The 230,686-nt window shown below is 50.7% G+C and carries 190 protein-coding genes, 5 tRNA genes, 1 other RNA gene, 2 pseudogenes and 1 riboswitch (2 of these 199 only partly in view); of the genes and pseudogenes, 125 read left to right on the plus strand and 73 right to left on the minus strand.

Features of this window, described 5'->3' with window-relative positions:
* A protein-coding gene (locus tag SE15_RS05600; RefSeq protein ID WP_054521102.1) for a DUF167 family protein crosses the window boundary here: on the plus strand, positions 1–30 show its 3' end. It extends 294 nt beyond the left edge of the window; the window shows 30 of its 324 coding nt (coding positions 295–324); the start codon falls outside the window, past its left edge; its stop codon occupies positions 28–30.
* Here SE15_RS05600 and SE15_RS05605 read toward each other — a convergent pair.
* Together SE15_RS05605 and SE15_RS05610 are read right to left on the minus strand one after the other, a co-directional pair.
* A complete protein-coding gene (locus SE15_RS05605) occupies positions 27–2,510 on the minus strand; it encodes a HEAT repeat domain-containing protein (protein ID WP_054521103.1) in 2,484 nt (827 codons plus the stop codon). The two genes, SE15_RS05600 and SE15_RS05605, sit on opposite strands and share 4 nt — an antisense overlap.
* A gap of 3 nt (positions 2,511–2,513) precedes the next feature.
* Complete coding sequence (locus SE15_RS05610) at positions 2,514–3,215, minus strand: zinc ribbon domain-containing protein (RefSeq protein WP_054521104.1); 702 nt, start codon at positions 3,213–3,215, stop codon at positions 2,514–2,516.
* An 84-nt stretch (positions 3,216–3,299) separates the two neighbouring features.
* Between SE15_RS05610 and SE15_RS05615 the strand changes: the two genes are divergently transcribed.
* The 5 genes from SE15_RS05615 to SE15_RS05635 are packed head-to-tail and all read left to right on the plus strand — an operon-like array spanning position 3,300 to position 11,604.
* Positions 3,300–4,835, plus strand: a complete 1,536-nt coding sequence (locus SE15_RS05615; protein ID WP_054521105.1) for a hypothetical protein — start codon at positions 3,300–3,302, stop codon at positions 4,833–4,835.
* The gene (locus SE15_RS05620; RefSeq protein WP_054521106.1) at positions 4,832–6,955 is read left to right on the plus strand and encodes a glycosyltransferase family protein; all 2,124 of its coding nucleotides are present in this window, start codon (positions 4,832–4,834) and stop codon (positions 6,953–6,955) included. Before SE15_RS05615 ends, SE15_RS05620 begins: the two co-directional genes overlap by 4 nt.
* An 8-nt stretch (positions 6,956–6,963) precedes the next feature.
* Entirely contained in the window at positions 6,964–9,336 is a 2,373-nt protein-coding gene (locus SE15_RS05625; RefSeq protein ID WP_054521107.1) for a glycosyltransferase family protein, read from the plus strand.
* A gap of 1 nt (position 9,337) precedes the next feature.
* The gene (locus tag SE15_RS05630; protein WP_054521108.1) at positions 9,338–10,315 is read left to right on the plus strand and encodes an AAA family ATPase; all 978 of its coding nucleotides are present in this window, start codon (positions 9,338–9,340) and stop codon (positions 10,313–10,315) included.
* Positions 10,312–11,604, plus strand: a complete 1,293-nt coding sequence (locus SE15_RS05635; RefSeq protein WP_054521109.1) for a DUF58 domain-containing protein — start codon at positions 10,312–10,314, stop codon at positions 11,602–11,604. Before SE15_RS05630 ends, SE15_RS05635 begins: the two co-directional genes overlap by 4 nt.
* Before the next feature lie 26 nt (positions 11,605–11,630).
* Here the strand turns inward: SE15_RS05635 and SE15_RS14890 are convergent, their stop codons facing one another.
* From SE15_RS14890 to SE15_RS05710, 16 genes are all read right to left on the minus strand, one after another.
* Complete coding sequence (locus tag SE15_RS14890) at positions 11,631–11,840, minus strand: CDGSH iron-sulfur domain-containing protein (protein ID WP_083461725.1); 210 nt, start codon at positions 11,838–11,840, stop codon at positions 11,631–11,633.
* A gap of 26 nt (positions 11,841–11,866) precedes the next feature.
* Positions 11,867–12,382 carry a MogA/MoaB family molybdenum cofactor biosynthesis protein gene (locus tag SE15_RS05640; protein WP_054521110.1) on the minus strand — a complete coding sequence of 172 codons (516 nt, stop codon included), beginning with the start codon at positions 12,380–12,382 and terminating at the stop codon, positions 11,867–11,869.
* The gene (locus SE15_RS05645; protein WP_054521111.1) at positions 12,379–12,750 is read right to left on the minus strand and encodes a response regulator; all 372 of its coding nucleotides are present in this window, start codon (positions 12,748–12,750) and stop codon (positions 12,379–12,381) included. The genes SE15_RS05640 and SE15_RS05645 overlap by 4 nt, the downstream gene beginning before the upstream one ends.
* A gap of 7 nt (positions 12,751–12,757) precedes the next feature.
* On the minus strand, positions 12,758–15,160 hold the full coding sequence (gene lon, locus SE15_RS05650) for an endopeptidase La (protein ID WP_201778065.1): 2,403 nt from the start codon (positions 15,158–15,160) through the stop codon (positions 12,758–12,760).
* 179 nt (positions 15,161–15,339) lie between these two features.
* Positions 15,340–15,768 (minus strand): Hsp20/alpha crystallin family protein, encoded by a 429-nt coding sequence (locus SE15_RS05655; protein WP_054521112.1) that lies wholly within the window; start codon positions 15,766–15,768, stop codon positions 15,340–15,342.
* A 30-nt stretch (positions 15,769–15,798) separates the two neighbouring features.
* On the minus strand, positions 15,799–16,341 hold the full coding sequence (gene tpx / locus SE15_RS05660) for a thiol peroxidase (RefSeq protein WP_054521113.1): 543 nt from the start codon (positions 16,339–16,341) through the stop codon (positions 15,799–15,801).
* 50 nt (positions 16,342–16,391) lie between these two features.
* Positions 16,392–16,464 (minus strand) — tRNA-Arg (locus SE15_RS05665).
* Positions 16,465–16,578: 114 nt separating this feature from the next.
* Entirely contained in the window at positions 16,579–17,562 is a 984-nt protein-coding gene (locus SE15_RS05670) for an ABC transporter permease (protein ID WP_054521114.1), read from the minus strand.
* Positions 17,549–18,493 carry an ABC transporter ATP-binding protein gene (locus SE15_RS05675; protein ID WP_054521115.1) on the minus strand — a complete coding sequence of 315 codons (945 nt, stop codon included), beginning with the start codon at positions 18,491–18,493 and terminating at the stop codon, positions 17,549–17,551. The genes SE15_RS05670 and SE15_RS05675 overlap by 14 nt, the downstream gene beginning before the upstream one ends.
* Before the next feature lie 17 nt (positions 18,494–18,510).
* Entirely contained in the window at positions 18,511–19,695 is a 1,185-nt protein-coding gene (locus SE15_RS05680) for a COG1470 family protein (RefSeq protein ID WP_054521116.1), read from the minus strand.
* 170 nt (positions 19,696–19,865) lie between these two features.
* The gene (locus SE15_RS05685) at positions 19,866–20,534 is read right to left on the minus strand and encodes a hypothetical protein (protein ID WP_054521117.1); all 669 of its coding nucleotides are present in this window, start codon (positions 20,532–20,534) and stop codon (positions 19,866–19,868) included.
* 3 nt (positions 20,535–20,537) lie between these two features.
* The gene (locus tag SE15_RS05690; protein ID WP_054521118.1) at positions 20,538–21,644 is read right to left on the minus strand and encodes a hypothetical protein; all 1,107 of its coding nucleotides are present in this window, start codon (positions 21,642–21,644) and stop codon (positions 20,538–20,540) included.
* A 9-nt stretch (positions 21,645–21,653) separates the two neighbouring features.
* Complete coding sequence (locus SE15_RS05695) at positions 21,654–21,866, minus strand: hypothetical protein (RefSeq protein ID WP_054521119.1); 213 nt, start codon at positions 21,864–21,866, stop codon at positions 21,654–21,656.
* Positions 21,867–21,884: 18 nt separating this feature from the next.
* Positions 21,885–22,103 carry a hypothetical protein gene (locus SE15_RS05700; RefSeq protein WP_054521120.1) on the minus strand — a complete coding sequence of 73 codons (219 nt, stop codon included), beginning with the start codon at positions 22,101–22,103 and terminating at the stop codon, positions 21,885–21,887.
* Positions 22,104–22,113: 10 nt separating this feature from the next.
* Positions 22,114–23,259, minus strand: a complete 1,146-nt coding sequence (gene ftsZ, locus SE15_RS05705; RefSeq protein ID WP_083461728.1) for a cell division protein FtsZ — start codon at positions 23,257–23,259, stop codon at positions 22,114–22,116.
* 3 nt (positions 23,260–23,262) lie between these two features.
* Positions 23,263–24,618, minus strand: coding sequence for a hypothetical protein (locus SE15_RS05710; RefSeq protein WP_054521121.1), 1,356 nt, complete (start codon positions 24,616–24,618; stop codon positions 23,263–23,265).
* 177 nt (positions 24,619–24,795) lie between these two features.
* Between SE15_RS05710 and SE15_RS05715 the strand changes: the two genes are divergently transcribed.
* The 15 genes from SE15_RS05715 (at position 24,796) to SE15_RS05785 (ending at position 42,888) form a co-directional block, all read left to right on the plus strand.
* Positions 24,796–24,871 (plus strand) — tRNA-Ala (locus SE15_RS05715).
* A gap of 40 nt (positions 24,872–24,911) precedes the next feature.
* A tRNA-Ala gene (locus SE15_RS05720) sits at positions 24,912–24,984 on the plus strand.
* Positions 24,985–25,327: 343 nt separating this feature from the next.
* On the plus strand, positions 25,328–27,799 hold the full coding sequence (gene leuS, locus SE15_RS05725) for a leucine--tRNA ligase (protein WP_054521122.1): 2,472 nt from the start codon (positions 25,328–25,330) through the stop codon (positions 27,797–27,799).
* 77 nt (positions 27,800–27,876) lie between these two features.
* Positions 27,877–28,557, plus strand: a complete 681-nt coding sequence (locus SE15_RS05730; RefSeq protein ID WP_054521123.1) for a creatininase family protein — start codon at positions 27,877–27,879, stop codon at positions 28,555–28,557.
* A 426-nt stretch (positions 28,558–28,983) separates the two neighbouring features.
* Positions 28,984–29,625, plus strand: a complete 642-nt coding sequence (locus tag SE15_RS05735; RefSeq protein WP_054521124.1) for a regulatory protein RecX — start codon at positions 28,984–28,986, stop codon at positions 29,623–29,625.
* A gap of 14 nt (positions 29,626–29,639) precedes the next feature.
* Positions 29,640–31,184: a ribonuclease Y gene (rny, locus tag SE15_RS05740; protein ID WP_083461730.1), complete on the plus strand. Its 1,545-nt coding sequence runs from the start codon at positions 29,640–29,642 to the stop codon at positions 31,182–31,184.
* Positions 31,185–31,188: 4 nt separating this feature from the next.
* Positions 31,189–33,348 (plus strand): bi-domain-containing oxidoreductase, encoded by a 2,160-nt coding sequence (locus SE15_RS05745; protein ID WP_054521125.1) that lies wholly within the window; start codon positions 31,189–31,191, stop codon positions 33,346–33,348.
* Positions 33,349–33,371: 23 nt separating this feature from the next.
* Positions 33,372–35,333, plus strand: coding sequence for an alginate lyase family protein (locus SE15_RS05750; RefSeq protein WP_054521126.1), 1,962 nt, complete (start codon positions 33,372–33,374; stop codon positions 35,331–35,333).
* 24 nt (positions 35,334–35,357) lie between these two features.
* Positions 35,358–36,578, plus strand: coding sequence for a glycosyltransferase family 4 protein (locus SE15_RS05755; RefSeq protein WP_054521127.1), 1,221 nt, complete (start codon positions 35,358–35,360; stop codon positions 36,576–36,578).
* Positions 36,571–37,284: a response regulator transcription factor gene (locus SE15_RS05760; protein ID WP_054521128.1), complete on the plus strand. Its 714-nt coding sequence runs from the start codon at positions 36,571–36,573 to the stop codon at positions 37,282–37,284. The genes SE15_RS05755 and SE15_RS05760 overlap by 8 nt, the downstream gene beginning before the upstream one ends.
* Positions 37,285–39,051 carry a sensor histidine kinase gene (locus SE15_RS05765; protein WP_054521129.1) on the plus strand — a complete coding sequence of 589 codons (1,767 nt, stop codon included), beginning with the start codon at positions 37,285–37,287 and terminating at the stop codon, positions 39,049–39,051.
* A gap of 75 nt (positions 39,052–39,126) precedes the next feature.
* Complete coding sequence (locus SE15_RS05770) at positions 39,127–39,552, plus strand: SRPBCC domain-containing protein (protein ID WP_054521130.1); 426 nt, start codon at positions 39,127–39,129, stop codon at positions 39,550–39,552.
* Between the two features lie 40 nt (positions 39,553–39,592).
* Positions 39,593–39,666, plus strand: a tRNA-Val gene (locus tag SE15_RS05775).
* A gap of 30 nt (positions 39,667–39,696) precedes the next feature.
* Positions 39,697–39,757, plus strand: a riboswitch (Fluoride riboswitch).
* A gap of 96 nt (positions 39,758–39,853) precedes the next feature.
* Positions 39,854–41,386, plus strand: a complete 1,533-nt coding sequence (locus SE15_RS05780) for a MutS-related protein (RefSeq protein WP_054521131.1) — start codon at positions 39,854–39,856, stop codon at positions 41,384–41,386.
* Entirely contained in the window at positions 41,383–42,888 is a 1,506-nt protein-coding gene (locus SE15_RS05785; RefSeq protein ID WP_054521132.1) for a MutS-related protein, read from the plus strand. Before SE15_RS05780 ends, SE15_RS05785 begins: the two co-directional genes overlap by 4 nt.
* A 41-nt stretch (positions 42,889–42,929) precedes the next feature.
* Here SE15_RS05785 and SE15_RS05790 read toward each other — a convergent pair whose 3' ends face one another.
* Genes SE15_RS05790 through SE15_RS05805 form a run of 4 tightly spaced genes read right to left on the minus strand, consistent with a single transcriptional unit; the run spans position 42,930 to position 48,376 of the window.
* On the minus strand, positions 42,930–44,066 hold the full coding sequence (locus tag SE15_RS05790; protein WP_054521133.1) for a lipocalin-like domain-containing protein: 1,137 nt from the start codon (positions 44,064–44,066) through the stop codon (positions 42,930–42,932).
* A gap of 19 nt (positions 44,067–44,085) precedes the next feature.
* On the minus strand, positions 44,086–46,644 hold the full coding sequence (locus tag SE15_RS05795) for an FtsX-like permease family protein (RefSeq protein WP_054521134.1): 2,559 nt from the start codon (positions 46,642–46,644) through the stop codon (positions 44,086–44,088).
* Positions 46,613–47,386 (minus strand): ABC transporter ATP-binding protein, encoded by a 774-nt coding sequence (locus SE15_RS05800; RefSeq protein WP_083461731.1) that lies wholly within the window; start codon positions 47,384–47,386, stop codon positions 46,613–46,615. Before SE15_RS05800 ends, SE15_RS05795 begins: the two co-directional genes overlap by 32 nt.
* A gap of 57 nt (positions 47,387–47,443) precedes the next feature.
* On the minus strand, positions 47,444–48,376 hold the full coding sequence (locus SE15_RS05805; RefSeq protein ID WP_054521135.1) for a magnesium transporter CorA family protein: 933 nt from the start codon (positions 48,374–48,376) through the stop codon (positions 47,444–47,446).
* 186 nt (positions 48,377–48,562) lie between these two features.
* Between SE15_RS05805 and SE15_RS05810 the strand changes: the two genes are divergently transcribed.
* Entirely contained in the window at positions 48,563–49,549 is a 987-nt protein-coding gene (locus SE15_RS05810; protein ID WP_054521136.1) for a carbohydrate kinase family protein, read from the plus strand.
* 3 nt (positions 49,550–49,552) lie between these two features.
* Positions 49,553–50,812, plus strand: a complete 1,260-nt coding sequence (ahcY, locus tag SE15_RS05815) for an adenosylhomocysteinase (protein WP_152965541.1) — start codon at positions 49,553–49,555, stop codon at positions 50,810–50,812.
* 63 nt (positions 50,813–50,875) lie between these two features.
* On the opposite strand, the gene SE15_RS05820 is transcribed toward ahcY, so the two are convergent.
* A complete protein-coding gene (locus SE15_RS05820) occupies positions 50,876–51,328 on the minus strand; it encodes an NBR1-Ig-like domain-containing protein (RefSeq protein WP_160316668.1) in 453 nt (150 codons plus the stop codon).
* A 148-nt stretch (positions 51,329–51,476) separates the two neighbouring features.
* Positions 51,477–52,523, minus strand: a complete 1,047-nt coding sequence (recA, locus tag SE15_RS05825; protein ID WP_054521334.1) for a recombinase RecA — start codon at positions 52,521–52,523, stop codon at positions 51,477–51,479.
* Positions 52,524–52,817: 294 nt separating this feature from the next.
* On the opposite strand from recA, the gene SE15_RS05830 reads away from it, so the two are divergent.
* Positions 52,818–52,892, plus strand: a tRNA-Pro gene (locus SE15_RS05830).
* A 112-nt stretch (positions 52,893–53,004) separates the two neighbouring features.
* Here SE15_RS05830 and SE15_RS05835 read toward each other — a convergent pair.
* On the minus strand, positions 53,005–53,430 hold the full coding sequence (locus SE15_RS05835) for a GNAT family N-acetyltransferase (RefSeq protein WP_201778055.1): 426 nt from the start codon (positions 53,428–53,430) through the stop codon (positions 53,005–53,007).
* Positions 53,431–53,449: 19 nt separating this feature from the next.
* Entirely contained in the window at positions 53,450–53,983 is a 534-nt protein-coding gene (locus SE15_RS05840; protein ID WP_054521138.1) for a protein-tyrosine phosphatase family protein, read from the minus strand.
* A gap of 111 nt (positions 53,984–54,094) precedes the next feature.
* On the opposite strand from SE15_RS05840, the gene SE15_RS05845 reads away from it, so the two are divergent.
* Both SE15_RS05845 and surE read left to right on the plus strand, forming a co-directional pair.
* Positions 54,095–57,547 (plus strand): flippase activity-associated protein Agl23, encoded by a 3,453-nt coding sequence (locus SE15_RS05845; protein ID WP_160316669.1) that lies wholly within the window; start codon positions 54,095–54,097, stop codon positions 57,545–57,547.
* A 117-nt stretch (positions 57,548–57,664) separates the two neighbouring features.
* Positions 57,665–58,546, plus strand: coding sequence for a 5'/3'-nucleotidase SurE (surE, locus tag SE15_RS05850; RefSeq protein ID WP_083461732.1), 882 nt, complete (start codon positions 57,665–57,667; stop codon positions 58,544–58,546).
* Positions 58,547–58,625: 79 nt separating this feature from the next.
* On the opposite strand, the gene SE15_RS05855 is transcribed toward surE, so the two are convergent.
* The 3 genes from SE15_RS05855 to SE15_RS05870 form a co-directional block, all read right to left on the minus strand.
* A complete protein-coding gene (locus SE15_RS05855) occupies positions 58,626–58,847 on the minus strand; it encodes a hypothetical protein (protein WP_054521140.1) in 222 nt (73 codons plus the stop codon).
* Positions 58,848–59,516: 669 nt separating this feature from the next.
* The gene (locus tag SE15_RS05865) at positions 59,517–59,894 is read right to left on the minus strand and encodes a phage holin family protein (protein WP_054521142.1); all 378 of its coding nucleotides are present in this window, start codon (positions 59,892–59,894) and stop codon (positions 59,517–59,519) included.
* Positions 59,895–59,930: 36 nt separating this feature from the next.
* Entirely contained in the window at positions 59,931–60,881 is a 951-nt protein-coding gene (locus SE15_RS05870) for a GNAT family N-acetyltransferase (RefSeq protein WP_054521143.1), read from the minus strand.
* 162 nt (positions 60,882–61,043) lie between these two features.
* On the opposite strand from SE15_RS05870, the gene SE15_RS05875 reads away from it, so the two are divergent.
* A complete protein-coding gene (locus SE15_RS05875) occupies positions 61,044–63,530 on the plus strand; it encodes an ATP-dependent Clp protease ATP-binding subunit (protein WP_054521336.1) in 2,487 nt (828 codons plus the stop codon).
* A gap of 51 nt (positions 63,531–63,581) precedes the next feature.
* On the opposite strand, the gene glnA is transcribed toward SE15_RS05875, so the two are convergent.
* From glnA to SE15_RS05905, 6 genes are all read right to left on the minus strand, one after another.
* On the minus strand, positions 63,582–64,922 hold the full coding sequence (gene glnA, locus SE15_RS05880) for a type I glutamate--ammonia ligase (RefSeq protein WP_054521144.1): 1,341 nt from the start codon (positions 64,920–64,922) through the stop codon (positions 63,582–63,584).
* Between the two features lie 433 nt (positions 64,923–65,355).
* On the minus strand, positions 65,356–66,114 hold the full coding sequence (locus SE15_RS05885) for a class I SAM-dependent methyltransferase (RefSeq protein ID WP_054521145.1): 759 nt from the start codon (positions 66,112–66,114) through the stop codon (positions 65,356–65,358).
* Positions 66,098–67,270, minus strand: a complete 1,173-nt coding sequence (locus SE15_RS05890) for a PqqD family peptide modification chaperone (protein ID WP_160316670.1) — start codon at positions 67,268–67,270, stop codon at positions 66,098–66,100. The genes SE15_RS05885 and SE15_RS05890 overlap by 17 nt, the downstream gene beginning before the upstream one ends.
* A gap of 26 nt (positions 67,271–67,296) precedes the next feature.
* Positions 67,297–68,652, minus strand: a complete 1,356-nt coding sequence (locus SE15_RS05895) for a radical SAM/SPASM domain-containing protein (RefSeq protein WP_054521147.1) — start codon at positions 68,650–68,652, stop codon at positions 67,297–67,299.
* A gap of 18 nt (positions 68,653–68,670) precedes the next feature.
* Positions 68,671–70,374, minus strand: a complete 1,704-nt coding sequence (locus tag SE15_RS05900) for a hypothetical protein (protein WP_054521148.1) — start codon at positions 70,372–70,374, stop codon at positions 68,671–68,673.
* 22 nt (positions 70,375–70,396) lie between these two features.
* Positions 70,397–70,759, minus strand: a complete 363-nt coding sequence (locus SE15_RS05905; protein WP_054521149.1) for a hypothetical protein — start codon at positions 70,757–70,759, stop codon at positions 70,397–70,399.
* A 175-nt stretch (positions 70,760–70,934) separates the two neighbouring features.
* Here SE15_RS05905 and ligA point away from each other — a divergent pair, with 175 nt between their 5' ends.
* Positions 70,935–72,995, plus strand: a complete 2,061-nt coding sequence (gene ligA, locus SE15_RS05910) for an NAD-dependent DNA ligase LigA (protein WP_054521150.1) — start codon at positions 70,935–70,937, stop codon at positions 72,993–72,995.
* Positions 72,992–74,203: a class I SAM-dependent rRNA methyltransferase gene (locus SE15_RS05915; protein WP_236689981.1), complete on the plus strand. Its 1,212-nt coding sequence runs from the start codon at positions 72,992–72,994 to the stop codon at positions 74,201–74,203. Before ligA ends, SE15_RS05915 begins: the two co-directional genes overlap by 4 nt.
* Before the next feature lie 50 nt (positions 74,204–74,253).
* On the opposite strand, the gene ssrA is transcribed toward SE15_RS05915, so the two are convergent.
* Positions 74,254–74,642: a transfer-messenger RNA gene (ssrA, locus tag SE15_RS14090) on the minus strand.
* 62 nt (positions 74,643–74,704) lie between these two features.
* On the opposite strand from ssrA, the gene SE15_RS05920 reads away from it, so the two are divergent.
* Positions 74,705–75,475, plus strand: a complete 771-nt coding sequence (locus SE15_RS05920) for a fumarylacetoacetate hydrolase family protein (RefSeq protein ID WP_054521151.1) — start codon at positions 74,705–74,707, stop codon at positions 75,473–75,475.
* 139 nt (positions 75,476–75,614) lie between these two features.
* Positions 75,615–77,909: a sodium-translocating pyrophosphatase gene (locus SE15_RS05925; protein ID WP_054521152.1), complete on the plus strand. Its 2,295-nt coding sequence runs from the start codon at positions 75,615–75,617 to the stop codon at positions 77,907–77,909.
* 50 nt (positions 77,910–77,959) lie between these two features.
* Here SE15_RS05925 and SE15_RS05930 read toward each other — a convergent pair whose 3' ends face one another.
* Positions 77,960–78,667, minus strand: a complete 708-nt coding sequence (locus tag SE15_RS05930) for an RluA family pseudouridine synthase (protein ID WP_054521153.1) — start codon at positions 78,665–78,667, stop codon at positions 77,960–77,962.
* Between the two features lie 109 nt (positions 78,668–78,776).
* Here SE15_RS05930 and SE15_RS05935 point away from each other — a divergent pair, with 109 nt between their 5' ends.
* Together SE15_RS05935 and SE15_RS05940 are read left to right on the plus strand one after the other, a co-directional pair.
* Positions 78,777–79,085 (plus strand): putative quinol monooxygenase, encoded by a 309-nt coding sequence (locus SE15_RS05935; RefSeq protein WP_054521154.1) that lies wholly within the window; start codon positions 78,777–78,779, stop codon positions 79,083–79,085.
* Positions 79,082–80,239, plus strand: a complete 1,158-nt coding sequence (locus SE15_RS05940) for an iron-containing alcohol dehydrogenase (protein ID WP_201778056.1) — start codon at positions 79,082–79,084, stop codon at positions 80,237–80,239. The genes SE15_RS05935 and SE15_RS05940 overlap by 4 nt, the downstream gene beginning before the upstream one ends.
* Before the next feature lie 4 nt (positions 80,240–80,243).
* On the opposite strand, the gene SE15_RS05945 is transcribed toward SE15_RS05940, so the two are convergent.
* Positions 80,244–81,086 carry a DegV family protein gene (locus tag SE15_RS05945; RefSeq protein ID WP_054521156.1) on the minus strand — a complete coding sequence of 281 codons (843 nt, stop codon included), beginning with the start codon at positions 81,084–81,086 and terminating at the stop codon, positions 80,244–80,246.
* A gap of 36 nt (positions 81,087–81,122) precedes the next feature.
* A complete protein-coding gene (pyk, locus tag SE15_RS05950; protein ID WP_054521157.1) occupies positions 81,123–82,604 on the minus strand; it encodes a pyruvate kinase in 1,482 nt (493 codons plus the stop codon).
* 154 nt (positions 82,605–82,758) lie between these two features.
* Here pyk and SE15_RS05955 point away from each other — a divergent pair, with 154 nt between their 5' ends.
* From SE15_RS05955 to SE15_RS05970, 4 genes are all read left to right on the plus strand, one after another.
* The gene (locus SE15_RS05955; protein WP_269082260.1) at positions 82,759–84,018 is read left to right on the plus strand and encodes a radical SAM protein; all 1,260 of its coding nucleotides are present in this window, start codon (positions 82,759–82,761) and stop codon (positions 84,016–84,018) included.
* Between the two features lie 104 nt (positions 84,019–84,122).
* Positions 84,123–85,046 carry an ornithine carbamoyltransferase gene (gene argF / locus SE15_RS05960; RefSeq protein WP_054521159.1) on the plus strand — a complete coding sequence of 308 codons (924 nt, stop codon included), beginning with the start codon at positions 84,123–84,125 and terminating at the stop codon, positions 85,044–85,046.
* 14 nt (positions 85,047–85,060) lie between these two features.
* A complete protein-coding gene (gene rocD, locus SE15_RS05965; RefSeq protein ID WP_054521160.1) occupies positions 85,061–86,272 on the plus strand; it encodes an ornithine--oxo-acid transaminase in 1,212 nt (403 codons plus the stop codon).
* A gap of 112 nt (positions 86,273–86,384) precedes the next feature.
* Positions 86,385–87,311 (plus strand): DMT family transporter, encoded by a 927-nt coding sequence (locus SE15_RS05970; protein ID WP_054521161.1) that lies wholly within the window; start codon positions 86,385–86,387, stop codon positions 87,309–87,311.
* Here the strand turns inward: SE15_RS05970 and malQ are convergent.
* From malQ to SE15_RS05995, 5 genes are read right to left on the minus strand one after another with little or no spacing between them, the layout of a single operon-like run.
* A complete protein-coding gene (gene malQ, locus SE15_RS05975) occupies positions 87,308–88,825 on the minus strand; it encodes a 4-alpha-glucanotransferase (protein WP_054521162.1) in 1,518 nt (505 codons plus the stop codon). The two genes, SE15_RS05970 and malQ, sit on opposite strands and share 4 nt — an antisense overlap.
* A gap of 27 nt (positions 88,826–88,852) precedes the next feature.
* Positions 88,853–90,319, minus strand: a complete 1,467-nt coding sequence (locus tag SE15_RS05980) for a glycogen synthase (protein WP_054521163.1) — start codon at positions 90,317–90,319, stop codon at positions 88,853–88,855.
* A gap of 11 nt (positions 90,320–90,330) precedes the next feature.
* The gene (locus SE15_RS05985; protein WP_054521164.1) at positions 90,331–92,331 is read right to left on the minus strand and encodes an amidohydrolase family protein; all 2,001 of its coding nucleotides are present in this window, start codon (positions 92,329–92,331) and stop codon (positions 90,331–90,333) included.
* A 25-nt stretch (positions 92,332–92,356) separates the two neighbouring features.
* Positions 92,357–93,520, minus strand: a complete 1,164-nt coding sequence (locus SE15_RS05990) for a competence/damage-inducible protein A (protein WP_054521165.1) — start codon at positions 93,518–93,520, stop codon at positions 92,357–92,359.
* Positions 93,521–93,534: 14 nt separating this feature from the next.
* Entirely contained in the window at positions 93,535–93,969 is a 435-nt protein-coding gene (locus SE15_RS05995; RefSeq protein ID WP_152965544.1) for a hypothetical protein, read from the minus strand.
* A 292-nt stretch (positions 93,970–94,261) separates the two neighbouring features.
* On the opposite strand from SE15_RS05995, the gene SE15_RS06000 reads away from it, so the two are divergent.
* Genes SE15_RS06000 through SE15_RS06010 form a run of 3 tightly spaced genes read left to right on the plus strand, consistent with a single transcriptional unit; the run spans position 94,262 to position 97,297 of the window.
* Entirely contained in the window at positions 94,262–94,627 is a 366-nt protein-coding gene (locus tag SE15_RS06000; RefSeq protein WP_054521167.1) for a YraN family protein, read from the plus strand.
* Entirely contained in the window at positions 94,614–95,609 is a 996-nt protein-coding gene (gene miaA / locus SE15_RS06005) for a tRNA (adenosine(37)-N6)-dimethylallyltransferase MiaA (protein WP_054521168.1), read from the plus strand. The genes SE15_RS06000 and miaA overlap by 14 nt, the downstream gene beginning before the upstream one ends.
* A gap of 2 nt (positions 95,610–95,611) precedes the next feature.
* Positions 95,612–97,297, plus strand: a complete 1,686-nt coding sequence (locus SE15_RS06010) for a long-chain-fatty-acid--CoA ligase (RefSeq protein ID WP_054521169.1) — start codon at positions 95,612–95,614, stop codon at positions 97,295–97,297.
* A 38-nt stretch (positions 97,298–97,335) separates the two neighbouring features.
* Here the strand turns inward: SE15_RS06010 and SE15_RS14850 are convergent, their stop codons facing one another.
* The 6 genes from SE15_RS14850 to secD all read right to left on the minus strand — a co-directional run bounded on the left by SE15_RS14850 (position 97,336) and on the right by secD (position 106,107).
* Entirely contained in the window at positions 97,336–99,456 is a 2,121-nt protein-coding gene (locus tag SE15_RS14850) for an acetate--CoA ligase family protein (RefSeq protein ID WP_054521170.1), read from the minus strand.
* Between the two features lie 93 nt (positions 99,457–99,549).
* A complete protein-coding gene (locus tag SE15_RS06020; RefSeq protein ID WP_054521171.1) occupies positions 99,550–100,533 on the minus strand; it encodes a 2-hydroxyacid dehydrogenase in 984 nt (327 codons plus the stop codon).
* A gap of 12 nt (positions 100,534–100,545) precedes the next feature.
* Positions 100,546–102,432, minus strand: a complete 1,887-nt coding sequence (gene htpG, locus SE15_RS06025; protein ID WP_054521172.1) for a molecular chaperone HtpG — start codon at positions 102,430–102,432, stop codon at positions 100,546–100,548.
* Positions 102,433–102,517: 85 nt separating this feature from the next.
* The gene (locus tag SE15_RS06030) at positions 102,518–103,552 is read right to left on the minus strand and encodes an NAD-dependent epimerase/dehydratase family protein (protein ID WP_054521173.1); all 1,035 of its coding nucleotides are present in this window, start codon (positions 103,550–103,552) and stop codon (positions 102,518–102,520) included.
* A gap of 194 nt (positions 103,553–103,746) precedes the next feature.
* Positions 103,747–104,682: a protein translocase subunit SecF gene (secF, locus tag SE15_RS06035; protein WP_054521174.1), complete on the minus strand. Its 936-nt coding sequence runs from the start codon at positions 104,680–104,682 to the stop codon at positions 103,747–103,749.
* Between the two features lie 12 nt (positions 104,683–104,694).
* Entirely contained in the window at positions 104,695–106,107 is a 1,413-nt protein-coding gene (secD, locus tag SE15_RS06040; RefSeq protein WP_054521175.1) for a protein translocase subunit SecD, read from the minus strand.
* A gap of 167 nt (positions 106,108–106,274) precedes the next feature.
* Here secD and SE15_RS06045 point away from each other — a divergent pair, with 167 nt between their 5' ends.
* A complete protein-coding gene (locus SE15_RS06045) occupies positions 106,275–107,219 on the plus strand; it encodes a lysylphosphatidylglycerol synthase transmembrane domain-containing protein (RefSeq protein WP_236689982.1) in 945 nt (314 codons plus the stop codon).
* Here the strand turns inward: SE15_RS06045 and SE15_RS06050 are convergent.
* On the minus strand, positions 107,216–109,546 hold the full coding sequence (locus SE15_RS06050) for an HD domain-containing phosphohydrolase (protein ID WP_054521177.1): 2,331 nt from the start codon (positions 109,544–109,546) through the stop codon (positions 107,216–107,218). The genes SE15_RS06045 and SE15_RS06050 overlap by 4 nt on opposite strands.
* Positions 109,547–109,781: 235 nt before the next feature.
* Between SE15_RS06050 and SE15_RS06055 the strand changes: the two genes are divergently transcribed.
* The 6 genes from SE15_RS06055 (at position 109,782) to SE15_RS06080 (ending at position 118,848) form a co-directional block, all read left to right on the plus strand.
* A complete protein-coding gene (locus SE15_RS06055) occupies positions 109,782–110,690 on the plus strand; it encodes a hypothetical protein (protein WP_152965547.1) in 909 nt (302 codons plus the stop codon).
* A gap of 320 nt (positions 110,691–111,010) precedes the next feature.
* Positions 111,011–113,116, plus strand: coding sequence for an ATP-binding protein (locus SE15_RS06060; protein WP_269082265.1), 2,106 nt, complete (start codon positions 111,011–111,013; stop codon positions 113,114–113,116).
* The gene (locus SE15_RS06065) at positions 113,106–113,804 is read left to right on the plus strand and encodes a response regulator transcription factor (RefSeq protein ID WP_054521180.1); all 699 of its coding nucleotides are present in this window, start codon (positions 113,106–113,108) and stop codon (positions 113,802–113,804) included. Before SE15_RS06060 ends, SE15_RS06065 begins: the two co-directional genes overlap by 11 nt.
* A 298-nt stretch (positions 113,805–114,102) precedes the next feature.
* Positions 114,103–116,274: a sensor domain-containing diguanylate cyclase gene (locus SE15_RS06070; protein WP_160316674.1), complete on the plus strand. Its 2,172-nt coding sequence runs from the start codon at positions 114,103–114,105 to the stop codon at positions 116,272–116,274.
* A 45-nt stretch (positions 116,275–116,319) separates the two neighbouring features.
* Complete coding sequence (locus SE15_RS06075) at positions 116,320–117,342, plus strand: uroporphyrinogen decarboxylase/cobalamine-independent methonine synthase family protein (protein WP_201778057.1); 1,023 nt, start codon at positions 116,320–116,322, stop codon at positions 117,340–117,342.
* A gap of 75 nt (positions 117,343–117,417) precedes the next feature.
* A complete protein-coding gene (locus SE15_RS06080; protein WP_054521182.1) occupies positions 117,418–118,848 on the plus strand; it encodes a peptidase S8 in 1,431 nt (476 codons plus the stop codon).
* Between the two features lie 13 nt (positions 118,849–118,861).
* Here the strand turns inward: SE15_RS06080 and SE15_RS06085 are convergent, their stop codons facing one another.
* On the minus strand, positions 118,862–119,905 hold the full coding sequence (locus SE15_RS06085) for a CAP domain-containing protein (protein WP_054521183.1): 1,044 nt from the start codon (positions 119,903–119,905) through the stop codon (positions 118,862–118,864).
* A 209-nt stretch (positions 119,906–120,114) separates the two neighbouring features.
* Positions 120,115–120,501 (minus strand): DoxX family membrane protein, encoded by a 387-nt coding sequence (locus SE15_RS06090; protein ID WP_054521184.1) that lies wholly within the window; start codon positions 120,499–120,501, stop codon positions 120,115–120,117.
* 180 nt (positions 120,502–120,681) lie between these two features.
* On the opposite strand from SE15_RS06090, the gene SE15_RS06095 reads away from it, so the two are divergent.
* Positions 120,682–121,296 carry a TetR/AcrR family transcriptional regulator gene (locus tag SE15_RS06095; protein WP_054521185.1) on the plus strand — a complete coding sequence of 205 codons (615 nt, stop codon included), beginning with the start codon at positions 120,682–120,684 and terminating at the stop codon, positions 121,294–121,296.
* Between the two features lie 74 nt (positions 121,297–121,370).
* Here SE15_RS06095 and SE15_RS06100 read toward each other — a convergent pair whose 3' ends face one another.
* Both SE15_RS06100 and SE15_RS06105 read right to left on the minus strand, forming a co-directional pair.
* Positions 121,371–122,684 (minus strand): ABC transporter ATP-binding protein, encoded by a 1,314-nt coding sequence (locus SE15_RS06100; protein ID WP_054521186.1) that lies wholly within the window; start codon positions 122,682–122,684, stop codon positions 121,371–121,373.
* Positions 122,685–122,690: 6 nt separating this feature from the next.
* The gene (locus SE15_RS06105) at positions 122,691–124,412 is read right to left on the minus strand and encodes an ABC transporter permease (protein ID WP_054521187.1); all 1,722 of its coding nucleotides are present in this window, start codon (positions 124,410–124,412) and stop codon (positions 122,691–122,693) included.
* Between the two features lie 386 nt (positions 124,413–124,798).
* On the opposite strand from SE15_RS06105, the gene SE15_RS06110 reads away from it, so the two are divergent.
* From SE15_RS06110 to phnE (SE15_RS06140), 7 genes are all read left to right on the plus strand, one after another.
* The gene (locus SE15_RS06110) at positions 124,799–126,220 is read left to right on the plus strand and encodes an aspartate kinase (protein WP_236689983.1); all 1,422 of its coding nucleotides are present in this window, start codon (positions 124,799–124,801) and stop codon (positions 126,218–126,220) included.
* A gap of 16 nt (positions 126,221–126,236) precedes the next feature.
* Positions 126,237–127,289 carry an aspartate-semialdehyde dehydrogenase gene (asd, locus tag SE15_RS06115; RefSeq protein ID WP_054521189.1) on the plus strand — a complete coding sequence of 351 codons (1,053 nt, stop codon included), beginning with the start codon at positions 126,237–126,239 and terminating at the stop codon, positions 127,287–127,289.
* A 52-nt stretch (positions 127,290–127,341) separates the two neighbouring features.
* Complete coding sequence (locus SE15_RS06120; RefSeq protein ID WP_152965561.1) at positions 127,342–129,222, plus strand: DUF4914 family protein; 1,881 nt, start codon at positions 127,342–127,344, stop codon at positions 129,220–129,222.
* A 272-nt stretch (positions 129,223–129,494) separates the two neighbouring features.
* Positions 129,495–130,538, plus strand: a complete 1,044-nt coding sequence (gene phnD / locus SE15_RS06125) for a phosphate/phosphite/phosphonate ABC transporter substrate-binding protein (RefSeq protein ID WP_054521191.1) — start codon at positions 129,495–129,497, stop codon at positions 130,536–130,538.
* A gap of 90 nt (positions 130,539–130,628) precedes the next feature.
* Positions 130,629–131,390 carry a phosphonate ABC transporter ATP-binding protein gene (phnC, locus tag SE15_RS06130; RefSeq protein ID WP_083461737.1) on the plus strand — a complete coding sequence of 254 codons (762 nt, stop codon included), beginning with the start codon at positions 130,629–130,631 and terminating at the stop codon, positions 131,388–131,390.
* Between the two features lie 21 nt (positions 131,391–131,411).
* Positions 131,412–132,794, plus strand: coding sequence for a phosphonate ABC transporter, permease protein PhnE (gene phnE / locus SE15_RS06135; RefSeq protein WP_054521193.1), 1,383 nt, complete (start codon positions 131,412–131,414; stop codon positions 132,792–132,794).
* A 1-nt stretch (position 132,795) separates the two neighbouring features.
* The gene (phnE, locus tag SE15_RS06140; protein ID WP_054521194.1) at positions 132,796–133,950 is read left to right on the plus strand and encodes a phosphonate ABC transporter, permease protein PhnE; all 1,155 of its coding nucleotides are present in this window, start codon (positions 132,796–132,798) and stop codon (positions 133,948–133,950) included.
* Here the strand turns inward: phnE (SE15_RS06140) and SE15_RS06145 are convergent.
* From SE15_RS06145 to mtnA, 4 genes are all read right to left on the minus strand, one after another.
* Positions 133,947–134,720: an alpha/beta hydrolase gene (locus tag SE15_RS06145; RefSeq protein ID WP_054521195.1), complete on the minus strand. Its 774-nt coding sequence runs from the start codon at positions 134,718–134,720 to the stop codon at positions 133,947–133,949. The two genes, phnE (SE15_RS06140) and SE15_RS06145, sit on opposite strands and share 4 nt — an antisense overlap.
* Positions 134,717–135,985 (minus strand): nickel-dependent lactate racemase family protein, encoded by a 1,269-nt coding sequence (locus tag SE15_RS06150; RefSeq protein WP_054521196.1) that lies wholly within the window; start codon positions 135,983–135,985, stop codon positions 134,717–134,719. Before SE15_RS06150 ends, SE15_RS06145 begins: the two co-directional genes overlap by 4 nt.
* A gap of 48 nt (positions 135,986–136,033) precedes the next feature.
* On the minus strand, positions 136,034–136,693 hold the full coding sequence (locus SE15_RS06155) for an LON peptidase substrate-binding domain-containing protein (RefSeq protein WP_054521197.1): 660 nt from the start codon (positions 136,691–136,693) through the stop codon (positions 136,034–136,036).
* Positions 136,694–136,782: 89 nt separating this feature from the next.
* A complete protein-coding gene (mtnA, locus tag SE15_RS06160) occupies positions 136,783–137,865 on the minus strand; it encodes an S-methyl-5-thioribose-1-phosphate isomerase (protein ID WP_054521198.1) in 1,083 nt (360 codons plus the stop codon).
* A gap of 242 nt (positions 137,866–138,107) precedes the next feature.
* On the opposite strand from mtnA, the gene SE15_RS06165 reads away from it, so the two are divergent.
* The 38 genes and pseudogenes from SE15_RS06165 (at position 138,108) to SE15_RS06345 (ending at position 184,154) form a co-directional block, all read left to right on the plus strand.
* On the plus strand, positions 138,108–139,208 hold the full coding sequence (locus tag SE15_RS06165) for a hypothetical protein (protein ID WP_054521199.1): 1,101 nt from the start codon (positions 138,108–138,110) through the stop codon (positions 139,206–139,208).
* Between the two features lie 13 nt (positions 139,209–139,221).
* The gene (locus SE15_RS06170) at positions 139,222–139,506 is read left to right on the plus strand and encodes a hypothetical protein (protein WP_054521200.1); all 285 of its coding nucleotides are present in this window, start codon (positions 139,222–139,224) and stop codon (positions 139,504–139,506) included.
* Between the two features lie 381 nt (positions 139,507–139,887).
* Positions 139,888–140,760 carry an ABC transporter permease gene (locus tag SE15_RS06175; protein ID WP_054521201.1) on the plus strand — a complete coding sequence of 291 codons (873 nt, stop codon included), beginning with the start codon at positions 139,888–139,890 and terminating at the stop codon, positions 140,758–140,760.
* On the plus strand, positions 140,757–142,127 hold the full coding sequence (locus tag SE15_RS06180; RefSeq protein WP_054521202.1) for an ABC transporter ATP-binding protein: 1,371 nt from the start codon (positions 140,757–140,759) through the stop codon (positions 142,125–142,127). The genes SE15_RS06175 and SE15_RS06180 overlap by 4 nt, the downstream gene beginning before the upstream one ends.
* Positions 142,124–143,101, plus strand: a complete 978-nt coding sequence (locus tag SE15_RS06185; protein ID WP_054521203.1) for a glycosyltransferase family 2 protein — start codon at positions 142,124–142,126, stop codon at positions 143,099–143,101. The genes SE15_RS06180 and SE15_RS06185 overlap by 4 nt, the downstream gene beginning before the upstream one ends.
* Before the next feature lie 64 nt (positions 143,102–143,165).
* Positions 143,166–145,463 carry an InlB B-repeat-containing protein gene (locus SE15_RS06190; protein ID WP_054521204.1) on the plus strand — a complete coding sequence of 766 codons (2,298 nt, stop codon included), beginning with the start codon at positions 143,166–143,168 and terminating at the stop codon, positions 145,461–145,463.
* A 92-nt stretch (positions 145,464–145,555) separates the two neighbouring features.
* Entirely contained in the window at positions 145,556–147,412 is a 1,857-nt protein-coding gene (locus SE15_RS06195) for an asparagine synthetase B family protein (RefSeq protein ID WP_054521205.1), read from the plus strand.
* Positions 147,413–148,564, plus strand: coding sequence for a GNAT family N-acetyltransferase (locus tag SE15_RS06200; RefSeq protein WP_054521206.1), 1,152 nt, complete (start codon positions 147,413–147,415; stop codon positions 148,562–148,564). It begins immediately after the preceding gene.
* A 240-nt stretch (positions 148,565–148,804) separates the two neighbouring features.
* A complete protein-coding gene (rfbF, locus tag SE15_RS06205) occupies positions 148,805–149,578 on the plus strand; it encodes a glucose-1-phosphate cytidylyltransferase (RefSeq protein ID WP_054521207.1) in 774 nt (257 codons plus the stop codon).
* 1 nt (position 149,579) lies between these two features.
* Positions 149,580–150,632: an NAD-dependent epimerase/dehydratase family protein gene (locus SE15_RS06210; protein ID WP_083461739.1), complete on the plus strand. Its 1,053-nt coding sequence runs from the start codon at positions 149,580–149,582 to the stop codon at positions 150,630–150,632.
* A 33-nt stretch (positions 150,633–150,665) separates the two neighbouring features.
* Positions 150,666–151,937: a class I SAM-dependent methyltransferase gene (locus SE15_RS06215; RefSeq protein ID WP_083461740.1), complete on the plus strand. Its 1,272-nt coding sequence runs from the start codon at positions 150,666–150,668 to the stop codon at positions 151,935–151,937.
* 201 nt (positions 151,938–152,138) lie between these two features.
* On the plus strand, positions 152,139–153,194 hold the full coding sequence (locus tag SE15_RS06220) for a class I SAM-dependent methyltransferase (protein ID WP_201778058.1): 1,056 nt from the start codon (positions 152,139–152,141) through the stop codon (positions 153,192–153,194).
* A 22-nt stretch (positions 153,195–153,216) separates the two neighbouring features.
* Positions 153,217–154,419 (plus strand): class I SAM-dependent methyltransferase, encoded by a 1,203-nt coding sequence (locus tag SE15_RS06225; protein WP_054521208.1) that lies wholly within the window; start codon positions 153,217–153,219, stop codon positions 154,417–154,419.
* Between the two features lie 22 nt (positions 154,420–154,441).
* Positions 154,442–155,542, plus strand: coding sequence for a glycosyltransferase family 4 protein (locus tag SE15_RS06230; RefSeq protein ID WP_054521209.1), 1,101 nt, complete (start codon positions 154,442–154,444; stop codon positions 155,540–155,542).
* Positions 155,526–156,548 carry a glycosyltransferase family 2 protein gene (locus SE15_RS06235; RefSeq protein ID WP_054521210.1) on the plus strand — a complete coding sequence of 341 codons (1,023 nt, stop codon included), beginning with the start codon at positions 155,526–155,528 and terminating at the stop codon, positions 156,546–156,548. Before SE15_RS06230 ends, SE15_RS06235 begins: the two co-directional genes overlap by 17 nt.
* 28 nt (positions 156,549–156,576) lie before the next feature.
* The gene (gene kdsB / locus SE15_RS06240; RefSeq protein WP_083461742.1) at positions 156,577–157,326 is read left to right on the plus strand and encodes a 3-deoxy-manno-octulosonate cytidylyltransferase; all 750 of its coding nucleotides are present in this window, start codon (positions 156,577–156,579) and stop codon (positions 157,324–157,326) included.
* Positions 157,323–158,312 carry a KpsF/GutQ family sugar-phosphate isomerase gene (locus tag SE15_RS06245; RefSeq protein WP_054521212.1) on the plus strand — a complete coding sequence of 330 codons (990 nt, stop codon included), beginning with the start codon at positions 157,323–157,325 and terminating at the stop codon, positions 158,310–158,312. Before kdsB ends, SE15_RS06245 begins: the two co-directional genes overlap by 4 nt.
* 15 nt (positions 158,313–158,327) lie before the next feature.
* A complete protein-coding gene (gene kdsA / locus SE15_RS06250; protein ID WP_201778059.1) occupies positions 158,328–159,170 on the plus strand; it encodes a 3-deoxy-8-phosphooctulonate synthase in 843 nt (280 codons plus the stop codon).
* A 21-nt stretch (positions 159,171–159,191) separates the two neighbouring features.
* Complete coding sequence (locus SE15_RS06255) at positions 159,192–160,454, plus strand: hypothetical protein (RefSeq protein WP_054521214.1); 1,263 nt, start codon at positions 159,192–159,194, stop codon at positions 160,452–160,454.
* A 1-nt stretch (position 160,455) separates the two neighbouring features.
* Positions 160,456–161,598, plus strand: a complete 1,143-nt coding sequence (locus tag SE15_RS06260) for a glycosyltransferase family 4 protein (RefSeq protein ID WP_054521215.1) — start codon at positions 160,456–160,458, stop codon at positions 161,596–161,598.
* Positions 161,598–162,743, plus strand: a complete 1,146-nt coding sequence (locus tag SE15_RS06265; RefSeq protein ID WP_083461743.1) for a glycosyltransferase family 4 protein — start codon at positions 161,598–161,600, stop codon at positions 162,741–162,743. Before SE15_RS06260 ends, SE15_RS06265 begins: the two co-directional genes overlap by 1 nt.
* Before the next feature lie 11 nt (positions 162,744–162,754).
* Complete coding sequence (locus tag SE15_RS06270; protein ID WP_160316675.1) at positions 162,755–163,600, plus strand: polysaccharide deacetylase family protein; 846 nt, start codon at positions 162,755–162,757, stop codon at positions 163,598–163,600.
* A 127-nt stretch (positions 163,601–163,727) separates the two neighbouring features.
* Positions 163,728–164,780, plus strand: coding sequence for a glycosyltransferase (locus tag SE15_RS06275; RefSeq protein WP_054521218.1), 1,053 nt, complete (start codon positions 163,728–163,730; stop codon positions 164,778–164,780).
* A complete protein-coding gene (locus tag SE15_RS06280; RefSeq protein WP_054521219.1) occupies positions 164,768–166,183 on the plus strand; it encodes an O-antigen ligase family protein in 1,416 nt (471 codons plus the stop codon). The genes SE15_RS06275 and SE15_RS06280 overlap by 13 nt, the downstream gene beginning before the upstream one ends.
* Entirely contained in the window at positions 166,180–167,349 is a 1,170-nt protein-coding gene (locus tag SE15_RS06285) for a glycosyltransferase (protein WP_054521220.1), read from the plus strand. Before SE15_RS06280 ends, SE15_RS06285 begins: the two co-directional genes overlap by 4 nt.
* A gap of 202 nt (positions 167,350–167,551) precedes the next feature.
* A pseudogene (locus SE15_RS14895) lies at positions 167,552–167,827 on the plus strand (glycosyltransferase); the annotation flags it as partial.
* 24 nt (positions 167,828–167,851) lie between these two features.
* The gene (locus SE15_RS14715) at positions 167,852–168,415 is read left to right on the plus strand and encodes a glycosyltransferase family 4 protein (protein WP_236689984.1); all 564 of its coding nucleotides are present in this window, start codon (positions 167,852–167,854) and stop codon (positions 168,413–168,415) included.
* 59 nt (positions 168,416–168,474) lie between these two features.
* Positions 168,475–169,884, plus strand: a complete 1,410-nt coding sequence (locus tag SE15_RS06295; protein WP_054521222.1) for a phenylacetate--CoA ligase family protein — start codon at positions 168,475–168,477, stop codon at positions 169,882–169,884.
* Positions 169,885–169,903: 19 nt separating this feature from the next.
* Positions 169,904–170,923: a glycosyltransferase family 2 protein gene (locus SE15_RS06300; protein ID WP_054521223.1), complete on the plus strand. Its 1,020-nt coding sequence runs from the start codon at positions 169,904–169,906 to the stop codon at positions 170,921–170,923.
* Positions 170,924–170,986: 63 nt separating this feature from the next.
* Positions 170,987–172,990 (plus strand): sugar transferase, encoded by a 2,004-nt coding sequence (locus SE15_RS14095; RefSeq protein WP_083461746.1) that lies wholly within the window; start codon positions 170,987–170,989, stop codon positions 172,988–172,990.
* Between the two features lie 48 nt (positions 172,991–173,038).
* Positions 173,039–174,040 (plus strand): GDP-mannose 4,6-dehydratase, encoded by a 1,002-nt coding sequence (locus SE15_RS06310; RefSeq protein ID WP_054521224.1) that lies wholly within the window; start codon positions 173,039–173,041, stop codon positions 174,038–174,040.
* A 34-nt stretch (positions 174,041–174,074) separates the two neighbouring features.
* Entirely contained in the window at positions 174,075–174,791 is a 717-nt protein-coding gene (locus SE15_RS06315) for a nucleotidyltransferase family protein (protein ID WP_054521225.1), read from the plus strand.
* Positions 174,788–175,945, plus strand: coding sequence for a DegT/DnrJ/EryC1/StrS family aminotransferase (locus SE15_RS06320; protein ID WP_054521226.1), 1,158 nt, complete (start codon positions 174,788–174,790; stop codon positions 175,943–175,945). Before SE15_RS06315 ends, SE15_RS06320 begins: the two co-directional genes overlap by 4 nt.
* Positions 175,946–175,986: 41 nt before the next feature.
* Positions 175,987–177,837, plus strand: coding sequence for a polysaccharide biosynthesis tyrosine autokinase (locus SE15_RS06325; protein ID WP_054521227.1), 1,851 nt, complete (start codon positions 175,987–175,989; stop codon positions 177,835–177,837).
* A 25-nt stretch (positions 177,838–177,862) separates the two neighbouring features.
* Positions 177,863–178,819 carry a LysM peptidoglycan-binding domain-containing protein gene (locus SE15_RS14330; RefSeq protein WP_152965549.1) on the plus strand — a complete coding sequence of 319 codons (957 nt, stop codon included), beginning with the start codon at positions 177,863–177,865 and terminating at the stop codon, positions 178,817–178,819.
* 184 nt (positions 178,820–179,003) lie between these two features.
* Positions 179,004–181,097 carry a cadherin-like domain-containing protein gene (locus SE15_RS06335; protein ID WP_160316676.1) on the plus strand — a complete coding sequence of 698 codons (2,094 nt, stop codon included), beginning with the start codon at positions 179,004–179,006 and terminating at the stop codon, positions 181,095–181,097.
* Positions 181,098–181,129: 32 nt separating this feature from the next.
* Positions 181,130–182,119 carry a glycosyltransferase family 2 protein gene (locus tag SE15_RS06340; protein WP_054521230.1) on the plus strand — a complete coding sequence of 330 codons (990 nt, stop codon included), beginning with the start codon at positions 181,130–181,132 and terminating at the stop codon, positions 182,117–182,119.
* Between the two features lie 394 nt (positions 182,120–182,513).
* Positions 182,514–184,154: a hypothetical protein gene (locus tag SE15_RS06345; protein ID WP_152965550.1), complete on the plus strand. Its 1,641-nt coding sequence runs from the start codon at positions 182,514–182,516 to the stop codon at positions 184,152–184,154.
* Here SE15_RS06345 and SE15_RS06350 read toward each other — a convergent pair.
* Positions 184,135–185,340: a hypothetical protein gene (locus SE15_RS06350; RefSeq protein WP_152965551.1), complete on the minus strand. Its 1,206-nt coding sequence runs from the start codon at positions 185,338–185,340 to the stop codon at positions 184,135–184,137. The genes SE15_RS06345 and SE15_RS06350 overlap by 20 nt on opposite strands.
* Before the next feature lie 376 nt (positions 185,341–185,716).
* Here SE15_RS06350 and SE15_RS06355 point away from each other — a divergent pair, with 376 nt between their 5' ends.
* Together SE15_RS06355 and SE15_RS06360 are read left to right on the plus strand one after the other, a co-directional pair.
* Positions 185,717–186,328, plus strand: a complete 612-nt coding sequence (locus tag SE15_RS06355; RefSeq protein WP_054521233.1) for a glycerol-3-phosphate acyltransferase — start codon at positions 185,717–185,719, stop codon at positions 186,326–186,328.
* Entirely contained in the window at positions 186,325–186,975 is a 651-nt protein-coding gene (locus SE15_RS06360; protein ID WP_054521234.1) for a GNAT family N-acetyltransferase, read from the plus strand. Before SE15_RS06355 ends, SE15_RS06360 begins: the two co-directional genes overlap by 4 nt.
* 62 nt (positions 186,976–187,037) lie before the next feature.
* Here SE15_RS06360 and SE15_RS06365 read toward each other — a convergent pair whose 3' ends face one another.
* Positions 187,038–187,250, minus strand: a complete 213-nt coding sequence (locus SE15_RS06365) for a cold-shock protein (protein ID WP_054521235.1) — start codon at positions 187,248–187,250, stop codon at positions 187,038–187,040.
* Positions 187,251–187,496: 246 nt separating this feature from the next.
* On the opposite strand from SE15_RS06365, the gene SE15_RS06370 reads away from it, so the two are divergent.
* Positions 187,497–189,203, plus strand: a complete 1,707-nt coding sequence (locus SE15_RS06370) for a DUF6909 family protein (protein WP_054521236.1) — start codon at positions 187,497–187,499, stop codon at positions 189,201–189,203.
* Between the two features lie 108 nt (positions 189,204–189,311).
* Here the strand turns inward: SE15_RS06370 and SE15_RS06375 are convergent, their stop codons facing one another.
* A complete protein-coding gene (locus SE15_RS06375) occupies positions 189,312–192,020 on the minus strand; it encodes a valine--tRNA ligase (RefSeq protein WP_054521237.1) in 2,709 nt (902 codons plus the stop codon).
* Between the two features lie 530 nt (positions 192,021–192,550).
* On the opposite strand from SE15_RS06375, the gene SE15_RS06380 reads away from it, so the two are divergent.
* The 14 genes and pseudogenes from SE15_RS06380 to SE15_RS06440 form a co-directional block, all read left to right on the plus strand.
* Entirely contained in the window at positions 192,551–193,198 is a 648-nt protein-coding gene (locus tag SE15_RS06380) for a bifunctional 4-hydroxy-2-oxoglutarate aldolase/2-dehydro-3-deoxy-phosphogluconate aldolase (RefSeq protein ID WP_054521238.1), read from the plus strand.
* A gap of 4 nt (positions 193,199–193,202) precedes the next feature.
* Positions 193,203–193,490, plus strand: a complete 288-nt coding sequence (locus SE15_RS06385) for an antibiotic biosynthesis monooxygenase family protein (RefSeq protein WP_054521239.1) — start codon at positions 193,203–193,205, stop codon at positions 193,488–193,490.
* Positions 193,487–194,296, plus strand: coding sequence for an IclR family transcriptional regulator (locus tag SE15_RS06390; RefSeq protein ID WP_054521240.1), 810 nt, complete (start codon positions 193,487–193,489; stop codon positions 194,294–194,296). Before SE15_RS06385 ends, SE15_RS06390 begins: the two co-directional genes overlap by 4 nt.
* A gap of 48 nt (positions 194,297–194,344) precedes the next feature.
* Positions 194,345–195,025, plus strand: a complete 681-nt coding sequence (locus SE15_RS06395; RefSeq protein ID WP_054521241.1) for an RraA family protein — start codon at positions 194,345–194,347, stop codon at positions 195,023–195,025.
* Between the two features lie 18 nt (positions 195,026–195,043).
* Entirely contained in the window at positions 195,044–196,228 is a 1,185-nt protein-coding gene (locus SE15_RS06400) for a M24 family metallopeptidase (RefSeq protein ID WP_083461747.1), read from the plus strand.
* Between the two features lie 50 nt (positions 196,229–196,278).
* A complete protein-coding gene (locus tag SE15_RS06405) occupies positions 196,279–197,055 on the plus strand; it encodes an SDR family NAD(P)-dependent oxidoreductase (protein WP_054521243.1) in 777 nt (258 codons plus the stop codon).
* Positions 197,056–197,070: 15 nt separating this feature from the next.
* Positions 197,071–198,225 carry a sugar kinase gene (locus tag SE15_RS06410; protein WP_054521244.1) on the plus strand — a complete coding sequence of 385 codons (1,155 nt, stop codon included), beginning with the start codon at positions 197,071–197,073 and terminating at the stop codon, positions 198,223–198,225.
* A gap of 39 nt (positions 198,226–198,264) precedes the next feature.
* The gene (locus SE15_RS06415; RefSeq protein WP_054521245.1) at positions 198,265–199,302 is read left to right on the plus strand and encodes a substrate-binding domain-containing protein; all 1,038 of its coding nucleotides are present in this window, start codon (positions 198,265–198,267) and stop codon (positions 199,300–199,302) included.
* 82 nt (positions 199,303–199,384) lie between these two features.
* Complete coding sequence (locus SE15_RS06420) at positions 199,385–200,905, plus strand: sugar ABC transporter ATP-binding protein (protein WP_054521246.1); 1,521 nt, start codon at positions 199,385–199,387, stop codon at positions 200,903–200,905.
* Complete coding sequence (locus SE15_RS06425; RefSeq protein ID WP_054521247.1) at positions 200,898–201,884, plus strand: ABC transporter permease; 987 nt, start codon at positions 200,898–200,900, stop codon at positions 201,882–201,884. Before SE15_RS06420 ends, SE15_RS06425 begins: the two co-directional genes overlap by 8 nt.
* 91 nt (positions 201,885–201,975) lie before the next feature.
* Positions 201,976–202,686: an AzlC family ABC transporter permease gene (locus tag SE15_RS06430; RefSeq protein ID WP_054521248.1), complete on the plus strand. Its 711-nt coding sequence runs from the start codon at positions 201,976–201,978 to the stop codon at positions 202,684–202,686.
* Positions 202,683–203,015, plus strand: coding sequence for an AzlD domain-containing protein (locus SE15_RS06435; protein WP_054521249.1), 333 nt, complete (start codon positions 202,683–202,685; stop codon positions 203,013–203,015). The genes SE15_RS06430 and SE15_RS06435 overlap by 4 nt, the downstream gene beginning before the upstream one ends.
* A 174-nt stretch (positions 203,016–203,189) precedes the next feature.
* On the plus strand, positions 203,190–203,330 hold the full coding sequence (locus SE15_RS14900) for a DeoR family transcriptional regulator (protein WP_408033393.1): 141 nt from the start codon (positions 203,190–203,192) through the stop codon (positions 203,328–203,330).
* Between the two features lie 55 nt (positions 203,331–203,385).
* Positions 203,386–203,916: pseudogene (locus SE15_RS06440) on the plus strand (DeoR/GlpR family DNA-binding transcription regulator); the annotation flags it as partial.
* A 454-nt stretch (positions 203,917–204,370) separates the two neighbouring features.
* Here the strand turns inward: SE15_RS06440 and SE15_RS06445 are convergent.
* The 3 genes from SE15_RS06445 to SE15_RS06455 all read right to left on the minus strand — a co-directional run bounded on the left by SE15_RS06445 (position 204,371) and on the right by SE15_RS06455 (position 206,154).
* Positions 204,371–204,769, minus strand: a complete 399-nt coding sequence (locus tag SE15_RS06445; RefSeq protein ID WP_054521251.1) for a FixH family protein — start codon at positions 204,767–204,769, stop codon at positions 204,371–204,373.
* Between the two features lie 25 nt (positions 204,770–204,794).
* A complete protein-coding gene (locus SE15_RS06450; RefSeq protein WP_152965552.1) occupies positions 204,795–205,871 on the minus strand; it encodes a multicopper oxidase family protein in 1,077 nt (358 codons plus the stop codon).
* Between the two features lie 97 nt (positions 205,872–205,968).
* Entirely contained in the window at positions 205,969–206,154 is a 186-nt protein-coding gene (locus tag SE15_RS06455) for a hypothetical protein (protein ID WP_054521252.1), read from the minus strand.
* A 546-nt stretch (positions 206,155–206,700) separates the two neighbouring features.
* Between SE15_RS06455 and SE15_RS06460 the strand changes: the two genes are divergently transcribed.
* Both SE15_RS06460 and SE15_RS06465 read left to right on the plus strand, forming a co-directional pair.
* Complete coding sequence (locus SE15_RS06460) at positions 206,701–206,910, plus strand: hypothetical protein (protein WP_054521253.1); 210 nt, start codon at positions 206,701–206,703, stop codon at positions 206,908–206,910.
* Positions 206,907–207,548: a LutC/YkgG family protein gene (locus SE15_RS06465; protein ID WP_054521254.1), complete on the plus strand. Its 642-nt coding sequence runs from the start codon at positions 206,907–206,909 to the stop codon at positions 207,546–207,548. Before SE15_RS06460 ends, SE15_RS06465 begins: the two co-directional genes overlap by 4 nt.
* Before the next feature lie 4 nt (positions 207,549–207,552).
* On the opposite strand, the gene SE15_RS06470 is transcribed toward SE15_RS06465, so the two are convergent.
* Positions 207,553–209,682 (minus strand): ATP-binding response regulator, encoded by a 2,130-nt coding sequence (locus SE15_RS06470; RefSeq protein WP_160316677.1) that lies wholly within the window; start codon positions 209,680–209,682, stop codon positions 207,553–207,555.
* A 57-nt stretch (positions 209,683–209,739) separates the two neighbouring features.
* Positions 209,740–210,936: an ATP-binding response regulator gene (locus SE15_RS06475; RefSeq protein ID WP_054521256.1), complete on the minus strand. Its 1,197-nt coding sequence runs from the start codon at positions 210,934–210,936 to the stop codon at positions 209,740–209,742.
* A gap of 183 nt (positions 210,937–211,119) precedes the next feature.
* Between SE15_RS06475 and SE15_RS06480 the strand changes: the two genes are divergently transcribed.
* The 13 genes from SE15_RS06480 (at position 211,120) to SE15_RS06540 (ending at position 226,792) form a co-directional block, all read left to right on the plus strand.
* Entirely contained in the window at positions 211,120–212,451 is a 1,332-nt protein-coding gene (locus tag SE15_RS06480) for an ABC transporter substrate-binding protein (RefSeq protein WP_054521257.1), read from the plus strand.
* An 80-nt stretch (positions 212,452–212,531) separates the two neighbouring features.
* Complete coding sequence (locus SE15_RS06485; RefSeq protein ID WP_054521258.1) at positions 212,532–213,428, plus strand: carbohydrate ABC transporter permease; 897 nt, start codon at positions 212,532–212,534, stop codon at positions 213,426–213,428.
* Positions 213,425–214,243, plus strand: coding sequence for a carbohydrate ABC transporter permease (locus SE15_RS06490; protein WP_054521259.1), 819 nt, complete (start codon positions 213,425–213,427; stop codon positions 214,241–214,243). Before SE15_RS06485 ends, SE15_RS06490 begins: the two co-directional genes overlap by 4 nt.
* A 592-nt stretch (positions 214,244–214,835) precedes the next feature.
* Positions 214,836–216,170, plus strand: a complete 1,335-nt coding sequence (gene melA / locus SE15_RS06495; protein ID WP_054521260.1) for an alpha-galactosidase — start codon at positions 214,836–214,838, stop codon at positions 216,168–216,170.
* Positions 216,167–217,219: an amidohydrolase family protein gene (locus SE15_RS06500; protein WP_083461750.1), complete on the plus strand. Its 1,053-nt coding sequence runs from the start codon at positions 216,167–216,169 to the stop codon at positions 217,217–217,219. Before melA ends, SE15_RS06500 begins: the two co-directional genes overlap by 4 nt.
* Positions 217,220–217,266: 47 nt before the next feature.
* Complete coding sequence (locus tag SE15_RS06505; RefSeq protein WP_054521262.1) at positions 217,267–218,610, plus strand: extracellular solute-binding protein; 1,344 nt, start codon at positions 217,267–217,269, stop codon at positions 218,608–218,610.
* A gap of 66 nt (positions 218,611–218,676) precedes the next feature.
* A complete protein-coding gene (locus SE15_RS06510) occupies positions 218,677–219,597 on the plus strand; it encodes a carbohydrate ABC transporter permease (protein ID WP_054521263.1) in 921 nt (306 codons plus the stop codon).
* Positions 219,598–219,599: 2 nt separating this feature from the next.
* A complete protein-coding gene (locus tag SE15_RS06515) occupies positions 219,600–220,457 on the plus strand; it encodes a carbohydrate ABC transporter permease (RefSeq protein ID WP_054521264.1) in 858 nt (285 codons plus the stop codon).
* A gap of 25 nt (positions 220,458–220,482) precedes the next feature.
* Positions 220,483–222,471: a glycoside hydrolase family 36 protein gene (locus SE15_RS06520; RefSeq protein WP_054521265.1), complete on the plus strand. Its 1,989-nt coding sequence runs from the start codon at positions 220,483–220,485 to the stop codon at positions 222,469–222,471.
* Between the two features lie 16 nt (positions 222,472–222,487).
* Positions 222,488–223,531, plus strand: coding sequence for an SIS domain-containing protein (locus SE15_RS06525; protein ID WP_054521266.1), 1,044 nt, complete (start codon positions 222,488–222,490; stop codon positions 223,529–223,531).
* Between the two features lie 101 nt (positions 223,532–223,632).
* A complete protein-coding gene (locus SE15_RS06530) occupies positions 223,633–224,973 on the plus strand; it encodes an ABC transporter substrate-binding protein (RefSeq protein WP_054521267.1) in 1,341 nt (446 codons plus the stop codon).
* Positions 224,974–225,051: 78 nt separating this feature from the next.
* Positions 225,052–225,939, plus strand: a complete 888-nt coding sequence (locus SE15_RS06535) for a carbohydrate ABC transporter permease (RefSeq protein ID WP_054521268.1) — start codon at positions 225,052–225,054, stop codon at positions 225,937–225,939.
* Positions 225,940–225,952: 13 nt separating this feature from the next.
* Positions 225,953–226,792 (plus strand): carbohydrate ABC transporter permease, encoded by an 840-nt coding sequence (locus tag SE15_RS06540; RefSeq protein WP_054521269.1) that lies wholly within the window; start codon positions 225,953–225,955, stop codon positions 226,790–226,792.
* A gap of 91 nt (positions 226,793–226,883) precedes the next feature.
* Here the strand turns inward: SE15_RS06540 and SE15_RS06545 are convergent, their stop codons facing one another.
* The 6 genes in view from SE15_RS06545 to SE15_RS06565 are tightly spaced (at most 24 nt apart) and all read right to left on the minus strand, a layout consistent with a single transcriptional unit that may run on beyond the window.
* The gene (locus tag SE15_RS06545; RefSeq protein WP_160316679.1) at positions 226,884–227,438 is read right to left on the minus strand and encodes a hydrogenase maturation protease; all 555 of its coding nucleotides are present in this window, start codon (positions 227,436–227,438) and stop codon (positions 226,884–226,886) included.
* Positions 227,356–227,796 carry a 4Fe-4S binding protein gene (locus SE15_RS14100; protein ID WP_083461751.1) on the minus strand — a complete coding sequence of 147 codons (441 nt, stop codon included), beginning with the start codon at positions 227,794–227,796 and terminating at the stop codon, positions 227,356–227,358. Before SE15_RS14100 ends, SE15_RS06545 begins: the two co-directional genes overlap by 83 nt.
* A gap of 9 nt (positions 227,797–227,805) precedes the next feature.
* Positions 227,806–228,744 carry a complex I subunit 1 family protein gene (locus tag SE15_RS06550; RefSeq protein ID WP_054521271.1) on the minus strand — a complete coding sequence of 313 codons (939 nt, stop codon included), beginning with the start codon at positions 228,742–228,744 and terminating at the stop codon, positions 227,806–227,808.
* Between the two features lie 24 nt (positions 228,745–228,768).
* Positions 228,769–229,878 (minus strand): hydrogenase large subunit, encoded by a 1,110-nt coding sequence (locus SE15_RS06555; RefSeq protein ID WP_083461752.1) that lies wholly within the window; start codon positions 229,876–229,878, stop codon positions 228,769–228,771.
* On the minus strand, positions 229,871–230,383 hold the full coding sequence (locus SE15_RS06560; protein WP_054521272.1) for an NADH-quinone oxidoreductase subunit C: 513 nt from the start codon (positions 230,381–230,383) through the stop codon (positions 229,871–229,873). The genes SE15_RS06555 and SE15_RS06560 overlap by 8 nt, the downstream gene beginning before the upstream one ends.
* A gap of 12 nt (positions 230,384–230,395) precedes the next feature.
* Positions 230,396–230,686: the 3' portion of an NADH-quinone oxidoreductase subunit B family protein gene (locus SE15_RS06565; protein WP_152965553.1), read on the minus strand. The gene runs 219 nt beyond the window's last position; the window shows 291 of its 510 coding nt (coding positions 220–510); the start codon falls outside the window, past its right edge — the gene reads right to left on this strand; its stop codon occupies positions 230,396–230,398.

Here is a 230,686-nt window from a genome sequence, read left to right on the forward strand (position 1 = left end):
GCATTAAAGAAGGCATTGAAGGCCGGCTAAGCGGGGGGTGTTACAGGCGCGTGTAACGAGAGCACCCAGAGGGTATAACGAGCCATGTGGCGAACCTCGGGATTCTCGTGGCGGAGAAGGATTTTGAGTACCTGTATGTAATCGGGGTGCGGTTGCCAGCGGATCATCAGCATTGCCTTTATCTTTTCCTCGTCATCTCCCTGGATCAGAGCATGTTGTAGGAGCGAATCCACGGGTTGGCCCGGAGAAATGCCCTGCCCCATTTTGGCTGCAAATGCAATTAACCAGGGGGTTTCATGAGGTGGCGTTAAGGTCTGAGGAAAGCGAGAATCGGCATGACGGCGGCTTTCCAGCGCCTGGGCAGCAGCATTTCGCACCACCCATTGGCCGTCTTCTACGGCTATGCGTTCCAACTCGTCAATCACCCAGGGGGCATTGAGGTGAGCAATGCCCAAAACTGCCGCGCGCCGGGTGAGCAGATCCTCCAGAGTGAGGGCTTCCTTTAGATGCTCTTCGCCTCCGGGGATTACATTCGCTAAAACCTCAGCGGCGGCGAGGCGCAGCGGTTCGTCCCCAAAAGTCAGTGCGCGCAGGATGGCTTCCTCGGCCACCGGTTCTCGATACTGTGCCAGACCAAGGCAAGCACCCATCCGGACTCTTTCTTCGGGATCATTTAGAAGGGCAATAAGGTCCTTCAAGGCGGTGGGGTCTTGCAGGAAACCACATCCTAAAGCGCCATAGAAACGAAAATCTGCCTGGGTGGCTTTAATCCATTGGCGGAAAAGCAAACTCAGTGAAGGATCATTTGACGTGGCACAGGCCGCGAGGCCCTCAATTGAGTCTTCCGGTTCTTCTGATTTGCCCTGCAGGATGGGTAGCAAGCGCTTCATAAGAATTGAACGCGCGACACTGTTGCGAGGTGCCAGGCGCGCCCAATAAAATGCGTGGAAAAAGTCTGTATTGGACAAAGACAAAGCCTTATCAACCCAGGCTTCTAGCCAGGTGGCTTCCGGGCGAGCAGCGATCAGATGGTAACAAAGGGCGTCCTCAGCGCTCCAGAGGAGACGGTGGGGGGCTATCGGTGGTACTGTAAGTTGTTGAGCGGCCAGATAAGCCATTATGTATATGTGGTTGAAGGCCAGGCGTTCACCACTGTATTCGCTTAAGAGCCCGGTATCGAGAAGCGCCAAGAGAACACGATTGGCAGGACGTTCCGTTTTCGAAGCGGGTGAACCGGGGGTCTTTTCTTCTGCCTTCAATTCTTCTGCAGGCGCGGTTATGGTAAGGGTTTTAAGCTCGGTGACACTTTGCTCGATCTCGCGAATGGTGAGAGCAGGTTTGCGACTTTCTATAAAGGTTCGTGCCAGGGTGATCAGCGAAGGAATGGGAATCTTGGGTCCGCAGAGGCGGTTCACATAAGCATCCACAGCATGCGCAATATTATCGGAGAGATCACCCGCTGAAAGAGCCCACAAATAGAGTGTCCATTCCAGGGGGGAATAAACCGGTGTGGGATCAATCCATCCCCGAACTAAAAGATCATCTAGAGGGATGACACCGGTTTTTTGCGCAATCTGCGAACCGAGGTGCTGATTCCACAACCGACTCCATCGGGCGATAAATTCTGCTGTTTGATCCCGCGTCCAGGCAGCCAGAGGAAGGGGCTCGATCCCTAAATTCAGCAATCCGTCCAGATATTGGTCCGGGGCTGCCAGTACCAAGCGTATGTGGGGATATTGCTCGAGCAAGGTCTTAAGGTACGATGTGGCTGCTTCGAGCATTTCCGGAGGAACTTCGTCAATTCCATCCAGCAGCAGTACGACCTCACCGTCATTGAAGGCGCTCTTGAGAAAACTCCATAGGCGGGGTTGGGCGGTTAATGGCAGGGTGCGGCTGAGTGTTTTGTAAATGGGCTCCAATGGGTCCTTGATCTCGGGCAAATAAGGTTCAATGTCAAGATAATGTAAAAAAATAGGCGTAAGGCTGTTAGCAAATCCAAGGTCATTTTCGCGGCGAGCGAGGAGAGAAGCCAGGAATGCCAGGGTAACTGTTTTGCCGCTTCCCGGTTTACCGATAATAGCAATGCGTGCTCGCTGGCGTAGGGCCTGAAGGGGGGTGAGGGTAGGAGCGCCGAAGCGAGAGGCAAATTCTGGCCATTCTGGGAGTGGCGGAATAATTTGCTCATATATATGCGGTAATCGTGAATCGGTTTCTTCGAGAGGCGGTGAAGGTGGTGCAAGCAAGCGGGGAGGGATCGCAATCTCGTCTAGCGAAAACAGAGCCGCTGAAAGGTGGCTGCGTTGGGCGCGCTTTAAGGCGTCCTGCCGAATCGCAAACTCTGTTCCGGCTAATTGGCGCTGCCTGAGGTGTTTGAACCATTGTTTTAAGCCCTCGCGTATGGCTGGCCATTCTTTACTCAGGCGCGCTAAAACAAGCCAAAACAGTGTCCCGGTCAGGAACCCAATCCAGAAGGAGGGGCGATCAAGTTGCAGTCCAAACAGATTCGGCATGGTTTATCCTGCGTAGAGAATGCGTCCGCATGAGGAGCAGAAAACCAGCTGATGAGGGAATCGAGCCGCTTGCCGCTCAGCCGGGGTTAGGGTGGAGCCGCATGCTGAGCAAGTTTCATCCACTACTGTGGCCACGGCAATCCCACGTTTTCGTGAGCGTAGTTGCTGGTAAATAGCTTGATTTTGGGGATCAATCTGGTTGAGAATGACCTCGCGTTCACGTAACAAGCGATCTCGGCTACGCGTGAGGGTTTCCAATTCCCCTCGCAGGCTAGCATTCCGCTCGGATTCTTCTGCCTGGGCGTGGTGAAATTGTGCTTCCGCCTGGCGATACTCTGCCTCGGCTTGTTCAAGATCTATCATGGCTTCTAACTGGCGATCTTCAAGGGTAGCCAGGGCGCGCTTCAGTGCTTGGACTTCATTTTCCAGGTCGCGCAGTTCCTTAGGAATTTTTACTCGCCCAGAATAAAGATTTTCTTCGCTTTGCTCTAATTTAATTCGCTTGGCCTGGACCTCGTGCTCTATTTTCTTAAGCGCCAGTTGCTTTTCCTTGAGGAGTGCTTCGACCTGCTGAAGGTGATGTTGGGCTTCTTCCACTTGGGAATGATTCGAAAGCAGGGCATTAATCTCCTGGAAGCGATTTTCAATTTGATCAAGTTGTGAGTCAATTTTTTGAAGTTGTAGAAGATGAAAGGCCTGACTCATGGGTTCAACATCCGGCGTGAGGGATTGGAGGGATGTGTTAGTTTCTCTTTACTCCGATAAACTCATTTTAGTATACTTCATAACATGGTGAGGTATCGTTTCCCCTGGGTTGGCAGTCTGATTGTTCTTGGAGTGGTAGGACTGCCATATATTTTAGCAGCCCTTGTCACACCAGAAGGATATGTTTTCGGGGGTTTCTTGTTTAACCCTCTGGATGGAAATTCGTATCTGGCCAAGATGTATGAGGGTTTTCTGGGAGAGTGGCGGTTTCGCTTGCCCTACACAGCCGACGCTCCTTACTCGGGATATCTTTTCACTTTTTATATCGCTCTGGGACATTTAGCGCGGATCTTTCATCTGCCCCTAATTGTCATGTTTCACCTTGTGCGTCTATTGGCTGGTTGGGTTTTTATGTTAGCCTTATGGCGTTTTCTTAACTCCGTTGTAGAGGGTTCGGAACGAGATTTACATCAAATTTATTATTGGGCTCTCCTTGGATCGGGCTTGGGATGGCTGGCTAATCTGGGAGGAGGTTTTACAGCCGATTTTTGGCTGGCTGAGGCCTATCCACTGCTTTCCATGATTGCCAACCCTCACTTTCCCCTGGGAATGGGCTTGCTTTTGACCTTCTTCTCAATTCTTTTAGCGCCTTTTTCCTCCCAATGGGTCGTTGTTTCATCCATGGTGCTCGGGTTCGCCCTGGCGATCATCTTACCTTTCGGGGTGGTAATTGGTGCTGTGGTAGGTGGAGGATATTGTGCATGGTTATGGTTCAAGCAACGAAAAGTCGCTTTTAAAGCAATGCTCGGCTTTCTCTTGGGGGGAGGGAGTGTGTTGTGTTATCAGTATATGACGATTCTCCAGGATGGGTGGCTACGGGGCTGGAATGCTCAAAACCTAACCCTTTCTCCACCATTGTGGGACTACCTGGTAGCCTTTTCTCCAGCATTGATTCTGGCCTTATTAGGGCTGATCAAGCTTAATCAGGGTGTTTCCGTAAATCTCCCCTTTTTAGCCATCTGGTTCATCGCGGGATGGGCCATGGCGTATAGCCCATGGGGACTACAACGACGTCTTCTAACGGGGTTTTATATCCCTGTGGTGATCCTTGCCGTGCGTGGAGGGAGTGTTCTTGAACACTGGTTGCAAAGGAGCGCAAGGCTTATTGAGCGGACGGCCTTTGTCCTTGCTCTTCCTACCGGGTTTCTTGTGATCCTACTGGGCCTTATGGGGGTTCGAATGCATCATCCGCTGTTAACCCTGGGTGCAGATGAGTATCAAGCGTTGGGATGGATCGAAAGACATACCCCTCCAGATGCGTTGGTGTTTGCTGCTCCTGAGACGGGCTTGTTTATTCCTGCCCATACAGGACGACGTGTGATTTATGGACACCCCTTTGAGACGGTAAATGCCGAAGATCAAAAGCATTGGGTGATCGCTTCGCTCCAGAGTTTTAGCTCGGGAGAGGATTGGGTCCAGCAATTGAGGGAAAGGGGGGTGGATTTTGTGTTCTGGGGTCCCCGTGAACAGAAACTGGCGCAAGTTGGACAATTGGATTTTCTTCCTGCATCGTTCCAGGCAGGAGATACTACGCTTTATGTCGTTCCGGCTATCCCATGAGGGCGCTGCGTAAACATTCCCTTTTGATCGGGTTATTAACAGTCCCGCTTCTTCCCTGGCTGCCTGAACTGGGTAAGTGGGCATTTCCTCCTGATTCACCGTTTACCGATGGGCTGATCGCTCATTTCACAAATGCCTGGCTGATCGCGGATGCATGGCGGCGTTTCGGTGAAATCCCTTTATGGTCAGATGCCTATTTAGGTGGTTTCCCCCTGATAGCAGATCCACTAAATGGATTATGGTATCCCCTCGGCTGGCTGAGCCTGGTCTGGCCTTCGCCCTGGAGTTTTAACTTAACGCTACTGGGACATCTCCTTGTGCTTGGCGCAGGAATGTTTCGTTGGTTGAGGTTGAAGGGATATGATCAACGAGCCGCCTTGTTAGGTAGTTGGACAATGATGCTCCTGCCGAAAATTATTGCCCACTGGGGTGCCGGTCATTTTACTCTGCTCTACGCTTTTGCCTGGACCCCCTGGGTATTCGTAGCAGAAAAAATGCGTCAAGAACGCATAACGCAGACGTCGCTTTTACCAGGTATGGTTTTAGGATTAGCGTGGCTGGCAGACTTGCGTTGGGGGATTATCCTGGCGGGCATTTGGTTGGGGTATGCTATCTTTAGAAAGTGGCGAGGTTTTTCGAGCAGGGGATCCTTGCGCCAGGTGGGCGGGTTGATCCTTCAACCGTTGATTGGTGTATTGATATCAGCACCGTTGTTATTATCGCTTCTTGAGTGGTTACCTCTAACGACGCGGAGTCAATTGCGCCCTGAGGAGGCGTTAGTTTACTCGTTACCTCCCTATAGCCTAATTGGGATGGTATTTCCAGGATTTGGGCGTTTTCATGAATGGGTCACCTATCTAGGGGTTGTTTCGGTGGGCATGAGTGTGTTAGTCCTCGCGGTTCCCTCTCTCCGCCGCTCCTTGCGAGGATGGTTGATCCTGGCCGGATTGGCCTTGGTTGGCTCGTTGGGTTCTTACCTGCCCGGTTTCGAGAAGGTCGTACAACTGCCAGGACTTGCGTTGTTACGGGTACCGGCACGACTCTGGTTGGGGGTAGGCCTGGTTGCGGCACTGTGTACAGCGGCCGGTTTGGACTGGCTGCTCACCTCCCCGCGCATCATGCGCCCGGATGTGGTATTCTGGTTGAGTGGTGTCTGGGGGTTCATGGCTTTCTTAACCATCGGATGGGGTGTCCTTTTTGGAGAATTTCCTTGGCTGCTAGCATTTGGAACGCTGCTCTTTGGGCTGGTCATCTTTACCATTGCCCTATGGGAACGCCGGCGACTTAGTGAGAGAGTGGGTTGGGGAATTCTGGCGGTTATTACTCTGGTGGATCTTGTGGTCGCCGGGAGAACATGGATTACATTCCGACCGGATTCGGGGGTTTGGAGGGAGACTTCCAATTTAGTTGGGTTCTTACTTGAACAACCAGGGATATTTCGCGTTTATTCACCTTCGTTTTCGCTACCTCAGTATGTGGCTGCGCGTTACGGTCTAGAATTGGCGGATGGGGTTCACCCTCTTCAGACAAAAACATACGTGGAGTTTATGAAAGAAGCAACTGGGGTGGTGCAAACAGGATATTCAGTGACACTGCCACCCTTTCTCAACGGTGATCCTGAGAATGATAACCGCTTTTTCACACCCCGCCCTGATCTTCTGGGGTGGTGGAATGTCAAGTATGTGGTTTCTGCATTTCCGCTTCAGGCTAGTGGATTAGAGCTAGTAGCAAAAACAGATAACTCTCTGGTTTATATGAATCGGCTGGCTTTTCCGCGTGCATGGGTTCAGTCTAACCTGGATTGGCCTCCTCGGGTGGATGGAGAGGTACAAATCATAGAGCGAACCCCTAACCAATGGCGTCTGCGGGTGCATGGGCCTGGTTGGCTCATTTTGGCCGAATTGGATTACCCGGGGTGGGAAGCCACCCTGGATGGACAGCCCTGGCAAGTGGAATCGCTGGGGGGGGTATTCAGGGCAGTGGCTATTCCAGAGGGTGAACATCTGGTTGTGCTAAGGTTTAAGCCGCATACCTATGAAGCGGGGGTAAGCCTTGCAGTGTTGGGGTGGGGAGTAAGTGTTCTGTCCATGGTTGTTGGTCGGCGACAGCGGAAACAATGAATCCGAAGATGAAAATCACCTTTTCTAGAATATTTCGCATAGCCATTACGAATTGGTTGCGCTTGGGAAAAATTCCGTATTCTGTTGTTTATTTTCTTCTACCTTTGCTTCTGTTGGGAAGAGCGCTTTGCCGGGGCAGGGTGCTTTACTGGGGATTGCCTGTTTTGCAATTCATCCCCTGGCGAGTGTTAGCTTATGAGATGATGGAAAAGGGGATTTGGCCGCTTTGGAATCCACTTAATGGGTTGGGATCTCCTTTGCTGGCTAATTATCAACTAGCGTGGTTTTACCCCCTCTCCTGGGTTTTGGGCCTCTTTTACGGGTTAGGAGGTACGCCTTGGCTGGCATGGGGATTCACGATGCTAGCGGCTTTTCACCTGGGATGGGCCGGATGGGGGATGGCACGGTTACTGAAGAGCCTCGGATATGGCGACTTAGCTCAGGCTATCGCTGGGATGGCGTTTGGTTTTAGCCAGTATTTTATTGCCCGGATAAACTTTTTCAGCATGATTTGGGCGGGCGCCTGGCTGCCTTGGGTAATATGCGGTGTTGAAAACCTGATCAATGCCCCTTCTAGGAGTGCTTTGAAATCACGGCTTCTTTCCTTGGTCTTAGTTCTGGCCATGCAGCTTCTGGCCGGTCACGCTCAGTTGACCTGGTACACCTGGCTGCTAGCAGGGGCGTGGGGGATTTTACGAGGACGACAGGTTCATGGTAGAAAATGGGGCTATTTGGTTTCGTATGGGAGCATAGCATTGATCTGGGCAGTAGGTCTAAGCCTGGCCCAGATTTTGCCCACTGCCGAGTATTTGCTCACCTCTCAACGTTCTACCCAGGTGGATTATGAGCAGGCAATGACCTACTCATTGTGGCCTTGGCGCCTAACCGGGTTTATAGCGCCTCATCTGTTTGGAAATCCCGGCACGGATGTATATTGGGGGTACGCCAACTATTGGGAAGATGCAATTTATATTGGTTTCTTACCCTTCCTGATGGCGTTGACAACCCTCAGAGAGGCCTTTCGAAGTTCACAGGGGGATCGCCGTAAAATCAGTCGTTCGGTAGTAAGGACAGCGTGGGGGATTGTTTTGGTCAGTATTGTGCTGGCTCTGGGTAAAAATACGCCTGTTTACCCATTCTTATATCACTACATTCCCACATTTGATATGTTCCAGGCGCCTTCACGGTGGTTGATTTGGACGATTTTTGGACTTGCGGTGCTGAGCGGCATCGGTGTAGAGAACTGGCAAAAACCAAAAGGGCGGACGCTTTATGTACTGCGACTGAGTGTTATGGCTGCGGTGGCTATCATGTTATCAGCGTGGTTGGCGCGAGAGGTACTTTCAGATCTTAAACCCTCATTTGCGACCGCAACTTTTCAGTTTGGTCTGGTGGCATTGGGAGGTGTGGTAGTCTTGCTTGCCACACCCCAAGAATCGGCGAGATCTGGCTGGCGTTTAGGCTGGGGGTGGTCGCTCCTTGCCTGGGTAATCGTAGACATTTTGCTGGCCGCCAGGGGGTTGCTTCCTACTTTACCCATGAAAATTTATGAATCCCTGGAAAATATGTCATCTTTGCGCGCTCAAGTTGGAGAAGGCCGGCTATATCTTCCAGAGGAGGAAGAGTATGTGCTGAAATTTAAGGACTTTTTCCGCTTTGATCGTTATGCGGTTGAGGAAAAGTGGCAAGAATTACGGTATTCCTTATTGCCAAATTTGAATTTATTAGAATCCATCGCAAGTCTGAATAACTTCGATCCGTTGCTGCCAGGGTGCTATGTTGCGTTGATGAATGAGATCGAAGCCCAGCCTGAGACCATTAAGACGGCTTGGTTGCAGGATCTCAATGTTTCGCTCATCGAACAGCGAGATGAGCGCCTTCAGAGAGTTTCTTATCGGCAGTTAGCTGCCAAAGGACGATGGCAGTGGTTTACTTGTGTGAAAATGGAACCAACCTTGTTCTCGGTGTTGACGGCGCTAAGGGGTATGATAAACTCAGATACACGTTGTATGATTCTTACCGGTACTCAGCAGAATCTGGAAACAACATGGCCCGCTTCAGAGGCAAGGGTTGTTTGGGTGGCTGATCAGCCCAATTCCATGCTTTTAGAAGTGGAGACCTCTGGGCCAGGATGGCTAAGGTTATCCGTCCTATGGTATCCTGGCTGGAAAGTTGTTGTGGATGGCATTTCTCGGGAACCCCTACGGGCGGATGGATGCCTGCAGGCTGTATGGCTTACCTCGGGCAAGCATAGTGTGCAATTTGTTTATGATCCGCTTTCGTTCAAAATAGGCGCTTGGGGAAGCCTTCTAGCCTGGATAATGTGGATAACTCTAGGACTGAAAAGCCTGAGGAACCAGGGACTGAGAAAGGGGTCATGATATGGAAACGGCTGCGGAAAGAGTTCAGCAGTTTGCTGATAAATTGCTGGCAAATCTGGAAAAAGTGATCGTGGGTAAACGTCAGACGCTGGAACTGGTAGTTATTGGGCTTTTGTGCCAGGGACACTTACTTATAGACGATGTGCCAGGAGTGGGGAAAACTATCCTGGCACGGAGTCTGGCTAAGTCCCTGGGTTGCGCTTTCAGTCGTATTCAATTTACGCCTGATATGTTACCCAGTGATGTGACGGGGGTTTCAATTTTCAATCAGGTGACGCGGCAATTTGAATTTCGTCCTGGACCGATTGTGGCGCAGGTAGTGTTAGCTGATGAGATTAATCGCGCCACCCCCAAGACCCAATCCGCCTTGTTGGAGGCCATGGAGGAACGCCAGATTACTGTGGATGGGGTCACGCATCTTTTACCACAACCCTTTATGGTTTTGGGGACCCAAAATCCCATTGAGTATGAGGGCACCTTTCCCCTGCCTGAGGCTCAATTGGATCGCTTCCTGATGCGAATTCGAATTGGTTACCCAGCATTAACGGATGAAATCCGGATTCTGGAATTGCAACAACTGCGCCATCCGTTGTTGGATTTACAACCGGTTGCCAGCGCGGAAGAGGTTCTGGAGGCTCAGGAAGCGGTTAAAACCATATATGTCTCCCCGGCTGTATCGCGATACATTGTGGAAGTGGTACGGGCTACTCGTGAACATAGCGATGTTTATCTTGGTGCCAGCCCACGGGGTAGTTTGGGGCTGTACCGTGCTGGTCAGGCACGGGCCGCCATAAAGGGACGTGATTACGTTCTTCCGGATGACATTAAGGCATTGGCCGAACACGTGCTGGCACATCGCGTGATCATTCAACCTGCTGCCAGGCTTAAGGATCTAACCGCTGAACAGATCTTGCGGGAAATTCTGATGACCCTGCCCGTGCCAGGCGGGAGTGTTGTGCAAAGGTTACAAAGCGAATGATTGTCCGCCGGACTTCCTTGTTCTTTTTGGGCCTGCTGGTTGTTGTGATCATTGCGCTATTTGTGGGTGGGGGTGCTACTGCACGCATTTACTTTCGTTTAGCCTATGGGATTGGTCTCCTATTGGCTTTTTCCTGGATCTGGACTTCAAGAGTCCTCCGTCACGTTGAAGTTAACCGACATGCTCGGAGTCTCCGATATCAGGTGGGGCAAACTTTTGAAGAGCGTTTTGAGATACGTAATCGGGGTCGGCTGCGGATTATCTGGTTAGAGGTACGCGATCTTTCACCCCTACCGGGCAAAAACTTTTCTCGCGTGCTTTCAGAAATTGGGGGTGGCGAGGAGCGCTTCTTTGTAACCCGGACCATATTGCGTCGTCGAGGGGCTTTTCCGCTTGGCCCCACAATGTTGGTATCAGGGGATCCTTTTGGTCTGTTCGCCACTCGGCGCGAGTTTCCGGCGGCAAGAACATTGCTGGTTCTGCCCTATATGGTGGAGATTGCATCTTTTCCTGCTCCTCTCGGGAGGTTGCCAGGAGGGCGAGCGCTTCAACGACGTAGCACAGAAGTGACCCCTTATGCGGCAGGGGTACGGGAGTATTTACCCGGAGATCCCCTTAATCGCATTCATTGGCGCAGCACTGCCCGTCATGAACGGTTAATGGTCAAGGAATTTGAACAAGACCCCTATGCAGATGTGTGGCTTTTCTTAGATGCCTGTATGACGGCTCACATTTCCCGGGAGGATACCATTGCTTTGCGGGGGCAACCCTTCTGGATTTGGATGCAACGTCTAGAAGCCGTGCTCCCGCCAAGTACGTTTGAGTATGCAGTGGCTGCGACGGCCTCTGTGGGGCAATATTACTTGCGGCATGGGCGGGCGGTAGGGTTAGCCTGTGCCAGTCAATCTCTCAGTGTTTTGCCAGCCGAACGCGGTGAACGCCAGTTGGATAAACTCCTGGAGATGCTGGCTTTCGTCCAACCGAATGGACGTTTACCGTTGCTGGGATTGGTGCAAACCCAGGCGAGTTTCCTGGTGCGGGGCACAACGGTGGTGGTGATTACTGCCGCTAATGAGTGGGAAGTTGCCCTGGCTGTTGAAGAACTACTTCGGCGCGATCTTAACCCCATCCTGATTGTGGTGGATCGCACCTCTTTTGGGGGGCCGGGCGATATAATTCCCCTCCGCGAGCAAGTTCAGGCATTGGGAGTGCCTGTCTTCACACTCCGCAAGGATGAAGACCTGCGGACTGCGCTTGAATCCCATTTACCAGGGGGGCAGGGCCTTTAGTTTTGGGACACCAATGTTCCCAAAAATTAATTATTTTGATCCGTTGATTGAGAGGTTTCCCTGGGAGCGTGAACAATAACGGGGCCGACTTCACTCTCCAGAGTTTTATGGGTACCATCACAGAATGGGAATTGCTTGGATTTGAAACACCGGCAGAGGGCGACCACTTCTCCGGCTTCTAAATGTACTGTTGTGCGAAGATGACCAGCTCGATTCTCGGTTGTATGCTCAGCCATCGGGTACAAACCTCCTTGCAAGGGAACTAAGCGGGGATATGATGGCCTTTTTCAGCCTCTGGGTTTTCTCGGATTAGAGCGATAGCATGGGGCAGAGCTGGAAGCACTGTTTCTAAATTCTCAAGCGCCCCTTTGGGGCTGCCAGGCAAATTAATAATTAGTGTTCGTTTACGGATCCCGGCCATTGCTCGAGAAAGCATGGCGTGGGGGGTGATTTGAAGGCTGGCCGTGCGCATGGCTTCTGCTATTCCGGGCAAGGGACGTTCAAGAATGCTTTGGGTGGCTTCGGGGGTAACGTCTCTTGGGCTCACGCCTGTCCCCCCGGTGGTTAATATCAGGTCTGCCACATCCTCATCGCACCATTGTTGGAGTTTTTGGCGAATCATTTCCATGTCATCTGGGACCAGCGCTGTCGCGGTGACCTGCCAACCCAAACTGCGCATGCGTTGTTCTAACTGAGGACCTGAGGTATCAGGACGCTCTCCGCGATAGGAGCGATCGGAGATGGTCAGGATGGCCACTCGAGGTTGCGAATCGGTCATAGAGAATCCCGTGCGTTCAGTTTCTGGATGAGATAGAACAGTTGTTGGGGTGCAAAGGGTTTCAGGAGAAATGCATCGGCACCGGCCAGTTCCGATTCTAGCCCCAAGTCTTCTCCGGATGTCAAAATGACCTTGGGTCGCCGATTGGGATCTAACTGCTGTAGGGAAGCCAGAACGTCGAAGCCGCTGAATTCCTGCAAGTGAGCATCGAGGATCATAAGGGGTGGGTGCTCCGCCTGAACAAGGCTCAGGATGCTCTGAGGATTTGGAGCGGGTGGTATAATGACGTAATAGCCTTCCATTTCAAGCAGTGTGCGCAATAACTGGCGCGTGTGGGTGTGATCTTCGACGAGAAGTATTTTTATCATGGGCCTCCTAAGATGCCGGAGAGGAGGCGGGTTCGGCGACGGCTTGCTCAAGGGCATGCTGGAGTACCTCATCAACGGTCTCTACCAGCACGAAGTCAATAGCCTGGCGGATTTCTTCACTCAGGTCTTCAAGGTCTCCTTCGTTGTCCTTAGGTAGGATAACCGTTTTAAGCCCGGCACGATGTGCGGCCAACACCTTTTCCTTGATGCCGCCAACTGGCAAAACCTGGCCACGCAGGGTAATTTCTCCGGTCATGCCCACGTCGTGCCGTACCAGCCGCCCCGTGAGGAGGGAAACCAAGGCCGTAGCAATGGTCACCCCCGCTGAAGGACCATCTTTGGGTTGGGCACCGGCAGGTACATGAAGGTGAATATCGGATTTCTCGAATATATCGGGATCAATGCCCAGTTCTACAGCATGAGAGCGGACATACGAGAGGGCGGCTTGAGCCGATTCTTGCATCACCTTCCCCACAGAACCGGTGGTGATGAAGCCCTTACTGCCCGGCATCCGCGTGGCTTCCACGAAGAGAATTTCACCTCCCACGGGGGTCCAGGCTAATCCAATGGCAACGCCGGGGATTTCCGTCCGACGGATGATTTCCTGGGTGGCCAGGTACTTTGGCCGACCCAAAAACTCACGTACCCGCTCCGGGTCTACGCGCACCTGAGTTGCCTTGCCTTCTGTTATTTGGACGGCTACTTTCCGACAAACACCGCCAATCTCGCGTTCCAGATTGCGCACCCCAGCCTCACGCGTGTAATGGCGAATGATGTTCAAAATGGCTTCGTCCGTGAACTCGATCTCCTCGGGTTTCAGGCCGTTTTCGCGAATTTGGCGTGGGATGAGATAGTAACGGGCAATGTTTAACTTCTCGTTCTCGGTATACCCTGATAGTTGAATGACCTCCATGCGATCAAGCAAAGGAGCCGGAATGGTTTCAAGAGTGTTGGCGGTGGTGATAAACATGACCTGGGAAAGGTCGAAGGCAACTTCGATGTAGTTATCCCGGAATTCGGCGTTTTGCTCGGGATCAAGCACTTCTAACAAGGCGGAAGCCGGGTCACCCCGGAAGTCGACGCCGAGTTTATCAATTTCATCCAGCATGAAAACAGGATTGCGCGACTCCACCCGTCGCAAAGCCTGGATGATGCGTCCGGGCATTGCCCCAATATACGTTCGGCGGTGACCACGGATCTCTGCTTCATCCCGCATCCCCCCCAGCGAAATACGCACAAATTTGCGTCCAAGGGCGCGGGCGATGGATTGTCCTAGAGATGTTTTGCCAACACCGGGAGGCCCCACAAAGCACAGGATCACCCCTTCGCGTTCCCGGCGGATATAGTCGGTAGAATCCTCGGCTTGCAGGGCTTCACGTCGATCCTGGCGCAATTTACGCACGGCCAGAAACTCCAGGATGCGCTCTTTGATGTCTTCCAATCCGTAGTGATCTTCATCCAATACCCGACGCGCATTTTGAATATCCAGGTTGTCAGGGGTGGTAATTGACCAGGGCAGAGAAACCAACCAATCCAGATATGTGCGGATAACACCGTATTCAGCAGCGGCCGTAGGAAGTTTAGCCAGGCGATCCAGTTCACGCCGAGCCTGTTTTTCGGCTTCTTCGGGCATTTTGGCCGCTTCAATACGTTTTCGAAATTCCTCAATTTCCGCCGCCTGTTCGTCCCCCTCGCCCAGTTCGCGTTGAATGGCCTTTAATTGCTCTCGCAAGAAGTACTCGCGCTGTACTTTGTCAATTTCTGAACGGGCTTCTTTCTGGATTTTCTGGCTTAATTCTAGAACTTCAATTTCGCGTGCCAGGATGGTTACCAATTTCTGGAGCTTTTCGCTGATACGATTGAGTTCCAAAATTTCCTGGGCATCGTTGATATCCATACGCTGGATATTCGCAATGTTGTAAACCAGTTGGAGCGGATCGGGAATGGCGGCTATGGTGGCAACCAGTTCGCGCGGTATGGAGGGAATCAGTTCAGCCATGCGCATGAACTGCTCGCGCACATTGCGTTCCAGCGCTTCGACTTGCAGGCCCGTTTCCAGAATTTCGGGGAGGACCTCAACTCTGGCCATTAAGTAAGGTTCGGTGGTGGTGAATTCAGTGATACGAAAACGAACCAGTCCTTGAACCAGAAGACGGATGGTGCCATCAGGTGCCCGAAACATGCGATGGATGATAGCGGCGGTTCCCACCTGGAATAGATGTTCTGGGCCTGGGGTTTCAATATCAAAAACCTTGGATGCCACCAGACCAAAGAGGCGCTCACCGGCTACAATATCGTCTATTAGGCGGATACTGCGGGGTTGACCGATGGTAAGCGGCACCATGGTCTGGGGATATACCACCAATCCCCGCAGCGGTAGGATGGGAAGAATTTCAGGGAGCTTAAGCATCCCCTCTCCGCTATTTTGAGCCTGGGGGTCGGAAGAGGAGCTGGTAGGCGGCTCGTTGGAAGGGTTGAGATCATCGGGGGGCAAGAGGATTTCCTGAAGGTCCTCTTCCGAGTCAAAATTGTCTGCGTATTCTTCCCAGGGTCTGAAGGTGGACCAGCGGTAGGCTCCCATGGTTAGTATCACCCTTCGGATGTAATCTCGATGGACTTGGGCTGACGTTTGGGCAACTCAATACGCAGAAAGCCATTTTCGTAAGTTGCCGTGATCTTGTCCAAATCGATCGGTGTAAGGATTTCAACTTCGGTAGCAAATTCACCAAATGGGATTTCCATTTGGTGAACAGCCCGGCGCTCGTCCAGGGGTTGAGAACGGACTCCTGAGACGCTCAATCGGTTACGGTCGAATGAAACCATGAAATCCTTTTCATGCATTCCAGCAATTTCAATGAGAACTACAATTCTGTCCTCCATTTCGTAGATATCTGTGGGTGGGCGCCAGGCACGAGAATGAATCGTAAAGTGGTAGGACACCCCACGAGCAATCAACAGAAGAGTCTCACTCTCGGTTGAGGGTTTATGTGGGCTCGAGCGAAAAACAATCGGGATCATGGTGAAATCCTTTCCGTGGCAAAAAGAGCCTTACGAGGTCACCAGGGCGGTTCTGGCTGCCTGGAGGACAGCCTCATAATCGGGTTCCTGGCCTAGCACGGGCATGTAGTCAGCATATACCACCTTGCCGTTGCGGTCAACCACAAAGACTGCCCGACGAAGAATGCGTCTTTCTTTGATCAGGCAGCCGTATTTTTTACCAAACTCGGCATCCATATGGTCAGAAACCACAAAGACGCGGTTAATTCCCGCTGCGCCGCACCAGCGTTTTTGAGTGTATGGTAGGTCGGTACTGATGACAATGACCACAATGTCTTCGCTGAGCGCGGTGGCTTCCTGGTTGAAACGGCGGGTCTCACGGTCACATACGGAGGTTTCCAGTGAAGGGACGGCCGCGATAATGCGCACTTTGCCCTCAGTCGAAGCAAGGATGGGAATGGGCTGCCAATCCTGAGTGTGGGCGATGAATTCTGGAGCCACATCTCCCGCCCGGACATCTGCGCCAATGATGGTGGCATCTTGTCCAGCCAGTTGAAGCACTCCCTTTCTTTCGGGCCATGTTTGGTTGTTCATGATGCACCTCTAAAAACAAGTGATCAAGGCTTTTTCTCCAACCAATCCAGTGCCCCTGGTGCGACTCGAACGCACAACCAACGGATTAGAAGTCCGCTGCTCTGTCCTTTGAGCTACAGGGGCATTGGGCTCCATGATTGCTAAAATAATTCTACTGCAAGAAGGGAGTGCCGGGCAAGCCTTCGAAAAGAAATGGACAGCCGGGAGGAGGCTTTGCCTCCTCCCGGTACTTTCTTTTTACGCACGAATTTCTTGTCGTTGGAAAAGAACGTAAGCCAGAGCAAACAGGAGGATCGTTGCCGCGATTAGGCCAGTTAGATGGGGCCAAATTAGCAGAACACTCTGGTGCAGCGGTAAAGGCGTGCCCAGAATGGCTCCTTCCAGTTGAAACGGCAAGACAAACCCTAGCGAGCGCACCGTTGGATTGAGCAGGGCGATGGCGATCTCAGCGTAAAGTGTATTGGGTGAAATACGCGTCAGGGCTAGTTCGAGTTCTGCCTGGGCCAGTGCTTCCTGGAGGAAACCATACTGGATCGGGCGCAAGGATTGGGCAAGGAGGCTGGCCAGGATGTTCCAGAATACGGTGAAAAATAGCCAGGTTGCAATGGCTGCCAGGGCAGCCGTGGCGGGCTGCCGGAAAACCACCGAAAACATCTGGGCGAGCACCAGCCAGATGCCACCGTAAAAAATTGTTGCCAGCAAGAACCAGAGTAAGCGCCCCACTTCCTCGCTATTAGGTGCTACTCCCAGTCCAATCAACCCCATGCCAAAAATGAGCAACCAAATCGCCGAAAAGACGAGCGCCAGCGTGAAAAGCCCTGCTAAAAACTTGCCTGACAAGAGCGCGTCGCGGTAAATGGGTTGAGCAAGAATGCGCGAAAGGGTTTTGCGGTTAAATTCCCCGTTGACAGCGTCGAACCCCAAGGCAATGGCGATCAGCGGAACCAGAAATCCCAAAAAACCGATTAAGGAAGGTAGCGGATCCTGAGATAGGGTAAATAGTTTCAGGTAGATAAAACGATCACTGCCAATTGAGGCGCGAATTTGTTGCATAGCCACGTAGACCGTCCCGCCTGCGGTAAGCAGGATCAACAGTTCCAGGATGCGCATGCGCGCGCTGGTCAAGTGATCCGCCATTTCCTTAGCCACCACTGCCCAGAGACCTGTCCAGGGAGATCCCTCGCGCAGACGTTGAATCTCGGCTCTTTCAAGCGCGGACATGTTCCACCTCCTGGAAGTATTGAGCGTAGATTTCATCCAGGCTTTGGGCTTCCATGCTCAAACCTCGTAACTGTCCGCCCGCCGTGATGAGGGTTTTGGCGACCTCATGGCGGATATCAGAAGTTGCTTCAACCTCGATAGTTGTCGTGTTTAAGGCACGAACATTGACGGCTTCAGGTACCTGTTTCAGGGCTTCGATGATTTCGGGGGTTGTATTGGGGGTTTCCACGTAGATGCGAAAAGCCTTGCCCAGTACCTTCCGCCCTAATTCGTCAACGGTGCCCACCAGCATCATTTTTCCTCGATGGAAGAGCCCCACCCGGTCACAGACGGCCTGGACCTGGTGCAGAAGGTGTGATGAAAGCAGGATCGTTATCCCTTCGGCGCGCAAGGTACGGATGATCTCTAGAAATTCCCGCGCCCCCTCCGGATCCAGACCTTGGGTTGGTTCATCCATGATGATGATCTGTGGCTGTTTAATGAGAATTTCGGCCACTCCCAGGCGCTGGCGCATCCCGCGCGAAAATGTGGAAACCGCTTTATCACGCATTTCAACCAGGTTGACTTTCTGCAAGGCGGATTCGATGCGCCGATCAGCCTCTTCGCGTGGCAGGCCGTTCAATTTGGCAATGTAGATCAGATTCTCATAGGCTGTGAGTTCATCGTAGAACCCAACCTGGTCCGGCAGGTATCCCACATGCGCTTTAACCGTTAAGGGCTGTCGGGTGGGATCGAAGCCTAAAACTCGAATGCTTCCGGAGGTTGGCTCAGTAAGCCCCAGAATCATGAGGATGGTGGTGGTCTTCCCGGCGCCGTTTGGGCCGAGAAGACCGAAGACCTCGCCTTTGTGAACGATCAGATTGAGGTGATCAACAGCGACAAAATCCCCATATTTCTTCGTCAGGTCTTTGGTTACGATGACCTCGCTCATGGTTGAGCCTCCTAAGATCACCGACGACCAAAGCGAATCACCGCCAGCATCACGACCCCAACTGCGATTGCAATTAAAACGACGCCAGTAATCCCCCACAGTGTGGAGGTCAATACCGTGACTCGAAAATCTACGGATTTGGAAGCACCCTGGCTAGGAGTTGCCCGCAGAGTTAGCATGTAGTCTCCCGCGATGGCATTATCTGCTGGTTTGATCTTGAGCGTTACCTCGCTCTGGGCATTTGTGGCGATTTCATCCAAGACCTCTGGATCAAAAGTCACCGTCCACCCACTGGGGGCGCTGGCTGAGAGTTTCACCCCCTGGGCAGAAGCACTGCCCGTGTTCTGGACTACCAATTTGAGTGAGGTTTCACGCCCCGTGTAGACCTGCCCGGAGAGACGACCATCTGGAGTGGTGATGCTTAAGGAGGGCTGTCCAGTCACTTCTGCGGTCAGGTCAAGCGATGCCTGGACATCATCTCCCTGGGCTGTGATGGTAATGGGGTAGCTACCCGCGGTAATATCTACCAGGGGCTGGGCCTCCACAGTAATGGATTTGCTTTCCTTCGCTCCTAATGGAAGGGAGGTGACATCCTGTCCGCCGTATCGGAAGTTCACCTGGAACCCACGTGGCGCGTTGGCACTCAGGTTGACCGTTATCTCATCATCCCCTTCGTTTTTGAGGGTCACACTGTAACGAAAAGTAGTGGTGGGAGAGCCCCGCAGTACGGGAAGATCGACATCAAAGGAAAGCCGTGAGGGCTGTTTTTCTTTTATTGTGATCTCAATTGGCAGTTGAGCACTGGCAGTAGCCGTGCGCCCCGTGACTACCACGCGGTAGGTACCTGCCTTGATGGCTTTAGGCTGATCCAGGCGCAATTCCAAATTGGCTTCGCTTTCTGCCTGAACATAGACCGCCTGCACAGTTTTACCGCCTCCCCGTATTGTTGCAGTCCACCCCTCTGGTACCTCGCTGACCTCGAGACGCACCACTTCGGGTTGCGAAGCCACCCGAACATGTACATCCACGGAGATGGTTTCACCAGGTCCGACGACAACACTCGGATAGGTTGTGTAGAGAATCGGGTTAGAAGAATTGCTATTGGGGGTAATATCTTGTGCATTAGCGGGGATCACCAGCGCCAACGCGGTGATCAATACTGACACGAAAGCAAGAAAGAGGGTAAAGCCATGGCGTTTCATCGGTTCTTGCCTCCATGTAATATGGATTTAGAGTTGAAATGCGGGTTTACTGTCCTGCTTTTTGGATTGGGGTAATTAGGGCATACTGCCCCGTTACAAACCGTTCTGAACTATATCACGATCGTATAAGAAAAGTATTAAAAAACCATTCAGAAGCGGTTAATGCTCGATTACGGCTCAAAAACCTGGCACTCGAGAGATGGCCCTGGGGTGGCTTCCAGTTTATGACGAATTTCAAGAGCGGTTTCAAGGGTTAGGCTGGAATGGAAATGCTCGGAAATTTGGATTTGCTGTTCCATCAGATCAGCAAGGGCCTCTATTGAACCCTGCAAACGGTTGCAAATTTGAGCAAAGGCTTTCTCAGGGGATATTTCCGGTGTACTGGAACTAGCGGGATTCCGCACTTGTGCCCAGTGGCTTAGAGAGATTAAGGCGATGTTATCCAGGACCAAGTAATCTTGCCAGGGAATACGGTAGGCTTGGGTAGTCTGTTGAAGAAAAAGCGACGAGATATTACCATCCTCTGTGCGGATGTTAACGAAATTGGGCGGGCTTTTTTCGGGAAGCAGCACTGGAGGGAGAGGTTGAAAGATTAGTTTGTGCTGGGGGTAATAAATGATTAGCGCCCAGAGACTTTGAATTTCTGGGCGTGAATGGGTGAGGTCATCAACGATAATCACCAAAAGGTTACGCTGGTTCGGTAATGTGGGAAGAGGCGGGGTTGTAGGCCGAGCAATTCCAGCACGGGAATTCTGAATGAGGTAACGGTTTGTTAGATATCCTAAAACCAGGCAGACAAGGAAGACAAGAGGGAGCAGGATGCCAAGTCGTTTTCCCATTTTTCAAGGTCGGTCGCGGTTTTTAGTAAGGGCCTGGTCTTTAGGGCGGCCTAATTGTGGTCCCTCAGCACTGCTTTGCTGGAGAAGCCACCTAATCCAGGGGTAAAGGGGATGTCTTTCATGGGTTCCCAGGATGAGGCTTCTCGTCGGTGTAGAATTCGTTGATGCTGGGTTTAGATCATAAATGAAAAGGGTTCCGATATACAACTGTGATCGAATTTGCACCAATGCTTGGCGCCACCACTTGATCTCGTTCTCAGTTGCCAGGTAGATACGATCCTCTGGGTTTATTTTACCATCAGGGACAACCAGACAGGTGAGCCAGAGGATGCCCTCTGTGTGATGGTGGGAGAGCATGACTTGACGCACCTGTTCGTAGTGGCGTAAAACCCAGGGGAACTGAGGATTGGAAGGTTTGAGAGGATCCCCACTCAATAAGGGGAATTGAAGGCTCAAAATCGGCATAAAGGAAGCCGCCCCATTTTGGTATAAACCTTCCAGGAACTGAAGGTCATTCATGGCGCCGTTCGCAATTTGTGTGGATGTGGGAGGCTGAAGACCGCCAGCGATAAGATAAAGCGGGATTCCCTTATCCCGAAGCACTTCCTGAACCTCGAGGTATAAATGCGCATAATTGGAAGGATTGGGTAGACTTCCCCACTCTTCCATTACGTTTGCCCCAGGAAATAATTCTACTGCTTGTATAGCCCCTGGATAACGCTGGACCAGAGTGAGAACGAGCTGAGCCGTCAGGGTTGCATCGGGGCCACCAGGAGTCAGCGCCCAAGGCGGGGGCTGAGTCAGGCTGACCATCACGGCGATGCCTTCTTTGGCCGCTGTTTGCATAACCGGGTCCAGGGTGCTCAAATCGGGTGCGGTGTCGGGATTGGGTTGAAGGCGTTGCCATGCAATTGGAACATTAACCCAGTGAGGTTTGAGCGTTGAGAGACTCTGGAGAGCCACCTCGGAAAGGCTGCCATCGGGATAATAAGTGACGCCTAGAGCCAAATCTGGCGAGCCTGGAAGACCCGATGCAGCGTGGCTGGGATAGGTGATCAGAATACCCAATGCCAGGGCGAGGATCCAGGTTAGACAGAACCAACGTTTCATGATTTTTCATTAGCGCAGCGAAAATTGAGCCAGGAGCATACCAGCCGCAAAGCCACCGATGGCTGTGACTAGCAACATTTTTGCTTCCTTGGTTCGAAGAAAACCTGGCCAGAAACGGTAGACCATGCGTATGGCGTACTTGAGAGGCGTGAATCGGCTCAGGGCGTTGATAATAAGGTCCCACCAAAGGATTTCGACACGCTGTAAGAAGGGGGCAAGCATATAAACCTCCTTTTTGTGCTAGCGAGATGTGCTGGTTTTGATGATTTTTCCGGTTTTTGTTACGGTAGCCCGGACGGTGTGATGCAGGGTTTTGCCATCAGCGGTGGTGGCGCGGCTTTCAAAAACTAAAAGGTAAATCTCTTCGGCCTGGGGTTTGACTTTGGGTTTTTGCCCCTGGACCTGGGGAAAGCGAGCATAAATTTGCCGACAGACTTTCTGTAAGATTTGGGGGTCCATAAGAGATCCTTTAGCGAGTGCGGCGGCGCAAGAAAGCCGGAATATCCAGGTTATTGGCAGATGGAATCTCACTCTCTGAGCCCAAAGAAGGAGCCGTCATCACAGGTTGAGGCGTTGAAGGGACCTCAACAGGGCGTGAAGCGCCCGTGCGGGCGGTTTTAGGCATTTCCACAGGAGTCGCACCAAGACCGGTAATCACCATAATGACCTGTACCCGGTCTTCCATCGCTGCATTGGTTACCACACCGGGAATAATTTCAATTCGGTTGTTGGTGCGTGACTGTAAGTCGTTGAGGGCTTCCACGACTTCCATGAAAGTCAAATCGGGGCCGGCTGTAAAGTTTACAATAAGGGCAGAGGCATTTTCCAGGTTGATTGAGTCCAATAGGGGGTGGTGTAAGGCCTGTTCAATGGCTTTCTGAGCTTTGTGTTCGCCTTGCCCAAAGCCGATTGAGAGCACAGATCCCCCACCTGATTGCATAACTTGGCGAATGTGGGCAAAATCAATATTGATCAAACCGGGTTCGGTAATTAACTCAGAAATCCCCTGAATCCCCTGGCGCAGCACATCGTCGGCCAGGCGGAAAGCCAATTCTAACGGCAGATTCTCAGGAGCAATGGCCAGCAAGCGGTCATTGGGGATGGTAATCAACGTGTCGGTGTAGGGGCGAAGGCGGGCCAAGCCCTCAGAGGCATTGATCTGACGACGCCCAACTTCCCACATAAACGGTAGGGTGACTACGGCGACGGTCACTGCCCCAAGCGAACGGGCCACTCTGGCGGCGATAGGGATTGCACCCGTACCGGTGCCACCCCCCATGCCGGCAGTAAGAAAGACCATGTCTGCGCCGCTTAAGGCGGCGTTGAGTTCACGGTAACTTTCTTCGGCAGCCGCTTCGCCGATGCTGGGATTCCCGCCTGCTCCAAGGCCTCGAGTGAGGCGAGGGCCCAGTTGAATCTTGGTGTGGGCCAGTGATTGTTGGAGAATTTGGGCATCGGTGTTGGCAGCAATGAACTCCACACCGTTGATACCCAACTCAATCATGCGGTTGACTGCATTACAACCTGCGCCACCCAGGCCAATGACCTTGAGTACGGGTTTAGGGGCGCTAATCTCGGTGGTTTTAGGTGCGGTCTCTACAAATCGGAGATTCATGGTTCACCTCGCCAGATATTTCGAAAGATGGGAAACTTGGTTTAGAGTGATCGTATCAACGACACAGCCGCTAGCTCTTAATTGTTCAATAACTTCCGGGGCAAACTTTTCCGGTTCTACCAGGGTAACACGTTGGGCGAGCACGGCCTCAGACAGGGCGGTGCCCAGGGTAGGGGTATCCCCTGTCGGCATTTGTGAGAGCAGAATGGGGATCAGTTCGGGTTGGGTAGTCCAGTCTGGGGGTAAAAGGATGTAATGACCAATTGGGCGTTTCAGATGTTCAAATATCCCTGGGGAGCCGGGGGTAAATTGGGAATGGGGGTGCGTAGCATCTGGGCTTATTAATTGCATCACGGCGTCATTAGCCGGCTTTCCTTCGTGAAACCAGGCTTGAGCCGCGAAAGGAGTGTTAGGAGATGCAGATAGAAGCCAAAAATTACAGGAGAGCAACGATGGAGGATATTCTGCTGCTAGGGGAACGGTGGCAATGCCCTTGGGCGCTAGTGATGCATAGAGATGCTGAACGGCGGGCATCGCAGCTGGATGGAATCCATCGGATTGACTGAAAAGAATCTGGGGATCGCTGGGCAAACCAACATGAAATAGATGAATAGGCAGAGAACGCTCGAGCACGGATTGGGCAATTGCTTCATACCATTCAAAGATGCGGAAACCGCGCTGATCTTGAGTATCGGGAGATTGACAGTAGGGACGTGCCTCAGGCCAGGCCAGCGGCCCCCCCTGTCCCCACTCAAGGGGATGATTGTGTGTCCAGGCATAAGCGGAAAGGTGGAGGTTCTCGATAATGCTGGTTTGTTGGCGACGTTCTAGAATAGTGAGCACGTTCTGTAGGAAGGCGGTATCCCAGTAGTCTCCCCCTGGCTGCAAGGGTGGAAGAATGGGATAACCACCGCAGCGGACAATCCACTGCGCCCAGGGTAAGAAAGCATCCACAAACGCCTCGGCTAAATCGGGATGAGACCAGAATGCCGGTCCCCAGGTTCTTCGAAGGTTAGGGCGGTCAAATATCTGAATATGAAGGGCCCCCCACTTAATGTAAGCCTCAATGATAGGGGCTACTTCTCTCAATTCGGGGGGATCAACGAGAGAAAAGGGAAACTGAATGAGAGGTGAAATACCTTGTTTGAGTAAACCGCGGATAAATGCTTCTGGGATGGCTCGAGTTGCCGGGGACTCCATCGCTAACCAACCCACGTTGAGACGCGAAAGAAGAGGCAACCAAGTTTGAAGGTCTTGGGCAGTGTAATGTAGTGAGTCGGGGTAATAGTGAAACCCCAGACGATTGATTTGGAGGGTTTGTGGGGAGGGCGCGGACTTGGAATGCTCAGAGCGTTTCATGGTGTTAGACCGGGTAACAGCAGGATTATCCTCTCTAAATGCAAGAAACGTGCCAATTAGGCCGAAGTCCTGAATTCTCCATGTTTTCAGGGTTCGTGGTGGGAACACGGATTTGCGGATTTGCGCTTAACTTGACAGCCTAAGCCCTTCCGATTAGAATTTGATTACCCTTGATGAGGGCCTGTAGCGCAGTTGGGAGCGCGCTTCAATCGCACTGAAGAGGTCAGGGGTTCGAATCCCCTCAGGTCCACCAGGCGCATGCCAAAAAGGTAGCGCACCTTAAAAATCCATAAGGGCCCATAGCGCAGTTGGGAGCGCGTCTCAATGGCATTGAGAAGGTCGGGGGTTCGAATCCCCCTGGGTCCACACGAGATGTGAGCCAGGAGCCATCTCCCGGCTCACTTTGTAAGACCAGGGCAGGAGTAGTAGATCATCCGCCAGCGAGTCAGGGAGGGTGAGAGCCTGGCAGGGCCTTTGCGGAGGGCCTATCAAGATCGAACTCGCCTGTCGCTCCAAGTGTTGGGGCAGGTTGCCCGGGTGAAGATCAGTAGCCAGGGACGGGTGATGCCCGTTAGCGCATCAAAGAGTGGTCCGGGTGTGGGTGTGCCCGGGCAATCGGGGTGGTACCGCGGAGAGCAACCTTCGTCCCTGTAGTGACGAAGGTTGTTTTTATTATGAACAAATTGTCTTTTGGCAGGAGTGATCGAGGATGAACATCTCGGTTCCAACTTATAACCCCGCAGAAATTGAACGGAAGTGGCAGGAAAAATGGGAAGCAGATGGGCTGTATCATGCGAATATTGATTACAGCCGCCCTAAACATTATGCACTTACCATGTTACCTTATCCCTCTGGCGATTTGCACATTGGCCACTGGTATGCGATGACACCCTCTGATGCCCGAGCGCGTTTTATGCGCATGCAGGGTTATAACGTGCTTTTCCCAATGGGGTTTGATGCATTTGGGTTACCTGCGGAAAATGCCGCCATTAAACACAATATTCATCCCAAGCAATGGACCTACCGCAATATCGAGCGCATGCGGAAGCAACTAAAAAGCATGGGGGCCATGTTTGACTGGCGGCGCGAAGCCATCAGTTCGGATCCTGAGTATTATCGCTGGACCCAATGGTTCTTCTTACAGTTCTATAAACACGGCTTAGCTTACCGGAAAGGGGGAATGGTTGATTGGTGCCCTTCTTGCAACACCACCCTGGCGCGTGAACAGGTTGTGGGAGAAGAGCGTGTTTGTGAACGCTGCGGGACACCGGTGATCAAGAAGAACCTGGAGCAGTGGTTCTTCCGGCTGACCAAATACGCAGAGGAGTTGCTTTCTTTTGAAGGTATTGACTGGCCGGAGCGCGTGCGCACGTTACAAATTAACTGGATTGGTCGGTCTGAAGGAGCAGCAGTGACCTTCAGGACTGAGCAGGGTGATCCGATTGAGGTCTTTACCACCCGTCCGGATACTCTGTGGGGCGCTACTTTTATGGTACTGGCTCCGGAACACCCCCTGGTCGAGAAAATCACTACCCCCGAACAGAAACCCGAGGTTGAGGCTTATGTTTATCAGGCTTTGCGCCAGTCAGACATTCAGCGTGAGGCTGCAGACCGGGAGAAAACGGGGGTATTTACAGGTGGGTATGCGATCAATCCGGTCAATGGGGAACGCATTCCTATTTGGATTGCTGATTATGTACTAATGAGTTATGGTACTGGCGCCATCATGGCAGTGCCTGCTCATGATGAGCGCGACTTTGCTTTTGCGCGAAAGTACGGGCTGCGCATTATCCCGGTGATTCAGCCGGAAGGGGTCGTCATGGATGGTGATACCATGGAGGCCGCATATACGGGCCCTGGTTACATGATCAATAGCGGACCCCTCAACGGCACTTATATTAACGGGAAGGGGCATGATGACCCCGGTATTCGAAAGGTAATAGCCTACCTGGAAGCCAATGGCCTGGGACGAGCAGAGGTTTCCTATAAGTTGCGGGATTGGTTAATCTCGCGCCAGCGTTACTGGGGGGCTCCCATCCCGATCATCTATTGTCCGCATTGTGGCACAGTTCCGGTGCCAGAAGATCAACTTCCAGTGCTGCTCCCCGAAGATGTGGAGTGGCGACCGACGGGCGAAAGCCCCCTGAAACTGCATCCAACCTGGCGGTTTACCACCTGCCCATCCTGTGGCGGTCCAGCGGAACGAGAGACAGATACCATGGATACATTTATGTGTTCTTCCTGGTATCACCTGCGTTATCTGAGCCCGCACTATGATCAGGGCCCCTTTGATCCCCGTGAGTACGATTATTGGATGCCGGTGGATACCTATACGGGGGGGATCGAGCATGCTACCATGCATCTCATTTACACGCGCTTTTTCCATAAAGCCTGTCGGGATATTGGGATTACCAAAGGGAACGAGCCCATGCTTCAACTCCGCAATCAGGGGATGGTGTTGGGTGAGGACTCGGAGAAAATGTCAAAAAGCCGGGGAAATGTGATTGCTCCAGACGATCTGGTAAGTCGTTATGGGGCGGATACTGTGCGGGCTTATCTGATGTTTTTCGCTCGTTGGGATCAAGGTGGACCGTGGAACAGCGGGGGTATCGAGGGGGTGCATCGGTGGCTTAAGCGAGTATGGTCGGTTGTCCTGGAGCCCGCTCCTGAGGCAGGCAGGGCAGACGAAGCGACTTTGCGTCAATTGCGGCGAAAGGCGCATCAGACGCTTCGGTCGGTCACGCGCGACTTTAGAGAGTTTGAGTTTAATACGATTATTTCCTCGCTGATGGAATTACTAAATGAAATGAGCAGAGCCAAACAGAATGGAGCCTGGGGCAGTCCGGCGTGGGAAGAAGCGGTGGACATTTACTTGCGGATGCTGGCACCTGTGTGCCCGCACATCAGCGAGGAGATGTGGGCGTTGCTGGGCAAGCCATATTCCGTACATACTCAGGCGTGGCCTCAGGTGGATGAAGAGGCTGCCAAAGAGGAGATGATCACGATTGTAGTACAGGTGAACGGCAAGGTACGCGATCGCCTGACTGTGAATGCTGAAATTGGCGAGGAAGAAGTCAAAGCCCTGGCACTTCAGAGTGAAGCCGTTCAGCGCCACCTTGGGGGAAAAACCCCACGCCAGGTCATCTACGTACCGCGACGTTTGGTCAGCATTGTGGTTTAAGGGGATTGATAAGGAGGTGCTGCTCGGAGACCTGAGCAGCACCTTTTTATTATTATAACTAGCAAATGGAGGCGGGTGTGCGTTTCGAAAATCTCAACTGGATGGATGTTGAGCAATATTTGCGACGAGATGATCGGGTGATCCTGGTTTTAGGAGCCTGTGAGCAGCATGGTTATTTGAGTCTTCTAACGGATGTGAAGATTCCACTGGCGCTTGCAGATGCTGCCAGCCGCCAAAGTGGGGTCCTGGTTGCGCCCCCTCTCAATTTTGGGGTTTCCCCATATTTCCTAAGTTATCCGGGTACGATTTCGCTGCGCACCGAGACATTTATCAAAGTGGTTGAAGATGTTGTTCAAAGTCTTTACCATCAGGGATTTCGCCGCTTTCTGGTATTAAATGGGCATGGGGGAAATGCAGCGGCACAGAACGTTCTGATTGAGATGGCTAACCGCTATGCCAGTATGCGAGTGGCTTGGTATGCGTGGTGGCAGTCACACAGCGTTGAAGCAGTAGCGGCTCGCTATGGACTAAAGATTTATCACGCTGGCTGGGCAGAGGCATTTTCGTTTACCCGAGTAGCCGACCTTCCTACGGGAGAGAAACGAGTGGAAGGTTATCAGGGGTTGCTTAATGCCGAGGAAACGCGGGCTACGTTTGGAGATGGCGTGTTTGGGGGAGCCTACGAGGTATCTGAGGTCATCTTGCAGGAGTTGTTTGACGCGGCTCTTCAAGACGTGTTGGCGCTATTGAATTTCTGACAGTTCTCTAAAATTTGAAGTAGTATTTTCCTAATCTATATTCGACTTTGCCATGTTAAGGAATCGTGTATAATTAGTTAACAAATTCTGATATTCTCTTCGCTGCTGTGCCTGGTCAAGAAGGCTCTGTGTGCCCTAAAAAGGCTACACAGTTGAGTTTTAGGGTTTTGATAACTAGAAACGGGAATCTGCTCACCGACCAGAAATGGGAAATGGATGGGTAACAGGATAATGGACGTGATAGAGGACACCTCTCGAAAGATTAGCGCTTTACCGCGCTGTGGGCCGAGTGTGTGACAAAGACACTAAGGTCTGCGCCTTTTTGCACGTCTATTACCCATTCAGATGGTTAGATCTGGTCAACCCGCTGGCAAGACGTGAGCGAGCCTACAAGACGGGCGAAGCAGCGCACTGATATTTGACAAAATGGAGCACAAGATCACGGCGCTGCGTGTACAAAAACGCAACCCTAACCGGGTTAACGTTTACCTAGACGGATCCTTTGCTTTTGGCCTGTCACGCATTGTTGCTGCCTGGTTGCGAGTTGGACAAACGCTTAGCGATGAGAAGATCGCAACCTTGCAGGCTGAGGAAACGCGGGAGGCGGCCTATCAATCCGCTTTGAGGTTTTTGAATTATCGCCCGCGTTCCGAAGCCGAATTGCGGAGTAAATTAGAGGGCAAAGGATTTGAGCCGTCGGTTATTGATGCAACCCTACAACGCCTGGTTGAAGAGGGTTGGGTATGCGACGATCGCTTTGCCCGTGCTTGGGTGGAGAGTCGGAAGGCATCTCGTCCGCGCAGCCGGCGCTTGCTTGCCCTGGAACTCCGGCGCAAGGGAATATCAGAAGAGAACATTCAACGAGCGGTGGCCGATCTCGAGGATACCGAACTGGCATACCAGGCTGCTTTGCGCTATGCGCGTCGGCTTGAGGGCCTGGATTATGCCACGTTTTATAGGCGACTGGCGGGTTTTTTGGAACGGCGTGGTTTTGCCTATGGAACCGTCGTAGCAACTGTACGGCGAGTTTGGGAAGAGATTCGGGCCACCCACGACACTACGACATAAGAATGAGGTAAGAAATGGGTGCAAATGGAAATTTTCTACTAATGGCATTGTTGCTTTTACTGGGGGATGTGATACTGGTGGGGGTGGTAATTTACTTTGTGCGGCGTTCATTGATTGCACGTTTACAACGGGAACAGAAAGAGATTGCGGATAGCCTGATAGCCAACGCCACTGAGCAAGCTAAGTTGATTGAGATTGAAGCCCGCGACAAGGCTCTAAAAATTCTGCAAGAGACTGAGGCTGAGGTCAACCGCCGGCGTTCTGAGATTGCCCGCGAAGAAGACCGCTTGCAGAAGCGTCGCCTGGAACTGGATAATCGCATTGAACGTCTGGAACAGCGCGAACAAGCCCTAAATAAACGGCAATCCTCCCTGGATAAGCGCGCCAATGAAATTGAGCGGCTTTACGAACAGCAGGTGGCTGAATTGCAACGCATTGCCCAAATGAGTGTTGAGGAGGCGCGCAACCTGCTCTTGGCGGAGGTTGAGAAGGAAGCGCGTGCGGATATGGCCCGTGTCATTCGACAAATCGAAGCCGAAGCGCGGGCTGAGGGAGAAAAACGCGCACGCGAGTTGATCGCCGAAGCCATTCAGCGAGTGGCCTCTGATCATGTGGCAAGTGTCACAACCTCGGTAATTTCGTTACCTAACGAGGAGATGAAGGGTCGCATTGTGGGCCGCAATGGGCGAAATATTCGCGCGTTTGAGCAGGCGGCGGGGGTAGACGTCATCGTGGATGACACACCGGAAACCGTTACCATTTCGTGTTTTGACCCAATCCGACGTGAAATTGCCCGACGCTCGCTAGAACGCCTTATCAGCGATGGCCGCATCCATCCTGCCCAGATTGAGAAAATCTTGAACGAGGAGCAGCGGGAGGTAGAGAAGGCAATTGTAGAAGCAGGGGAACAAGCGGCCTATGATGCGGGTGTGACGGGATTGCATCCTGAGGTCATTAGAATGCTGGGACGGTTGAAATACCGCACGTCCTATGGGCAAAACCAGCTTGCTCATGCTGTTGAGGTGGCAAAACTGGCGGCTGTCTTGGCGGCTGAACTTGGAGCCGATGTGGAGGCAGCCCGCATGGGAGGGTTGCTCCACGATCTGGGCAAGGCCATGGATCATAACACGGATGGTACCCACGCCATGATCGGCGCCGAATTTGCGCGTCGGTATGGTGTGCCGCCTAAAGTCGTCAATATCATTGCCTCTCACCATCATGAGGTTGAACAAGAGAGCCTTGAGGCGGTAATTGTAGAAGCAGCGGATGCCATCTCGGGAGCCCGGCCGGGGGCACGCCGTGAGGATTTGGAGCAATATATCAAGCGTCTGCGTGCATTGGAAGAAATCGCCAACTCGTTCAAGGGAGTAAGCCAGAGTTATGCCATTCAGGCGGGGCGTGAGATTCGCATCATTGTGCGCCCAGAGGAAATTGACGACCTGGCTGCGCTCCGGCTGGCGCGTGATGTGGCTAAGAAGATTGAAGAGACAATGCAGTATCCGGGCCAGATTAAGGTTACCGTCATTCGCGAAACCCGGGCGGTAGATTACGCCAAATAGCGTCATGAAGCAGGTACTCAAAGATTTACGCAGTGGACGCACGATGGTGGCGGATGTTCCGGTACCGGTGCCGGGGCCCGGTATGGTATTGGTCCGCAACGTGGCTTCTCTGGTTTCAGTAGGCACCGAGAGGATGGTAGTCTCTTTTGCCGAAAAGAGCCTTTTAGGCAAGGCGCAATCTCGCCCCGATCTGGTGCGTCAGGTGTGGGAAAAGGCACGCCGTGAAGGTGTGCTCACCGCCCTGGAAGCCGCACTTAACCGTCTCAATCAACCCATTGCCCTGGGTTATTCCTCAGCCGGAATTGTGGAGCAGGTAGGTGAGGGAATCAACGACCTGCGTCTGGGTGATGCGGTGGCGTGTGCCGGGGGAGGGTATGCCGTTCATGCTGAGTACGTTGTTGTGCCTCGTTTGCTGGTAACCCCTCTTCCAGAGGGGGTGGATTTTGAAAGCGGAGCATTTGTTACCCTGGGTGCCATCGCGTTACACGGCTTTCGTCTTGCCGAACCGCAGATCGGGGAGTATGTGGCCGTTATTGGATTAGGGGTATTGGGTCTTTTGACGATGCAATTGGCCAGAGCAAATGGGTGTGAGGCTCTGGGCATTGATATTAACCCCTGGCGGGTGGAAAAAGCCAGGTCACTGGGGCTACAAGCATGCTTGCGTTCAGAAGCCGAGACATTTGCGACTGCTTTTACTCAGGGGCGAGGGTTTGACGCGGTAATTATTTGCGCCGATACTTCTGCAAACGATCCGGTTCATTTAGCGGGGAGGCTGGCACGCGATCGAGGGCGTGTGGTAGCTGTGGGGGCGGTAGGCCTGGAACTGCCACGCAAACTTTATTATGAGAAGGAACTTGCTTTCATGGTTTCGCGCTCTTACGGGCCAGGGCGATATGATCCTAATTATGAGGAGAGGGGACAGGACTATCCCTATGGGTATGTGCGCTGGACCGAGGGGCGCAATCTGGAAGCAGTTGCCCGTTTGATTGGTGAAGGGCGTTTGACGGTAAAACCCCTGATTACCCACCGATTCCCCATTGAAGCGGCAGAACAGGCCTACGCACTAATTACGGCTAAAAATGCTCCTCCAAGCCTGGGTGTGCTGATCACTTATCCTCAGGTGGAAGAGCCATCTCTGACCCGACGGATCGTTCTTCCCCGGTCTGTTGTGAACCTCTCGCCCACGGGAAAAGTACGGTTAGGGGTCCTTGGAGCCGGCAATTATGCCACAGCAGTATTTCTGCCGAATTTGAGGTCTTTGCCGGAAGTGGAAAAGGTTGGAATTGTCTCAGCAAATGGGTTACACGCGCGTCGCGCGGCTGAAAAGTTTGGTTTTGCTTATGCGGGCTCGGACGAGACTGAAATTTGGAACGATGATGCCATAAACGCCGTGGCAATTCTGACCCGTCATCAGCACCATGCCCGACAGGTTGAGAGTGCTTTGAGAGCGGGAAAGCATGTGTTTTGTGAGAAGCCCCTGGCAATTCATTGGGATGAGATTGAACGGATAGAGTCGTTGCTTCAGTTGGAGGGGATGCCCTTATTAACAGTGGGCTTTAACCGCCGATATGCCCCTCTTGCTCAACGGCTGAAAGCCTTTTTTGAGCCTCGGGCTCAGCCCATGCACATATATTACCGGGTCAATGCTGGGTACTTGCCGCTGACGCACTGGTTGCACGATCCTCAGCAAGGGGGCGGGCGCATAGTCGGTGAGGGGTGTCATTTCATAGATTTTCTGGTGTTCCTGGTAGGAACTATGCCGATAAGGGTGTGGGGAAAAGCCCTACCGGATCAGGGGGTGTATTGCGAAGACAATGCCACTTTGGTATTTGAGTTCCCGGATGGTTCAATAGGGGTTGTGTCCTACCTGGCAAATGGCGATAAGGCTTATCCCAAGGAGCATGTAGAAGTATTTTGTGAGGGGAAGGTAGCTGAACTGGAAGATTTTCGATCGCTGCAATTGGTTGCCAACGGTCGTCGCCAAACCTTTCGGCACCGGTTGCGTCAAGATAAAGGGCATCGTGGCTTGCTGGAGGCGTTTGTCAATGCTATTACAGTCACAGGTGTCCCCCCAATTCCTTACGAGCAGATCATCGGTGTTGCCAAAGCGACCCTGACTGCCCGGGAATCCCTGAGGACTCAACGCCCGGTTGAAATTGCGTAAAAAGTAGGTACTGCATAGAATCCGTGAACCGGTTGACAAAAGCCTGGAAAATCCTCAGAACCCTCGGGCCGACCCAGGTGGCTCTTTATGGGGTTTATCGTGCCGGTTTGGCTTCAGGGTGGTGGCGTTGGGCAACACGCTTCCGGGACTTGGAACTAACCAAGGCGCCACCCGTACGAGGGAGACTTTTCGAAATCCCCGACCCCCAACATCTCAGGGCGGTTTTAGGGGCAGATGGATCGGCGCAGGTGATGACCCTGGCTGATGAAATCGTGCAGGGACAGCATCGTCCCTTTGGAGGTGAACCTGTTTCATTGAGCTTAGAGCCTCCCCAGCCGCTGATGCCATGGGATAGATATGGGAATACCGTTGGAGGCAAGGATATCAAGATTTTTTGGGAGTCTGCCCGCCTGGGTTGGGTCTTTACTCTGGGGCGTGCCTACATTTTGACCGGAAACGAGGGTTATGCCCGGGCGTGCCAACATTACCTTGAGCGTTTTCTACGTGCCAATCCTGTTGGCTATGGGCCTAACTGGGCTTCAGGACAAGAGGTTGCCTTGCGCATTCCGGCCCTGCTATTTGCTTTACAGGTTTTCGAAACGTCTCCAGTTTTTGAGGCAAGGTTCCGGCATCAATTAGTCATCGCTCTCCTTGAACATGCACGGCGAATCCCGCCAACGCTGATCTATGCGCGGGCTCAAAATAATAATCACCTGCTAAGCGAAGCGCTGGGGCTGTATGTGGCAGGTGTCATGTTCCCTGAGTGGCCTGAAGCCCCTAAATGGCGAAAGATGGGATGGTATTGGTTGAATCGAGCTCTTCAGCGTCAGATTTCCCCGGATGGGTGTTATGTCCAGAATAGCCTGAATTACCATCGTCTGATGCTCCATTTGGCGCTTTTGTTCGCTCGCGCGGCTGAAATTGAGGGGTGTAAGTTGCCAGCGCTAACCGTGGAGCGACTGGCCAAGGCAGTTGGCTGGCTGTGGGAACGAATGGACGAGGCTTCGGGCAAAGTGCCCAATTACGGGCACAACGACGGAAGTAACGTGTTGCCCTTTGGCAGTTGCGACATTGCGGATTATCGCCCCACCCTTCAGGCGGTAGGGAATGTATTTTTGCGAAGTCGGCTCCTCTTGCCTGGAATTTGGGATGAATTGAGTCTATGGCTAGGAGTAAACCCTGGGGGAATAAACGTTTCCCTTCCCCGGTCTCTCTCTCCGGGCATTATAAAACCTCGTGGTGTCACCACATGGGCTTTAATGCAGGGAGGGCCGTGCAGGGGACGGGTGGCTCATGCAGATTTTATGCATGTGGACCTCTGGGCCAACGGGGTGAATCTTCTCCTTGACCCTGGAACATACGCCTACAATCTTTTGGCGCCCTGGGATAATGGTTTGGCGGGAACTCCGGTTCATAATACCCTAAGCGTGGACGGACGAGATCAATTATGCCGCCTGGGGCGGTTTCTGTGGAGCCGTGATGCAAAGGTGAGGTTTCTACCTGCTCTTTCCAAGCCCAATCAAAGTTGGGTGGCAGAGCACGATGGTTACCGAGCACTTGGTCTTATTCACCGACGAACGCTCTCCTGGCTGGGCGGTGGGCATTGGCAGGTTGTTGATGATCTGATCCCTGTTAATTCGAAAGGTCAGCAGGTACACCGCTTTGACTTACACTGGCTTATTCGGATGGGGGAGTGGCAATGGGATGGTAAAAAGACAAGGATACGAGTAACGTACCCAGAACTGAGGGAGCAAATGAATCTGGAGGTGAGATGGGAAGCGGAGGGGGATCAAATCCAGGTAATGGCGCAGCGGCTAATCTGTCAGGGCAGGGTAGTGGCTGGGCCTGAGAGTGAATTTGAGCACTTGGGCTGGTTTTCACCATCTTATCTTGTCCGTTTGCCTGCCCTTTCGTTTCTGATCACTTGGACCGGGCGTGTGCCATTCAAACTTGTGACGGATATTGAGGTGGGGGTGCAAGGATAGGGGGGATTGATTAAAATTAGGCTGATGCATATCCTGTTAATCCATCAAGCCTATGCCTCTTTGGATGAGGCTGGCGGCACCCGCCATGAAGAAATGGCAAGGTTTCTGGTTGCCCATGGGCATCGGGTTACCGTTATCGCCAGTCCCCTCAACTACCTGAGTGGGAAACCCTCTCCCGAGGCGAGTCAATGGGTTAATCGAAGAGAGGTTGAACCCGGGCTAACAATTTTACGCTGTTATACCTACCCGGCGTTCCATCGCAGTTTCTTTCACCGAACATTGGCCTTTATCAGTTTCATGCTTTCTTCGTTCCTGGTTGGCCTGGGGGTATCTAAAGTGGATGTAGTCTGGGGAACCTCCCCTCCGATTTTTCAGGCGCTAACCGCGTGGGGGCTGGCATTTCTTAAACGAGTGCCGTTTATATTTGAAGTACGCGATCTTTGGCCGGAATTTGCAGTCGCTGTAGGGGTTTTGCGTCAACCTATCTTGATCTGGGCATCTGAGAGGTTGGAGAAGTTCCTTTATCGGCGGGCGGAACGGGTCGTTGTCAATTCGCCGGGATTCATTAATCACGTACAGGCTCGTGGTGCCAGATGGATTGAACTGGTCCCTAATGGGGCTGATCCTCAAATGTTTAATCCGCACTCCCGGGGCGATGAAATCCGTCAACGATATGGACTACAAGATGCCTTTGTGGTTCTATATGCGGGTGCCCATGGGCTTTCCAATGATCTGGGGGTGGTGTTGGATGCTGCTGCGTTGCTGAAAGATTATCCCCAGATCCGGTTTGTACTGGTGGGAGATGGAAAAGAAAAACCCGCATTGATGCGTGAGGCTCAAAGCAGAGGGCTGGGAAATGTCCTTTTTTTGCCTCCGTTCTCTAAGCGTGAGGTGTCGCAAGTTCTGGCCGCTGCCGATGCTTGCATCGCGATTTTGAAACCCCTGGAAGCCTATAAGACCACTTATCCCAACAAGGTGTTCGACTATATGGCTGCGGGGCGTCCTGTGATTCTTGCCATTGATGGGGTTATTCGGCGGGTTGTGGAGGAAGCAGGGGCGGGTATTGCGGTTACACCGGGCGATCCTCAGGCTATGGCGGAGGCCGTCTTACAATTGGCAGAGAATAGAGATCTTGCCCAGCGCATGGGAGCGGCAGGGCGTAGATGCGTGGAAACCAATTTTCGACGGGATCAGATGGCATGGCGCATGATGCGCATTTTTGAGGAGGTGACAAGGCATGGGTGAGAAAATATTGATTGTTGAGGATGAAACAACATTGCAGGAGGCACTGGCGTATAACCTGCGTCGGCAGGGGTACGATGTAGAAGTGGCTGGTGACGGTCCTGCCGCTTTGAATGTGGCGCGGCGCTCTCGTCCGGACTTAATTATTTTGGATATTATGCTACCGGGAATGGATGGGTTTGAAGTTTGCCGCATCTTGCGTCAGGAGATGACCACACCGGTGCTGATGCTCACAGCACGGGATGATGAGATTGATCGGGTGGTGGGGCTCGAAGTTGGTGCAGACGATTACCTCACAAAACCCTTTTCAATGCGCGAATTGCTGGCACGCGTTAAGGCTCTGCTGCGCCGGGTGCGTATGGTTCGTGAGGAAGTAGGTAGTGGGCTCATTCAGAGCGAAGCCCCGCAACCGGTTCTCCGATATGGTAATCTTTTGATCAATATGGGGCGGCGAGAAGTTTTGTTAGATGGTAATCCTCTTCCTTTGAAACCCAAAGAGTACGAACTCCTGCTTTATCTGGCACAACATCGAGGGCAAGTATTGACACGTGAGCAAATTCTCGAGCGAGTTTGGGGGTGGGAGTATATTGGCGATTCGCGAACGGTGGATGTTCATATTCGCTGGTTAAGAGAAAAGATTGAACCTGAGCCAGCTAAACCTCGACGCATTGTTACAGTACGTGGAGCGGGTTATCGTTTTGAGGGGTAAATGCGTGGTTCCTTAATGTGGCGTATTGCATGGCCTTTTGTAATATGGGCCCTTCTGGTGGTGACTGGCGTGCTGGTCATCATTCGCATCTCATTTGAGCGACAGTATTTAGAGCAACAGCAACATCATTTACTGGCAGAGGTGCGGATCCTTGCAAATCACCTGGCGCCGTTGTATCAGGCTGGACAAATGGTTGAGGTTCAAACCGATTTACAAGCATTTGCCCATGCGATGGATGCGTGGGTAGCAATTTATGACCTCCAGGGTGGGTTGGAGGTTGAGACCTGGGGAGAAAGGTGGCTTCCGCAAAGGCTCGGACAAGTACGCTCCGTTACCTTACCAATGAAGGGGCTCGAATTGGGGGAGATTACCATCGTCAATGGCGGATCAGAACGCTTTATGGTGGCGACGGTGCCTTTGGGTCGCCAGGACAGCGAACAAATATCTGGTATATTTCGTGTAGCAATATCATTGACCTCGATAGATCAAGCGTTAAGGCAATTGACACTTCATTTGACTCTCATTGGCTTGGCAGCAGTCCTGCTTGCAGGGGGCATAGCGCTCTTAGTTTCGCGGTTGGTTGTTCAGCCTTTGCGCTACCTAACTGAAGGCATTTCTCAATCACCCCACAGCGAGGCTTTGCTGGCATCGGTTCAATCTCGGAACGATGAGATTGGTCAGTTGGCTCAAGCATTTTCGGCCATGGCTGGCGAATTGCGCTCACAAATTGAGGCCTTGGCAGCAGAGCGAGTTCAATTTGATGCTGTACTGGAATATATGACGGATGGCGTAGTCATTGTTGATGCAGAGGGAAAAGTGCGCCTGACAAACCCGGCGGCAGAGCGTTTGTTTGGCACTCCAGCGGCGGAAGGGGGGGAGAGGTCCCTGATTGAGGTGGTGCGTCATCATCAATTGGTAGAACTCTGGCGCAAGGCTCTGAGCAATGATCGTCAGTATAACACTACCTTGGAAATGACTCCCAACCGTTTGTTTGTTCAGGCCATTGCCACTCCTTTGGGGGGAGCGCTCCGGGGAAATGTTCTGTTGGTTATTCAGGATTTGACGCGTGTTAGACGTTTGGAGACGGTACGCCGCGACTTTATCAGCAATGTGTCTCATGAATTGCGCACGCCTCTGGCCACTTTGAAGGCGCTCACAGAAACCCTGCAGGAAGGCGCGTTAGAAGATCAACTCATGGCGCGGCGTTTTCTGGAACAGATGGATAAAGAAATTGATAATATCACCCAATTGGTACGGGAGTTATTGGAACTTTCACGCATTGAATCGGGTAAAGTTCCGCTTAATCGCCAACCGATCTCGCCTGCCGATTTAATGGAAAGCGCTGCTTCACGGATGCGTTTGCAAGCCGAGCGCGGGGGGCTAACACTGGAAGTGCATGTGGATCCTGCTTTGCCCATGGTGCTGGCAGATCGTGAGCGAATTGAACAGGTGCTGATTAATTTGCTCCACAATGCTATTAAGTTCACACCGCCAGGTGGGCGCATTGATTTGACGGCTCGGACGGAAGAGAAGGAGGTGATTTTCAGTGTAAAGGATACCGGCGTCGGTATCAGCCCTGAAGCCTTGCCGCGGATTTTTGAGCGTTTCTATAAAGCAGATCAATCCCGATCAGGCGGTGGAACGGGTTTGGGCCTTTCGATCGCACGTCACACAGTTGAGGCTCATGGCGGGCGGATTTGGGCGGAAAGCGAGGTAAATGTTGGGAGCACGTTCTTTTTCTCGCTTCCCCTAGCCACTCAGAGGTAACTGATAACCCTTAGAGGGGTTGTAATTTAGTGAGGTTTAGTTTAATGGGTAAGGTATCGAGAAGGTGGTGAGACAATGTTTGTCACGATCGAGATGGGTGTAGAAATCCCGGTTTATCCGGAGAGAATTTATCGGGCCTGGCTAGATAGTTTTGAGCACAGTCAATTTACTCAGAAATCCGCCCGAATAGAGGCGCGAGTCGGGGGAGCATTTTGGGCGCTGGATGGAGGTGTTCAAGGCACATTTAACTGCATGGTTCCCCATAATTACATTGCCCAGAATTGGCAGATTCGGGATGAACCACTTTCGGCTGACTCAAGCATTGAAATCCGAATCGAGCCTACCTGCACCGGAAGTTTGTTTCGAGTCTGGCATCATGGGGTGAGGGCGGATAGCACCAGGGCTATGATGCATTGGTGGGAAACCAATTATTTGCGTCCTTTGCAGGCTTACTTTGAGGCATTGGTCGGAGAATATATCGCTGATTTGAGTGATGGCTAGGAACACAACTGGAGCGGGTTAAGTTATAATTGGAACGTGCGGGCGGATAGCTCAGTAGGTTAGAGCGCCTCCCTTACAAGGAGGAGGTCATGGGTTCGAGTCCCGTTCCGCCCACTCAACTTGGTGAGTTATTTTTAACAACTTATACTTGGTGGCGATGAGGCTCGCCGTAAGTGTCGGTATGACTAATAGCCTCTACTTGAACGGTTGGTTCAGTAGAGGCTTTTTTGTTGGGTTATTGTGACGAATGTTTAATCTTGAAAACTTAGGAAATTTTTAGCGCTTCTGGAGAATAACAGAGATGGTCTGGACTAGCATGCTTTTCCCAACAGGTGCAGTGGATGAAATACCCAATGTCATCTCAAGGCCCGATTTTTTTGAGGATCTGAACCTTGGGCAGGTGATTGATGCCATCACAGAACAAAAACAGGAATATGATCTAAAACCGTTTTTCTATTTGCCTTTGCATGACATTGAAGTTATCCGTTATCGCCAGGAGATCTTCAGGGATCTTGAAAACGCAAATACACTGAATGCCATCAAGACTTTTGCAGAGAAGATATCTCTGGTTCGTAGATATCTGAACCTGGCCCAAAAGCTGTATTACAAGCGCCAACAAGAAGGATGGTTCCTGGAAGCCGCTGTGGCGTATTGTCAAGCTGTTAGTGGCTTGGTTGGGGATCTTGAGGGAGCACCTTTACGATCAAGAGGATTTTTGGATTTCCAGACTTATCTGACCACCTACGTCGCTTCTCCCGCTTTCCGCTCGCTCCATGAAGAGGCGCGGGCTCTGAAACATGATTTGGCTTCCATCAAATATTGTGTGATCATCAGGGGGAACTGGGTGGGAGTTCGAAAATATGAATCTGAGATTGATTACAGTAGTGAAGTGGAACGCACTTTTGAAAAATTCAAACAGGGGGATACTAAGGGTTACCGAATTGATCTCCCCATTCTCTCGGGTGTAAGCCATGTAGAGGCTCAGATCTTAGATTGTGTGGCAAAGCTGTACCCGGACATTTTCAAAAGAGTGGAGGCTTACTGCCTTAACCACCAGAACTTTGTTGACCCCGTCATTTCGACCTTTGACCGCGAAATCCAGTTTTTTATCTCCTATATCGATTTTATGGCAAACCTGGAGGCAAAGGGACTTAACTTCTGCTACCCTCAGCTAACCAAGACTAAGTCCATTCATGCAAAAGACGCTTTTGATATTGCTCTAGCCCACAAACGGTTGTCTGAGCCCGGCCTCGTGGTTCCCAATGATTTTTATCTGGAAAGAAAAGAAAGAATTATTGTGGTTTCTGGGCCTAATCAGGGTGGTAAGACAACCTTTGCAAGAATGTTTGCTCAACTTCATTATCTGGCAAGTCTAGGATGCCCGGTACCGGGTACAGAGGCGACGCTCTTTCTTTACGATCAAATCTTCACACATTTTGAGAAAGAGGAATCCGTTCGTAATCTGCGCGGAAAACTGCAAGACGATCTGGTGCGCATCCATGCCATTCTCGAGGAGGCAACTTCAGAGAGCATTCTTATATTGAATGAAGTTTTCACTTCAACCACCCTGAACGATGCAATATTTCTCAGCAAGGAAGTTCTTAAGAGGGTGATAAGCCTGGATGCTTTCTGCGTGTTCGTTACTTTTATTGATGAACTATCCACCCTGAGCGAACAAACGGTGAGCATGGTGAGTACGGTTGTGCCGGAGAATCCGGCTTTGCGCACATTTAAGATTGTGCGTAGGCCCGCTGATGGACTTGCGTATGCTATTTGTATTGCTGAAAAATATCATCTCACCTACGACCTAATCAAGGAGCGGATCAAAGAATGAAAGCCCATTTAATGTTTCGCGATCAGGATTTTGATCCTCTCGCGCCTTTGCCGATCCATAGCCCGGATTTAATTCATGATCTTGAGCTGGAGGTCTTGTTCAATGCAATGGCACGCGGGGATAAATTTTTGTATGAAATCTCAAAGGCGGCCGTATTATCAAGCCTCAAGGACGTTGACTCGGTTCTATATCGGCAAGAGATCTTAAGGGATTGCTTGGAGCATTCCTCGGTGATCCGGGAGATCTACCAGATTCTCATTGAGGCAATTGAGCGCAAACGGCGCAGTTGGTTGGGAATCTTTACCCATTACCCAAGTGGTGTTCTCAGCGGAGCTGTAGATATTATTTCGATGTTCATACCCTCGCTTGAGCAACTCCGAAAGATTGCAGATAAGCACATGGGCATGTTTCACTCAGAAGGGCTGACACGTTTTTTTGCCATGCTCCAAAGCGAGTTGAGTGATGAGTATCTAAGCATGGTCAAGTATCATCTTCAACAGTTGAAGTTCCCCAGGGGTGTGTTGATCAGTGCTGAATTGGGCATGGGAAATGAGGGTATGAATTACACATTACGCCTTCCCAATACCAAAAACAAGAACTGGATCAAAGAAGCTCTCAGTAAAAAATCTCCCACATTTTCCTTCACAATTAGTGAAAGAGATGAGGCAGGGGCACGCGTGCTAGGAGCCTTAAGAGATGTGGGAGTCAGTTCATGTGCCAATGCGTTGGCTCAGGCTGCAGAGCACATTGAGAGTTTTTTCAACATGCTCCGTACGGAGCTGGCTTTTTACCTTGGATGTATCAATCTCAAGGAACAACTTGAGCAAATAGGTAATCCAATCGCATTTCCCGTTCCTGCGGTCATGGCCGAACGAAAACATAATTTTAAAGGACTTTATGATGTCAGTTTGGCCTTGACGATGAAACGAGAGGTTGTTGGTAACGATATCAACGCTGATTCCAAAGACCTGATAATGATTACTGGGGCCAATCAAGGAGGTAAATCAACATTTCTTAGAAGCATTGGGCTGGCCCAATTAATGATGCAAGCAGGTATGTTTGTTCCGGCTCAGGAATTTTGCGCCAACTTGTGTAGTGGTGTCTTCACTCACTACCGACGCAAGGAAGACGCTTTAATGAAGAGCGGTAAGCTAGATGAAGAACTTAGTCGGATGAGCGCTATTGTGGATCGGATCAAACCTAATGCCTTGATGCTGTTTAACGAGTCATTCGCTTCTACCAACGAGCGGGAGGGATCTGAGATTGCCCGCCAAATTACCAGCGCTCTACTGGATCGGCGCATCAAAGTCTTTTTTGTAACTCACCTGTATGAGTTTGCACGGGTATTCTACGAAAAACAGATGGAAAATGCCCTCTTCTTACGAGCGGAAAGAAGTAGAACCTTCAGGTTGCTGTTAGGTGGGCCATTAGCGACCAGTTTTGGAGAAGACGTATTCAAAAGCGTGTTTGGTAAACAACGGGATCAGGTGTCTATCTCATAACGGCAAGGATTGGATCAGCATAATTACCCTTGCGATGGTCTCTAAAACTGGCCTTGCATCGAGCCTGCATAGCCCGTCAGCTCAACGTAACCCACCCCACGGATGGGCATGCTAGCGCGGAAACCTTCAACTTTTACTGCTCCTTCCCAGTAGGTAAAAGAGACGCGTAGTTCTTGATCTTCGATATAGGGTGAGACCCGAAGTGCGAGTTCCTGGCTGGGAAGGCGAATATACCATTGACTGGGATAGATGGCACCAGAGTGAGGGCTGGTCCAGTGGTGCAATACCTCAATTTGCACATCCTTCATCCCAAGGGGTTGAACTTCACCATCAGGGGTGATCAGGCTACCCGAGGAGTAAGGTGTGGGGTTCCCCTGATTATCTCTCAAAATAAAAAACATCAGGTCGCTACCATCGTCCAGTTGAAGGGCGAACCAATCCCACCCCACCTGATCTTTCCCTAGGGCGCTGGTGCTGAACTCATGGTCCATCCACCCTACTCCCTGCACTGAGTAGGCTTGCTTGCCGCTTCGGATTTGGCCGGAGATCGTCAGGCGGGTCTGGCTGATGTAATAGGAGGCGTTCCCGGGTTCTTCTCCCTTGCGACTCAATCCCTGATCTCCCTGAAGGATGAACCCTTTCTGATCCTGTAGAATAAGGTCTAATCCAATCTCAGATGTTCTAGCCAGCAGTTGGTAGCGGTGCTCGTCCAGTTGCACTACCGACCAATCCTCCAGCCATACGCCGAAGCGAGGTTCACCCTGGGCGCCTGCTAGCCCCAAGGCTTCTCGACTAAAACGTTCTTGGAATCGAAAGCGCTTTTCACTTACGTCGGTCAAGGCCAGATGCCCCATATATACCTGGGTGGTTGCCCAGGCAGAAGATCGTTGGGGTTTGGACTGAGGGGGTAAAAGGGAGCGTCGGAAAAAGGTGAGTTGAAAACCAAAATGATGCCCTTCAGGTGTTTCGAGGTTACCGGTGTAGTACCACCATTCGGTTTGAAAGTTGGGATGAGGGCCTTGATCTAGCGGGAAGTGAAAAATACGCGGTTGGATGGCTTTCTCGAAGCCAGCCTGAGGAAGGGGAAGATCGGCTTGGGGTGGGGGTGTAGGGGACAGAAATGAGCGAGGTTGGCATCCTGTTATGCTCAGTGCCAACGCTAAAAAGGAGAGCATCATAAAAGGGTAGTATCCGAATCTAGGAGTCATAGCGAATAGTTTCTGCCACGGACAAATGACTGAGCCGGAAGGCCGGGAAGATACCCGCTAGAATGGCCGCCAGAAGGGAAATAACCATTCCAATCCATAAAGCACTGGGGTCAAGGGCAAAGCGGAGACTCCAACCAAAAGAGCGTACGTTGATAACTTGAATCAAAACCAGAGCAATGATGAGACCACTGGGGATCGCCAGCAGTCCCGCAGAGAAGCCCATAAGCCCTGTTTCCAGAATCATTAATCGCCATAGTTCATGCCGAGAAAACCCTAATGCCCTTAGCACCCCAAACTCGCGCTGGCGTTCCAACTGTAAAAGGAGTAGCGCGCTCAAAATACCAATGAAAGCGACTAATGTGGCCAAAACGCGCAAAGCCGAAGTAATGGCGAACGTCTGGTCGAAGACGCGGAGCACTTCCTGCCGCAATACACGATTAGGGCGGATCGTAAGGCGTTGCTGAGTAGGCAAGGAGCGTTGAAGGTCGTTGGCTACGCTTTGTGGATCATAACCGGGTTTGAGGCGTAGGCCAATAGCGGTAATGGCCGAATCATCCCAATATTTACGGTAAACTGGCAGCCACATCATGACAATTCCACTGTTGGAGGCGTAATCGTGATAAATGGCTGCAATTGGAAACTCATGGAGGCCTTGAGGGGTTTGAAGTTGAAGAGCATCACCCACCTTGAGATTGGCGCGATTCGCCAGCGGTTCTGAGATAAAAACCCATCCCTCCTGAAAGCGAGAAAAAAGGGTGGCATAAGAGCCTAGCGTGGCCTTAAAGTAGCGCTCATGCCCAATATCGGGGTTGTCAGTGGCTGAAAGCTGGATCGGCCCCCATGCACTATCAATCATGAGGGAACGTAAAACATCAGCCCGAGCGACACCGGGCCAATTGCGGACAAAGGGGAGCACCTGAGGGTCAATCGGGGTCAAAAGACGGTTGGCTGAGAATCCGGGTGCAGAAATGTAGATGTCGCCTTGTAAGGATTGTTCGAGCCAGGTAATCACTGTTTGACGAAAACTGAAAATCATGATACCCATGCCAATTGATACGGCTACTGCTACCATCAGGGACATAGAAGCCACACCAGTGCGACTCAGGGCGCGCAGAAGGTTACGAGGTGCCATTTTGCCCACATATCCGAGTATATGCCCCAATAACGTTTCACCTAATTGCACCATTTTTTGGAAAATGAAAGCGGAGATCGCGGCCATGCCCAAGATAACCAGAGATAGTCCTAAAAATCCCCCTGCCCAGGTATGGAGCACCCACATGATCAGCAACCCTGTGCCGAGTAGACCTACGCCTGCCAGCGTAATTGTGTTCAGTGAAAGCCGGGTTTTTCTTTCCAGAAATGCCCGACTTATGACATTCCGCGGCGCAGTTCGCGCTGCTTCCAGGGCAGGGGGGATCGCCGTAAGCAGGGTGGCGCCTAACCCGACAAAAAAGGCTTTGCTTAGGCTGGCCGGATAAAGGGGTACATCGCGAACAGTGGTTGTAAAATAAAGGTCATTGATGGTTTGAGAGACAACTGCCACAGTGTACCTGGCCAGGCTTACGCCAATTATCAATCCCAGCAGAGCGCCCACCATTCCCATCAAAGCAGCCTCGCTAAGTACAATGGCAAAAATTTCTTTCTGAGTTACACCCAGACTCCGCAATAAACCAAAGAGAGGACGGCGCTGTACAACCGAGAAAGTCATGGTGTTGTAGATCAGGAAAAGCCCCACGATAAGCGCCAAAAGGCTGAGTGCGCTCAGGTTAAGCCGAAAAGCCGCCGTCATATTTTCGATAGCACCCTGACGGGCAGTTACGGGTGCGATCTGCATCCCTGCAGGGAGGATCTGGCGGAGAGCAGCAATCTGGGCGGTTGCCTGAGTAGTTTCCAGAATCAGGTCAATCCGCTCGATTCTTCCGATCTTACCGGTGACCTCTTGCACGGTGGCTAAATCAGCAATCAATATGTTTTCTTGATAAGGTCTGGAAGAGGGAAAACTGCCCACTATCTTCATTTCAACAGGACGGCCCTCGATTTCAAGGTGCAGAACATCTCCGATCCTAAAGTTTCTCGAGTCCATCAGGGCTTGTGGAACTAAAAGGGTGTTGGGCTGCGTGAGCAAGGCGGTGAATTCGTTGAGGGGAACGGAGGTCCCCCAGTAATTGCGAACTTGTGTGTCCACAAGAGGATCAATGCCCATAAGGTTGAAAACCGTTCCCCCGGCTTCTTGCACACTTACCAGTGTTGTCAGAATCGGCGCTGCGGTGGGCAACAACCCCTGGCGGCGCAAGTCTACATAAATTTGTTCGTCGAGATCTTGTCCGGAGATATAGATCTGGTGAGTGGCACTTCCGACCACGGACTCAACGCTCAGTTCGTAGGCATGTAAGGCATTCTGGTTGGCCAGGTCAATGGCCACCATAACCCCCACGCCCAGAGCAATCCCCAAAACTACCAGAATGCCCTGCCAGGGATGGCGGACCAGGTAGCGCTGGGGGATTTTGATCAAGAGTCTACAAAGGGAGATGTGTGGATGCTTGACCATTATTTTTTATCCATTGGAGCCGTCCCTCTTTCAAGGCGAAGACACGGTCGGCTAGTGCGGCGGCATCCTGGCTATGCGTGACCATGATGAGAGTGCTTTGTTGTTGGCGCAAGAGTTGAGATAGTAGGTCAAGGACAATGCGTGCATTATCCTCATCTAGATTACCTGTTGGTTCATCGGCAAGCACCAGCAGGGGGCGATGGACCAGGGCGCGAGCGATGGCCACACGCTGTTGCTCCCCACCCGAAAGGTTATCGGGAAAGGAGTGCTGACACCCTGCGAGGCCAACCGTTTCAAGGAGCATCTTGGCCCACTCCATATCTGCGGTTGAGGTGAGACCGTTCAAAATAAGGGGAAGAATGAGATTTTCCCACACTGTGAGGGTGGGAATGAGGTTGAAAAATTGAAAAATAAAGCCAATGTGACGTCGCCGGAAGGCTGTGCGTTCTTCTTCGCTCATTTGGGTTAGAACAAAGTTAGCCACTCGGATTTCCCCTTGATCAGCATGATCCACTCCACTGACCAAATTAAGCAAGGTGGTCTTTCCACTTCCACTTCGCCCCAGGATAGCAATAAATTCTCCTCGATGCATTTGAAGATTGACCCTCTGAAGGACGGTACGGGTTGTATTTCCTTCTTGATAGGATTTACTCAGGTTTACGAGGCGCACAAAATCCTGCTCCTCCGATGGGAAACGAGTGGCTGGGGCGGGAACGCGGATGGTATTTGCAGAGGGCTTCATGGCTTGAATCCTACCACTAACCATAAGAAACCAGGTTGAGGATGTAAAAAGATTGGCTCAGAACCAGCGCCGGCGGGTGAAGTAGATTGCGGTAATTGCCACTAAGCCAACGCAAATGGCCAGGATAATCTGCCACGCAAATGAGAATTCTTGAAGCGGTAAATCCACATTCATCCCATAAAACCCGGTAATAATGACGGGGACGTTGAGAAGGATGGTCACTGAGGTGAGAAATTTCATGACTACATTGAGGTTATTGGAGATGATGGAAGCAAAAGCATCCATCATGCTGGTAAGAATGCTACTTGAGATGTTCGCCATTTCAATGGCTTGCTGGTTTTCGGTGATCACATCCTCTAGCAGGTCCTCATCGTCGGGATACATGCGAAATAATTGGGCGCGTTGGAGCCGTTCCAGAAGAAGTTCATTGGATTTCAGGGCGGTGGTGAAGTAAACCAGACTCTTCTGATATTTCAGAAGTTCCATAACTTCGCGATTCTGCATGGAGAGTTGGAGCTGATCTTCGACGGATTCCACGGTACGGTTGATCTCACGGAGGTAAGCCAGGTAGAGATTGGCCGTGCTGAGGAGGATGCGAAGAACAAAGCGAATGCGCTTGGCAGTTGAAAGATGGCGAACGCGCCCTAAGGTAAATTCGTTGATGATTTCATTTGGATAGCGGCAAACGGTGACGATAAACTGGTCGGTAAGGATGATGCCCAATGGAATTGTGATATAGGGCACATCCACCATTTGGCTCTGAAAATAGGGGATACGCAAGAGAATGAGCATTTTGCCATCATCTTCGCGTTCGGTACGAGAACGTTCATCCAGGTCAAGGGGGTAAGTGAGGAAATCTTGAGGGATTCCCTCACATACCAGCCGCTCGATCTCATCCGAGGTAGGATCTACAACATTGATCCAACATCCGCTTACAATTTCCGGAACCGTCTCAAGCACTCCTTCTCGACTGCGGTAGATGGTGATCATAACCTTTCTCCCTCTTTTGGTCTGTGCAGGTGTTTGGATTTTACTCTTTCTCTATGTTGGTGCAAGCCCTTAGTTTTACAAGGTGGATGAGCGAAAAGCGCACAGTTGAACTTCCGGGCTCGATGGTATAATTGGCACGCCACCCAATGGTGGCCAATTTTACGGATAGGGTGATCTATCGCTACAATGAAAACCATTTGTACTGGCTCGATCGCGTATGACTATCTGATGACCTTTCCTGGTCACTTTCGTGAGCACATCGTCCCTGAACGTTTAGAATCCATCAGCCTTTCCTTTTTGGTTGACTCGATGGTACGCCAGCGTGGGGGAGTAGCCACAAATATTGCATATACTATGGCGCTTTTGGGGGACCGCCCGATTGTATTCGGTACAGTGGGGGAGGATTTTGAGGAATATCGCCAATTTTTGGAAGCGGTTGGAGTGGATACGCGGTATATCCGAGTTGTACCCGGTGTCTTTACCGCCTCCTTCTTTGCCAATACCGATCTGGATAACAATCAGATTTGCTCATTCTACCCTGGCGCTATGACTTTTGCGCGAGATTTCAGCCTTAACGAGCTGAAAGACGATCAGCCTGGATTGGTGATTATTTCTCCCAATGATCCGGTGGCAATGGATCGGTATGTTGCCGAGTGCAAGGCATTGGGATGGCGCTATATTTATGACCCGAGTCAGCAAGTGGTGCGTGTCAGTGGAGAAGAACTACGCCGTGGAGTGGAAGGGGCCTTTGGCCTCTTTGTCAATGAGTATGAATTTGAACTGCTTCAGAAACATACCGGCTTAAGCGCAACTTCCATTTGTGCACGGGTGCCTCTGGTGGTGGTGACGCTAGGAGCCAAAGGAGCCATTATCTTCACCGCAGGGCAGGAGTTTCACATTCAGGCGGTAAAGCCTAAGCATATTGCCGATCCGACGGGAGTTGGAGATGCTTTCCGAGCCGGCTTCGTCCGTGGGTTGCAATTGGGGTTGGACTGGGTGACCTGTGGTCAGATGGGGGCTTTGGCGGCCGCTTACTGCCTGGAGCAAAAAGGTCCGCAGAGTCATGTCTTCACTCGCGAGGAATTTGTGCAGCGCTATCGCCAGAATTTTGATGATCATGGAGCGCTGGGCGTTTTGCTTGAGGATTCCATCAACATGGTTTTGGAGGATTAGTAAATGATCAAGTATGATGTCAAGGACTTAAAACTGGCTGAGGGGGGGCGTCGTCGCATTGAGTGGGCGGCTCGTGAAATGCCAGTGCTGGGATTGATTCGCGAACGCTTCGCCAAGGAGCAGCCCTTTAAGGGGTTGCGCATTTCAGCCTGCTTGCATGTGACAACCGAGACCGCCAACCTGATGCATACGCTTCAGGCTGGAGGGGCGGATGTTGTGCTGACGGCTTCTAACCCTCTCTCAACTCAGGATGATGTAGCTGCCTGTCTGGTCACACACTATGAAATCCCGGTTTTTGCAATCAAGGGTGAAGATAATGTCGTTTACTACAAACACATTCATGCGGCGTTAGACCATAAACCGCATTTGACGATGGATGACGGAGCGGATTTGGTCAGTACGCTTCACAAGGAACGGCGCGATCTGCTGGAAAATATCATTGGCGGAACCGAGGAGACGACCACAGGTGTAATTCGCTTACGCGCAATGGCCGCAGATGGGGCATTGGCTTACCCGATTATTGCGGTCAATGATGCGATGACCAAGCACTTATTTGATAATCGCTATGGCACGGGGCAATCCACGATAGACGGGATCATCCGCGCCACCAATGTGCTACTGGCCGGCAAGAATTTTGTGGTGGCGGGTTATGGTTGGTGCGGTCGTGGTTTAGCCATGCGGGCGCGTGGGATGGGCGCTAACGTCATTGTAACCGAAGTGGATCCGCTCAAAGCGCTTGAGGCGGTCATGGATGGATACCGGGTGATGCCGATGCTTGAAGCCGCAAAAATAGGAGATATTTTCTGCACAGTTACCGGGGATATTAACGTGATTGATCGCCATCATTTGGAAGTGATGAAAGATGGCGCTATTTTGGCAAACTCGGGTCATTTCAACGTGGAAATCAATATTCCTGCATTAGAAGAGATGGCGGTTAGTAAGCGCCTGGTGCGCCCGTTTGTGGAACAGTATGAGTTGAAGGATGGCCGGTCTATCTTCCTTTTGGGTGAAGGGCGCCTAATCAACTTGGCGGCTGCGGAGGGTCATCCTGCCAGTGTAATGGATATGTCCTTTGCAAACCAGGCGTTGAGCCTGGAGTACCTGGTCAAACATGCTGACAAAATGGAGCGCAGGGTATATAGTGTACCTGAGGAGATTGATCGGGAAATTGCTCGCCTGAAGTTAGCAGCCATGGGGGTTGAGATTGACACCCTCACTCCCCAGCAACTGGCTTACCTGAATTCCTGGGAAGAGGGCACCTAGGCGCTTAATGTCAGAAATTGTGAACAACTGCACCCGACACTGAGTCAGGTGCAGTTGTTTGTATCACGGCGTTGGGGTTGGTGAGACGACCTCGATTTCTATGAAGACCGGATCACCAAAGGGAAAGTCATTCGGATCAAAGGCTTGCCAGGCGCTTCGATAACGCCCCTCCTCCGCGGGAGCCTGAAAAAAGATACGCAAAACAGCGTGGGCACCACTTCGGGCGGGGAATAGAGCCTGTTCGGGACTGCTGGCTCCCAGGAGTGAACCAGCAATGAGACGTAGCCGGTACCGGTCATCCCAATCACAGCTTCCGCTATTGATGACCTCCCAGCGTTTATCTATGGTGGCACCGCTGGGAACAGGGCTTCCATCGGGGATGGTGAGATCACTCACAAAGGAGAGATTGTTTTGGCACTCATGGGTGGGGGAAGGAACGGGTGCAGGGGTTTCTATGAGGGGAAGCGCAGTTGGAGCCGAAGGCGGAATGAACGGTGTGGCAAGGTCGTAATTCATAACGGAGCGTTGTGGGGTAAGACTTACACACCCCGCCAACAGCCCGCTTAGCAGTACCATCCCTAAAAAAACGAATCTGGCTACCCCCAAAGAGGGTGGCCGATTTTGGCTGGCTTGCACCATTTTACCCACAAGAGGCGGGGAGGTTTTACAATTCTTCAAGATCGGCTTCTTCTGCTGTGCCTCCTGCCAGGGAGAGAGGAATTTCGCCGCTCAAAGCGCGCTGGCGAATCGCCAATTCGATTTCGTTACACAGATCATTGTTTTGACGCAGGAACTCTTTAGCATTCTCGCGCCCCTGACCAATGCGCATGTCACCATAAGAATAGAACGCGCCCCGTTTCTGGATAATGCCATATTCGGTGGCCAAGTCGAGAATGTCACCGTATTTAGAGATGCCTTCGTTATACATAATATCAAATTCGGCAGTGCGGAAGGGCGGGGCTACTTTATTCTTGACAACCCGGGCACGGACACGATTACCGATCACTTCAGCGCCCACTTTGATTGATTGAATTCGCCGGATATCCAGGCGCACAGAAGCGTAGAATTTCAGGGCCAAGCCCCCAGGGGTGGTCTCGGGATTGCCGAACATGACCCCAATTTTCTGGCGCAATTGATTGGTGAAGACCACTGCCGTCTTCGTTTGATTAATCGCCCCAGAGAGCTTGCGCAGGGCCTGAGACATCAGACGTGCCTGCATGCCCATGGTGGCATCTCCCATATCACCTTCGATTTCAGAACGCGGTACCAGTGCAGCAACCGAGTCAATCACAACCAGGTCCACTGCGCCTGAGCGAACCAGTGTCTCTGCAATTTCCAGCGCCTGCTCCCCAGTATCGGGCTGGGAAATAAGCAAATCCTCAATGTTAACGCCAACACGAGCGGCGTAGCTGGGATCGAGTGCGTGTTCCATGTCAATATAGGCCGCGGTTCCACCCATACGCTGTGTTTCTGCTACCAAATGCAAACACAGAGTGGTTTTACCGGAAGCTTCAGGTCCAAAAATCTCGGTGATGCGCCCTCGAGGAATACCTCCTACTCCCAGTGCAATATCCAGGGAAAGCGAGCCTGTAGGAATAACTTCTACCGTTAAGTGTTGGGCTTCGCCCATACGCATAATAGCGCCATCGCCGTAGCGCTTGATAATCTCACTAAGGGCCTTATCCAGAACAGCACGCCTGGCATCATCCATACCTGAACTATGGTCGGGGTGGCTAGGAAGCGGTTGTGCCGGGGGAACGGGTTTGCGTGGCATAATTAATCTCCTCTCGCTTGCGGATGTCATTATTATAAATGGTGCTCTAGATTTCGAAGGATATTTTTTATTATAGCACTTATGTTCGATTTGCGGGCAGAAAATCTAGGGCGATTTCCGTTCTCCAAGAAGTTTTTGTTCAGAAAGTTTCGGAAGCGGAAAGGTTTCCAAAAATCTTGCTCTGAAAGGTTGCGATTTTTGGGGTTTGCGACTATAATCATACCTAGTTGACGGGGCGTGGCTCAGCCCGGCTAGAGCGCTGCGTTCGGGTCGCAGAGGTCCCCGGTTCAAATCCGGGCGCCCCGACAGGTGAGGTTCACAGTATTTTATTGAGCAGAGGCGATAAGGGCCTTTGCTTTTTATATTTCTCTATCTTTCTTATGGGCCAGGAAAGTAACAAGTGTGAAGGGCTCGATCTTCAGGACACATTAAATGACATGATGATAAGTTCCGGGCGCGGATACCAGCCTGTGGCTTTCCAGAAGGCAACGGCCTCTTGGTTATCGGCATAAACGAAAAGATGGGCTTTCTCAACTCGCATCTCTTTTAGCCGTTCCAGGCAACGTTCGACCAGCGCACGGCCAATACCCTGTCGCCGGTACTCGGGATGGACTGCCAGGTGGTAAAGGTAGGCACGCCGTCCATCGTAACCGCACAATAGGGTGCCGACCAGTTGTTTGTTCAGCTTGGCCACCCAATTTAATCCAGGATTGCGTTCCAGAAACTCAGTGATAGCCTCAAGAGAATCTGCCTGGCTTAATCCTATGCCCGGGCTGTCTTTCCATAGCGCCATAGCATCTTCGTAATCTTCAGGAGAAAAGGGGAGAATTGAGATCATGAGCATCCTGGCCTCTAAGAGAGATTTATTCTCCAACTCGCCACGAAGTGATCATGGCACACTGTTCATCGGTCTCAGGAGAGGAGCGCCACCACTTGATGGTCTCTCTGCGTAAATACTGCAAACGTTCCAATGCTTCCGGCCCGGTGATGCCGTGGCGAACCAGATAGCATCCTACTACAGTCCCGGTGCGCCCAAGCCCAAACCAGCAGTGCACGTACACGCCTTTATTGGCAGCGAGCGAGTCGTCGATAGAATCTAGGATCGCTCGCATGGTTGCGCGCCCGGGTACTCCGAGCTCAGCAATTGGGAAGCGAATGTGTTCTGCCTCTACGCCTCGCTCGGTTGCCTCCTGGCGAAGCAACTCCTGGTAAGGTTCTAGTTCTCCATCCCAGGTGAGATCAATGAACACACGTATCCCCAAGTCCAGCAGGGCACGCAAACGCTGCCGGGTATGTTCTGGATTATGACTGCCTGGATACTCACCAGCCCGAAACCTCCCGGGTACCACCCAGTAGGAATCGGGTAGCCAATTTGATGGGTGGGCCGCATCCGTCATCTATTGTCAAACCTCTCCTGAGATAAGAGTATAATTTCGTTAGTTTTTTGCTTGCACTCCGGATGTTTGATGATTTTACCTCAATCTGAATTTCCTCGAGGACCTCTCAAGATGATGCACTTAACTCTAGAACATCCTCCTCATTGGTTAGATCGTCCCCTCTGGAAATCTTTAACCCCGTTGCGTCTGGAAACGCTTTTTGTGCTGGTGATCCTGGGGTTGGCTTTGTTTACTCGCCTGTATCATTTGGGGGACCGGGTGATGAGCCATGACGAGGTCAACCATGTGGTTCCTTCGTGGGAACTTTACATGGGGCGAGGATATCGGCACGATCCAATCACCCATGGACCGTTCCAATTCCACGTGGTTGCTCTTACTTATTTCCTTTTCGGAGATAATGACTTTACCTCACGCATTCCGGCTGCACTCTTCAGTGTTGCGACAATCGCCGTAGTGCTCTTGGGGTACCGGCGTTATTTGGGAAGAAGCGGTGCGTTGATTGCCGGCGTGCTCTTTCTAATTTCACCCTATATGCTTTTTTACGGTCGTTATACGCGTAACGAGGCTTTTGTAGCCTTTTGGGGCGTCGTCACACTGCTGGCTGTCTTGAAATATTTGGAACAAGGGGAGAAACGCTGGCTTTACATCCTGACGGCGGTAACCGCGCTTCAGTTTGCAACCAAAGAAACTGCCTTTATTTACACGGCTCAGTTGCTGCTCTTCCTGGCAATCCTATTCATGGCACGGAGCGTGCGCTTTCCATGGCCAGATGCCCGTAAGCATCTTTTATTCAACCTTGCTCTAACCGGGGCATTGTTAGTTCTGGTGCTGGCCGTTGTGCTGTCGGGGTGGAATGCGATTGCTAATCGCGGGGTTGCTGCATCTGCAACCGGTAGTATCAGTCCAATCCAATTGGTCGAGGCTAGCCTGGCATTGATTGGTTTGGCGCTGGGCTTGATGGCTGCCATCCTCCTGCTGCGTGAAGTGGGGTGGTCCTATTTGCGACAGGAGCGCAGTCTAGATATGTTGCTTCTTGTCGGCACGTTGATACTACCTCAGTTGACAGCATTTCCGGTTAAGATCATTGGTGTCTTGCTGGGTCAGAACTGGAATCCACTGGACTACTCGCCTCAGGGGATCTTACGCAGTGGCATTGTGCTGGTAGTGTTGACGCTCATTGCAGCAGGTGTGGGGCTCCTTTGGAAACCCCGCCTCTGGTTGACCAATTTTGCCCTTTTTTACGGAATTTTTGTGGTGCTCTATACCACGGTTTTTACGAACGGGTTTGGCTTCTTCACCGGCATTGTGGGATCTTTAGGATATTGGTTGGAGCAACAGGGGGTCAATCGTGGCACGCAACCGTGGTACTACTATGCTCTTTTACAGATTCCAATGTATGAATACCTGGCCGCTTTGGGGACGTTATTAGCAATTTACCTGGGTTGGCGCTACCGTCGTTTCAGCCAGATCCCGGGGGAATCGCCAATGCCGCGGGCAACCGCTTTACCTGATGGGTGGATGGGGTTTGCCTCGGAAGAGAGAGTCGCTCAGAACCTGGACCGAGAGGATAACCCAGAGGTGCCAGTAGAGAAAGCAGAAACCTTGCCCGTTCTTGGTTTGCTGGTCTTTTGGGCGGTAACCAGTTTGGGGGCTTACTCTCTGGCGGGTGAAAAGATGCCCTGGTTAACAGTGCACATTGCCATGCCCTTGTTGTTATGTGCGGGTTGGGGCCTGGGGGCATTGGTGGATAGAATGCCGTGGGCCGTTATTCGCCAAGGGCGAGCATGGATCGGATTGCTCCTCGTTCCTGTATTCCTCAGCGCGGCAATTGGTGCAGTCATGGCCTGGGTGGGCCCTATTGTGCCTTTCAGTGGTTATACTCTTGAAAACCTTCAGGTGACTACCACATTTTTGTTTGCAATTACCGCGGCGATAATAAGCGCCAGGGCATTGATTTATGTGTTTAAAGGTTGGCGGGGGATGGATGTGCTGAAGTTATTACTCCTCTACTTTTTTGCCTTTCTAGGTATCCTTACTTTTCGTACCGCGGCAATAGCGGCTTATATCAACTACGACACCGCCAAGGAGTTTCTGGTATATGCGCATGCAGCCAGTGGCCCCAAGGAGATTCTGGCGCAAGTGGAGGAAATTTCACGCCGGACGACACGCGGCCTGGACATTCAAGTGGCCTATGATAATGATGCCTTATATCCTTATTGGTGGTATTTTCGTGATTACCCGAATAAGCGATATTTTGCTGAAAACCCCACCCGCGATCTACGAGATGTGCCTGTGATCATCGCTGGCAACAGTGCGAATTGGAGCAAGTTGGATGCCATCACCAAAGGGGAGTTTGTTCAATTTGAGTATATGCGTCTGTGGTGGCCAATGCAGGATTATTACAACTTGACCTGGGATCGGATTTGGGGGGCTTTGCGTGATCCCAAAATGCGCTCGGCAGTATTTCAGATCTGGTTTAATCGGGATTACACGGCTTATGCGCAATTGACTGGAAATCAAAATTTAACTTTGGAGAAATGGGAGCCGAGTGCGAAATTACGCTTTTATGTGCGCAAAGACATTGTAGCCCAGATTTGGAATTACGGCGTTTTGCCTGAACAGGTCCCCACAGTGGAAACTGATCCCTACCAGAAAGGGATGGTGCAGTTAACACCCGAGTTGGTGGTAGGCCAGGTGGGCGTGGGAGGGAATCTACCTGGTCAATTTCAAAATCCACGCGGAGTGGCTGTAGCCCCGGATGGTTCGATTTATGTGGCGGACTCGCGCAATCATCGCATTCAGCACATCTCCGCCTCTGGCAAGGTCCTCAACGTATGGGGTGGGTTTGCTGATGCTACAACAGGCGAAGCGTCAGGAGGCACATTTAACGAACCCTGGGGAGTGGCGGTAGGTCCAGATGGAAGCGTCTATGTGGCGGATACCTGGAATCACCGCATTCAGAAGTTCACCGCTGAGGGACAGTTTATCACCATGTGGGGGTACTTCGGCCAGGCCGAACGCCCCGAGGCTTTCTGGGGGCCGCGTGGCGTAGCCGTGGATGCACAGGGGCGAGTTTATGTCACGGATACAGGTAATAAACGGGTGGTCATTTTCACTGCCGATGGACAATATATCGCTCAGTTCGGTGGGGCAGGAGTGGAAGCCGGCAAATTCGATGAGCCTGTGGGTATCGCCCTGGATGGGGAGGGGAACATTTACGTTGCTGATACCTGGAATCAGCGAGTGCAGGTGTTTCGCCCCGATTTCACCAATAACCTCTTTTTGCCCATCCGGGAATGGGAAATTCACGGTTGGTACGGTCAATCATTGGATAATAAGCCCTTTATTGCGATTGCCCCTTCAGAGCATGTTTTCTTGACCGATCCCGAAGGCTACCGTGTGCTAGAGTTTGACCCACAGGGCAATTTTGTGCGTGGTTGGGGAGACTACAGCACAAGCACGGATGGCTTTGGTTTACCTTCGGGGTTAGCCATTGATGTACAAGAGCGTGTGTGGGTGAGCGATGCAGGTAACCAAGTGGTGGTGCGCTTTGTGTTACCTTAGCCTGTAATTCCTTTTGCTTGAAGAAATATTCATCCAGCGTTTATCGGCTCTTAACAACCCCACAATGGGGTGTTAAGCCTTTAAGGGTATGCTTGAAGGCAAAGGAGGAACGTGGCAATGAAAAGCAAGGCAAGAGGCTATCCCCATATTCTAGTGACAAACGACGATGGTGTGCTTGCACCGGGGTTGTTAGCCTTAGCACAAGCCATGCGTGCGTTGGGAGAGGTGAGCGTTCTCGCCCCAGAACGTAATTGGTCGGGTGGGGGGCATGTGAAGACTCTGGATCGCCCTTTGCGAGTACGGGAGTATCGGTTATCTGATGGAAGCCTGGCTTTTGCCAGCGATGGTGCTCCTTCAGATTGTGTTTCATTGGCTGTGTTGGGATTCTTTAAACGACCTATTGATCTGGTGGTTTCAGGGATCAACCAGGGGGCCAACTTGGGGCACGATGTCACCTATTCGGGAACGGTCACCGCAGCAATGGAGGCAGTCATTGCCGGAATTCCAGCAGTGGCCTTCTCGCTGGAAGTTAGTGAGAATGATCTAGATGGGGTAGATTATCAACCTGCGGCTCGGCTGGCTCAGAAAATCATTGGACAGGTGCTCAAAAATGGGCTGCCGGGGGGCACGTTGCTCAATGTTAATATTCCTGCCCTGCCAGAGAAAAAGATTCGGGGTTTCCGTATAACCCGCCAGGGCTTGAGAGTGTACCATAATCGTCTGGATGAACGCACTGACCCACGAGGAAGAGCATATTACTGGATCAGTGGTGATGTGCCCACGGGTGTTCCCGAAAAGGGAAGCGACGTAGGTGCTTTGGCAGAGGGTTTTGTTTCCATCACCCCGTTACATCTTGATTTGACAGCCTATCGCGCTATGTCTGACCTCTACACCTGGGAATGGGAGGAAGATGAATTGTCTCTCTCTAGCGATGATGGCTTGGGGATGGGATTTGACGCTCATAAAGTAATCTGTTCAGCGGATTTTAGAGAAGGGTAGCAGGTGAGCAATGATTGTTTTCTAAAGAGGTTCTTTTCAAAAATTCAAGCGTGGTTTTAGTTAAGATTCAGACATAAGTTCAGACAGGGGAAACAATGGAGCGAAAAGTGTCTCTGACCGAGGCCACGACCCGGCGGAATTCTTGAGGGGATATCTTGGGGTTCACTTTTGGGAACACAAATGCTCCCGAAAACACTTTGGATTTGCGACTGTGTTTGGGGTAAAGATGTGAGCGCAGTTTTTCCCCCACCATCAGGAGGGTGGCATAGGCGATCAGCATCCATGCCACCATCTTTTTCATCCATTCTCGTTTTTATGTATCATCTTATCCAAGCCGAGCAAGGTTTTCAAGGCGCGCAACATCTCCTCGCTTTTCATGCGTTGGAGATAAACCTCCAGCCCTCGCTCAGCAAGTAAGTTGGTCATCACTCACAGGGGTTCACGGAAACCCTATCGCCACCGTTCGATCACATTGACCCGGACTTTGCCCACTTAGAAGATGTGGTTGAATGGTCGTTTCTCGCCTTTTTGAACCCACAAGAGGAGATCCGTTGCCCCTCCTGGTCGGAGAAGGTTGCACCGCCTTTCGGTCGAATGAGAAAGTTGACGTGCTCCGTTTCCGTGGTTTGCATCCATGCCAGGTGACTGAATTTACGATCCAGAACCAGGGGTTTATGTCCCAGGAACGGCTTCATGACTGCAAACGCCTTGAAGGGGATAACGATTGCGCGAGGTGACTTCAGCGTTGATCGTGGTCGAAAAGCAACTCACCCCATAGCAGGGAATGGCTCGCCCCCGATAGGGGGTGGCAAGTAAGCCGAAATCGGGCAGGCGATTCTGGCAGCCCGCTCCTTACGCTTGACCAAGATTGCGGCTAAAGTGGAAGGCAGTAGGGATGCCGGCGCGCTGGACGCCTCGTCGAAGGGATAGGTGAGTCTTGAACCAATTGATTACATGGAATCGTTAGGTCTCACTTCTTGCGCATGTCCTCGATGAAGAGCTGGCTGATAAACAGGATAACACTTACCACCAGCGAGCCAAGGAAGGCTCCCCAGAAACCGCTTACCGTGAATCCAACCCCGAATTGATTGCCAACCCATCCTGCCAGGGCAAATAGGCCCGTATTAATCACGAGGATTCCCAGGCCTAGTGTCAGGATAATGAAAGGGCAACCCAAGATAACCAGAATCGGACGGATAATCGCATTGATAACTCCAAAGATCAGAGCCAGCCAGATAAAACTCAGCCAGTTATTTGAAGAAGGTTGGATGTACTGGGGACTTAGTAACGCCACGGCGACGTAAAAAGCCAATGCCGTTACGAATAGGCGAATTAAAAAGCGTTTCATTGCTAATTCCTCCAATTTGGCATATATGCGTACCCATTATAAGGGCATTTCCATCCAAATAAGTGTTTGTTGGGGGCTAAAACCACAGGCTAAGAAGGTCTCGTCATCTTCACCTGCCGGATAGTTGATGGAAAGAGGGCGTCGTCTCCCGAATTTCTGGCGCATGATCGGGAGCAAGGCCTGCAAGGCCCGAGCGGCCCGATCTGGACATGGGGCAATCCAGAGCCAATCGGAGTAGTAGGATGTGGCTTCCCAGGTGCAAAACCCCAATGGCTCCTCGTGTTCTAACGCTGTAAAGTGGATCAGGGGAGTCTCGCTGAGTAGGTTCCTCAATTGGTTCAATAATCCCGGCCGGAAGCGTCGAAAATCCAGAGGCAGATTCCAGGCCACTTGTTCGGGGTAGGTTCGCTTCAGCCAAGCGATTTGCAATGCCCATTCGTTGGGGCGTCGGGATCGCACATAGGCGCCGAAATGATCAGGATGTATCTTCTGGGAAGGTTCTGCTATCCAGGTTGTGCGTCGAGCGCGTTCTTGAAAGCCCAACCCCTCATATAAATGAAGCGCCGCGGGGTTGTCTTCCCTAACTTGAAGCCAGACTGAGGGGTAGTTCCAGGATTTGAGGAAATGAAGGGCTTTTTCTGTTAATCTCTTGGCAATCCCTCGGCGACGGTAGTCAGGGTGAACAGCCACATTCACAATAAGGGGGCGACGGGAGCCGGCTCTGGGTAGGATAATGCCCAAATTGCCCACAATTCGACCGTTTTCTTCCCACACAAACCCGCTCATTGGAGGTGGCGTAGCCAGAGTGGAGGAAAAACCACTATGGAGTTGAATGCCCCAGGTGCGCATGCGCCTTAGATACTCCCACCCATCTTGATCCATGGTACTCGCAAAGCAGATTTCAATCAGGTCGGCAACAGCCAGGATATCCTGAGGTAGATGCAGAGGACGAATATGAGTTTCCTCTTGGGTGAGGATTTTTTCCATAACAAGGATATTTTACCCCATTCGCTTGAACAGGCGTTTTATTCAATCCGGCATATATAAAAATCTTATGCAAGGCTTTTACTTTGTTAATCTGAAGGTGCTATAATCCTTGCAGGTTAGAGTATCACTTTTCGTATCTATTATGAGGATGTTACGCTTATGATGCGATTTGACCGATTTACCGAACGAGCCCAAGAGGCTGCTCAACGCGCGGCTGAGATCATCCAACGTTATGGTCACAACCAGATTGACACCGAGCATATCCTGCTGGCGCTCATTGAGCAGCCACAAGGTGTGATCCCGCAAATCCTTGAAATTTTGAAGGTGGATGCCAGCATGTTGGCTGACCGCCTGGATTACATCTTGCGCACCAGCCCCAAAGCCAGCATTTTTGGCGGAGGAGCGGGGCAGATTTTTATTACACCACGGGTCAAGCGGATCATTGATCAGGCGAACGAAGAAGCCAACCGCTTGAAGGATGAGTACATCTCCACAGAACACATCTTTCTGGCAATCCTGAGCGAACGCAATACGCCTGCCGCTCGTCTGCTTGAAGGTGCGGGCATTACACGGGAGCGGGTGTTAGATGCCATCATGCAGATACGAGGTGGCCAGCGCGTGACCGATCCTCAGGCCGAAACCCGCTACCGAACACTAGAGAAGTATTCACGGGATCTGACAGCACTGGCGCGTGAGGGTAAGCTGGATCCGGTCATTGGACGCGATCAAGAAATCTTGCGGGTCATGCAAATCCTCTCGCGCCGGACCAAGAATAATCCGGTTTTGATCGGTGAGGCTGGTGTGGGAAAAACGGCAATCGTAGAAGGACTTGCCCAGAAAATTGCGGCGAACGACGTGCCAGAAATCCTGATGGGAAAACGGGTCGTTCAATTAGACTTGGGGGCAATGATTGCTGGAAGCCGATTCCGTGGCGAGTTTGAGGAACGTTTGAAGGCTGCTATTGAAGAGGTCCAGCGTTCCGAAGGTGAGATCATCTTATTTATTGATGAACTGCATACCGTGGTAGGGGCGGGAGCGGCTCAGGGAGCAATGGACGCTTCCAACATGCTTAAGCCTGCATTGGCACGGGGCGAGTTGCAGTGTATTGGCGCTACAACCCTAGATGAATATCACAAGTACATTGAGAAAGATGCAGCTTTGGAACGCCGTTTTGCGCCCGTTTATGTGGATGAGCCTTCGGTAGAGGAAACCATAGAGATGCTGCGCGGTCTACGTGACCGCTACGAAGCCCACCACAAAGTGCGCTTCTCAGATGAGGCTCTGGTGGCTGCAGCGCGGCTCTCGGCCCAATACGTCACCGAACGCCACTTACCAGATAAAGCAATTGATCTGATTGATGAGGCGGCCGCGAAACTGCGTGTAGCATTGTATTCGTTACCTCCCGAACTGAAAAAGATGAAATCGGAAATTGATCGTCTGCAAGCCGAAGAAGAGCAAGCGGGGCTAGAACGTGATTATGAACGAGCGGCGCGTAAAAAAGCCGAACGCCTGCGCTTGCAAGAACAATTTGAGAAATTGCGTGACCAGTGGGAGTCTGAACATAAACTGGATGAAGTGGTGGATGTAAATGACATTGCTGAGGTGGTTGCGCAGTGGACGGGAATTCCGGTCAGCCAAATGATGGAATCGGAAGCTGAACGTCTGGTGCATATGGAAGAGCGGCTAGCTGAACGGGTCATTGGACAGGAGGAGGCGATCCGGGCAATTGCGGATGCCATCCGCCGAGCGCGAGCGGGTCTCAAAGATCCGCGCCGGCCAATTGGATCATTTATCTTCATTGGTCCATCAGGAGTGGGCAAAACGGAACTGGCGAAAGCCCTGGCCGAATTCCTTTTTGGAGACGAAGATGCGTTGGTTCGGCTGGATATGAGCGAGTATCGCGAGCAGCATACCGTTTCACGGCTTTTCGGCGCACCGCCTGGCTATGTGGGGTACGAAGAGGGCGGTCAACTCACCGAAGCCGTACGCCGGCGCCCTTACCGGGTCATCCTCTTTGATGAAATTGAAAAAGCCCACCCAGAGGTTTGGAATGCGTTGTTGCAAATTCTAGATGAAGGCCGCTTAGCCGATGGGCAGGGCCATGTGGTGGATTTCCGGAACACTGTGCTGATTATGACCAGCAACCTGGGCACTGAGTTTGTGCGCCGTGGAGGGACGCTGGGCTTTTTGCCTGATACCCAGAACGATGAGGATCGCCTTAACCAGGAAAAGATCCAGAAAGCACTCAAGAGCACTTTCCGTCCAGAGTTCCTTAACCGCATCGATGAGATCATCATGTTCTCGCCGCTGACCCAGGAGCACATGTACAGGATTGTGGATCTGCAAATGAAAGAGGTGCGTCAGCGGTTGTTAGAACATGGGCTGGATGTGGTGCTGACTCCCGCAGCGCGTCGTTGGCTGGCGGAAATCGGGTATGACCCCAGTTTTGGAGCCCGACCTCTGCGGCGAGCGATTCAGAAGTACATTGAGAGCCCGTTGTCAGTCAGCATTCTTGCGGGGCAGTTTCGGGTAGGCGATAAAATCATTGTGGACTATCAGGAAGGCGATACCAAACCAACCTTCCGCCGGGCTGAAGAGGTGAGCGAATCCATTTTGCAAGAGCAACCGGCCGAATCCTCACGCGACTAAAATCAACCGAGGGTGCGAAACACTTCGCACCCTCGGTTTTGTTTCGAAATATCAAGCGGTTTCCAGAAAACGCTCTAACTCCCAATCGGTGACCTGGATGCGGAATTCTTCCCATTCCGCCAGTTTAGCGCGGCGGTAAGCCTGGTAGAGGATTGGATCAAAGGCGCCCTTGATCACCTCGTCTTTCTCCAATTCCTGGAGGGCCTCATAAAGTGAGCCGGGCAGTTCTTTAACCCCTACTTCATCGCGTTCTTCAGGAGTGAGTTCATAAACGTTCACATTGTTGAGGGGGGCTGGGCAAGGAATTTTGTGATCAATCCCATCCAGGCCTGCCACGAGCATTGCGGTGAAAGCCAGGTAGGGGTTAGCCGAGGGGTCCGGGAAGCGCAATTCCGCGCGTGTGGCTTTATGCTGTCCAGGGGTGTAGCGAGGGATGCGAATGAGAGCCGAGCGATTGATCTGTGCCCAGCAGATGTAAACCGGGGCCTCATAACCTGGGACCAGACGCTTGTAAGAGTTAACCGTTGGAGCGACAATGGCTGCCAACGCACGAGCATGGGCTAATTGGCCAGCGATGAAACCATAGGCAATTGGAGAGAGATGAAATTCGTCTTGAGAATCAAAAAACAGATTGTTCCCTTGCAAATCAAACAGGGATTGGTGGCAGTGCATCCCCGAGCCATTGATTCCAAATACGGGTTTGGGCATGAAGGAGGCAATCAGTCCATGCTGTGCAGCAATTGCCTTCACGGTGTACTTGAGGGTGAGGACATTATCCGCAGTACGTAGGGCGTCTGCGAAGCGAAAGTCAATTTCATGCTGCCCAACAGCAACCTCGTGGTGGCCCACTTCAACCTCTAACCCCATGCTTTTCAGCGCGGCCATCAATTCTGTACGCACTCGAACTGCTTCATCGTCTGAAGAAAAATCAAAATAACCCACTACATCATGAGGTACAGGGCGAATCGTCTCGGTTCCATTGCGGCGAAAGAGGAAAAACTCAGGTTCTGGACCTACGTTGAACACCCATCCTCGCTGTTCGCGGAGTTTGGCCAGGGTACGCTTGAGGGTACCGCGCGGATCACCCGGAAAAGGTGTGCCGTCGGGTTGGTAGATATCACAGAAAAGGCGTGCACGCCGCATATCAGGTGGAGACCAGGGCAGAACCGCATAGGTGTCGGGATCAATATGGAGGTGCATGTCGCTTTCCTGAATGCGGGCAAACCCCTCAACGGAGGACCCATCGAACCAGACGCCGTTTTCAAGTGCGCCTTCCAATTGGCCCACAGGCATGTCTACGCTTTTTACTGTTCCCACTACATCCACAAACTGGAGGGAAACGAACCGCACATTATCTTCTCTCACTCTGGCAAGAACGTCTTTAGTATTCATAATACACATCCTCCTTGGCTTAAAAAGTTTATGGACATGCCAGGCATGCCCATTTTGGCGATGAAATGGGTGCCCCTTCATAAGGATCAAGCCGGCAAGGATTTCATCTACGCCGGACTACCACCGGGTGGGCTTTGGCCGGTTGTTGCCAACCGCTTTTGAACCCAAACCCTTGTTTCGAAGGGAGAAAGAAGCCTGTGGTCGGGCTTCAGAGGCATCCGCTGATCGTTCCGATTTTCCCCTGATTACAACCCCCTCTCAGGGTTAGCACTCTCCTCGCGGAGAGGAACCTCCACCTCGTCACCTTTCAGCCTTGGGCTGAAAGGCTCAGCCGCTATTTCTCCGGTATTCAATTGGCAGGTGCTTTCTAAAATAATGGCGCAATCTTACAGAGATTTTGATAGGTTGTCAAGGGCCATTGAGGGTAATTTTGTTAATTTTGAGGAACCTGGCCCCAGGCAAAAAAAGTGGGCACAAAAAGGATGCGTTTCCCTTGTTCCCAGGCTGTAAAATCGTGTTTCTCCCAGTGTTCAATAGATTCTTGCGGGATCTCTTCTTTCAAGTCTGCTCTTAATAACGACCATTCACTGGCAAGGTCCTGAGGATCCGGGGGATATCGCCAGTAAGCCCCAAGGATTCCTACGCGCAAATGGACTAATCCTGCTCGACTAAACAGATCGGCCAGTTTACGCCCGATGAAGGGATCTCCGCCAGCATTCTGAATGGCCCGGATTTGATGGTTTCCCAAAGGACTGAATTCGGGTGGATAATCTATACGTCCTCCATAATCGGGCTCGGCCAGCGCAGCCACAACCCCTCCCGGGCGCGTCACCCGAACACATTCCCTCAGGACCTGTTCCGATTTGACCCATAATAACAAATAATGCGTATAGCAAAGATCAAAGGATGCCCCAGCAAAGGGAAGGGCATGTGCATCTCCCTGACAGAGATCAGCACTGGGAATTACTCCCTGAGCGTATTTCAAGAAGACCCAACGGATATCCAGGCCAAAATGTGCGTATGCCGACCAAATAGGATCTGAGAGAACAGCCCCAGTGCCACAACCTATTTCAAGGATACGATGAATGGGGAATGAAGCAATTTCGCTAAGGAGGTATTGGCGAACTTGGGCGCTCCAGCGTGCTTGAATCAGAAACCTTTGATGCCAGAAGGCCTCATCGTTGTTTTGCACGTTCCCAGATCACATCCCACGAGTCAGTTAGTAAATTCCCTAAAACTGTTGAGGCTCCTTGGTAAGGGAGCACATCACCATCGGGCTCCACATAAAGCCAGGCAATCCCCGCTCCCTGGGGAGGTGGTTCCATTCCCTTGCTCAATTCCAGAGCCACTGGGTTGAGGTGTGAATAGGGGACGGGTAGATCCCATACCAGATGCATGCCCAAACGAGCAACGTGGTCTCGAGCCTTTTGTAGAGCTTCTGAAAGCTGAGTGTGAGTTGCCGAAAGACTGATTCTAGCAACTCCCATTCGAGATAGGCGTTCGATCAAGTTCAATAGAGTTTCTTGGTTGCCCTGGGTGATCGTCAGATGTACGGTTACGGCCAGGTCGGCGGCCAATGTGTCGCGGATGGCTTCCCAAGAAATTTCGTTGAGGGGGTCGAGTACAATCATGACATGATCGAGGCCACTGGCAAGAATGCGATCAAGATATTCCTTTTCAACTAACCGCAGTCCACTGGTGAGCAGGCCGCTTACCATCCCCAGCGACTCTATATATGCGATCAAATCAATCAGGTCCGGTCGCAGTGTTGGCTCTCCCCCCGTAAAAATGATATGAGGGATACCTGCATTCCAGGCCTTCTGCAAACATTTTTGCCATTCTTCAAAAATCAATTCGCGCCGGACACGTTCAACAGGAGCAACACGGCGGATACTTTCATCTTCAGTACGGTAGGTCAGCGCGCAATCGAGACGCAGTGGAGCGCTGAGAGGCTCTTGAAAGGGTGGGCGGCGCTCTAGGTCCAAAAAGATCTCGGGGTCGAGGTCGGGGGTGTTGAGTAGGCTTTCCAAACGCTCCAGGAAGGTGCGATAGTCCGCGAGGGCCTGGTTTTCAGACACTTGGTACCGTTTAGCGATTTGGCGGGCCACTTCCTCCGCGGGTGTGCCAAGGATCCGGTGATAGGCGAATTCGGTAGCGGTTTGATTTAAATGCAGGACTGTGGAGGCATCTAGAAGCAGCAAACCTTGTCCATCAGGTTCTATTCGCAAATGTAAACGATGAGGGCGCGGAGAATCGGGAGGTGTTTGCCAGTGAAAAACCCCAGGTGTTAATGGCTGGATGGGAGGCGGAAATAACCTCTCAATCCATTTGCGGAATCTTTGCTTCATCCTCACCTCCGTGCGTTGATCTTTGGCTAGGGCCATGGGTTGGGGGAAAGGGTACTCATGGCTGGATACGTCAGAGGGCATCCTCCCCCGCATTCCTGGAGTAAAGTACAGTTATGACAGGCATTTGGAACATAACGACGTTCACGTAGTGCCAGAGCCAAATCGTGATTCCAAATCTTTTCCCAGGGGGCTTCGAGGATATGACCCAGAGGCTGATAGTAGGATTGACAGGGTATCACGCAACCATCAGGCTCAATGCACATGTTGTACCACGCCGCGGTACATCCTTTGAGCCCTAACCCATTGAGCACTGGGTCAAAGTGGCAATAGCGGGTAGGGGTGTACCAGATTAAGCGTTGCCCATATTGTGAGGTCTTCTCGCGGGCCATGGTTAGCAAGTCAGCGAGTTGATTTTCAGGGATACCCGTTTTAATTGTGGCACCGCCACCAGAATGGATTAGCCCGTTAAGCCCGATGGTAGGCACACCTAGCTCTGCCAGGAAATCCAGAGTTTGAGCAAGATGGGGAGCGTTCAGAGCAAGAAGGGTAGTGTTGGTCATTACAAAGAGGCGGGTATTGAGGGCATTGCGAATTCCCTGGACTGTTTGCCGCCATGCGCCGGGACGGCTTACCATGCGGTCGTGGATAGCCGGATCATGGGACTCTAATGTGATTTGCACGTGATCCAATCCAGCTTCACACAAAGATGCCAGATAATCGGGGTTGCTCAACCGTCGGCCATTGGTGTTTAACCCGGTAATTTGCCCTAGGTGTTCCGCGTAGGCAATTAACTGAGGCAGATCCTCACGGAGGGTGGGTTCACCCCCGGTAAACACTACATGGGGGATTCCCAGTTCCCAAAGGCGGTCTAGGATGGCTTGCCAGGTTAGAGTGTCCAGTTCAGGATATGTTCGGGGCCTGGCGTTATAGCAGTGAGCGCAATCGTTGTTGCAACGGTAGGTGAGAGCCAAGTCCATGCGGTAAGGTGCATGGGAACGTGTGGAAAAGGGAGGGAGGGTTTCCAGGTCGAGGTCACAGAGGGGACAACCGCTCTCTGGTTCAATCAACGCTTTGAAGCGGGGAAGGAAGGTTTGAAAATCCCGTGCTACCTGGGCTACATTTGCCCGGAAGTGGGCTGTAATTGTTTTGATAATGGCTTGCTCGGGTTTCTCGGCGAGTATGAAATAGCCCATCAGGGTGGCCATGGGATTTAGATGATAGATGCGGCTGGCATTGACCAGCAGACTTCCATGCCCCTCTGGGTCAATCCGTAAGTGGATGCGTACCTTACCCTGTGGGGATTCGCGGAGAAAGTGATAGATCCCCGGTGAGGGCAGGGAGGTGAGATGCTTAGAGGAAAGAAATGTCTTCCAGAGTCCCATGGCGTTTACCGGGTTTAACTAGCGCCCACCGCCTGCGCAAGCGCATGCGCATCCTGCACAGGCACAGGCGCATGCACAAGCGCATGAGCCGCCTCCACCGCCTCTTCGTGACATGGAAGAACTGGTGGGGGGTGGGGGTGGGGGATTGGTGCGAGCGGTAATTTTGCCTGTAAAGTCGGTCAGGTTGCCAATGACACTGGCAGAGAAAGTCTCTACGCCACGCACCATAGAGGCGGCAAAGTCAGAGCCGGGCAATTTGGGAAGATTGATTGTGGTTTTTGAACTACCACTTGGTGCTGGTGCAGAGGAAACCGTGGGAGCAGGAGCTGCACGGCGGAAATCCGGATCATAGCGTCCCCACCAGGTGGGCACGAAGACGGGGCCTGGGGTAAAAACTTCACGGGTTTGATCTTCCCAGCGGCGATCCAGCATGGTCCAGTCCATAACCTCGTCATAGGTCAGAGCACGTACTTCTGGTGTTTCAGCAGCTTTGACCTGATCCCAGGCTTTGTTTACTATGCTTTCATAATAAGCAATGGTTTCTTTGCGGCTGAAACCGCGCATTTTTTCGGAAACAGCATTAATGAGATTGACCATCACTTCTTGTAACTTCTTTTGCCGTTCTCCTGCATCCTTGAGACGCATGGCTTCGAGGAACTCAACTTCGTAAGGCTGTATTCCTTCTGGTAAGGGAGAAGTGATCTCAATCTCCAGAGGTTGTTGGCGGATGACTGTGGCGGCACCTTTCTTGAGGACCGAGAAGAGGATCATTGTGAGAATTTTGTCTACCGGCTGTTCCATTAGAATCGCGGCTTCCACAGCGGTCAGGCCTCGTTTAATGCCGTGCCCCTCGATGGCAATTTTTGGGGGCAGGTACTGGAGGCGTCGTTTCTGGTTGGAACGATAACCCGCATAAGCCGTGGCGATAATGATTCCCATGAATCCCAGGCAGCAAAGAAAACCGATCAAGTTTTCGCTGATTTGAAAGGAGCGTGGATTGGGGCTTTCAGTGGCCACAATGGCTGCAGCCGGTACCAGGCGGGCTGGGAAACTGGCGCCAAAGATGTATTGGGTATATGCGTTTGCTTCTGTGGAGCGCCAGGTGTAATAGACCCGGCCCTGGGCATCAAAGTTGGAATAAGGTTCGTCGCTACCCGGCCAATTACTGCTGGGCTTATGGTAGCGAGGTTCTTCGGTTGTCAACCCTGGGGGAAGGATGATAGTGACTGAATAATCGGTCTTCCCTTTGACAAAAGCCTTGTCAAACCAAGAAGGGCTAAAAACGATGCTGGCGTAAGGTTCGTTTAGATCAAGCGTTGATTTTCCAATAGCTCCTTCGATTCTATTGATGGTGACATGAAGGGTGCCTGATTGGCCTGGCGCTATTGCTCGAGCGCCCAAGCCGATGGCAATTCCGGGTTGTACGTAAGGTGAGGGTTCAATATCGTTGAGGGGATAGCCATCTATATCTGCTTTAATATTTGAGAGGCTGTAGTTTCCATTGGGAAGGCCGATGTCCACGAAGTCAATCGGGCTGGCACTGGGTTGGTTGCGGAATTCGATCTCGTAATAGAGGGTAATGGTTCCGTCGGGATTGACATAGAGATCAACTTCCTGGCGCGGAACTTCAAACGCATAATTCTGAGCAGCCACGGGTTGTACAGAAACCAGAAAGGCAATGCTCAGGCATAGTATCAGAAGAAAAATGGGCCATCGTCTCATGGGTTATCCTTACCGGACTGGCTTACCACTTCGGTTCTTCGGTGAGTTGATAACTGGTGCCACAATAGGGGCAAGTTACAACAGGCGCCCCGGCTACCATTTTGATGTTTTCGGCTTTCAGGGCCCCTCCACATGATTTGCATTTAAGGGTATCCAGATTGATATTTGCCGGCAAGTCGACCTTGAGAGTGACCTGGGGGGCAATTTCCTGCTTGGGACGCCGAGCCGCCCAGAAAATCAGCACCAGTCCCAGAGCAATCGTGATCAGACCGATGGGGATCCACATCAGATCGCCCTGATCGCCCGTGGCACCCCAGACAAACAGAACCCCAAAAAAGATAAGGATCGCTGCTACGATATAAGCAATTATCTTCCCTGCGCTCATTGCTTGCCCTCCCAGGTGGAAAACTTTAAAGTGTAGTGTAGCACGCTTCTCTTGGGTAGACAATCCGATAAACTTCATATTGCCTCAAGAAATTGTCATATCCATAACTTGGGACGGGATTTTCCAGATAGAGCCGTGGGTGACTGCTATAATTGGCAAAAGGAGGTGAGCAGTTATGGAAACGACGTCATTGGATGCCCTACGTGAAGAGTATGAACGTTTGAAACGCGAGATTAACTTCCATAACTATCGGTATCATGTGCTTGACTCACCCCTCATTAGTGATTACGAGTTCGATCAAATGATGGCGCGCCTGCGAGAGATCGAGGCAGCGCATCCCGAGTGGGTCACTCCTGATTCACCGAGTCAACGTTCTGGAGGCCCACCCCTGGAACGGTTCAACAAAGTCCGCCATCCGCGGCCCATTCTTAGTCTGGCAAATGCTTTTACGTTGGAGGATGTGCGTGCCTGGTACGAGCGCTTAGTGCGTCTGGATGAACGTGTCCGTCGGGCAGATTATGTGGTTGAACCCAAAATTGATGGATTAACGGTGGTGCTTCATTACCACCAGGGACAATTTGTGCTCGGTGCCACGCGGGGGGATGGTGAGGTAGGTGAAGACATCACTGTTAACTTGCGCACCGTGCGGGCGCTGCCATTGCGAATCCCGGTGGAAGTTGGTGCTCCCCATCCTCCAGAGCGATTGGTGGTGCGGGGCGAGGCTTTCATAACCATCAAGGACTTTGAGGAACTCAACCGACGGTTGATTGAGGCTGGGGAAAAACCTTACCTTAACCCCCGTAACACGGCTGCGGGATCGCTACGCCAGTTGGACCCTTCGCTTACTGCTTCGCGTCCGTTGACTTTGTTGACTTACGCGATTGTAGATGCGAGCGGGGAAGTCCCAGGCACACAATGGGAGACCTTGCAGTTCTTAAGAGAGTTGGGCTTTCCGGTTACAAAGGAAGCCGAGTACTGTGCCAATCTGGATGCCGTCCTTGAGGCGTGCTCGCGGTGGTTGGAAAAACGCGACACCTTGCCCTTTGAGGCGGATGGAGTGGTCATTAAAATCAATGATTTGCGCTTGCAAGAGGCGCTAGGGGTAGTGGGCAAGGATCCTCGCGGAATGCTGGCGTTTAAGTTCCCTGCCCGCGAGGTGAGCACGATTCTGCAGGATATTGAGGTGAGTGTGGGGCGCACCGGTGTGCTCACTCCTACTGCGGTGTTAGAGCCGGTTGAAATCGGGGGGGTGATTGTAAAGCAAGCCACCCTGCATAATTTCGATTATATTGCAGAGAAGGATATTCGTATTGGGGATCGAGTGCTAGTTAAGCGGGCGGGGGATGTGATCCCGTATGTGGTTGGGCCGATTGTGGAAGCGCGCACAGGTAAGGAACGCATTTTCGAACCCCCGCGCATCTGTCCGGCCTGCGGCCAGCCCGTACAACATTACGAAGGGGAAGTCGCTTGGTATTGTGTCAATGCGGCTTGTCCGGCTCAAATAATTCGTAATGTTGAGCACTTTGTCTCACGATCGGCTATGGATATTACCGGGTTGGGCATCAAAATCGTTGAACAACTTGTAAATAAAGGTCTGGTACGGGATGTAGCAGACCTTTATTATCTTAAAAAGGCTGACTTGCTAACCCTTGAAGGTTTTGCTGATAAGAAGGCGGAAAACATCTTGCGTGCCATTGAGGCTTCCAGAAACCGCCCGCTGGCCCGCCTGATCAACGCTCTTGGCATTCATGGGGTGGGCGAGGTGATGGCGGCTACTTTAGCGAGCGTTTATCCGGATTTGGAGGCGCTCTCTCGTGCGACGGCGGAAGAGCTACAGCAAATTGAAGGCATTGGCCCAAACATTGCCCAGAGCATTGTGGACTGGTTCGCCCGTCCAACCAATCGAAAGGTGCTAGAGAAACTAAAAGCGGCAGGTGTCTGGCCAGTGGAGAGGAAAGAGACCCTAACAGAACAGCCATTACCCCTTTCTGGGCTGGTTTTTGTGGTCACGGGTGCCTTAAAACGCTTTTCGCGTGAGGAGGTTAAAGAGTTTATACAAGCCCATGGTGGGAAAGTGAGCGAGAGTGTTTCACGAAATACCAATTATCTGGTAGTGGGAGAAAATCCGGGTTCTAAATTAGAGCGAGCAAAGGCGCTTAACGTACCGATCATTTCCGAAGAGGATCTGGTGGCTATGGTTGAGCGTTCACCCATGCGGAGAGAAACAGGGAAGTGAACACTGTTGTCAGGATATCCGCTGAGAAGCGTTTGATATTGAAGCCCGGGCGTGAGCGTTCTGTTCTCCAGAAGCACCCATGGATTTACTCGGGTGCCATCGCCAGGGTTGAAGGTAATCCCGGTTTGGGTGACACGGTTGCCGTGTATTCTGCTGAGGGTCAATGGCTGGCCTGGGCGGGTTACAGCCCTCAATCCTCAATTCGAGCCCGGATTTGGAGTTGGAAGGTTGAGGAAGAGATCAGCCCCGCCTTCTTCGAACAACGGATTGCTCAGGCCATAGCGCGTCGTTGGCGCCTGCATGCCGACGAGTCCGTCACGGCTTATCGTCTCATCCATGCAGAGTCGGATGGGCTGCCGGGCCTTGTTGTGGACCGTTATGGGGACTGGCTGGTAGTGCAAATTCTAACTGCAGGAATGGAATTCTGGCGCACTGAGATCTTTCGCGCGTTGCGCCAACTAACTGGCTTGGTACACATTTTTGAACGTTCAGATGTGGATGTACGAGGGCTGGAGGGTTTAAAGCCTCGTGCGGGGGTGGTGGAAGGGAATGAGCCTCCGGAGCGTGTGGAAGTACGGGAATACGGACATCGTTTCTGGGTGGATATTCGGCATGGGCAGAAAACCGGTTTTTACCTGGACCAGCGTGAAAATCGGCGCATCACCGGTACTCTGGTTGCGGAGCGAGAGGTCTTGAACGCCTTTTGCTATACCGGAGCCTTCTCCGTTTACGCTCTGGCGGGTGGGGCAAGATCGGTGTGTTCCATTGATTCATCGGGTGAAGCGCTTACCCTGGCTCGCGAAAATGTGGCTTTGAACGGTCTCAATCCAGACCATCAGGAATGGATACAGGGGGATGTGTTTCAGGTGCTGCGTCGATTCCGGGATATAGAGCGTAAATTCGATCTGATAATACTCGATCCACCCAAATTTGCTCCCACGGCGGCGCAGGTTACCCGCGCGGCTCGAGGCTACAAGGACATTAACTGGTTGGCTTTCAGGTTACTTCGCCCAGGCGGAATTTTGATCACCTTTTCCTGCTCTGGGGGAATTACTCCCGAGTTGTTTCAGAAAATAGTGGCCGATGCCGCACTGGATGCTGGGGTTGAGGGGCGTATTCTCATGCGTTTGTTTCAGGCGCCAGATCATCCGGTGGCCCTGAATTTTCCAGAGGGCCTCTATTTAAAGGGATTGGTAGTGGAAGTATAGTAGTGGGGAGAGTGAAAAAAAGAGCAAGCCAATTGGAAGGCTTGCTCTGAGTGTGGAGATGGCGGGAATCGAACCCGCGTCCGAAAGATTCGACCCTCGAACATCTACGAGCGTAGTTGGTCTTTGATTTTCGCGCTACTCCCGACGACCAACAGAACAGGAGCCACGCTAGCTGCTTGGTCTTTCGCACAGCCCGCAGCGTGCTGTGCGGCAGCCTGGCTTTCTCACGCCCGCTCTACCACCGGCCAGGCAGCGGGGTAGGCGAACGTGGCCTCACACTCGGGAGGCCAGGGCGCTCATCCCTTTTGGCTTACGCAGCCAGCGGGAGAGCAGCGTAGTTTGTGCGGTTGGCACTTATTTTTTGCGCTGATTTTACGAGGTCGGCGCCTCTCGGCTCGCCGTTCGGGATCAGCCTCTTCCGTCGAAGCCGTTCATCCCCGTGGCATTTTTATTATATAATACATTGTCAAGTCTGGCAATCTGCAATCGCGGAGGTCATGGATGCGTCTGGTACGCTTTCTGCATGAGGGGGAAATTCATTATGGTTGGGTGTATGGAGAGTTTATTGGCCCCATTGAAGGAAACCCCTTCTATGAATTTCGACGCCTGGAAGCCCGTTTGCCTATCTCCTCGGTTAAATTATTGGCCCCTGTTCAACCAACTAAGATTATTTGTGTGGGGCGGAATTATGCCGAACATGCTCATGAGCATGGAGCGGAGGTACCAGAAATACCATTGCTCTTTCTTAAGCCGCCCTCATCTGTCATCGGTCCAGATGAGGCTATTGTGTTGCCGCCTCAATCTCAACAGGTGGAACATGAGGCCGAATTGGCGGTGGTTGTGGGGCGACGGGGCCGATGGATTCGCGCAGAGGAAGCCGAGCAATATGTGTTTGGATACACTATTGGGAATGACGTAACAGCACGGGATCTGCAACGTCGAGATGGGCAATGGACGCGGGCAAAGGGGTTTGATACCTTCTGCCCTTTAGGCCCGTGGGTGGAGACGGATTTGGACATCCGGGATTTGCCTATCATCTGTCGGGTAAATGGTGAGGTTCGTCAATTGGGATCCACACGTGAGATGGTCTTTTCAGTAGCCCAACTGATTGCCTTTATCTCCTCGATCATGACTCTGGAGCCTGGTGATGTAATTCTCACCGGAACCCCCGCAGGTGTTTCCCCCATTCATCCTGGAGACATTGTCAGTATAACGATTGAAGGAATTGGTGCACTGACAAATCCGGTTGTGGCCGAAGAACCTGTTTCATAAAATACCCGAGAGTGTGAGAGTTGACAGGGAGGGTCGGGTGAATACAATAAACTCTGGCATAAAGCAAAAATCGGAGGGCATCTCACTCCATCCGATTTTTGCTTAAGACTAAACCCCACAAATCTTCTCGGAGGCTGGTATGGATATACTGGGTCTTTCCAGGCACGGTTTGACAACACCGTTTGAGCAACTGGGCGTGCTTGGGGTATTGGTTGTCGCCGTCATTAGTTTGCTTTATGCTTGGTTCTTGCGTTCCAAAGTGGTTCGGTATGACAAAGGAACGCCTCAAATGCAGGAAGTATGGGAAGCCATTCGTCAGGGGGCAGAGGGCTATCTCAACCGGCAGTTACGCACCATTTTACCTGCAATTGCCCTGTTAACGATTGCCCTGTTTCTAAGTGTGGCCATCGTGGAGCCAACCCCAGAAGCCCAACGTGAGTTTGGTCATTTGGGTGAACGTAATGTGGTGCTCATTGTGGCCTTTGGGCGTACTATTGCGTTTATCATGGGGGCTACCTTCTCGCTTTTGGTTGGGCAATTAGGCATGCGTATGGCGATTCAGGCCAGCGTACGGGCAGCATCAGCGGCTCGGCGCAGTTTTAACGAGGCGCTTACCGTGGCCTATTATGCCGGAACGATTACCGGCATGCTCACGGATGGTCTGGGGTTGATGGGAGGCACTCTCATCTTCATCGTTTTTGGGCGTGCTGCGCCAGATGCCTTGCTCGGCTTTGGTTTCGGTGGGACCTTGTTAGCCCTATTCATGCGCGTTGGGGGTGGAATTTATACCAAGGCTGCCGATGTTGGAGCTGATTTGGTAGGAAAGGTAGAAAAGGACATCCCGGAGGATGATCCACGCAACGCTGCGGTTGTGGCAGACCTGGTGGGAGATAACGTGGGTGACTGTGCCGGGATGGCGGCCGATATTTTCGAATCCTACGAGGTGACCATTGTCTCAGCGCTCATTTTAGGTCTGGCGCTATTTGAAACCACCGGGGAGATTAAGTGGATTGTTTACCCGCTCCTCATTCGGGCTATTGGGGTGGTCAGTTCTATCATTGGTACTTTCACGGTGCCCATTTGGGAACGATTCCCACTCAAGTTCCTCCGTGCCCATGATGCGGAAGAGGCCATGTTCCGCTCATATGAGGTCTCTAGTGTCAATACTATCCTTTTCTCGTTCCTGCTAGCGATCTTCTATGCTCATGACTGGCGCCTGGGGTTGCTGACCACGCTGGGGGTGGGGTTGGCGGTAGCGTTTAACCCCCTTACCTCTTACTTCACTTCCACAAAACGTGCGCCTGTCCAGGAGATCGTCAAAGCGACCAAGACGGGTCCTGCAACCACCATTCTTTCAGGGTTAGCAGTAGGCATGGAATCGAGCGTGTGGGCTCTGGTCGTGATCGCAATTTCATTTGTGGGAGCCTTGCTCATTTATCAGGCGGATGGGCCTCAGTTTGTTCTTTATGCTGTTTCAATGATCGGTATCGGTATGCTCAGCCACACAGGCAATAATGTGGCGATGGACTCCTATGGCCCCATCTCGGATAACGCCAACGGTATTGCTGAAATGGCCTGGCATGACTTAACTGATGAGGTCACCCTGAAGGCTCGTCAGATTATGGCGGATCTGGACGCAGTGGGGAATACCACCAAGGCGATCACGAAAGGTATTGCCATTGCTTCCGCGGTTATCGCTGCTGTGAGTCTCTTTGCTTCCTATATCACGGATGTTAATCGCGTCATGCCAGGGGCTCTGGAAGCCATTCGGGTTTCGGATACCACGGTCTTTATTGGCTTCCTGTTGGGAGGTGCGCTACCTTGGCTCTTCAGCTCGCTTTCCATCCGTGCTGTTTCACGGGCAGCGAGTCAGATTGTAGAAGAGGTGCGCAATCAGTTTAAGATCCCTGGCATTATGGAGGGAACACGCAAACCCGATTATGCTCGTGTGGTTTCCATTTCTACACGTTCAGCCCAGAAGGAACTTATCCCGTTGGCGGTTATTGCGATTGCCATGCCGCTACTGGTTGGTTTGATTTTGCAAGTGGAATCCCTGGGGGGCTATCTGGCGGGTGTGATCCTCAGTGGGCAGTTGTTGGCGGTATTTATGGCAAACGCCGGCGGGGCTTGGGATAATGCAAAGAAGGCTATTGAGGACGAGCCACGTAATCTGGAGCAGAATACCGGTAAGGGATCTGAGCGGCACAAAGCAGGCGTGGTTGGTGATACCGTAGGTGATCCGCTCAAAGATACGGCCGGCCCCGCTCTCAACCCGATGATTAAGGTGGTTAACCTGGTCAGTCTGCTGGCTGCGCCGCTCATCGTGCGCGCGCGTCTGGGAGATCCTGTGATCTGGGTGGCGATTGTGGTTCTCTTTGCAGGGATGGTTTGGGCGATCTATCAGAGCAAGCGCCCTGTGCCTGAATTAGAATGAAGGGTATTTGATAAGGATTATAAGAACATCCCGGCACTGTCGGGATGTTCTTATTTGGGCTTGAGACTCTCTAGGAGGGAGACGAAATCGGATGGATACGGGGCCATCAGGGTGATTTCTTTTTCTGGCAGCCAGGGATGATGAAAGGAAAGTGCAAAGGCATGAAGAGCAATGCGTGGCGTAGCTGGTGAATCGGGTGGTAAGGGGTATATGGGTCGGTTGGGAGGTAAAGGGTGGGGTTTATAAAGTTCATCGCCCAAGATTTGCAACCCTAAGGTGCTCAGGTGGGCCCGGATTTGGTGCGTGTAGCCACTTAGGGGTTGGGCTTCGAGTAGCAGGAAGCCCCTATCAAGGGGCTGTAAGATTCGGAAAATTGTACTGGCTGGTTTACCCCGAAGGTCATCTACCAGGGTGCGATGACGGCGGTCGGCGTTGACTTTCAAGGGAAGGTTGACCTCGACTTCTTCTTGGGGCAGGTTCCCAAAAGTAATTAAGTGGTAAATCTTCTTCACTTGGCGGTGTTCGAATTGAAGGCTGAGTGCTCGATGAGTTTGGGGATTGCGTGCAAAGAGCAAGACCCCACTGGTATCACGATCTAGCCGATGGACTACCCATAAGCGGCCATAATGTTCGCTGAGCATGCGACTAAGATATGGCTTTTCCGCGTCATAACCATCCTGAATGGTCAATACGCCAGCAGGCTTATTAATAGCCAGTAAGTTTTCATCTTCAAAAAGGACATCTGGTAATGGAATCATAGAAGATAAGGATAAATATCTTTGCTTATCAGGCTAATTGTATCAAACACCTGAGCACGCCTGATATAAAATTGTTATGTGATTTTCAAGGATTCGAAGGAGGCTAGTCATGCATATTGTTCTGGTTCATGTTCATGTGAAAGAGGAAGCCCTGGAAGCCTTTAAGGCGGCCACTCTGGAAAACGCTCGTCACAGTATTGAAGAACCGGGGATTGTACGCTTTGACGTATTGCAACAAGTAGAAGATCCGACCCGGTTCGTCTTGGTGGAAGTTTATCGCCAACCCGAGGATCAAGCCAAGCACCGAGAGACAGTCCATTACCAAAAATGGCGCGACACGGTGGCCGAAATGATGGCAGAACCGCGTCAGGGCATTCGTTACCTAAACTTGTTCCCCAGCGATGAGGCATGGAAATGAAGGCTTTTGAATTTGCAACTGCACAGCGTATCCGTTTTGGCTGGGGAGTTTTAGAGGAGAGTGGTAGTATAGCCAGTACCCTGGGAAGACGGGCGTTTCTGGTGCGAGGTAAGAAACATCCCGATTTGCCGCGCTTAATGGATCTACTGGATCAAAGTCGGGTAAGCGTTGTGGAATTTGTGGTCACAGAAGAGCCGTCCGTAGATCTGGTGCGACAAGCCGTGGCGCAGGCACGAGCAGCAGGATGTGATTGTGTCATTGGGTTTGGCGGAGGGAGCGTCCTGGATACTGCCAAGGCAGTTTCGGCACTGTTGACCAACACAGGGTGTTTAGAAGATTATCTCGAAGTGGTGGGACAGGGACAGGCACTTGAGGTGCTGGCAGCACCTTGCCTGGCCATTCCTACTACGGCTGGCACTGGTTCTGAGGTAACCCGGAATGCGGTTTTGGGGGTGCCTGAAGCAGGGGTTAAGGTTAGTCTGAGAAGTCATTTGATGCTGCCCACTGTGGCGCTAGTGGATCCTGCTTTGACCTGTTCCCTGCCGCCTAAAATTACCGCTTATACCGGAATGGATGCGTTAACTCAGGTGCTGGAGCCCTATGTTTCCGTGCGTGCGAATCCGATGACAGATTTGTTTTGCCGAGAGGGGTTACAACGTGCAAGTTGGGCATTATTGGCGGCTTTCAAAGATGGGAATGACAAGGACGCGCGAACTGCTATGACCTGGGTAAGTTTGCTGGGAGGCCTGGCTCTGGCAAACGCAGGGTTGGGAGCAGTGCATGGGTTGGCGGCTCCTATTGGTGGGATGTTCAAGGCTCCCCATGGGGCGATTTGTGCCCGGTTATTACCATTGGTCACACGTGTCAATTTACAGGCCCTGCGTAATCGCCAGCCTGAAAATCCTATTCTCGAGCGCTATCACGAGATTGCGAGATGGTTGACCCGGCGTGAGGAAGCGCAGGCGGAAGATGGAGTGACCTGGTTAGAAGAAATGGTGGACATATTGGACATACCTGGTCTAGGTGCATATGGGATGACCCATGAACATATCCCCACCATCGTGGAAAGGGGCCTGCGGGCAAGCAGCATGAAGGCGAACCCCATCGCTCTCACGGCTGAGGAATTGACAATGATCCTCGAAGAAGCCCTCTAGGCAATCAGGGGGCAGTAAAGTAACTCACTCCCAACACCCCGGGACCGGCATGCACCAGAATGGCTGGGGGCAAATCGCAAATGGGGACATGGGATAGGCCGAGAGCGGTTTTAAATTCTTCAGCCAGCCGTTGGGCTTCTTCGAATGCATCGCCATGCATTATGGAAAGGAAGGACTGATCGCTGTGTGGGCAGTCACTGTAGACCAACTCTTTCAATCGTTCTACGGCACGGCGTTTTGTGCGCTGAGATTCCACGGGTTCGGTGCGCCCATTTTTGAATTGCAGAATGGGCTTAATTTGGAGGAGACTGCCCACCAACATTTGAGCGCCTCCAATTCGACCGCCCTTATGCAAGTACTCAAGGGTATCCACGACGAAGTAAACCCGTTCGCGGGTGGCCCACTCTTTTACCCGCCGAATGATGGTATCGGCATCAACACCTGCTTGAGCCCATTGATGGGCTAGGCGCACGAGGGTACCGAGGCCGGCGCCTATGGTGCGTGTATCTATAATTCGAATATCGGCGCCGGGAAAGTCTTTTGCGGCTACTTCAGCGCTTCGGTAGGTGCCACTGACATCGGCGGAGGGGGCGAGGACGATGAGAGTGTTTCCGGGTTTGGCATATTCCTGGTAGATTGGGTAGTAAAGGGCAGGAGGAGGCGCTGCCGTTTTAGGGAGAACCGGTGAAGTTTTCAGGCGCTGTAGGAACGTTTTTGAGTCGATCTCGTAATCATCTCGATATGTCTCATCCCCGATCACAATGATTTGAGGAATGTAAGGGATGCCCAAACGTTTGGCTTCATCGGTGGGAATGGTAGAGGTCGTATCCGCAATTATGATAACCATCGAGATAAGTCCTTTCGGAAAACCAGGATGTAAAGATTATACCTGAGGATGGGAACGAATAGATCCCCATTCTCCTATGGTGTAGAGAAGAGCAAAGTTGGGTGGCCGACGCAGACCGACCGGAAAACCGGTGATGACTACTACCTGTTGCCCGGGTTTAATGGTGGTGGCAGAAAGGATGGCTGCCTCCAGGCTGAGGATCATGCCTTCAACGGTAGAAGCGAATGGCACCAGGAAAGGAGTCACCCCCCAATACATTCCTAACCGCCGGTAAGTACGTTCCTCTGGTGTAAAAGCGAGAATGGGCACTTCGGGACGAGATTTTGACATTAATAAGGCGGTTTTTCCGGTTTGAGTGAAAACGGCGATTCCCGCGGCTTTGCGATCGTGGGCAAGTTCGCGTGCAGCGCGCGTAATTGCGAAGGCATTCTCCTCGCTGGCATCAACAGGGCTGGTAGCATAGTGGCCCCAGGTTTTGGCGTTGGCTTCTGCTTCTCGAATGATGCTGTCCATCATTTTGACGCTCTCTACCGGGTATTTACCGCTTGCGGTTTCACCCGAAAGCATCACGGCATCGGTGCCGTCAAAAATGGCATTGGCGACATCAGAGGCTTCGGCCCGGGTTGGACGGGGGTTAGAGATCATAGAATCGAGCATTTGAGTCGCCGTAATAACATATTTAGCATGGCGGTTAGCCATATCAATGATGCGTTTTTGGATAATTGGCACTGTTGAAGGCGACGTTTCCACTCCTAAGTCGCCTCGGGCTACCATAACCCCATCTGCCATGTGAATGATCTCGTGGAGGTTCTCAATGGCTTGCGGACGCTCAAGTTTGGCTATGATGGGAGTGTCGGATTTCTCCGGGGCTAACTCACGAATGGCATTGCGTACTGTCTCTACATCCTCGGCGGTATGTACGAAACTAATTGCTACTACGTCTACACCGGCTTGCAGGCCAAATTCCAGATCAGCACGGTCTTTTTCTGTAAAACAGGGGATGCCCAGCGAAACTCCCGGCAGGTTAACCCCCTTGTGAGGATATAGGATGCCTCCAAGGACGACTTGCGCTTCAATAATCCCATCCTTAACATCAAGCACTTCAAGTTCCAAATGACCATCATCGAGCAGAATCCGATTGCCCTTTTTCACAGCCCGGGCCAGGTTGGGAACCTCCATGGGAACAAGTGTGCGCTCACCGAATTGATGAGCGGAATCCCGCAATTGTTCACTGGGGGCAAGTAAGATTTTTTCCCCAACAGTGAGGGGGATTCCCTCTTTCGGTAAATTGCCCACCCGCATCTTGGGGCCTTGTAAGTCCTGCAAGATGGTAACAGGTTTGTCTAGTTCTTGAGAAATCTTGCGGATGGTAGCAATGCGAGCAGCGTGTTCTTCGTGGGTGCCATGAGAGAAGTTGAGGCGCGCTACATCGAGCCCTGCTTCAATCAGACAGCGAAGTGTAGTTTCGTTTTCAGAGGCCGGACCAATTGTGCCAACGATTTTTGCCCTGCGCTCCATAGATCCTCCTGTGGGTTATTTAAGAATAACACGAATTCTACGAAAGTAGGGTGGAAGGTTGGCAGGATTAGGTGTGATGTTCGGCACTTATTGGGTCATGTTGGGCTGTATTAATATGATTTCAAGAATTGCTTTACTTATTTCCCACCAAAGGATGAAAACCGCGGTGAGTCAATGGGGTTATGTAGATGACAATGGTCGGCTGGTCCTTCCAGATCACCTGGCCCAAAGGTATGGCTTAAAACCAGGCGCAAGATTTGTGCTTTCGGAGGATCAAAATGCTCTCCGGCTCAACCGTTCTCCGTTCCAGTTGAGTCGGATATATCTGGAGGTGACAAATCAGTGCAATCTTTCCTGCGCTATGTGCATCCGGCGAACCTGGCATGAACCGGTAGGCTTCATGAGCGAAGAGGTTTTTCGCCGTCTGGAAGTGGATTTGCAAGATCTAGAGCCCCGGCCCTCGGTGTGCATCAGTGGGCTGGGAGAACCGCTATTCCATCCCAATATCGTAGATTGGGTTTGGCGACTGAAGCAGATGGGAGTGAGTGTTGAGATCATTACCAATGGAACCTTGCTTACACGTGAGCGTTCTAAAACGTTAATCGAAGCAGGTCTGGATCAGTTGTGGCTATCCTTGGATGCGGTGGATCCCGAGCAGTATCGGGCGATCCGACAAGGGGCCATCTTAGAGCAGGTCATTGAGAATCTCCAAACCTTCAAGGCACTGCGCCCCCCTAGTCATAAACCCAAACCACAGATTGGAATCGTGTTCGTAGCCATGCGGAGTAATTTGCATGAACTTTCCCGAGTGGTTGAGTTGGGGCGAAAACTGGGGGCTGTGCAATTTATTGTGAGCAATGTTTATCCATATTCAGAAGAGATGGATAAGGAGCGGCTTTACGTTCATTCTCCAAAGAGCATTACCTATTTCAAATCACCCTGGTTACCCACTCTGCGTTTTCCCAAAATGGATTTGGAGATCTCTGAGGAGACACATAGAGCCTTGCACCTGGCATTTAGTGGTCTTTGGAATCTTGAATTTGGTGGCATAAATTTGAGTCAGACCTGTGATCGCTGTCCATTTGTTGAACGGGGGAGCGTGGTGATCGGGTGGGATGGGCAGGTGAGTCCATGCATTGTGCTTTTACGCTCTCATACCACATACTTGCACGGTAAACCCCGACAAGTGCGGGCTTATCAGGTAGGTTTCTTGGATAGGCAATCCCTTCAGGAGATATGGAGGGCTCAGGATTTTGTGGCGTTTCGGGAGCGAGTTCAGGCGTTTAATTTTTCGCCTTGCACTTTTTGTGGAGGTTGTGATCTTTCAGAGACTAACGAAGAGGATTGTTTACGTAATACGTTTCCGACCTGTGGGGGGTGTTACTGGGCGCAGGGTCTAATCCAATGCCCTTAGAACGATCTCCCTTTGGAGCGTGATCGCAAGAATTCGGGAGAATTCGTTTCTCCTCATGATATACTTTGAGTGTAAATTTACTTCCTGAGAGGACTGGAGTGACTATGAAGCGCGATTTCATTCACGTCTCAGATTATTCCCCTGTTGAATTACAAGCCATGTTGGATCTGGCCATTCAACTCAAGAAAGAGTGGCAAACTGGTGGTAATCCGCTTTTGCTAAAAGGCAAGGTATTGGGAATGATCTTTCAGAAACCAAGCCTGCGCACCCGGGTGAGTTTTGATATGGCGATGCGTCATTTAGGAGGGGATGCCCTCTATCTCTCACCCAACGAAATTGGCTTGGGCCAACGTGAGTCCATTGCCGATGTGGCGCGCGTGCTCTCTGGTTATGTAGATGCCATTATGGCGCGGGTATTTGCCCACGAACATGTTTTAGAACTGGCAAAGTGGGCTAGTGTGCCCGTCATTAATGGGCTGAGTGATTACAACCATCCCTGTCAGGCCATGGCCGATGCGCTAACGATCCAGGAAGAATTTGGCAGCCTAAAGGGGCTGAATGTCACGTTTGTTGGCGATGGGAATAACGTAGCGGTTTCTTTAATGCATATTTGCACGAAATTAGGCGCGAATTTCACAATTGCCTGTCCAGAGGGTTATGACTTGCCTCCGCAAGCCGTTGAATTGGCCCGCTTTTTTGCTGCCACCAGTGGTAGCCGCTTACGTTTCTTGCGCGATCCCCATGAGGCTGTGCGTGATGCTCATGTGATCTATACAGATACCTGGACCAGCATGGGCCAAGAGGCAGAGGCTAAGAAACGTGAGGCAGTTTTTCCACCCTACCAGGTGAATGCCGCATTGGTTTCTGAAGCACGTCCAGATGTGATTGTAATGCATTGCTTGCCTGCTCATCGCGGGCAGGAACTTACGGACGAGGTTGCGGATGGACCGCATTCACGCATCTTTCCGCAAGCCCATAATCGTTTGCATGCTCAAAAAGCCATTTTGGTCAAATTATTGGCGAGTTGAAAAAGGAAAAGAATATGATAACCAAGACGCATGAGCTGATCGAGTTAGAAGAGCTCTATGGTGCGCATAATTATCATCCCCTGGATGTCGTGCTTACCCGGGGAGAGGGGGTCTGGGTCTATGATGTTGAAGGAAAGCGCTATCTTGACTGTTTGAGCGCTTACTCGGCTCTCAATCAAGGGCATGTTCATCCGCGTATCCTGGAAGCCATGATTGAGCAGGCAAGAAAAATTACTTTGACCTCGCGCGCTTTCCGGAATGACCAATTGCCTCTCTTCTACAAGGAAATAACAGACCTCACCGGGTACGAGATGGTGTTGCCCATGAATAGCGGGGCGGAAGCCGTGGAAACTGCCCTTAAAGTGGCCCGTAAATGGGCCTATCAGGTTAAAGGGGTGCCCCGTTATGATGCCGAAATCATTGTGGCAGAGGGGAATTTTCATGGGCGAACAATTACCGTGATCTCTTTTTCAACCGAACCTTTGTATAAACACGATTTCGGCCCTTTTACCCCTGGCTTCGTGACCGTCCCCTATGGAGATACTGCGGCAATTGAACGGGCGATAACCCCAAACACGGCTGCTGTATTGCTGGAACCCATTCAAGGAGAGGGCGGGGTTAGGATACCACCCGAGGGTTACTTGAAACAAGTCAGTGAAATCTGCCGTCGCCATAATGTGCTCTTTATTGCTGATGAGATTCAAACCGGATTGGGACGGACGGGTAAGTTGTTTGCTTGTGATCACGAGGGGGTACGCCCAGATATCATGATTATCGGAAAAGCCCTTTCGGGTGGCTTCTATCCCGTCTCAGCCGTTCTTGCGAATCGTGAGATCTTAGGGTTGATTCAGCCGGGTGAGCATGGCTCGACTTTTGGTGGCAACCCTCTAGCAGCGGCGATAGCCCGGGCGGCTTTGCGTGTGATCACTGAAGAAGGGTTAATTGAAAATGCCGCTCAGATGGGAGAGTACTTCCTGGAGCGTTTGGCTGAGATTCCACCTCGCTATATTCAAGAGGTGCGTGGAAAAGGCCTGTTGATCGGGGTGGAGATGAAACACGAACTGGGAAACGTGCGCCGGTATTGTGAGGCGTTGCGCCAGCGAGGCATTTTAGTCAAAGAAACGCATGAACACGTGATTCGCTTTGCACCCCCTTTGATTATCACACGGGAGATTATTGACTGGGCAATGCCGCACATCCAGGATGTGCTCACTGCTGATGTTTAGAGGTGAGACTTGGATGGTTGTTTCGCTCCTAGGGGAGGGATACCCCTTAGGGGCGATTTTTATGTAGACCAATAATAATATGTAGACCAATAGTTTAAGGACCAGAGGCTCTGTGACAAGGCGTTTTTCTTCTGCTATTCCTTATCTTGTCCTTTTGTTAGGCATTCTTGCTATCTCGACGGCTTCCATTTTCATTCGCTTTGCTCAGCGTGAAGTGCCTTCGCTGGTTATAGCGGCTTACCGCTTGGGGATTGCGACCCTTGTTTTGTTACCGGTGGGCTGGCGGCAGCAGGAACTTGCTCTGCTTTCTGGTCGAGATCGAATGTGGCTTATGGCTGGGGGGTTTTCCCTGGCCTGTCATTTTGCTGCCTGGATCACTTCGCTTGAATACACCTCGGTGGCCAGTTCCGTGATCCTGGTCACAACCACCCCCTTGTGGGTGGCACTTCTTTCCCCCTTGATTTTACGCGAGAGGACTCACCGAGAAGTCTGGTTAGGATTGGTGTTGGCTATGGTTGGTGGGATCTGGATCGGACTTCACCAGAGTTGCAAAGTGGAGGGCGTGAGACTTATATGCGAGTGGGCGGGTTCAGGTGAGAAGAGTACCACGTGGTTAGGGAATTTACTGGCTCTCTCTGGGGCGCTTTTTGCCTCCGGTTATATGATTGTAGGACGGCGGGTTCGCCAAAAGTTATCGTTGCTCCCCTATATCACCGTTGTATACGGCATGGCGGCAATCGTACTTTTGGGGGTGGCACTCGCAACTCATCAGTCGTTATGGCCGTATTCGCCCCGTGCCTTGTTGTATCTGGGCGCTTTGGCGGTTATTCCTCAAATTTTAGGACACTCGGCGTTTAATTGGGCTCTTCGTTTCTTACCGGCTTCTTTTGTCACCTTAGGACTTTTGGGTGAACCGGTAGGCACAATGATCTTGGCTACCTTGTTTCTTATGGAGCCGCCTTCCTGGGGTGAAATTATGGGAGGCGGGGTGATTTTGCTGGGCATTTACCTCGCCTCCCGGGCGAATCCTTCTGATTAGGCTTCTTTGGGGGTAGTGGAGATAGCCGGAATGCGGCGGAACAGATAGTTAATCTCGGCTAGGCGTTCAGCCAGGGCAGGGGTCAAATCACTGGCTCTCATACGCCAAGTCCAATTCCCATAAGGTCGGCCGGGATAGTTCATGCGCGCCTCATTGCCCAGCCCGAGTACATCTTGCATGGGTGCCAGGGCCATTATGGCCACCGAACCCCAAATGGCTCGAATCATATACCAAGCGATGTCTTGCTCAGTGCATGCCAAGTACCGGCGAGCAAAGTCCCGGGACTTTTCGTCCACGCGCTCATACCACCCGCGTGCAGTGTCATTATCATGGGTGCCGGTATAAGCCACGCAGTTCCTTTCATAATTGTGTGGCAGGAAGGGGTCCTCTGGGCCACCCTCGAACCCGAATTGCAGGATCTTCATTCCGGGGAAGCCAAAGTGCTCCCGCATGGCTACCACATCTGGTGTGATCACCCCTAGATCTTCGGCGATAAACGGCAGCTCTCCCAGGGCATTTTGAACCGCCTCGAAGAAGGAGATGCCGGGTCCGGGAACCCACTTTCCTTTTTCTGCGGTTGGATTGCCCGCAGGTACTTCCCAGTAGGCGGCAAACCCGCGAAAATGATCGAGCCGGATGATATCTACTATTTTTAAGGCCGCGCGAATGCGTTCAATCCACCAGGCATAGTTCTGACTGGCGTGGTAATCCCAGCGGTAAAGCGGGTTGCCCCATAACTGCCCTGTGGGTGAGAAGTAGTCGGGGGGCACACCGGCTACCACCGTTGGATTGCCTGATGAGTCAAGGTAAAAAAGATCTGGGTTAGCCCAAACATCACTACTGTCATACGCGACAAATATGGGAATGTCGCCCACAATGCGAATTCCCTTGCTGTGAGCGTAGGTGCGTAACCCTTCCCATTGGCGGAAGAACAGGAATTGGGAAAATTGATGCCGTTCGAGGCGTTCGTGTTCCTGCTGTTTGAATTTTTCCAGTGCCTGAGGTTGACGCTGGCGCAGTGATGATTCCCACTGATTCCAGGGGGCTCCTCCATGGGCTTCCTTGAGCGCCATGAAGAGCGAAAAATCCTCCAACCAGAAGGCCTGGGCTTGTTTGAAGGCTTCAAAGTCCTCGACCCATGGACCTGGATTGTGCTTGAAGTAATGAAACGCACGCTCAAGCAGGTAGAGCTTCCATGGAATAACCTCCCCATAGGGCACAGAACCTTCTGGGAAAGCGGGACGTTTATCCAGGTCTTCCTTTTGGAGCAATCCTTCTTCGTAGAGCAAGAGAGGGCTGACGAGATAGGGGTTTCCGGCAAATGCAGAAAAGCACTGGTATGGGGAATCCCCATAACCAGTTGGGCCCAGGGGAAGCACTTGCCAGAGAGTACATTGTGCCTCGGTTAGGAAGTCAATCCATTGATAAGCCTCAGGCCCGAGATCACCGATGCCATCTGGACCGGGCAGGCTGGTGGGGTGCAAAATAATGCCAGATGTGCGTGGAAATTTCATGCAATGTCCTCCGTCGAATAGGTTTTATTATGCGTGAAGCAGTTTTTGATAAAGTTCAAGGTAAATCTGGGCCGATCGCTTCCACGAGAAATCCTTCTGCATGGCTCGCTTTTGGATCTCTTGCCAAAGGGTGAAATTGCGAAAACAATTCAAGGCTTCATGGAGTTTTTGCGCGAAAGCATCGGAGGTGGGTTCGTTAAAAAGAAAGCCAGTGGAGTGCTGGAAGGTAGGGTCATCTTCGATTGTATCCTTCAATCCTCCCGTGGCGCGGGCCACAGGAATGCACCCGTAGCGCATCGCAATCATTTGGGCAAGCCCGCAAGGTTCATATCGTGAGGGCATTAATAAGATATCTCCACCGGCGTAAAGGCGTCGAGCCAGCGTCACATCAAGCCGCTGAATGAAACGAACCCGATCAGGGTGTGCCTGTGCAAACTCCTGACACTTGCTTTCCAGGACTGGGTCGCCGCGACCGAGGATGATCAGGCTCCAGGGTTGTTCAAGCATCTTTGATAAGCCGTCCAGGGCAATATCTATGCCTTTTTGACGATCCAGACGACTGATAATGATCAAAAGTGGAACCTGTAAATCGGTTTCCATTTGCATTTCGTGTAGCAATTCTTGTTTGTTGATCTGGCGCTGAGGCAAGGTTTGCCAATTGTATGGACTTGCTAACGTGGGATCGTGAGCAGGATCCCATTCGTGCTCATCCAGGCCGTTCAAAATACCGCTGAGATGTTCCCTGCGCCCTTGCAGGAATGTTTCCAGTCCACAACCAAATTCGGGGGTCAGAATTTCCTCCGCATAGGTTGGGGAAACCGCATTGATGTGGTCAGCAGCCCATAGCCCCATGGGTAGGGGCAGGGTCTGAGCCCATTCGGGTAGGGCCGTCAGGTGAGCAGGAGGGATTTGATAACGTTCTATGGCATTGCGGGCTTCTTGCCCCATAAAAGGCAGGTTATGGATTGTGAGCAGTGTACGGACGCATTGGAGGGCTGGACGTTCGATTTGGCGCATACGTAGCATATACACAGCCAGCGCGGTGTGCCAGTCGTTGGCATGAAGGATCATTCTTCCCCAGGTAGTCGCCAATTGCTCGGTCAGGGCAAGGGCAGCCAGGGAGAAGAAGACAAATTTATCCCCATCTGCCTCAGTGCCGGAGTAAGCGGGTGAGTCGGGGGAAATGGGAGGACCACTAATCAGGTAAATTGGAAGACCCTGATGCTCGGCCTGATAGATCGAAGCCGGAAGAGCCTCACCCGTGTCTGTTTGAATTTTTATCTCGGTGACCAGTTGGTATGAGTCCAATCGCTCTGCGATACCTGCATGCATGGGGAGTACCAGGCGGGCATCGCATGGGGGTGAATCAAGGCGGCGTAAGGCACGGGGTAAAGAGCCGGCCACATCAGCCAGACCGCCCACCTTGATTAGGGGAGAGGCTTCTGCAGCCAGAAAAAGCACATGGAGTGGGGGTGAGGAAGGCGCGGCTTCCATAGTTGCCTCCTTTACGATTGATGCGAGGGGTTGCTCTCCAAAATCATTTCAATGTAATCTTGAGAGATGGTATTTTCGGGGGAGGCCCCCAATAATTGGATTAAATCCACCATGCGCTGGGATTTCTGCTCCGCGTCCTTGCGGCTCCAGGTGCGGCTTTTTACTTCCAGAAAGTTGCCCAGGGGTGGATGAGTTACACTATCTACATTGATAAAGAACTCTGTTCCTTGAAAGCGCACCAGGTAACGATATCGTTCTTTTTCAATCTCGATAATTTGCTGGGGTTTGAAGTATTCTCGGTAAAAGCGAAGGCTATGGGTAGCCGTAGCCAGATAGCGGCTACGGGAGAGTAAAACCTGTTTGGGAAATTGTCCCTCACGGCTGGGGCCAATCAGAGTTAGGCGCGTACGTACGCGAGAAACCCGTCCATCCTCTTCGACAAAGTGATCCTCTCGGAAACGCAAACGGCTGTTTTCAGGAGGATCAAATAGGAAGTAAGTATCATATTCCTGATAATGACGACGACGAAGAATTTCAATTGCTGGATGGCTCTCAATGGTCTGGCGAATCGCTGTTGGATCTTCAACCATAACCTTGGCTTGGACTTCAAAGGATTCTTCTTCTGCAGTCTCCTCACCCAACGCGAGCAGTTTAGAGAGCAGAGATTGTTCGCGCTGGATTAAGAAAACATCAATGCGCCGGGCATAGTCGAGGCTGGCACGAATGAGATCGGCTTCATTGAGGCGCAGAAGCTCGCGGTCGCGCATTAGCCAGCGTCCGTTAACCATGACATCGGTTACATCCGTTGATTTGGCTGCATAGATAAGTTGGGCATAGATGCTTTGGGAGTCGCGGCGGAAGCGAGGTGAATTATGCAGCGCACGTAGGTCCACCAGAATTAGGTCGGCGCGTTTACCGGGCTCAAGTGAGCCGACAAGGTGGCCGAGATGAAGGGCTTTGGCGCCAAGGCGGGTCGCCATGGCAAGAGTCTGGCGCGCAGGTAGAGCAGTTGGATCACCACTGGCCCCTTTGGCCAGGAAGGAAGCCAGACGCATTTCCTCAAACATGTCCAAATCGTTATTCGATGCAGGACCATCCGTGCCAATACCAACATTGACCCCTAATTCCAGCATGCGTTTTACCGGCGCAATGCCAGAGGCCAACTTCAAATTGGAGGAGGGGTTGTGAGCAACCCCTGTATTGTGGTGAACCAGGGTGCGAATTTCACCCTCATCAATATGGACGCAGTGAGCGGCGATAACTTTTGCCTGGAGCACATTTTGCTTCTTGATGTAGGGTACCACTGGCATTCCTTGTTCAAGGCGCATGGTCTCCACTTCTTGTTGCGTTTCAGAGACGTGGATGTGGAGGGGAACGTCAAATTCCATGGCCAATTCAGCGGCGGCTTGCAGCATTTCTGCTGTGCAGGTGTAGGGGGCGTGCGGACCAACAGCGGGGGTGATCAAAGGATGGCCTTTCCAGCGCTGGATGAACTCACGAGTGTACGCGAGGGCCTCTTCAAACGACTGGGCATCGGGGGTAGGAAATTTAAGCACCGTTTCTGCACAAACTGCACGCATCCCGATTTCAGCGGTGGTTCGTGCGACCTCGTCTTCGAAGTAATACATGTCGGCAAAAGTAGTTACGCCGCTTCGGATCATTTCCGCACAGGCGATTTGTGTGCCGAGGTGAACAAAGTCGGGGGAGACAAATTCTCGCTCTACTGGCATCATATAACCCAGGAGCCAGACATCCAGCCGCAGGTCATCTGCCAGGCCGCGGAGCAGAGTCATGGGGACATGGGTGTGGGCGTTGATTAACCCAGGCATAAGTACTTTGCCCTGACAATCTATGACCTGGAGAGAAGTGTATTGAGTTAAAATCTCGTTCTCGGGCCCCACGGCCAGAATGGTGTCTCCCCGAATAGCAAGCGCACCGGGTTCATACGCGTGAAACATATCATCCATGGTAAGTACGATGGCGTTTCTTAAAATCAAGTCAGCAGTTTGCATAAGCGCTAAAACTCCTAAGGCAGATTCAATCTTGAGGAAGATACTTAATCAGATTGCGGCGTAAGAAATCCAAAGCGATATTGGTGGCCCAAATTCGTCGGTTCAATGGGGGCCCACCGAAATAATGTTTTTCTGATTTTTGCGTTTCTTGAATTCTGAGGTGTAAATCAAGCTCAGCCTTTTCAAGATTACTTTGCAGGCTTGCAATCAAGTAAACATCAGCCAGTTTTTCAAACAACGTGCTTTCTTGTTCCAGGGATGGCTTTTCTTCTGGGCAGGGCTCTGGATTGATCTGAGCCTCAAATTCATCAAAAACAGATTCAATGGTCTTTGCAAGTGTACCATCCAAACCGCATTCAAGAATGTTTACGGACCATCTCAGCGTGCGCAGGAGTTTTGCCACCACGCCAGCCAGGGTGTCCTCATCTTCCCCATAGAGGGCTTGACCCAACAAGGGGCGAATTTTGCTAGCGAGGGCTTCTAGCATCTGGTTGGCTTCGTCCTCCGAGGTGGCCTTGGCGGTGATGCGGATATCCACCATGCCGGGATGGGCTGATAACCCCACGGTTGGATTGCTAAAGCGTTCGTAATCTGCCAACCATTCGTCTATTTTCGATTCGGGAATGCCAGCCGTTCGTAAAATCCGCGTCTTGATGATCTCTCGCAAGCCAAAGCGTTGACGCAAGTAGGGAATGACAGTTTTTTCCATCAGGAATTCGAGTTCGCGGGGGACGCCAGGGAGGCTGATCACAACATGGTCGCCAGTGTCAAAATAAAACGCTGGTGCCGTACCCACCGGATTTTCAATGGGGACCGCTCCTTTGGGGATATAAGCCTGGCGGCGCGCGTTTTCTCCCGGTGTACGGTTAGCGCGTTGATAGCGTTCGGTGATTTGCTGCCAGAGTTCTGGTCGAAATTCTAACGGTACGCCAAAAGCCAAGGCAATGGCTTCGCGGGTAGGGTCATCAACCGTAGGACCCAATCCGCCACTGGTGATGATGACATCGGCACGCTGAAGCGCTTCTTGGACGGCCTGGGCAATTCGGACCGCGTTATCGCCCACAAAGCTGGCCCGGTACATATCTATTCCCAAATTACGAAAGGCACGTGCAATGAATCGAATATTGGTATCTTGGATCTCCCCAAGAAGCAACTCTGTTCCAATCGCAATGACTTCACCTGTGGTCATGGTGATGGTTTACCTCATTTCAATTCTTGATCTCCGATTATAACCGCCCTCCAAAGGCTGCGAGGTAGGATAAGATCCTCTCCCTTGGGAATGATGAGTGAGTCTAGGTGGGCAATCCCTTTGACAAGTCTTGTCGGATCTGTGACGAGGAAATAATTGTAGTTCATCCACGTTTTTAATAAAGCCTCTTCCTGAGCCGTGCTTTGGCACTGAATCACTAGAATGGCTACGAGGGTTGGTTGAGCAGAAAGTTCTACCAAGGCAGTTTCCATTAGTTCATAAGTGCTGTAAGTGTCCCATATGCTCAACGCAAGGGGATGTCCTTTGATCTTTTTATCTCCGATTAACTGGTTTAGATTTTCAAGGGTAGTTCGAGCCTCAGGGCAAGACCGATCACCACTGAGGGGGGCGATCACGCCAATCTGAATGGGTTCATCTGAATGGATCACAATACATCCCGCGGGGTCAAGGCAAAGGTGGGATGATTGTGTGCACCCTATAAGGGCAAGGTGGATCACTATTACCAGGATGCCATGCTGGAGTCGCCTCATCTCAGTTCGTGAATATATGCTGAGTTTAGCATAGGACAAAAGATTCTCCAAATCGAAAGTCATGATCCCATTTCTAAAGTATATAGAGAATGAATGAGGTGTTCATAGCCTCCTAAGCCGGATTGCCCTGTTGATAGGGTGACTTTGATAATGTAGTTAAGGTGGGGTAAAATCGAAATGGACAAATACTATGAAAAACTACAACCATTCATTGGGATCTTGGGGTGAGCGACTGGCTGCAGCATATCTGGCTGAGCGTGGTTTTGAAATTTTAGAGCGAAACTTTTACACTCCTTATGGAGAATTGGATCTGGTGATACGGCGAGCCAATGAAATGGTCTTTGTGGAAGTGAAAACTCGTTCTTCGGAAATGTTTGGATGGCCTGAATTAGCCCTTACTCCGAAAAAACGTGCACATCTCTTGAATGCGGCTCTGTATTATTTAGAGCAACATCCAGAGTTTGAAGGGGATTGGCGTATTGACGTCATTGCCATCCGCCGGGTTATCGGGAAGAAATCACCAGAATTATTATGGATTGAAAATGTCCTGGCGTGAGGTTCCTTATCCAGTGGTGGTTATTATCGGTCCAACCGCCGTAGGGAAGACTGAGATAGCCATCCAGGTGGCTCAACATCTGGGGGCTGAAATTGTTTCTGCGGATTCACGGCTTTTTTACCGTGGCATGGATATTGGCACGGCCAAGCCCTCAATGGAAGAACGCCAACGTGTACCTCATCACTTGATTGACTTGGCAGAACCCGATGAGGTGTGGAGCCTGGCGCTTTACCAGCAGGAAGCAGCGCGTATCATTGCCGATATTCACCAGCGAGGGAAATTGCCGCTTCTGGTTGGTGGTACTGGGCAATACATTCGGGCGATGATCGAGGGATGGGAGATTCCTCCCCAAGCGCCGGACACCCAATTGCGGAACGCGCTGGAGCAATGGGCGCAGGAAATTGGCGCCGAGACTCTGCACGGGAAATTGCGCGTGTTAGATCCTGCTGCTGCACAACTCATAGACCCGCGCAATGTTCGGCGAACTATTCGGGCATTGGAGGTGATTTTCAGAACGGGTAGGCGATTTTCTGAGCAGCGGCAGCGCAAGCAGGTACCCTACTCATTTCTTATCATTGGTCTAAGGCGCCCACGGTCAGACCTTTACAGACGAATTGATCAACGGATTGAACAGATGCTGGCTCGGGGGTTGATAGATGAAGTACGGATGTTGCTGGCGAAGGGATATTCGCCGGATTTACCCCCCTTGACGGCCATTGGATACCACGAAATTATTCAATACTTGAAAGGTGAGATCTCGCTGGATGAGGCTGTGGTTTTGATGAAACGCCGCACCCGAAATTTTGTGCGTCGTCAGGCAGCATGGTTCCGCGAGGATGATCCTCGTATTCATTGGCTTGAGGTAAATGAGCAGACAGTCGGACGCATCCTGGATCTAATAATGGACAAACGAGCCTGGTTAATCCTTCGTGAGGGGCATGAAACAGAGCCTCAGGTCCAAGGTTTGAAAAATCAGGAGTAGGGATGATGGAAAGACCCTGGCTGAAGCGCTATGATTCAGGAGTTCCATTCACAATTATCTACCCCCAGGTTGCACTACCCTGGTTTCTGAAGCAGGCAGCTGAGCGCTACCCTTTTCGAGCCTGCACCATCTATCGTGATCGGGTACTTTCGTATGCTCAAGTAGATACTATGAGCACGCACCTGGCACGGTGGTTGCGGAAGTTAGAACTCCAAAAAGGGGAGCGAGTTGGACTGGCTTTACCCAACTCTGCTCAGTTTGTGATAGCCTTTTACGCTGTTCTAAAGGCGGGTGGAGTCGTAGTTGCGTTGAATCCAGCCTATAAAGAACGTGAATTGGCCTATCAGATCACTGATGCAGGGATCCGGACTGTTATAGGATTGCGCACTTTGAGGGGGATGTTTGCATCCCTTACCGAATACACTCCTTTAGAACGCTGGATATTAACTGACGATGATGACCTAAACGATCTCCAGGCCTGGTCAGAGCCTTCTGAGAAGAACGGTGGTCAGGTGGAAACCAGCCGTGAAATTGCATGGTCTGAATTGCTGCGTAGAGGTTTTGACAGATTACCACCTTTACCTGTGCTGGATCCTACCGATGTTGCTGTTTTTCAGTACAGTGGAGGGACGACCGGTATTCCAAAGGCGGCGATCGGATTACACCGGAACTTAGTGGCCAATACTCTCCAATTTCGCCATTGGTTGGTGGGAATGCAAGATGGCAATGAAGTGGTTTTGGCTGCTATTCCTCTTTTCCACGTTTATGGGATGGTCATTGCCATGAGCGTGGGAGTGGCGTTGGGAGCCAGTATCGTGCTCATCCCCGATGCCAGAGACACTGATCAGGTGGTTCACCATATTCAGGCGTACCGGGCCACGCTTTTCCCAGGTGTCCCTTCGCTATATCAGGCCATTAACCGCCATCCCAGCGTTTTGGCGGGAGCAGTTGATCTCTCCTCTGTCAAAGCGTGCATATCCGGCTCAGCTCCTTTGTTACGTGAAACCAAGGAAGAGTTTGAACGATTAACAGGCGGGAAAGTGATGGAGGGATATGGCCTTTCTGAAGCGCCAACCGCGACCCATTGTAATCCTATGTTGGGCGAGAATCGGATTGGTTCGATTGGTTTACCCCTCCCTGATGTAGATTGTTGCATCGTGGATTTGGAGGATGGCGTAACCCCCTGCGATATAGGCAAACCTGGAGAACTGATCATTCGTGGCCCTCAGGTGATGGCAGGCTATCATCAGCGTCCTGAAGAAACCGCACAGGCGCTACGATCGGGATGGCTCTACACAGGGGACATTGCCTATATGGATGCAGATGGTTACTTCTACCTCGTGGATCGTAAAAAAGATTTGATCAAAGTGGGGGGCTTTCAGGTCTGGCCGAGGGAGGTTGAGGAGATCCTCGCTGCCTATCCGGGGGTAAAGGAAGTTGCAGTGGCCGGCGTACCTCACCCTCAGAAAGGAGAGATTGTGAAGGCCTGGGTCGTTCCTGAATCTGGGGCTGGGTTGGAGGTTGAGGATTTAAAGCGTTGGTGTTTGGGGCATCTGGTGCGTTATAAGGTGCCTGAGGTCATTGAATTTGTGCCGGCGCTACCCCGCACCAGTGTGGGAAAGGTTTTGCGGCGTGAATTGGTGCGTATGGAAATTGAGCGCACCCGAAAAGATGAAAAGGCCGGCTAAATGCCGGCCTTGTACATGTTTGAGCCAGACCCGATTGATCACTTTAAGGGTTTCTTCTTCAGGATAATGCGTGCATCTACAACTTTAACCCCTTTACCTACCTCATAGACCAGCACAGGATTGGCATCCGATTCGCTGATCTCGTCAGCAAGGTCAAGGACCATGGTTGCATAGCGGCAAATTGTATCTGCCAGTGCCTGACGATCCCGAGGCCCTTCGCCACGAACTCCGGCCAGAACGGGAGCGCCGCGAATCTCATCCAGCATTCGCTGGGCCTGCGCTGCCGATACAGGGGCCACTCGGAAGGTCACGTCTTTGAGAACTTCGACAAAAATGCCACCTAGCCCGAACATCACCGTAGGACCAAAGGTAGGGTCATTAACGGAGCCCAGAATGACCTCGGTGCCCCACGGGGCCATTTCTTGCACTGCAATGCCGTGGATACGGGCATCCGGTTTGTAAGATTTGGCATTGTTGAGGATGGTACGATAGGCTTCGCGAACTCCCGCATCATCCTTTATGTTGACCTTAACACCACCCGCATCCGATTTGTGGATGATATCGGGAGAGACGATCTTCATAACCACCGGAAAGCCGATTTCGTGAGCCAGACGGACTGCTTCCTGCTCGCTGGTTGCTAGGCGTGTTTCGGCAACCGGGAGATTATAAGCCGCGAAGACTTCTTTTGCCTCGATCTCAGTGAGTACATCACGCCCTTCTGCGCGGGCATGAGCGATAATACGGCAGGCTCGCTCGATATCGTTCGAGTCACACGTGGTAAAGTTTTCGCTCAGCGTTTCTTTATTGCGAGCGAATTCACGCAAGGCGGCCAAAGCATTGACAGCTACATCTGGAGCGGCATAAGCCGGAATGCCATGTTCAACCAGCCAGCGCATTGCTTCTTCAGAACGCTCGCCACCCACAAAGGATACTGCTACGGGTTTATTGGTGACGCCACTTTCGTCAACGGCTCGCTTAATGCTCTCGGCAATCTCCTGGGGATTGGTCATTGCCGTTTCACAATATAAAACTGCCAGACCGTCTACCCAGGTGTGAGGAAGTGCATGGCGAATGGCGTCAAAATACCAATCTGAGTTTGCCATTCCGGTTAGATCCACCGGATTCTTGGGGGAACCAAATTCTGGCATGTATTGGCGCAATTCATTTTGCAAATCGGCAGGAGCAAACTGAAGTGGTAAACCATATTTTTCGGCTGCATCGGTTGCTAATACACCCACACCACCACCATTTGTAATGATCAGCAGATGGTCACCGCGCATGGGGGGCTGCAGCGAGAGAGCTAGGGTGCGATCAAAAAGGTTATTCAAATCACTAGCCTGAACTACGCCGGCCTGCTGGAAAGCAGCCCCATAAACTTTCGCGGCACCTGCCAAGGAGCCTGTGTGTGAGGCCGCAGCCGCTGCTCCATGGGCAGAAACCCCGGCTTTGAGGGCAATGATGGGTTTTTGTGCATTACGTGCGGCTTCGATAAAACGACGGCCTTCCTTAAAGCCCTCGATGTATAGAGAGATACAGGAGGTATTTTCGTCCTGATCCAACCAGGTAATCAGGTCAGCGAAGTCAACATCTGACATGTTGCCAATGGAGACGAGTTTATCAAAGCCCACACGCCGAATGAAGGTTGCCGCATCAATGGCAATCAGGAGTGCACCACTCTGAGAGACCAGCGAGGCTTTGCCAGGGAGAGGGAGGAAGGGAGCAAACGAGCCGTTGAAACGATCTGCGTTGCTGAGTACTCCTACGATATTAGGGCCGAGCACGCGCATCCCATAGCGATGAGCGGTTGCCACAAGAGCCTCCTCAAGGTCTTTCTGGCCCACCTCACTGAAGCCCGAGGTGATGACGATTAAGCCCTTAACACCTTTCCGACCACATTCTTCAACGGCAGAGAGCACTGCTTTGGCAGGGATGGTTATGATAGCGGCATCTACGGTATCGGGTATGGCGGAGACATTGGGGTAGACCTTGAGGCCAAGCAATTCTGTGGCATTAGGGTTAACGGGGTAAATGCGACCCGAGTATCCTCCTTCTATGAGATTTTTCACCACGGTGTAGCCAATCTTTCCGGGCTGGGTCGAAGCACCAATAACAGCCACACTGCGTGGACGCAGTAAGTTATCCAAGATGCTATAATTCATGGCACTCTCCCATTTCTAGTATTGCGAAAATTTTAATGCATTTGGTCTGAACAAATGTACCGTTTTCTTGGGTCATTAATCACAAAATCCTCGCTATTGTGAATACACCTCGGGATTTACGCAGTAAGGTAGCGGTCGGTTTTCAAGACCAGCCAAAACGTTTTCTACCGCCATTATCGCCATGCGGTGCCGCGTTTCGCGACTGGCACTGGCAATATGGGGAGTGAGGATCACATTATCCATTTGCAGCAGAGGATGATCAAAAGGAATGGGTTCTGTCTCAAAGACATCCAGGGCAGCAGCAGCAATAATCTTGTTTTGTAGTGCCCAAACTAAGGCTTCTGGATCCACAACGGCGCCTCGGGCTGTATTGACCAAAATGGCAGTGGGCTTCATCACGGCTAATCTTTCTCGATTCACCAGGTGATAAGCCTCGGGTGTGTAGTTCAAATGCAGGCTGAGGATATCTGAATGACGGAAGATTTCCTCAAGATCCATGTAAGATGCGCTTAAGGCCTGCTCGGACTCGGGTTTACGATGCCGACTATAGTAGATAATGCGCATGTTGAAGCATTTTGCTCGTCTGGCTACAGCTTGCCCGATTCGACCAAAGCCGATAATCCCAAGGGTGGCACCGTAAACGTCTAACCCAGTTAAAACCTCTGGTCCCCAGGGCTTCCAGATTCCCCGGTGAACCTGGCGATCGGCCTCTACGACCCGACGCGCTGCTGCTAGAATAAGTGCCCATGCAAAGTCCGCTGTGGTCTCGGTTAATACCCCAGGCGTGTGCCCAATAGGTATTCGCCGTTGTGTGGCGGCTGAAACGTCAATGTTATCAAACCCGACTGCCATCTGGCTGATAACCTTGAGGGAAGGCGAGGCGGCCTGAATCACCTCGGAATCAATGGGGTCGGTGAGCATTGTGAGGATTCCATCTGCGCGGGAGATTTTTTCCAGTAACACGGCTTTGGGCGGAGGATCTTCGTAAGGCCATATCTCTACATCGGCTTTCTCGCGCAGGCGTTCAACAGCGTCGGTTGCAATCTGTCGAGTGATAAAGATAAAAGGCTTGTGCATTGAAAATTACTCCTACGTGGTTTTGGCTTGTAAGGCGTGCAAAAGGATTTCTTCCGTGCGCTTGACCATATCACCGGGGTTGGCATGAAGTCCTTCGAGTAACAGGGCGTTCTCATAGATTTGCTCAATCCCCAGACGCAGAAGGGGATCGTTATCGGGCAAATTGTACAGGCTACGAATTAGTGGGTGGTGAGGATTGATTTCCAGCACTAATTTGGGAAGCGAGTAATCAGACTGAAGTAAGCGGTAGACACGCTGTATCTCTTGAGAAGGACTGCCCTGCTGTAAGGCGAGACGGGCGGGAGATTCGCTCAGGCGTTGGGTTATACGTACATCGGCAACTTTTTCGCCAAGGACGGATTTGAAACGATTAATTAGCCGAGTTTGTTCCTCCACGGAGAGTAGTGACTCACTCAGGTCTTGCCCTTCTGAAGGGGATTCGGGAGGTGGAAGCTCCTCTGAGGCTGCATTGACCAGTTCAATGTTTTGATATTTCTTGAGGCGAAGCATCATAAAAGGATCCAGCGGATCGGTCATCAAAAGCACGTCATAGCGATGACGGCGGAAAATCTCGAGATGCGGGCTGTTCAGAGCGCTGCCTAACGAGTCGCTAAGTAGGTAGTAAATCTTATCTTGACGAGCCGGCATAGTGAGGAGGTAATCTTCGAGGGAGAGCCATTGGTCAGGCTTGAAAAGGGTGGGAAAACGCAACAAAGGAGCGAGCAATTCCCCGTATTCTTCATCGGTGGCAATTCCTTCCCGGATGAAACGTCCAAAGCGTTGCCAGAAGGTGGTATACTCGTCGGGTTTTTCCTTTGCCCAATTTTTCAGGGCTTCGATAAGTCGGTTGGTGATTACCCGTTTTAACTGGGCCAAAACTCGTGAGGCTTGTACAGACTCTCGGGAGACATTTAGAGGAAGATCTTCGGAATCTACAACCCCATCTATAAAACGGAAAAAGGACGGGAGCAAATCACGATTGTATTCTTGAATGAGGACCTTGCGCGCATATAATTTCAGACCTTCCTCGTTGCGTGCGCTGAGGGGACCGCGTTCGGGTGAAGCCGGAATAAAGAGGAGGGCAAAAACTTGCACTGGAGCATCTATGACCAAATGCAGATGAAAGAGGGGAGGCTGGAAATCGAGAGTTAGTTGTTTGTAAAAAGCCTCATAGTCCTCATCTTTGACTTGTTGGGGAGGTTGGCGCCAGAGAGCACTTTGCCGATTAACCGGTTGCTTATCCTGGCCCAGATAGATCGGGTAGGGGATATATTCCGAATGTTTTTTGATGATTTGGCGTAAGCGTGTCTCCTGAGTGTATTCACTGGCGTCTTCTTTGAGATATAGAATTACCTCGGTGCCGCGGTTGACTTTTTCACAGGGTCCAATATTGAAAGTTTCACGACCTGTTGAAATCCACCGGGCTGGGCTAGCTTGAGGTTTATAAGAGCGAGAGATGACTTCAATTCGCTCTGCTACCATAAAAGCCGAATAGAAACCCACCCCAAATTGCCCTATGATGTCATTAGGGTTAGCGTTATTCTCTTTGAGCGCCTGAATGAAAGCACGTGCTCCTGAATGGGCGATTGTCCCCAGGTTTTCGATCATTTCGTCTGCCGTCATGCCGATGCCCGTATCAATGATCCGCAAGGCACGCTTATCTGGCTCGGGGACGATGGTAATTGCCAGTTCTGCGTCCGGATCTAGAACATCCCGCTCAGTCAGAAGAATAAAATGCATGCGTGTAAGCGCATCGGACGCATTTGAGATCAATTCGCGGAGGAAGACATCGCGCTCAGTGTAAAGGGAATGGATCAAAATATCGAGCAGTTGCTGGGTCTCAGCTTTGAAGTTTAGTGTCTGAAATTCATGAGCAGGGTCAAATGCTGATTCGACCATTGTTGCACCTCCGAATAGTGATGACTCGGTGTGAACAACGGTTTAATCTGCCATAAATTTCCACATTTACTCGCAACACATGGCGTTAGCCAGTTTGGCTAGCCAGGGCATAACGTTGGCGAACTGCAGGGATAAGGTACTCTGAGAAGGCGCGTTCAAGATCATAATCAGGTTGCCAACCCCAATCCTGGCGGGCTGCCGAATCATCTACATCCTCAGGCCAGGAATCCACAATTTTCTGCCGGTGGGGGTGAGGCTCAAAGGTGATTTCTGCGTCAGGGAACGCTCTCTTAACAATTTGATAAAACTCTTCCGCGCTGATGCTGAAACTGGTGACATTGTAAACCAGTTGACTAAGAGCGTTACGAGGAGCCGACTCTAACATTAACAAGGCTTTAATTGCATCGGGCATTGTCATAAAGGGCAGGCGTGTGTCGGGTCTTACAAAGCATTTATACGGCAGACCTTGTGCGGCACGATGTAACATTTCAGGGCCATAATCGCTGGTTCCGCCCGTGGGGACTGTGACAGCGCTGATCAGGCCGGGGAATCGAATGCTGCGAAAATCCACACTACTTTGTCCAAAATCTGCAGCCAGTTGCCGATAAAAGCGCGCATAATAACGCCCTAGATGCTCGCAGTACAGTTTATTGCATCCGTACATGGTGGTGGGCTCGAGCCAGTTATACTCCTTCACCCTACCTGCACAGCGTTTGGTCTCCAAGTCAGGTAGGCCGTACACAGCAATGGAACTGGGATAGAGAAACTTTACCGGCTTGCCCTGCCATTGAGATTGCTCAACAGCCAATCGCAACAGATTGAGTGTGCCTTCAACATTGACACGATGAGCAGCTTCAGGATTATATTCGGCTTTTGTGGAAAGAATGGATGCCAGATGGTAGATGGTGCGGATCTCGAATTCTGCCACCAGGCGTCCCAGGAGCATTGTGTCAAGGATATCTCCCTGAATGGCGCGAAGGCAGTAGGGCTTTAGATGTTCGTCCAGTGGTTGGACGTCCAGAGCAATGATGTCATAAGAACCTTGCTGGCCAAGGTGTTGGATCAAACCATGTCCCATTTCACCATTTGCTCCGGTGATCAACACCACTTCTTTGCGCATAGAAGGTTTTCTCCTGTTGGGGTTTTGATTAGACAATTATCAAGTGCCGTAGCATTACTATTGTAGTCGTATTTGTTACTTGCGTCATTCGTCAGATTTCTTGACTTTAATTGATGATTGACACATTTTCAACAAGAAACCAGTTGTCAGATACTCCGACAACTGGTTTCGACAACGACTAAGCCTCACTCTGCTCAGGCAGTAGCCTGACGCCTAAACCAAGTTTTCCACTCCTGATTTTCCCAAACGACAAGGATGGGAGCGGCAACGAATATGGAGGAGTAAGTACCGCTAAACAGACCCACCAGCAAAATGACTGCGAATTCTCGCAGTGTTACGCCGCCAAACAGTGCCAGGGCAAGCAACATGAACTCCACTGTCATCAATTGGGTATTGATGGAGCGTTGAAGGGTCTGGACGATGGAATGATTGGCTAGTTTCTCAAAGGGCAATTTCCGATAGATGGTGCTGTTTTCGCGAATGCGGTCAAATACCACAATTTTGTCCTGGGTGGAGAAACCCACAACGGTCAGCAGGGCGGTTAGAAAGAGAGAATCCATTTGCCAGCCAAAAAAGATGCTGCCAATACCGACCAGGCTGAACACCACCAAGATGTCGTGGATCATGGCGATGATGGCGCATACCCCGTAGCGAAATGCATGAGGGATACCACGGAATGCATAAGTGATGTACAAGACTACTGCCAACGCAGCCACTGCCACAGCAAGAGCGGCCCGTTCTGTAACCTGTTGCGCAATCACTGGTCCGACGCTATCGAAGCGATTTACGACAATATCGGGTGCATTAAAGCGCTCCCGCATGGTTTCAACAATTTTGATTTTGGTCTCGTCATCAATAAAGGGAGAGCGGATAACCAGCAAGTCGCGTTGACCGTTCGCGCTGATGGCGGTTTGTACCTGAACTTCTTTGAAGCCCAACTCGGTGTATAGGTTGACCACCGATTCGGTATTGGGAAGGTTTCCGCTTGGGAAGCGTAATTCCAGAATTGAACCGCCTTTGAAATCAATAGCCAGAGGAAGACCGTTGATTGCCAAAATCAGCAGTCCTGGGACTATGACCAGGAGTGAGATGGCGAAGAAGATGTAGCGTTTTCCTAGGATGTCTAACATGGGTGCTCCTTCTTAGAGACCGAACCATCCGGGTTTTTTGTCTGCGTCTTTGAAGAGATCAAACACAGCTGTTTCGAGAAATGCACGGGTGACGACCAGGGCTGTGAAGAGGCTGACCATTACACCTAATGCCAGGGTTAGGGCGAAACCCTTGACAAAACTAGCCCCAAACGTGGACCCAAACCAGAATAGAATGGCACTAGTGATGAGGGCAGATATGTTGGAATCGCGGATAGAAGACCACGCACGTTTCCAACCCAGGTCAAGAGCTTGGCGTAAGTTGCGGCCGTTACGGAGTTCTTCTTTGAGGCGCTCAAAGATAAGAATATTGGCATCAAGAGCGCTCCCGGTGCTAAGCAGGAAACCGGCGATACCGGGTAGGGTGAGGGTCACGGGAATGGTTTTGAAGATTGCAAATGTGATTGCAGCGTAGGTAAGGAGAGCCATATTGGCAACCACGCCGGGCAACCGGTAGTAAATTCCCATGAAAAGCATAACAATGATGAAGCCAATTACACCTGCTAGCAGGCTTTTTTGCAGGGAGTCCTGTCCCAGGGTTGGTCCGACAACACGAATCTGCTCGATATTGAGGGGAATAGGCAGCGCACCGTAGCGGAGTTGTACGGCTAAGGCATTGGCACTTTCGCTGGTGAAATTACCCTCAATTTGTGCACGTCCCTCGGTAATAGGTTCCCGGATCACTGGGGAGGAAATTACACGTTTGTCCAGGACAATGCCCAGGTATTTGCCGACGTTCTGAGTTGTCCATTCTTTGAAAATACGAGCTCCTTCGTCGGTAAATTCAATGTCCACCACATAGCGTCCAAGGGTATCGCGGCTGACTCCTACCGATTTCAGATCGCGACCCGTGAGCACGGTATGGTAGCGGATTGGTGCAGGGGTTGGTGAGGCTTCTGGGGTTGCCTCTGGTGTAGATGTTTCTGTAGAAGTTGCGGTTGGGGTGCTCTCAGGATTAGGGCTTTCAGGAGTGGAACTCTCGGTTATGCCGAAATCGGTCTCAATGACGGTGCCTTCTGGAAAAGGGGTGTCTCCAAAATCCACAAATTCTAACTGTCCCACCTGGCGGATCTTGTTGATAACATCTTCCGCGTTTGTGGCACCTGGAAACTCACCCACAATAATACGCTCACCAGCAGTCTGAAAAACCACTTCGCTTACCCCCAAAGCGTTACTGCGGTTTTCCAGGATGATCGCTGCATCTTGGAGGTTCTGCTGGGTCACTGAAACCTCGGGAGGAACACTCAAAATGACCTGCATGCCACCGCGGAGGTCAAGCCCCAAGACGGTTTCAAAGCGTTTTTCGAAATTGCCAATTTTTATGCCGGGGTTTTGGGGAAGATCAATCCAGATTGCGGCGATGAGGAGAATAGCGATGAGGATTAGATTGACATGACGTTGTTCCATGCGCATTGGCCTCCGATTTACGACAATTGCCAGCACGGGTGCTGGTGCACGCACGGATTATACTCCGGTTGGATTGGAAGGGGTAGGTGTGGGGTGAGCAGGGTATGGGTGGGTATTACAATTGCCTCTGGTCAGAAGAAAAAATTGCGCATACAATTCAACCGCCTATGATGGAACCGGGCTTACCTAGAAAGACTTCCACAAAATATTTTTCACCCTGGCGGTTGTTGGGAACGTTGTTGGGTCTGGGGCTAACCCTTTATCTGTTGTATTCCTACGGTGTGGATGAATTCTTTCAAACCCTTCGAGCAGTTCCTTGGGGCGTTTTGGGGCTGGCTTTAGGACTTACTCTACTTTCGCGGTTTATGGTGACTCTTCGGTGGTTGGCTCTTCTTCGCTCTGCGGGTGTTGGGATGGATTTGAAACGGGCATTGCGGCTTGTTTTCATGGGTTTATTTGCTTCTAATTTTTTACCCACTACCGTGGGGGGAGATGCAGTACGGTTAGTAGGTGTGCTCCAGCATGAGATGAGTGCCAGTACGGGGGTGGCTTCTTTGGTCATGGACCGAGTTATTGGTTCGATTGGAATGGCCACACTATTACCTTGGGGCATCCCAATGATATGGACTGGGATGGGGCATTTATTCTCATGGCAATGGATGGGGGTCGGGGTGGTTACTTATCTCTCGCAGATATTGCGGCGCGGTTTCCAATTCTTAAGGGGGGTCTTAGAGACCGTTAGAATCTGGTTGAGGCATCCTCAAGGGATTGCTATGGCTCTTTTAGCAACCTATGGTCATATGGGGTGCACTTTTTTGGCAGCGTGGATGCTTCTAAGTAGCATGGGACAGTCAATTTCATTGCTTGAGGTAGGCGCCTTGTGGAGCCTGGCCTATTTTATAACGTTAATCCCTATCTCTATTAACGGCTTGGGTTTACAGGAGCTTTCAATCACCTACTTGTACACTCATTTTGGGGGGGTGGAACCCCAAGCGGGTCTGGTTTTGGCAACTTTAATGCGGTTGCTATATATGGTGGCCAGTCTGCCGGGGGCTTTTTTCCTGCCGGAATTAACAGAGGGGTTCAAGCCCCGAAAGGGTGAGAGGGATTAAATATCCTCCTCTTCCAGACTATCAAGCAACTGCAGGAAATGTTCAACTACCTGAGGGTCAAAGTGGCTACCCGATTCTTCTCGCAAGTAAGCGCGCACCTTTTCCTCCGGCCAGGCAGCCCGGTAAGGGCGGTCATGGCGTAGAGCATCCCAAACATCCACAATCGCGAAAATGCGTGCAGAAAGAGGAATCTCTTCGCCTTTAAGACCAAAGGGATATCCCGTTCCGTCCCAACGCTCATGGTGGTAGGTGGGGATGGCAAGAGCGGGGCGCAGAAAAGCGATTGATTCGAGCATCTGGCGAGCAAACAGGGGATGTAAGCGCATAATTGCCGCTTCTTCTTCGCTAAGCGAACCCGTCTTGCGAAGAATGTGATCAGGGATTGCCATTTTTCCAATGTCATGGAGAATGGCACCTCGGCGGATATGCACCAAATCTTCCCCTGAAATTCCCATGGCCTGGGCGAGACGCACCGTCATCTCCGTAACTCGTCGGGTATGATTCTCGGTGCTTGAATCGCGCATTTCAAGGGCTAGAGACCAACCCAAAATCGTTTCGTCGTAGGCTTGAACGAGTTCTGCGTTTGTTCGTTTTAAGTCTTCAATTAAGCGGGCATTATCAATTGCAATTGCGGTGGTAGACACTAGTGACTCGAGGAACTCTTTCTGCTCGCTGCTGAGGGATAAGGGTTTACGGTGGAATAATTCAAGAACTCCATGCAGGCGGCTGCGAGAAATGAGCGGAAGCCCATAATAGGCAACAAAACCTTCCTCCTCAAGAGGGATTGAATGATGAATGGGAGTTTCACTATTTCGTAGATCAGGAATGAAGAGCGGAGTACCCCTCTTAGCAACCATTCCTGGCAAGGAATATTCCAACTGAAGGGGTGTGGTGCGAATGTTGAGCCCACGAAAGCCGTAACCCCCACCATAGCTCAGCCGACCGCTTTGTTCATGATATAACCAGATATCAACAGCGTCCAGATTGAGTCGGTGAATGACCTGGTCTAATAAGATATTCAGGGTAAAGCGCAGATCGAGGTTAGCATTGATGGCGGTTTCAATGGTGCGGAGAGCGCTCATCTGGTTAAGGCGCTTTTCTGTCTGTTCAGCCAGAATGACCCGCCTGAGCGTTACAGCGGTGATATCTGCTATGGCATTGACTAAACGAACCTCATTGAGGGAAAACGAACGACTCCGTGCAACTGCGAGTGCTCCAAGTGTTTGTTCATGATCAATTAGAGGAATTGCAAGGAGGGATTGAACCGTTTGAGGAAGTGCCAGATCGGGGTCAAGGTCAGGGGTTACCTGATCCACTAATTGAACTTGTGCATTAGAAATAACCCAACCCAGAATCCCGCGTTCGGAAGACACACGTTTTCCGGCAAGGGTTTCAAAACATCCTAAGGCTTTTTCATAGGCTATTTCACCCGTGGATGGATTGTAACTGACCAGCGCTACTCCTTCGGCGTTTAAGTGGCGATTTAAGCGGGCGAGGATGATGGGATAAACCTCATACCGTGAGCGGGCACTTCGCAAAGCATGGCTCAGACTGGTAATGACTTCGAGTTCTTCTTCCCGTTGCTTAAGATCTGTAATATCACTGATGTAACCCTCAAGCGCTTGAAGGCGTCCAGAGGCATCAAAAATCCCTCTACCCTGTTCCCAAACCCAACGCACTCGCCCATCAGCATTGCGGATACGGTAAACCAATTGATAAGGACGGCGTTGGTCTATCGCCTCCTGGACTTGTTCCCAGACCTGCTGACGATCTTCAGGTAAAATAATATCGGCAAATGAGCGTTTTTGATTGAGGATAAAATCTTCTGGGGGATAACCAGTAAGTGCATAGCACCCTTGACTGATGAATTCCATGCTCCATTTTGGGTCGTTCCTGCAACGGTAAGCAGCACCTGGTAAATTCGCCAAGAGAGTGCTCAAAGTGGCCTGGCTTTCCATCAGGGTTTCGGACGAAACAGGCTTTTCTGGGACACTCTCAAATGTCAGCAATAGCATCTGCTCTTGAGCAGGTAGATCGAGCAAGGAGGCACGCAGGTGGATGTGCACTATGTTGCCATTTCGGTTCTTGAGATTAATTTCAAAAGGATGAGGGAATGTGCTTGTTTTTTCCCACAAGGTTTGACGCAGAGCCTCTGTCTCTTCAGGCCAATAGGGTGCTGCCTTTTGCAAGACTTCTTCTGCTGACCATCCAAAAAGGGCGGTTGCTTCTGTATTCCATGCTAAAACATTTCCATTCCGATCCTCTACGGAGGCGGCAATTGGTAATGCGTGTAAGATGGCCTCCAGATTGGGGTTGCGAGACGCCATGGTGGGCTCACCTGAAATTAGAAATTGGGGGATTGATTTGCTCCCCAAACCCCTCTGATGACATATTCATATTCTATCCTTGTGTTTTTCAAAACGCAAAGCAATTTTAGGCTCTCATTCTGGTATAATTTTGACTAGGCCAGTATACAATAGGGTTGGATTTTTAGATGATTGTTCATCAACTGATCATCGTCATAAAGAGGGTTTTGGGTGAAAGGAAAGAGCAGGTTTTTTAGTGATAAATGTGTTATTCTCCAGGGTAAATCCTAAATGGAAAGAGGCGCGTAGGTTACAACCTGGGGATATTTTGCGGGAATCGCGCGCCTTGGTGGGGGCGATTGGGCTGGCGGTTTTGTGGGGGCTCATCTTCTTGGCGTTTAATGATATAGGCGTACAGTGGAAAATTAGCATAGGAGTTCTGATCTTTTCGCCCTTTCTATTGCATTTTGGGTTGAAAGATTTGATTGAGGAAGGAAGCCCAAACGTACAATTGCTTTCCGTAATTGTGATTTTGATTGCTTTGCTTTTAACTATTGCGGCGGTGCTTAGTTTTCCTCAACAGGGTTCTTTGAGCGTACTGGATTGGCGCTTTATGGGGATCGGGCTTATGCCCCTAGTGTCGGGATTGCTAATTTTTCGTGCAGGATGGGGGGCGCCTTCGAAACTTCGCGCTTTGGGATACCAACCGCGTTTGTGGTTTGCTTATGCTATCGAAGGGGGACTAGCAGGTCTGGCACTTGGGGGGCACTTAATCTATGTATTGGGTTTTCTCCCTTTTAGTGGGTATTTGGGGGCTGATGCCTTAGGTATATGGAAAGTTATCTGGTGGGGAAGTGTGGTGGGAGCCCTTCTGTCGCCAGTTGAAGAACTTGCCATAAGAGGCAGAGCAATTGTGTTATTTAGAGATAGGGCGGGTTTTTCTAAAAATCGTATCTTGGTTTTAAGTGTTGCCCTGAGTTTTTTGGTATGGCTTCCTCTGACTTTCACGCTTTGGCCTGTGCCCGTGGCAGTAGTGTTTCTAGGATACCGCATGGTCCTAGCATTACTGAATACCTATGTGCGATTGCATGAGCGATCTTTAACTTTCGGAATCGCATCTAACCTTGGGTTTAGCCTGCTAGCAGGATGGGTATTGTTGGCTTGATGCGCAAAAATGTTTCCCGGGATCCATTAAGATTAGGCTCTATGCGGGGGCATTGGGGAGAGGGACTTACTCTGCTCTCAATTTGTGCTGTTATGGCAGTGTTAATTCGCGGGGAAGTCATTCCTGGAAGCCCCAATCAAGGTGCTTTGCTTTATTTTTCTCTCTTGCCGGTAATTTTAGTGGCTTTCTTTTACGGCACCTTACCGGCTTTATTTGTTGCCCTTTTTTTTGATACTGCCTTTGTGGTTCGTGCTGTGCAACTATACAGTGTAATGCCAGGTCCGATGCCAGCTGTGGAATTGGTAGGAATAACACTGGTCATGGCGACCCTGGCGCTAGTGGTAGGAGATCTCGTGGAGGGGCTACGGGGACGCGCTGAATTGCAAACCGCCCTTGAGGCCAGCATGAGATTGATGGGACGAGCGCTGAACTGGCAAGATGTGTTAATTCTGATTTTCCAGTATGCTCAGAAGCAAGTTCCTGCCGAGGGTGGAGGATTCCTGGTCCGAAATCCGGTAAACCGAGAATGGGAGATCGTGGGTTTCCCGGAGAGTGGTTATTGGAAGCGGGAATCCCTTTCTTTGAATTTACATTCTGACTCTCTGGCAAAATGGTTGCAGGAGCAACCCCATTCGGTCTATTTGAATGATTTGGATGTCCTGGAAGGCTTTTTGGAAGTTGAGAAGGATGTGAAGCCCTGCCCGGTTCACTCGCTATTAAGTGTTCCGCTAATGCGTTCGGATGGTGAGTTAATGGGGATCTTGGTTTTGCTGAACAAAGAGAGTGGTTATTTTGACCAAAGGGATGTCATGCGCCTGGAAACTTTGACCGAATTGGGTGAAAGAGCCCTAGAACAGGCTGGGTGGCACACCATTACCGATCAGGCTTTAGAACAACGAGTGCGTCAGTTGGGAATTATACAGAAAGCCTCGCAGCAGTTAAATGAGCTCTTGGATCCGCAGGCTATTGTGGAGGTCACACTTGAGGTCGCAATGACACTGAGTCAGGCAAAGGCGGGGCTCATCTTGCTCGAGGATGAGAGGTTTTTTTCTCAATTAGGAGAATCTCACAGATCGTTGGGGGTGAGTGAACGCCTTAGGCAGGTGCGTTCCATGTATTCTCCCCATCGTCAAACCAGACAACAGGCTAAATCGGCTCAACCTTTGTATTTTTTCCCTACTTCTAAGGGACAATTAGTGATTCCAATCCATAGGGGTAACACTTTTTGGGGGGTTATCGTCCTTGAATCTGATGAAGAAAAAACTTTTGATCAGACTGCACGATGGGTAGTATCTCTTCTTGCCGACCATGCGGCAATTTCTTTGGAAAACGCACATCTTTTCAGAACCATTGAGAAAGAGAAACACCGTTTGAGCCTCATCGTCAATGGAATGACGGAAGGGTTAATCATAACAAATGAATATGGGATCATTTTATCGGCAAATCCAGCCGCAAGCGCTCAGACCGGCTGGGACTCAAACTCTCTGGTGGGGCAATCAATTTACACGATTATAGATGGCGAGGATTTTGAGGCACGTGTTCGAGACGCGCTTCAGCATGTGTTGAAAGATCAACGTCCCGTGCTTTTAGAAAGCGTGACCTTGAGACATCCAAGTGGTATGCGACGAGTAGCCTCCTTGAGTCTGGCGCCGTTGATCCAGTTAGAGGAGCGTAGCGTGGTGCTCATCATACGAGATATTACCGAGCGAGAGATGCTGACCCGGTTGCAAGACGACCTCATCTCTGCATTTTCCCACGAAATGCGTACTCCATTAACTAAGATTCGGTCAGTTGCAGAGCTCATCCTTTCGGGCATACGAGGAGACGATAACCTCGAGGACTACGAAAAGTACCTTGGTTTACTGGTCTCTGAAAGCGATCGTCTTGCGGATTTTTTGGACCATATATTGGATGTGTATGCTATGGAAGCCCAAGAGTATAAGGTTGAGTTGCGCCCCATGCCGGTGGACTATCTGATCTCAGATATTGTTGCTCACTGGCGTTTGATCAACCCGGAGCGGGAAATCCTTGTTGAGGGTGTTTCGGCACCGGTTTGGGTGCTGGCTGATGAACGCGCTCTCTCATCGATTTTGAATAATCTTCTCGAAAACGCAATCAAATACACACCTGAAGCAAGTCCGATCCGAATCGTGGTTGAACAAACCGAAAAAAAGTGGGCGCAAATCAGCGTTATTGATCAAGGGCCAGGCATCGCGGCAGAGCATCAACCTTATTTGTTCGATCGGTTTTATCGAGTTGATGGGGGAGATGCTCAAACGGTTTACGGTCATGGTGTGGGTTTGTATGTAGCCAAGATGCTTGTTGAAGCGATGCAGGGTACAATATGGGTAGAGAGCGAACCCGGCAAAGGAAGTTGTTTTGCTTTCACCCTTCCAATTGCCGAGGAGGTGAGCCATGAACCCTAAAATTCTGGTGGTTGATGACGATCCAACCCTTAATGAATTGGTGCGGCTTAATCTTGAGCGGAAGGGTTTTTCAGTATATTGCGCCGAGGATGGGGAAGAAGCGCTACGTCTGGCATATGAGACTCACCCCGATCTTGTTATTCTGGACATTATGATGCCCCGTGTGGATGGTTATGAGGTTTGTCGGCGCCTCCGTGCCCTTACCGATGTGCCGATTTTGTTTCTCACCGCTAAGAGCCGGGATACTGATGTTTTGCGGGGATTTGATGCAGGGGCGGATGATTATATGCGTAAACCTTTCAGCCTGCGCGAACTGGAGGCTCGGGTTCAGGCTCTGCTAAAACGAAGCGGGCGTAAAGAGAGCTCACAGCAAACGGATGTCTTTGATGATGGTCATTTGCGAATTGATCTGAATCTGCAGGCGGTTTATCGGGGTGGACGGCCCGTTCGGTTAACGCCTACAGAGTTTCGACTGTTAGCCTGTCTGGTAAAGGAGCGCGGGAAGGTGTTGACCCACGAAGAGCTATTGCGCAGAGTGTGGGGGGAAGGGTATGTGGACGCAGTACCCACTCTGTCCCTTTATATTCGATATTTACGGGAAAAAATTGAAGACGACCCCGGGTGTCCTCAATACATACGCAATAAATGGGGAGTGGGTTATTGGTTCTCACGGCCTGGTGAGCAATGATTGAGGGGAAATGATTCGTACTAACCCGGGGGGTGCAATGTCGGTAGATTTTGCTGCACTAGAGACTGCTATTCGGGATTTGGAGCAAAGTTATTTAGAAGCATGGTTATACAGCGAGGGGGGCTGCTGGAATAAACCCATATTGGTTGTAACACCTGATTGGCAGATTGTTTTTTCGACGCCGTGGGCGGAGCAATTTCTACAATCTGCAGGGTCCCCCCTGAGAAAGTACTTGCGGATTCTCAGCTGTGCCGAAATAGATCAGCCAGTAAACATATGCAACTTGAAACCACGTGACATGCCGTATGAAATCCGTTTTCAGAACCTGTTTTGGCAGGGGAGACCGGGTTATTTACTTGAAATACGCTGTGCGCAAGATCTGGAAACCCAACAAGCCGCCTATCCTTTTACTACGCAGACGGTTCACTCGGTTAACTTTTTTCCGGCTTTGTTAAATTTGCCTGAAGAAGGCATCAACTTTTTGTTGGGCCAAGTGGGAGAGGTCCTGGGAGCCGACCGTGTATCTCTCTTTTCATTGTTCTCTCGAGAAGGACGTTTACTGATGCGCCGTCAGTACGGTTGGCAAGCGCAGGAAGTAGATATGGCACATGACCTAGGTGCCTGGGGAAAAACGGGTCCCTTGGTGGCCCATGGGTTGGATTTGTGGGAAGACTCACTTAAGGGGGGTGAAATATCACAAGCTCATGTGCGCGATCTTCCGGCTCGACAGAGTGCGATCTTGCGTGCCTTAAATGTCCGTTCGTTAATGGTTGCGCCTGTGTTTGTGCGTGGGGACTGGTGGGGAATATTACAAGTTGATGATTGTCGTCAGGAACGGTTGTGGTCAAAAGAGGATATCTATTTTATGCGAGGGATCGCGGGGCTCTTGGGCGCCATGCTCTTGCGTCAAGAGGCCAATAAAACGGCTTCGGATCTATTGCGCCGTGAAATGGAGGCTCGTAAAAAGGCAACCACTCTGTTCGAGGCCTCATTGGAACTGAGTTCTGTTATGGATTGGGATGTAACATTGGATCGAACCCTAGGACTGCTGCATGAAATTATTCCCTTTGATATAGGTAGCATTGTATGGTTGGGGGGAGATAATTTGGTCGTGGTACGGATTTGGGAGGCCACGAAGGGATCCGGACGCATTCTACGTAATCCTCCATTGCCAGCACTCAAAATTGATAAAGCCAGTTTCTTTTTACCTATTCTGAAAGAAGGGAAGCCGCTCATACTCCGGGATACCACTGCCGAACCCGGGTGGATTTCACCAGAGCTCAACCCCCGAGTGCGCTCATGGATGGGGGTGCCCATTTGTTTTGAGGACCAGGTAGTGGGTTTTCTTTCATTGGGATGCAATGAGCCATTGGTATACACCGAAGAACAATTGAGGTGGGTTCTTGCCTATGCTCGGGCGGCTGCACGTGTGTGGCAAAATGCGCGGTTGTTTGATGAGGTAGCCCAAGCACTGGTTGCCGAACAACGATTGAATGAAATCTCTCGGGTGATCAGCGGTACCTCGGATATGGGGAATATGTTGCAGGCTGTGTTGAGGCTGACTACGCAATTGGTGTCTGCTGATATGGGAACATTAAACCTGTATAACCCAGAAGATGAGGTGCTAATCGTTGCCAATTCTTTCAACACGCCGCGTCCCCTATTTCAGACCCGGCTGACAAAGGGGCAGGGAGTGGCTTGGGAAGTCCTTTTAAGTAAGTCCTCGTTGATGTTGCGAGAGTATGCTGAGCATCCGCAGGCTTTAGCAGAGTGGGTGCAGATGGGCGCCCATGCGTATCTTGGGGTGCCGCTCATAGCAGGAGAAGAGGTGCTGGGGGTTATTAATTTATTCAAACTCTCTCCCCAGCGCACTTTTCAAGAGAGGGATCGTATCCTGGTGGAAATTGTAGGACGGCAGATCAGTGTGGCCATCCAAAATGTGCGTCGTTTTGAGCTGGCTCAACGACTGGCAACCCGCGACTCGTTGACGGGTCTCTATACCCGCCGCCATTTTTTTGAGATTGCGCGAATGGAATTCGAACGAAGTCGCCGCTATCAACGTCCAATCGCGATCATTCTTCTAGATGTGGATAATCTGAAACCCATTAATGACACCTATGGTCATCCGGTTGGAGATTTGGCTCTGCAAAAAGTTGCACAGGTTTGTTTGCGGTTGCTACGTCAAATGGATGTGGTGGGAAGGTATGGGGGTGACGAGTTTATCATCTTACTTCCTGAGGCTTCACGTGAACAAGCATTACAAATCGCCGAACGCCTTCGAGGTGCTGCTGAGGCGATTTCTCTCTCAACTGATGGAAAATCGGTTCCTATTTCGATTAGCCAGGGAGTAGCCGCCTTTGAAGGGGAGTATACCTCTCTGGAACGACTCGTGGAACTTGCTGATCGGGCTTTGAACCAGGCCAAACAAAAGGGTAAGAATCAGGTCATGCTTTGGAACCCTCTGGAATGAATAATCTGCAATCGAGGAACTGGGATAGGAGGAACAGTGGTGGAGATGAAGCCGTTAACAACCAGTGTCATTGGCAGTTATGCCTGGCCTTCGTGGTTTGTTTGGGCGGTGGAAGCAATTCGGCGCGGCGAGTTCGGTTCTCGGGACGTTGAGGAAACCCTTAATGATGCTGTAGATTGGGCATTACGTGAACAGGAAGAGGCGGGGGTGGATATCCCGACTGATGGCGAGATGCGGCGGCTGGGATTCTTCACTGCCGGCTTCTATGGGCGTTTAGAGGGAGTGCGGGAATTGGCACCGGAGCGACGTTTAGGCGTTCCGGGGCATGATCAACGGGAGCGGTACGAAGCCGTAGAGCCCCTTGTTGCTCCTGAGGGTCTAGGGATAGTGGCTGAATTTACTTACGCGTGTCAGCGAACCCAGAGGTTACTTAAGGTAACCTGTCCGGGACCCTTCACGCTGGCCGGGCGGATCTTGCCTGGGAAGGTGTATCACGACCGGGTGGACGTAGCCTATGCCTTAGCCGATATTATTAATGCAGAATTGCGTGCTGTTGTTCAGGCAGGCGCAGAGTTCATACAGCTCGATGAACCCAGTATGGCGGTGCATGGGGGTGATTCCAAAGTGTTTCTAGATCTGCTCACGCGGACTCTGGATGGAATCCATGTGCGGAAAGGACTTCATCTTTGCTTCGGGAATTTCATGGGGCGCCCAGTTGCCCGCCGGCACTACAAGCCCATCTTTCCCAGCATTTTGGAGGCCAACGTGGATGAACTGGCGCTGGAATTTGCAAATCGGGAGATGGCGGAAGTGGAAATTGCCCGAGAAATAGCGATTGCGGGAAAAACGCTGGCGGCGGGAGTAGTGGATGTCAAAAACTATTATATTGAAACTCCTGAAGATATTGCTGAGCGCATTCGGACGCTATTGAAGTTTATTCCACCTGAACGTTTGGTAATCGTCCCTGATTGTGGTTTCAGTCAAACGGCACGTTGGGCAGCCAAGGCTAAACTTCAGGCCATGGTTGCAGGAGCGCACCTGGTGCGTCGTCAGTTGGGTTTCGTGTAGCCAGTATCTCGTCAGCACACAGGGATAGTCATCTCAATCATCATCCCTCATGCCAGTACGAGGTAAAATTAGGTCATGTTGCGCTATCCCTGGATGACTCTCCTTTTATTGGTAGTGCTTTTGTTTTCCTCAATTGCCTTTGTGGGCATGCCGCCGGGTGGGGTCGACAAAGGATCTTCGGGGACATCGTCATATGGTGAGAACATCGTCCCGGACGAGGTCCTGATTTCAGTAAAACCGGGCTACCTGCCCTCTATGCGTCTTCAGGATCTCCGGCCTACTCATACGGGATTACCGGCCCTGGATCGGGTGAACAGGACTTTACAAGTCCAAAGCCTGGAACCGCTGATCCGGCCGGGAATAGGAGCATTAGAGGGACAAGCCGCGAGTGGGGCTCTGGCGCGGGTTTTTCGCGTGAAATTGCCGCCAGGGACTGAGCTGGAAGGTGTACTGCGTTTCTACCGCCAGCAAGAATTCATCGAATATGCGGAGCCCAACCACGTGTATCGGGCTCTCGATTTTATCCCCAATGACCCAAATTGGAATAATCAATGGGCCTTACAAAAAGTCCAGATGCCCAAGGCTTGGGAAATTTCTCAGGGGCGATCTGAAGTAATCATTGCGGTCTTGGATACAGGTGTGGATTACACCCATCCGGACCTAGCCAGCAAGGTGATCCAGGACAAAGATTACGATTTTATCAACAACGATAATGATGCCATGGACGATCATGGTCACGGCACTCACGTGGCTGGGACTGCCGCGGCTGCCACAAATAATGGTATAGGAATAGCGGGGGTGTGTCCACAATGTCGGATTTTGCCAATAAAAGTACTTGATAGCCAAGGCTTCGGCTCGGATGCGACAGTGGCGCAAGGAATAAATTATGCTGTTAATCAAGGTGCGAAAATCATTAACCTAAGTCTGGGGGGGGCGTCCTGTTCTGAAACCCTTGCACAGGCAATCAATGGCGCTTTTGAGAAAGGGGTCCTGATTGTTGCGGCTAGCGGCAACTCGGGGAAAAAGACCACCATGATGTACCCAGCGGCATCGCCTCGCGTGATTGCGGTTGGCGCCACTGACCAGAATGATGGGGAAACCACGTACTCCCAGCGCGGTCCGGGATTGGACGTGCTGGCACCGGGTGAGGGGATCGTTAGCACAGTTCCATTGAATGGATATGGCTCCTTATCGGGGACCTCCATGGCAGCCCCTCACGTGACGGGGGTAGCAGGACTATTGTGGAGCCGAAACCCTGCTTGGCGCAATACCGAGGTGTGGTGGGCTTTGCGTTATACTGCCGACACGGCTTATTTGATGAGTATCACCAGCTTTCAGGATGCAAATTCCACCTTCTCGGTAGATCAGCCAACGGGGCCCTGGCAGTTATTCCTGCCGTTTATTGCGAAAAATTGGTGGCAGCCCGGGCGCCTGAATGCTTATCGGGCGCTACTGGTGAATAGCCCCGGCCAGGTGGAAGCACCGCTCGATGTTTGTTCGCCCTGAGCCTTGGAACGGGCTAGGGTTCAACCATTGTCTGTGTCGGCGATTCACCCTCGGCTTCTACCTGTTGGGAGCCAACTTTTAAGGTTGGATTGACCGAGAAGCGCCAGGTATATGTCGAGATTTGTCCTTCGAGATCAACCTTTATGGAGACGGTATAAGTACCTGCTTGAAGTGGTGCCTGGGGGATGAGTACCACCGCATCCCGTGTATTCAAGATGTTGCGTCCTAAATTTTGCTGGCCAAGGTCAGGGTTGTAGTAAGTGCTTTCCGTGTAGACACAGTGGGGCAGGGAGTGAGTTTGATCATTGTAAAGGGCGCTCTCTAATACTTTGGGAGTCCGCTCACCGCTGCCGAACTGCATAAGGATTGGCAGCCCACTGGGAGCCGTAAACCCACATGAAGTGAGAGGGTTGGGAGACTCGCTGCCATTGTAACGATCAAGGGCTGTGGTTTGCCCATCGCTAGGCCAGAGGATGGGGTAGCGGATTGAAGACGCGGGTGTCGTTGTGCGTCCGCGTAGCACATCCAGGGTGGCGCCGGTCTTATAACTACCAATATTCTCATGGTAAATCCCGAAGCCCGTACGTTCGAGGCGGGGGTCTAGAATGCCGAGTGCATGAAAAGGTCCCTGCATCCACAGATCAATGGCCTGGGTTTCAGAAAAAGCGAGCGATGTGCTAATTAGAACGTTACTATTACGACCTGCGATGTCTCCATCTGGGGAATACCACGGCTTTTGAGGATCCTCCTCATGGACAATAATGTCGTTTTTAACCATATAGCGAGCGTGCTTCCAGGCTCCGTCACTCCAGACGGGTTCTTCTTGGAGGGGAGGTAGGTTGGCTTGAGCGCGGTATTGGTTCAAGTACTGCAGCCATGGTGGGGTGGGGGGATAACTAACGTTGGTAGGTGCGGGGCTTAAGATGATAGGCAGGTAAACCGGCGGCGGGCTCTGAGCCAGCACTGTGGCTGGGTGAGGGCCTGGCACCAAGATAACAAGCAAGACAAAAAGAATGATCCCTATGAGATAGAGTCTGGCTCTGGAACGAAAGGGCATCAAGCAGAAATTCTCCCTTTGGGGATGATGTAAGGACATTATACCCTGCAATTTTTATCGTACATTCTGATCTAAAAGGAGTTTCAGAAAGTAATGGGTAGTGCGAAAAAGGGATGAGGATCTTGGAAAGTTTAAATAAAAAAAGAGGCGCAAGCAAGGCTCATCCTACTTGAGTCGCTTGCGCCTTTCAATACCCTACCAGATAAGATCTAAAAGAGGCTATAGGGCCAGGGCTGGGGAATTGCCAGGAACATCAGCGAGGATCCCATTAGCGCCAGATTCTTCATGAAATTTACCATTTCCATGGTGCGCATCATGGGGTCTTGGATTTTCCAGAAGGCGTGCATGGTAAACGTAACAGGAATAAAAAATATCACCAGAGCCGCAACTCCCAAAGTGGGTTGAAAACCGGTAAGAAGGCTCAATCCCCCAATCAGTAAGAGCACGCCAGATCCCAGAACGGCAATATTGGGCGCAGGTATGCCTTTGGATTGCGCGTAGCCACTCAAGGCTTTTACCTGGAAGAAGTGGTTGCCTGCATTGAAGAGATAATACAAGCCAACAATCAGCCGACCGATAAGAAACGCTGTTTCCATGAACCTTTACCTCCGCAAAATATTTATTTGAGTATGTTATTACGTAAATGTTTGTGGGCCTTTGAAACTACGTTATAATTGGCCCTATACACAATAACTGTTGATTATTAAACTAATGTTGAATATCTTTGTCAATCGTCAGATTTTGGATTATGTTGAGTAATCAACAAGGAGCCAAAGATGTTGTCTTTTCCAGACTCGACAAAGAAAGTGGATCCTCGGGTTATGCGTACCCGTAAGTGGATCCGCCAAGCGTTTTGGGAATTACTTGCAGAAAAGGGATTTCAGGCGATAACCGTTCAGGACATTACAGCACGGGCCGGGATCAACCGGGCCACCTTTTATGCCCATTTTACGAGCAAGTATGACCTTCTGAGTTATGCGATACGCGAGACATTTCGCGAGGAACTGGAAGCAAGGGTATTAAGTGCTTGTCATTACAGTGCTGAGAATTTGCACACTCTTATGCTCACCGTGTGTGAGTTTGTTGAGAGGCGTGCTAGGAATTGCAAGAATGCTGATCAGCAGTTTCATGCATTAATAGAAAGTCAGATTCGAGAACAAATCCGTGAGCTAGTTCTGCATTGGTTGCGTGATAATAGTTCTCACTTAGTGGTTAAGAGCACCCCTGATCAAGTTGCTACAGTGGTCAGCTGGGCGATTTATGGTCTGGCCTACCAGCGTTATCAGATAAAACCCATTCCACCAGTAGAGACCTATGTAGCCAGCGCCTTTCCCCTCATAGCGGTGTTATTGGGTGAGAAAAGCGAGGATGTCTCTATCGCCTCCAACTGAATTCTCGGTTTTTGGAAGGATGGGCTTGCAGATAGTTGGATTGTAAATCAGGCAATCTTTTCAAAAGCAGAATTCTACATGGCCCGTTCAGGCACCGAAGCGGGTTCCAAAGTAAGCAGACCCCGGTTGTCATCGTAAGCGAGGAGCTCGGCGTAACGGCCCCAATCTATTAGAATATCTAGCTGACGTTCAGCCTCGTCAGGGGGGAACTCGAGTTCCAGGGCGGTACGCACCACTTCCCAATCCAGCGTATTTTCTTCAGCGCGCCTTAGCAAATTCAACAGCCACCGCATTAGAGGCAATCGGCGGATGCGTGTGGCAAAAATTTCCTTGCGCGCCAAAATACTGGCCTGGGCAAAAGTTTCGCCCAGTGGGGTCAGTTGAATATCACCCTTTTCAATGGTTGCGAAACCAAGCAACTCAGCGGTTTCAGTTAGGCGAAGGATGTGATCCGAATCCACGCCAAGATCTTCAGGAAGATGGAAAATGTCGGCTCGATAATTGGGTTGTTCGTTCAGATATTCCAGGAAACCGGCCAGGTCGTTAATGGTAATCTGGGGTAGGGCGCGGGTTCTGCCTGGTTCCCCAGGGGCTGAGCCCAGTTCGATAGGCTCTGGTTGGGTCTGGCCCGCCAGAAGCGCATAGACTTGATCCACCAGATCCTGGAATTCAGGAGACTTGCGCTGCCGTGGATGGAACAGGGCAATTGGCATTTCAGCTACGATACGACCGGGGTCTTTATCCATAATGATCAAACGGTCTGCCATTAGGATGGCCTCTTCAATGTTATGGGTCACCATTAAAATGGCGCGGGTGGGGATTTTGCCACTAAGCCAGAGCTCTAGAAGTTCACCGCGTAGACTCTCGGCACTGAGCACGTCTAGGGCAGAGAAAGGTTCATCCAGGCAAAGCAATTCCGGTTCTACGGCCATAGCTCGAGCAAAGCCAACTTTTTGCCGCATCCCTCCCGATAGTTCACGCGGATAAGCGGTTTCAAATCCGTCCAGGCCCACCCGATCAATGAGATCCAGTGCGCGAGGTTTGCGTTCTTCAGCAGGCACACCGCGAGCGCGCAGAGCCAGTTCGACATTCTCCTGGACCGTTAGCCAGGGGAAGAGGGCAAAAGTCTGAAAGACGATGGTCGCATATGGGTTCACGCCTTCCAGAGGAATGCCCCGATAAAGCACCCGTCCCTCGGAGGGTCTCCGGAGGCCCGTGATGATGCGTAGGAGAGTGCTTTTGCCGCAACCCGAGGGCCCCAACAGAGCAACAAATTCGCCTTCGTTGATGGTTAGATTGACATCCTGGACCGCCACAAATTGGCGTCGGCCGCTTGTGTAGAGTTGTTGAACATGGATGAGTTGGAGCAAAGGTTTTTGGTCGGTCATGGTCTCTTACTCCATACGATATTTTTCTTCAGCGATGAGGTATAGCCGTCGCCACCACAAGCGGTTAATCAGGACAACGGTGAGCACCATGGACAGAGTGGCGGCCAGGAGTAGGGCATAATCTCCATGGACCGTAGCCTGGGCGATCAGCGCTCCAATACCAACGGTTGAATGAGTCGCTCCACCAAAGGTAACGTATTCGGCAACAATGCTGGCGTTCCATGCTCCCCCACTGGCGGTAATGGCACCTGTCACCAGATAGGGGAAAATAGCCGGGAGAATGAGAGTGCGCCAGCGTTGCCAAGACGTCAGACGCAACAAGGCTGAGGTGAATTTTAGATCCTGAGGAATGGCTGAAGCACCAGCAATAATGTTGAAAAGCAGGTACCACTGTGTTCCCATGAGCATCAAGAGAATTGCGGCCAGATTGAGTCCACCAGGAAGAGCAAGGAAGAAAAGCAAAATGACCGGGAAAATGGCCGTTGCGGGCACAGACGCGGCGATTTGAACAATGGGTTGAAGCAGCGTTGCCAGGCGCGGCTGTGTGCCAATTGCAACCCCAACCGGGATCGTCCAAACCAGGGCGATCAGCAATGCGATCAAGACGCGTATGAGAGTTGCGCCGACTCCTATTCCAATGGCCAACCATTGATCTACTGGCAGGCTCAATAGCATCTGGCCGGTTCGAAATCCCCCGTAAAGCAGACCCCCGACCAAGAGAATTCCTAGCAAAATGGTGGGCGTGAATGGCTGAGCTACCTGGCCTTCATGATCACGCATTGGATAGCGGCGTACCATCCACAAATCAATACGCTCCGTGAGGGGGGAGAGTACGTGATCGTGGAACCAGTTGGTCAGCCGTGCACTGTTAAGCAGGTCAAAAAACCATGAGGTGGGTGGGTTGTCGCTTTCCACCATTTCCAGTTTGAAGCGGTCCGACCAGGCGAGGAGGGGACGCCAAATGAGTTGGTCCAGCACGACAATGGTCAGAATTAAAGTGATCAATCCCCAGAGGATTGCCTGCAAGTTGCCCTGGTTGGCTGCTTCTTGGAGGTAGGAGCCCAAACCCGGAAGGCGAAAATCGCGTTCACCAACGGTAAAAATTTCGGCGGCCATCAAAAAGAACCATCCACCCGCCCAGCTCATCATACTATTCCAGATCAGGGTGATCATTCCAAAAGGCAATTCCAAAAAACGGAAACGCAGCCAGGTATTGAGTCGAAAGATTTTGCTGGCTTCGTTAAGTTCCTTGGGGATGGTGGTCAAGGATTGGTACCAGCCGAAGGTCATGTTCCACACCTGACTGGTAAAGATTAGGACAATCGAAGCGAGTTCGGCTGCTAACGCTTCGGGTAAAATCGCGCTCAGGCTCAGCAAGACAACAGGGAGAAAGGATAAGATGGGAACGCTTTGCAAAACATCCAGCAATGGCATCAGCAGGCGCTCTGCGCGTTTGTTGTAAGCGGCAGCGCGCCCATATAAAAGGGTAAAAAGGAGCGAAAGGGCGTAAGCAGCTGCCATTCGCCCTACTGAGAGCAGGGTGTACCAGGGAAGAGCGCCTGGTTCTAACGATATGGAAGGTCCCTTGACACTGGGGGGCGCCTTGACTGCGAGGACAACGCCAGCATAGAGCAAGACGGCGATCAGAACTAGAACAATGGCATCTCCGAGAGTGAAGAGGCGTTCCTCACGCGGTTTAGGCAGGAGCAGGTCTCGAAGGTTTGCCATGCCACCTCCTGAAACGTGCGCCCCGCACGGGTTGAAGTGCGGGGCGTGAGGTGGCTAATAGAAAATGACCTCGCCCGGCTTCAACCGCTTATGTCATGCGGGAGCAGGGTGCAACTATGATAATCAGAATCTAGACCAACAATCTCGTCCATCTCTGGTTTCTCGAAGACGTTACAAATATAGCCCTAACCCTACCTACTGTCAAGAAGTAATTATCGAAACTTTCCCTCCAAGAAACCCACCCTAACTCATGGGGAAGATGATAGAAAAATCTAGAAATCTCTTAAACTATACCCAAAAAGAGAAGAAATGCGTATAATTGCCCACAATTTAAGAAGTCCCCAATTTAATTCCCTTATAAATTATCTAAAGGAGCGGCAATGTCAGTGAGCCAGCATTCCCGCAATCTATTGGTAATGAAATTTGGGGGTACTTCCGTTGGCGATGTGTTAGCGGTACAGCAAGTGGTGGATATTGTTCGCGAAGCACGTTCATCCTGGTCGTCGGTTGTGGTGGTTGCTTCGGCACTTGCCGGAGTAACGGAGGCACTCCTCTCTCAGGCTTTTAAGGTGGCACAGGGTGACGAAAGCGAGATAGAGGCCAATATAAACAACCTGCGTGCGCGGCACCAGGCGTTATTGGAAGCCTTTGTTGCTGAGGAAGAAAGACGTCGAGAAGCCCTGCAATCTATTGAATATCTATTGCAACGTCTTGCTTCCTTATGGCAGGCTATTGCCGTTTTGGGTGAGGCTACCCCGAGAGCCTTGGATGCTGTGGCAGGTATGGGGGAACGGATGAGTGTGCGCGTTCTAGCGGCAATTCTCAACGCGGTAGAGATACCCGCCCAAGCTGTGGATGCCACGGAGCTAATTGTCACCGACGCGCAATTTCAATCGGCTCATCCGGACATGGAAGCAACCCGGGTGAAAGTTGAGACGTTTCTGCGCCCTTTACTAGCTCTGGGTATGGTCCCGGTGGTAACCGGTTTTATTGGGGCAACACCCGAGGGTATTCCTACCACTCTGGGACGAGGTGGGAGTGATTACTCAGCGGCAATCCTGGCTGCCGCTTTGCATGCCAATGAAGTGTGGATTTGGACGGATGTAGATGGAGTGATGACAGCGGATCCTCGCCTTATCCCAGAGGCGCAGACCGTCCCACGATTGACTTACCGGGAAGTTGCTGAGCTTGCCTACTTTGGAGCAAAGGTTTTGCACCCGAAGACAATTCGTCCTATCATTGAAGCCGGAATTCGCTTGCGGGTTCTTAACACCTTTAACCCTTCACATCCTGGAAGTGAGATTGTTGGTGATGCGCCAATGATTCTTGATGGGGTGATTAAAGCGGTAACGGCCGTGCGCAATCAACGCTTGATCACAGTGGAAGGACGAGGTATGTTAGGGGTCCCTGGTGTTGCGGCTCGCACCTTTACCGCCGTCGCGCGGACAGGTACCAGCGTTCCCCTGATTAGCCAGGCTTCTTCGGAGCAGTCCATTTGCTTTGCGGTTCCGGCGGAAACGGCATCTCGGATTGTGACTGCCTTGGAGGAAGAATTTGCCAACGAAATCAAGCGCCGGGATATTGATCGCATTTGGGCCTCCGAGGAGGTGGTTATTCTCACCGTAGTCGGGAGTGGTATGCAGCACACACCAGGTGTGGCAGGGCGTGTTTTTGGAGCGCTGGGTGCTCAAGGGGTCAATGTGATTGCTATTGCCCAGGGCTCTTCCGAAGTATCTATCAGTCTGGTAGTGAAGGCTGAGGATCTACAGGCAGGCCTGCGGGCTTTGCACAATTTGATAAAGATCTAATGGCGGCAGGTGAATTATGGAACCCATCCCGGTTGCTATCTTAGGTGCCACAGGTGTCGTAGGGCAGCGGTTTGTCCAACTCCTGGATGGTCATCCCTGGTTTCGGGTAACCACGCTATGTGCTTCAGATCGTTCGGTGGGTAAGACTTACCGAGAGGGATGTCGCTGGCTGTTGGATACCCCCATGCCGGCTTGGGCATCTACGATGATTTTACAGCCAACAACGGCTGAGGCTGTGAATGAACCGATAGCCTTCTCGGCGTTGCCGGCCGAAGTTGCTCTAGAGGTGGAGCCCCAACTGGCGCAGAAGGGCTGTGTGGTGTGTTCCAACGCCTCTGCTCATCGTATGGAAGAAGATGTCCCTTTGCTTCTGCCAGAGGTCAATGCCGAGCACGTGGAATTAATACACTGGCAAAGGGGACGACGAGGCTGGCGGGGGGCCATTGTGACGAACCCGAATTGCACCAGCACGGGCATGACGGTTGTCCTGAAGGCACTGGATCGGGTATTTGGCGTAAAACGGGCAATTGCGGTTTCCATGCAAGCGCTTTCTGGGGCCGGGTATCCGGGGGTGGCTTCTCTTGAAATTGTAGATAATGTAATCCCCTTCATCCGTGGTGAAGAAGAGAAAGTGGCCTGGGAACCGCGTAAGATGTTGGGTACTTTACAAAATGGCCAGGTCGTTTTACACCCAATAGTGATCTCGGCGCAAACCAATCGGGTGGCCGTGTTGGATGGGCACATGGTTTGCTTGACAGTTGAGTGTGAGTCGCGACCCACGTTGGAAGAAACGATCCATGTTCTTGAAACATATACGGTTCCCGAGTTCATTGCCGATTTACCCTCCACTCCACGACCCCCCATTCTGGTGCGTCTTGAGGAAGATCGCCCTCAGCCACGTTTAGATCGAATGTCCGGAAGAGGGATGAGCACCGTAGTGGGGCGTATTCGTGCTGATGAAGTGCTGGACTTAAAAATGGTGATATTATCTCATAATACGATTCGGGGCGCAGCGGGGGCCTCGATATACAACGCAGAATTGATTGTGCGGGCTGGTTGGCTAGCCTGAGGAGGAGACCATGAGTGAGGCGTTGGTGCAAGGTAAGAAATCGGGTGAAGCAATGACCCAAGAAGCATGCTGGCAGGTTTTTAACCCACCGCCGGAAGTTGCTGAGCTATTATCTGCGGCTCCCAGGGTTATCGTCGGGTCTTCAATCGAAATGCTGATTGATTTGGCCTGCGGTGGCCCCGAAAGCAATTACTACGAAGTTGCATACGAGGTACCGGGTAAGGGACGTTATGTCGAAGCCACGGTGGCACGGGTCCGAAATGGAGTAGTGGTTAATTACACTGAACCCTACATGCGTCGCCGCGATCCTGACTCACTGGTGGTAGGCGATGATCGTCCTACAGATCAGCCGCGCTTTAAAGAACGCTTTGGGCGAGAATTCGGCCCCATTCGGCAGGAAGCCTTAGCGTGGTTAAGATCCCAGGAACTGGCAGTTTTCGGTTTTATTGCCGGGCGACCTGGGATGGGGCCAGATGCACTGGCCATAGTGCCGGCGAATGCGGGTTTCTTTGCGCTGGCATTGGCGATGCTTCAAGGTATCATTCCGCCGGATCAATTACCGGAAGGTTTTAGACCCCGGGTGGTTGTGTTTGGTGTACCAACTTTCCGCCACATTTACTTTGGTGGCAAGCAGGTCGTGGTACATCATCGCGGAGATAAGGTATATGAGATTTTCTCGTTCAACTTATATCCGGGCCCAAGTGCGAAGAAAGGGATTTACGGAGTGCTAATTGAAAGTGGGGAGCGTGAGGGATGGGTGGCACCCCATTGCTCAACCGTTCAGGTGATCACTCCATACGATAATGTGTTGACTATCATGCACGAAGGAGCAAGCGGGGGCGGTAAGAGCGAGATGCTCGAACAGGTTCATCGTGAGCCGGATGGCCGTTTGCTTTTGGGTGAAAACCTGGTAACAGGTGAGCGGCGCTATTTGCAGATTCCTCGCACTTGCGAACTCAATCCGGTGTGTGATGACATGGCGCTATGCCATCCCTCGATCCAACAACCTAACGGTAAACTGCGCTTGATAGACGCTGAACGCGCCTGGTTTGTGCGAGTTAATCACATTGACCGCTATGGAGTGGATCCTTACCTGGAGCGGTTGACAGCCCAACCCAGCAAACCGCTGCTCTTTTTAAACATAGACGCTGTGCCCGGTAGTCGAGCCTTGATATGGGAACATATCCTTGATGCACCGGGGAAGCCCTGCCCCAATCCACGTGTGGTCGTGCCGCGTGAGATCATCCCCAATGTGGTGAACGAGGTCGTGGCGGTAGATGTGCGCTCCTTTGGTGTTCGCACGCCCCCTTGTACACGCGAGCGTCCTACTTATGGCATTATTGGCCTGTTTCATCTTCTCCCCCCCGCCCTGGCCTGGCTGTGGCGGCTGGTGGCGCCACGTGGGCACGATAATCCCAGTATTGTAGATACTGAAGGGATGAGCAGTGAGGGTGTTGGTTCCTACTGGCCGTTTGCACCGGGGCGAAAAGTTGCTCAGGCCAACTTGCTTTTGGAACAAATTCTCAAGTACCCCCGTACACGACACGTATTAATCCCCAATCAGCACATTGGTGCCTGGCGGGTGGGATTTATGCCTCAATGGATTGCTCGTGAGTATCTGGCTCGGCGAGGGAGTGCACGCTTCCGTGGCGACCAAATCCGCCCAGCACGATGTGCCCTTTTAGGGTATGCTATGCATACCCTTCACGTGGAAGGCCAGCAAATTCCGCGCTGGTTCCTGCAGGTAGATACGCAACCGGAAGTAGGTGCTGAGGGATATGATCAAGGGGCAAAAATTCTTGAAGATTTCTTCCGCCGCTGCCTGCAAGATTTTCTTAAGCCCGACCTGGACCCGCTGGGTCGTCAGATTATTCAATGTTGCCTGGATGGTGGGGCGCTGGAAGATTATTTGCTATTGACCCCTATGGAATGAAGCAGTGAGGTCAGGGGCCTAACAAAAGCGAACCTCCGGAATCTGCGCAAGTGGATTTCGGAGGTTTCATGTCAAGTGTCATGGGAAAGTTATTAACAACTTCATAAGATGGATTTTACATTCCTTATTCCAGGATAGTGGTAAACTCAATATAGATTGGGCAGTTCTTGGATCAGGATGGTTTGTTTGAGAGAGAAAACCTAAAAGTCCACTAACGTGAAGAGCTGCCCGTTTTCTTTCTAATCCCCACAACTTTCTCATAAGGAGGTCTTATGAAGGGAACGCGCTTTCTCCAATTTGTCCTAGGGGTTCTGGTTGTCCTGGCGATGGCTCTGACGGCTTGCCAGCCAGCGGCTACGCCAACCCCAGAACCTACACAGCCTCCCACTCAGGTGGAGATACCCACGACCCCGCCTCAGCCGACAGCAACTCCGGAGCCCACAGCAGTGCCGCTGGGCAGTCCTGAAAACCCGATTATTATGGCACTAGCACCTTCTGCCACGGCTCAGGAGTTGATCGCTAGCGGCGAAGCCATCGCGAAACAACTTTCTGATCTAACGGGTTACACCATCAAAACAACTGTCCCGAACTCTTACGGGGCATTGGTGGAAGCCATGGGAGCGGGTAATGCCCATATTGGGTGGTTGCCACCATTTGCCTATGTAGTGGCCCATCAAAAAGGCTATGCCGATGTGGGGTTAATTACATTGCGCTTTGGTGCAGATCATTATGGGGCACAGTTCATTGCCCATGTGGATAGCGGCTTCACCCCGTACTTTGACCCCCAGACCAACCAGAATACTGCCGATGCGGCGACCGCTCTGGCCCAATTTGAGGGTAAGAAGCCGTGCTGGACGGATCCTCTCTCATCTTCAGGGTATGTCATTCCAGTGGGCTTTTTAAACAAATATGGGATCAAGACCCAGGCAGCTGCGTTTGTCCAGGGACATCCCACAGTGGTACGGGCGCTCTATGCGAAGGGCATCTGCGATTTTGGAGCTACCTTCATTGATGCTCGCACATCATCAGCCCTGCAGAAGGATTTGCCGGACGTAATGGATAAAATCGTGGTGATTTGGCGCACAGATCCGGTTATCCCGAATGATAATGTTTCCTACGCCCCCACAGTACCCGAGGACATGCGGGCTAAACTCAATGAGGCCTTTTTGAAGATCGCAGAAACCGAAGAGGGCAAGGCAGCCCTGAAGGCGGTTTACCAGATCGAAGGGCTTAAGGTTGTGGATGATACATTCTACGATGAATTCCGGGTTTACCTTGAGGCTTCGGGGGTTGATGTTACCTCATTGGTGAAATAGGTGTGAAGAAAAGCTGGTAGGGGGTGGGAGAAATGAGTTCTCCTGCCCCCTAATTGTCGCCGTGGTCATTAACCGAGCAGAGGAGTGCCTGTGTTGCGCGTTGAACACCTTACTAAGATTTATCCCAACGGAACCGTGGCGTTACGTGATGTGAGTTTTGAAGTGCCAGATGGGGAATTTTTGGTAGTTATCGGTCTCTCGGGATCAGGAAAATCCACGCTTCTTCGTTGTATAAATCGCCTGATCGAACCTACCTCTGGCAAAATTTATTGGAACGACATTGACATCACCAGTGCCTCACCGAGTGAAATCCGTCGAATCCGACGGCAAATCGGGATGATCTTTCAACAATTCAATTTGGTTAAGCGCTCCAGTGTGCTTACAAATGTTCTGAGCGGGCGCTTGGGATATGCGAATCCATGGTTATCGTTGCTAGGCGTGTGGCCGGTGGAAGACCGACAGAAAGCACTACGAGCCCTGGAACGCGTGGGTATTGCGGATAAGGCTTATCAGCGTGCAGATACTCTTTCGGGTGGCCAGCAACAACGGGTTGGGATTGCTCGTGCCCTGATGCAGGACCCACGCTTGTTACTGGCGGATGAGCCAGTAGCCAGTCTGGATCCTGTTCTCGCACATAGCATCTTACAATACCTTGAACAATTGAATAAGGAGGGGGTGACGGTCATTTGCAGTCTTCATTTTTTGGACCTTGTGCATCGTTACGCAACGCGGGTGATTGGACTAAAAGATGGGGTTAAGGTGTTTGAAGGATTGCCCGATGAGATTGATCGTACCCGTTTCAAGGAAATTTATGGGGAAGAGGCCCAGGAAGTCCGGGCTGCGAGTTTGTAATTTTTGCCTGTAAAGGAATTTATGAACAAAGCCGAACGACAGCCTGCAAAGATTTTTGCTTTGCTCTCATTGATATTGCCGGGGCTTGGGCAAGCCCTGCAAAGAGATTGGAAGCGCGGTTTTAGCATTTTCCTGGCGATCGCTACGGCGATGGCCACCGTGGTATGGTATGGGAAGAGCGGTTGGTACATTGCGATTATCCTCCTGTGGTTGTGGAATGTTTGGGATGCTCTAAACATGCCTCGGGGTGCGCCGGTGGCTATTGCGGTTTTGCTGTGGCTAGGAATGGCTTACGGGATTGGCTGGCAGGTAACTCAAGTTAATCCGATGGCGTTATTTACGAATACTGAACGAGCACAATCTATTCTTCGTCCTATGCTGCAGCCGGATTTTTTTACCGCGCGCAAGGAGAAACATGAGGGCTGGGTAGAGATACAGGTCCCATGTTCTGCAACACCGCCCAAGGCCGAGAAAACCGTGGGGGATATTCATATTCGGGTGCAGCCGGACTGTGGAAACCTGAATGAAACCCTGATTGTAACTGCTGATGGATTGTGGCCAAACGAACCAACAGAGATTACTTGGATGACCCCAATTGGAGATGTGAAACTTTTGGGGCCAGGAAATAATCAGATGTTGGTGGTAGAAACTGATGATGAGGGGCATCTGAGCGCTGTGATTCAAGTGCCCGGGAGTGCCCTGGCAGCGGCGCCTGATCCTACTCTGCCCTTGCCCCATCGCGTTTACCTTACCCAAACCCGTCCAATCGGAGGCATGACTCTCTCTACCAATGGGCAGTATGTGGTCAGGGGGATTTATGAGACCCTGGCGCTGGCACTCCTTTCTACCTTACTAGGGGCTATTCTGGCTATCCCCTTGGGATTCCTGGCAGCGCGAAACTTGATGAGCGGTCATCCAATTCTGATGGGGATATATGTGATCGTCCGCACAATATTGAATATTGTGCGCTCTATAGAATCCCTCATTTTAGCCATCATATTTGTGATCATTGTGGGGTTGGGCCCCTTCCCGGGGATGCTGGCGCTAGCCATTCATACGACAGCGGCCTTGGGCAAGCTCTATTCCGAGGTCATTGAGGCTATTGACCCCGGGCCGATAGAGGCCATCCGGGCCACTGGTGCTAATAATCTACAAGTCATTCGATACGCTGTTATTCCTCAGATTATTCCCCCGTTTACTGCGCTGACCATTTATCGCTGGGATATTAACGTGCGATCCTCCACGATCATTGGGTTTGTTGGCGGTGGTGGGATTGGCTTTTTCCTCTATCAGTGGATTCTGATTGGAGATTTCAGGGCTGTAAGTGCTTCGTTTATCGCAATTGCAGCCGTGGTGATGATTTTGGATTTCTTCAGCGCCAAACTACGCGAGCGATTAGTGTGAGATGAAAAACACGGAGCATTTGATACGATTGCGCCGAATATTCACCCAGGTAGTTGAGGCCATTGTGATTGGGCTGGCTCTCTATGCTAGCATACAGGTGACACAGCCGGATTTTGTTAAGTTAATTACTGCGGCGCCAAAAGCACGTCAGGTCTTGCGCGAACTTTTAGCGCCCGATCTGTTTACCCGCGAATCGGAAGTGGTTACGGTGGGAGTAGCCTTGCCAGTTCCTTGTGGGAGTGCTCCTGAAGATGAGGGCCGGGCGTCTGGTCCGAGATTAGAGGTAGAGCCTAAGTGTGCAGCGGAGCGCGAGACCGTTGTCGTACGCGGTGAGGAATTAGGTAAGGGGGTACAGGTGACCCTGCGTTGGCGCTTACCTGACGGAAACACTTTGGGCATTCAGCGTTTAGTAACTGACGCAGAGGGAAATTTTGAGGTACGGGTGCAGGTACGTCCTATTGTTGCTACAAAAGGAGGTCAATCGGCGCGCATCGAGGCAGAAGTGACCCTACCAGGTGGACGGATAACTCCGTCGCAGACCCTGAGGGATGTGACCGATGCCATGTTTGTAACAATTTTTATGGCATTACTGGCCACTACGCTGGGGACACTTCTGGCCATTCCACTTAGTTTCCTGGCTGCATCCAATATCACGCGACGGGGCCGCGTGGGGGCTTTGGTGTACTATCTGGTGCGCACATTGTTAAATCTGATCCGGTCCTATGAGCCCCTGGTTATGGCAACCATTTTTGCGTTGATTGTGGGGTTTGGCAGTCCTTTTGCTGGCATTCTGGCTTTGGTGATTGTTACGACGGCCTCGCTGGGCAAGATGTTTTCGGAATCTATAGAGAGCATAGACCCAGGACCCATTGAGGCTATCACTGCCACAGGAGCGAACCGTGTTCAGGTCATTTTGTATGGTGTAGTGCCCCAGATTTTGCCGGATTTTCTCTCATTTACCATATATCATTGGGATATTAATGTGCGTATCTCGACCATCATTGGTTTTGTGGGCGGTGGCGGTATTGGGGATTATCTCTCCAAGCGGATAAATGCATTTGAGTATAGCAAAGCCGGCACGGCTTTACTGGCAATCATCCTCGTGGTGTGGGCGTTAGATTTCTTGAGTGCGCAAATTCGCAAGAAACTTATTTAGTTCACATTTTGGTGGATAAACTCTAGAGTTTGCCGAGCGACCTGGTCGAAATCGCGATCAATCATGACACAATGGCGAGAATTTTCCAACCATATCAGACGCTTTTGAGAAGAACCTAATGACCGGTAAAGGCTTTCGGCTCCTGCTGGGTCAATCGTTCGATCCAGGCGCCCTTGGAAAATAAGCGTCGGCTGTGTGACGCGAGGGGCTTCCTGGCGTGCCAGTTGTTGCAGTTTCAAGAGTTGGGCAGCAGCGCGCAGAGGAACAACCCCATAACCCTGCCAGGGGTAGGGTTCTTCCTCTTGATCCTTGGTATAGGTCTTAGGAAAAATCTGGATAACCAACGAAAGCCATCGGGTGCGCCATAGGCCTGGTACATGGTAAGCGGGGGCATATAGCAGAAGTCCTCGCGACTCGGGGTATTGACGAGCCAGCAGCAGCGCTAATAGCCCTCCCATGGATTCGCCACCAATGAAGACATGGTGACATGCGTGACGCAGGGATTGAAGAGTCGAAGCAGCGCTACTTAACCAATCCTTCCAGTGAGTGCGGTTGGTTTCGAAAGGATTAGTCCCATGTCCCGGGAGAAGTGGAGCAGCCACGGTAATTCCTTGTTGATGGAGGAAACGGGCGAGGGGCTGTACTTCTACGGTGGTTGCGGTGAACCCATGAATTAACAAAACCCCGATTTCCCCATTTCCAGGCCAAAAAAAGGACTTGCCATTCAAGTGGGGATTAATGACCCAGTGAGTTGTGGGGGATAATTTCATGTTGATCGGTTCAGGGGCAGGATGTGTGTGGCATAAGGTAGGAGGGCTATTTTAGGATTTGTACCTACTCTATTATAGGCGATTTCCAGGGCAGTCTCTAAATCAGGCGCGTAAGTAAGCAGGCATTTCTCGACCAGGGAGCGTGACATCTCTGAAACCAGGAGGATGGGATTACGTGCCACCTGGCGGGCAATTTGAAAGGCTTTGTGAGGACCAAGGCGAAAACCTGTTCGCTCAAATTTTTCCAACGCCTGCTGATAATTGGTTACATCCTCCAAAAAGGTTTCCAGTCCAGGGTGGCCACTGCCCTCGGGGCAGGCTGCACTCAGGATAACAACACCACCTGGGCGGGCAAACATCGTTGCATGGGTCAGAGCCTTTTGGGCTTGGTAGAGATTGATGTCTTTGGGATGTCCACCCGCCGAGGCAATTACCAGATCATAATCAGTGCGGGCATTAACCATGTAAACATCTTGTACAAGGGGAATCCCGGCTAGCATGACCTGATAAGGATCCCCTGCCAGGACATGAACAATCTGATGCGCTTCATCGAGGATGGTATTTAGAGCAAAGTGAAGCCCCATCATGCGACCGATCTCCTCTACATCCTGGCGCATGGGATTATTAGCAAAGATCCCCGCCTGGGCATTGGGATCGGTAAGCATTTGGTGGTTACGGGTAATGGTTTCTAACCCGGCCAGACCAATTGCGGCTGTTTTTGCCCCTCCCGAATACCCCATGAAGTGATGGGGTTCAATATTTCCAAGGGTAACTCGAAAGGCAGCGGAATAAAAAATGCGGTTGACGTAAACAGGAGTCCCGCGTGAGGTATATCCCAGGAAGTATAAGTTCTCAGCATCCGTAGCATTGTGATTCAGGATGCGATAACGTTGGAGGATCTCCCTTGGAATGAATTCTTGAAGGGAGGCGGGGTCAACGGGTTTGTGTGTACCAGTGGCGATAATCACCACAATATTTTCTGGCCTGATGCCGATTTGCTCCAGCACTTCTAGCAGAGGGGGTAATAAGATGTGAAGTGGAAGCGGACGAGTGGGATCGTTGATGGCAATGGCTACCGAATCGGGCCGAGGGATTTCCTTAAGGGGCGGATGTCCAATGGGATTGGCAATTGCCCGGTAAACGGCCTGGATAGGATCAGGATGAGGTGCCTGTTGACGTGGGAGGATCAGGTCTACATGGAGATGAGGCGGTAGCCTCAGAGTCAGAGAGGATTTTCCAAACGGGAGTTTCCACTGGGTGGACATACGGGCTGTGATTGAGGAAAGGTAACAGTAAAAATTTTATCATTGTTTTTAATTTAGGCGAGAGGCGTGGGCTTGCTTTGCTTCATTGAACATATGGAGGTGCCACAAAAGAGCGATCTCACGCCGATAGAGGCGTTTCAATTTACTCAATAGATGGGCGCTAGTTTCGGCTTCGAGCAAGTCTTGTTTTTCGATCAAAGGGATCTGGAGTAGGGAAGCCGCAAAATAAAGCAGGGGTAGCGAGTCATGGGGCAAAGTCAATTTTTCTAGGGGCAATGACTCGTTGGTAATCTCCTTAAGCACTCTCAAGTAAGCCGTGATCCATGGCCGCAGATGTTTTGCCTCTCGAGCAACACTCAGGGTTTGGGGTACTTCCATTGGGATGATCTCTACCTTCGCTTTTAAGAAGGGACCGCTGCGGTCTAAGGTCAAGATGCGAAACCGTTCTTCTCCAACAGCCAGGATGTTCATGCGGCCATCGGGAAGGTATTCGATCTGACCAATGTTTGCTACGCAACCGACGAGATAGGGTTCAGGCAAAGGCCCTAACGCCTCAACTCCTCGTTTGATTAACGCGACTCCGAAAGATGAGTCGTGACGTAATGTCTCCTGAATCATTAGACGATAGCGAGGCTCAAAGATGTGCAAGGGCAGAGGGGTCCCGGGAAATAGCACGGTATGTAATGGGAAAATGGATAATTCGCGCATTGATTAGATAATTTTAAGCCCCACATCCATTTGTGGGGCTTAATTTATAAGCATAACCCTGTTAGAACCGATTTTTTTCTTTTAGCCTTTCAGCGGTTAAGGGACCTGAATTTTTCGCGCCATTTCTTGGCCGTTTCAACCTGGTACGGAAGGCTCTGTTCGTAAGGCGGGTAGGCTATCCCGGCTTCGGTAATAATAGCGGTGATATATTGCGCGGGTGTTACATCAAAGGCAGGGTTGAAAGCGGGGGCTCCAACCGGAGCAATTGGATGGCCATCGAAAGCGACAATCTCTTCTTCGGAGCGTTCCTCTATCGGGATTGCAGCGCCATTGGGGAGAGAAAGATCAATCGTGGAAGTTGGAGCGGCGACGTAAAATGGAACACCATGCGCATGGGCGGCCAATGCCAGATTATAGGTTCCAATTTTATTAGCGGTATCTCCATTGAGAGCCACCCGGTCGCATCCCACCACCACTGCATCTACTTTTCGAGTGCGCATCACAAATCCCGAAGCCCCATCCACAATAATCTGGAAGGGTATCCCCAATTGCTGAAGTTCCCAGGCAGTGAGGCGTGCACCCTGTAACCGAGGACGGGTTTCATCCACGTAAACAAAGACCTCATGCCCATGTTCATGGGCTGTGCGGATGATTCCTAGCGCGGTGCCGTAATCTACCGTGGCGAGGGCACCCGTGTTGCAGTGGTGAATAAAAGTGACTTTGGGGGGAAGTAATGGCAACGCATTCAATCCGATCTGGCGGTTGGTTTGAACGTCTTCCTCGGCGATGGTATGTGCCTCGTTTAGGATGGTGTGAAAGATCTGGGTCGGGTCGTTGGTTGATAGTGCGTTGACAAGGCTCATGATGCGATCTACCGCCCAGGCCAGATTGACTGCTGTGGGTCGGGAGGCTTTCAAAAGGGTGGCGGCTTGTTCAAGGTGCCGGAGAAGATCTTCTACGGTTTTAGCCGGACTTTGCAAGGCAGCCAGCGCCATACCATATGCAGCGGTCGCGCCAATCGCCGGCGCACCGCGCACGGTCATATTGCGAATGGCCTCGGCCACTTCTTCCACTCGGGTCAGGGTGATATAGCGAACTTCGTGGGGAAGCAGGCGCTGATCGAGAAGCACCAGCGCATCATTGCGCCATTCCAGGGTTCGATAAGGAGCCATGACGTAACCTCAACACTGGAAATTTGTGAGAGGAATTATAGTCGATTCTGCAAGAGGGAGCCTGGAAAATTTCTTCTTTGTTTCGCTTGACAACTTATCAGAGACCATGTAGGTTATAGTTGTATTGCAATTGTTAGGTCTCTCATAACTTGTCTGTTACAACAGCGGGCACCTCAAGGGGGAACGAAAAAGGCCGCTTTCTGTTGTTCAGAAACCTATAAATTTTCAACAAGGAGGATTTTATGTGCAACAAGCGGTTCTGGTTGGGGTTGGTGCCCGTTTGGGTGGTGCTTGCTTTCTTGGGAGGCATCTTTGTACGTGCCAGGGCGGATGTGCATGCACAAACGGAGTCGCCTGTGGCGTTCACATATCAAGGGCAGTTGCAGGAAAATGGAACACCAGCGGAAGGAAATTATGACTTGCGGTTTCGACTTTATAACGCGGAAGAAGGAGGAAACCCGCTAGGAGAGGTGGTGTATCAAAACGTCTCGGTCAGTCAGGGAAGATTTAGCGTCTTGCTTCCTTTTATGCCGGAGGTTCTGGAGGCTGAACCAGGGTATCTGGAAATTGCGGTCCGACCCGGTGGGAGTGAGGAAGAATTTACGCCACTTTCCCCACGGCAAGCGCTAACCCGGGTTCCTTTTGCCTGGCGGGCAGATCGGGCGCTTGTGGCGGCCCAGGCTGAAGCCGTGCCCTGGAGCGGTATCAGTGGTAAACCTGCGGGGCTTGAGGATGGGGATAACGATACGACGTACAGTGCGGGGAGCGGCCTGGTGCTTGACGATTCAACTTTTGCTCTAGATGGTGCCTATTTGGATGCGCAGTACTGGCGCCTTGGCGGTAACGCCCTGGGTTCGGAAAGCACGATGCTCGGGAGTACTGATAATCAGTCTTGGGGATTAATGGTCAATGGCGTGGAGGCCTTGTCATTAAGTAGTGCCGGAGAAGGGCAGGCAACGATTAAATTCACCCAAAATGCGGGTTCAGAAAAAGCCATCGAAATTGGTGAGCGCTATCGGGATAACGGTATCGTGGCGTGGGGGCAGGTTAATGGTAATGGCGAATTAATAAGCGGATTGGGGGTTGATTCGGTTTCGATCAACAGCGATAACTCCTTCCATGTGGTCTTAAATGTGGCAGCAGATGCCTCTTCGTTTTTGATGGTGACAGCCACCCCTGTTGTTGATGAGGCCTCTGGAATGCCCATATCTGGACTGACACTCGTAGTGAGTAAGGTTGATCTCAAAACGGACGGGAAACCCGAATTCGATGTTTTTATCATAGAGGAAGGAACCATTACCTCGGGTTTTTACGGTTTCAATTTCATCGTCACAGGGCGATAGAAGGAAGGTGAGAATGTTCCCACGGCGATGGTTTAAGACCAGCGTGATCCTTGCCCTTCTGGTGCTGATATTGACCTTTCAGGGGGTTCAATCCGGAAACTCGGCCCTCGCTCTACAGGGACAGTGGGTAAGCGGAAGTGGTACCCCAGCCTCGGAAAAGTGGGCTCTGACTTTCACTACGGGCGAGCCGTTTGATCCCGTCCCTATGCAGGGAGAGCGTTACCGCTTTGAGAGTGGCATTCCCATTCAAACCTCTTGTCGAGGCTATGTGCTCTTTCTGCCTCTAGTGGGTCGCTAAGTCGAAAGGCCCGTTTTCGGGCAATCTGGAGAAGCGCCGAGCGGTTCTCGGCGCTTTATGCTCTTAAAGGGGTTTCTTAGAAAATTCAAAGAATTTCTATTTGGATTCTAAGTAACCAGAGCGGTCAAATCCTTTACGATAAAGATGCGCTTTCGGAATATACAGATGTCTCGAAGCCGTAGGCTCACATAAATTTGTGGGATGCATAAACGACGAAAAAGACCTGATAGGTAATTTAATTCTACAAAATACAAGGGGGATTTTTCTAAATCAAAAGGCGGTGTCTCTCCTTTGCGACAAGAAATCTTATGTCGAAAGGGCGGAGCATGCCAGGACCATTGAGACGCTCTATTTCCCCTCTCAGGAGATTTGCTAAATTTGATGAAGACGGCTACCGTACGTTTACCGGAATCTCTCCCCTTGCCAGAAAACAGGGTGGAAGAGCATGTTCATATTGAACCTTATCATGGGCCAATCCCACTAAATTTGAAGGAATTCTGGCGCTATCGGGAACTGCTTTACTTCCTGGTCTGGCGAGATATCAAAGTGCGCTATAAACAAACCCTGCTTGGAGCAGCCTGGGCCATTATTCAGCCTTTCTTCACGATGGTGGTCTTCTCCATTTTTTTTGGGCGGATGGCTCAGATGGCATCTAATGGGTATCCCTATCCCATTTTTAGTTACACCGCCCTGCTTCCCTGGACGTATTTTTCCGGAGCGCTTTCGCTGGCTGCCAACAGCCTGGTGGGAAGCGGGGGCCTGATTACCAAAGTGTACTTTCCGCGGCTGATTGTGCCGGTCTCAAGCGTTCTTTCAGGGTTGGTGGACTTTGCTTTTGCCTTTCTGGTATTGATCGGGATGATGGTTTTCTATGGGTACGCGCCGACGGTTTATACCATTCTCTTGCCGTTATTCTTACTGCTGGCGTTAGTCACGGCGCTTGGGGTGGGGCTGTGGTTTGCGGCACTCAATGTGAAGTACCGTGATGTACGTTATCTAATCCCTTTTTTGACCCAATTCTGGCTGTTTGCGACCCCGGTAGTTTATCCGAGCAGTTTACTAGAACAGCCCTGGCGCACGCTTTATGGGCTGAATCCCATGGTTGGTGTGGTAGAGGGCTTCCGCTGGGCCCTATTGGGTGACCGTCCGCCAGAATTAATGATCCTGGTTTCGGCGATTGTCTCAATCCTATTGCTGATTAGCGGCATGTATTACTTCCGGCGCACTGAAGATACCTTTGCGGATTTGATATGAACCCTTCTAAACCCCATCGCGAGATTTCCATCCGGGTTGAAAACCTGGGTAAACGCTATCAAATCGGGCAGGGAGCACAGCCTGCGTATCACACCCTGCGTGACCAGATTTCGACTCTGGTTACCCAACCGCTGCGTTGGATGGGTATCAGGGCAAAGGAGGATTTAGCGCCACGATATGATGAGAACGAGTTCCGTATCTGGGCATTACGCGGTGTTTCGTTTGAAGTACGCCAGGGGGAAGTAATTGGCATTGTAGGGAGAAACGGTGCTGGTAAGAGTACTTTGCTCAAAATTCTGACCCGCATCACCATTCCCACCGAAGGGAGTGTGGATTTATGGGGCCGAGTGGGCTCGTTGTTGGAGGTGGGAACAGGCTTTCACAAGGAATTGACTGGCCGGGAAAATGTGTACCTCAATGGTGCGATCCTGGGGATGAAAAAAGGTGAAATCGCCCGCAAGTTTGATGAAATCGTTACCTTTGCAGAGGTAGAGCGCTTTATCGACACGCCGGTCAAATATTATTCTAGCGGGATGGCCATGCGCCTGGCGTTTGCAGTGGCGGCGCATTTGGAACCGGAAATCTTACTGGTGGATGAGGTGCTGGCTGTTGGCGATGCGGCTTTTCAGAAAAAGTGCCTGGATAAGATGGAAGAAGTGGGGCGGGCAGGGCGCACCATTTTGTTTGTGTCTCATCACATGCCGGCCATTGTTCGTTTGTGTGAACGGGCTATCTGGTTACAGGACGGACAAATTTATCGTGAGGGACCCGCCTATCAGATCGTTAGCGAGTACCTTAGCGAGTCGTTGGGAACCACCCCCATTCGTGAGTGGCCAGACTTAATGAGCGCCCCCGGGGATGAGGTGGTGCGGTTACAAGCCATCCGGATCCGCAATGCGCAAGGTGAGATTACCGATACGTTTGATATCCGGGAGCCGGTTGGAATCGAAATGGAATATGTGGTCCTGAAAGGTGGGTACGCCTTACATGCTGGCTTCAGCCTGCACAACGATGAAGGGCAGTGGTTGTTCGCCTCGCTAGATACCGACATGGAATGGGATGCAAAACCCCGCCAACCAGGGCGCTATCGCAGTCTGGCCTGGATCCCCGGGAATTTTCTGGCTGAGGGGACCATGATGGTTGGGCCGTCCATTCGCACGGAAGACCCTGAGATATTGCATCTCTATGAGCCGGAGACGGTGGCTTTTCAGGTCACCGAGCGCCCCGGCCTCGGACCGAGCAGTCGAATGGGATTTGTGGGGCATTTTCCGGGGGTTGTGCGTCCGTTTCTCAAGTGGGAAACCCATTTACTGGATCCCAATCCCTGGAATGGCCGCCCGGGGTTGCGGGTGGAGAATCTGCCATGACCGCTGCATCGTCACCGTTGATTTCAATTGGGTTACCCGTTTACAACGGTGGGGCTTTTTTGGAACAGGCTGTGGACGCTATTCTGGCCCAAACCTGGGAGGATTTTGAACTCATTATTAGCGACAACGCCTCTACCGATGCTACCGAAGAAATTGCCCAGATGTACACCAAACGGGATCGGCGTGTGCGATACGTGCGCAATCCGGAGAATCGTGGGGCGGCGTTCAACTACAACCAGACGGTAGCCCTGGCGCGGGGTAAGTTCTTCAAATGGGCAGCGGCTGATGATTGGATAGCTCCCACCTTTTTAGAGACTTGCCTGAGTCCACTTCAAGCGGATGAGACGGTGATCCTGGTCTATCCTCATACTGTTATGGTGGATGCTTCTGGGCAGACCATTGAGATCTACCAGGATGAACTTCACTTGACGGAGGAGGATCCGGGCAGGCGGTTTGCCCATTTTCTGGCCCGTTTCCGTCGTAAAGACAAATGCAATGCGGTGTTTGGACTTATTCGGATGGTTGGACTGCGGCAAACGCGTCTGATTGATTGTTTTACCTCTTCAGACATCACGCTGTTGGGGGAACTGGCCTTGCTTGGGAAGATGGTGGAGATTCCAAAAGGGCTATTTTATCGGCGTGATCACCCGGGATCGAGCGTGCGGGCGCTTAAGCCGGCCGAGCGAACGGCCTGGTTTGACCCGTCACTAAAGGGAGCTCGCTCGTATGTTCAATGGCGACTGGGATGGGAGTTTATGCGTTCGCTGGTGCGTTTGCCGCTTTCGTTGAGGACGCGGTTAATCGGCATGTTAGAAGTGATGCGCTGGGGCTTATGGCGGCGCAGGCTGCTGGGCGCAGAGGCTCAAATCTGGATGTGGTATCAGGCACAACGGCTTCCTTCCCCGGTGTACGCGGGTTTACGTTCTCTCTGGCATTGGGCGCGAAATTCGGCGCATAAATCTCTGGAGTTGTAAAAGGTTTGCCACACTGATTTGTGATCTTTTGAAAACTCGGGACTTAACTCATCAGGAGGAAAACATGAAAACAAGTAAGCAGTGGTTGGTTAGGGCAGGCTATGCACTGATTCTGCTGAGTCTGGTGATGGGGGGAATGCTTTTTTCACCTCAGAACATTGTTTTTGCAGATACCAGCGGGCCTTCCATCAACGTGTGGTATGGCACTACCCAGTATTTCGGAGATCCTGGGGTGCCGGGGCGTCAAATTTACATTTTGGGCAATGTAACCGACTCGGATGGGGTGAAGCTCTTACAGTATTCGCTAAATGGCGGCCCATTTATTAATCTAAAAATTGGGCCCTATCCTGCGTCCCCAAATGGCCCACGCTTGCTCTATGGGACTGGGGATTTTGCAGTTGAACTGTTTGATGGAGAACTTAAAGAAGGGGCAAATCGGCTTGATTTATATGCCAAAGATCATCTTGGATATTCTACGACCCAAATCGTCACCATTTTTTATACCCACAACAAGAAGTGGCCTCTGCCTGCCAATATTGCCTGGAATCCTGATCCTTTAGTGTGGCAAAAGCAAGCCCAGGTGCTGACGGGTTTGTGGACGTTCAGCTCAAATGCAGTTCGTTCATTAGCAATGGGCTATGATCGGATGATCGCTATCGGGGATATGGGGTGGCGAGACTATGAGGTGCAAGTCAACATCACCATCCACGAGGTTGACGGTACCAATGGCTTTAACGCGCCCAGTTATGGGCCGGGAGTGGGGTTGTTACTGCGCTGGACCGGGCATACTGACGAGCCTTATACAGACGTTGGGGAACATTGTGATCAGCCCAAATGTGGTTATCTGCCGTACGGGGCCATTGGCTGGTTACGCTGGCAAGATTCCAGCGATCTTTCAGACGTGGACTTGCAATTGCTAATCAACAATCCCTTGCTCCCAAATTCGTCAGATTGGGCCGTTAATCAAGGGGATACTTTTACGTTCAAAATGCGAGTCGAGACGCTGAGCGATGGTCGTCCGAAGTATTCGCTCAAAGTCTGGAAGAGCGATCAATCCGAACCTTCTAATTGGACATTAGAAGGTATAGGTCAAGCAGGCGATCCTATTTCGGGTTCGGTTGTCCTGTTGGCCCATCATGTGGACGCTACTTTTGGGAATGTCTCGGTGACGCCATTGAACCTTGATCTGCCTGAATCCACCGCTCAATCGGATGATTTCAATATGTGTGCTCTTGATACCACCCGATGGACAGTTGTCAACCCGGTTGGAGATGGCAGCCAGGGAATTGAAGAGCCCTTCACCGCTAATGCTCATCTTTCCTTTGTCCTACCCGGCGGAGTTGAGCACGATATGAATGCCCGTGATGCACTGGGAGGGAATCGAGCCGTTCGAGTGGTTCAGCCAATTAATGACACCGATTTCATCTTTGAAGCGAAATTTGATAGTTCGGTACAATCCACGAGCACACTTCAACGGCCTCTCCAGGGTATGATGGTTGAGGAAAGCGCCACCCCCGCCATGCGCTGGATCCGGGCAGATTTCTACAGTCAGGGCAACGGCACCCGTCTATATGTGGCAACCTATGAGGGGCCGCTGAATGTTCGGTCGGGTAGCCAGGAGGGAAAACTGGTGTGGTTTGATGCACCCGTGATCGAAGGAAATCCTGCTCCTTTGTACTTGCGTATGGAGCGATACGGGAGTCGCTGGCTTATTTCTATCAAAGGCCCTACGGATACTGATTGGCGCACAGTGGTAAATGTGCCTTTCCTGGTTCAAACCGCTCGGGTTGGGTTATATGCGGGAAATGCGTATGGTAGTAACTCTCCGGCTTTTACAGCCAAGGTGGATTACTTCCAGAACCTGGCCAGTCCAATCACAGCCGAGGATGCTGCACGGAACACCCTCGAGGTCAGCATCAATCCGCAAGGTGGGGGTACAGTCATCAAGGCGCCCGATAAGACGGAATATGCTTGCGGGGATACAGTTGGTCTGCTGGCAAGTGCCAACACGGGTTACACCTTTGCAAACTGGAGCGGTGACCTGGTTGGGACATCTTCTTCTGGCACGGTGACCATGAATGGTCCCAAGGCCGTGACGGCTAATTTCAATCCTATCCCTTACACCCTTACTGTCAACACAGTAGGGAACGGTGTGGTTACCAAGAGCCCTGATAAAACCACTTACACCTATGGAGAGATAGTGACATTGACGGCTGTGCCCCAGGCGGGGTGGGGCTTTGCGGGTTGGAGTGGAGGCGCGAGCGGGACCGCAAATCCAGTTGCAATCACAATAACTGGAAACACCACCGTGACGGCCACCTTCTCAGTCAATCGAATTTTCATCCCACTCGTCCTGCGCTAAACGGTACTGCTTGAGGGTGAGGGATGGGAAAGATCCCTCACCCTCAAGCCCTTCGATCTTGTAGTAGTAAACGCACGGAAAAGAGAGGCCCCATGCCCGGATTGTTCGGTATATTGAACGAAGAAGCGCCCGTCCAAGCCTTTGACCTGCACAAAATGGCCCAATTATTAAAACCCGAGATCCAGGGTATTTCAGAAGTGTGGCTTGACGACACGGGCATCCTGGGGTGGGGGCGCGAGGTATTAGAGTATGTGCTTCCTCCGGGTCAGCCTATAACCGGGGAGGGCGAGATCTTTATTTTATTGGATGGTGAGATTGTAGAGTGCCGAGAGGCGGGGCAGGTCAATCGCTTTGTGCTTGATACCTATCGCCGCGGGGGCTGTGAGGCATTAGGGCATCTAAATGGAGGGGTGTGTGCAGGGATCTGGGAGCGCAGGCCTGGCCGTTTGACCCTTCTAACGGATTATCTCGGTTTACGGCCACTTTTCTACATCCATCAGCCGGGCCGATTGGCTTTTGCCAGTGAGATCAAGGCATTACTGGCTTTGAATTGGCTCAGACCTCAGATAAACGAAGAAGCTCTGGCCGAGTGGTTGGCTTTTGAGGTGGTGGATGGGGATCGTACGCTCTTTGAGGGGGTAAAGCGACTGCCGCCGGGGGCGATGTTGGTTTGGGAGAAGGGGCAAATAACGGTTTGTCAATATGCCCAACCCTGTTATGTCGAAAACGGGAAGGGCTGGTCAGAATCCCGGTGGGTTGAGACGTTTATTGAGGGGTTACGACAAAGCCTCCAACGACGATTGGGATCCCCAGATGGTTTTGTTTTGCCCCTGAGTGGCGGATTGGACTCTCGTTTTCTACTAGCCTTGCTTTACGCAGATCTGCGTCATCCATTGCCTTTAGTCACCTATGGAGGCAAAGGGAGTCGTGATGTCGAGCGCGCCAGGAAGATGGCGGAGATGACTCGATATCCCCATCAGGTCCTTTACCTGGAAAATGATTATCTGTCACACTTTGCCAGACCCTGCCTTGAGCGTACGGAAGGTTTTCTAAATATTATTGATTCCCACGGCTGGGTGCTTAATCGCCTTTCTTCGGTCTATAAGGTGCTGGTTTTGGGAAATGGCGCCGATCTTTTCCTAAACACGGCTGAATCGAGCTACCCACCGGAAATTAGGGCAATTTCTGATCCTTTTGACGCTTATTTTGCGTATATCAATGATTTGTTCAAGCTCAGCGAATGGAAATATTGGTTTACCCCAGGTTTTGTGAAGCGTTTTCTGGATTTACCCCGGCAACGCATTGAGGAGGAAATTGCTCACACTCCAGGTTCTACCTTGGCCTTGAGACTGGATACCCATCGCCTTTTCTTCTATGAGGTTGATTACATTCTGCACGGACTTAATGTGATTCGTCCTCGTTTCGAATACACGGAACCTTATTTGGATCGTGATCTAGTCGAGTTAATGCTTTCATTACCCCCCGATTTACGGAAAAAACGAAGGTTACAAAAATTGGCCTTAATGCGCCTTAGCCCGGAACTGGCACGGGTCGAGGGTGGACCGCTTGCCCACCCGAGTGCTTTGGATCGGTGGTTGGATCGCTTTACCCGACGTTGGCGATGGGGACTCAGGCGCCTAAAGGTGATTCAAGATGCCCACTTGGCCCTTCCGTCATCGACCTTTGCAGATGTCCATCAATTACTACGTTTAAAACCTAATCGTCAGTGGCTTGAGAAGATACTGCTCGGCTCGCGTTTTTTAGAGCGGGGATGGTTTCGCCCAGAGGCGGTACGCCAAGCGTTTTATGAACATATGCATGGACAGCACAACTACACACGCCAATTAGGGGCTATGGCAACGATAGAGATGTTGGTGCAACATTTTATTGAAGAGCAACCCGAGGGCTATCATGAGATAGCGATGGTAAAAGTGGGTGAGGAAGCGTAGATGGTTAGTGAGCCTTTGACAACAGGGATGCATAGATTGGAGATTGAGGGATGGGAACGGGCGCTGTTAGCCCCTTATCGTCTTACCTCGCTCATGCGACACCGACTGGATAGATTTCTAAAGAATATTTTTACCCAGTGGATTCGACTGGCTTTTGACGCGCCTAACACCTGGTTTCGTGGGTTTTTCCTGGGGGCAACGATGGCTTTATGGCGATGGAGCCACTTCTTTTTGCGTCAATTGGAATTAGATGTGTACTTAATGCAAGGGAAATCAACAATAGGGGAGGGGGGCATCCGAGTGGTTTATGTGGGGGATAAACTACGGTATCGGTATTTGATAAGCCGTTTATTTGTCAATGGGGAAGCAACTCAGGATGGGCATTGGCGTGTTCCATTCTGGCAACTTGCTGGGCTGGGTGAAGCGTTGGGGAGTCTCAGGGCCGATTTGGTGATCTTTGAGCTCCCTGAAGTTGTGCAAAAGGTTTACAAAGGGAAAATTGATGCCGAATCGCCAGATAGTTTGCAAATGATCTTTGCTTTTCAGCCCGGTGAGGATGAGGAACAGATTGTGAGGCGCATGAAGTCCCAGAAAGAAGCTTTTCGGCGGTTTCGTAAGGCTGGCTATAGGATTGTAGAGGGGGATAGTGCCCGTGACTTCAATTTCTTTTATGAACGGATGCATGTCCCGTACATTAAGAGACGTCATGGAGGTTATGCGGATATCGGAAGCCCAGATGTCATGTATCAACTTTGCAAACAGGCGCGCTTGAGGTTTGTCTGTCTGCCGGATGGTACGCGGATTGCCGGAACCCTTTCCATGATGAGCAGGAAGGTCTATCACTGGCTGTTTATAGGGATTTTGGACGGAGATTGGAACCATGTAAGGAATGGGGCGGCGGGTTTTATGTATTACCAGGAAATCCTAAGCGCTTATCGGGAGGGGGCGAGACTGTTTGATGGCGGTGAAGCAATGCCATTCGAAGGGGATGGAGTTTTTCGGCATAAGCACTCATGGGGATTAGAACCCATTGAAAATCCCTGGCACACTAACCATTTGTTTTTCTGGACTCCCAATGGTTCCAAAGTGGCGCGACAGTGGCTGGTTACATATCGCCCTATAGCGAAAGTGCGTCCTGCCCATATCTGCTAGTTGTTTTTTAAGTCTAAGGCTCAGTCTACATGGGTGACGAAATTCCCTTTATTAGGCGGCTTGTGCATTTCTACTCCTGAGAGATAGTCATGGAACTCTAGTATATTGATTATCGGTGTGCCCAATAACTTGTCAGTCGTTTTGCACTGGTTAGAGCGCATGCGTCCGACTCAAACCGTACCATCAGTGTATAAGTACTAATCTCTGCGTTTTTCCTGCTTTTTAGAAAAGGAGGCTGTGATGAAAGTTGCCATACTGGCAGGTGGTTTTGGTTCACGCCTGGCCGAAGAGACCGAAGTTCGTCCCAAACCCATGGTGGAAATTGGCGGACGCCCCATTCTTTGGCACATTATGCGGTATTACTCGGCGTTTGGGTTTAATCATTTTGTGATTGCCCTAGGGTATAAGGGTGAAATGATCAAACGTTACTTTGCGGATTATTGCATGACGACCACCAACATGACGGTTGATTTTCGCACGAATCAGATCATTCCCCATAATGGACCGAAGCCGGATTGGGTGGTGGAACTGGTAGATACGGGAATAAAAACCCAGACCGGGGGGCGCATTAAGCGCTTGGCGCCTTACCTGGGTGATGAAACTTTTATGCTTACCTGGGGAGATGGCCTTTCGGACGTCAACTTACATGATCTATTAGCATTTCATCGTGCTCATGGAAGATTGGCTACTCTGACCGCGGTGCGACCTCCGGCTCGTTACGGATATATGCACTTCGATGGTGATCAGGTGGTGGAATTTATGGAAAAACCTCAGTTAATGGAAGGGTGGATTAATGGCGCTTTCTTCGTATTAGAACCCGGCATTTTTGATTACATAGATGGCGATGAGACCGTGTGGGAACGGGAACCCATGGAGCGTCTAGCTCGCGAAGGGCAACTAATGGCTTATAAACACACTTCGTTTTGGCAATGCATGGATACGTTGCGCGAAAAGTATTTGTTGGAAAATATCTGGCAATCCGGGCAGGCACCCTGGAAAGTGTGGGAGGACTAAGATGCGCGTTTTGGTGACAGGACATCATGGATATATTGGATCAGTGTTGGTGCCCATGCTCCTTGCGCGAGGTCATGAGGTGGTGGGGCTAGATAGTGATCTGTTCCTAGGCAGTCGCTTTGGTGACCAGCCAATCATCGAAGTTCCGTCAATTCGAAAGGATATACGGGATGTAGAAGCCAACGATTTGGTGGGCTTTGATGCAATATTGCATCTGGCAGGACTCTCAAATGATCCTTTGGGGGACTTAAATCCAGAACTGACTTATGACATTAATTACCGCGCCTCAGTGAGATTGGCGAACCTGGCTAAGGAAACAGGAGTCAGGCGATTTATTTTCTCCTCATCTTGCAGCAATTACGGGGCGGGGGGAGATGATTTCTTAACGGAAGAATCCCCTTTCAATCCTGTAACTCCTTATGGACGGTCTAAAGTCATGGTAGAGCAGGATGTGAGCCGATTAGCCGATGACGATTTTAGTCCGGTATTTTTGCGTAACGCGACAGCCTATGGGGTTTCACCGTTTTTACGTTTTGATCTGGTGCTAAATAACCTGGTTGCCTGGGCTGTTACCACCGGGCGGGTTTATCTCAAGAGCGATGGTACTCCCTGGCGTCCCATTGTCCATATTGAAGACATATCGCGTGCTTTTTGTGTGGTTTTAGAGGCCCCTGTGGAGAAAATCCATAACCAGGCCTTTAATGTTGGACGTACAGAAGAAAATTACCGCATTCGAGAATTAGCGGAAATCGTGGCACAAACGGTTCCCGGAACGCGCATTGAATATGCTCCTGACGCAGGCCCCGATAAACGCAATTATCGCGTGGATTGTTCGAAGATACAACGCGTCCTTCCCCAGTTTCAGCCTCGATGGGATGCCCGCCGCGGGGCGCAGGAACTCCTTGCAGCCTATCAGCAAGTGGGAATTCGGGTGGAGGATTTTGAAGGTCCCCGTTTCAAGCGTATCGCTCACTTAAAAGAGCTTCTAGCCCAAGGGAAAGTGGATGAAAATCTGCGTTGGGCAGCTCATGTTGAGTCTCCAATCGTGTTTTGAATTTCATAACTCAATAAAAAAAGGAAGTTTATTATGTTATCTTCGCCAAACACTCTTAAGAGCGAGGCCTGGACCTCGTTGTTCAAAACCGAGGTGGCTTGCCGTTCTTGTGGTTCACCCCATTTACTTCCCATTATCAATTTTGGTGAGACCCCACTTGCCGATCGTTTGCTAAAACCAGATACACTGGACGAGCCCGAACCATTCGCACCCTTAAATCTGGTTTTTTGTCCGGTATGTGCCTTAGTGCAAATTGACGTGACCGTGGATCCGGAGGTCTTGTTTGCACGAGATTACCCCTATTTTTCATCGGTATCAGCGACTTTGTTACGGCATTCCCGTGAAAATGCGCTTGAATTGATTGAACGGCGTGGTCTCGGTGCGGATAGTCTGGTCGTGGAGCCTGCTAGTAATGATGGATATATGCTACGTAACTTTGTGGAAAAGGGAATTCCTGTGCTGGGGATTGATCCTGCACCAGGACCGGCAGAGGCAGCTTTGACAGCGGGTATTCCGACTTTGAACACTTTCTTTACCCTGACACTTGCTCAGCAATTGGCGAATGAAGGGAAACGGGCTGATGTATTGATCGCTAATAACGTTCTGGCTCACGTTGCTGATTTAAACGGCTTTGTGGAAGGTATTGCAATCGTATTGAAGGATGAAGGCATAGCAGTAATGGAAATGCCTTATGTGGTGGACTTAATTACAAAGAACGAGTTTGACACCATTTATCATCAGCATTTATGTTACTTCTCGGTAACAGCCTTGGATCATCTTTTTAGGCGCCATGGGCTTTTTTTGAATGATGTGCGCCGCTTGGCAATACACGGCGGTTCATTGCGTCTTTATGTTGAAAAGCGCGAAAATGTGCAACCATCTGTTCGATTACTGCTCGAGGAGGAGGCCGAGACTGCGGCTACGTATGAGTATTTTCAGGCTTTTGCCGAGCGAGTGGAATCCATTCGTTCTCGCTTAACAGCGTTACTGAGGGAATTGAAAGGTGGAGGGAAGCGCATTGCAGGCTATGGAGCGGCTGCTAAAGCCACGACATTGCTCGCCTATTGCCAGATTGGGAACGATTTGGTCGAATGGATAGCTGACCTGAATCCCTATAAGCATGGCCGGCTGATGGGGGGGAACCGCATTCCCATAGTTCCGCCCAATCAATTGGTGGAGGCATTGCCTGATTACGTGCTACTCCTGGTGTGGAATTTTGCAGAGGAGGTTCTGAACCAACAGGCAGAATACCGTCAACGAGGGGGAAAGTTTATCATTCCAATTCCTGATATTCGTATAGTTTAAGGAGTAATCCCCATGAATCCTATTTCCCCTGCGCGCGCTACCACGGTGACCCGTTTAGGTACCCAAGAACTAATTCATCAACCCTGTCCGGCTTGTGGTAGCAGCCCTTTGCGTGGTTTTTACGCAGTCCGAGGCGTGCCTGCCCACAGCGTTCTGCGTCTGGAGAGTCGGGAAGAAGCGCTGTCTTACCCCAGAGGGGATGTGCACCTTGCTTTTTGTTGGCAGTGTGGCTTTATCACCAATATAGCCTTTGATCCCAGCCTGAATGCGTATTCGCAACGTTATGAAGAAACCCAGGCTTTTTCTCCCACCTTCAATGCGTTTAATCGGCGTCTGGCGGAGTATTTGATCAATCGTTTTGACCTTCATGGTAAGACCATTTTGGAGATTGGTTGTGGAAAGGGGGATTTTCTGGCGCTTCTGTGTGAGTTGGGAGAAAATCGGGGCATTGGTTTTGATCCGGCCTTTATCCCTGAACGGGCACCAACGGTTAAGCGCGGTCAGGTAACCTATGTGGCGGATTTTTACTCCGAACATTATAGCGATATCGAAGCAGACTTTTATGTCTGCAAGATGACCTTGGAACATATTCAACCGGTTGCAGATTTTGTAAATATGGTGCGCAAGGCAGTTGGTGAGCGCCATGATGCGGTCGTGTTTTTTCAAATTCCTGAAGCTACCCGTATTCTTCAGAAACTGGCTTTTTGGGATGTTTATTACGAGCACTGTTCCTACTTTACACCCGGGTCTTTGGGACGCCTATTTCGTCGTAGTGGATTCAATGTATTGGACTTGTGGGTGGACTTTGATGATCAGTATCTAATGATTGAAGCATTGCCTTGGGTTGGTGGGGCTCAAATGCCCCCCTTGCCTCAGGAGGATGATCTGAGCAGGCTTATCCCCTTGACTGCCTATTTTTCACAAACAGTACCCCAAGTGCTGCAGTATTGGCGAAATCGTCTACGGGAATACTATCAGAACCAACAGCGGGTTGTGCTTTGGGGCGGAGGCTCCAAGGCTGTGGCTTTCCTGACAACTTTGGGTTTAGATAAAGAAATTGCATACGTGGTGGACGTAAATCCATATAAGGAAAACACATTTATTGCAGGTAGTGGGCATTGGATTACTGCACCTGAACATCTACAAGTTGAGCCGCCCGATGTCGTTATCGTAATGAATCCGGTTTACACAGGTGAGATTGAAGCAATGCTTGCTGCCCAAAATCTTAGACCTGTGCTTATACCGCTTAATGCTTGACTTTTAGAAGGGAGGGTGATTTATGGTTATTCATCGAGTGAGTGTGAAACCGCCTGCGCAATTACAATGCCCGGTGTGTGGGGGGGGCAAAATTGAGGCCTTTTTCGATATTAGCCAAGTGCCGGTTCATTGCAATCTTTTGTGGCCAAAGCGGGATGATGCTTTGAGCGCTCCGCGTGGCGAGATCAGGTTAGGGTTTTGTCATCAATGTGGACATATTTATAATCTGACATTTTCCCCCGACCTGATGCATTATTCGATTTGGTATGAAAACTCACTCCACTTCTCTTCTCGGTTTCAAAGTTACGCCCGGTCAATCGCAGAACGGCTCATTGATCGCTATGATCTTCATAACAAGGAGATCATTGAAATTGGGAGCGGCAAAGGTGAATTCCTGGGGTTATTGTGCGAATTGGGTAACAATCGCGGAATCGGTTTTGATCCGGGTTATGTAGAGCCCGGTGGTTCCCCCACGATGCAGCAAGTTACTTTTATTCAGGACTACTACTCTGAGCAGTATGCGCGGTACCAAGCCGATTTGATTTGTTGTCGTCAAACCTTAGAGCACTTGTACCGCCCTGGTGAATTCGTGGCAATGCTGCGACGTAGCATCGGTGATCGAAAGACGGTGGCTTTCTTTGAGGTCCCTAACGTGTTATTTATGCTGCGCGGCCTTTCCGTGTGGGATGTCATTTACGAGCATTATTCCTACTTCAGCGCTGGCTCGCTGGTGTACCTTTTTACTGCTAATGGTTTCGAAGTCCTTTCAATAGAGGACACTTACGAAGGTCAATACCTTACGTTGGAAGTAGAACCCAAAGCAGATAGTTCTTCGGCAAGGGCGGTTGAAGAGCGCGAGTTGACACAACTCTATGCTGATGTCAGTACTTTTCAAGAGCACTTTAAGAACAGGGTGACTTATTGGCAGCAACAACTGGGCCATTATCAAGCAGAAGGCAAGCGTGTGGTGGTTTGGGGGGCGGGCTCCAAGGGGGTTACCTTTTTGAACGCATTGGGGGTGAAAAGCGAGATCGAGTATGTGGTGGATATCAACCCGCGAAAAACAGGGATGCATGTGGCGGGAACAGGGCAGAAAATTGTGGACCCCTCTTTTTTGAGAGCCTATCGCCCGGATGCGATTCTCATAATGAATCCTATTTACGAAAATGAGATCCGAGCACAAGCCCGCGCGCTGGATTTAGAAGCCGAGTTTCTGTTGGTTTAGAAAGGCATTGGGCATTTCTGCAATGGATCTTTACTACGCAAATACTGAATATAAACCAGGAGACACGCGTGGGCGGAATGCCCATATTCGTCAGTTTGTTCGTCATGCCCTGGAATTAGGGCACACGATTTGGGTGGATGAGCCCGTAGAGGCGCATCCCAGATTGCGTGTCCTAGGGAAAGGGCGTTTAGAGCGTTGGTTTGCCCTAAAAGATATGGATGTCATCTACACACGATTGCAAGAGGCTCCTGTTATGAGCTGCCGTTATGCACTACCACCACGGAGGTGGTGGCTTAATGGTGCCCTCCATGTGTGGGAATTCAATACAGTGCCCGAGTTTCATTCCATAATGGGACGTTCAGAGCAGGTTATTAGGGATTCGATCGCCCAATTTCAGATGTGGGGTCAAGGGTGTGATCTGGCTATTTGCGTTTCTGAAGCGTTATGCGACTATGTCCGAAACCAATTGGGCATTCGGAATGCCGTAGCCGTTCCGAATGGTTCAGATGCAAATCTTTTTCGCCCTGATCTGGAGCCAGCACTCCCTCGTGATGATGACTCTCTGAGGGTTGTGTGGGTTGGTAGTGCTGATTTGTCCTGGCACCATTTCGGCTTGATGGTGGAGGCGGCCAGACACCTATGGGCTGTTGGACAAACGAGCATTGTTTTTCATGTGATTGGGCATTCTTTCCCCATTGATGAGACCCCTCCGAATGTCATTTACCATGGCCCCAAACCCTACGATGTGCTTCCATATTGGTTGGCTGGAATGGACGTTGGATTGGTTCTCTACCGTCCGGGGGTAGCCGATTACAATTCGCCCTTAAAACTGTTTGACTATATGGCTAGCGGCTTGGCGATTATAGCCACCCCGCAACCACAAATTAGCCACGTAATGCAACAAATGGGGGCTATGGATTTCCTGGTTCCATTTGATGATGCCGGTTATCTGGTAGAGCGCCTGCAATGGTTGGCCTCAGATCGAGACAAGCGGTTTCTTCTGGGGCGTGCGGCTCGTAACCTAGTGCTCGATTATTACAACTGGAACCGGGCTGTGAGGGACATCTTCTCTCACATTGAATCCCTCACCGAGAGGAGGGCTTCATATGCATTCAATCGCTGAACTACCGCCTACACTACCAGATCGAAAGGGCTGGCCCTGGATACCGGAAGAGTCCCTGATTTTTCCTTCGCAAATGCCCGAGGGTCACAAATGGCCTCGAATTAGTGTTACTGTGCCGAGTTACAACCAGGGTAGGTTTTTGGAGGCCACTTTGCGCTCTTTATTGTTGCAAGGCTATCCCGACCTGGAGATTCACGTAATGGATGGAGGAAGTACCGATGAGACTCGCTGGGTGCTTGAAGAATATGCTCCTTGGCTCACTTCTTGGGAGAGCGAGCCTGATCGGGGCCAAAGCCATGCCATAAACAAAGGATGGGAGCGATCTACTGGCGAGTTGATTGCCTATTTGAATTCGGATGATTATTACCTGCCAGGGGCTTTGTATCGCGTAGCAATGGCTTGGAATTATCACCCATTCATTGCTGTCATAACCGGAGGTGTATGGGTGGTTAATGTAGAGGGGGAATTATTCCAGAGTCGTCAACCATTTCTGCATGCCCGCTCTCCATTGGACCTCTCCCTACTAGACATCAGCGCATGGTATCTCCCTCAACAGAGCACTTTTTTTGTTCGCGAGTACCTGGATAAAGCGGGGCGATGGTTACGAGAAGATCTCCATTACACCATGGATAGGGAATTGATGTACCGTATCTGCCGATTGGGGCAGGTGATGGTTCTGGATCAACCCTTAGCGGCAGATCGGTTTCACGAATCCTCAAAGCGTGGTTCTCAGGCCCTTCGGATGTATCAGGAGGATGCCAAGGCTCTTTCCTACTGCAATTGGGGCGATGAACGGGCAAAAGCACGACGCAAGAAGGTTGCCCGCGCTCGTCGGGGGCAGGGGCATTGGTTAATGGGGTTACGGAGCCGCTCATTCTGGAGTGCTCTTTGGCACCAGGCGTGGGCAATTTACTACCGTCCCGCGTTCTTTTGGGGTACGCAGCTGGGAAAAACCCTATTAAGCGTGTGGCGCCTTTTAGGCTATCGGCTTCGGCCTAATAGATAAAGTTTTTTCCTAACTAAAGGATTTTATTATGAGCATATGTGCGGTAATACCAGCGCGGCTTAATTCGAAGCGCCTTCCACAGAAAGTTTTAGCAACCATTGAGGGACAACCGATGCTCTGGCATGTTTGGCAACGTGTCATTCAATGCAATTTGATTGATCAAGTGATCGTTGCCACAGATTCAGAAGAAGTACTGCAAGTGGTGCGAGGATGGGGAGGGGAGGCCCGAATGACCTCGTCGGAGTGCCAGTCTGGGAGTGAGCGGGTGGCCTCATTGATCAAGGAATTCGAATCTGAGTTGATCATCAATGTGCAAGGAGATGAACCGCTTCTAGATACTCACCTTTTAGAGGCCTTGATCTTAACCTGGCGCTCCCTTCGATGTGACATTATTACACCGGTATTTCGGCTTCAGAGGGCAGCCGAGTTATGGAACCCTTCAATAGTGAAAGTAGCCCGATCCCATCAAGGACGTGCTCTGTATTTTTCGCGTCATCCTATTCCGTTTGTTAGGGATTTGCCGGCTGAGCGCTGGTTGGAAGCGGGACCTTTTTGGGGGCATGTAGGGGTCTATGGCTTTCGGCGGGATGTTCTGGAGGCTTATTCCTCTTTACCGGTTTCCCAACTTGAGCAGGCCGAAAAGTTAGAGCAATTGCGTTTTTTGGAAGCAGGTTACGAAATCTTCACCGTGGAAACTACTTACCATCCCTTTGCGGTTGATACCCCGGAAGATCTGGAACGTGTACGGCAGATTTTTGCCGAGGAGGGTCGCGGATGATTCTGGCGGAAAAGCAAGTTGAATGGCTTGGAGTTGCCCAATCGGTCATGGAGATTGAAGCGCAGGCGATTGAGGCTGCTGCCAAACATCTAGATGGGAATCTTACCCGTGCGGTTGAGATCATCCTGAGCCATTCTGGTAAGGTAGTTGTTAGTGGGATCGGAAAGTCAGGTCACGTGGCTCAGAAGATTGCTGCCACTTTGTGTAGCACGGGTACACCCGCAGTTTTTCTCCATGCCGCTGAGGCAGTTCACGGAGATTTGGGCGTTTATACACCGGGAGATCCAACAATTTTGGTTTCCAAGAGTGGCAGTAGTGAGGAACTGGTACGCCTGACTCCGATTTTACGGCAGTTCCGCTCGGCGCTGATCGCCATTGTCGGAAATCTTGAATCTCATTTAGCCCATGTGGCAGATGTCGTATTGGATGCCCGAGTTCAGCGTGAGGCCGATCCGCTTGGTATTGTTCCCACCGCTAGCACGGTGGTTGCATTGGCTCTGGGAGATGCCCTGGCTGCGGCATTGATGGTGGCGCGACAATTTACTGAGCAGGACTTTGTGCGTTTTCATCCAGCCGGTCAACTGGGACGTAACTTGTATCTGCACGTGGGTGATGTTATGCACCGGTTACAAGAAATTGCCTGGGTGGAGCCGGAGACACCTTTGAGGGAAGTTGTGATCGCCATGACCAGATTTCCACTTGGAGCAGCCTGTGTTTTGGATCAATTCAACCATCTAATCGGGCTGATTACAGATGGAGATGTGCGTCGGGCTTTACAGAAATTCGATGATATTCGCCCTCTGCGAGCCAAGGACGTGATGACGCCTAATCCGATTCGGGTAACTCCAGAAGTGACCTTAGGGCGGGCGGCAGAAATTATGGAAAACCGGCCTTCCCAAATTTCCGTTTTACCGGTGGTAGACAACGAGAGTGGAACCTGCCTGGGGTTAATCCGTCTCCACGATATCTATCTAGGGGCGAGGTAAACAATGAGCCATCCTATGACTTTTCCAATTGAACAGCAGATTTGGATTGGGGGTGACCTTCCTCTGGTCATAGCCGGCCCGTGTGTGGTGGAGTCAGAAGCAATTGTGCTGGAGACAGCATGGGCTTTGAAGCAAGTCACATCTCAACTGGGGTTGCCTTTTGTTTTTAAGTCTTCTTACGATAAAGCTAATCGAACTTCACATCGGTCATTTCGCAGTATAGGCTTTAAGCCCGCTCTGCGTATTCTGGCTCGGGTGCGAGAAGAGGTGAGTGTACCAGTATTGACAGATGTTCACGAGACCAACCAGGTAGCGGAGGTGGCGGAGGTAGCAGATATCTTGCAAATCCCTGCATTTTTATGTCGCCAAACCGATTTGCTTCAAACGGTAGGCCAAAGCGGGCGTGTGGTCAATATCAAAAAAGGGCAATTCATGGCGCCGGAGGATATGAAATTTGCGGTTGAGAAAGTGACGGACACAGGAAATCAACGGGTTTTTCTAACCGAGCGTGGTAGCAGTTTCGGTTACCACAATCTAGTTGTTGATATGCGTTCGTTGGTGATTATGCGTCGTTTTGCTCCCGTGGTTTTTGACCTCACTCATAGTGTTCAAATGCCGGGAGGGATGAATGGCCGTTCAGGAGGGCAACGCGAATTTGCTCCCTATCTGGCCCGGGCAGCCGCTGCGGTTGGAGTGGATGGCTTCTTCATGGAAGCTCATCCTGATCCTGAACACGCCCTAAGCGATGGCCCCAACATGATCCCATTGAATGAGATGGAAACACTGTTGGAGAGTCTACTGAAGGTTTGGCAAACGGCGCGCCCATATTGGGAGTCTGCGTTTGTTCCTTCGCACTAGTTTTATGGGAGTAACTTTCATATGCCCGATATCGTAGTTCTGGGAGCCCGTGGCTTTTTTCATCATGCTGAGCCCTTGCGCCAACATTTTGGTGAACGCATGATCATTGAGGCAGACTATAGTGTGGCTAAGGTGGCTGCCTATGACCCTGATTTGGTGATCACCTTTGAAGCAAGCAACCCGCAACGCGGCTTGGTGGTGGCAGAAATGGTCCGTCGCAATGTGGCTACGCTTCTCGTTATGGACGGCATTCAGGAATGGCGGAACACTTGGTCTAGGACTCAGGGAAGCCAGAAACGTCCTCTCAATCAGCCAGTTTTAACCCATAAAGTGGCTTGTCTGGGACGTTTAGATGCTCGCTTATATGAATCCTGGGGGAACGTGGGAAAATGCGAAATTGTTGGAGCGCCACGATTGGATGACTTGATCGTTCAGCACTATCCAATGCGTACCCAACCCATTGAGGGTCGTCCCATGCGATTGCTGGTCATGACGGCCAGGACGCCCGGGTTTACACCCGCCGAGCGAGCGCTCACCCTTCAGTCACTCAAGGATCTGCGAGATTATCTGAATCTGCGCAAGGATATTGAGGTGGTTTGGCGGCTGTCGAAAGGTCTTCACATTGAATTGAAGGTCAAAAATACGTTTACGTCTGCCACGGGAGAGGAATTACATCAATTACTCCCTCAGATGGATGCGGTAATTACCACGCCCTCAACGGCACAACTTGAGGCCATGTTGGTCGGGTTACCTGTAGCGTTGTTGAATTATCATCTGGTCCCGGTATATACTCCTGCGGCTTGGGAGATTAAGTGCCCATCTCATATTGCACCTGTGCTTGAAGATTTGCGCAATCCACCGCTTGAGCGCATGCTTTATCAGGATTTTTGCCTGCATGATGCACTTGAGTGCCATACCCCAGCGTTACCCCGCCTGATTACTCTCATTGAGAGCATGATCCGGATTAAGCGCGAGCATGAGCGTAATGGGATTCCGCTCTCCTTTCCACCTCGAATTCTGGATGCGCCCGAATCTTTTGTGGCCTGGCCAAGTGAAGCCTTTGACCTGGAACGGTTATACCCTGATCATCCGGTGTTTCGCAATCGAGATGTGATGTTTCTACAATCTGAGCTGGATGCTGCATTAATTACGATCGAGCAACTTAAGGATCAAGTTAATACGCTGACACGGCGTCTTCACCGAATTCCCGGATACACCCTTTTGAGCCACCTGGCATTAAGTCTGCAAAGGCGTTTCCATTGGGGCGGACATTATCAGGTGTGATGTGCGAATTCTGTTTGCCCATTATCGTCCGGACATTGTTAGTGGAGCGGAATATGCATTGGCAGACACCATTAAGAGGCTTGATCAGAACTTTCGGGTTTCTATGCTTGTACCGGGTCAGGGACGTCTTGAAAAGACCTATCGAGAGATGGGGTTTGAAGTTTGGGTTTATCCTATCTCAACGCCGCGCCGTCTTTTGCCGGGCTGGCACACACTCCAATCCTGGTGGCTAGCGCAAAGGTTTACCCAACAAGGCATTCGATTGGTTGTCTGCAACACCTTTGCGGCAACCAGCCGGGTAATGACGGCGGCAAAATGGGCAAGATTGCCGATGGTGATCATTGTGCGGGATTATTTGCGCGATATTTCGCTTCACCGGAAGGTTCTTCAAAAGGCAAATGTGTTAGTGGCCATTTCAAAAGATATTGCCAATCATATTCGGCCAATGGCAGATGGATTGCCAATCCATGTGATCTATGATCCTATAGATGCTGAGGCGTGGCTGGCTCGTGTGCAAGCACATCGTGCGTCGGGGATGCGTCACCTGACAGTATCAACGGATGTGCCGGTTGTTGGGTGGGTAGGACGATTGACACCCTATAAGCAACCTGAGGTATTTATCCGTGCCATACCCTTTGTCCTGGAACAAATTCCTCGTGCGCAGTTTGTGATTGCTGGAAGTGCCCAGCCCCTCGAGCGTGATTATGAGAAGGGCCTTCATGCTCTGGCTGAAAAATTGGGAGTGCAAAACCAACTTCAATTTCTTGGGCAGCGGGCCGATGTGGCAGAGCTGATGAGCGAAATGACCGTCTTTTGTCTGACTTCGCAGCGCGAGCCATTGGGGCGAGTGGTCCTTGAGGCTCAGTTAGCGGGCTGTGCAGTGGTTGTTCCTGATGTGGGTGGGGCAGCCGAGTTAGTTGAGGATGGGGTCACTGGGCTCAAGTTCCACTCGATGGGCGAACTAGCGGCAGAAAATTTGGCTGCTAGAATCGTTGAGCTCCTAAGAGACCCTGCTAAATCCAGATGCTTGGGCGAAGCGGCACGTCAAAACGTGCAAAACCACTTTGCTCGGCCAGATGCAATGGCTCCCCTTTCTCAGTTGTTCTGGACCCTGCTTGAACAATTCCCGTTGGATCGCGATTAATGAATAGTCTCCAACATGTTGCGATTGTATATCGGTTGGATCGGCCAGGAGGAGTACAATCGGTAGCTTTTGCCCTTATGCGTGGGCTGAATCAACGTGGTATTCGTCCAACCGTGCTTTGGGATGTACCCCCGAATCCGCAATTGTTGGAACGGCAGCGGTGCCAGGCCGATTTTGAGGCCATTCGGTTTGCAATTCCTACTCCTTGGATAGATCACCTTCCTAATACATTGCGCTATGTTGCCTGGATTTTTAATACGATGCGCTACGATGGAATGAAACATCGTTACCAATTTGCCTATATCTTTCACAATGGTTTTCTTTTACCGGCCAATATGCCACATGTAAGGTACTTGAGCGGTCCTCCCCTATTGCCTCAACTTGAGAATCCCCCTAGGGGAATGAGAGGCTTCCCTGCACGTCTTTTTCAAGCGGGGTATCGGCATATTCTGGCGAGACGATGGCCGGCCTATGAATTTCACCGGCAGGACAATTATGTCATAAATTCCCATTACACGGCTCAGCTGTTCTATGAGGCTCATGGGGTGAGGTTGCCGGTTGTTTATCCCCCAATTGATCTACATGGACGCAGTTATGTGCGCGGAGATTGGTCGCAACGAGATTCGGTGGTTTTCTTTTCTCGCATTGTGGATTACAAACGACCTGAGATGATTTTGCGGTTGGCAAAGACATATCCAAAGTGGCGTTATTTGATCATGGGAGGGGTGCCACCCCACAGGCGTCCTTATTTGCGCGCTCTAATGTCTCAGGCGCGGGAGATGGGAGTTGCACAAAATGTGACCTTTCTCCCGAACCCCTCAGATCTTCAGGTGCGGGAGGTCCTGGCGCGCACGCGGTTTTATGTTTTCCCGGCAGTTAATGAGCATTTTGGCATGACAACGGTAGAAGCGATAGCCTCGGGGACTATTCCATTTGTCCATGACTCAGGGGGGCAACGCGAAATTGTACCTATGGATCATTTGCGTTTTTCCGATGAAACCTTTCTGGAACGCTTTGGACAGATTGAATCAATGCCCGAAGAAACCTTGGAGGATTTGCGGGAGGGTATGAGAGAGTATATCAATCAGTTTTCTGAAGAGGTTTCAGTCGGGAAACTGTTGGCTTACATGGATGCCATGGGATAGGGGTAATAAGATTGAGTGGAAAGTTGATTCTCTTTTGGGATTTTGATGCCGAATGGGGAGCGGAGCGGTCTCGCTCAGGAGGAGGGCCAAAAGCATGGGGACCGTTGGAATTCCGTTGCACTGAGCGATTGCTGAAAATCTTAGATCGTTTTTCTGTAAAGGTTTGCTTCGCGGTGGTCGGTGCGGTTGCCCTTCCCGGAAATCGTCCATATCATGATCCTGGCTTGATTCGGGAAATTGCAGCCCAGGGACACGAAGTGGCTAGCCATGCTATGCACCATGAGTGGTTACCTGGTGTGGGGAGGACAGATCTGCGCCGCGTAATTCGCCAGAGCAAAGAAGCCTTGGAAACCTGTATTATGCAACCCGTGACAACGTTTGCTCCCACCTATAATCAGCCGTTTGACTTTTGGGAACGAGGCTCAATCAGTCTCTCGGAACGTCGTGAAGTCCCCAGGGATCGCGTGGACTTGGGCTTCTTGTGCAAGATTCTGCGTGAGGAGGGGTTTACCTTTTGTCGGGTTGCCTATAAACCGATTGGTGAAAGGCTGGGCATTCGTCTTGGACGGTCCGAAAATTTCATGCCCAGGGTTGAAAGGATTCGAGGAGTTGTGACATTGCGCGTCAATGCCTTTGGCTTTCGTCAAGACACAACACGTCTTATGGATGACGCGGTGGCCAAGAATGGTTATGTGGTTTGTTTTGCTCACCCTCATGCTTTAGAGGGTAATGGCCCGCAAAGTGAGAACTACTTAATACCCTTCCTGGAGCATGTGCAGGGGTTGGTAAGTTCAGAAAACCTGGAGGTTCTTTTACCTCGAGAGATCGCCAAAGAACATTACAGCAGAGGTTTTTAAGGTGATGCGCCTATGCATTATTTCCTTCAAAGAGTGTTGGGTGAACTCGAAAGGCCAGTGGTATTCCAACGGGGGATTTCCTCTTCAGATTAGGTCATTGGCCTCATTATTCGATGAGACCACTTTGATGGTTACCAAAAGCGAGGGCGGAAGCGGGGGAATCGAATTACCCGCGGGCCTCAAGGTTGTGGTTCTTCCAACCCCGAAAGGCGAGGGAAAAGGAAGAAAACTATATGTCTTAAGGCATGCTCTGGATTACTTTTCAAGGATGTGGCGCGATATCCGGCAAGCCGACGTGATTTATATCCCTCTACCGGGAGATTTGCCATTTCTGGGAATGGGAATGGCTGTTGCCCTCCGCAAGCACCTTGTTGTGCGATATGGGGGATCTTGGGAGGTTAATGATCAGGCCACAACGGCAACACGATTTATGCGTTGGGCGATGCGCATTCTGGCAGGAGGGCGAAATTTGATGCTTGCAACTGGTATGGGAGAAGATCCTCCTGCACCACGGATGCACTGGCTATTTACGACGGCACTAACCCGTGAGGAACTGGAAACCATTTCGCCAAATCTTGAACGTCATTTGAATTCCCCGCCACGCCTGGGGTTTATCGGACGGCTTTCGCCTGAAAAAGGTTTGCCTGTGTTACTAGAGGCTTTGCAAGGAATGCGCGAAGAGGAATTTCATCCGATACCGCGTTTGGTATTGATCGGTGATGGCCCGCAGCGTGATGGGCTTAAAAGACTGGTAGAGTCTATGGGGATGCAGGAACAAGTTGAATTCACGGGGCAATTGGATCGAAAGGCTCTTTCCCATCAATTATTAACGATGGACGTGGCAGTACAACCCTCCCTGACCGAGGGTTTGAGCAAAGCCTGGTTGGATGCAATGGCCCATGGCTTGCCGGTGGTCAGCAGCAACGTCGGTATGGCAAAGCGAGTGATTGGGTGTAACGGAGAGCGGGGTTGGTTAGTTGAACCCGGCGACCCGGGCGCTCTGAAAACCAAACTAAAAGAAATACTCTCTACCCCTCTTCCCTGGCCAGAGATTCGTAAGCGTTGCCGCCAATTTGTGGAGAGTCTTACATTAGAAGCCTGGGCAGAGCAAATTGCCCAGTTATGTGTTGGTCAGTGGGGATGTTCTTATGTGGATGGTAAATTACAATGGGCGAAATGATGACGGTTAGTCGGCGAACAAAAAGCCTGCGTGCTTTACATAGATTATCTCAGACCGAAGAGAATCCCGAGATCATTATTAAGAACATAAGCCGCATGCTTATTGTTGTAATTCTGATCACCTGGGGCTTCAGTTTTATTGGAGGTTATTCGAATTCTGTAATCGTGCTCAATGTCCTTGGCCTGCTTTTGGCAATTGTGGGAATGCGCTATCCGGCGATTGGTGTGCTTGGGGTGGGATTACTGTGTACCCTGGATCCCCTGACTCGTAACCTTTTGCTAAGCGGAGGATTATGGCGGTGGAACACTTTGAATTATTGGTTGGTCATCGTTATTTTATTGAATCTCCGTCTGTTGTTACGCTTGAATGACCCAAACTCACGATGGCTAATGGCTTTCTGGGGAATTATGGCGCTGATGCTGCCTCTCAGCGTTTACGTCAGTGATGGGTTGCAAGATCTTCTTAACGTTGGGGCTACTTTGGGAATTCTGATTTACTTTGTGAAGGCCTCTCGAAACCCTCAGGTTTACTACTGGCAGGGTATTGTCAACGGAGTAGTGGGTGTACTGGGGGGGCTGGCTTTTTATCTGCAACTTGGCAATCTCCCCTATATCAATCCCAACTCATGGGCTGCATTTCCGATGACGGCTCTTTTCAGTATTGCGTTAGCTTTACCCAGCGCCAAAGATATTAAGTATGGGCGACTCATTTTGCTCTCCCTGGCTGCGGTGAATGTGATTTGGGTCTTTCTTACCGGGAGTCGCGGCAGTCTTTTGACTGCTATGGTTGTGGTGGTGTGTTACCTGATGATTTTGCGGAGCATTTCATGGACAACCCTGTTCCTGATTGCGGGAAGCATAGCCGCATTTTGGGCTTTCAACCTCTTATGGGAACGGGAAGCTTACGCCTTAAGTCGTATTCAGCGACTCTTTGATCCTACCTACACAATTGCTGAGCGAACCAGTGGGCGCTCTGATATTGCTGCAACCGGTCTAAAAATTTTCCAGGAACGTCCCTTTGGAATTGGTACGGGATCTTTTCGGGCTGGTGCAATTCTTTTGAATATTCAAGGGGGGGCAGCGCGACCAGCGCATTCTGGATGGATTAAGACCCTGGCAGAAAACGGGGTCCAGGGAATTTTAATCATGGTCTTCATGGTGGGATCTTTTTTAGTAGTGGGTTGGCAACGCCGTGATAAAAATTGTTTTGCAATAGGCTTTTTGGTGACGACGGTGTTAGCGGTTTCATTTGTTTCCAAAGAGTTTCAAGGAAAGGATTTATGGTATTTGGTAGCAGGGGCCATTCCTTTGTTGAATCCTCAGCATACTGAAAACTATCTGAATGAGCCCATCATGAGATCCTCTAGACGCAGGGTTCGGAGCAAAGAAGCGGGGATTAAATGACAAGGGATCAATGGGATTCCCACGTCATTAATAATAAAAAATTGCGCATAGCCATTATCGCTGGAACCCTCGGATATGGAGGAGCAGAAAAACAACTCATATACCTGGCTAGGGCTCTTCGAAACACTGGTTTCGAGGTGCGGGTTTACTGCCTGACCAGCGGAGAACCTTACGAGGCCGTGTTGAGGAAAGAGGGCATTGTTCCCATATGGTTTGGGCAATTTAAGCACCCTTTATCCCGGGTTTTGAAGTTGGTAGATTTGCTCCGTGAATTTAAGCCCCATTTTCTTCACTCCACTCATTTCTACACTAACCTCTATGCGGCTCTCGCTTCTTGGTTTGTGGGGGGAATTGCCATTGGCAGTCTGCGAAGCGATTTGGATTACGAATTGAATGCCAATGGCTTTTGGGGACCGTGGTTGTTGCGGTTACCGCATGCGCTTTTAGCCAACTCGCACCTAGCTCGTCAGCGAGTGATTGCCTATGGCCTGCCCTCAAGCAAGGTGCTTTTGTTGCCCAATGTGATTGATTTGGGCGCTTACGATCGTCAAGCCTCGCAACCTTTTCCCTACCGCTTACCAGAGGGTCGCATTTGGGTGGTCACTGTCTGCCGATTGATTGATGCTAAACGTTTAGACCGCTTTTTACGTATCCTTTCACGAGCACGAGAACAGATGCCCGAGATTGGAGGGGTGATTGCCGGCGAAGGACCTTTACGACAATTTCTTGAAGAGCAGGCAAAAGCCATGGGGCTTTCTCCGGATGGAGTGAAATTTCTTGGCCATTGTGAAAATGTGCCTGCACTATTATCCCGGATGGATGTATTTGCGTTAACCTCTGATCACGAAGGATTTCCTAACGGGATACTTGAAGCAATGGCGGGTGCGCTACCTGTGATTGCCACCCCGGCAGGTGATGCCGCTCGAATTGTGCGAGACGGAATAAGCGGGTTTATTGTGTCAACGGAGGACGAAAGCGCTTTTGTTGAGCGATTACTTCATTTGGCTCGGCATCCTCTCTTACGTCGCACCATGGGGGGAATTGGGCGTCAAATGGTGGCTCAATCGTATAGCCATGTAAGTCTGGGGCAGACTGTGGAACAACTTTACTATCAGATTGCCAGTGCACTAGATCGTTCTGTGATTACTTCTCTGATCAAGCCATAGCCTTAATTTTTTGGGGAAAACAAACCTGATGCATGAATATCCTCGATTGGGGTTTGTAGGACCTATGCTGGGCGTGAACCCAGGGTGGGTTACCAGCCAGGGGGAAATCCTAGCAAACCTTTTTGCTAAAGCCGGTTATCCAGTTACTCTCACCTCGAGGCGAGTTAATCGCCTGGAACGTCTTCTGGATACGATTGCTACTATGGGAACCTGGCAGGACTCAGTGGATGTCATTCTTATTATGGTTTTCTCTGGGATGGGCTTTGCTGTTGCTGATGTTGCTAGCCTGATAGGGCAGAGGTTAAGAAAACCGGTGATATTATGGCTGCATGGAGGCGCATTGCCTCAGTTTAGCCAACGTTTCCCTCGATGGGTTAACCGGGTAATGAGGCGAGGGTGCGCAATTGTTTCGCCCTCACCTTATCTAGCCCATCATTTTGAGAGAATGGAATTCCCCGTTCGCGTTATCCCAAATGTCCTCGATCTAAATGATTATCCCTTTATGAGACGAGCAGGGTGCTTGCCCCGGTTAATCTGGATGCGCACTTTTGAGGATACTTACAACCCGGAACTGGCAGTGGAGGTTGTGGAACGGCTTAGGTTTCGATGGCCAGACGTGGTTCTGACGATGGGGGGGCAGGATCGGGGCTGGCTGGGAGTGGTAAAAAAGCGAATTCAGATTTTGGGTCTCCAAAGCCAGGTTCACCTGATAGGTTTCATGGATAAGGCCACCAAGCAGAAAGAGTTTCAACGACATGATATCTACCTGAGTACGACACGGGTAGACAACACACCGGTAAGTGTCGTAGAAGCGGCTGCTTTCGGCCTGCCCATTGTAGCAACTTCTGTGGGAGGAATCCCATACATGCTCCAGGATGGCGAGACGGCTTTATTAGTGCAGGATGATGATCCTGAAGCAATGGCAAGCGCTGTAGAACGGCTCTTGATTGATCCATTGTTGTCCACCCGCCTTTCAGTAAAGGGGCGAAGTATGGCTGAAACTTATGATTGGAAGTGCGTGCGCCAGGATTGGGAGCGCCTGTTTAAAGACCTGGGCTTGTTTTGAGTCTCTGAGTTGGAAAATATCCATTGATTTGCGTGAGTGACGGTCCTGAGGTCGAATTCATGGACAAAATATCCCTATATCACAGACTCCCCTATCCTGGCAAGGTGCTTGTTGCTAGCCTCCATGGATATCGTTTACGCGCTCAACGTTATGGGCGGTTTTCTGAGCGTTTAGTTGATGAGGCTCTAGAACGTGATCGTTGGTCACGAGAGCAATGGCAAGCCTGGCAAGAAACCCGCCTAAGTGAAATGCTAGAGGTAGCGGCGAAGCAAGTCCCTTACTACCGTGAGCATTGGGAGAGGCGACGGAGGCAGGGGGATAATGCTTCATGGAGCTATTTGGAAAACTGGCCCGTTCTCAAGAAGGATCCAATTCGTCAAAATCCCAAGGCGTTTGTTGCGGATGGGGCAAATCTTCAATCCCTGATTGAGGAGCATACCAGTGGAACTACCGGGACACCCCTGACGTTGTGGCGCAATTTGGAAACCGAGCGTCAATGGTATGCCCTCTATGAGGCGCGCGTACGACGCTGGAATGGATTCTCATACCGCGATCGCTGGGCTATCCTGGGAGCACAGCCTATAGTACCGGCTGCACAACGACGTCCACCGTTTTGGGTGTGGAATGCAGGGTTAAATCAACTCTACCTTTCTGCCATTCACCTGAGCGAAGATTTCATTCCCTTCTACATTGAGGCACTTTGGAAGCATCGGGTCCGTTACTTGTTGGGTTATCCCTTTGCATTGGCGATACTCGTTCGCTTGGCGGAGAAGCATGCGCTGGATTTGCCTGTGTTGGAAGCCGTTATCACAAATTCAGAAATTTTACTTCCCGAAGTGAGGGAAATTCTTTCCCGAGGCTTTAAGTGCCGAGTGATTGATACGTATGGGATGTCAGAGACAGTTGCAGCAGCCAGCGAATGTCGGTCGGGTCGGATGCATGTTTGGCCAGATGCAGGAGTGGTTGAAATTTTGAAAGATGAAGAGGACAAACCAGCGGGAAGAAACGAAACGGGACGACTGGTTCTAACAGGATTGTTAAATCCGGTGATGCCTCTAGTCCGGTATGAAATTGGGGATCGAGGGTGCTGGGCGCTAGAGCCCGCTATCTGTGAGTGTGGAAGGCAAATGCCGGTGCTGGCTCAAATCAGCGGACGTCTGGATGATGTGCTATTATCGCCGGATGGTCGGCGCATTGATGCTGTCATTGCAGTTGTTTTTAAAGCAGATCTCCCCATTCGGGAAGCCCAGGTTATTCAAACTGCATTGGATCATTTGGAAATACGAGTTGTTCCTGAACCGGGATTTTCGGATAGCGATGTTAGTACTCTGGTTTCGCGTGTGAAGAAGATCACCGGTGACTCAATGCATGTGGAAGTTACCAGGGTGGGTTCTATCCCACGAGGTCCGAACGGGAAATTTAGATTCGTCATTTCTATGTTGAATACACCTACCCCACTTTCGCTTTAGATCGGAATTGAAGACACATATGAAAGCCCAAGATTGCCCCTTTGTATCCATTGTGATGCCTGTACGAAACGAAGGACCCTATATCCAGCGTAGTTTGGGGGCCGTTCTGGATCAAGACTATCCCCAGGAATGCGTTGAAATTCTCGTCGTAGATGGGATGTCTGAGGATGGTACGCGTGAATTTATTCTTGAACAGCAGAAAATCCATCCTCACGTGCGCTTGCTTGAAAATCCCGGCAAGATTGTACCCAAAGGGCTAAATATTGCTATCGCCAATGCCAAGGGAGAGATATTCATTCGGGTAGATGGGCATTGTGTCATTGCCAAAGATTATGTTCGCCGTTGTGTAGAGGCATTGCAGCATGAACGGGTCGCTGGTGTGGGGGGGCCAATGGAGACCATTGGAGAAACGCCAGTAGCCCAAAGCATCGCTTTGGCAATGTCCTCACCATTTGGTGTGGGGAATTCGGCTTTTCGTATCCGGGTAAATAAGCGTCGTTATGTGGATACGGTTCCTTTTCCGGCCTATCGAATGAGCACGCTTCAGGAAGCCGGGCCGTTCGATGAAACTCTGGTGAGAAATCAGGACGATGAGTACAACTACCGTCTTCGCGCAATGGGGGGAAAACTACTTCTGAGCCCGGATATACGATCAAAGTACTACAGTCGAAGCTCTCTAGGTTCGCTTTGGCGCCAATATTTTCAATATGGATTTTACAAAGTCCGCGTTTTATATAAACACCCAACCCAAATTAGCCTGAGGCAACTCGTTCCTCCCGCCTTTGTAGGTGGTTTGCTGGGGTTATTGGTTCTCTCTATGTTCGGGGAGATCTTCCGCTATGGCTTGTTGGGGTTTCTCGTACTCTATGGCCTTCTCAACCTGAGCACATCGTTGGTTTTGTCTGCTCGGCATGGTTGGGAGCATATGCTGCGTTTGCCCCTGGCTTTTGCTATTTTACATGTGGCTTATGGATTGGGGTTCTGGGCAGGTCTGTATGACCTAGTACGTCATTTGTTGAGAAAGAAAACAAGCCATTGAAATTGAAGGGCCTTTGGAGCAACGCTTTACTGATAAGAGTGCAGTGGCGAAATGGAGGGAGGTATGGAAAAAGTGATTTATGCAAGCGATCCCGAAAAATCGGGGACGCGAGTGGGTGTTTCTGTCGTGCGTCAGATTGATGATTGGTTAAGTAGGATAAGAGACATAATAATTTCGGGGTTAGGGATGATTTTCCTTTCCCCGTTTTTCCTGCTTGTTGTGCTCATGATTCGGCGGGATTCTCCAGGCCCAATATTTTACAAGGGGCCACGAGTTGGAAAGAACGGGAGGGTCTTTAAGATTCTTAAGTTTCGCACAATGTACGAGCATCCCACCTCGTTCGAAGGCGCACGCGTGACTGCGAAAGATGATCCCAGAATCACCCCTCTGGGTCGTTTTTTGCGAGAGACCAAACTCAATGAATTGCCGCAATTGTGGAATGTGTTCATTGGGGATATGAGCCTAGTAGGGCCAAGACCAGAGGACCCCGATATTGCTGCCCGCTGGCCCGAAGATATTCGCCGCGAAATTCTTTCGGTGCGCCCGGGGATTACTAGCCCGGCTTCAGTGTTGTATCGCAATGAGGAGGAAATGCTCCAATCCCGTAATGTGATGGAGCGTTACCTCTGGGATATTCTACCCAGCAAGTTGCGGCTGGATCAGTTATACGTTCGCAACCGAAGCATTTGGACGGATTTTGATGTGCTGTTTTGGACAGCTGTCGTGTTACTTCCGCGCTTGAAGAATTATGTGGTTCCTGAACATCTGTTGTATTGGGGACCGTTGGCGCGTTTTCTAAATCGTTATCTGATCTGGTTCCTGGCTGATTTTGTGGTGGCTTTTTTTGCCATCGGCATTGCGGGGGTGTTGCGACGTCTTAGTGGTCCACTGGATTTGGGGATTGAACTTTCACTGGGAATTGCTTTTATCATCGCAATGATGTTTAGTCTGATCAATGCTCTGACGGGCATTAATCGGGTGGAGTGGTCACGGGCAGGTGCCTCTGAGGCGATTGATCTGGCAGTTTCTACAGGGTTGGTGACTCTGATTCTCTTTCTGATTAATCTCTTCTTGCCCAATGGCACTCTCTTACCTCCGATTGTTCTAGTTGCTGCGGGAATGTTTGCCTATATCGGTTTTGTTGCTGTTCGCTATCGAAATCGGGTGATCACAGGGCTAGCCGAACGATGGTTGCGCGTGCGAGGTGATCGGGTGAAGAGCCTTGGAGAGCGAGTGCTGATCGTTGGGGCAGGACAAACGGCACGATTCGGTTTGTGGTTACTCCGGAATGGAGATCTTTCAAAAGCGTTTACACTGGTCGGCTTTGTGGACGATAACCCCCGTAAGATCGGTGCCATGGTAGAAGGCCTGCCCGTTGTTGGGCGGACCGATCAGATTCCCGCCCTTGTTCAAAAACACGATGTGGGTTTGATCCTATTTGCTATCAGCGATATTCGACCAGACCATAGCGAACGCATTTTGACGTTATGTCGTCAGCCAGGAGTGCGTTTGATCATGATGCCGGAGGTCATGGATACTCTGAGAGCTCATTTCCCGGTGAGCGAACAAAGCCGTGAAGAGCTGGCGGAAAAAGTATTAAGAAACACACTTTATGATCGCCTTACTAATGTATATAACCAGCAGCATTTTATGCGTTTACTTGAGCGCGAGGCACAACGCGCTCAACGTTACCACAACCCGCTTTCTCTGATAATTTTCAAAGTCTCGTATCCCTGGCCTGATGAAGCTACCCGGGCTGCTTCGGTAACGGCTCAGATCCTGAAGGCAGTTGCTGAACGCACCTTGCGGGATATTCGTGAGGTAGATGCCATAGGACGATTGGAGGAAAGTGTTTTTGGGGTCCTTTTGCCTGAAACATCTATTGATGGAGCCAACCTTGTGGCGGAACGTTTACAGGTACGGTTGTGCAGCGCGCCAGTTTGGACTGACCGCGGCCCGATTAGCGTTGAAGTGGGAATGGGAGTGGCGTGTCTGGATGATGATGGCGGTCACGAGGGTGTTTTTGAGCGAGCCTATCAAGCCATGAAAATAGCAGTAAATGCGTGATTAACCTTCAAGAACAGATTGAGTTCAACTTTAGGAGAAGTTTCATTGATGACAACGGAAAAGGTGTTAACGGGGAAGCGTGTCCTGGTAACTGGAGCGGCGGGATTTATAGGGAGTCATCTGGTTGAGCGCTTGCAGAATCTCGGCGCCCAGGTACGCGCATTTGTGCGTTATACCTCGCGCGGTGATGAGGGTTGGCTGAATACACTCTCTGCGGAGCATAAGCGAGGATTAGAGATTGTCTTTGGAGATTTGCGTGATCCCAATGCAGTGCGTCGGGCAGTGGCTGACACACACATAGTATTCCATCTGGGAGCCTTGATCTCAATCCCTTACTCATATTTACATCCCTATGAGGTAGCCGAGGTCAACCTTATGGGCACCCTTAATGTATTAATGGCTGTGCGAGACCTGGGGGTAGAACGATTGATCCATACATCCAGCAGTGAGGTGTATGGTTCAGCCCGTTATGTGCCAATTGATGAGAACCACCCATTGCAAGGGCAATCTCCATATTCTGCCAGTAAAATCGGCGCTGATATGTTGGCAGAAAGCTTTTACCGGGCTTACAACGTCCCAGTAGTGACCGTGCGACCCTTTAATACATATGGTCCTCGTCAGTCAGCACGCGCAGTTATTCCCGCGATCATCACCCAAGCGCTGGCGGGGGAAATCATCCGGTTAGGCAATCTCTCTACGCGGCGGGATTTTACTTATGTGAGTGATACGGTGGAGGGGTTTGTCTTGGCGGCAAGTGTGCCGGGAATTGAAGGAAGTGTTCTAAATTTGGGGTCCAATCAAGAGATTTCGATTGGTGACTTGTGTCAGTTAATTCTGGCTAAAACAGGAAATTTAGCCCGAGTTGAGCAAGAGGAACAGCGTTTACGCCCTGAGAAATCTGAGGTGGTTCGGCTACTCTCAGATAATCGCCAGGCGCGCAAATGCCTGGGTTGGGAACCCAAAGTGTCTCTTGAGGAGGGTTTAGATCTAACTATTGAGTGGATTCGAGCCAACTTGCATCGTTTTCGAGTTGGCTATTATGAGATCTGACTAGACTACGAACCTGAACGGGAAGGAGAAAACTATGAAGGCCGTGATTTTAGCGGGTGGGAAAGGGACTCGCCTGGCGCCTTACACGAAAATACTCCCCAAACCCCTGATGCCTGTTGGTGAAATGCCCATTTTGGAGGTTATTGTGCGCCAATTGCGCTGTGCGGGGATTGATGAGATTATTTTGACTGTAGGGCATTTGGCTGAACTGTTGCGAGCATTTTTTGGTGATGGTAGTCATTTCGGTCTCAAGATACGCTACAGTTATGAGGATCAGCCCCTGGGAACTGCGGGTCCCCTAGCATTGGTAGAAGGGCTTGACGAGACTTTTCTGGTGATGAATGGTGACGTACTGACCGACTTGAATGTACGAGAACTTGTGCAGTATCACAAGGAAATGGGTGCCAGCGCTACGATTGCCATGCACCAGCGGAAAGTGAAGGTTGATTTGGGAGTCATTCTATGCGATGGCGGTTCCCGTGTGGTTGGTTATATTGAAAAACCCACCTATGATTATCAGGTCAGCATGGGGATCTACGTGTTTGAGCCCAGGGTATTGAATTTCATTCCCAGAGGAAAGTACCTGGATTTTCCTAACCTAGTGCACAAACTTCTGGGTGAAGGAGAAAAAGTAGTGGGGTACCTGTTCAATGGGTACTGGCAGGATCTTGGTCGGCCTGACGACTATGAGCAGGCGACTGAAGATTTTAATAATTTCCGCGAAAAATTTTTACCGGAGATGATGGGATGAGTATTTGGCGAATACCTTTGGCTGATATTGATTTGGGGGAAGAAGAGAAGGCAGCAGTCACCGCTGTACTTGAACGTCGGTGGCTAACTATGGGGGAAGAAACACAGCAGTTCGAGCAAGAATTTGCAGATTTTGTTGGGGCTACCTATGCTTACGCGGTGAGTAATTGTACGGTAGCGCTTCATCTCGCTTGTCTGGCATTAGACCTTGGGCCAGGTGATGAGGTATTGGTCCCCTCGTTAACCTTTGTTGCCACCGCTGCTGCAGTACGTTATGTAGGAGCAACTCCCCGTTTTGTGGAGATTACCTCGGAAGATGACTTAACAATCTCTCCCCAGGCTTTAGTGGATCGAATTACACCACGAACTCGTGCCATTATCGTAATGCACTATGGTGGTTACATGTGTGACATGCCATCAATCCTGGAAATTGCGCGAAAGAACAATCTCTTTGTAATTGAGGATGCTGCTCATGCTCCAGGAGCAAGTCTGAACGGGCAAAAGGCAGGGGTATGGGGAGATGTAGGGTGCTTCTCTTTCTTTTCAAACAAGAATCTCTCAACAGGTGAGGGTGGGATGATCACCACGCATCGCCAGGATATCGCTGAAAAAATCCGTATATTGCGTTCTCACGGGATGACCGCTCTAACCTGGGACCGCCATCAGGGGCATGCCTGGAGTTATGATGTGGTGACATTGGGGTACAACTACCGCCTGGATGAGTTGCGATCGACCATTGGACGAGTGCAATTACGCAAGTTAGAGGCTAATAACCGACGCCGCGAGGCGCTGGTGGATTATTACCGGCAACGGCTCCGAAAGGAAGTCCCAGAAGTAAGTATACCTTTTAGTGAGCATCCTGGGCGGTCGGCCTATCATCTGATGCCTGCCTTGTTACCTTTAGGGGTTTCTCGGGTGGAATTTATGGAGGCAATGAAGCGTCGGGGAATTCAAACCAGCGTTCATTACCCTCCAGTTCATAAATTCAGTGCTTACCAGGGGATTGCTCTTTTTCATGGGGGAGGCTTGCCATTAACAGAGAGTGTGGCCCAGCGGGAGGTCACACTACCCCTCTATCCCATGCTTACCGAAACGCAGGTAGACGAAGTTGTGTTGGCGGTTCGTGAAGCATTGTTAGAAATCCAGCCCGTCTAAACAATCCATTCCTTTCCATTTCAAAAAGAAAGAAGGACTAAATGCAACCACGAGACTATTTAGTCTTAATTCGACGTTGGCTTTGGTTGTTAGGTGTTGGAATTTTCGTAGGAGCATTGGGAGGCTTGGTTTTCAGTCTTTTGCAAAAGCCCATCTATCAGGCCTCAACTAAGGTTATGGTTTTAGGGGTTCCTCAAAGCAACCTTAGCGACATTCTGAATCAGAACAGTGAACTTCTCTCCCAAACCTTTACAGAGTTGTTAGTCACGCGTCCGGTATTGGAAGCGGCTTCCGAACGATTGGGTTATTACATCAACAGCAGCCAGGTGCGTGTTCAGCAGGTTAGAGGTGCACAACTCATTCAAATTATCGTAGAGGATAGTATCCCCGAAAAAGCGGCTGAAATTGCCAATACGCTGGTGACGGTATTCCTTGAGCAAAACGCAAAAATTCAGTCAAGCCGATTTTCGGCTTCAGAGGAGAGCCTTCAAGCGCAAATTCAGCAAGTGGAGGCTCAGATTGCTGATTTACAAAGGCAATTGGCTCAAACCTCGGAGCAGTCCAATGAAAAACGTATCCAAGATGTGACGAATATCATTTCGGGATTGCAGAGCGAAATTAACCAATTGCAGGCAGATATCGTGCGCATTGAAGCAGAGCGTGACCCCATTCTAGGGGTAAATTCCTTGGGGCAGCCAGCACGCGTGACACCAACTCTGACCGTTGACCAGCAAATTGAACTAACGCAAAAGCGCAGCCGTCTGGATGAATTAAGATCTTTGTTGAGCATCTATCAGCAAATTTACGTCAACCTGACTTTCTCCCCCTCTAATCAAGGTAATTCAAACAGCACAAATAGCCAACTTCAAGCAGCTCTGGTGCTTTACCAGCAAATCTATGCTAACCTGCTTAGCAACTACGAGGCTATTCGTTTGGCTCGACTGCAAAGTACGCCAGAAGTGGTCCAGGTTGAGGAGGCCCGTGTTCCATCTCGACCTGTTCGGCCTCAAACCACGACAAATGTGTTATTGGGGGGAATTTTGGGATTGGTGTTGGCAGCGGGTATCGTTTTCGTGGTTGAGTATTTGGACGACTCTATACGGAACGGGGAGACGGTAACTCGTGTTTTGGAATTGCCGGTTTTGGGCTACATTAACGAGATAAATGGGAAGACTCCCTATGAGGATTATCCGCCTCACGTCATTGCCCAGCCGCGTTCACTTATCACAGAGGCTTTTCGCTCCATTCGCACTAATTTAGAGTTTGTAGAGATTGACCGTCCCTTGAAAACTTTACTGGTTGGCAGTCCAAGCCCTGATGAAGGGAAGACGACCATAGCGGTCAACCTGGCTATTGTGATAGCGCAGGCCGGTAAGCGCGTATTGCTGATTGATACGGATATGCGCAGACCTCAGATACATGAACGTTTACGCCTACCTAACCGATTCGGATTAAGCGATATCTTGCGTGAGCATGGAAGTTTGGATGAAAGTCTGCATCATCTAGCCACGGAGGGGATTGATGTTATCACTAGTGGAATCTTACCCCCTAATCCGGCAGAGGTGCTTTCTTCGGAACGTATGGCGAAACTGATGGAGGAAGTCGCACAACGATACGACAAGGTTATTTTGGATGGACCGCCGTTCTTAATCTCGGACGCTATTGTGCTAGCATCGCGTGTGGATGGAGTTCTATTGGTTCTTCGTGCGCGCAACACTTCCCAAAGCGTTGCTCTAGAGGTTTTAGATCAATTGGACCGGGTTAAAGCCAGAGTGGTGGGGGCAGTGCTCAATCGCGTTCAGGATACCACTTCCAACCATTATTACCGCAGTTTGAAATCCTATACCTACGTATCCAAAGAAACTGATGAATTGACGCTTCTGGAAAATTAGTTGTGTATGGCGGAAGGATGCCCCAATGCCCCAGCCTATTTGCCCTTACCTTGGGCTGAAGCAAGACCCAAACACAGTTTTAGAGTTCCCCAGCGAACGGAACTACTGTCATCATGCCCGACCAGTGGCTCCGGTCAACCTGAGGCATCAGCGTCTGACGTGCCTCACCGACCGATATGTCAACTGCCCGGTTTATCAACAGTCAAATCCTCAGACGTTACCTGAGAATTTGACGTTGCCCAGTTTTCAGCGGGCACGTCAGCGGCGTACTATGCTGGTGCTCTTCTTTCTCCTTGCTTTGGGCGGGTTGGCGGTGGGAATTCTGGGCACAATGAATGCGACTGAAAAGCGAGAAGAAGTTTCTCAGAGTAGAAGTTTATTAGGTAATGCTGGCGGGACTCAGGATCTATTGTTGCTGACTCAGGCGTTGAATTTGACCGAGAGAGCCGTTTCTACGTCCATCACTGCGACCTTGGGCCCTGAACAACCTACGGATTGTGTACCCCCAGAGGGATGGATCGAATATCAAGTCAAACCCACTGACTCACTCTTGCGATTGAGTTTGCTTTATCGCACCAGCATAGAAGCCCTGCAGACCGCAAATTGTCTGGGCGATCGCATGTTGATTCAGCCCGGCCAAACGCTTTTTGTACCTCCATCGCCCACCCCATCAGCAACCCCTACGCGCGCACCAACACGGACGCGTGTCCCAAGTTCGATCGGAATGCCCACTTCGCCGCCACAAAGTGGAAACAACCCCTCGCCACCAACCGCAACGTCCACATTCACCTTCCCCACAAGCACACCCCAACCCACGGCAACCCCGATCCCTCCAACAGCCACGCCCTTGCCTACTTCAACACGAACCCTTCCACCTCCTCCTACCCAGCCTACTCCAACGCCCTTTGTTCCTCCTACCCCTACATTACCCAACACCCCTGAACCCACATACACCTCTGAAGTGCCATCTGTTACCCCATAATCTTCCCTTATCTTCTTGCGTTTGACAGGAGTTCCCTATGTATGGATTAGAATTGAGACGCCTGGTTGGGGCGCTTTCGGTGATAGGTTTGTTTATCATAATGAGTGTATCTACCGGGAGGGCACAAGGGGCTTGGCGGTTTCCCCTCGTGGAGGCTCAAAGCGTGGGACCGGATGTGTGGTTCATGAGTCTGCAGACAGATGAAAATCTTAACACCCCTCCAGTTGCGTATGATGATACTTACAGCGTTGAGGAGGACATTCGCTTAATCATTGAGGCCCCTGGTGTATTAGGCAATGACAGTGATCCGGAGGGGGATACACTCCGTGCGATTAAGGTAAGCGATCCCGCTCATGGCACCCTGGTGCTGAATGCAGATGGGAGTTTCACCTACACCCCCAACCTCAATTACTTTGGGGGGGATACTTTCACCTATCGCGCCAACGATGGGCAGGGGGATAGTGACGTAGCCACGGTGAGTATTACGGTTATTCCGGTAAATGACCCGCCGGCAGCGAGCTCGCAAGCGGTGACCACAGCCGAGGATACAAGTGTGGAGATCACCCTGACAGCAAGCGATATGGATGGGGACAGTCTGACCTACGTTGTTGTGAGTGGACCTACGCATGGGACGCTGAGCGGTTTGATGCCTGTCTTGACCTATACGCCGACAGAGAACTACCATGGCACGGATGCCTTTACCTTCAAGGTTAGTGACGGGCAGGTGGATAGCAACGTTGCCACGGTGAGTATTACGATTACCCCGGTAAATGACCCGCCAGTAGCGAACAATGATACTTACAGCATCATCGAGGATAGTGTTCTGAATGTTGTGGTACCTGGGGTGCTGCAAAATGATTTGGATGTAGATGGAGATGCTTTGACAGTTCAGTTGGAGAGTGGTGTGTCTCATGGCACCCTGACGTTAAGTGCAAATGGCAGTTTTGTCTACACCCCAGGTCTCAACTACTATGGGACGGACACCTTTACCTATCGTGCTTATGATGGGCAGGCTTATTCAGGGATTGCAAATGTAACCATCAATGTGATTGGAAGTAATGATCCGCCAGTGGCTGTCAATGATGCCTATTCAATGCCAGAAGATAATGTCTTAACAGTCCTTACCCCTGGTGTATTAGGCAATGACAGTGATCCGGAGGGGGATACACTCCGTGCGATTAAGGTAAGCGATCCCGCTCATGGCACCCTGGTGCTGAATGCAGATGGGAGTTTCACCTACACCCCCAACCTCAATTACTTTGGGGGGGATACTTTCACCTATCGCGCCAACGATGGGCAGGGGGATAGTGACGTAGCCACGGTGAGTATTACGGTTATTCCGGTAAATGACCCGCCGGCAGCGAGCTCGCAAGCGGTGACCACAGCCGAGGATACAAGTGTGGAGATCACCCTGACAGCAAGCGATATGGATGGGGACAGTCTGACCTACGTTGTTGTGAGTGGACCTACGCATGGGACGCTGAGCGGTTTGATGCCTGTCTTGACCTATACGCCGACAGAGAACTACCATGGCACGGATGCCTTTACCTTCAAGGTTAGTGACGGGCAGGTGGATAGCAACGTTGCCACGGTGAGTATTACGATTACCCCGGTAAATGACCCGCCAATGGCTAATAATGATATTGGCTACCGTGCCAGCATCGCCGGGTTAATTGTTGCAGTACCCGGAGTATTATTGAATGATGTAGATGTAGATGGAGATGCTTTGACGGTTAGGTTGGAGAGTAATGTATCCCACGGCACCCTGACGCTGAACGCGGATGGTAGGTTTACCTACACCCCGAAGGCGGGTTATGTTGGAGTGGACACTTTTACCTATCGTGCCAATGACGGGCAGGTGGATAGCAATCTTGCCACGGTGACCATTGAAGTTGATGCAGTGCGCCCGAATCCCCCAGATTGGATTTCACCGGTTGGGAATGGGGGGACTTACATCATGAGGGAGAGTGCAGTAACCTTGGGGGTTGCAGTTACTGATACGGATATTACATCTGTGCGTTTTCTTTGGTATGATGAGGCGACTTCACAATACCGACCAATTGGGCAAGTTAATCAGCACCCCTACACCATTTCACTTAATTACGCGACTTTACCCTCCAATAAGGAAGTTCAGGTTTTTGCTGAAACCTGGGATAACTTTGGGAATGGGTCGTTGGATACTACGGACAGCAACACTTACGCCCAAACAGTGCGCCGCATTTTTATATTTACTACCAGTTTGCGCAATCAGATTTTCTTACCGCTTGTCTTTAGATAGAGGGGTTAGGGTATAATTGTGCACGTCCAACTATGCCTGCCATTGAGCGCCTCTCAATTGTTGTACCAGTATATAACGAAGAGGAGAACTTGCCCCTTTTACATCAGGCAATTCGATCTGCCATGGATGTCCTCCCTTGGCCATGGGAGGTCATTTTTGTCAATGATGGTAGTCAGGATGGCAGTGGGAAGGTTCTGGAAACTTTAGCCTTTACTGACCCGGTTCATGTTCGGGTGGTAGATCTGCGGCGTAATTTTGGGCAGACAGCAGCCATTGCTGCGGGCATTGATCATGCTACCGGGGATGTGATTGTGTTGATGGATGCGGATTTGCAAAATGATCCTGCAGATATTCCTATGATGTTGGAGAAAATCCAAGAGGGTTATGATGTGGTCAGTGGGTGGCGAGTTCATCGTCAGGATGCTTACCTGACCCGCACTTTACCATCGCGCATTGCAAATGAGTTAATTTCTTGGGTAACGGGGGTACGTCTGCATGATTATGGTTGTACGCTCAAAGCCTATCGACGTGAGGTGTTAACCGGTTTCAAACTTTACGGGGAGATGCACCGGTTTATTCCGGTTTATGCTCATGGAGTTGGAGCCAGGATCGTTGAAGTTCCAGTTTGCCATCACCCCCGGCGATTTGGGAAAGCCAAATATGGGCTTGAGCGCACCCTGAAAGTTATACTGGATCTTTTTACGGTCAAGTTCCTCAACAGTTATGCCAACAAACCAATTTATCTGTTTGGTGGCACTGGAGCGGTATTGATCGCCATCAGTGCACTTCTGCTGGTTTATCTATTTGTGCGACGCGTGTTCTTTGGGATTGGGGTATTGAGTTCACCGTTCTTTCAAATGGCGACTATGATCGGTATTTTAGGATTTCAATCTATCCTAATGGGGCTTATTGCTGAACTACTCGTGCGGACTTATCACGAATCTCAGGGAAAGCCTACCTATACGGTTCGACGGGTTATTCGAAATGGAGAGGAAGAACGAATTTCGATAAATTCCCACTAAGCTTGCGCTAAGACCTATGAGGAGCAAAAACAACCAACCTTACCGCCAATTCTGGATGTTCTCTTTATTGGCCTTAGGAGGTGTATATATCTGGGGATTTTTTAATTGGGCTCAGGCGATATCTCGCCTGGGCTTTTTCATTATCTCCTGGAAATGGCGTCTTTTTCTAGCGGGATGCATAGGCTTGGGACTAATATGGTTGGGGTTGGTTGCACTTGCCCTTTTGGGTAATTTGACGCCACCGATCCTTGTGCGGAAGGTAATCCGAACGCCGCTTATACGGGTGGTCGGTTTGCTTTTTTCTGTCTTATCGGCTGTTTTTCCTGTGGTGATGATAAGTGGATGGATTCCCAGAGCTGAGATTTGGGAATCTTTTCCTGCCCGATTAATGCTTTTGAGCGCCAGCGTGCTTCTAGGGGGAGTGGGGATCGCGAGTGTTTGGCCAGAACATGAAGGCTGGGCCAGTCTGGCCGCCAGTGCTTTGATCACTGGAGTGGGACTGATTTTACTCCAATATCTGCCGGGTATAAGTACTTACCCATTGTCTCTAGGGTGGTCGGAAACCAGCCGCTATTACTATGGATCGTTATTGTTTGCCAAGCAAATCTACGGGGTTTCAGTCCCCCTTTCGCCCCTCCATCCAGCACGCTATCTACTGCTAGCAATTCCGTTTGCCTGGGGTGATCTTCCGTTATGGGGGCACCGACTTTGGCAGGTTGCGCTGTGGCTAGGGATGAGCCTTATCGTTTCCATCGCTCTAGTGAAAAGGGTGCAAATTAAGGGATGGTTCTTTCGTGGTCTGGTCATGCTCTGGGGGGCTCTTTTCCTATTACAGGGCCCGGTTTACTATCACTTGCTCTTATGTGTGGTTCCAATTTTCCTGTTTTTTGATGTTCAAAAGCCGGTGCGTTCCTTGGTAATTGTGCTCCTGGCTTCATTTTGGGCAGGGCTCACTCGAGTTAACTGGTTTCCAGTGCCGGGTGCATTGGCAATCTTTTTGTGGTTGTTAGAAAGGCCTTTAGGTCGTCAATCCATATTCAAGTATTTAGGGTGGCCTGTGATTTATGGTATAGCGGGGTTGATCGTAGCCTTCATAGCACAGGCGTTTTATGTGATCCTTTCCAAGCAGCCAGCATGGATGTACCACTCTACATTCACCTCAGACTTGCTCTGGTACCGCCTGTTTCCCAGCCCAACTTACCCGGTGGGAATTATTCGTGGGATCATTTGGGTTTCCTTCCCCTTGGGGTTGCTTATCGGGGCTAACTTTATACGTAACTTTGCCAGAATAAATCTTTGGCGGTGGTTGGGGATAGCGGGGATATTGGGAATCTTCTTAGTGGGTGGGTTTGTCGTAAGTGTCAAAATTGGTGGGGGCAGCAACATTCACAATTTGGATGCTTTTCTGGTGTTTTTAATGACATTAGGGGGCTATTTTGCGGCTGGACGGATAGTGGCAGATAACGAACCGTTTGAGCGCTTGCATCCGGCTCCCATTCTTCTTTTGATTGCGCTGCTACCGGTGGGCTGGCACATGCATTTTTCACATCCTATGACCCTCTTGGATGAAAGAATTGCCTGGCAGGATGTTTCAGTGATTCGCCAGCGGGCTCAAGAGGTTGCCCAGCAAGGTGGTAGAGTTTTGTTCATTTCTCAACGTCATTTGTTGACCTTCGGTATGGTAACCGGGGTGCCCCTGGAACCCGACTACGAGTTGCTGGTATTGATGGAAATGGCCATGGCAAATAATCCTCGGTATCTGGAACGGTTTTATCGGGATTTAGAACACCAGCGATTTGACCTTATCATTGTTGGCCTCCCCAACACTCCGATCAAAGATCCAACCAGGGATGCCTTTGCTGAGGAGAATAACGCCTGGGTGGAGCGGGTGGTTAAACCCTTGTTAGAACATTACCGTGTAGCGCTTGTGTTACCTTCAGAGGTGGCTCTGATGGTACCGCGAACCAAGGATACAGAGGTTATACCCCCTCGTTCGATGGGATGGGCAGATTGGGTCAGCGTCTGTGGCAGATGACTGCTGTTTCATCATGATATGGGCATTTCCAATCTGGATGGTGTTGAAGTGCCCGGATGAGATCGGAATTGCCTGGAAAGATAACCCATTGGACTTGATAGTGCTTTAACCAGGCATCCCAGCCATTATCAAGTGTCAGAACACTTTCATAAATTCGCGTCAATTCCTCTCCGTAAAAGTCGGTTTGACCATCAATGAAAACTTGGTAATCAGGCCATAAACGATATAGTAGATAGCCTCCCCAGGTAAAGTAGTTCATCATATTGCCCTGAAGTGGTTCGGCCAATATCCATTCGGTGGCCTGGACTGGGAAGACACTCGGATCAAATTGGTTGCGTTGCTTGAAAGTGGGATTGGATAAAAGCATTACAATCAGCAGTAATGATCCTGCTGAAGCCCATATTGGGAACCTGATTTGCGCTTGTATAGCCCGAAAATGTTCTTCTATCGAATCCCAAAGGGAATTGGAAAGAGTTTTAGCGAGTAGTTCACTCAGGATCGGGGTCATCACCAAGGCATAGAGCGGGATATTGCGAGCACTTGTCAAGGCCATTGCTGTCCAACCCACTGCGAGCAGGCCCTTAGAGAGTGGAAAAGAGCCCTTTTGGGTCATGGATAACCCAAGTGAAAGCAAAAGCATTATTAGAAATGGCCAGGTGGCAGGACTGTGAAAATCGGGTGGAAGGTACTCTTGTGTATGGCTTACCAAGTAGCGATTGGTGACGAATCCGAGACTGGTTTCCCATAACCGTAAACCTGCCGGGTTGATGAGCGACACCACAAACAAGGCAATACCAAGGAGTGAAAGCATCATGAATTGGTTGCGTATAATAGGCGATTCTGTTCGGTGCCTGAGAAAATTCCAAAGAGCTTCAGTCCAATAAGCGAGAAAGCAAGCAAACCCAGCGATAAAAGCCCCGTGGGTATTGACCCAGATGAGCATAAGAAGCAAAGGTTTCCAGAAAGGTGAGGTAGGATCACGGTGCCATTTATCCAACAACCCCATCCATATCACTAAAAATAGGAGCGTGAACACGTGGGGACGTGCCAGGAAATGAAGGCTGGCGGCTGCCAAAGAAAGAATGCTCGTCCCTAATGAGACAAGAGGGCGCCGACTTAGCGCGAGCGATTGACGGAAGGCTAACCACCAAGTTATTGCAATAACCAGGCTCACTAAAACGACCACACCACTCAATCCTGCCCATTTATGGGGAAGTGCAAGGATAACCTGCGCTAGCCATTCATGAGGCGTGAGGGCGCGTCCATGGAGTGTGTGAGAGAAGAGGTCTTGGGTTGGTATGGTGTGGGAGGAGAGAATAAAGTTCCCAATGGTGAGATGACGTCCTAAATCGCCATCTTGGTTCAACAAGCGAGGGCCTAGAGCGGCCACTCCTGCGAAAGTGGCCAGAAACAGGATCTCGTCCAGTCCGGGTAAACCCAGGGGTATAGATGTCCGATGATCTTTTTTCTGCATTTTTCCTATTTTACGCCAACAAAGTTCGAGGAAGAAGGCAGGCTAAAATATAAGTGAGGGCCTAGGTTGTTTTATTTGTGGAGGCAAAATGTTGGGTTGGGCCATCATCTTAGGCTTTATTGCAGGAAGTTTGCCATTCTCGGTTTGGGTAGGTCATTTGTTATTAAAACGGGATATCCGCCAATTGGGGGATGGCAACCCTGGTGCCACCAATGTTTTTCGAGCCGGTAACTGGAAGGCTGGCATATTGGCCTTGTGTCTAGATTACATAAAAGGCCTTATTCCGGTAGCGACTGCTTATTGGGGAGGGGGGATTCGAGATGAGCGAATTATTTTAATCTTTATGGCCCCACTGCTTGGTCATCAATTCTCTCCATTTTTGAAGTTTAGAGGTGGTAAAGGGATTGCCACTACGTTTGGAGCATGGACAGGGCTAACCCTATGGGAAGGTCCGTGTATATTAGGATTGTTTTTGATATTTTTCTACTGGTTTCTTGATCAGGATGCGTGGTCGATTGTGCTTGGAATGACGGGGCTTCTTTTTTATTGGGTAATTCGGGGTACAAAGACTGAGGTCTATGGAGCAGCTTTGTTCAATCTTTGGTTTGTGCTCTGGACGCATCGTATGGCGCTTGGAGGTAAAATCCGTTTAAAGCGACACTACGGAATATTCAAAGGATTCATTTCGACAAGGTTATGACGCTGGAATACATTATACGGCCTTACTGCCCTAATGATCGAGAGGCGATATTTCGTATTGCCGGTGACACAGCCTATTTTGGAGAGCCCATTGAAGCCTACATGGAAGATCGTAGACTTTTCACCGATGCATTTTACACCTTTTACACTGATTATGAACCCGAACATGCGCGGGTAGCGGTCGCAGAGGATCAGGTTGTGGGATTCCTGGTAGGATGTACAGACCCTCATCGCTATCGTGGAGTCATGGGGCTGGAGATACTTCCGAAGGTGGGCGCTCGATTGTGGCGAGGGTACTATCAAATAGGGCCCAAAACTCGAAGATATCTGTGGGAGGTGTTCAAGGCATTCATAAAGGGTGAGTTACCAGGTGCTGATGAAACTCTTTATCCTGCCCATTTCCATATCAACATAGCCTCTCAGTGGCGTGGCTTTGGTATCGGCAAAACGCTGATAGTTACTTATTTGCAACAATTAATCGAATCGGGCGTACCGGGAGTTTATTTGCAAACCACCAGCCAAAACAAAACAGCCTGTCATCTCTATGAATCTATGGGGTTTCGTCTGTTAGGTTCAAAACGCACCCAAATGTGGCGTTGGTTAATTCAGGAGGATATAGAAAACCGCTGTTATGGACGAAGACTATAACAAGATCAGGACTGGTGATTTGACCAGTCCTGATCGTTTTTGCTAGAAGATAGTTTGATTGTTTACTGTTTTACGACTACATTGCTGGCCTGCAATCCTTTGGGTCCGCGCTCGATGGAAAATTCGACAACCTGACCTTCTTCCAGAGTGCGATACCCATCCCCACGAATGGCAGAGAAATGAACGAAAACGTCATTTCCACCTTCGCGAGAGATGAAGCCATAGCCCTTGCTTCCGTTGAACCATTTAACCGTGCCGATGTAACGTTCAGTCATGATATTTGTGTCTCCTTCAGACAAAAAATTGGTGTTAGGTGTTCAGCTAGTTCCATCGGAACGATCAAATAATTAGGCTCACGGAATTTCCGTGAGCCGCCTTTCTTATTCCGCGAACTTACTGGATTCCTTGGTTTTGTTTATATCATGTGAGAGTAGATGTGTCAAGGGTTGCGCAGAAACTCAATTGTAAAGATGGTATGCTAGAATCTAAAGAACCTTTGAGCCCTGTATGGAGTATGTTGGATGGAACGCACAGTCCCAAGCACGGCCTCCGAAGAAATTGCCCTTTATTTGCGCACCATCTATTCCTTGTTACGATCCACCGCAGAAGTGCAAATACGCTCTTTAGAGGAAGTGCATCTGGCTACTAATTCAACGCTTCATCCCGACGCACGTAAACCCACTCCCGATATATCTGCATTTATCTACAGCCTGTTACGCCTGCCAGACTGCATCTCAGAGGCGCGATCGGTTATTCTGGGGCAAAGTCTGTCGGTATTTTCGCGACACGGCTATTCCGATGTTGTTAGATGGCAACAGGTTTCTGCCCGCGCTCGACGTCGCAAGTGTTATTTTGATAACCGGGATACCCTAGCTTGCCTGATTGCCAGCCGCTCAGATATTGACGATTTGATTCCCACCCTCACTGCCTTCCAAATCGAATGGAATAAATTACATCATCTGTTGCAAAAACGTCCTATGAGTTCAAGTTGGGAGGCGTTTGTTGCTAACCCAGAAAATTCTCAAAGCCTAGCGGATTTGCTCCAAATTAGTACCGAAGATTTGGAGCGATTGCGCACTGTTTGGGGTTCTCGCTTCGCCCTAAACTTGCAACGCATTGCGCATCGTCCTTGCCACTTCAAGGTGCGCCTTTTGAGCGGCTCGTTAACGGAATATCGCCGTGCTACTCGGGCGTGGTGGGAAAATATCCTCCATGCGTGCCCTGATCTTTTAGAGCGGCCTGTTTATTTTATCTCAAGCAATACTCACAGCGTGGCCAATCTACTTTCCGGATATGCGCTTCACAAAAAAGATGAATTAATTCGCTTTTTAAAGCATGAACGCTATTCAGATTGGTTAGAAGAGTGGCAAGGAATCGAAGAAAGGCGTGTGCCTTCTAGTGAGGAGAATTTTTTATACTACATCCTGAAAAAATACCAGCAAACATCGCGTGGCCGATACACTCTCAACGAGCAATTGGAATTCGAGATAACACATGGGATCCATCGTATCCCTAGCGAACATTATTTTGATATTGAAGCCCAGGTCATCCAACTCTCGTCACTTCATGGGGAAGATCTTGACCCGCGCATCCGATTAGGAAACATGAACTTTTTGGCCGAAAGCGATGCTTTGATCTTGAATATTGACTATCCACTTGGTCTAGCGGCTTATAACTTATTGAGCATCATTGCGGAGTACATCGAACCTGTGCTGGGGGTATACATAATGGGTAAGGCTGCTACCCTTAATGGGCGGCTTGGAGATGTAATGATTCCAAGTGTTGTTCAAGATGAACATTCGCAGAATACATATCTTTTTCAAAATTGCTTTAGCGCTTCAGATGTGGCGCCATATCTCCATTACGGCACGGTCTTGGATAACCAAAAAGCAGTCAGTGTGTTTGGAACCTTTTTACAAAACTCGCGAATTATGGATGTGGTTTACCGGGAGGGCTATACAGACATTGAAATGGAAGCCGGCCCGTACCTTTCGGCCGTTTATGAGATGTCGCGCCCCAAGCGCCACCCAGTCAATGAAATTGTGACCCTCTATAACTTGCCCTTTGATGTTGGGATTTTGCATTACGCCTCTGATACCCCCTTAAGTAAGGGGAAAAATTTGGGGGCTGGTACCCTTTCCTATTTCGGAATGGATTCAACCTATGCCACAACTATCGCTATCTTAAGGCGCATTTTTGCTAACGAGCGTTCTCGCATTCGCTCATGACCTCACAGTTGCAAAAACGCAACAAGAGTGGCCTTGGCTTAGAGGCCACTCTTGTTGTTTTTTATGGATCTCCTAATGTTTTTATGAATCTCCTAATGCGCCCCGTCTTTATTCTCCTAGCGCCTGCAGTTGTTCACGCAGCCGTTGAGCTGTTTCGCGGAAGGTTTCCAATTTTTGACGCTCCTTTTCTACAATATGGGAGGGCGCTCGTTGGGCAAAGGGGCCGGCCAGAAGGGCTTCAAGGCGCGCTATTTGCTGTTCTGCTTCAGATAGCTCGGTTTCTAGGCGAGTACGCTCTTCTGCAGGATCAACAAGGTCGGCAAGGGGGATATACACTTCAATTCCACTAACTACCAATGTGATTTCATTTCCCGGTTTTGTATCTCGCTTCTCGAGAATATGGAAATGATCTGACGCAATTCCGGCCAGTGCTGCTAATATTTGCGTCTGTTCCTTCAGCATATCGGCATGCTCACCAGCAACCATTACAGTGGGGATTTTTCTGGCGGGAGGGACTTTTTTCTCCGTACGTACGTTGCGAATGGCACGGACGATCTCTTGTATCAGGCTGAACTCGGCAACTTTTTGCTCCTCCCATTCTTCCGCGGCCTTAGGTTCTGGCCATCTTGCAATAATCAAGGCCTCTGCCCAACCCTCTTTTGGAGCAAATGCCTCGCTTTTAGATTGAGCGGCCTTTTTCAAGTGTCCCCACAGCGCCTCGGTCACGAAGGGTGTGAATGGATGCAGTAACCGTAAACAGGTGTCTAGCACACGTACCAGGGTGTAAGCGGTGTAGAACGCTCGGTCACCCCCCTCTGCCAGCTGGATCTTGGCGATCTCGATATACCAGTCTGCAAATTCGGACCAGAAGAAGTCATAAATTTGACGGCCTGCTTCACCAAATTGGTAGGATTCGAAGAGGCGCTCCACCTCACGTAAAAGATTTTGGAGGCGCGCCCAGATCCAGGAATCGGCGAGGGTCCACTGCGGTGCCCCTTGAGGTGCAAGGGGACACATATCCAGGGCTCCTATTACGAAACGCCCGGCATTCCATACTTTATTGGCAAAATTTCGGTTGGCCTCCACTTTTTTGAGGCTCAGGTTGATATCATTACCAGGGGTAGAGCCTACCAGTAGGGTGAACCGCAGTGCATCTGTGCCCATTTGATTCATGACCTCAAGCGGATCAATCACATTGCCTTTGGTCTTGCTCATTTTCTGGCCGTGTTCGTCACGAATCAGGCCGTGCAAGTAAACGGTATGGAAGGGCTCACGTCCTGTAAATTCCAGGCCAAACATAATCATCCGGGCAACCCAGAAAAAGAGAATGTCATAGCCTGTTTCTAGTACAGATGTGGGGTAGAAGTATTTGTAGTCCGGCGTTTCTTCAGGCCAACCGAGAGTAGAAAACGGCCATAGCCCTGAGGAGAACCAAGTATCCAGGACATCTTCGTCTTGGTGAATCCGCATACTTCCGCAGGTGGCACAATGCGTGGGATCTTCACGGGCTACGGTCATTGCTCCGCAATCATCGCAGTACCAGACCGGGATGCGATGACCCCACCACAACTGGCGACTGATACACCAATCCTGGATGTTTTCCATCCAGTTATAGTAAATCTTAGTAAAACGTTCGGGGATGATACGAATGCGTCCCTCTTGTACTGCCCGCAGAGCCGCCTCGGCCAATGGTTTGATGCGGACAAACCACTGTTCTGAAAGGCGCGGTTCAATGATCTCTCCACCACGTTGAGATCGAGGTACCGTTAAAGTGTAGGGTTCTTCTTTGATTACCAGGCCTGCGGCCCGCATGTCTTCCCAAAGTTTCTTGCGGCATTCAAAGCGATCAAGGCCAGCGTATGGTCCTCCTGCCTCGTTAATACGTGCTTCCTCCGTCATGATATTAATGATTTCAAGATTGTGGCGCAAAGCAATCTGGTAATCGTTAGGATCATGGGCAGGCGTGACTTTCAGAGCACCGGTACCAAATTGGGGATCTACATAGGGATCAGAGATTACCGGGATAAGGCGATTTAAAATAGGCACCCGTACTTTACGCCCCACAAAAGCAGAATAGCGTTCATCCTGGGGATGGACAGCCACTGCGGTGTCGCCCAGGATGGTTTCGGGGCGGGTGGTAGCGACTGGAATATAGGTGTTGGGATCGTCGGCCAGGACGTATTTGAAATAGTAAAGAGTACCGGGTTCCTCCGAATATTCAACTTCCAGATCCGAGACTGCGGTGCGTAAACCCGGCGACCAGTTGATCATGCGTAAACCGCGGTAGATCAGCCCTTTTTCGTAGAGCCGCACAAAGGCTTCGCGCACTGCGCGAGACAACCCTGCGTCAAGGGTGAAGCGCTCACGGCTCCAATCACAGGAGGCGCCTAGTCGGCGAATTTGGCGAGTAATTATATTGCCGTACTTTTCTTTCCAGGCCCAAACTCGCCTTAGGAACTCATCGCGACCTAGTTGTTCGCGGCGAAGTCCCTCCTTGGCCAGTTCACGTTCTACCAGGAGCTGGGTTGCAATACCAGCATGATCGGTTCCAGGTATCCATAAGGTGGGTTCTCCTTTCATTCGGTGGTAGCGGATCATTAAGTCTTCCATTGCGACGAACATTGCGTGGCCAAGATGAAGCTCGCCTGTAACATTGGGCGGGGGAATGCTGATTACAAAGGGTTTATGGGAGGGATCAAAGTTTGGAAGGTTGGGGTCGTTCCAGGGTTTGAAGAAACCTTTTTCCTCCCACCAGGCATAAAGGGGTTCCTCAATTGCAGAAAAATCATAAGTTTTTGGTAGGTTATAGCCAGGCATGTGCACCTCTTGGTATGGGTTTCTCAATGGTCTCAAAAACAAAACCTTTCGTCCTCATGAGGACGAAAGGTTGACTTCCGCGGTACCACCTCATTTCGCTGGAATCTAACCAGCGCACTCCCCCGGACCATCATCCGGTTCTCGCGGTAACGGGCTAACCCGTGCCGGTCTACTCTCCCCAGTGTGGGGATTTCTTCGGCATCGCTACCGGACGACTTCAGCCAGGGCACTCTGGAGAGGCTCTCAGCCACTGACCTCTTTTTCTGTCAGAGGTAGCCTGACTTACTCCTTCCGGCTTTCTCGTGTTAAGTTTGGCCTGATTATACAGAAAAGCATTCCCGATGTCAATTTGAAAGTGTTGGGGGAAATGGATATTGTTTCTTTAGAAGGATTACAACAAAATTGCCTATTGACTTTTGGTTTGATTTCACTATAATTTTATATAGTAAATTCTATTTTCATACAATGAAATATAACATTCTCTCTTGCTCTAAGAGCCCATCCCACGAATTAACCGGTACGGAGTAAAGATGAAAACCTTGCAGCCTCTTCAAAAGATCCTTGAAAGTGGTGTTATCGCCATTATGCGAGCCCCAAGCGCTTCGCAATTATTGGATGCTGCAAAAGCAATTTTAGATGGGGGAATTGATGTAATTGAAGTGACCATGACCACCCCTGGGGCTTTAGAAGTCATAGAGAAAGCAACCACTCAGCTTGGTGAGCAGGTGGTGTTTGGTGCGGGTTCGGTGTTGGATGCTGAAACTGCTCGATTGGCGATTTTAGCGGGAGCACGATTTATCGTTGCTCCAACACTTAACTTAGACACCATCAAACTATGCAAACGATATTCGGTTCCAGTTATTCCAGGCGCTTACACTCCGACTGAAATCCTGGTTGCCTGGGAGGCGGGAGCGGATGTCGTCAAAGTATTTCCAGCCAATATCGGTGGACCTGGGTACATTAAAGCCATTAAGGCACCTTTACCCCAAATTCGTCTTGCGGCAGTTGGTGGAGTGAACCTGGAGAATACGGCCCAATTTTTCCGTGCCGGTGTTGAGATCGTTGGTGTGGGTGCCGAATTAATCAATGCCCAATTGTTGGAATCCCAATCCTTTGAGGAAATTAGGCGTCGGGCAAGGGCTTTTCGTGAGGAAGTAAAAAAAGGACGAGGGTGGTAATGCGATGATTGAGCGGCATGTGACTTTCAAGGTGCTTCCGGGAAAAGAACAAGCGTTTGAACGTCTTTTTATTGAAGAATATCGGTCTGCAATGGCGTTAATGCCTGGATTCATTAGTGTGTCCCTGTTGATGGAGGTTGAAAATCCTCAGAACTATCACATGGTTATTCGCTTTCGCTCCGCTGAAGAGGCAGCCGCTTGGCGCAGTTCGAGTGCCCATCAGTTACTGCAACCCAAGATCAAAGCACTTTATCAGGAGAGCCAGGTACAAGTTTATGAGGTCATCGCATGACCCCCAGACGTGCTCAATCGAATGCAACACCCAATAATCGTTACAACGTCCGAGTTCTGGATCGCGCCATTAACATTTTGCTTGTGTTATCCGATGGTACGCCCCGTACCCTTCAGGAGATCAGCGAAGCTATAGGATTAAGTCCAAGTACAACGTTTCGTCTCCTCGCCACTCTAGGGTGCTACCGACTTGTTCAAAAAGATGCCCTCAATCGCTATTCGCTTGGCTTGACTTGTTTGGAGCTCGCCAGAGCCTATTATGAAAGCAATGATCTGCGTAAGGTTGCGTTACCAGAATTAGAGGCGCTACGGGATGAAGTCAAGGAAACGGTCCACCTTGCCGTCCTGGAAGGAATGGAAGTAGTTTACCTCGAAAAACTTCCGGGTTTACACGCTATCGGCTTAATGGGTTCTCGCGTGGGGGGCCGTGCCCCCTCTCACTGCACTGGTTTGGGAAAGGTGCTGCTGGCTTATTGCAAACCCGAGGAGGTTAAGGCCTTTTTCCTCAAAAACCCACCTCGCGCCTATACTGAGCGAACGATTACAGACCTTTCGGTGCTTGAGCGCGAATTGGAAGAAATTCGCAGGGTGGGATATGCCTTGGATCGGGGCGAGCATGAGGGCGAAGTTCGATGCGTTGCTGCCCCGATTTTTGATATGCGAGGTGAGGTGGTGGCTGCTTTAAGTATCTCGGGACCTGCCGGGCGCATGGAGCCTTTGGAAACCAATTGGACGCTTATCGAAAAGGCGTGCAAAACGGCCCGAACTATTTCGGAGAAGTTGGGTTTCCGTTCCAAATCGTCATAGACCATTATGCAGTGAATTTCTTGAATTCTCAAAAAAGTGAGGCGAAATATGCGAAGGATCATCAACCGACGAGAGTCCCATATTGACCCCCAAATTTTGCAAGGCTTTAAGGAGCTACTTAAAGTTTATAGTCCATCGTGTGTTGTTGCAGATGCTCAAGAGCGTTATGGGGTCATGCATTCGTCTCTTAAGCCCTTAACACGCGAGACCCGTTTTGTCGGTCCTGCTTTAACCGTGCGTCTGGAGCCGGGCAATCAAGTGGATTGCCTGGATGCATTGGCCGTAGCAGAGCCAGGCGATGTGATTGTGGTGGATGCGGCAGGTGAGACGGAAACCTCGGTCTGGGGAGGGTTGATGGCTGGGCTGTGTAAGATGAAGGGGGTTGCAGGAGCGGTGGTAGATGGGGCTATTCGCGATACAGATGAAATTCGAGATCTGGGATTCTATATCTTCTCTAAAGCGGTTGTACCGCGTTCTACGCACTCGCCGTTTTCAGGTCGGCTGGAACCCATAGAGATAAATGTACCGATCCAATGTGGTGGTGTCCTGGTTCGCCCGGGCGATTTGGTTTTGGGGGATGAGATTGGCGTAGTGGTCATTCCATTAGAGAGAGCTGCGGAAACTCTAGAGAGGGCACGCGCTCAGGCAGAAAAAGAGGAACGAACGCGTGAAAGGATTCGTCAGGGGAAGACAGTTGAAGAGTTGCTAGCAGAGTTTGGCCGCTTGTAATTGAAATGTATCAGGAGGATGAAAATGAGCGCGAATAGAAGGCTTCGAGTCGAAAATTTGCAAGCGTTGATGGCTCAGAAGGACTTAAGCGCATTAGTTTGCCGATTGCCCGAGAACGTCGTATACCTCACCGATTACTGGCCGCATCATGGTATCTCGGTAGCAGTTTTGCCGCGAGAAGGAAAGCCTATCCTTTTTGTGCCCGAGGTTGAACAGGAATATACACAATCTGAATGGGCTGAGGTTGTTCCTTTTGGGTGGGGTCTTCTTAAAGATAAAGAGCTTTACGAGAACTATCGTTTGCTCATTGATTCGGTGGTGGCATCGTGGAATTTAAAGGGTAAGAAAGTGGGAGCAGAACTTTCCTTTGAAGTTGTTGCTCCGAGTTATCGGATTGCCGAGCCGGTTGTGCCTTCGGGACCATGGAATACTCTGCTAGGTGAAATTTTTGCGGAGTCGCATCTAGTAGATGCAACGCCAGTATTGCATGAGGTGCGGGCCATAAAGACGGGGTATGAAATCGAAAAACTTCGTATAGCCAATTCAATAGCAGAAAAAGCAATTCAATCAACCCTCAAAGAACTAAAACCAGGAATTACAGAAACCCAAATCGGAGCACTAATCGAATACAAAATCCGCTCCGAAGGGCCAGGATTTCAAGGTGCTAAGCTCGTGCGAGCCGAGGCCGAGGTCGGTGCGGGCCCCGTGGGCAGTACTAAAGGTACCCTTCTTGTTCCTTCAACCACGTACCGCGTTCAGGAGAGGGACTTGGTTATGATTGAACTTGCCACCATGGTTGATGGTTACTTCTCAGACCTAACCTACATGGCAGTCGTTGGGGAACCCTCACCACGCCAAAAAGAGGTGCATAATGCCCTTCTCGAAGCCCAGCAAGCCGCGGCACGAGAACTCTACCCAGGCAATTCTTTCGAAGCCCCAGATCGTGCAGCACGCGAGGTGCTAAAACGAGCAGGCTTAGACACATATTTTGTCCATATTACTGGCCATGGGGTCGGTATGCGCTACCACGAACCCATTCCCTTACTGGCACCAGGTGCCAAAGGAGTTCTGCAAGAGGGAATGGTTTGTAGTGTAGAGCCAGGAATTTATATCCCTGGTTTTGGCGGTCTGCGTATCGAGGACAATGTGTTGGTAGGTGCTAATGGACCAATCTTCCTGTCCACACCACGCCAACCCTGGTGATTTCGCCTAAATCGCAAATATATCTACCGATCAGCTGAAGGGAGGGCCAAATGTGCAAAAGGTTCGTTGATCAAGTTGTCATTGTGACTGGCGGTGCAAAGGGTATTGGCTGGGGAATCGCTAAAGTCTTCAGCCAAGAAGGGGCCAAGGTTGTTGTTGCTGATTGGGACGATGTAAACGGCCCCAAAACGGTCGAGGAACTGCGTCAATCGGGAGGAGAAGCTATCTACGTTAAGTGTGACGTTTCCAATGAAGAGCAAGTCAAAGCAATGGTTGAGGAAACTATCAAGACCTATGGCCGAATTGATGTGCTTGTTAACAATGCAGGCATTGGTGTCTATAAATCGATCCTGGATACGAGCAGCGAAGATTGGGATCGCTGTCTAGATGTGAATCTCAAGGGTGTTTTTCTATGCTCAAAATACGTCATCCCACACATGCTGAAACAGGGGAAGGGCAATATCATCAATATTTCCTCGGTTCACTCTTTCCAAACCGTTAACGGCGTTGCCCCATACGCCGCCTCAAAAGGTGGAATTACAGCACTTACCCGCAACATGGCAATTGATTACGGACCCACAATCCGAGTAAACTCCATCGCCCCTGGATGGGTACTCACCCCCCTGATCCAAAGCATCTTTGACAGTTATCCAGACCCCGAGGCCCAGCGCAAGGCCGTTGAACAGCGCCAGGTTATGAAACGCATTGGTCGCCCCGAAGATATCGGCTATGCAGCCGCTTTCCTGGCCAGTGATGAAGCCAGTTTCATCACTGGAACCCAACTCTTTGTAGACGGTGGATTAACCGCACAACTTGAAACCTGGTAATTAAGGGCCGTATCCATGGAAAAGAACTTTGCCTTCAACATCACCCAAGACGATCTCAGCCGCTTTTCGGGGAAAGGACCGATATTTGTTACTTTTGGAGAAACTCTGATTCGGGAAACTCCAGCAGATTTTCAGCGCCTGGAACGGACCGAAAATGTCTACATCTCCCTGGCAGGCAGTGAATTGACTGTTGCTACTTTACTAGCCCGTTTTGGTGTCCCCTCGGCCTACATTACTCGGGTCCCTGATAACCCATACGGGTGGATGGTACGAGACACAGCCCGAAGTCACGGCATTGACACAGAGTATTTTGTTTGGGCAAACAAGGCTGAACCCATAGGGCGTCTGCTATATGAGATTGGGCGCACTCCACGAAAAAGCGTCGGCTGGTATCAACGGATGTATTCGGCAGCCAGCCGCCTAGGCTCAGGCATGGTCAATTGGAAAAATGCTCTACGGAATTGTGAGCTTTTCCATACATCCGGTATCACATTTGGCCTGGCTTACCACAGTCATTACGAACAGAACTACCTGCTTGATGCTTTTTATGAAGCCATGTCTCACAAACCACCCAGCTGCTGGGTAGGGCTGGACTTTAATTACCGGGCTACTCTGTGGCGAGCCGAGCAATGTCGGGAGGTAATGACCCCATTAATCAGGGAACATGTGGATATTTTGATCACTACAATCGAAGACATGGCCACAGTGTATGGCTTCAGCTGTGGGCAATACTCGCCAGAACAGATTGATAAGGGGGAAATGGGCGAAATCACCGATAACGATCTACGATCTCTGGCATCTCACCTTGGTGAGTATTTTAACGCCAAAATTGTAGCCATTACGATCCGATACCCTGATTCGTTTGAGGAGAATCGCTGGGAGAGCGCCGTAATGGATTCGCAAGGCCATTTCTTCCGCTCTCCAGCGGTTAAATCCATCACTCTATTAGACCGCCTGGGAGGAGGTGATACCTGGAACGGCGGCTTCTACTATGGACTCTTGACGGCTGGGTTTGGGCCCGAAGGGATCCACAAAGGATTGCTAGTTGGAGATGCCGCCACACGCATTAAACAGACCCTGATGTTTGATTTGCCCATTATTACCAAAGCAGAAGTGCAAGATTTGCTGAAAGCCGATGTTGAGGGTGGCGGGAAGAGAGTCTCCCGTTAAGCCCAGACCAACCCACAACCTACCATAAGGAGGAATGAAATGAACCACAAAACCTTCTATCTGGCCCTTGCTCTGGTTCTGATTGCAACCTTGCTCATCGGTTGTGCATCAGCCCAAACCGCGACGCCGGCGGCTTCCACTGGGAGCGAAGGGCAATCCGCTAAGCCCGCAACCTCAAACGAAGAGTACATCTACGTTTCCTGCATGGGCAACTTAGAATTCTTCAATGCCCACAAATATGGATGGAAATGGGCGGGTGAAGTGTTGGGAGTTAAGACCACCTACGTCGGCCCGGCTGAATACGACCTGAATGCCATGGTTGCGGCCTTTGATCAGGCCATCGCGAAGAAACCTGCTGGCATTGTTGTGTTTGCGGTTGAGCCTGTCCTTGAACCTGAGATTAACAAAGCCGTTGACAATGGGATTCCCGTTGTCACTATCTTGGGAGATCTACCCAACTCCAAGCGCCTGGCTTTCGTCGGTTCGCGCCAGTTTGACCTCGGGTATGTGGGTGGCAAGAAACTGGCCGAAGCCCTGGGCGGCAAGGGTAAGGTGGCTATTCTGAGCATCCCGGGGGTGCAAATGTTTGACGACCGCGAGCAGGGTTATCGAGCAGCCTTCGCTGAATATCCCGGCATCGAGGTGGTCCAGGTTGGTGACACCAAAGCCGACACCGTCACGGCAATTAACGTGGCCAAGGATATCTTGCAGCGCCATCCTGATTTGGCTGCCTTCGTGGGTACAGACTCCACTGGCGGGATCGGTGCAGCCACTGCAGTCAAGGAAGCCGGCAAAGTTGGGCAGGTGAAGACCGTGGCCATGGATCGTAATTCAGATGTTTTGCAGGCGATCCAGGATGGCATCCTAACCGGTACAGTGGCGCAGGACGATGCGGCCATGGCATACTGGGCACTTCTGGTTCTCTATAACTACAATCACCACCAGGCTCCTCTCACCATTGACAACGCCAAGGCTGGCGCCCGCACTGGCCCGACCACCGTCTATATGTCAGTCAACTATATTGACAAGAGCAATCTCCAATACTACCTCGAAGCGAATAAGCTTTATCTCCCATAACAAGAGTTAAATCACTCCCTGTGGGTGCGGATATACCCCGCATCCACAGGGAAGAGTTTAAACGATCAATGAGGAGAGAGGTATGGAAGAGGTTTTACGAGCCGAACACCTCTCGAAGCGCTTTCCAGGAGTTTTAGCGGTTGATGATGTCTCCTTCTCGTTGGATAGAGGAGAAATTCTGGCTCTGGTTGGCGAAAACGGCGCTGGAAAGAGTACACTTTCTCTGATGCTGAGCGGGATTCACAAGCCAGATGCTGGAACCATCTTCTTGGAAGGGAAACCTGTGGTTTTCAACGCTCCAGTAGATGCTATCCACGCTGGTATTGCTATCGTTTTCCAGGAACTTTCCCTCGTGGGCAGCCTTTCAGTGGCAGAAAATATCTTCGCCAACCGTCAACCCGCAGGACCAGGCGGGATTATTCGGTGGGATGAATTGCACCGACAAACTAGCGAATTTTTAAGACGCTTCAATCTTCACCTTAACCCACGCCAATTAGTCAAACAACTCTCCATGGGACAGCAACAAATCCTGGAGATTCTGAAGGCTATTTCTATCAATCCAAAAGTGTTAATCCTGGATGAGCCCACTTCATCCTTGACCGAATCGGAGGCTAACTACCTCTTTGAAAACATTCGAAAGCTCCAAAAGCAGGGGATGTCCTTTATTTACATTACTCACAAGCTTTCGGAGGTCTTTCAAATCGCCGACCGGGTCATGGTAATGAGGGATGGAAAACATGTAGGCACTCGCCAAGTGAGCGAGGTCACCGAAAATGATCTAATCGCCATGATGGTAGGACGGCAAATCACCAGCCTATATGGAGATGCAGAGAAAAGTCGCGGGGAAGAGTATTTCCGTGTAGAAGGATTTACTCAACCAGGAGCCTTTGAGGATGTATCCTTTGGGGTAAGGCGAGGGGAAATATTAGGATTTTTTGGTCTAATCGGAGCCGGCAGGAGTGAACTTGCCAGGGCTATCATCGGAATGTATCCCCGGCAATCGGGAAGAATTTTCCTGGAAGAGCAGGAGATCACCATCCGGAATCCCCGAGATGCGATTCGCCATGGTATTGCTTACTTGACAGAGGACCGAAAAGGCGATGGTCTGTTTCTCAGTATGAGCATCCGTGAAAATCTCATTGCTCCATCTTTGCCTTCATTTACAACCCCTCAGGGGCTTCTGGATTTCCGCCGTGTTGAGACCTTTACGGAAAATTTAACACAAGCTTTTGCCATTGTTACCCCGTCTTTAACCAAGAAGGTTTCGAATCTCTCGGGTGGAAACCAGCAGAAATGCTTGATCGCAATGTGGATGGGGATCAATCCACGAGTCATTCTTTTTGATGAACCTACTCGCGGGGTAGATGTTGGTGCACGGGCCGAAATTTACCACAAATTGCGCGAATTAGCCCACACGGGAGTTGGGATAGTAATGATCTCATCTGATCTACCCGAACTCATTGGGATGTGTGATCGTATCATCGTCATGCACCAAGGACGAATCACTGGTGAGCTTGCGCGTGGGGAGTTTTCAGAAGAGCGCATTATGACTTTCGCCGCAGGTCTTCATTCTCAGGTTTCTCTAGAGGTGAACCATGGTTAAAAAGGGATCCTTGATCCTGCGCTCATTTCGCTCAATCACAGGCTTTCGTGAATTTGCGCTGATTATTGTGTTACTCGTATTTGGATTTGTAATGTCATTAACCTCGCCGGTTTTTCTGACCAAGCAAAACATTGAGGCCATTTTGCTTGCCCTCTCGGTTGAAGCAACCATCGCTGTTGGCATGGTAAATCTCTTGATTTCGGGAGGACTTGATCTTTCGGTGGGTTCCACCTTGGCTTTTACTGGGGTCGTCACTGGTCTTGCGCTTAATGCCGGTGTGCCCGTGGTGTTCTCTATTCTGCTTGGTCTGCTAGCGGCCCTTGGAGTAGGATTGGCCAATGGTCTATTGGTAGCCAAGATGCGCATCAATCCATTTATCGTCACCCTGGGCACCAATATGGCAGTACGTGGGTTGCTTCTTGTCCTCGCCCAGGGACGTGCAGTATTAAACCTTCCAGCGGAGTTCACCATCATTGGGCAAGGCCGGTTGTTTGGTATCCAGTATCCCATTTATGTGATGCTGGCCTTGGTCATCATCGGCGATTTCTTATTACGGAACACCCGCTTCTTCCGCCAGAATTACTACATAGGGAGCAACGAAAAAGCCGCTCGCTTTTCGGGGATTAACGTTGATATGGTGAAGGTTATCAACTACTGTATAGTGGCTTTATTGGCAGGGGTGGCTGGATTGATGATCACCGCTCGCTTCGGCTCTGCATCGGTCACGGTAGGGAGCGGCACAGAACTGCGTGTTATTACAGCGACTATTATCGGTGGTGCCAGCCTAAGCGGTGGCGAAGGTTCCGTGCTGGGGGCTTTTCTTGGGGCTCTCTTTATGGGTATCTTAGCGAATGCGTTGAATCTTCTCGGCGTAGATGTGTACTGGCAGAATCTCATAACCGGCCTTATCCTGATTGGGGCTGTGGTTATTGATGTAGTCAACGAGCGACGTAAGAACCAGGCTACGGCTAAAAGTTAAGCCACCCCAGAATTTCATGAGGCTACTGGCGTCCAAATCGAGAAGCAACAAAGCGATTTGGACGCACTTTTATTCTTCGGAGTCTCTTGATATGGAAAGTGCTAAGAATGAAAGACTAATCATCCTTCGAGAATTTACAAGTGGGGTAAAGGCCCTTCTCCCTATTCTTTTGGGGGTCATCCCTTTTGGCTTGACGACGGGAATCGCAGTGACTCAAACCCACATTACCCCCCAAGATGGCTTTATCATGTCCATATTGGTATATTCAGGAGCAGCGCTTTTGGTGGCCCTACAACTCATTCAGGCTAACACACCTGTGGTGGTCACCATTATCAGCGCATTAATGGTCAATCTGCGATTCTTGATGTATAGCATTTCACTATCTCCTTACCTAAAACACTTACCTCAACGATGGCGTGCCCTTTTAGCATACTTGCTCAGCGACCAGGCTTATGCGGTTTCGATCTCAAATTTTGAAAATCATACCGTCCCGCAACGGGGTCACTGGCATTTCTTGGGTGCGGCGTTAACGATGTGGGTTGCCTGGCAAGGAAGCCTTCTGATCGGGATGGTAGTAGGAATAAGCCTCCCTAAGGATTGGTCTCTGGATTTCACCATCCCACTCACGTTTCTTGCGCTGGCTGTGCCAAATATTAGGGATAAAGCCACAGGAACGGCAGCTCTCTCAGCAGGGGTTATGACCGTTTTACTGAACAACATGCCTTACAAGACAGGCACCGTTATCGCCGCTATCGTTGGCATAGGACTAGGAGTGCTTGTTGAGAGGAGCAATAGCATATGACAACATGGGTAATTATGATTGCACTGGGAATAGGTACCTTCTTGATTCGCTATTCGATGATCGGCCTTACTGGAAAAGTCAACCTTCCTAAAGTGGTAGTGAGAGCAATTCGATTCATACCAGCCTCTATGCTTTCTGCAGTAGTAGCGTCACAGATGTTGGCCTATGCCCGCCCCGGATCATTTACATTGGACATTCCATATTTTGGAGCGGCAATAATTGCAGGGGGCGTTGCCTGGAAGACACGGAACGCATTTTTAACCGTGCTGGTGGGAATGATCCTTTTGTGGGTTTTCCGAAATGTATTAGGGTGGTTAGCAGCAGGATGATCACAAGCTTTCGCGTTGGCTTCGTCCTGGTGTTATTTTTGGGATCGCTGTCTCGCCAAAACCACAATATCTAATTACTAATCCGCTAAACTTCAGCAAAAAACGGCAGAAATATATTGACATTATCCTAACTTTCGCTTGAAATAGCGGCAACTTTCAATAGTAATACCAAATCTGGTAGTAAACCTCCTTCGCAACAGCCCTGGGATCAAAGTCACAGAGCTCGCTGAATCTCTAGGGGTATCAGAAGGCACCATTCGCAACGAAAGGACGCATCAAGCGAGTACGCGGAGGAGCAGTTCTGGTTGGGGATGAGACCATAGCGCACAATTCGTCATTTTGGAAACGCTAAGAAAAGAACTCAGCGGCCAAAACGGTAATTGCCCGCAAAGCCGCTGAGTTGGTAATGGACAACGACTCTATACTTCTTGACGCAAGCAGTACTGTATACTATCTGGCACGCGAGATTACCAACCGTAATCGTTTGCTTGTCGTTACTAACGGCATTGAAGTAGCTCAGATTTTAGCCAAGAATCCTTCAAACACGATCATCTTGATAGGGGGAATTGTAGATAGCAACGCCTCATCAGTCACCGGCTTGCTCAGCGAGCAGATAATAAGGGAATTACGGGTTCAAAAAGCATTTGTGTCTTGCAGCGGTTTTAGCCTGGAACGGGGCATGACAGAAGTCCACATTGAGGAGGCCCAATTGAAACGCAAAGCCATACAAACCGCTCAAGAAGTTATTGGTTTGGTGGATTCAAGCAAAATTGGCAAAGAAGATCTGACATCCTTTGCGCAAATCCACCAGATTTCTTATCTGTTCACAGATTCGGGGATTGATCCCGAATGGGTCCGAAGAATCGAGCTAGCCGGGATTAAATTAGTGGTTTGTAAGTAACTGGATTTCTGGGCCTTTGCGCTGGCCCAATCTGACCTCTATCCCAATTTTCACATCCTAATCTAAATGATTCATTTTGGGTTTACCATGGGAGAATTTATTCTTGAACTACGAGATATCGTCAAACGCTTTTCGGATGTAGAAGTTTTGCATAAAGTTTCATTCAACTTGCGCCCCGGTGAAGTTCATGCATTGCTTGGGGAAATAGGTATAAGATGGGGCGCGCTGTTCATAATGGGAATCGCCTCGCTGATTGGGGGGCGAACGCCCTGCCAGAAAATGAATCCGATGAGCGCCAAGACAATTACCCCGACCCCAATCCAGATCAAATTGAATCTCGGTTTTTGCCTGCGCTTCTTTTCGTGTTGTTGCTGTCGCTGTGTCTTGGATGAAGCAAGGTTTCCCTGATGAATGGCACGGATGCCAAAGTTTGCATCCGTGCCATTTAGACTGGTTACTGGATCTTTATATCGAGGTCTTCCTGGAAGTCAAGCCCATCCTTACGGACATGGACTGTCAGCTCCCAGTTTCCGCTCATGCTAAAATCTGCTTTTATGGAATATCTTCCGCCCCCCTGATCGGTGGCAACGCCGCTCATGCCCATGCCGGTCATGTCAATGTGATCCACGGAAACATCCACAGTCGCACCTTCGATGGGGCTGCCATTTGCATCAGTGATGGTGAAAACCAGTTCGACATTACCCATCATGGCGGGGCTGGGTTTGGTTTCCACCTGGATATTCACCAGTTTCTGTTCTGTTGTGCCATCTGCAGCGGGAGCAGCCCCGCCTCCACAAGCTGCTAGCAGAACCGACGCCAAAACGAATATACTAATAAAGAACAACTTACGCATTCTTAACTCTCTCCTTGATTTTGGTTTAGTCAACGATGTTGATCATCAACATCAAGCCGCCCGGCTCGACGTTATCGTTGGTAGTATGATGCAGGATGTGACAGTGCAACATCCATTGCCCGGTCTCTGTGGCGACGAACTCGATGTCGTAGCGTTCACCCGGAGCAACGCTGACCGTGTCCTTGGTCAACTGCGCCGCCTCGGGGACAGGATGCCCATCCGTCGCCACGATCTTGAAGGGTACACCATGCAGATGCATTGGGTGTATGAACTGACCAATGGCAATGAAGCGCAGCCGCACCAGATCACCTTTCTTGACGGTGATGGTTTCGGTGGCAGGGAAGGATTTGCCATTAATCGTGAAGTAATTGGGTTCCATCCCACTCATGGGCATGGCGGCATAGGTCCTACCATCTGTTATACGCCATTCCGAGATCATCAGGGTCTTATCCACAGCGGGGGGATTGGCTAGAGGTTCTTTGGGATCAATAATGAACGGAGCATATAAACCCGCGCCCACCTGCACATCACCTTTATAATGGGAGTGATACATAAAGGTTCCTGCCCGCTTGGCGGTGAATTCATAGGTAAACGTCTCGCCCGGTTCGATGGGGTCCTGAGTGACACCCGGTACGCCATCCATTGCGTTGGGAACTTCGACACCGTGCCAGTGGATCGTGGTTGGATCGGGCAACTCATTCTTGACAATAATGCGGACCTGATCCCCTTCGGTCACGCGGATCATGGGTCCGGGTACGGTTCCGTTGTATGTGAAGGCAGTAACGGTCACACCATCCAGGATTTCCCATTGGACAGCTTTGGTCGTTAGCTCAAAGACCTTGACTCCATCTTCCAGGCGGTATTCCAGAGGCAATCCGCCTTCCGCTTCAGTGGCCGGCTGGACGTTCGGCGCGGTGATTGGCTGCATCATATGAGCCGCTTCAGGATTGTCCATCATCATGCTGCCCGGGGTGGGCGTCCCCTCCGCCATGCCTGAATTGTGATTGTTCATTGGCATGTCCCCATTGGAGGTTGTCGCAGGCGCGCAAGCCGACAATATCAAAGCGAGAGTCGTAATTATAAAAAATAAAATCTTTTTCATTATGGTTCCTCTGCAAAGCTAGAATAGTGCTTCAGTATAATGATTTCCCCTGACCCATCCAGCGCAATTTGACGCGGGGATATATAGGCAACATTGCCTATGTGAATGTCAGACAGATTACTGCTGCCTTGATATCCAATGCCTCTTTGATAGAGGCAACCAGTTTTCTGTCCGCCCGTTGGGATAGGTCACCCGCAATGGAGAAGCGCGTTTGTCCGTCACTTCCATGCAGGATCAGGGTAGCAGGTTCAGCAGTTTCACCATAGACCATCAGAACGACCATCTGGCAGTTACAATCCGCTATACCATGATTGGGGTAGGGGCAATCCTGCTAGATATGTCTCGCAGTGTGCAGATCAAAAGTTTGTAAAGCCCGCAAACCGGCTGGCGATAATTTTTCTTTTTCTTCACCGTCTGCAAAACCTTATCGCAGGGCAAGTCAACAATTAGGTAGGAAGGAAAGTTTGGTCATGGAACGCCTCTTTTATCGGATATTCTCCATTTGTAGGTATGTTCCCATAGAGAGCCGCGTGGCGTATTTATTGATAGGCAGAATCGCCTATCCTGACTCCCTGAGATCACCCCTCCGCCTGCTTGATATATTGTTCGGGCGTTCATTCGAGCAATATTCTGCACGCCTCGGAACAGAAATTAAGTCTCACCCTGATGAATCACTTTGTATGGCGGTTGTTCCGGGTCCACCTTCATTTCGCACACTAGGTCGGTCTCGAATGCCCGACTGGCGGGAATGAACTTTGTCATGCTGAAACTATTCAATTGAACCGCCTGCTATGCCATTGGTGATCCGGTGGATGGCTTCACTCATCTCATGGGCGTTTTCAAATCCATGGACATACCGGCTTTGGGGCTATCTGTTGAGAATTTCCAACGTATTGAGCCGGTAGGGATGGATCACACACTTGCCATTCCCGTTCAACCGATGGACACAGATCCGGCCATTACCGCAAGTTTCAAATCGGTTTCGGTCTTGGTGGAGGAGGAAGAAATTGTCAGGCAAGAGCGGGGAGTTATGACATGAGAAATGACAATAAAATTATTACAAAGGTTCGAGAGGCATTAAGGGGCACGTTGACATCCGGAATCCAGCTTCCAACGATTTCTCCATTGCGTCAATCTCAAAACCTCGAGGTTGAGATTCAAACCTTCCTTCGGGAGCTGGCACTGCTCTCCGCAGAAGGACATTTGATATACGAGGGGGAAGTATCTGAGCAATTGGAACGCCTGATTGGTGAGCAAAGGATAACTAAAGCCACTATGTGGAAAACCCCGTTACTGGAGCGACTCAGAATCAGAGAGCACCTTCAAGCGCTAGGGGTTGAGATTATCTCGCCAAATGCCTCTAAAAATGAACTTGCCAAGTGCGACCTTGGAGTGACAGAGGCTGACTTCCTTTTACCTGAAACGGCGACGGTGGGGTTGCTTGCCTCCCGTGAGAAATCACGCGCTGTTTCCCTACTCCCGCGCATTCATCTGGTAATCGCTCATACTTCCAAATTTCGTGCAGACTTATTTGAGGTACTTACAGAAGCCAAACAATATCATTATTTTGTGCTGATCACAGGACCAAGCCGCACAGCGGATATTGAGCTCACTGTGACTCTTGGCGTGCACGGCCCACAAAAACTAGTTATTTGGCTAATGAAAGATGAAAATTAAATAATCAAGTTGCTCTTGCCTCTTGAGCCCTGTCTTGGGGATAACGGGGTGGGATGGTGTTTAATATCACCTGCAGAATCTCCCTCATTTCATTGGCATTCAAAGGACGAGGCAAGCTCAGTTCAAGCACATTGCCATTGGGAGCCAGTGAGGCTTCTGGTTTCTCTTCTGCGGAAATGATCACAACAGGCAGGTGAGAATACGAGGGGTTTTGCCTTAATGTTGCCAGCCAATCCCAGCCGTGGATATCAGGGAGTTCAAGATCCAACAAGATGGCATCAATAGAGTGCTCCTCAAGGACTTCAAACGCCTTATGGCCGCTTAAAGCGCTAAACAGGCGATAAGGTTGCTCGTTCTTTTCGATTTGTATGGATTGGATTGCCTTGGTAATGAAATGTGCCATGGCGGGGTCATCATCTACCACCAGGATAGAATGTACCTGTGGCTCCAAAGATCGAATTGCATCCACGAGCGTATAACGCGATATCGGTTTCATTAAGTAGGAATGAATTGAGCCAATTTGTGAGTCAACGTGGGGCAGGTGAATCCTGATTACCGGCAATTCGTAAGAAAGTTGCTGAGGGGAGAGCGAGCCCACCTGTGTTGAAAGCAACACCGCTCGTGGATATAGTTTTTCTGTCTGTGGAATAAGCGCATTTAAGTCGGCAACTTCCTGAATGGTATATTCATCAAGAATTTGACGGATTGTCTGCACATGCTCCTGATTAGGGCTCACAAACAAGATAAATTTATTTTCTTGAGCGGGGGGATAGTGAATAGCGGAGAAGGAAAGAGGTTTCTCGGGTGGGATGGTAAGGGGAAGCGTGAAATAAAAACGGCTTCCCTCTCCCAAACGGCTTTCAACACCCATGGTCCCTCCATGTAGTTCAACAAACCGCCTACTGATATATAACCCCAAACCCGTTCCTGAACGACGGCGCCAGTTTTCTTCACCAACCTGCCGAAATTCTGTGAATACCTTGGGCAGATCTTCAGGCGAAATACCCACACCTGTGTCAATGACGTTTATGCGCACTGCGTCATCCAACCTCTCCACCCGAAGCGTAACACCTCCATGATCCGTGAAACGCAGTGCATTGTTGAATAGGTTAAGCAGAACCTGACGTATCCGAGTCGTGTCAATAAAAATAGCCGGCAAATCTGGGGGGATTTCTACCCTTATCCATAAACCTTTCTCGGCAAAAGCGCTGGCTACCATTTGCTGCACTTCGGCGATAATCTGATCCAGGTGAGCCCTCTCTCGAAATAAGGTCATTTGGCGGGCATCAATTTTGCCCATATCCAGAATATCATTTATAAGTCGCATCAGATGTTTGCTGGAGTTGTAAATCTCCTGAACATCATCATATAACCCGGGAGGCCATTGTTCGAGTGGGGCATAGGTTTCAGGGGCATTGACCATCAAATCACTAAAACCGATGATGAAATTGAGCGGGCTGCGCAGTTCATGGCTGACAGCTAGCACAAAATGGTTGCGGGCCTCCCGTGCTTCTTCGGCTTGAGCCCGGGCGAAGGAAAGCATTTCGTTGAGACGTTCCAATTGATAATTAGCATGATTCATTTCTTTCAGGACCCGACTCAGTTCTGCCCGATGCTCGCGTGTCTCTTCAAGCAAGCGGCGCGCTTCTGCATAATGATATGAGGCCGAGTCTAACGCTTCAACCAGGTTATTTAAGAGCGCCCAGCCCAAAATGCTCATAAATGTTCCCCCAAGAACTAATGCCAGCCTGTAGCCATCTGAAATATTGAAAAAACGAGGCAAGAAAATGGCAACGAAAAGGATGCCCAAGTTGGTCGCCAATGTCCCCCCCAACCCCAGAGTTGCGATGGAAATCAGAGGAATGAGCGTGAAAAGTAAGAGAATAGCGGGTTGCCGATACAGGTAAAAGGCAATCAGAATGCTAACCCCAAGCCCTGCCAACCATACCACCTGGGACAGTATGAAATAACGCTCAAGAAGATACAGGCTAAGCCAGATCAGACCCACCATAAAGAGAGATATCACCCATAGACTGGGGTTAAATACTTGCGAGAATCCAAGGGTTGCAATAATGTGCCAGGCAAGATACAAGCCACCTAGCGTATAAACCAGGTTGCGGGCGGTGGATTTCATGAGGTCCATCAAGTCAGAGTCCTTAGACAAGTTTCGCAACCAGGGCATGGTCTGCTCCTACCCAATGATGTTAAGCTGGTAAAGGACATCGAGAAGCGTTCGCTGTAAAATGGGTTTTTTAAGAAAAGCCGCTGCCCCCAACGAGTAAGCAAGATCGGGCTCATCCCACGCTGAACAAACCAGGACCGGGATTTTGCGAGTTAGGGGATCGAGTTGCAATGCTTGAAGTATCTCCCAACCATCTAAGTGGGGCATCATCACATCAAGAATAATAAGGCTGGGTTGAAGATGGCGAGCTGCCTCCAAAGTTTGCTCGGGGTTAGTCACACCAACAACTTCCACACCAACATGGCTAAGATAGCGTTCATACATTCTTAAAGCGGCCGCCTGGTCATCCACAATTAGGATAGTTTGTTGACGGGCAGGGGAAAAAATCAACTTCAATGAAGCGAGTCCTTTTTGCCTGCGAGATGGGTAACTTTCCACTATTTGGACCTGCATACGTTTACCCCAGGTGCTTACATAATCCAGGAAGTCTTTGCCGTCATCTCGACTGGTTTCCCACTGCTCATCGGTCTCAAAATCAATCTGCACGACGGTTTGATCAGCCTGATTATCTACCCACAACTCTAGCCTGGGTCCAGTGCACAGTTGCACGCTGTAATTGATCAGACTCAACAGTATCTGACGCAAGAGCACCCGGTCGGCTTTGATAGGAATGGGATGATCAGGTAACCTAAGATCAAGATAGATTTGCTCGCTTCGTAAGCGCTGAGCCAGAATGCCCTCAAGGCTTCTTAAAAGTCCCACGAGATCAAGTTTCTCGGGATGAAGAACAAATTCGTCTTCGGAAAAGAGAGTCTCTGCCGATCCATTGCGCACTTGGGGCAAGAAATAGCGTTCCCACACTCGCTGACTCAATGCCTGAAGGGCTCGACTATGATCTCGCCGAAACTGACGATCACCAATGTACAGTGCATTGGCTATGTCTCTTGGACTCTCTCCTTGAACATACCGCTTGAAAAGAATCAGATAAGGACGCCACTCTAAGGATTGGGGTTGGGGGTCCTTGTTGGATGGGCGCAGCTGTTCAATTTCGTATAGTATTAATTTTTGGATAGCCTCTGCACGATGCTTTGAAGAACCGGAAGGAAGGGGAAAGTGCTTTGTTAATGGATGAGTCTCAAGAACAGTTAAATCGTAGAGATGAGAGATCAGGTCTTTAAAAAGGGCAGCAAACGTTTCGCGTTCCATGACCGCTGAATGTCCGACTTAAGTCCGCAGAATGATTGTACTTTCGCTCCCCGAGGGATTTAATTGAAGTGTAACCCTTGTTATCCCTGAGGGCAAGGAGGTGGTTTTGTCTGAAGAATTAAAAGCCCTGTCTTGCGAGTTTCGTAAACCCTATTCCGGAATGAAGATAGAAGGAGGAAAGAAATGAAGCGGTTAAGCCTGACCCTTTTGGGTTTGTTGATGATCTTCACGATCGTGCTGAGCGCGTGTGGGACGACCCCAACATCCGCGCCAGCACAGCCAACGGCTCCTCAGGAGGCGTCCCAGCCCACCAATCCGCCCTCACAACCGAGCGGAGGCAAACAACAGGTGGAAGTATTTTCCTGGTGGACCGGCGGTGGTGAGGCGGCTGGTCTAGAAGCGATGATCAAGGTTTTTAAGGCTCAATATCCCGATATCGAGTTCATCAACGCAGCCGTTGCGGGTGGAGCCGGTACCAATGCCCGCGCCGTTCTGGCATCGCGTTTACAAGCGGGCGACCCACCAGATTCCTGGCAAGGACATGCGGGTCAGGAATTAATCGGGACCTATGTCGCTGGTAACCAAATTCAGCCACTGAACGACTTGTATGAATCGGAAGGGTGGCTTGAGGTAATGCCCGAAACCCTTATCCCGCTCATTTCACAAGACGGAAAGATCTACTCTGTGCCTGTCAACATTCACCGGGCCAATGTCCTGTGGTACAACCCCAAAATTTTGAAAGAGAACAACATCAATGTCCCGACCACAATAGATGAGTGGTTTGCCGCTATGGACACGCTCAAGGCGGCAGGTGTCACGCCTCTGGCGCTCGGTGAGCAGTGGACCAAGATGCACCTGCTTGAGACCGTTCTACTCGGCACGCTTGGCCCGGATGCCTACAACGGCTTGTGGAACGGCAAGACCGACTGGGGAAGCCCAGAGGTCAAAGTGGCTCTGCAAAACTTTGCTAAACTTTTGACCTACGCCAATTCCGACTCTGCTTCCCTTTCCTGGCAGGATGCGTCTCAATTGGTTGTCAATGGCGACGCCGCGTTCAACGTCATGGGCGACTGGGCAGAAGGGTATTTCCGTGAGTTAGGGAAGACCCCTCAGGTGGATTACGGCTGGGCGCCGGTACCTGGTACCGCAGGTACCTTCCAATTCCTTTCCGACTCGTTTGTCCTTGCTGCCGGTGCTCCCCATCCCGATGGTGCCATTGCCTGGTTAAAGATTGCGGGCTCCAAGGCAGGGCAGGAAGCGTTCAACCCGGTTAAGGGTTCCATCTGCGCTCGAATTGACTGCGATAAGAGCCTCTTTGGAGAGTACCTCCAGTCAGCAATGAATGACTGGGCAACTAACACAGTCGTTGGATCTCTCACCCATGGTGTGGTGGCTAATGACTCCTGGAAGTCCGAAATTGACACTGCTCTTGGACTTTTTGTCCAGAATGGAGATGTGGACGCTTTCCAGGCTGCTTTAGTCGCTGCGTGCAAGAGCTCCGGTCCCTGCAAATAAGGATTAGCGTAATAATGAGGGGGTGAGGCCTCGTGGAGAGGTCTCGCCCCCTCCAATTCCCTCTGCATAGGGCTTTACTCATGCGAAAGTTTTTTGCTGATAAGGATCGAGTTCTCTCGGTTGTGCTGGTGCTACCGTCCATTCTGGCGGTCCTGATCTTTATTTATGGTTTTATTGGCTGGACGGTTCGAGTTTCGTTAAGCAAGTGGAAGGGTCTCAACCCAGACTATACCTGGAATGGGCTAACGAATTACATCAATCTGTTCTCGGATCCTCGCTTTGCGGTGGATGTTCGCAATACTGTGATCTTCACAAGCGTCTTCGTTGTAGGCACCATTCTACTGGGATTTTTCCTGGCCGTTCTTCTGGATCAAGGGCTAAAAGGTGAAGGGTTTTTCCGTAGTCTATTTCTCTTTCCTATGGCTATCTCGTATATCGTAACCGGTGTGGTCTGGCGATGGTTGATGAATCCAGCCACCGGCACCCGGACCAGCGGCTTTAACCTGCTCTTCTCCTACCTTCACCTCGACTTTCTTCAAAATGCATGGCATACCACCCCAACCTGGGGGATAGCGGCAGTAGCGCTGGCTGCCATCTGGCAGATGTCGGGTTACACCATGGCCCTTTATTTGGCCGGGTTACGCGCTATTCCACACGAACTGCGAGAGGCGGCTCAAATTGATGGCGCAAGCGATTTACAAATCTATCGCTTTGTAATCTTGCCACTTTTGACCCCGGTGACTCTTAGCGCACTCATTATTTTGGGGCACATGTCCCTAAAAGTTTTTGACCTGATCATCGCAATCGCCGGAAAGCAACTTCCCCTGGATGTGCCTGCAATTTACATGTGGCAAACAACATTTGACGGTCTGTTCTACGGGCGAGGGGCAGCCATCAGTATTTTGCTATTGATCAGTGTAGCGGTACTTATTATCCCCTATATTATCTACACTTTGCGCACCGAGACGTTCAAATGAATCGATTACGCTTCAGCAAGAACTTCTTATATGTTCCTCTCGTCTTCATGGCGATTTTTTACCTCATACCACTTTACGTAATGTTGGTCACGAGTTTCAAGAGTTTTGCCGAAGTGGATCTGAAGACAATGTGGAATTTGCCTGCGGGCATTCATTTCGACAATTTCATTGAAGCCTATTCAAAATTAGCCCCATCGTTATGGAATAGTTTCGCGATGGTCATCCCCGCGGCAGTTCTTTCATCCATGCTGGGGTCATTAAACGGGTACATCTTTGCTAAATGGAAGTTCAGGGGAGCAGACCTGATCTTTCCTTTGATCCTCTTTGGAATGTTTATTCCCTATCAGAGCATCCTCATCCCTCTTGTGCAATTTATGAACGCTGTCGGCATCAAGGGGTTGGTGGGATTGACACTGACGCACATAATCTACGGAATCCCCATCACGACACTTACATTCCGCAATTACTATGCCAGTCTACCTCAAGAATTGCTGGAAGCCGCCAAGATCGATGGCGCGGATCTTCTGAAAATTTACCGGCATATTCTCCTCCCCATATCAATTCCTAGTTTTGTGGTGGTGCTTATCTGGCAATTCACATCGGCCTGGAATGATTTTCTGTTTGCTGTGGTCTTAACAGGCAATAAAGATTGGCCCATCACGGTTGCACTCAACAATATGGCGGGCAGCCAGATTATTGCCTGGAATGTGCAAATGGCCGGATCGCTCTTGACAGCTCTTCCGCCACTGCTCGTCTACATCCTCGCTGGGCGCTACTTCCTGCGTGGATTGCTGGCGGGCTCGCTCAAAGGTTAGAGCCGTTAGAGCCAGTGGCCCTTACCGATGGGTTTTTCTAACTGCTGGACACCAGCGTGGCAATCTGTTCCAAGCAGATTGCTGAACATACCATTTTTATTGAAATACGATTCGTGCGGATTCGGCGACAGCCCAAACAATTATGCATTAGCTAGCCCTGGTGTGTCCATTTAAGTTCCTAATTGCAGCCCAATATTAATTCCGATTATTAAGTGAAATCAGAATCAATCAATTAAACACCTCCAAAATACGCCTCTCGCGCGTTTTTTCAGGAATACTCCCATATCGGGTGCAGATCCCAAATCTCGAGCCCTGGTTCCCGAAAAATTGACCGAATCCGAGCAAAGATACGCGAAGCGCCGGGCAATTGATCACGGATCTCGCTCTGGGTTTTCTCTCATTGCCCTGCGTCCTTGGGGACCCGATTCTTTGCACTTTTTCTTAAAAATACTTGAAAATTGTGTCATATTATGTCATAATCAATCAAAAGAATTCGATTATAACGCCTTTTTTGCTCCGAAAGTTTGCAGGATACAAGCAATATCAGGTAATACCCATCCCATTTGTGCAATATTACTCCGGAGGACACTCTATGACCAAAATTGCCTTTATCGGCGCTGGCAGTCTCGAGTTCACTACTGCTTTAGTGCGGGATATTCTGACCTTCCCACGGCTCCAGGATGCAACCCTGGCGCTCATGGATATCAACGCCGAGCGCCTGGAATTCGCTGAGCAAGCAGTACGCAAAATTATCGCTGCCGGAAATTACCCAGCCCATGTCCAGGCCACGCTGAATCGGGCCGAGGCGTTGAAAGACGCGGATGTCGTGCTTACCACGATATTGGTAGGATCAACCGAGGTATGGCGGCACGATATTGAGATCCCCAAAAAATACGGTGTGGACATTAACGTTGGCGATACCCGCGGGCCAAGCGGCATTTTTCGCTTCCTGCGCACCCTCCCCCCAATGCTCGAAATTGTGAAAGATATGGAGCAACTTTGTCCGAAAGCGGTTTTGCTCAACTATACCAATCCCATGGCAATGCTATGCGGTGCTTTACAACGCCAAACGTTCATCCCGGTGACCGGATTATGCCACAGCGTTCAGGGAACCGCTATGATGCTGGCGGAATGGATTGGCGCCCCCTTCGAAGAGATCACCTACACTTGCGCTGGCATTAACCATCAGGCTTTCTTCTTGAAATACGAATGGAACGGAGAAGATGCCTATCCGCTTATCCGTAAAGCCATTACTGAGCGCCCGGAGATTTATAACCAGGAACAGGTACGCAATGAGATGTTCCTGCATCTTGACTACTACCCCACGGAGTCCAGCGGACACAATTCCGAGTACAATCCGTGGTTTCGAAAGCGCCCTGATCTGATCGAAAAATACTGTACACACGGAACCGGTTGGAACCCGGGAGAGTATGCCTATATCCTCAAGGAATACCAAAAAACCGAACAAACCTGGAAAGATCGGATTCGCGCTGAATTGGCACGCGAACTGACCCCAGATGACCTGAAGCGTGGCAATGAATATGCCGCCTACATCATTAATGCCTTGATGGGAGGGGAACCTTTTGGGTTCAATGGCAATGTCCCAAATACGCATCTCATTACAAATCTTCCCCAGGGCGCTTGTGTAGAAGTCCCGGTTTATGTGGATAGGGGCGGTTTTCATCCCATTCATGTAGGCGATCTCCCACCCCAACTGGTTGCTCTGATTCATACCAATGTCATGGTAGAGGAAATGGCCATTGAAGCGGCGCTTACCGGAAACGCACGCTTGGTTATGCAAGCCTGCCTTTACGATCCACTGACTGCAGCAGTGCTGTCTATGGATGAAATAAAGACGATGGTCAAAGAAATGTTTGCGCAGAATCGTGTCTACCTCCCCCAATTTTCGAAAATTGATGTGGGATGAGAAAAATGTTGCTAGAAAACTACCGGCCACGTTCCCGGCTTGTGACCAAAGTAACACAGGTGTTAAAACCCCGCTTTCCAATTATTGACGCCCACAACCATCTGGGCGAGCCGTTTGGGGGTGGTTGGGATCACAAACCCCTCTCGCAACTGCTGGATCTTTTAGACGAGGCTGGGGTTCGAGTTTATGTGGATCTGGATGGAGGTTGGGGCGAGGACATTCTGAACACTCATTTGGACTACTTCAAGGCACGTGCTCCCGAACGATTTCGTGTCTTCGGCGGGGTAGATTGGAGTCGGTGGCCTGAGTTAGGCAACCGTTTTCCGGATTGGGCGGCATCGCGAGTGCGGGCTCAGAAAGAGCGCGGCGCAGACGGGCTCAAGATATGGAAACTTTTGGGGCTTCAGGTACATGATCATGAAGGAAAACTGGTTAAAGTTGATGACCCACGTCTGGATCCTATCTGGGATACCGCATCTGAACTCGGCCTTCCCGTGTTAATTCACGTTGCTGATCCGGTGGCTTTCTTTGATCCTGTGGATGAAACGAATGAACGCTGGGAAGAACTCCATCAACACCCCGATTGGGTTTTTACCAGCCCACCTTACCCCCCTTTCAGTGAGATTTTAGAGGCTTTCTATCGTTTAGTAAAAGGACATCCTCGCACGATTTTTATTGGTGCTCATGTCGGCTGTTATGCCGAAAACCTCACCTGGGTAGGCAAGATGCTGGATGATTGCCCCAACTATTATGTTGATATTGCAGCCCGCCTTGGGGAGTTAGGGCGACAACCCTATTCGGCACGGCGGTTTTTTATCAAATACCAGGACCGCATTTTATTCGGTAGTGATATGGGACCGGATCTGGAAGTCTACCGCATTTACTACCGCTTCTTGGAAACCGATGATGAGTACTTCAATTACAACCCCGGAGACATTCCCCTCCAGGGTCGCTGGTTTATCTACGGCGTTTATTTGCCAGATGAGGTCCTGGCAAAGATATACTACCAAAACGCTCAGGAGGTGCTTGGAATCGAAAAACTCCCCTAGAAATGTTTGAAACCAAAATTTTCAATGGTTAGGAAGGAGAAAAGGAGATGAGACGAAATGTTATATTCTTAATCCTAGCGTTGCTTACCATCTTAGCAGCCTTTCTTGCCGCTTGTGCCCCAACCACCACTCCAACCCCAACCACTGAACCAGGACCTCCTAAAGCAGAGGCAACTACCGCGGCCCCGCCTCAACCCGCCCAGGAAAAAATCACGGTGATTTTTCCTCGTCATGAAGCCGACATCACCGGTGCGTTTGAAGCCCGTGTGCGCGAGTTCGAAAAAACAATCGGAATCCAGGTGGACCTGACTCAAAGCGATTGGGACTCCGTAGCCGACCGCGTGATCCCTGAAATGGCTACTGGGGGAAGCGCCTATGATGTAGTGGAATTTGACAATGGCTGGGTCGCTGAATGGTGTGGAGCCGGATGGGTGACTCCCCTTAATGACTTCATGCCGGCAAACTTTACCGACGGCATGATTCCTGGCCTGGTAGATCTCTTCTCCTGCCCAGATGGTAAACTCTATGGCGTTGTTTGGAACAATGACACACGTTTCTTTTATTACAACGCCGCTAAATTAGAAGCGGCGGGATTCAAAGAACCGCCTCGTACCTGGCAGGAATTCAAGCAGATGAGCCTGGCTGCCAAAGAAAAAGGCGTGGTCCAATACGGGATGGCACCTTCATGGAATCAGGAATGGGCACTTGCAAATGAATTCCACTTCTGGACCTATACCTTTGGCGGCAAGATTGTAGACGAAAACGGGTGCTTTGAATTTAACAAAGATCCCAATACTCTGGCCGCGCTCCAGTTTATGATCGACTCGATCAAAGAAGGGGTAGCCAACCCGGCAGGTTTGACCTATGATCAAGCCACATCTCAGGATGCGTTCTTGAAGGGAGACACCCTTTTCCTGCCCCAGGGAATTGCCGGTCTGATGGCCTACACGCAGGACCCCAGTATTTCTAAGGTGGCAGGTCAGGTTGAGGTTGGCTTGGTTCCCGGCGCAACCCCGGACTTGAGCGCAACCTTGACACTGCCAGAAGCCTACGCGATCCCAGTAAACTCCAAGCATAAAGAGGCGGCCTGGAAGTTCATCCAATTCATGACCAGCCGGGAAAACAATGAAATCCTCGCCAAGGAAATCGGCCTCCTGCCAATTTGGACGGATCTCTACACTGATCCGGATCTTTTGGCCAAATACCCCTTCTGGGCTAATTTCCAGGCTCAGCTCGCAACGGCGCGCGGTCTCTCCAAGTTGACCTGGTACGGCGATTTTGTGGATGTGACTATCGCTGAAGTCCATAAAGCCCTGGCTGGTGAGCAGACTGCTCAACAGGCGCTGGATAACATGGCCAAGGGGCTGGCCCAATTCGAATGTAAGCCCTGAGTTCTTCTAAGGCATGTGGCTCCGGGTGCCTTGCTTGCAGAGGCACTCGGAGCAAACCCCCAATCAATGCTGAACCTCATGCGAGCGAAAAACCTTTACCGCCCCATTTCGGATAACCCTCAAGTGTTGGGTCTTTTGCTGACCCTGCCCGCTCTCATTGCCATTTTGGCAGTAGTGTTTTTCCCCATTGTCAGTTCTTTCTGGTTGAGCCTGCACCAGAAGGACCTTTCCCGCCCCCAATTTGACGCTTTCATTGGACTGAAAAATTATTTCAATCTGCTACATGACTCGCGTTATCTGAACTCGCTCTGGGTGACACTTCGCTTCAGTCTGACTTCGGTCATCCTGGAAGTAGTGCTCGGGGTAAGTACGGCACTGGTGCTCAATCAGCGCTTTGTGGGGCGGGGCTTTGTTCGCGGCTTGATGATTTTACCCTGGGCGATGCCTTCGATTGTCAATGCCGCCATGTGGAAATGGATTTACAACGCAGATTACGGAGCCCTAAACGCCCTACTGACCCAATTGCATCTCATAGATAGTTACAAAATATGGCTGGCTGATCCCAAATGGGCCACCATTCTTATTATCCTTGCGAATGTCTGGAAAGAAACCCCATTTACGGTCATCTTAGTTTTGGCGGCGCTACAAACCATACCGGAGGACCTCTATGAGGCTGCTCGGGTTGATGGCGCGTCTGCCTGGCGCTCCTTCTTGCACATTACGCTCCCTCTAATCGCCCCAGTACTGATGGTAGCAGCCATGTTGCAATTCATATGGGGATTTCAAACCTTTGAACTGGTTTATGTAGTGACCGGAGGTGGCCCCTTCAGCACAACCGAATTGACAACGTTGCGGATTTATGCCACGACCTTCAGGTCGCTACGATTTGGATATGGTGCCGCGATGGCTTACCTGACCAGTTTGGCCATTCTGATTCCGGCTGTTTTCTACATCCGTTCCGCTTATCGCCGTGTGGTGGAGATGTAAACATGCATCTATCCTCAAGACGGACTCTTCGGGCTTTGTTACTCTATGTAATCGTGCTGATGATTGTTATATGGACGATTGCCCCGTACCTATGGCTAATTATCTCCTCTTTCTCCTCCAAAATCGAGTTACTTACCGTTCCTTTGAGGTGGTTGCCATCTCGCCCCACTCTAGAAAATTACCGCTCGCTGTTTTTCGAATATGGCGAGCAATCGGTAAATGCCCGGCTTTTTATAAGATCTCTGAGCAATTCGGCAATCATCTCGCTTAGCACTATGATGATCGCAGTGGTCCTAGGCGTTCTAGCGGCCTATGCAATTGCCAGGTTGCGTTTTCGCGGTAGTCAATGGATGATTCTGGCGATGATGACCATTCAGTTAATCCCTCCCATTATTCTTGTGATCCCCCTCTATGTCATTATGCGGCAAGCAAAACTTCTAGATACGCATCTGGGGCTCATAATTGTGGATCTGAGCATTGCCCTACCGCTGGTGATCTGGCTCATACGCAGTTACTTCGCCTCCATCCCCTCAGAGTTAGAGGACGCTGCACGCATAGATGGATGCACTTATCTGGATGCTTTGTTTCGTATTGTCTTGCCCCTCTCTGGCCCCGGTTTGGTGAGCGTGATGATCTTTGCATTCATCGCTTCTTGGAATGAATATCTGTATGCTTTCATCTACACGAATGTCAATGCCAAAACTCTGCCGGTTCTAATTGGAGAATTCAGCACCAAACTTGGCCTGGAGTACTTGAAGATCGCGGCCGCCGGCGTTTTAGCCAGTTTACCGCCGGTGGTCCTCGCGCTGATTTTCCAACGCTTCATCATTCGTGGGTTAACAGCAGGTGCAATCAAGTAATCCTGATGGAGAGGTCGGTTACGCCATGCAAATGATTTTAGGAAATTTAGGCTTTGAATTTAGTCACCATGCAGAGATCATCCTGTTCTATGAAAACCACCAAGTAGGCAAGGTGTTTCCGCAATTGCTCTCTGAAGGGGTCAACTTACTATCCTCACCCGAAGCAATTTCTTTTCATGATCCCCGCACTTTTGCATCCACCCTAGGGCATGGGTCGCGCTACTCAATTAAGGTTTCTTATAAGCAGGGTTTGACTTACCTCCTGAACATAGATTATTACCCTCAGTGGCCAGACACAGTCTTTCTAAAATGGCATTTCGAAAACCGCGGGAGTGCTTCTATTAAGATTGAGCGGGTGGAACTCCCCTGCCTTGATCTCCCGCGTTTTCACGATAAACCCGTGTGGACACTGCAGGGAGCAGCGGTTAAGTGGGGTCAGGATTTTGCGTTTGAATTACCAGCGTCCTTTCAACGCGATAATTATCTTGGGCACTTGCAAGACAGCGAAGGCGGCGGAATTCCCGTCAATGATTTCTGGAGCGCCGAGTATGGAATAGCTCTTGCCCACGCAGAACCTTTGCCGCACGATTGGTTCATGCCGGTTGAAGCCACTTTCGAAAAATTAATAACCTCACTTCAGCGTCGCGGTTCCTTTATCCTGCAGCCTGGAGAATCCTTTTCCAGCTTGCAAAGTGTCTTGATTTTCCATCGCGGCGACTTTTTTGAACCCATTTCCCGTTACCGTGAAATTTTAGAGAAGCAGGGCCTTCAACCCGCTCCACCTTCTCCGGAGGATTTTGAACCCGCATGGTGTTCGTGGGGATATGAGTTTGATGTAAGACCAGAGGAGGTTGAAGGTGTCTTGCCTATGCTTAGGCGCCTTGGCATCCGTTGGGTCACCCTCGATGATCGCTGGTTTGACCATTATGGAGATTGGAACCCTCGCCCTGACACCTTCCCGGGTGGCGAAGCCCGGATGTCTCTTTTAGTGGAGAGAATCCACCAGGAAGGAATGCTGGCCCAACTGTGGTGGTATCCGCTCTGTGCAGAGGATGGACATGGTCACTGGGATACCCTGACCTACGGTTATTCTCAAATCTTGAAGGATCATCCAGATTGGGTAGTTATAAACCCGGATGGAAGTGTGGCGCGTAATAACCGTCATCTTGCTATGCTTTGTCCGGCTTTGCCTGAAGTGCAGGAATATACATTGCGCTTGGTACAGCGTTTTATAGGCAAATGGGGATTTGACGGCTTTAAGCTCGATAATATCTACACCATGCCACCGTGCTACAACCCTGCTCACCATCATTCTCATCCCGAAGAGTCCATGTGGGCATTCGGGAAACTCTACCAGCAAATTCTCACTGAAAGCCAGCGTTTGTGTCCTCATGCTGGGGTGCAGATTTGTCCTTGCGGCACTCCAATCACGTTTAGTTTGCTTCCTGCAACTACCCAGACCGTCACCGCAGACCCCATTTCGAGCGCCCAGGTACGGCAGCGAATTAAGTTTTACAAAGCTCTGATGGGCTCAAAGGCGGCGGTTTTTGCTGATCACGTGGAACTTACCGATGGGGGGATTGATTTTGCTTCTCAGATTGGTGCCGGAGGAGTACCGGGAACGAAATTCATCTGGCCTGAGCAGCCCGAAATCCTTGCTCGTCTGCGTGAGGTCTGGCTGCTCACCCCCGAGAAAGAAGCGTTGTGGGAAAAGTGGTTCCGGATCTACAATCACCACCGCCCTGCTGAGGGAGAGTACCTCAATCTTTATGATTCTGCCTTTGATCAACCAGAAGCACACGTATTACGCAAGGGCCAGGCGCTATATTATGCCTTCTTTGCTCCATTTTTCAAAGGCGATGTTGAACTGCGGGGACTGGAGGGCGGAAAAAGTTATCGTGTTGAGGACTACACCAAGGGTCGTGCTTTAGGCGTGGTGAGTAAGCAGCATCCATTCCTGTCAGTCAAATTTGAGGGATCGCTCCTCATGATCGCTATTCCTGAAAACTATTAATCAGAAGGGATGTTGTATGGAACAAGGACGCTTCACATATCATGAGATTATGACCCAAACGGAAGCCTGGAACGAAGCGCTAGATCGAGTGGAGGCTCAACGCTCAGACCTGTTGGATCTATTCCGTCCCGATTACGAACAGATCATCTTTACAGGTTGCGGCTCAACGTATTATCTCTCCCTTGCCGCATCTGCTTTGTTCCAACAATGCACTGGCCGCATCGCCCGTGCGGTCCCTGCTGGCGAATTGTTGCTTAATGAAGGTACCGTTTTGCGGCATTCCCCTGAGCATTCGCTTTTGATTGCGATCAGCCGTTCAGGCGCTACCACAGAGACCCTGCGTGCCGTCGAGCAGTTTAAAACCCGCACACGAGGAAATGTCTTGGCCATCACTAACTACCCAGAGCATGCGTTGCCCAAATTGGCTGATCTTGCCCTGGTGGTTGAGAAAGGCCAGGAGGAAAGCGTGGCCCAAACACGTTCCTTTGCCTCTATGTATGTTGCTGCGGTGGCTACAAGCCTTCTGGTAGGTGCACGCCATGCTGACCTGCACGCAATGCGTCGGTTGGCCGAGGTTGGAGCAAGACTGCTCCATGATTATGCACCCTTGGCTCAGAAAATGGGGGCCAATCTTAATTTTGACCGCTTCTATTTCTTGGGCAGCGGGATTCGCTACGGGCTTGCTTGTGAAGCCAATCTGAAGATGAAAGAAATGACACTCACTCACAGCGAACCCTTTCATTTTCTGGAGTTCCGGCACGGTCCAATGTCAATGGTCAATAACCGTACAGTGATCGTCGGGCTTTTGTCTGAGGCGAACCTCCCTTATGAATGGGCAGTTTTGGAGGAAATGCGATCCTTGGGCGCAACAATCCTGAGCCTGAGCGAAGCGGATGAGAGGGCCAGCGTTCAGTTTCAGAGCGGCATTCCCGAGATTGCTCGGGGCGTTCTCTATCTTCCAGTGCTGCAGTTGATGGCCTACTACCGCTCCCTGGCTAAAGGGTTGAATCCCGACCGTCCCACTCACTTGAGCGCCGTGGTTGAATTGGGCGCGCTTTAGTTTCCAGGAAGGAGGTGGTAATCAAAGATTGGCGTGTCAGAAACAATCCTCTATCTCATAAACCCGCTAACCTTGAAAATTAAAAAACTTAAGGAGGAACCATGAAAAGACTAGCCCTGTTCTTTGCCTTGGTTTTGGTCCTCTCCATGGTACTGAACGCATGTGCGGGAGGTCCTCAAACAACTGCACCAACCCAGCCCTCTCCAACCACTGCGCAGGCCGAGGCAACCGCTCCGGTCTCTACGGGCAAAGCTGAGCTGCGCATGATGATGTGGGGGGCTCCCGAAGAGCTGGCCATCTGGAAACAAATCGTTGCCGATTTTCAGGCAAATAACCCTGAGATCACGGTCAACGTCGAGGTTTCGGAGTGGGAGGCTTACTGGACTAAACTCAAGACTCTGCTGGCCGCGGGTACCCCTCCGGATATTTTCGCTATTGATGCCCCCTACTATCTCGATTACCAGACACGAGGGGTTCTGTTGAACCTACAACCCTATCTGGATGCTGAACCCAATTTGCTTGATGATGTTTACCCACAAACCCTAAAGGCCTATCAAACCCCAGAAGGTTACTTTGGCCTGCCGCGTGACTTTCAGACCATCGTGGTTTTCTATAACAAGGACATGTTCGATGCAGCGGGGGTGCCTTACCCCTCCCCCGATTGGACGTATGATGACTTTCGGGCTACGGCCAAAGCTCTCACCCTTGACAAAGACAAAGATGGGGTCATAGATCAGTACGGTTACGCTACCGACCTATGGGACATGGAACTGTTCTGGAGCGAGGTAATCTGGGCTTTTGGTGGGGATATTATTAGTCCTGACCACACTCAAACTCTCATCGGTTCTCCAGAGGCCCGTAAAGCCTGGCGGTTTATTTACGACATGATGTTTGTAGATAAATCCATGCCAGATACTACAACGGCTGCCCAATATGGCGGAGACCTCTTCCAGGCGGGTAAGGCAGCAATGACGACAATTGGGCATTGGGCGGTACCCGGTTATGCAGAAGCAGGGTTGAATTTTGACGTGGTGCAGATGCCCGCGGGTCCGGCAGGAAGAGCAACTAGCGTGAACAGCGCCGGCTTTGTCATTGCCAAGAACACTAAATATCCCGATGCGGCCTGGAAATTCCTCAAATTTGTGATCAGCACGCCGGCTCAAACACGTCTAGCAGAACTGGGCTTTGCCTGCCCGGTGCTTAAGTCCGTAGCTGAAAGCCCGGCCTTCCTGGACCAGCCGATCAAGATCAACCACAAGGTGTTCCTGGATTCGCTGGAGTTCGCACGCATGAAGCCGGTCTTCAAGGGGTATGATGAGTGGGCCTCTGTTATCGGTGATGGGATGGCACCAATCTGGGCTGGCGAGGAAGCAGATTTGGACGCGGTGCTGGATGAGATAATTCCGCAAGCCGATGATGTTTTGAAACAATATAACCCGTAGAAGCACGAAAGCCATTCAGGGGAGTTGCCCGGTATTGCAAGGCAGCTCCCCTTCCCCCAAATTGGAGGAGCACAGTCTATGGAATCTGGAATTAGGCCTCTTGGGCGAGAAAAAATTTGGCTATGGATCTTGTTGGCCCCGACTCTCTTTGGCTTGGTGTTCAGTGCTTTTGGGGCATTGTTGGCTACCTTGGGTTTATCGTTTACCGAATGGGATCTGTTTACTCCGCCCAAGTGGGTGGGACTTAATAACTACATCATGTTATTCACCGATAAACGCTTCCTGCGGGCACTGACCAACACGGCTCAGTTTGCTGCCCTTTATGTCCCAGGAGTGGTAATTATTTCCCTTTTCGTAGCAGTATTGATGAACCGAAGTATTCGGGGAATTTCCCTATATCGAACCATGTATTATCTGCCCGTGGTAACCTCAGCAGTGGCTACAGCACTGGTATGGAATCTTATTTATGGGAAGGATACGGGGGTCCTGAATTACATTCTGAAGCAATTTGGGTTGCAACCAGTGTGCTGGTTATGTACCGATCGCGCGATGCTCTCGGTTGTCATTGTCAATATTTGGGGCGCGATCGGCGAGGGAATGATTATTTTTCTGGCGGGTCTCACCGCTATCCCTCGGGAGTACTACGAAGCCTCAGAGATGGATGGTGCTAACCGATTTCAGCAGTTTTTTAGGATTACACTTCCACTTATTACTCCTAGCATTTTCTTCCAGACCCTTATCTCCACAATTAATGCATTTCAGGCTTTTGATTATATCTACATGTTGACCCGGCGGGGTCAGGGAGACAGTTCCATTCCGGTGGTCGTCTTCTCAATTTATCGCAACGCCTGGCATTTCAACAAATATGGTGTTGCCAGTGCTCAAGCCATTGAACTCACGTTGATTGTGGCGGCACTGATGGTGATCTACCTGTGGGCCGAGAAAAGATTTGTCGTGTACGAGTAAGAAGAGGCTGACAATGGGCAAAAAGATTGAGAAAGTGATGTTGGATCTCATTACCTACCTGCTCCTTTCCTTAGGGGCTGTTATTATGGTGGTGCCCTTTTTGTGGATGGTGGCTACGTCGTTCAAGCAACCAGCAGATCAATTCACGATGACTTTGATTCCCAACCCAATCACACTCGATAATTACCGCAGCCTCTTCAGTGTGGATTTGAACTTTCCCCTCATGTTTATGAATAGTACGGTTATCTCACTGTTGGTAACAGTAGGGCAATTATTGACTTGTTCCATGGCGGCGTTCTGTTTCGCAGTAGTGAAGTTCAAAGGACGCGATATATTGTTTGCGGCGCTTTTGGCCACTTTGCTCATTCCCTTTCATGTCACACTGATCCCCAATTTCATTATTTTCCGATTTCTCGGATTAACTGGTACAAGTGTACCTATCTGGTTGCCCGCTTTTTGGGGAGGTGCCTTCGGTACCTTCTTGATTCGCCAGTACTTTCTTACTATCCCCCGTGACCTGGTGGATGCGGCACGGGTAGATGGTGCCTCGCTGCTGCAAATATTTTGGCGAGTTTATTTACCACTCGCCAAACCTGCACTGGCAGCGCTGGGCATTTTCACGTTCCAGGGTGCATGGAATGACCTGCTTCATCCTCTTATTTATATGCCGGCAGCCCCCAATACAACATTGACGGTAGGATTGGCCTTCTTCCAACAGCAAATGGTACTGGGTGGAAAGTTCACAGTCTTGATGGCGGGTGCTTTTGTTAGCATCCTCCCCCTGCTGCTAGTTTTCTTCTTCGCCCAGAGGTACTTCATACAAGGAATTGCGCTTACTGGGGTGAAGAGATAGCTTTATCGATACCTTGCTCCTTTTGAGGGGTGGGATGGGTTTTATTTGATTTTGTTGGTTTAATGGTTTGAGTGTAAGTGGCTATACGAAATTATTCTGCATGCAATTTGAAACAATCCCCCACCCACGCTGCCAAAAACCTTACCAAACCACGAACGCTTCTCCGAACCGCTGGGGTCAAGCCTTCTCCAAAACGAAGCGAGACCGGCTGAATACCGATAATCCCCATCTGGCACCCCAGTTCGGCCCCCAAGTAGTGCCCCAATAGCCCAGGCGACAAGGTATGGGTTGAAATCTGTGGTATCTCTTCAGCGCCTTCCCACATCACCCACGACACGGCACCCGGTGCCTGGTTCATATCCGCTGCATCTACCCACAGCACCCAATTTGGCTCAAAACGCCGCAACACTCCGGTGAAGTTTTCCGGTGCAATGCCTGCCTCTACCAAAAGCAATCGTTCATGTTGAGGTAAAACCCACTTTAGGCCCCGCACTATCCACAGACCAGCTCCATCATCGCCGTTAAGTTCGTTCCCCACCCCCACAAATGCCAGACGCAAGGCATCAGCCGGCAGATTCAGAGCACGGCGCTGCTTCTCCAGCGCATCCCTGAGCGGCTCGCTCCAGGAGGAATTGAATGTCTTCATCACGGCCATATAATACTTCAAAAGGCACCTTGCTGGCCGAAGCCAGTTCCCATTCCTCGGTCGAAAACCCTAAACACTTGAACCGACAACTTTCCACACATTGCGCGCAGTAAATACAACGATCTGCGTGATAGCGCATCACAAAGCGTTTACTGGCCTTATCAACAACGATCAACTCCAAGGCATTGGCCGGGCAGTCCTTCACACACAACTGACATCCCGAGCAATTCTCGGGATTCCAAACCACTTTAGCCCGCAATCGTTCTGGAACCTGCGGTCGCTGATATGGGTAACGCTCGGTGAATGGCCTTTTGAAAAGGGAGCGAAACACATCGCCAAACATGCTACCTATCGTCATATGCCACCTCTAGAAAATCAGATTCCCAACATAGCGCCCAAGAACAATCGCAATTAACTGGATAACTGCCAGGATCGTGCCAATGCGCCACCACAACCCCACCACCTGATCAATTCGCAAGCGCGCAAAGAGGGTCTGAAGAAGTGCCACCACCAGCAACAGCCCCACCGTCTTGACCAGGAAATCCAGCGGGGAGTGGATACCACCCAAGTAAAAGGCTGCCACCAGCGTGAGCCCAATGACCAGTTCAATGTCCTTGCTCAGGCGGAACAGCGCCAGCCCGCGTCCGCTGTACTCGGTTAGTGCTCCAGCCACAATCTCCGTCTCAGCCTCCGGCGCGTCAAAAGGCGGCAACTCCAGTTTCCCCATCAACCCCACCAGTGCGACCAGAAAACCAATCGGCTGGGCAATCAACAGCCACAGGTTTTGGCTGGCATACTCGTTGATAGATCGAATTTGCCAGGTTTGTGCCGCAATGGCCGGACCCAGCAATGCCAGCATGAAAGGGGCTTCGTACGAGAACAGTTGCGTCAATGTACGGGTGGCCCCCACCAGGGCAAAGCGATCCACCGTGCACGCCCCGGCCAACCCCATACTGAGAGTCAGCACACTGAGCAGGTAAATTGTCACAATCAAATCACCCTGGAAAGCATATGCCGGCAACAACCCCGCCATGGGCACATAAAGGGCAGCCGTCAGAGCAGAAGCCAGAGCAAATAGCGGCAGCAGGTAAAACAACCCACGCTGAACCCCCAAAGGCGTGATCTCCTCTTTAGAAAGCAGTTTAAGCAGATCCGCCAAAGGCTGAAACCAGCGCGGCCCAATTCGATTCTGGAACCTTGCTACCAGCTTACGATCCAAGTATTCATAAGCCAGCCCAGCCATAATCAGAAACAGTCCGCCCGGGAAAATCAAGAGAACAATCAATGGGTTCAGGTTTAACGTCATGGGGCTTTTCTCCTGCGCCGGGAATTAACGAACCGTTTTTACAACCACCGTCCGATCATTACACGAGAAGCAGGGGTCAATTCCTGCCACCAGCATCGGGATATCCGCCAGTTTATGGCCAGGCGCCGTAGCAAGCACCGTTCCCCAATTGGCCAGACTGGGGGTACGCACTTTCACCCGTTCGGGTTTATCGCTTCCATTACTCACAATGAAGTAGAACAACTCCCCTCGCGGCGCCTCCACCCGGCTGATCACCTCCCCTGCCGGGATTCGCCGAGGCATTCGTGCGGTGAGTTCACTTTCTGGAAGGTTGTTTAGAATTTCGCGGATCACACGGATGCTCTCAAAGAGCTCCTCTAGTCGCACAACAAAGCGAGCCTGCAGGTCGCCTTGCTGGCTCAGCACCATCCTGACTGGAAATTCGGTATAAGCGGCGTAAGGAACATCCACACGAACATCCCGAGGTACTCCTGAAGCCCGTGCCGTCGGACCCACGGCTCCCAGTCGCTCGGCCTCTTCGCGGCTGAGAACCCCCACTCCGCGGGTACGACCCAAGAACGTCTCATCGGAGTTTACCACGTTGAGATAATACTGTACGCGCTCCTCAAGAAAACTTACACCATCCAGAATGCGTACCTTTTGGTCTGGTGTCACATCGAACTTGACTCCGCCCAACAAGTTGGCGGAATAATTCACACGGTTACCACTCAAGAGTTCCAGCAAATCCATGACAGTCTCGCGATCCCGCCAACTGTACATAAATAGAGCATCAAAACCCGCCTCATGAGCCGCCACACCCAACCACAACAAATGGCTATGCAGACGCTCTAACTCAGCCACGAGCTGACGAATGGCACGCGCCCTTGGCGGCGCCTGGACCCCCGCAAGGGCCTCCACACCCTGCGCAAAAGCCAAGGCATGGACATGCGAGCAAATACCACAGATGCGCTCCATTAAATAGAGGTTTTGGGTCCAGGTTCGTTGTTCAGCCCCCTTCTCGATGCCACGATGAACATATCCAAGGCGCAGTGTGGCATTAATGACCTCTTCTCCATCTACAAAAATCTCAAAATGGCTCGGTTCCTTCAGGGCTGGATGTTGAGGACCAATAGGAATAACAAATTTCTCACTCATCGGACCCCTCCTTGGCTTCGGGGAAGCCTGTAAATGCCTTCCGAAGTGGATACACACCTTCAGGCCAATTATCCGGTAAAAGCAGACGACTCGTATCCGGTGTTCCCTCGATTCGTACACCGAACATCTCGCTTAGTTCACGCTCGAATAGAGTAGCCGAGGGCAAAATTCCACAAATTGAAGGAAGTACCGCATCTGAGTAAGGTACACTGACACGTAAGGTCAACACCTTGTCTTTTTCGCAAAAATGGTACAACACCTCCACATGCCCCTCCTGAGCGCTTTCCCCCTCCGCAGGTTCAGTCACAGGATGATCCAAACCGGTAATAGCGCTCAAATAACCCCATTGGATTCGCCTAAGCGTTTCAACCACTGTCAGCAAATCCTCACGATCAATCACTACATCCACCCGATTGGGTTGAGGAGTTTTTTCCGCCCGAATCCACGATCGGATGGCGTCTAACGCCTGTCTTAGAAGGTCCTCCTGCATCACTTCCTGGCTCATCCCCTCACTCCTCTATGCTTTGTTTTCAAACTGAGGTTCCGGGATCACTGCAACTGCCTCGGGTTTTCGTCCCGTTTTCAGCGCTTCCAGCAGCTGCACAATTCCGAAAATGATCGCTTCGGGTTTGGGGGGACACCCCGGAATGTACATATCTACCGGGATAACCTTTTCAATACCCCCCAGGACATTGTAGCACCCTTGAAAGACACCGCCCGAAATTCCACAGGAACCCACCACCACTACAAACTTGGGCTCAGGCATTTGTTCATAAATGCGACGCAAACGATCCCGGGATTGCATGGT

Origin of the sequence: Thermanaerothrix daxensis (assembly GCF_001306145.1) — a bacterium.
In the GTDB taxonomy this organism is placed as follows: Bacteria; Chloroflexota; Anaerolineae; order Anaerolineales; family Anaerolineaceae; genus Thermanaerothrix; species Thermanaerothrix daxensis.

Bases quoted from the DNA above. Each gene is read 5' to 3' on its own strand.
- SE15_RS05770 (WP_054521130.1), top strand. From the start codon at position 39,127: ATGTTTGTCACGATCGAGATGGGTGTAGAAATCCCGGTTTATCCGGAG.
- SE15_RS06050 (WP_054521177.1), bottom strand. From the start codon at position 109,546: ATGGCGTCTCGCAACCCCAATCTGGAGGCCATCTTACACGCATTACCA.
- SE15_RS05745 (WP_054521125.1), top strand. From the start codon at position 31,189: ATGAAGCAGGTACTCAAAGATTTACGCAGTGGACGCACGATGGTGGCG.
- SE15_RS05905 (WP_054521149.1), bottom strand. From the start codon at position 70,759: ATGAGCGCAGGGAAGATAATTGCTTATATCGTAGCAGCGATCCTTATC.
- SE15_RS06230 (WP_054521209.1), top strand. From the start codon at position 154,442: ATGGATCTTTACTACGCAAATACTGAATATAAACCAGGAGACACGCGT.
- SE15_RS06510 (WP_054521263.1), top strand. From the start codon at position 218,677: ATGCTGAACCTCATGCGAGCGAAAAACCTTTACCGCCCCATTTCGGAT.
- phnE (WP_054521194.1), top strand. From the start codon at position 132,796: ATGAAAAACACGGAGCATTTGATACGATTGCGCCGAATATTCACCCAG.
- SE15_RS05605 (WP_054521103.1), bottom strand. From the start codon at position 2,510: ATGCCGAATCTGTTTGGACTGCAACTTGATCGCCCCTCCTTCTGGATT.
- SE15_RS06030 (WP_054521173.1), bottom strand. From the start codon at position 103,552: ATGCGCAAAGAAGTGGTGTTGATCACCGGAGCAAATGGTGAAATGGGA.
- SE15_RS06545 (WP_160316679.1), bottom strand. From the start codon at position 227,438: ATGAAGACATTCAATTCCTCCTGGAGCGAGCCGCTCAGGGATGCGCTG.
- SE15_RS06090 (WP_054521184.1), bottom strand. From the start codon at position 120,501: ATGGAAACAGCGTTTCTTATCGGTCGGCTGATTGTTGGCTTGTATTAT.
- SE15_RS06200 (WP_054521206.1), top strand. From the start codon at position 147,413: ATGGTTAGTGAGCCTTTGACAACAGGGATGCATAGATTGGAGATTGAG.
- SE15_RS14890 (WP_083461725.1), bottom strand. From the start codon at position 11,840: ATGGCTGAGCATACAACCGAGAATCGAGCTGGTCATCTTCGCACAACA.
- SE15_RS05610 (WP_054521104.1), bottom strand. From the start codon at position 3,215: ATGAGTCAGGCCTTTCATCTTCTACAACTTCAAAAAATTGACTCACAA.
- SE15_RS06145 (WP_054521195.1), bottom strand. From the start codon at position 134,720: ATGAAATTATCCCCCACAACTCACTGGGTCATTAATCCCCACTTGAAT.
- SE15_RS14095 (WP_083461746.1), top strand. From the start codon at position 170,987: ATGGAAAAAGTGATTTATGCAAGCGATCCCGAAAAATCGGGGACGCGA.
- SE15_RS05900 (WP_054521148.1), bottom strand. From the start codon at position 70,374: ATGAGACGATGGCCCATTTTTCTTCTGATACTATGCCTGAGCATTGCC.
- SE15_RS06465 (WP_054521254.1), top strand. From the start codon at position 206,907: ATGAGAAATGACAATAAAATTATTACAAAGGTTCGAGAGGCATTAAGG.
- phnD (WP_054521191.1), top strand. From the start codon at position 129,495: ATGAAGGGAACGCGCTTTCTCCAATTTGTCCTAGGGGTTCTGGTTGTC.
- SE15_RS06540 (WP_054521269.1), top strand. From the start codon at position 225,953: ATGGGCAAAAAGATTGAGAAAGTGATGTTGGATCTCATTACCTACCTG.
- SE15_RS06520 (WP_054521265.1), top strand. From the start codon at position 220,483: ATGCAAATGATTTTAGGAAATTTAGGCTTTGAATTTAGTCACCATGCA.
- SE15_RS06315 (WP_054521225.1), top strand. From the start codon at position 174,075: ATGAAGGCCGTGATTTTAGCGGGTGGGAAAGGGACTCGCCTGGCGCCT.
- SE15_RS06380 (WP_054521238.1), top strand. From the start codon at position 192,551: ATGAAAACCTTGCAGCCTCTTCAAAAGATCCTTGAAAGTGGTGTTATC.
- SE15_RS06070 (WP_160316674.1), top strand. From the start codon at position 114,103: ATGCCGTATGAAATCCGTTTTCAGAACCTGTTTTGGCAGGGGAGACCG.
- htpG (WP_054521172.1), bottom strand. From the start codon at position 102,432: ATGGTCGAATCAGCATTTGACCCTGCTCATGAATTTCAGACACTAAAC.
- SE15_RS06275 (WP_054521218.1), top strand. From the start codon at position 163,728: ATGGTTACCAAAAGCGAGGGCGGAAGCGGGGGAATCGAATTACCCGCG.
- SE15_RS06435 (WP_054521249.1), top strand. From the start codon at position 202,683: ATGACAACATGGGTAATTATGATTGCACTGGGAATAGGTACCTTCTTG.
- SE15_RS05690 (WP_054521118.1), bottom strand. From the start codon at position 21,644: ATGAAACGTTGGTTCTGTCTAACCTGGATCCTCGCCCTGGCATTGGGT.
- SE15_RS06365 (WP_054521235.1), bottom strand. From the start codon at position 187,250: ATGACTGAACGTTACATCGGCACGGTTAAATGGTTCAACGGAAGCAAG.
- SE15_RS05930 (WP_054521153.1), bottom strand. From the start codon at position 78,667: ATGATTCCATTACCAGATGTCCTTTTTGAAGATGAAAACTTACTGGCT.
- SE15_RS06515 (WP_054521264.1), top strand. From the start codon at position 219,600: ATGCATCTATCCTCAAGACGGACTCTTCGGGCTTTGTTACTCTATGTA.
- melA (WP_054521260.1), top strand. From the start codon at position 214,836: ATGACCAAAATTGCCTTTATCGGCGCTGGCAGTCTCGAGTTCACTACT.
- SE15_RS06010 (WP_054521169.1), top strand. From the start codon at position 95,612: ATGATGGAAAGACCCTGGCTGAAGCGCTATGATTCAGGAGTTCCATTC.
- SE15_RS06210 (WP_083461739.1), top strand. From the start codon at position 149,580: ATGCGCGTTTTGGTGACAGGACATCATGGATATATTGGATCAGTGTTG.
- SE15_RS06460 (WP_054521253.1), top strand. From the start codon at position 206,701: ATGGGCGTTTTCAAATCCATGGACATACCGGCTTTGGGGCTATCTGTT.
- SE15_RS06470 (WP_160316677.1), bottom strand. From the start codon at position 209,682: ATGAAATCCACCGCCCGCAACCTGGTTTATACGCTAGGTGGCTTGTAT.
- SE15_RS06045 (WP_236689982.1), top strand. From the start codon at position 106,275: ATGATGGAACCGGGCTTACCTAGAAAGACTTCCACAAAATATTTTTCA.
- SE15_RS06105 (WP_054521187.1), bottom strand. From the start codon at position 124,412: ATGGCAAACCTTCGAGACCTGCTCCTGCCTAAACCGCGTGAGGAACGC.
- SE15_RS05990 (WP_054521165.1), bottom strand. From the start codon at position 93,520: ATGACCACAGGTGAAGTCATTGCGATTGGAACAGAGTTGCTTCTTGGG.
- SE15_RS06560 (WP_054521272.1), bottom strand. From the start codon at position 230,383: ATGAGCCAGGAAGTGATGCAGGAGGACCTTCTAAGACAGGCGTTAGAC.
- miaA (WP_054521168.1), top strand. From the start codon at position 94,614: ATGTCCTGGCGTGAGGTTCCTTATCCAGTGGTGGTTATTATCGGTCCA.
- SE15_RS06285 (WP_054521220.1), top strand. From the start codon at position 166,180: ATGACAAGGGATCAATGGGATTCCCACGTCATTAATAATAAAAAATTG.
- SE15_RS06175 (WP_054521201.1), top strand. From the start codon at position 139,888: ATGAAGACGGCTACCGTACGTTTACCGGAATCTCTCCCCTTGCCAGAA.
- secD (WP_054521175.1), bottom strand. From the start codon at position 106,107: ATGGAACAACGTCATGTCAATCTAATCCTCATCGCTATTCTCCTCATC.
- kdsA (WP_201778059.1), top strand. From the start codon at position 158,328: ATGACTTTTCCAATTGAACAGCAGATTTGGATTGGGGGTGACCTTCCT.
- SE15_RS05620 (WP_054521106.1), top strand. From the start codon at position 4,832: ATGAGGGCGCTGCGTAAACATTCCCTTTTGATCGGGTTATTAACAGTC.
- lon (WP_201778065.1), bottom strand. From the start codon at position 15,160: ATGCTTAAGCTCCCTGAAATTCTTCCCATCCTACCGCTGCGGGGATTG.
- SE15_RS06300 (WP_054521223.1), top strand. From the start codon at position 169,904: ATGAAAGCCCAAGATTGCCCCTTTGTATCCATTGTGATGCCTGTACGA.
- SE15_RS05630 (WP_054521108.1), top strand. From the start codon at position 9,338: ATGGAAACGGCTGCGGAAAGAGTTCAGCAGTTTGCTGATAAATTGCTG.
- SE15_RS05635 (WP_054521109.1), top strand. From the start codon at position 10,312: ATGATTGTCCGCCGGACTTCCTTGTTCTTTTTGGGCCTGCTGGTTGTT.
- SE15_RS05820 (WP_160316668.1), bottom strand. From the start codon at position 51,328: ATGAATTACGACCTTGCCACACCGTTCATTCCGCCTTCGGCTCCAACT.
- SE15_RS05615 (WP_054521105.1), top strand. From the start codon at position 3,300: ATGGTGAGGTATCGTTTCCCCTGGGTTGGCAGTCTGATTGTTCTTGGA.
- SE15_RS06170 (WP_054521200.1), top strand. From the start codon at position 139,222: ATGTTCCCACGGCGATGGTTTAAGACCAGCGTGATCCTTGCCCTTCTG.
- SE15_RS06265 (WP_083461743.1), top strand. From the start codon at position 161,598: ATGAATAGTCTCCAACATGTTGCGATTGTATATCGGTTGGATCGGCCA.
- SE15_RS06085 (WP_054521183.1), bottom strand. From the start codon at position 119,905: ATGCCCTTTCGTTCCAGAGCCAGACTCTATCTCATAGGGATCATTCTT.
- surE (WP_083461732.1), top strand. From the start codon at position 57,665: ATGAAAAGCAAGGCAAGAGGCTATCCCCATATTCTAGTGACAAACGAC.
- SE15_RS06215 (WP_083461740.1), top strand. From the start codon at position 150,666: ATGTTATCTTCGCCAAACACTCTTAAGAGCGAGGCCTGGACCTCGTTG.
- SE15_RS06410 (WP_054521244.1), top strand. From the start codon at position 197,071: ATGGAAAAGAACTTTGCCTTCAACATCACCCAAGACGATCTCAGCCGC.
- SE15_RS06180 (WP_054521202.1), top strand. From the start codon at position 140,757: ATGAACCCTTCTAAACCCCATCGCGAGATTTCCATCCGGGTTGAAAAC.
- SE15_RS06430 (WP_054521248.1), top strand. From the start codon at position 201,976: ATGGAAAGTGCTAAGAATGAAAGACTAATCATCCTTCGAGAATTTACA.
- SE15_RS06535 (WP_054521268.1), top strand. From the start codon at position 225,052: ATGGAATCTGGAATTAGGCCTCTTGGGCGAGAAAAAATTTGGCTATGG.
- SE15_RS05865 (WP_054521142.1), bottom strand. From the start codon at position 59,894: ATGAAACGCTTTTTAATTCGCCTATTCGTAACGGCATTGGCTTTTTAC.
- rfbF (WP_054521207.1), top strand. From the start codon at position 148,805: ATGAAAGTTGCCATACTGGCAGGTGGTTTTGGTTCACGCCTGGCCGAA.
- SE15_RS05795 (WP_054521134.1), bottom strand. From the start codon at position 46,644: ATGGTCAAGCATCCACACATCTCCCTTTGTAGACTCTTGATCAAAATC.
- SE15_RS05645 (WP_054521111.1), bottom strand. From the start codon at position 12,750: ATGATAAAAATACTTCTCGTCGAAGATCACACCCACACGCGCCAGTTA.
- SE15_RS06155 (WP_054521197.1), bottom strand. From the start codon at position 136,693: ATGCGCGAATTATCCATTTTCCCATTACATACCGTGCTATTTCCCGGG.
- SE15_RS05800 (WP_083461731.1), bottom strand. From the start codon at position 47,386: ATGAAGCCCTCTGCAAATACCATCCGCGTTCCCGCCCCAGCCACTCGT.
- SE15_RS06165 (WP_054521199.1), top strand. From the start codon at position 138,108: ATGTGCAACAAGCGGTTCTGGTTGGGGTTGGTGCCCGTTTGGGTGGTG.
- SE15_RS06475 (WP_054521256.1), bottom strand. From the start codon at position 210,936: ATGGAACGCGAAACGTTTGCTGCCCTTTTTAAAGACCTGATCTCTCAT.
- SE15_RS06060 (WP_269082265.1), top strand. From the start codon at position 111,011: ATGGCGACCCTGGCGCTAGTGGTAGGAGATCTCGTGGAGGGGCTACGG.
- recA (WP_054521334.1), bottom strand. From the start codon at position 52,523: ATGGATGATGCCAGGCGTGCTGTTCTGGATAAGGCCCTTAGTGAGATT.
- SE15_RS05955 (WP_269082260.1), top strand. From the start codon at position 82,759: ATGAAAACCGCGGTGAGTCAATGGGGTTATGTAGATGACAATGGTCGG.
- SE15_RS05670 (WP_054521114.1), bottom strand. From the start codon at position 17,562: ATGTCCGCGCTTGAAAGAGCCGAGATTCAACGTCTGCGCGAGGGATCT.
- SE15_RS06485 (WP_054521258.1), top strand. From the start codon at position 212,532: ATGCGAAAGTTTTTTGCTGATAAGGATCGAGTTCTCTCGGTTGTGCTG.
- SE15_RS14850 (WP_054521170.1), bottom strand. From the start codon at position 99,456: ATGAATTATAGCATCTTGGATAACTTACTGCGTCCACGCAGTGTGGCT.
- SE15_RS05785 (WP_054521132.1), top strand. From the start codon at position 41,383: ATGAAAGCCCATTTAATGTTTCGCGATCAGGATTTTGATCCTCTCGCG.
- SE15_RS05700 (WP_054521120.1), bottom strand. From the start codon at position 22,103: ATGGACCCCCAAATCTTACAGAAAGTCTGTCGGCAAATTTATGCTCGC.
- SE15_RS06095 (WP_054521185.1), top strand. From the start codon at position 120,682: ATGTTGTCTTTTCCAGACTCGACAAAGAAAGTGGATCCTCGGGTTATG.
- SE15_RS06450 (WP_152965552.1), bottom strand. From the start codon at position 205,871: ATGAAAAAGATTTTATTTTTTATAATTACGACTCTCGCTTTGATATTG.
- kdsB (WP_083461742.1), top strand. From the start codon at position 156,577: ATGAGCATATGTGCGGTAATACCAGCGCGGCTTAATTCGAAGCGCCTT.
- SE15_RS05710 (WP_054521121.1), bottom strand. From the start codon at position 24,618: ATGAAACGCTCTGAGCATTCCAAGTCCGCGCCCTCCCCACAAACCCTC.
- SE15_RS06530 (WP_054521267.1), top strand. From the start codon at position 223,633: ATGAAAAGACTAGCCCTGTTCTTTGCCTTGGTTTTGGTCCTCTCCATG.
- SE15_RS05870 (WP_054521143.1), bottom strand. From the start codon at position 60,881: ATGGAAAAAATCCTCACCCAAGAGGAAACTCATATTCGTCCTCTGCAT.
- SE15_RS06335 (WP_160316676.1), top strand. From the start codon at position 179,004: ATGAGTCTGCAGACAGATGAAAATCTTAACACCCCTCCAGTTGCGTAT.
- SE15_RS06185 (WP_054521203.1), top strand. From the start codon at position 142,124: ATGACCGCTGCATCGTCACCGTTGATTTCAATTGGGTTACCCGTTTAC.
- SE15_RS06325 (WP_054521227.1), top strand. From the start codon at position 175,987: ATGCAACCACGAGACTATTTAGTCTTAATTCGACGTTGGCTTTGGTTG.
- secF (WP_054521174.1), bottom strand. From the start codon at position 104,682: ATGTTAGACATCCTAGGAAAACGCTACATCTTCTTCGCCATCTCACTC.
- SE15_RS14330 (WP_152965549.1), top strand. From the start codon at position 177,863: ATGCCCCAGCCTATTTGCCCTTACCTTGGGCTGAAGCAAGACCCAAAC.
- SE15_RS06255 (WP_054521214.1), top strand. From the start codon at position 159,192: ATGCCCGATATCGTAGTTCTGGGAGCCCGTGGCTTTTTTCATCATGCT.
- SE15_RS06480 (WP_054521257.1), top strand. From the start codon at position 211,120: ATGAAGCGGTTAAGCCTGACCCTTTTGGGTTTGTTGATGATCTTCACG.
- SE15_RS06310 (WP_054521224.1), top strand. From the start codon at position 173,039: ATGACAACGGAAAAGGTGTTAACGGGGAAGCGTGTCCTGGTAACTGGA.
- phnE (WP_054521193.1), top strand. From the start codon at position 131,412: ATGAACAAAGCCGAACGACAGCCTGCAAAGATTTTTGCTTTGCTCTCA.
- SE15_RS06390 (WP_054521240.1), top strand. From the start codon at position 193,487: ATGACCCCCAGACGTGCTCAATCGAATGCAACACCCAATAATCGTTAC.
- SE15_RS06235 (WP_054521210.1), top strand. From the start codon at position 155,526: ATGCATTCAATCGCTGAACTACCGCCTACACTACCAGATCGAAAGGGC.
- SE15_RS05680 (WP_054521116.1), bottom strand. From the start codon at position 19,695: ATGAAACGCCATGGCTTTACCCTCTTTCTTGCTTTCGTGTCAGTATTG.
- SE15_RS06320 (WP_054521226.1), top strand. From the start codon at position 174,788: ATGAGTATTTGGCGAATACCTTTGGCTGATATTGATTTGGGGGAAGAA.
- SE15_RS05835 (WP_201778055.1), bottom strand. From the start codon at position 53,430: ATGCTCATGATCTCAATTCTCCCCTTTTCTCCTGAAGATTACGAAGAT.
- argF (WP_054521159.1), top strand. From the start codon at position 84,123: ATGAAGCGCGATTTCATTCACGTCTCAGATTATTCCCCTGTTGAATTA.
- SE15_RS06370 (WP_054521236.1), top strand. From the start codon at position 187,497: ATGGAACGCACAGTCCCAAGCACGGCCTCCGAAGAAATTGCCCTTTAT.
- SE15_RS06280 (WP_054521219.1), top strand. From the start codon at position 164,768: ATGGGCGAAATGATGACGGTTAGTCGGCGAACAAAAAGCCTGCGTGCT.
- SE15_RS06150 (WP_054521196.1), bottom strand. From the start codon at position 135,985: ATGTCCACCCAGTGGAAACTCCCGTTTGGAAAATCCTCTCTGACTCTG.
- asd (WP_054521189.1), top strand. From the start codon at position 126,237: ATGGAACCCATCCCGGTTGCTATCTTAGGTGCCACAGGTGTCGTAGGG.
- SE15_RS06190 (WP_054521204.1), top strand. From the start codon at position 143,166: ATGAAAACAAGTAAGCAGTGGTTGGTTAGGGCAGGCTATGCACTGATT.
- SE15_RS05735 (WP_054521124.1), top strand. From the start codon at position 28,984: ATGGAGCACAAGATCACGGCGCTGCGTGTACAAAAACGCAACCCTAAC.
- pyk (WP_054521157.1), bottom strand. From the start codon at position 82,604: ATGGAGCGCAGGGCAAAAATCGTTGGCACAATTGGTCCGGCCTCTGAA.
- SE15_RS06500 (WP_083461750.1), top strand. From the start codon at position 216,167: ATGAGAAAAATGTTGCTAGAAAACTACCGGCCACGTTCCCGGCTTGTG.
- SE15_RS06075 (WP_201778057.1), top strand. From the start codon at position 116,320: ATGAAGCCGTTAACAACCAGTGTCATTGGCAGTTATGCCTGGCCTTCG.
- SE15_RS06490 (WP_054521259.1), top strand. From the start codon at position 213,425: ATGAATCGATTACGCTTCAGCAAGAACTTCTTATATGTTCCTCTCGTC.
- ftsZ (WP_083461728.1), bottom strand. From the start codon at position 23,259: ATGAATCTCCGATTTGTAGAGACCGCACCTAAAACCACCGAGATTAGC.
- SE15_RS05765 (WP_054521129.1), top strand. From the start codon at position 37,285: ATGCGTGGTTCCTTAATGTGGCGTATTGCATGGCCTTTTGTAATATGG.
- malQ (WP_054521162.1), bottom strand. From the start codon at position 88,825: ATGAAATTTCCACGCACATCTGGCATTATTTTGCACCCCACCAGCCTG.
- SE15_RS06295 (WP_054521222.1), top strand. From the start codon at position 168,475: ATGGACAAAATATCCCTATATCACAGACTCCCCTATCCTGGCAAGGTG.
- ligA (WP_054521150.1), top strand. From the start codon at position 70,935: ATGGAAACGACGTCATTGGATGCCCTACGTGAAGAGTATGAACGTTTG.
- tpx (WP_054521113.1), bottom strand. From the start codon at position 16,341: ATGAACAACCAAACATGGCCCGAAAGAAAGGGAGTGCTTCAACTGGCT.
- SE15_RS05890 (WP_160316670.1), bottom strand. From the start codon at position 67,270: ATGAAGCAAAGATTCCGCAAATGGATTGAGAGGTTATTTCCGCCTCCC.
- SE15_RS06555 (WP_083461752.1), bottom strand. From the start codon at position 229,878: ATGAGTGAGAAATTTGTTATTCCTATTGGTCCTCAACATCCAGCCCTG.
- SE15_RS06120 (WP_152965561.1), top strand. From the start codon at position 127,342: ATGACCCAAGAAGCATGCTGGCAGGTTTTTAACCCACCGCCGGAAGTT.
- SE15_RS05935 (WP_054521154.1), top strand. From the start codon at position 78,777: ATGCATATTGTTCTGGTTCATGTTCATGTGAAAGAGGAAGCCCTGGAA.
- SE15_RS06065 (WP_054521180.1), top strand. From the start codon at position 113,106: ATGAACCCTAAAATTCTGGTGGTTGATGACGATCCAACCCTTAATGAA.
- SE15_RS05655 (WP_054521112.1), bottom strand. From the start codon at position 15,768: ATGATCCCGATTGTTTTTCGCTCGAGCCCACATAAACCCTCAACCGAG.
- leuS (WP_054521122.1), top strand. From the start codon at position 25,328: ATGAACATCTCGGTTCCAACTTATAACCCCGCAGAAATTGAACGGAAG.
- glnA (WP_054521144.1), bottom strand. From the start codon at position 64,922: ATGAATACTAAAGACGTTCTTGCCAGAGTGAGAGAAGATAATGTGCGG.
- SE15_RS06225 (WP_054521208.1), top strand. From the start codon at position 153,217: ATGGTTATTCATCGAGTGAGTGTGAAACCGCCTGCGCAATTACAATGC.
- SE15_RS05780 (WP_054521131.1), top strand. From the start codon at position 39,854: ATGGTCTGGACTAGCATGCTTTTCCCAACAGGTGCAGTGGATGAAATA.
- rocD (WP_054521160.1), top strand. From the start codon at position 85,061: ATGATAACCAAGACGCATGAGCTGATCGAGTTAGAAGAGCTCTATGGT.
- SE15_RS06375 (WP_054521237.1), bottom strand. From the start codon at position 192,020: ATGCCTGGCTATAACCTACCAAAAACTTATGATTTTTCTGCAATTGAG.
- SE15_RS05845 (WP_160316669.1), top strand. From the start codon at position 54,095: ATGATGCACTTAACTCTAGAACATCCTCCTCATTGGTTAGATCGTCCC.
- SE15_RS05875 (WP_054521336.1), top strand. From the start codon at position 61,044: ATGCGATTTGACCGATTTACCGAACGAGCCCAAGAGGCTGCTCAACGC.
- SE15_RS06455 (WP_054521252.1), bottom strand. From the start codon at position 206,154: ATGGTCGTTCTGATGGTCTATGGTGAAACTGCTGAACCTGCTACCCTG.
- SE15_RS05790 (WP_054521133.1), bottom strand. From the start codon at position 44,066: ATGATGCTCTCCTTTTTAGCGTTGGCACTGAGCATAACAGGATGCCAA.
- SE15_RS06525 (WP_054521266.1), top strand. From the start codon at position 222,488: ATGGAACAAGGACGCTTCACATATCATGAGATTATGACCCAAACGGAA.
- SE15_RS05755 (WP_054521127.1), top strand. From the start codon at position 35,358: ATGCATATCCTGTTAATCCATCAAGCCTATGCCTCTTTGGATGAGGCT.
- SE15_RS06360 (WP_054521234.1), top strand. From the start codon at position 186,325: ATGACGCTGGAATACATTATACGGCCTTACTGCCCTAATGATCGAGAG.
- SE15_RS06395 (WP_054521241.1), top strand. From the start codon at position 194,345: ATGCGAAGGATCATCAACCGACGAGAGTCCCATATTGACCCCCAAATT.
- SE15_RS05840 (WP_054521138.1), bottom strand. From the start codon at position 53,983: ATGACGGATGCGGCCCACCCATCAAATTGGCTACCCGATTCCTACTGG.
- SE15_RS06245 (WP_054521212.1), top strand. From the start codon at position 157,323: ATGATTCTGGCGGAAAAGCAAGTTGAATGGCTTGGAGTTGCCCAATCG.
- ahcY (WP_152965541.1), top strand. From the start codon at position 49,553: ATGATCAAGTATGATGTCAAGGACTTAAAACTGGCTGAGGGGGGGCGT.
- SE15_RS05940 (WP_201778056.1), top strand. From the start codon at position 79,082: ATGAAGGCTTTTGAATTTGCAACTGCACAGCGTATCCGTTTTGGCTGG.
- SE15_RS06400 (WP_083461747.1), top strand. From the start codon at position 195,044: ATGAAAATGAGCGCGAATAGAAGGCTTCGAGTCGAAAATTTGCAAGCG.
- SE15_RS06550 (WP_054521271.1), bottom strand. From the start codon at position 228,744: ATGACGTTAAACCTGAACCCATTGATTGTTCTCTTGATTTTCCCGGGC.
- SE15_RS06505 (WP_054521262.1), top strand. From the start codon at position 217,267: ATGAGACGAAATGTTATATTCTTAATCCTAGCGTTGCTTACCATCTTA.
- SE15_RS06020 (WP_054521171.1), bottom strand. From the start codon at position 100,533: ATGCACAAGCCTTTTATCTTTATCACTCGACAGATTGCAACCGACGCT.
- SE15_RS06000 (WP_054521167.1), top strand. From the start codon at position 94,262: ATGAAAAACTACAACCATTCATTGGGATCTTGGGGTGAGCGACTGGCT.
- SE15_RS05985 (WP_054521164.1), bottom strand. From the start codon at position 92,331: ATGCAAACTGCTGACTTGATTTTAAGAAACGCCATCGTACTTACCATG.
- SE15_RS14715 (WP_236689984.1), top strand. From the start codon at position 167,852: ATGAGACGAGCAGGGTGCTTGCCCCGGTTAATCTGGATGCGCACTTTT.
- SE15_RS05945 (WP_054521156.1), bottom strand. From the start codon at position 81,086: ATGGTTATCATAATTGCGGATACGACCTCTACCATTCCCACCGATGAA.
- SE15_RS06340 (WP_054521230.1), top strand. From the start codon at position 181,130: ATGCCTGCCATTGAGCGCCTCTCAATTGTTGTACCAGTATATAACGAA.
- SE15_RS06445 (WP_054521251.1), bottom strand. From the start codon at position 204,769: ATGCGTAAGTTGTTCTTTATTAGTATATTCGTTTTGGCGTCGGTTCTG.
- SE15_RS05760 (WP_054521128.1), top strand. From the start codon at position 36,571: ATGGGTGAGAAAATATTGATTGTTGAGGATGAAACAACATTGCAGGAG.
- SE15_RS06080 (WP_054521182.1), top strand. From the start codon at position 117,418: ATGTTGCGCTATCCCTGGATGACTCTCCTTTTATTGGTAGTGCTTTTG.
- SE15_RS05685 (WP_054521117.1), bottom strand. From the start codon at position 20,534: ATGGGAAAACGACTTGGCATCCTGCTCCCTCTTGTCTTCCTTGTCTGC.
- SE15_RS05895 (WP_054521147.1), bottom strand. From the start codon at position 68,652: ATGGGACTCTGGAAGACATTTCTTTCCTCTAAGCATCTCACCTCCCTG.
- SE15_RS06195 (WP_054521205.1), top strand. From the start codon at position 145,556: ATGCCCGGATTGTTCGGTATATTGAACGAAGAAGCGCCCGTCCAAGCC.
- SE15_RS05810 (WP_054521136.1), top strand. From the start codon at position 48,563: ATGAAAACCATTTGTACTGGCTCGATCGCGTATGACTATCTGATGACC.
- SE15_RS05925 (WP_054521152.1), top strand. From the start codon at position 75,615: ATGGATATACTGGGTCTTTCCAGGCACGGTTTGACAACACCGTTTGAG.
- SE15_RS06385 (WP_054521239.1), top strand. From the start codon at position 193,203: ATGATTGAGCGGCATGTGACTTTCAAGGTGCTTCCGGGAAAAGAACAA.
- SE15_RS06415 (WP_054521245.1), top strand. From the start codon at position 198,265: ATGAACCACAAAACCTTCTATCTGGCCCTTGCTCTGGTTCTGATTGCA.
- SE15_RS05855 (WP_054521140.1), bottom strand. From the start codon at position 58,847: ATGAAAAAGATGGTGGCATGGATGCTGATCGCCTATGCCACCCTCCTG.
- SE15_RS05625 (WP_054521107.1), top strand. From the start codon at position 6,964: ATGAAAATCACCTTTTCTAGAATATTTCGCATAGCCATTACGAATTGG.
- SE15_RS05695 (WP_054521119.1), bottom strand. From the start codon at position 21,866: ATGCTTGCCCCCTTCTTACAGCGTGTCGAAATCCTTTGGTGGGACCTT.
- SE15_RS06420 (WP_054521246.1), top strand. From the start codon at position 199,385: ATGGAAGAGGTTTTACGAGCCGAACACCTCTCGAAGCGCTTTCCAGGA.
- SE15_RS06355 (WP_054521233.1), top strand. From the start codon at position 185,717: ATGTTGGGTTGGGCCATCATCTTAGGCTTTATTGCAGGAAGTTTGCCA.
- SE15_RS06405 (WP_054521243.1), top strand. From the start codon at position 196,279: ATGTGCAAAAGGTTCGTTGATCAAGTTGTCATTGTGACTGGCGGTGCA.
- SE15_RS06100 (WP_054521186.1), bottom strand. From the start codon at position 122,684: ATGACCGACCAAAAACCTTTGCTCCAACTCATCCATGTTCAACAACTC.
- SE15_RS05980 (WP_054521163.1), bottom strand. From the start codon at position 90,319: ATGGAAGCCGCGCCTTCCTCACCCCCACTCCATGTGCTTTTTCTGGCT.
- mtnA (WP_054521198.1), bottom strand. From the start codon at position 137,865: ATGGCTCCTTATCGAACCCTGGAATGGCGCAATGATGCGCTGGTGCTT.
- SE15_RS05920 (WP_054521151.1), top strand. From the start codon at position 74,705: ATGCGTCTGGTACGCTTTCTGCATGAGGGGGAAATTCATTATGGTTGG.
- SE15_RS14100 (WP_083461751.1), bottom strand. From the start codon at position 227,796: ATGACGATAGGTAGCATGTTTGGCGATGTGTTTCGCTCCCTTTTCAAA.
- SE15_RS05640 (WP_054521110.1), bottom strand. From the start codon at position 12,382: ATGACCGATTCGCAACCTCGAGTGGCCATCCTGACCATCTCCGATCGC.
- SE15_RS05805 (WP_054521135.1), bottom strand. From the start codon at position 48,376: ATGATCACCATCTACCGCAGTCGAGAAGGAGTGCTTGAGACGGTTCCG.
- SE15_RS06425 (WP_054521247.1), top strand. From the start codon at position 200,898: ATGGTTAAAAAGGGATCCTTGATCCTGCGCTCATTTCGCTCAATCACA.
- SE15_RS05675 (WP_054521115.1), bottom strand. From the start codon at position 18,493: ATGAGCGAGGTCATCGTAACCAAAGACCTGACGAAGAAATATGGGGAT.
- rny (WP_083461730.1), top strand. From the start codon at position 29,640: ATGGGTGCAAATGGAAATTTTCTACTAATGGCATTGTTGCTTTTACTG.